The 221417-nt window shown below is 56.3% G+C and carries 233 protein-coding genes, 4 tRNA genes and 2 pseudogenes (1 of these 239 only partly in view); 121 read left to right on the top strand and 118 right to left on the bottom strand.

The genetic code is table 11. The features are described from left to right. Positions 1 to 184 precede the first annotated feature (184 nt). The 3 genes from ACR0DL_RS12745 to ACR0DL_RS12735 all read left to right on the top strand — a co-directional run bounded on the left by ACR0DL_RS12745 (position 185) and on the right by ACR0DL_RS12735 (position 3010). On the top strand, positions 185 to 1783 hold the full coding sequence (locus ACR0DL_RS12745) for a phosphoenolpyruvate carboxykinase (RefSeq protein ID WP_170350385.1): 1599 nt from the start codon (positions 185 to 187) through the stop codon (positions 1781 to 1783). Positions 1784 to 2143: 360 nt separating this feature from the next. Continuing rightward, a complete protein-coding gene (locus tag ACR0DL_RS12740; protein ID WP_170350384.1) occupies positions 2144 to 2434 on the top strand; it encodes a hypothetical protein in 291 nt (96 codons plus the stop codon). 111 nt (positions 2435 to 2545) lie between these two features. Beyond that, complete coding sequence (locus tag ACR0DL_RS12735) at positions 2546 to 3010, top strand: hypothetical protein (protein ID WP_174821493.1); 465 nt, start codon at positions 2546 to 2548, stop codon at positions 3008 to 3010. Here ACR0DL_RS12735 and ACR0DL_RS12730 read toward each other — a convergent pair. Next, positions 3007 to 3771, bottom strand: coding sequence for a sulfite exporter TauE/SafE family protein (locus ACR0DL_RS12730; RefSeq protein WP_170507402.1), 765 nt, complete (start codon positions 3769 to 3771; stop codon positions 3007 to 3009). The two genes, ACR0DL_RS12735 and ACR0DL_RS12730, sit on opposite strands and share 4 nt — an antisense overlap. Positions 3772 to 3916: 145 nt before the next feature. On the opposite strand from ACR0DL_RS12730, the gene ACR0DL_RS12725 reads away from it, so the two are divergent. From ACR0DL_RS12725 to ACR0DL_RS12715, 3 genes are all read left to right on the top strand, one after another. Next, positions 3917 to 5608 carry an acyl-CoA dehydrogenase family protein gene (locus ACR0DL_RS12725; protein ID WP_480689493.1) on the top strand — a complete coding sequence of 564 codons (1692 nt, stop codon included), beginning with the start codon at positions 3917 to 3919 and terminating at the stop codon, positions 5606 to 5608. Between the two features lie 159 nt (positions 5609 to 5767). Continuing rightward, positions 5768 to 6322, top strand: a complete 555-nt coding sequence (locus ACR0DL_RS12720; protein ID WP_480689491.1) for a hypothetical protein — start codon at positions 5768 to 5770, stop codon at positions 6320 to 6322. Positions 6323 to 6363: 41 nt separating this feature from the next. After that, the gene (locus ACR0DL_RS12715; RefSeq protein WP_480689489.1) at positions 6364 to 6756 is read left to right on the top strand and encodes an META domain-containing protein; all 393 of its coding nucleotides are present in this window, start codon (positions 6364 to 6366) and stop codon (positions 6754 to 6756) included. Here the strand turns inward: ACR0DL_RS12715 and recO are convergent. Further along, a complete protein-coding gene (recO, locus tag ACR0DL_RS12710; protein WP_170411319.1) occupies positions 6740 to 7465 on the bottom strand; it encodes a DNA repair protein RecO in 726 nt (241 codons plus the stop codon). The two genes, ACR0DL_RS12715 and recO, sit on opposite strands and share 17 nt — an antisense overlap. Positions 7466 to 7672: 207 nt before the next feature. Between recO and ACR0DL_RS12705 the strand changes: the two genes are divergently transcribed. Then, the gene (locus ACR0DL_RS12705) at positions 7673 to 8113 is read left to right on the top strand and encodes a cupin domain-containing protein (protein ID WP_480663229.1); all 441 of its coding nucleotides are present in this window, start codon (positions 7673 to 7675) and stop codon (positions 8111 to 8113) included. Positions 8114 to 8303: 190 nt separating this feature from the next. Here ACR0DL_RS12705 and ACR0DL_RS12700 read toward each other — a convergent pair whose 3' ends face one another. The 3 genes from ACR0DL_RS12700 to era all read right to left on the bottom strand — a co-directional run bounded on the left by ACR0DL_RS12700 (position 8304) and on the right by era (position 10550). Continuing rightward, positions 8304 to 9203 (bottom strand): hypothetical protein, encoded by a 900-nt coding sequence (locus tag ACR0DL_RS12700; RefSeq protein ID WP_480689487.1) that lies wholly within the window; start codon positions 9201 to 9203, stop codon positions 8304 to 8306. A gap of 112 nt (positions 9204 to 9315) precedes the next feature. Then, positions 9316 to 9645 carry a DUF1491 family protein gene (locus ACR0DL_RS12695; RefSeq protein ID WP_170550886.1) on the bottom strand — a complete coding sequence of 110 codons (330 nt, stop codon included), beginning with the start codon at positions 9643 to 9645 and terminating at the stop codon, positions 9316 to 9318. Continuing rightward, positions 9642 to 10550, bottom strand: a complete 909-nt coding sequence (gene era, locus ACR0DL_RS12690) for a GTPase Era (protein ID WP_170360038.1) — start codon at positions 10548 to 10550, stop codon at positions 9642 to 9644. Before era ends, ACR0DL_RS12695 begins: the two co-directional genes overlap by 4 nt. Positions 10551 to 10707: 157 nt before the next feature. Between era and ACR0DL_RS12685 the strand changes: the two genes are divergently transcribed. Then, positions 10708 to 12084, top strand: a complete 1377-nt coding sequence (locus tag ACR0DL_RS12685) for a multicopper oxidase domain-containing protein (protein WP_480689485.1) — start codon at positions 10708 to 10710, stop codon at positions 12082 to 12084. 62 nt (positions 12085 to 12146) lie between these two features. On the opposite strand, the gene rnc is transcribed toward ACR0DL_RS12685, so the two are convergent. The 9 genes from rnc to folK all read right to left on the bottom strand — a co-directional run bounded on the left by rnc (position 12147) and on the right by folK (position 19775). Next, complete coding sequence (gene rnc / locus ACR0DL_RS12680) at positions 12147 to 12827, bottom strand: ribonuclease III (protein WP_480689483.1); 681 nt, start codon at positions 12825 to 12827, stop codon at positions 12147 to 12149. Further along, positions 12824 to 13660: a signal peptidase I gene (gene lepB, locus ACR0DL_RS12675; RefSeq protein WP_170411328.1), complete on the bottom strand. Its 837-nt coding sequence runs from the start codon at positions 13658 to 13660 to the stop codon at positions 12824 to 12826. Before lepB ends, rnc begins: the two co-directional genes overlap by 4 nt. 57 nt (positions 13661 to 13717) lie before the next feature. Then, a complete protein-coding gene (gene acpS, locus ACR0DL_RS12670; RefSeq protein WP_170350370.1) occupies positions 13718 to 14137 on the bottom strand; it encodes a holo-ACP synthase in 420 nt (139 codons plus the stop codon). Between the two features lies 1 nt (position 14138). Next, the gene (locus ACR0DL_RS12665; protein WP_480689481.1) at positions 14139 to 15116 is read right to left on the bottom strand and encodes an NADPH:quinone reductase; all 978 of its coding nucleotides are present in this window, start codon (positions 15114 to 15116) and stop codon (positions 14139 to 14141) included. A gap of 39 nt (positions 15117 to 15155) precedes the next feature. Further along, on the bottom strand, positions 15156 to 15902 hold the full coding sequence (locus ACR0DL_RS12660; protein ID WP_480689479.1) for a pyridoxine 5'-phosphate synthase: 747 nt from the start codon (positions 15900 to 15902) through the stop codon (positions 15156 to 15158). Next, positions 15895 to 16593 (bottom strand): DUF2062 domain-containing protein, encoded by a 699-nt coding sequence (locus tag ACR0DL_RS12655; protein ID WP_170360028.1) that lies wholly within the window; start codon positions 16591 to 16593, stop codon positions 15895 to 15897. The genes ACR0DL_RS12660 and ACR0DL_RS12655 overlap by 8 nt, the downstream gene beginning before the upstream one ends. Before the next feature lie 16 nt (positions 16594 to 16609). After that, a complete protein-coding gene (locus ACR0DL_RS12650; protein ID WP_170360026.1) occupies positions 16610 to 18742 on the bottom strand; it encodes a RelA/SpoT family protein in 2133 nt (710 codons plus the stop codon). Between the two features lie 26 nt (positions 18743 to 18768). Continuing rightward, positions 18769 to 19122 (bottom strand): DNA-directed RNA polymerase subunit omega, encoded by a 354-nt coding sequence (gene rpoZ, locus ACR0DL_RS12645; RefSeq protein ID WP_170350365.1) that lies wholly within the window; start codon positions 19120 to 19122, stop codon positions 18769 to 18771. Positions 19123 to 19217: 95 nt separating this feature from the next. Then, positions 19218 to 19775: a 2-amino-4-hydroxy-6-hydroxymethyldihydropteridine diphosphokinase gene (folK, locus tag ACR0DL_RS12640; protein WP_480689477.1), complete on the bottom strand. Its 558-nt coding sequence runs from the start codon at positions 19773 to 19775 to the stop codon at positions 19218 to 19220. Between the two features lie 152 nt (positions 19776 to 19927). Between folK and ACR0DL_RS12635 the strand changes: the two genes are divergently transcribed. From ACR0DL_RS12635 to ACR0DL_RS12610, 6 genes are all read left to right on the top strand, one after another. Further along, entirely contained in the window at positions 19928 to 20503 is a 576-nt protein-coding gene (locus ACR0DL_RS12635; protein ID WP_058283597.1) for a LabA-like NYN domain-containing protein, read from the top strand. A gap of 192 nt (positions 20504 to 20695) precedes the next feature. Further along, the gene (gene ispH, locus ACR0DL_RS12630; RefSeq protein WP_480689475.1) at positions 20696 to 21646 is read left to right on the top strand and encodes a 4-hydroxy-3-methylbut-2-enyl diphosphate reductase; all 951 of its coding nucleotides are present in this window, start codon (positions 20696 to 20698) and stop codon (positions 21644 to 21646) included. Further along, positions 21643 to 22095, top strand: a complete 453-nt coding sequence (locus tag ACR0DL_RS12625; protein WP_170350363.1) for a DUF3429 domain-containing protein — start codon at positions 21643 to 21645, stop codon at positions 22093 to 22095. Before ispH ends, ACR0DL_RS12625 begins: the two co-directional genes overlap by 4 nt. Further along, positions 22092 to 22676, top strand: coding sequence for a class I SAM-dependent DNA methyltransferase (locus ACR0DL_RS12620; protein WP_170398668.1), 585 nt, complete (start codon positions 22092 to 22094; stop codon positions 22674 to 22676). Before ACR0DL_RS12625 ends, ACR0DL_RS12620 begins: the two co-directional genes overlap by 4 nt. Beyond that, complete coding sequence (rnhA, locus tag ACR0DL_RS12615; protein ID WP_170360020.1) at positions 22669 to 23136, top strand: ribonuclease HI; 468 nt, start codon at positions 22669 to 22671, stop codon at positions 23134 to 23136. The genes ACR0DL_RS12620 and rnhA overlap by 8 nt, the downstream gene beginning before the upstream one ends. Further along, positions 23133 to 23756: a trimeric intracellular cation channel family protein gene (locus ACR0DL_RS12610; protein WP_170411345.1), complete on the top strand. Its 624-nt coding sequence runs from the start codon at positions 23133 to 23135 to the stop codon at positions 23754 to 23756. Before rnhA ends, ACR0DL_RS12610 begins: the two co-directional genes overlap by 4 nt. Here the strand turns inward: ACR0DL_RS12610 and speB are convergent. The 6 genes from speB to def (ACR0DL_RS12580) all read right to left on the bottom strand — a co-directional run bounded on the left by speB (position 23753) and on the right by def (ACR0DL_RS12580) (position 27044). After that, positions 23753 to 24574, bottom strand: a complete 822-nt coding sequence (speB, locus tag ACR0DL_RS12605; protein ID WP_480689473.1) for an agmatinase — start codon at positions 24572 to 24574, stop codon at positions 23753 to 23755. The two genes, ACR0DL_RS12610 and speB, sit on opposite strands and share 4 nt — an antisense overlap. Before the next feature lie 63 nt (positions 24575 to 24637). Continuing rightward, entirely contained in the window at positions 24638 to 24874 is a 237-nt protein-coding gene (locus ACR0DL_RS12600; protein WP_170398659.1) for a GlsB/YeaQ/YmgE family stress response membrane protein, read from the bottom strand. 1 nt (position 24875) lies between these two features. After that, positions 24876 to 25112, bottom strand: a complete 237-nt coding sequence (locus ACR0DL_RS12595; RefSeq protein WP_170350357.1) for a hypothetical protein — start codon at positions 25110 to 25112, stop codon at positions 24876 to 24878. A gap of 5 nt (positions 25113 to 25117) precedes the next feature. Continuing rightward, positions 25118 to 26032 carry a methionyl-tRNA formyltransferase gene (gene fmt, locus ACR0DL_RS12590; protein WP_480689471.1) on the bottom strand — a complete coding sequence of 305 codons (915 nt, stop codon included), beginning with the start codon at positions 26030 to 26032 and terminating at the stop codon, positions 25118 to 25120. 2 nt (positions 26033 to 26034) lie between these two features. Further along, the gene (def, locus tag ACR0DL_RS12585; RefSeq protein WP_170360011.1) at positions 26035 to 26529 is read right to left on the bottom strand and encodes a peptide deformylase; all 495 of its coding nucleotides are present in this window, start codon (positions 26527 to 26529) and stop codon (positions 26035 to 26037) included. Further along, on the bottom strand, positions 26526 to 27044 hold the full coding sequence (def, locus tag ACR0DL_RS12580) for a peptide deformylase (protein ID WP_170377497.1): 519 nt from the start codon (positions 27042 to 27044) through the stop codon (positions 26526 to 26528). The genes def (ACR0DL_RS12585) and def (ACR0DL_RS12580) overlap by 4 nt, the downstream gene beginning before the upstream one ends. A 94-nt stretch (positions 27045 to 27138) precedes the next feature. On the opposite strand from def (ACR0DL_RS12580), the gene ACR0DL_RS12575 reads away from it, so the two are divergent. After that, positions 27139 to 28311 (top strand): MalY/PatB family protein, encoded by a 1173-nt coding sequence (locus ACR0DL_RS12575; RefSeq protein ID WP_480689468.1) that lies wholly within the window; start codon positions 27139 to 27141, stop codon positions 28309 to 28311. Between the two features lie 148 nt (positions 28312 to 28459). Here the strand turns inward: ACR0DL_RS12575 and ACR0DL_RS12570 are convergent, their stop codons facing one another. Then, positions 28460 to 28813, bottom strand: a complete 354-nt coding sequence (locus ACR0DL_RS12570; RefSeq protein ID WP_170350352.1) for a hypothetical protein — start codon at positions 28811 to 28813, stop codon at positions 28460 to 28462. 213 nt (positions 28814 to 29026) lie between these two features. Here ACR0DL_RS12570 and ACR0DL_RS12565 point away from each other — a divergent pair, with 213 nt between their 5' ends. Next, complete coding sequence (locus ACR0DL_RS12565) at positions 29027 to 30016, top strand: glutathione S-transferase family protein (RefSeq protein ID WP_170360004.1); 990 nt, start codon at positions 29027 to 29029, stop codon at positions 30014 to 30016. Here ACR0DL_RS12565 and ACR0DL_RS12560 read toward each other — a convergent pair. Continuing rightward, positions 29998 to 30360, bottom strand: a complete 363-nt coding sequence (locus tag ACR0DL_RS12560; protein ID WP_480689466.1) for a response regulator transcription factor — start codon at positions 30358 to 30360, stop codon at positions 29998 to 30000. The genes ACR0DL_RS12565 and ACR0DL_RS12560 overlap by 19 nt on opposite strands. A 184-nt stretch (positions 30361 to 30544) precedes the next feature. Here ACR0DL_RS12560 and ACR0DL_RS12555 point away from each other — a divergent pair, with 184 nt between their 5' ends. Genes ACR0DL_RS12555 through ACR0DL_RS12545 form a run of 3 tightly spaced genes read left to right on the top strand, consistent with a single transcriptional unit; the run spans position 30545 to position 33602 of the window. Next, positions 30545 to 31510: a threonine-phosphate decarboxylase gene (locus ACR0DL_RS12555; RefSeq protein WP_480689464.1), complete on the top strand. Its 966-nt coding sequence runs from the start codon at positions 30545 to 30547 to the stop codon at positions 31508 to 31510. Further along, positions 31507 to 32427, top strand: coding sequence for an adenosylcobinamide-phosphate synthase CbiB (cbiB, locus tag ACR0DL_RS12550; RefSeq protein ID WP_480689462.1), 921 nt, complete (start codon positions 31507 to 31509; stop codon positions 32425 to 32427). The genes ACR0DL_RS12555 and cbiB overlap by 4 nt, the downstream gene beginning before the upstream one ends. Positions 32428 to 32438: 11 nt before the next feature. After that, positions 32439 to 33602, top strand: a complete 1164-nt coding sequence (locus ACR0DL_RS12545) for a lytic murein transglycosylase (RefSeq protein ID WP_170533395.1) — start codon at positions 32439 to 32441, stop codon at positions 33600 to 33602. A 39-nt stretch (positions 33603 to 33641) separates the two neighbouring features. Here ACR0DL_RS12545 and ACR0DL_RS12540 read toward each other — a convergent pair whose 3' ends face one another. The 5 genes from ACR0DL_RS12540 to ACR0DL_RS12520 form a co-directional block, all read right to left on the bottom strand. Then, entirely contained in the window at positions 33642 to 34412 is a 771-nt protein-coding gene (locus tag ACR0DL_RS12540) for a class II glutamine amidotransferase (RefSeq protein WP_480689460.1), read from the bottom strand. Positions 34413 to 34542: 130 nt separating this feature from the next. Continuing rightward, the gene (locus ACR0DL_RS12535) at positions 34543 to 34893 is read right to left on the bottom strand and encodes a hypothetical protein (RefSeq protein WP_170359995.1); all 351 of its coding nucleotides are present in this window, start codon (positions 34891 to 34893) and stop codon (positions 34543 to 34545) included. 54 nt (positions 34894 to 34947) lie between these two features. Then, on the bottom strand, positions 34948 to 38403 hold the full coding sequence (locus ACR0DL_RS12530; RefSeq protein WP_480689458.1) for a chromosome segregation SMC family protein: 3456 nt from the start codon (positions 38401 to 38403) through the stop codon (positions 34948 to 34950). A gap of 140 nt (positions 38404 to 38543) precedes the next feature. Next, positions 38544 to 38954: a hypothetical protein gene (locus ACR0DL_RS12525; protein WP_226688913.1), complete on the bottom strand. Its 411-nt coding sequence runs from the start codon at positions 38952 to 38954 to the stop codon at positions 38544 to 38546. A 45-nt stretch (positions 38955 to 38999) separates the two neighbouring features. Beyond that, a complete protein-coding gene (locus ACR0DL_RS12520) occupies positions 39000 to 40199 on the bottom strand; it encodes an aminotransferase-like domain-containing protein (protein WP_480689456.1) in 1200 nt (399 codons plus the stop codon). Positions 40200 to 40349: 150 nt separating this feature from the next. On the opposite strand from ACR0DL_RS12520, the gene ACR0DL_RS12515 reads away from it, so the two are divergent. Next, the gene (locus ACR0DL_RS12515) at positions 40350 to 41120 is read left to right on the top strand and encodes a FadR/GntR family transcriptional regulator (protein WP_480689454.1); all 771 of its coding nucleotides are present in this window, start codon (positions 40350 to 40352) and stop codon (positions 41118 to 41120) included. A 261-nt stretch (positions 41121 to 41381) separates the two neighbouring features. Beyond that, on the top strand, positions 41382 to 41987 hold the full coding sequence (locus ACR0DL_RS12510; RefSeq protein ID WP_480689452.1) for a hypothetical protein: 606 nt from the start codon (positions 41382 to 41384) through the stop codon (positions 41985 to 41987). Between the two features lie 69 nt (positions 41988 to 42056). On the opposite strand, the gene ACR0DL_RS12505 is transcribed toward ACR0DL_RS12510, so the two are convergent. From ACR0DL_RS12505 to ACR0DL_RS12485, 5 genes are all read right to left on the bottom strand, one after another. Continuing rightward, the gene (locus tag ACR0DL_RS12505; protein ID WP_170350339.1) at positions 42057 to 42617 is read right to left on the bottom strand and encodes a F0F1 ATP synthase subunit B; all 561 of its coding nucleotides are present in this window, start codon (positions 42615 to 42617) and stop codon (positions 42057 to 42059) included. Between the two features lie 5 nt (positions 42618 to 42622). Next, the gene (locus tag ACR0DL_RS12500) at positions 42623 to 43174 is read right to left on the bottom strand and encodes a F0F1 ATP synthase subunit B' (RefSeq protein ID WP_170350338.1); all 552 of its coding nucleotides are present in this window, start codon (positions 43172 to 43174) and stop codon (positions 42623 to 42625) included. An 86-nt stretch (positions 43175 to 43260) separates the two neighbouring features. After that, a complete protein-coding gene (locus ACR0DL_RS12495; protein WP_005981269.1) occupies positions 43261 to 43485 on the bottom strand; it encodes a F0F1 ATP synthase subunit C in 225 nt (74 codons plus the stop codon). 48 nt (positions 43486 to 43533) lie between these two features. After that, positions 43534 to 44292 carry a F0F1 ATP synthase subunit A gene (locus ACR0DL_RS12490; protein ID WP_170350337.1) on the bottom strand — a complete coding sequence of 253 codons (759 nt, stop codon included), beginning with the start codon at positions 44290 to 44292 and terminating at the stop codon, positions 43534 to 43536. Between the two features lie 2 nt (positions 44293 to 44294). After that, a complete protein-coding gene (locus ACR0DL_RS12485) occupies positions 44295 to 44630 on the bottom strand; it encodes an AtpZ/AtpI family protein (protein WP_170398618.1) in 336 nt (111 codons plus the stop codon). A 231-nt stretch (positions 44631 to 44861) separates the two neighbouring features. Between ACR0DL_RS12485 and ACR0DL_RS12480 the strand changes: the two genes are divergently transcribed. Next, positions 44862 to 45197, top strand: coding sequence for an ArsR/SmtB family transcription factor (locus ACR0DL_RS12480; RefSeq protein WP_170350335.1), 336 nt, complete (start codon positions 44862 to 44864; stop codon positions 45195 to 45197). Between the two features lie 2 nt (positions 45198 to 45199). Here the strand turns inward: ACR0DL_RS12480 and ACR0DL_RS12475 are convergent, their stop codons facing one another. The 4 genes from ACR0DL_RS12475 to ACR0DL_RS12460 all read right to left on the bottom strand — a co-directional run bounded on the left by ACR0DL_RS12475 (position 45200) and on the right by ACR0DL_RS12460 (position 47834). Continuing rightward, positions 45200 to 45613, bottom strand: coding sequence for a universal stress protein (locus ACR0DL_RS12475; RefSeq protein ID WP_170359981.1), 414 nt, complete (start codon positions 45611 to 45613; stop codon positions 45200 to 45202). Positions 45614 to 45702: 89 nt separating this feature from the next. After that, complete coding sequence (locus ACR0DL_RS12470; RefSeq protein WP_480689450.1) at positions 45703 to 45984, bottom strand: hypothetical protein; 282 nt, start codon at positions 45982 to 45984, stop codon at positions 45703 to 45705. Between the two features lie 60 nt (positions 45985 to 46044). After that, on the bottom strand, positions 46045 to 46959 hold the full coding sequence (locus ACR0DL_RS12465; RefSeq protein ID WP_368040142.1) for a DMT family transporter: 915 nt from the start codon (positions 46957 to 46959) through the stop codon (positions 46045 to 46047). After that, a complete protein-coding gene (locus ACR0DL_RS12460) occupies positions 46956 to 47834 on the bottom strand; it encodes a LysR family transcriptional regulator (protein WP_170359977.1) in 879 nt (292 codons plus the stop codon). The genes ACR0DL_RS12465 and ACR0DL_RS12460 overlap by 4 nt, the downstream gene beginning before the upstream one ends. Before the next feature lie 117 nt (positions 47835 to 47951). Between ACR0DL_RS12460 and ACR0DL_RS12455 the strand changes: the two genes are divergently transcribed. Together ACR0DL_RS12455 and ACR0DL_RS12450 are read left to right on the top strand one after the other, a co-directional pair. Further along, a complete protein-coding gene (locus tag ACR0DL_RS12455) occupies positions 47952 to 48533 on the top strand; it encodes an FMN-dependent NADH-azoreductase (RefSeq protein ID WP_480689448.1) in 582 nt (193 codons plus the stop codon). A gap of 73 nt (positions 48534 to 48606) precedes the next feature. After that, a complete protein-coding gene (locus ACR0DL_RS12450; RefSeq protein WP_480689446.1) occupies positions 48607 to 49347 on the top strand; it encodes an aspartate/glutamate racemase family protein in 741 nt (246 codons plus the stop codon). Here ACR0DL_RS12450 and ACR0DL_RS12445 read toward each other — a convergent pair whose 3' ends face one another. After that, positions 49348 to 49878 carry a prolyl-tRNA synthetase associated domain-containing protein gene (locus ACR0DL_RS12445; protein WP_170350329.1) on the bottom strand — a complete coding sequence of 177 codons (531 nt, stop codon included), beginning with the start codon at positions 49876 to 49878 and terminating at the stop codon, positions 49348 to 49350. It lies immediately after the preceding gene. Between the two features lie 88 nt (positions 49879 to 49966). Between ACR0DL_RS12445 and ACR0DL_RS12440 the strand changes: the two genes are divergently transcribed. From ACR0DL_RS12440 to trmD, 11 genes are all read left to right on the top strand, one after another. After that, positions 49967 to 50485: a hypothetical protein gene (locus ACR0DL_RS12440; protein WP_170350328.1), complete on the top strand. Its 519-nt coding sequence runs from the start codon at positions 49967 to 49969 to the stop codon at positions 50483 to 50485. Between the two features lie 206 nt (positions 50486 to 50691). Beyond that, the gene (gene ffh, locus ACR0DL_RS12435) at positions 50692 to 52197 is read left to right on the top strand and encodes a signal recognition particle protein (RefSeq protein ID WP_170350327.1); all 1506 of its coding nucleotides are present in this window, start codon (positions 50692 to 50694) and stop codon (positions 52195 to 52197) included. Further along, on the top strand, positions 52194 to 52751 hold the full coding sequence (locus tag ACR0DL_RS12430; protein WP_170350326.1) for a GNAT family N-acetyltransferase: 558 nt from the start codon (positions 52194 to 52196) through the stop codon (positions 52749 to 52751). The genes ffh and ACR0DL_RS12430 overlap by 4 nt, the downstream gene beginning before the upstream one ends. Continuing rightward, a complete protein-coding gene (locus ACR0DL_RS12425) occupies positions 52748 to 53299 on the top strand; it encodes a GNAT family N-acetyltransferase (protein ID WP_170350325.1) in 552 nt (183 codons plus the stop codon). The genes ACR0DL_RS12430 and ACR0DL_RS12425 overlap by 4 nt, the downstream gene beginning before the upstream one ends. 34 nt (positions 53300 to 53333) lie before the next feature. Then, complete coding sequence (locus ACR0DL_RS12420) at positions 53334 to 53630, top strand: chorismate mutase (protein ID WP_170350324.1); 297 nt, start codon at positions 53334 to 53336, stop codon at positions 53628 to 53630. A gap of 43 nt (positions 53631 to 53673) precedes the next feature. Beyond that, a complete protein-coding gene (gene rpsP, locus ACR0DL_RS12415) occupies positions 53674 to 54063 on the top strand; it encodes a 30S ribosomal protein S16 (RefSeq protein ID WP_170350323.1) in 390 nt (129 codons plus the stop codon). 12 nt (positions 54064 to 54075) lie between these two features. Continuing rightward, positions 54076 to 54711 (top strand): 5,6-dimethylbenzimidazole synthase, encoded by a 636-nt coding sequence (bluB, locus tag ACR0DL_RS12410; protein WP_480637615.1) that lies wholly within the window; start codon positions 54076 to 54078, stop codon positions 54709 to 54711. Between the two features lie 2 nt (positions 54712 to 54713). Next, entirely contained in the window at positions 54714 to 54863 is a 150-nt protein-coding gene (locus tag ACR0DL_RS12405; RefSeq protein ID WP_165590802.1) for a hypothetical protein, read from the top strand. Further along, the gene (gene rimM, locus ACR0DL_RS12400) at positions 54856 to 55359 is read left to right on the top strand and encodes a ribosome maturation factor RimM (RefSeq protein WP_170350321.1); all 504 of its coding nucleotides are present in this window, start codon (positions 54856 to 54858) and stop codon (positions 55357 to 55359) included. The genes ACR0DL_RS12405 and rimM overlap by 8 nt, the downstream gene beginning before the upstream one ends. Continuing rightward, positions 55359 to 56174: a hypothetical protein gene (locus ACR0DL_RS12395; RefSeq protein ID WP_480689444.1), complete on the top strand. Its 816-nt coding sequence runs from the start codon at positions 55359 to 55361 to the stop codon at positions 56172 to 56174. The genes rimM and ACR0DL_RS12395 overlap by 1 nt, the downstream gene beginning before the upstream one ends. Further along, positions 56171 to 56968 carry a tRNA (guanosine(37)-N1)-methyltransferase TrmD gene (gene trmD / locus ACR0DL_RS12390; RefSeq protein ID WP_170550814.1) on the top strand — a complete coding sequence of 266 codons (798 nt, stop codon included), beginning with the start codon at positions 56171 to 56173 and terminating at the stop codon, positions 56966 to 56968. Before ACR0DL_RS12395 ends, trmD begins: the two co-directional genes overlap by 4 nt. Here trmD and ACR0DL_RS12385 read toward each other — a convergent pair. Then, positions 56965 to 57765, bottom strand: a complete 801-nt coding sequence (locus ACR0DL_RS12385; protein ID WP_170350318.1) for a glycoside hydrolase family 25 protein — start codon at positions 57763 to 57765, stop codon at positions 56965 to 56967. The two genes, trmD and ACR0DL_RS12385, sit on opposite strands and share 4 nt — an antisense overlap. Positions 57766 to 58145: 380 nt before the next feature. On the opposite strand from ACR0DL_RS12385, the gene rplS reads away from it, so the two are divergent. The 3 genes from rplS to ACR0DL_RS12370 all read left to right on the top strand — a co-directional run bounded on the left by rplS (position 58146) and on the right by ACR0DL_RS12370 (position 59204). Continuing rightward, the gene (rplS, locus tag ACR0DL_RS12380) at positions 58146 to 58529 is read left to right on the top strand and encodes a 50S ribosomal protein L19 (protein WP_170350317.1); all 384 of its coding nucleotides are present in this window, start codon (positions 58146 to 58148) and stop codon (positions 58527 to 58529) included. Between the two features lie 11 nt (positions 58530 to 58540). Beyond that, positions 58541 to 58762 carry a 50S ribosomal protein L31 gene (gene rpmE, locus ACR0DL_RS12375; protein ID WP_170350316.1) on the top strand — a complete coding sequence of 74 codons (222 nt, stop codon included), beginning with the start codon at positions 58541 to 58543 and terminating at the stop codon, positions 58760 to 58762. Positions 58763 to 58976: 214 nt separating this feature from the next. Next, positions 58977 to 59204, top strand: coding sequence for a hypothetical protein (locus ACR0DL_RS12370; protein ID WP_170350315.1), 228 nt, complete (start codon positions 58977 to 58979; stop codon positions 59202 to 59204). A 45-nt stretch (positions 59205 to 59249) separates the two neighbouring features. Here ACR0DL_RS12370 and ACR0DL_RS12365 read toward each other — a convergent pair whose 3' ends face one another. Both ACR0DL_RS12365 and ACR0DL_RS12360 read right to left on the bottom strand, forming a co-directional pair. Next, positions 59250 to 60845: an MFS transporter gene (locus ACR0DL_RS12365; RefSeq protein WP_480689442.1), complete on the bottom strand. Its 1596-nt coding sequence runs from the start codon at positions 60843 to 60845 to the stop codon at positions 59250 to 59252. 79 nt (positions 60846 to 60924) lie between these two features. Beyond that, positions 60925 to 61812 carry an AEC family transporter gene (locus tag ACR0DL_RS12360; protein WP_480689440.1) on the bottom strand — a complete coding sequence of 296 codons (888 nt, stop codon included), beginning with the start codon at positions 61810 to 61812 and terminating at the stop codon, positions 60925 to 60927. Positions 61813 to 62018: 206 nt separating this feature from the next. Between ACR0DL_RS12360 and ACR0DL_RS12355 the strand changes: the two genes are divergently transcribed. Continuing rightward, a complete protein-coding gene (locus ACR0DL_RS12355) occupies positions 62019 to 62828 on the top strand; it encodes a division plane positioning ATPase MipZ (RefSeq protein WP_170350312.1) in 810 nt (269 codons plus the stop codon). Positions 62829 to 62924: 96 nt separating this feature from the next. After that, positions 62925 to 63773 (top strand): DUF2189 domain-containing protein, encoded by an 849-nt coding sequence (locus ACR0DL_RS12350; protein ID WP_480689438.1) that lies wholly within the window; start codon positions 62925 to 62927, stop codon positions 63771 to 63773. Here the strand turns inward: ACR0DL_RS12350 and ACR0DL_RS12345 are convergent. Then, positions 63770 to 65008, bottom strand: a complete 1239-nt coding sequence (locus ACR0DL_RS12345) for an adenylate/guanylate cyclase domain-containing protein (protein WP_170350310.1) — start codon at positions 65006 to 65008, stop codon at positions 63770 to 63772. The genes ACR0DL_RS12350 and ACR0DL_RS12345 overlap by 4 nt on opposite strands. Positions 65009 to 65073: 65 nt before the next feature. Beyond that, complete coding sequence (locus tag ACR0DL_RS12340; protein WP_170359952.1) at positions 65074 to 65526, bottom strand: MarR family winged helix-turn-helix transcriptional regulator; 453 nt, start codon at positions 65524 to 65526, stop codon at positions 65074 to 65076. A gap of 57 nt (positions 65527 to 65583) precedes the next feature. Between ACR0DL_RS12340 and hmgA the strand changes: the two genes are divergently transcribed. From hmgA to ACR0DL_RS12295, 9 genes are all read left to right on the top strand, one after another. Beyond that, positions 65584 to 66939 carry a homogentisate 1,2-dioxygenase gene (gene hmgA, locus ACR0DL_RS12335; protein WP_170411419.1) on the top strand — a complete coding sequence of 452 codons (1356 nt, stop codon included), beginning with the start codon at positions 65584 to 65586 and terminating at the stop codon, positions 66937 to 66939. Positions 66940 to 66946: 7 nt separating this feature from the next. Continuing rightward, positions 66947 to 67570, top strand: coding sequence for a LysE family translocator (locus ACR0DL_RS12330; protein WP_480689435.1), 624 nt, complete (start codon positions 66947 to 66949; stop codon positions 67568 to 67570). Positions 67571 to 67592: 22 nt separating this feature from the next. After that, on the top strand, positions 67593 to 68849 hold the full coding sequence (fahA, locus tag ACR0DL_RS12325) for a fumarylacetoacetase (RefSeq protein WP_480689433.1): 1257 nt from the start codon (positions 67593 to 67595) through the stop codon (positions 68847 to 68849). Positions 68850 to 68877: 28 nt separating this feature from the next. Continuing rightward, positions 68878 to 69354, top strand: coding sequence for a DUF2059 domain-containing protein (locus tag ACR0DL_RS12320; RefSeq protein WP_170359943.1), 477 nt, complete (start codon positions 68878 to 68880; stop codon positions 69352 to 69354). Further along, a complete protein-coding gene (locus tag ACR0DL_RS12315) occupies positions 69354 to 70304 on the top strand; it encodes an MBL fold metallo-hydrolase (protein ID WP_480658344.1) in 951 nt (316 codons plus the stop codon). The genes ACR0DL_RS12320 and ACR0DL_RS12315 overlap by 1 nt, the downstream gene beginning before the upstream one ends. Positions 70305 to 70439: 135 nt before the next feature. Continuing rightward, on the top strand, positions 70440 to 72050 hold the full coding sequence (locus ACR0DL_RS12310) for an FAD-dependent oxidoreductase (protein WP_480689431.1): 1611 nt from the start codon (positions 70440 to 70442) through the stop codon (positions 72048 to 72050). Between the two features lie 4 nt (positions 72051 to 72054). After that, positions 72055 to 72252 (top strand): DUF2783 domain-containing protein, encoded by a 198-nt coding sequence (locus ACR0DL_RS12305; RefSeq protein WP_170350302.1) that lies wholly within the window; start codon positions 72055 to 72057, stop codon positions 72250 to 72252. Between the two features lie 4 nt (positions 72253 to 72256). Then, positions 72257 to 72895: a maleylacetoacetate isomerase gene (gene maiA / locus ACR0DL_RS12300; RefSeq protein ID WP_480689429.1), complete on the top strand. Its 639-nt coding sequence runs from the start codon at positions 72257 to 72259 to the stop codon at positions 72893 to 72895. Positions 72896 to 72984: 89 nt separating this feature from the next. Then, positions 72985 to 73326, top strand: a complete 342-nt coding sequence (locus ACR0DL_RS12295) for a DOPA 4,5-dioxygenase family protein (protein ID WP_480689427.1) — start codon at positions 72985 to 72987, stop codon at positions 73324 to 73326. Here the strand turns inward: ACR0DL_RS12295 and ACR0DL_RS12290 are convergent. Then, positions 73323 to 74951 carry an acyl-CoA synthetase gene (locus ACR0DL_RS12290; protein WP_480689425.1) on the bottom strand — a complete coding sequence of 543 codons (1629 nt, stop codon included), beginning with the start codon at positions 74949 to 74951 and terminating at the stop codon, positions 73323 to 73325. The two genes, ACR0DL_RS12295 and ACR0DL_RS12290, sit on opposite strands and share 4 nt — an antisense overlap. A gap of 221 nt (positions 74952 to 75172) precedes the next feature. On the opposite strand from ACR0DL_RS12290, the gene ACR0DL_RS12285 reads away from it, so the two are divergent. The 3 genes from ACR0DL_RS12285 (at position 75173) to ACR0DL_RS12275 (ending at position 77922) form a co-directional block, all read left to right on the top strand. Then, a complete protein-coding gene (locus ACR0DL_RS12285) occupies positions 75173 to 76564 on the top strand; it encodes an aminotransferase family protein (protein WP_170350299.1) in 1392 nt (463 codons plus the stop codon). Positions 76565 to 76686: 122 nt separating this feature from the next. After that, a complete protein-coding gene (locus ACR0DL_RS12280) occupies positions 76687 to 77142 on the top strand; it encodes a hypothetical protein (protein WP_170377416.1) in 456 nt (151 codons plus the stop codon). Between the two features lie 117 nt (positions 77143 to 77259). Further along, positions 77260 to 77922 carry a hypothetical protein gene (locus ACR0DL_RS12275; protein ID WP_480689423.1) on the top strand — a complete coding sequence of 221 codons (663 nt, stop codon included), beginning with the start codon at positions 77260 to 77262 and terminating at the stop codon, positions 77920 to 77922. A gap of 124 nt (positions 77923 to 78046) precedes the next feature. On the opposite strand, the gene rplT is transcribed toward ACR0DL_RS12275, so the two are convergent. The 4 genes from rplT to ACR0DL_RS12255 form a co-directional block, all read right to left on the bottom strand. Beyond that, positions 78047 to 78412 carry a 50S ribosomal protein L20 gene (rplT, locus tag ACR0DL_RS12270; RefSeq protein WP_152457001.1) on the bottom strand — a complete coding sequence of 122 codons (366 nt, stop codon included), beginning with the start codon at positions 78410 to 78412 and terminating at the stop codon, positions 78047 to 78049. A 14-nt stretch (positions 78413 to 78426) separates the two neighbouring features. Continuing rightward, complete coding sequence (gene rpmI / locus ACR0DL_RS12265) at positions 78427 to 78627, bottom strand: 50S ribosomal protein L35 (protein ID WP_010443552.1); 201 nt, start codon at positions 78625 to 78627, stop codon at positions 78427 to 78429. 182 nt (positions 78628 to 78809) lie between these two features. After that, on the bottom strand, positions 78810 to 80360 hold the full coding sequence (locus ACR0DL_RS12260) for an alanine/glycine:cation symporter family protein (protein ID WP_480689421.1): 1551 nt from the start codon (positions 80358 to 80360) through the stop codon (positions 78810 to 78812). A gap of 14 nt (positions 80361 to 80374) precedes the next feature. Beyond that, the gene (locus ACR0DL_RS12255) at positions 80375 to 80812 is read right to left on the bottom strand and encodes a universal stress protein (RefSeq protein WP_170359925.1); all 438 of its coding nucleotides are present in this window, start codon (positions 80810 to 80812) and stop codon (positions 80375 to 80377) included. A gap of 199 nt (positions 80813 to 81011) precedes the next feature. On the opposite strand from ACR0DL_RS12255, the gene ACR0DL_RS12250 reads away from it, so the two are divergent. Next, positions 81012 to 81455 carry an Lrp/AsnC family transcriptional regulator gene (locus ACR0DL_RS12250; RefSeq protein ID WP_174818870.1) on the top strand — a complete coding sequence of 148 codons (444 nt, stop codon included), beginning with the start codon at positions 81012 to 81014 and terminating at the stop codon, positions 81453 to 81455. 48 nt (positions 81456 to 81503) lie between these two features. Here the strand turns inward: ACR0DL_RS12250 and pyk are convergent, their stop codons facing one another. Further along, positions 81504 to 82949 (bottom strand): pyruvate kinase, encoded by a 1446-nt coding sequence (gene pyk, locus ACR0DL_RS12245; protein WP_170550773.1) that lies wholly within the window; start codon positions 82947 to 82949, stop codon positions 81504 to 81506. Positions 82950 to 83082: 133 nt separating this feature from the next. Here pyk and ACR0DL_RS12240 point away from each other — a divergent pair, with 133 nt between their 5' ends. The 3 genes from ACR0DL_RS12240 to ACR0DL_RS12230 all read left to right on the top strand — a co-directional run bounded on the left by ACR0DL_RS12240 (position 83083) and on the right by ACR0DL_RS12230 (position 84566). Further along, positions 83083 to 83820: an N-formylglutamate amidohydrolase gene (locus ACR0DL_RS12240; RefSeq protein ID WP_480689419.1), complete on the top strand. Its 738-nt coding sequence runs from the start codon at positions 83083 to 83085 to the stop codon at positions 83818 to 83820. Between the two features lie 86 nt (positions 83821 to 83906). Further along, positions 83907 to 84146, top strand: a complete 240-nt coding sequence (locus ACR0DL_RS12235) for a DUF6868 family protein (RefSeq protein ID WP_170550766.1) — start codon at positions 83907 to 83909, stop codon at positions 84144 to 84146. A gap of 105 nt (positions 84147 to 84251) precedes the next feature. Continuing rightward, positions 84252 to 84566 (top strand): DUF1244 domain-containing protein, encoded by a 315-nt coding sequence (locus ACR0DL_RS12230; RefSeq protein ID WP_170377405.1) that lies wholly within the window; start codon positions 84252 to 84254, stop codon positions 84564 to 84566. A 44-nt stretch (positions 84567 to 84610) separates the two neighbouring features. On the opposite strand, the gene ACR0DL_RS12225 is transcribed toward ACR0DL_RS12230, so the two are convergent. The 3 genes from ACR0DL_RS12225 to dgcN all read right to left on the bottom strand — a co-directional run bounded on the left by ACR0DL_RS12225 (position 84611) and on the right by dgcN (position 87577). Next, positions 84611 to 85471, bottom strand: a complete 861-nt coding sequence (locus ACR0DL_RS12225; RefSeq protein WP_480689417.1) for a D-amino-acid transaminase — start codon at positions 85469 to 85471, stop codon at positions 84611 to 84613. 76 nt (positions 85472 to 85547) lie between these two features. Continuing rightward, positions 85548 to 86513: an N-acetyl-D-Glu racemase DgcA gene (dgcA, locus tag ACR0DL_RS12220; RefSeq protein WP_480689415.1), complete on the bottom strand. Its 966-nt coding sequence runs from the start codon at positions 86511 to 86513 to the stop codon at positions 85548 to 85550. 62 nt (positions 86514 to 86575) lie between these two features. Next, entirely contained in the window at positions 86576 to 87577 is a 1002-nt protein-coding gene (gene dgcN / locus ACR0DL_RS12215) for an N-acetyltransferase DgcN (protein ID WP_170550753.1), read from the bottom strand. A 295-nt stretch (positions 87578 to 87872) separates the two neighbouring features. Here dgcN and ACR0DL_RS12210 point away from each other — a divergent pair, with 295 nt between their 5' ends. After that, positions 87873 to 88832: an L-malyl-CoA/beta-methylmalyl-CoA lyase gene (locus tag ACR0DL_RS12210; RefSeq protein WP_480689413.1), complete on the top strand. Its 960-nt coding sequence runs from the start codon at positions 87873 to 87875 to the stop codon at positions 88830 to 88832. Positions 88833 to 88868: 36 nt separating this feature from the next. Here ACR0DL_RS12210 and ACR0DL_RS12205 read toward each other — a convergent pair whose 3' ends face one another. Both ACR0DL_RS12205 and ACR0DL_RS12200 read right to left on the bottom strand, forming a co-directional pair. Further along, positions 88869 to 89447: a PA14 domain-containing protein gene (locus tag ACR0DL_RS12205; protein ID WP_170350286.1), complete on the bottom strand. Its 579-nt coding sequence runs from the start codon at positions 89445 to 89447 to the stop codon at positions 88869 to 88871. A gap of 117 nt (positions 89448 to 89564) precedes the next feature. Further along, positions 89565 to 90017, bottom strand: a complete 453-nt coding sequence (locus ACR0DL_RS12200) for an Lrp/AsnC family transcriptional regulator (protein WP_170350285.1) — start codon at positions 90015 to 90017, stop codon at positions 89565 to 89567. Between the two features lie 73 nt (positions 90018 to 90090). Here ACR0DL_RS12200 and ACR0DL_RS12195 point away from each other — a divergent pair, with 73 nt between their 5' ends. Next, positions 90091 to 90687 carry a LysE family translocator gene (locus ACR0DL_RS12195; RefSeq protein WP_425081523.1) on the top strand — a complete coding sequence of 199 codons (597 nt, stop codon included), beginning with the start codon at positions 90091 to 90093 and terminating at the stop codon, positions 90685 to 90687. 1 nt (position 90688) lies between these two features. On the opposite strand, the gene ACR0DL_RS12190 is transcribed toward ACR0DL_RS12195, so the two are convergent. Further along, a complete protein-coding gene (locus tag ACR0DL_RS12190; RefSeq protein ID WP_480689410.1) occupies positions 90689 to 91522 on the bottom strand; it encodes an AraC family transcriptional regulator in 834 nt (277 codons plus the stop codon). Between the two features lie 121 nt (positions 91523 to 91643). Here ACR0DL_RS12190 and ACR0DL_RS12185 point away from each other — a divergent pair, with 121 nt between their 5' ends. Beyond that, a complete protein-coding gene (locus ACR0DL_RS12185; protein ID WP_170350282.1) occupies positions 91644 to 92606 on the top strand; it encodes an acetyl-CoA carboxylase carboxyltransferase subunit alpha in 963 nt (320 codons plus the stop codon). A 4-nt stretch (positions 92607 to 92610) separates the two neighbouring features. Here ACR0DL_RS12185 and ACR0DL_RS12180 read toward each other — a convergent pair whose 3' ends face one another. The 3 genes from ACR0DL_RS12180 to ACR0DL_RS12170 form a co-directional block, all read right to left on the bottom strand. Beyond that, positions 92611 to 93738, bottom strand: coding sequence for a lytic murein transglycosylase (locus ACR0DL_RS12180; protein ID WP_480637660.1), 1128 nt, complete (start codon positions 93736 to 93738; stop codon positions 92611 to 92613). 111 nt (positions 93739 to 93849) lie between these two features. Next, positions 93850 to 94497, bottom strand: coding sequence for a GntR family transcriptional regulator (locus ACR0DL_RS12175; protein WP_170350280.1), 648 nt, complete (start codon positions 94495 to 94497; stop codon positions 93850 to 93852). A 30-nt stretch (positions 94498 to 94527) separates the two neighbouring features. Further along, positions 94528 to 95223 (bottom strand): M48 family metallopeptidase, encoded by a 696-nt coding sequence (locus ACR0DL_RS12170; protein WP_480689408.1) that lies wholly within the window; start codon positions 95221 to 95223, stop codon positions 94528 to 94530. A gap of 100 nt (positions 95224 to 95323) precedes the next feature. On the opposite strand from ACR0DL_RS12170, the gene ACR0DL_RS12165 reads away from it, so the two are divergent. Continuing rightward, entirely contained in the window at positions 95324 to 95650 is a 327-nt protein-coding gene (locus ACR0DL_RS12165; RefSeq protein WP_170350278.1) for a TIGR02300 family protein, read from the top strand. A 141-nt stretch (positions 95651 to 95791) separates the two neighbouring features. Further along, positions 95792 to 95867, top strand: a tRNA-Ala gene (locus ACR0DL_RS12160). Between the two features lie 682 nt (positions 95868 to 96549). Here the strand turns inward: ACR0DL_RS12160 and ACR0DL_RS12155 are convergent. After that, on the bottom strand, positions 96550 to 97074 hold the full coding sequence (locus tag ACR0DL_RS12155) for a flavodoxin domain-containing protein (protein WP_170359693.1): 525 nt from the start codon (positions 97072 to 97074) through the stop codon (positions 96550 to 96552). Positions 97075 to 97208: 134 nt separating this feature from the next. Further along, the gene (locus tag ACR0DL_RS12150; RefSeq protein ID WP_170350271.1) at positions 97209 to 97589 is read right to left on the bottom strand and encodes a hypothetical protein; all 381 of its coding nucleotides are present in this window, start codon (positions 97587 to 97589) and stop codon (positions 97209 to 97211) included. A gap of 375 nt (positions 97590 to 97964) precedes the next feature. Between ACR0DL_RS12150 and ACR0DL_RS12145 the strand changes: the two genes are divergently transcribed. The 8 genes from ACR0DL_RS12145 (at position 97965) to ACR0DL_RS12110 (ending at position 107961) form a co-directional block, all read left to right on the top strand. After that, positions 97965 to 98411 carry a universal stress protein gene (locus tag ACR0DL_RS12145; RefSeq protein WP_480689406.1) on the top strand — a complete coding sequence of 149 codons (447 nt, stop codon included), beginning with the start codon at positions 97965 to 97967 and terminating at the stop codon, positions 98409 to 98411. A gap of 348 nt (positions 98412 to 98759) precedes the next feature. Continuing rightward, complete coding sequence (locus ACR0DL_RS12140) at positions 98760 to 99545, top strand: formate/nitrite transporter family protein (RefSeq protein WP_480689404.1); 786 nt, start codon at positions 98760 to 98762, stop codon at positions 99543 to 99545. 458 nt (positions 99546 to 100003) lie between these two features. Further along, the gene (locus ACR0DL_RS12135) at positions 100004 to 100381 is read left to right on the top strand and encodes a nuclear transport factor 2 family protein (RefSeq protein WP_170350268.1); all 378 of its coding nucleotides are present in this window, start codon (positions 100004 to 100006) and stop codon (positions 100379 to 100381) included. 347 nt (positions 100382 to 100728) lie between these two features. Further along, positions 100729 to 101724 carry an HlyD family secretion protein gene (locus ACR0DL_RS12130; protein ID WP_480689402.1) on the top strand — a complete coding sequence of 332 codons (996 nt, stop codon included), beginning with the start codon at positions 100729 to 100731 and terminating at the stop codon, positions 101722 to 101724. Then, positions 101721 to 104417: a ribosome-associated ATPase/putative transporter RbbA gene (gene rbbA, locus ACR0DL_RS12125; protein WP_480689400.1), complete on the top strand. Its 2697-nt coding sequence runs from the start codon at positions 101721 to 101723 to the stop codon at positions 104415 to 104417. Before ACR0DL_RS12130 ends, rbbA begins: the two co-directional genes overlap by 4 nt. Further along, positions 104418 to 105536 carry an ABC transporter permease gene (locus ACR0DL_RS12120; RefSeq protein WP_170533373.1) on the top strand — a complete coding sequence of 373 codons (1119 nt, stop codon included), beginning with the start codon at positions 104418 to 104420 and terminating at the stop codon, positions 105534 to 105536. Positions 105537 to 105732: 196 nt separating this feature from the next. After that, positions 105733 to 106236, top strand: a complete 504-nt coding sequence (locus ACR0DL_RS12115; protein ID WP_170359678.1) for an Hsp20/alpha crystallin family protein — start codon at positions 105733 to 105735, stop codon at positions 106234 to 106236. Positions 106237 to 106386: 150 nt separating this feature from the next. Next, positions 106387 to 107961, top strand: a complete 1575-nt coding sequence (locus ACR0DL_RS12110; RefSeq protein WP_480689397.1) for a trypsin-like peptidase domain-containing protein — start codon at positions 106387 to 106389, stop codon at positions 107959 to 107961. A 9-nt stretch (positions 107962 to 107970) separates the two neighbouring features. On the opposite strand, the gene ACR0DL_RS12105 is transcribed toward ACR0DL_RS12110, so the two are convergent. Both ACR0DL_RS12105 and ACR0DL_RS12100 read right to left on the bottom strand, forming a co-directional pair. Beyond that, on the bottom strand, positions 107971 to 109587 hold the full coding sequence (locus tag ACR0DL_RS12105) for an MFS transporter (protein WP_480689395.1): 1617 nt from the start codon (positions 109585 to 109587) through the stop codon (positions 107971 to 107973). Positions 109588 to 109635: 48 nt separating this feature from the next. Beyond that, entirely contained in the window at positions 109636 to 110856 is a 1221-nt protein-coding gene (locus ACR0DL_RS12100; protein ID WP_480689393.1) for an APC family permease, read from the bottom strand. Positions 110857 to 111119: 263 nt separating this feature from the next. On the opposite strand from ACR0DL_RS12100, the gene ACR0DL_RS12095 reads away from it, so the two are divergent. From ACR0DL_RS12095 to ACR0DL_RS12085, 3 genes are all read left to right on the top strand, one after another. Next, positions 111120 to 111590, top strand: a complete 471-nt coding sequence (locus tag ACR0DL_RS12095) for a c-type cytochrome (RefSeq protein ID WP_082643718.1) — start codon at positions 111120 to 111122, stop codon at positions 111588 to 111590. A 131-nt stretch (positions 111591 to 111721) separates the two neighbouring features. Continuing rightward, a complete protein-coding gene (locus tag ACR0DL_RS12090; protein ID WP_480689391.1) occupies positions 111722 to 112171 on the top strand; it encodes a phasin family protein in 450 nt (149 codons plus the stop codon). A gap of 60 nt (positions 112172 to 112231) precedes the next feature. Beyond that, positions 112232 to 112639: a universal stress protein gene (locus ACR0DL_RS12085; protein ID WP_480689389.1), complete on the top strand. Its 408-nt coding sequence runs from the start codon at positions 112232 to 112234 to the stop codon at positions 112637 to 112639. Between the two features lie 199 nt (positions 112640 to 112838). Here ACR0DL_RS12085 and ACR0DL_RS12080 read toward each other — a convergent pair whose 3' ends face one another. Together ACR0DL_RS12080 and ACR0DL_RS12075 are read right to left on the bottom strand one after the other, a co-directional pair. After that, a complete protein-coding gene (locus ACR0DL_RS12080; RefSeq protein ID WP_480689387.1) occupies positions 112839 to 114113 on the bottom strand; it encodes an adenylate/guanylate cyclase domain-containing protein in 1275 nt (424 codons plus the stop codon). A gap of 312 nt (positions 114114 to 114425) precedes the next feature. Continuing rightward, positions 114426 to 115093 (bottom strand): annotated as a pseudogene (locus ACR0DL_RS12075) (tyrosine-type recombinase/integrase). 297 nt (positions 115094 to 115390) lie between these two features. Between ACR0DL_RS12075 and ACR0DL_RS12070 the strand changes: the two are divergent. From ACR0DL_RS12070 to ACR0DL_RS12040, 7 genes are read left to right on the top strand one after another with little or no spacing between them, the layout of a single operon-like run. Beyond that, positions 115391 to 116512 carry an aromatic ring-hydroxylating oxygenase subunit alpha gene (locus tag ACR0DL_RS12070; protein WP_480689385.1) on the top strand — a complete coding sequence of 374 codons (1122 nt, stop codon included), beginning with the start codon at positions 115391 to 115393 and terminating at the stop codon, positions 116510 to 116512. Continuing rightward, positions 116509 to 118044 (top strand): choline-sulfatase, encoded by a 1536-nt coding sequence (gene betC / locus ACR0DL_RS12065; RefSeq protein WP_480689383.1) that lies wholly within the window; start codon positions 116509 to 116511, stop codon positions 118042 to 118044. The genes ACR0DL_RS12070 and betC overlap by 4 nt, the downstream gene beginning before the upstream one ends. Then, positions 118041 to 118835: an SDR family NAD(P)-dependent oxidoreductase gene (locus ACR0DL_RS12060; protein ID WP_170352072.1), complete on the top strand. Its 795-nt coding sequence runs from the start codon at positions 118041 to 118043 to the stop codon at positions 118833 to 118835. Before betC ends, ACR0DL_RS12060 begins: the two co-directional genes overlap by 4 nt. Then, on the top strand, positions 118835 to 119767 hold the full coding sequence (gene kce / locus ACR0DL_RS12055) for a 3,5-dioxohexanoate:acetyl-CoA acetone transferase (protein ID WP_480689381.1): 933 nt from the start codon (positions 118835 to 118837) through the stop codon (positions 119765 to 119767). Before ACR0DL_RS12060 ends, kce begins: the two co-directional genes overlap by 1 nt. 10 nt (positions 119768 to 119777) lie before the next feature. Next, positions 119778 to 121196, top strand: coding sequence for an aminobutyraldehyde dehydrogenase (locus ACR0DL_RS12050; protein ID WP_480689379.1), 1419 nt, complete (start codon positions 119778 to 119780; stop codon positions 121194 to 121196). Further along, positions 121196 to 121930, top strand: a complete 735-nt coding sequence (locus ACR0DL_RS12045) for an SDR family NAD(P)-dependent oxidoreductase (protein WP_170352069.1) — start codon at positions 121196 to 121198, stop codon at positions 121928 to 121930. The genes ACR0DL_RS12050 and ACR0DL_RS12045 overlap by 1 nt, the downstream gene beginning before the upstream one ends. Further along, entirely contained in the window at positions 121930 to 122862 is a 933-nt protein-coding gene (locus ACR0DL_RS12040) for a 3-hydroxyacyl-CoA dehydrogenase NAD-binding domain-containing protein (RefSeq protein ID WP_170352068.1), read from the top strand. The genes ACR0DL_RS12045 and ACR0DL_RS12040 overlap by 1 nt, the downstream gene beginning before the upstream one ends. Here ACR0DL_RS12040 and ACR0DL_RS12035 read toward each other — a convergent pair. Next, complete coding sequence (locus ACR0DL_RS12035) at positions 122840 to 123871, bottom strand: GlxA family transcriptional regulator (protein WP_170352067.1); 1032 nt, start codon at positions 123869 to 123871, stop codon at positions 122840 to 122842. The two genes, ACR0DL_RS12040 and ACR0DL_RS12035, sit on opposite strands and share 23 nt — an antisense overlap. A gap of 775 nt (positions 123872 to 124646) precedes the next feature. Next, on the bottom strand, positions 124647 to 125303 hold the full coding sequence (locus tag ACR0DL_RS12030; RefSeq protein WP_480689377.1) for a GntR family transcriptional regulator: 657 nt from the start codon (positions 125301 to 125303) through the stop codon (positions 124647 to 124649). Positions 125304 to 125473: 170 nt separating this feature from the next. Here ACR0DL_RS12030 and ACR0DL_RS12025 point away from each other — a divergent pair, with 170 nt between their 5' ends. After that, on the top strand, positions 125474 to 126916 hold the full coding sequence (locus ACR0DL_RS12025) for an NCS1 family nucleobase:cation symporter-1 (RefSeq protein ID WP_480689512.1): 1443 nt from the start codon (positions 125474 to 125476) through the stop codon (positions 126914 to 126916). A 589-nt stretch (positions 126917 to 127505) separates the two neighbouring features. Here ACR0DL_RS12025 and ACR0DL_RS12020 read toward each other — a convergent pair. Continuing rightward, the gene (locus ACR0DL_RS12020; RefSeq protein WP_480689375.1) at positions 127506 to 128405 is read right to left on the bottom strand and encodes a LysR family transcriptional regulator; all 900 of its coding nucleotides are present in this window, start codon (positions 128403 to 128405) and stop codon (positions 127506 to 127508) included. A 95-nt stretch (positions 128406 to 128500) separates the two neighbouring features. On the opposite strand from ACR0DL_RS12020, the gene ACR0DL_RS12015 reads away from it, so the two are divergent. Further along, positions 128501 to 129148: a class I SAM-dependent methyltransferase gene (locus ACR0DL_RS12015; protein WP_480647895.1), complete on the top strand. Its 648-nt coding sequence runs from the start codon at positions 128501 to 128503 to the stop codon at positions 129146 to 129148. Between the two features lie 54 nt (positions 129149 to 129202). Beyond that, positions 129203 to 129688 carry a GNAT family N-acetyltransferase gene (locus tag ACR0DL_RS12010; RefSeq protein WP_480689373.1) on the top strand — a complete coding sequence of 162 codons (486 nt, stop codon included), beginning with the start codon at positions 129203 to 129205 and terminating at the stop codon, positions 129686 to 129688. Here the strand turns inward: ACR0DL_RS12010 and ACR0DL_RS12005 are convergent. Continuing rightward, positions 129655 to 130662 carry an AraC family transcriptional regulator gene (locus ACR0DL_RS12005; RefSeq protein WP_480689371.1) on the bottom strand — a complete coding sequence of 336 codons (1008 nt, stop codon included), beginning with the start codon at positions 130660 to 130662 and terminating at the stop codon, positions 129655 to 129657. The two genes, ACR0DL_RS12010 and ACR0DL_RS12005, sit on opposite strands and share 34 nt — an antisense overlap. A gap of 137 nt (positions 130663 to 130799) precedes the next feature. On the opposite strand from ACR0DL_RS12005, the gene ACR0DL_RS12000 reads away from it, so the two are divergent. From ACR0DL_RS12000 to ACR0DL_RS11990, 3 genes are all read left to right on the top strand, one after another. Then, a complete protein-coding gene (locus tag ACR0DL_RS12000) occupies positions 130800 to 131627 on the top strand; it encodes an NAD(P)H-binding protein (protein ID WP_480689369.1) in 828 nt (275 codons plus the stop codon). Positions 131628 to 131655: 28 nt separating this feature from the next. Further along, positions 131656 to 132060 (top strand): DUF4345 domain-containing protein, encoded by a 405-nt coding sequence (locus tag ACR0DL_RS11995; RefSeq protein ID WP_480689367.1) that lies wholly within the window; start codon positions 131656 to 131658, stop codon positions 132058 to 132060. A 174-nt stretch (positions 132061 to 132234) separates the two neighbouring features. After that, positions 132235 to 132642, top strand: coding sequence for a (R)-mandelonitrile lyase (locus tag ACR0DL_RS11990; protein WP_170350246.1), 408 nt, complete (start codon positions 132235 to 132237; stop codon positions 132640 to 132642). Positions 132643 to 132814: 172 nt separating this feature from the next. On the opposite strand, the gene ACR0DL_RS11985 is transcribed toward ACR0DL_RS11990, so the two are convergent. The 3 genes from ACR0DL_RS11985 to ACR0DL_RS11975 all read right to left on the bottom strand — a co-directional run bounded on the left by ACR0DL_RS11985 (position 132815) and on the right by ACR0DL_RS11975 (position 134745). Next, positions 132815 to 133027 carry a hypothetical protein gene (locus ACR0DL_RS11985; protein WP_480689365.1) on the bottom strand — a complete coding sequence of 71 codons (213 nt, stop codon included), beginning with the start codon at positions 133025 to 133027 and terminating at the stop codon, positions 132815 to 132817. Positions 133028 to 133533: 506 nt separating this feature from the next. Next, complete coding sequence (locus tag ACR0DL_RS11980) at positions 133534 to 133887, bottom strand: putative quinol monooxygenase (RefSeq protein WP_010437910.1); 354 nt, start codon at positions 133885 to 133887, stop codon at positions 133534 to 133536. 96 nt (positions 133888 to 133983) lie between these two features. After that, entirely contained in the window at positions 133984 to 134745 is a 762-nt protein-coding gene (locus ACR0DL_RS11975) for an IclR family transcriptional regulator (protein WP_425081543.1), read from the bottom strand. A gap of 70 nt (positions 134746 to 134815) precedes the next feature. On the opposite strand from ACR0DL_RS11975, the gene ACR0DL_RS11970 reads away from it, so the two are divergent. The 3 genes from ACR0DL_RS11970 to ACR0DL_RS11960 are packed head-to-tail and all read left to right on the top strand — an operon-like array spanning position 134816 to position 137001. Beyond that, positions 134816 to 136171, top strand: coding sequence for a selenium-binding family protein (locus ACR0DL_RS11970; protein WP_480689363.1), 1356 nt, complete (start codon positions 134816 to 134818; stop codon positions 136169 to 136171). After that, the gene (locus tag ACR0DL_RS11965; RefSeq protein WP_170377340.1) at positions 136168 to 136533 is read left to right on the top strand and encodes a 2Fe-2S iron-sulfur cluster-binding protein; all 366 of its coding nucleotides are present in this window, start codon (positions 136168 to 136170) and stop codon (positions 136531 to 136533) included. Before ACR0DL_RS11970 ends, ACR0DL_RS11965 begins: the two co-directional genes overlap by 4 nt. A 3-nt stretch (positions 136534 to 136536) precedes the next feature. Continuing rightward, on the top strand, positions 136537 to 137001 hold the full coding sequence (locus ACR0DL_RS11960) for a CoA-binding protein (protein ID WP_480689361.1): 465 nt from the start codon (positions 136537 to 136539) through the stop codon (positions 136999 to 137001). Positions 137002 to 137391: 390 nt separating this feature from the next. On the opposite strand, the gene ACR0DL_RS11955 is transcribed toward ACR0DL_RS11960, so the two are convergent. From ACR0DL_RS11955 to ACR0DL_RS11945, 3 genes are all read right to left on the bottom strand, one after another. After that, positions 137392 to 138135 (bottom strand): hypothetical protein, encoded by a 744-nt coding sequence (locus tag ACR0DL_RS11955; RefSeq protein ID WP_480689359.1) that lies wholly within the window; start codon positions 138133 to 138135, stop codon positions 137392 to 137394. A 551-nt stretch (positions 138136 to 138686) separates the two neighbouring features. Then, positions 138687 to 139424 (bottom strand): SDR family NAD(P)-dependent oxidoreductase, encoded by a 738-nt coding sequence (locus ACR0DL_RS11950; RefSeq protein WP_480689357.1) that lies wholly within the window; start codon positions 139422 to 139424, stop codon positions 138687 to 138689. A gap of 34 nt (positions 139425 to 139458) precedes the next feature. Continuing rightward, positions 139459 to 140013, bottom strand: coding sequence for an NAD(P)H-dependent oxidoreductase (locus ACR0DL_RS11945; protein WP_480689355.1), 555 nt, complete (start codon positions 140011 to 140013; stop codon positions 139459 to 139461). 116 nt (positions 140014 to 140129) lie between these two features. On the opposite strand from ACR0DL_RS11945, the gene ACR0DL_RS11940 reads away from it, so the two are divergent. Then, positions 140130 to 141029 carry a LysR family transcriptional regulator gene (locus ACR0DL_RS11940; protein WP_480689353.1) on the top strand — a complete coding sequence of 300 codons (900 nt, stop codon included), beginning with the start codon at positions 140130 to 140132 and terminating at the stop codon, positions 141027 to 141029. A gap of 280 nt (positions 141030 to 141309) precedes the next feature. Here ACR0DL_RS11940 and ACR0DL_RS11935 read toward each other — a convergent pair whose 3' ends face one another. The 8 genes from ACR0DL_RS11935 to ACR0DL_RS11900 all read right to left on the bottom strand — a co-directional run bounded on the left by ACR0DL_RS11935 (position 141310) and on the right by ACR0DL_RS11900 (position 150203). Beyond that, positions 141310 to 141825 (bottom strand): hypothetical protein, encoded by a 516-nt coding sequence (locus ACR0DL_RS11935; RefSeq protein ID WP_480689351.1) that lies wholly within the window; start codon positions 141823 to 141825, stop codon positions 141310 to 141312. A gap of 371 nt (positions 141826 to 142196) precedes the next feature. Then, entirely contained in the window at positions 142197 to 143681 is a 1485-nt protein-coding gene (locus ACR0DL_RS11930; RefSeq protein ID WP_480689349.1) for a DUF1214 domain-containing protein, read from the bottom strand. A 461-nt stretch (positions 143682 to 144142) separates the two neighbouring features. Next, a complete protein-coding gene (locus ACR0DL_RS11925; RefSeq protein ID WP_480663118.1) occupies positions 144143 to 144829 on the bottom strand; it encodes a D-lyxose/D-mannose family sugar isomerase in 687 nt (228 codons plus the stop codon). Next, entirely contained in the window at positions 144826 to 146103 is a 1278-nt protein-coding gene (locus ACR0DL_RS11920) for an MGH1-like glycoside hydrolase domain-containing protein (RefSeq protein WP_170359632.1), read from the bottom strand. The genes ACR0DL_RS11925 and ACR0DL_RS11920 overlap by 4 nt, the downstream gene beginning before the upstream one ends. Positions 146104 to 146115: 12 nt before the next feature. After that, entirely contained in the window at positions 146116 to 147156 is a 1041-nt protein-coding gene (locus ACR0DL_RS11915; protein WP_170350239.1) for an ABC transporter ATP-binding protein, read from the bottom strand. A gap of 23 nt (positions 147157 to 147179) precedes the next feature. Beyond that, positions 147180 to 148016 carry a carbohydrate ABC transporter permease gene (locus ACR0DL_RS11910; protein WP_117871523.1) on the bottom strand — a complete coding sequence of 279 codons (837 nt, stop codon included), beginning with the start codon at positions 148014 to 148016 and terminating at the stop codon, positions 147180 to 147182. Next, positions 148013 to 148858, bottom strand: a complete 846-nt coding sequence (locus ACR0DL_RS11905) for a carbohydrate ABC transporter permease (RefSeq protein ID WP_170350238.1) — start codon at positions 148856 to 148858, stop codon at positions 148013 to 148015. Before ACR0DL_RS11905 ends, ACR0DL_RS11910 begins: the two co-directional genes overlap by 4 nt. A 76-nt stretch (positions 148859 to 148934) precedes the next feature. Further along, positions 148935 to 150203: an ABC transporter substrate-binding protein gene (locus tag ACR0DL_RS11900; protein WP_480689346.1), complete on the bottom strand. Its 1269-nt coding sequence runs from the start codon at positions 150201 to 150203 to the stop codon at positions 148935 to 148937. 211 nt (positions 150204 to 150414) lie between these two features. Between ACR0DL_RS11900 and ACR0DL_RS11895 the strand changes: the two genes are divergently transcribed. The 3 genes from ACR0DL_RS11895 to aspT all read left to right on the top strand — a co-directional run bounded on the left by ACR0DL_RS11895 (position 150415) and on the right by aspT (position 153930). Further along, the gene (locus ACR0DL_RS11895; protein WP_480637717.1) at positions 150415 to 151425 is read left to right on the top strand and encodes a LacI family DNA-binding transcriptional regulator; all 1011 of its coding nucleotides are present in this window, start codon (positions 150415 to 150417) and stop codon (positions 151423 to 151425) included. Between the two features lie 320 nt (positions 151426 to 151745). After that, entirely contained in the window at positions 151746 to 151895 is a 150-nt protein-coding gene (locus ACR0DL_RS11890) for a hypothetical protein (RefSeq protein ID WP_480689344.1), read from the top strand. Positions 151896 to 152229: 334 nt separating this feature from the next. Next, a complete protein-coding gene (gene aspT, locus ACR0DL_RS11885; RefSeq protein WP_425081557.1) occupies positions 152230 to 153930 on the top strand; it encodes an aspartate-alanine antiporter in 1701 nt (566 codons plus the stop codon). Position 153931: 1 nt separating this feature from the next. Here aspT and ACR0DL_RS11880 read toward each other — a convergent pair whose 3' ends face one another. The 3 genes from ACR0DL_RS11880 to ACR0DL_RS11870 all read right to left on the bottom strand — a co-directional run bounded on the left by ACR0DL_RS11880 (position 153932) and on the right by ACR0DL_RS11870 (position 157888). Then, entirely contained in the window at positions 153932 to 155605 is a 1674-nt protein-coding gene (locus ACR0DL_RS11880) for an aspartate:alanine exchanger family transporter (protein ID WP_170411568.1), read from the bottom strand. Between the two features lie 29 nt (positions 155606 to 155634). Then, positions 155635 to 157266 carry a bifunctional aspartate transaminase/aspartate 4-decarboxylase gene (locus ACR0DL_RS11875; RefSeq protein WP_170359624.1) on the bottom strand — a complete coding sequence of 544 codons (1632 nt, stop codon included), beginning with the start codon at positions 157264 to 157266 and terminating at the stop codon, positions 155635 to 155637. A gap of 115 nt (positions 157267 to 157381) precedes the next feature. After that, entirely contained in the window at positions 157382 to 157888 is a 507-nt protein-coding gene (locus ACR0DL_RS11870; RefSeq protein WP_170359621.1) for a hypothetical protein, read from the bottom strand. Positions 157889 to 158436: 548 nt separating this feature from the next. Between ACR0DL_RS11870 and ACR0DL_RS11865 the strand changes: the two genes are divergently transcribed. The 6 genes from ACR0DL_RS11865 to ACR0DL_RS11840 all read left to right on the top strand — a co-directional run bounded on the left by ACR0DL_RS11865 (position 158437) and on the right by ACR0DL_RS11840 (position 163612). Further along, entirely contained in the window at positions 158437 to 159342 is a 906-nt protein-coding gene (locus tag ACR0DL_RS11865; RefSeq protein WP_226688880.1) for a LysR substrate-binding domain-containing protein, read from the top strand. A 99-nt stretch (positions 159343 to 159441) separates the two neighbouring features. Continuing rightward, on the top strand, positions 159442 to 160596 hold the full coding sequence (locus ACR0DL_RS11860) for an aromatic ring-hydroxylating oxygenase subunit alpha (RefSeq protein ID WP_480689341.1): 1155 nt from the start codon (positions 159442 to 159444) through the stop codon (positions 160594 to 160596). Between the two features lie 33 nt (positions 160597 to 160629). Then, a complete protein-coding gene (locus ACR0DL_RS11855) occupies positions 160630 to 160869 on the top strand; it encodes a hypothetical protein (RefSeq protein WP_170398445.1) in 240 nt (79 codons plus the stop codon). Between the two features lie 134 nt (positions 160870 to 161003). After that, positions 161004 to 162476 carry a flavin-containing monooxygenase gene (locus ACR0DL_RS11850; protein ID WP_480689339.1) on the top strand — a complete coding sequence of 491 codons (1473 nt, stop codon included), beginning with the start codon at positions 161004 to 161006 and terminating at the stop codon, positions 162474 to 162476. A 1-nt stretch (position 162477) separates the two neighbouring features. Next, complete coding sequence (locus ACR0DL_RS11845) at positions 162478 to 163452, top strand: alpha/beta fold hydrolase (RefSeq protein WP_480689337.1); 975 nt, start codon at positions 162478 to 162480, stop codon at positions 163450 to 163452. Positions 163453 to 163535: 83 nt separating this feature from the next. Then, a tRNA-Met gene (locus ACR0DL_RS11840) sits at positions 163536 to 163612 on the top strand. A 112-nt stretch (positions 163613 to 163724) separates the two neighbouring features. Here the strand turns inward: ACR0DL_RS11840 and ACR0DL_RS11835 are convergent. Then, positions 163725 to 164045: a hypothetical protein gene (locus ACR0DL_RS11835; RefSeq protein WP_174820508.1), complete on the bottom strand. Its 321-nt coding sequence runs from the start codon at positions 164043 to 164045 to the stop codon at positions 163725 to 163727. A 21-nt stretch (positions 164046 to 164066) separates the two neighbouring features. On the opposite strand from ACR0DL_RS11835, the gene ACR0DL_RS11830 reads away from it, so the two are divergent. After that, on the top strand, positions 164067 to 164420 hold the full coding sequence (locus ACR0DL_RS11830; RefSeq protein WP_480689335.1) for a hypothetical protein: 354 nt from the start codon (positions 164067 to 164069) through the stop codon (positions 164418 to 164420). Positions 164421 to 165205: 785 nt separating this feature from the next. On the opposite strand, the gene ACR0DL_RS11825 is transcribed toward ACR0DL_RS11830, so the two are convergent. The 8 genes from ACR0DL_RS11825 to ACR0DL_RS11790 form a co-directional block, all read right to left on the bottom strand. Continuing rightward, positions 165206 to 165856, bottom strand: coding sequence for a Cap15 family cyclic dinucleotide receptor domain-containing protein (locus ACR0DL_RS11825; RefSeq protein WP_480689333.1), 651 nt, complete (start codon positions 165854 to 165856; stop codon positions 165206 to 165208). After that, positions 165853 to 166890: a nucleotidyltransferase domain-containing protein gene (locus tag ACR0DL_RS11820; RefSeq protein ID WP_480689331.1), complete on the bottom strand. Its 1038-nt coding sequence runs from the start codon at positions 166888 to 166890 to the stop codon at positions 165853 to 165855. The genes ACR0DL_RS11825 and ACR0DL_RS11820 overlap by 4 nt, the downstream gene beginning before the upstream one ends. Positions 166891 to 167071: 181 nt before the next feature. Beyond that, positions 167072 to 167146 (bottom strand) — tRNA-Phe (locus ACR0DL_RS11815). Positions 167147 to 167225: 79 nt separating this feature from the next. Then, positions 167226 to 167408 (bottom strand): DNA gyrase inhibitor YacG, encoded by a 183-nt coding sequence (locus ACR0DL_RS11810; protein WP_170350225.1) that lies wholly within the window; start codon positions 167406 to 167408, stop codon positions 167226 to 167228. Continuing rightward, complete coding sequence (locus tag ACR0DL_RS11805) at positions 167405 to 168427, bottom strand: ribonuclease E/G (RefSeq protein ID WP_480689329.1); 1023 nt, start codon at positions 168425 to 168427, stop codon at positions 167405 to 167407. Before ACR0DL_RS11805 ends, ACR0DL_RS11810 begins: the two co-directional genes overlap by 4 nt. Continuing rightward, positions 168424 to 169002 carry a Maf family protein gene (locus ACR0DL_RS11800; protein WP_170350223.1) on the bottom strand — a complete coding sequence of 193 codons (579 nt, stop codon included), beginning with the start codon at positions 169000 to 169002 and terminating at the stop codon, positions 168424 to 168426. The genes ACR0DL_RS11805 and ACR0DL_RS11800 overlap by 4 nt, the downstream gene beginning before the upstream one ends. A gap of 11 nt (positions 169003 to 169013) precedes the next feature. Next, the gene (infA, locus tag ACR0DL_RS11795) at positions 169014 to 169232 is read right to left on the bottom strand and encodes a translation initiation factor IF-1 (RefSeq protein WP_005978431.1); all 219 of its coding nucleotides are present in this window, start codon (positions 169230 to 169232) and stop codon (positions 169014 to 169016) included. A 91-nt stretch (positions 169233 to 169323) separates the two neighbouring features. Continuing rightward, positions 169324 to 170199, bottom strand: a complete 876-nt coding sequence (locus ACR0DL_RS11790; protein ID WP_480689327.1) for a carbon-nitrogen hydrolase family protein — start codon at positions 170197 to 170199, stop codon at positions 169324 to 169326. 306 nt (positions 170200 to 170505) lie between these two features. Here ACR0DL_RS11790 and ACR0DL_RS11785 point away from each other — a divergent pair, with 306 nt between their 5' ends. Next, positions 170506 to 170826 (top strand): hypothetical protein, encoded by a 321-nt coding sequence (locus ACR0DL_RS11785; protein WP_170350221.1) that lies wholly within the window; start codon positions 170506 to 170508, stop codon positions 170824 to 170826. Between the two features lie 93 nt (positions 170827 to 170919). Here the strand turns inward: ACR0DL_RS11785 and ACR0DL_RS11780 are convergent, their stop codons facing one another. The 9 genes from ACR0DL_RS11780 to ACR0DL_RS11740 all read right to left on the bottom strand — a co-directional run bounded on the left by ACR0DL_RS11780 (position 170920) and on the right by ACR0DL_RS11740 (position 176716). Next, positions 170920 to 171513, bottom strand: coding sequence for a GNAT family N-acetyltransferase (locus tag ACR0DL_RS11780; RefSeq protein ID WP_480689325.1), 594 nt, complete (start codon positions 171511 to 171513; stop codon positions 170920 to 170922). Beyond that, positions 171506 to 171904 (bottom strand): ketosteroid isomerase-related protein, encoded by a 399-nt coding sequence (locus ACR0DL_RS11775; RefSeq protein WP_480689323.1) that lies wholly within the window; start codon positions 171902 to 171904, stop codon positions 171506 to 171508. The genes ACR0DL_RS11780 and ACR0DL_RS11775 overlap by 8 nt, the downstream gene beginning before the upstream one ends. A 2-nt stretch (positions 171905 to 171906) precedes the next feature. Then, entirely contained in the window at positions 171907 to 172359 is a 453-nt protein-coding gene (locus tag ACR0DL_RS11770) for an arsenate-mycothiol transferase ArsC (protein WP_170350218.1), read from the bottom strand. Between the two features lie 3 nt (positions 172360 to 172362). Continuing rightward, positions 172363 to 172842 (bottom strand): UPF0262 family protein, encoded by a 480-nt coding sequence (locus tag ACR0DL_RS11765; RefSeq protein ID WP_170350217.1) that lies wholly within the window; start codon positions 172840 to 172842, stop codon positions 172363 to 172365. Positions 172843 to 172934: 92 nt separating this feature from the next. Next, entirely contained in the window at positions 172935 to 174233 is a 1299-nt protein-coding gene (hisD, locus tag ACR0DL_RS11760) for a histidinol dehydrogenase (RefSeq protein WP_480689321.1), read from the bottom strand. 60 nt (positions 174234 to 174293) lie between these two features. Beyond that, a complete protein-coding gene (locus ACR0DL_RS11755; protein ID WP_480689319.1) occupies positions 174294 to 174812 on the bottom strand; it encodes a GNAT family N-acetyltransferase in 519 nt (172 codons plus the stop codon). After that, positions 174813 to 175289, bottom strand: a complete 477-nt coding sequence (locus ACR0DL_RS11750; RefSeq protein ID WP_170520033.1) for a DUF2948 family protein — start codon at positions 175287 to 175289, stop codon at positions 174813 to 174815. Continuing rightward, entirely contained in the window at positions 175286 to 176554 is a 1269-nt protein-coding gene (gene murA, locus ACR0DL_RS11745; RefSeq protein ID WP_480689317.1) for a UDP-N-acetylglucosamine 1-carboxyvinyltransferase, read from the bottom strand. Before murA ends, ACR0DL_RS11750 begins: the two co-directional genes overlap by 4 nt. Before the next feature lie 6 nt (positions 176555 to 176560). Continuing rightward, positions 176561 to 176716, bottom strand: a complete 156-nt coding sequence (locus tag ACR0DL_RS11740; protein WP_170350212.1) for a hypothetical protein — start codon at positions 176714 to 176716, stop codon at positions 176561 to 176563. 83 nt (positions 176717 to 176799) lie between these two features. On the opposite strand from ACR0DL_RS11740, the gene ACR0DL_RS11735 reads away from it, so the two are divergent. Further along, positions 176800 to 176874, top strand: a tRNA-Thr gene (locus ACR0DL_RS11735). Positions 176875 to 177417: 543 nt separating this feature from the next. On the opposite strand, the gene ACR0DL_RS11730 is transcribed toward ACR0DL_RS11735, so the two are convergent. Genes ACR0DL_RS11730 through ACR0DL_RS11715 form a run of 4 tightly spaced genes read right to left on the bottom strand, consistent with a single transcriptional unit; the run spans position 177418 to position 181499 of the window. Continuing rightward, complete coding sequence (locus ACR0DL_RS11730; RefSeq protein ID WP_480689315.1) at positions 177418 to 178329, bottom strand: glycosyltransferase family 4 protein; 912 nt, start codon at positions 178327 to 178329, stop codon at positions 177418 to 177420. Between the two features lie 13 nt (positions 178330 to 178342). Further along, positions 178343 to 179329, bottom strand: a complete 987-nt coding sequence (locus ACR0DL_RS11725) for a glycosyltransferase family 2 protein (RefSeq protein ID WP_226688874.1) — start codon at positions 179327 to 179329, stop codon at positions 178343 to 178345. Positions 179330 to 179349: 20 nt separating this feature from the next. Next, positions 179350 to 180264 (bottom strand): glycosyltransferase family 2 protein, encoded by a 915-nt coding sequence (locus tag ACR0DL_RS11720; RefSeq protein WP_170350209.1) that lies wholly within the window; start codon positions 180262 to 180264, stop codon positions 179350 to 179352. Further along, entirely contained in the window at positions 180261 to 181499 is a 1239-nt protein-coding gene (locus tag ACR0DL_RS11715; RefSeq protein ID WP_480663085.1) for an oligosaccharide flippase family protein, read from the bottom strand. Before ACR0DL_RS11715 ends, ACR0DL_RS11720 begins: the two co-directional genes overlap by 4 nt. A 194-nt stretch (positions 181500 to 181693) precedes the next feature. On the opposite strand from ACR0DL_RS11715, the gene ACR0DL_RS11710 reads away from it, so the two are divergent. Further along, positions 181694 to 182923, top strand: coding sequence for a polysaccharide biosynthesis/export family protein (locus tag ACR0DL_RS11710; protein ID WP_480689313.1), 1230 nt, complete (start codon positions 181694 to 181696; stop codon positions 182921 to 182923). A gap of 1 nt (position 182924) precedes the next feature. On the opposite strand, the gene ACR0DL_RS11705 is transcribed toward ACR0DL_RS11710, so the two are convergent. From ACR0DL_RS11705 to ACR0DL_RS11690, 4 genes are all read right to left on the bottom strand, one after another. Beyond that, complete coding sequence (locus tag ACR0DL_RS11705; protein WP_480689510.1) at positions 182925 to 185375, bottom strand: ATP-binding protein; 2451 nt, start codon at positions 185373 to 185375, stop codon at positions 182925 to 182927. Positions 185376 to 185507: 132 nt separating this feature from the next. Then, positions 185508 to 186014, bottom strand: a complete 507-nt coding sequence (locus tag ACR0DL_RS11700; protein WP_480689311.1) for a putative pterin-binding protein — start codon at positions 186012 to 186014, stop codon at positions 185508 to 185510. A gap of 101 nt (positions 186015 to 186115) precedes the next feature. Continuing rightward, the gene (locus ACR0DL_RS11695) at positions 186116 to 186997 is read right to left on the bottom strand and encodes a UTP--glucose-1-phosphate uridylyltransferase (protein ID WP_480689309.1); all 882 of its coding nucleotides are present in this window, start codon (positions 186995 to 186997) and stop codon (positions 186116 to 186118) included. 20 nt (positions 186998 to 187017) lie between these two features. After that, positions 187018 to 188391: a WecB/TagA/CpsF family glycosyltransferase gene (locus ACR0DL_RS11690; RefSeq protein WP_480689307.1), complete on the bottom strand. Its 1374-nt coding sequence runs from the start codon at positions 188389 to 188391 to the stop codon at positions 187018 to 187020. 252 nt (positions 188392 to 188643) lie between these two features. Between ACR0DL_RS11690 and ACR0DL_RS11685 the strand changes: the two genes are divergently transcribed. The 3 genes from ACR0DL_RS11685 to ACR0DL_RS11675 all read left to right on the top strand — a co-directional run bounded on the left by ACR0DL_RS11685 (position 188644) and on the right by ACR0DL_RS11675 (position 192128). After that, positions 188644 to 189258: a response regulator transcription factor gene (locus ACR0DL_RS11685; RefSeq protein WP_170350203.1), complete on the top strand. Its 615-nt coding sequence runs from the start codon at positions 188644 to 188646 to the stop codon at positions 189256 to 189258. 114 nt (positions 189259 to 189372) lie between these two features. After that, positions 189373 to 190854, top strand: a complete 1482-nt coding sequence (locus ACR0DL_RS11680; RefSeq protein ID WP_170377260.1) for a GumC family protein — start codon at positions 189373 to 189375, stop codon at positions 190852 to 190854. 5 nt (positions 190855 to 190859) lie between these two features. After that, the gene (locus tag ACR0DL_RS11675) at positions 190860 to 192128 is read left to right on the top strand and encodes an O-antigen ligase domain-containing protein (protein ID WP_480689508.1); all 1269 of its coding nucleotides are present in this window, start codon (positions 190860 to 190862) and stop codon (positions 192126 to 192128) included. Positions 192129 to 192627: 499 nt separating this feature from the next. Here the strand turns inward: ACR0DL_RS11675 and ACR0DL_RS11670 are convergent, their stop codons facing one another. The 3 genes from ACR0DL_RS11670 to ACR0DL_RS11660 form a co-directional block, all read right to left on the bottom strand. Then, a complete protein-coding gene (locus ACR0DL_RS11670; protein ID WP_480689305.1) occupies positions 192628 to 193845 on the bottom strand; it encodes an HlyD family secretion protein in 1218 nt (405 codons plus the stop codon). Continuing rightward, positions 193842 to 194222: a hypothetical protein gene (locus ACR0DL_RS11665; RefSeq protein ID WP_480689303.1), complete on the bottom strand. Its 381-nt coding sequence runs from the start codon at positions 194220 to 194222 to the stop codon at positions 193842 to 193844. The genes ACR0DL_RS11670 and ACR0DL_RS11665 overlap by 4 nt, the downstream gene beginning before the upstream one ends. A gap of 61 nt (positions 194223 to 194283) precedes the next feature. Beyond that, a complete protein-coding gene (locus tag ACR0DL_RS11660) occupies positions 194284 to 194481 on the bottom strand; it encodes a hypothetical protein (RefSeq protein ID WP_480689301.1) in 198 nt (65 codons plus the stop codon). A gap of 137 nt (positions 194482 to 194618) precedes the next feature. Here ACR0DL_RS11660 and ACR0DL_RS11655 point away from each other — a divergent pair, with 137 nt between their 5' ends. The 6 genes from ACR0DL_RS11655 to ACR0DL_RS11630 all read left to right on the top strand — a co-directional run bounded on the left by ACR0DL_RS11655 (position 194619) and on the right by ACR0DL_RS11630 (position 199668). Then, positions 194619 to 195626: a helix-turn-helix domain-containing protein gene (locus ACR0DL_RS11655; protein ID WP_480689299.1), complete on the top strand. Its 1008-nt coding sequence runs from the start codon at positions 194619 to 194621 to the stop codon at positions 195624 to 195626. Between the two features lie 143 nt (positions 195627 to 195769). After that, positions 195770 to 196060 (top strand): hypothetical protein, encoded by a 291-nt coding sequence (locus ACR0DL_RS11650; protein ID WP_480689297.1) that lies wholly within the window; start codon positions 195770 to 195772, stop codon positions 196058 to 196060. 403 nt (positions 196061 to 196463) lie between these two features. Continuing rightward, on the top strand, positions 196464 to 197846 hold the full coding sequence (locus ACR0DL_RS11645) for a cytochrome ubiquinol oxidase subunit I (protein ID WP_480689295.1): 1383 nt from the start codon (positions 196464 to 196466) through the stop codon (positions 197844 to 197846). Beyond that, positions 197846 to 198847: a cytochrome d ubiquinol oxidase subunit II gene (gene cydB / locus ACR0DL_RS11640; RefSeq protein ID WP_170374659.1), complete on the top strand. Its 1002-nt coding sequence runs from the start codon at positions 197846 to 197848 to the stop codon at positions 198845 to 198847. The genes ACR0DL_RS11645 and cydB overlap by 1 nt, the downstream gene beginning before the upstream one ends. Beyond that, a complete protein-coding gene (locus tag ACR0DL_RS11635; protein ID WP_170348197.1) occupies positions 198844 to 198945 on the top strand; it encodes a DUF2474 family protein in 102 nt (33 codons plus the stop codon). The genes cydB and ACR0DL_RS11635 overlap by 4 nt, the downstream gene beginning before the upstream one ends. 153 nt (positions 198946 to 199098) lie before the next feature. Then, positions 199099 to 199668, top strand: coding sequence for a hypothetical protein (locus ACR0DL_RS11630; RefSeq protein WP_480689293.1), 570 nt, complete (start codon positions 199099 to 199101; stop codon positions 199666 to 199668). Positions 199669 to 199749: 81 nt separating this feature from the next. Here ACR0DL_RS11630 and ACR0DL_RS11625 read toward each other — a convergent pair whose 3' ends face one another. After that, positions 199750 to 201186 (bottom strand): arylsulfatase, encoded by a 1437-nt coding sequence (locus tag ACR0DL_RS11625; protein ID WP_480689291.1) that lies wholly within the window; start codon positions 201184 to 201186, stop codon positions 199750 to 199752. Positions 201187 to 201439: 253 nt separating this feature from the next. Here ACR0DL_RS11625 and ACR0DL_RS11620 point away from each other — a divergent pair, with 253 nt between their 5' ends. Both ACR0DL_RS11620 and ACR0DL_RS11615 read left to right on the top strand, forming a co-directional pair. Continuing rightward, on the top strand, positions 201440 to 203386 hold the full coding sequence (locus ACR0DL_RS11620; protein WP_480689289.1) for a DUF3604 domain-containing protein: 1947 nt from the start codon (positions 201440 to 201442) through the stop codon (positions 203384 to 203386). Positions 203387 to 203916: 530 nt separating this feature from the next. Next, the gene (locus tag ACR0DL_RS11615; protein ID WP_480689287.1) at positions 203917 to 205590 is read left to right on the top strand and encodes an alkaline phosphatase family protein; all 1674 of its coding nucleotides are present in this window, start codon (positions 203917 to 203919) and stop codon (positions 205588 to 205590) included. A gap of 96 nt (positions 205591 to 205686) precedes the next feature. Here the strand turns inward: ACR0DL_RS11615 and ACR0DL_RS11610 are convergent. Then, positions 205687 to 206319 (bottom strand): annotated as a pseudogene (locus ACR0DL_RS11610) (tyrosine-type recombinase/integrase). A gap of 343 nt (positions 206320 to 206662) precedes the next feature. Further along, on the bottom strand, positions 206663 to 207997 hold the full coding sequence (locus ACR0DL_RS11605) for a tetratricopeptide repeat protein (RefSeq protein WP_480689285.1): 1335 nt from the start codon (positions 207995 to 207997) through the stop codon (positions 206663 to 206665). A 99-nt stretch (positions 207998 to 208096) separates the two neighbouring features. Here ACR0DL_RS11605 and ACR0DL_RS11600 point away from each other — a divergent pair, with 99 nt between their 5' ends. From ACR0DL_RS11600 to ACR0DL_RS11570, 7 genes are all read left to right on the top strand, one after another. Beyond that, a complete protein-coding gene (locus ACR0DL_RS11600; RefSeq protein ID WP_170350274.1) occupies positions 208097 to 208315 on the top strand; it encodes a hypothetical protein in 219 nt (72 codons plus the stop codon). Positions 208316 to 208340: 25 nt separating this feature from the next. Continuing rightward, the gene (gntH, locus tag ACR0DL_RS11595; protein ID WP_425082620.1) at positions 208341 to 209807 is read left to right on the top strand and encodes a guanitoxin biosynthesis MBL fold metallo-hydrolase GntH; all 1467 of its coding nucleotides are present in this window, start codon (positions 208341 to 208343) and stop codon (positions 209805 to 209807) included. A 14-nt stretch (positions 209808 to 209821) separates the two neighbouring features. Beyond that, positions 209822 to 210802, top strand: a complete 981-nt coding sequence (locus tag ACR0DL_RS11590; RefSeq protein ID WP_425082621.1) for a CobW family GTP-binding protein — start codon at positions 209822 to 209824, stop codon at positions 210800 to 210802. A gap of 165 nt (positions 210803 to 210967) precedes the next feature. Beyond that, entirely contained in the window at positions 210968 to 211540 is a 573-nt protein-coding gene (locus ACR0DL_RS11585) for a hypothetical protein (RefSeq protein ID WP_480689283.1), read from the top strand. A gap of 1141 nt (positions 211541 to 212681) precedes the next feature. Then, the gene (locus ACR0DL_RS11580; protein ID WP_480689281.1) at positions 212682 to 214616 is read left to right on the top strand and encodes a PrkA family serine protein kinase; all 1935 of its coding nucleotides are present in this window, start codon (positions 212682 to 212684) and stop codon (positions 214614 to 214616) included. A gap of 15 nt (positions 214617 to 214631) precedes the next feature. Then, entirely contained in the window at positions 214632 to 215954 is a 1323-nt protein-coding gene (locus ACR0DL_RS11575; protein ID WP_170350197.1) for a YeaH/YhbH family protein, read from the top strand. Further along, positions 215947 to 217431 (top strand): SpoVR family protein, encoded by a 1485-nt coding sequence (locus ACR0DL_RS11570; protein ID WP_480689279.1) that lies wholly within the window; start codon positions 215947 to 215949, stop codon positions 217429 to 217431. Before ACR0DL_RS11575 ends, ACR0DL_RS11570 begins: the two co-directional genes overlap by 8 nt. A gap of 856 nt (positions 217432 to 218287) precedes the next feature. Here the strand turns inward: ACR0DL_RS11570 and ACR0DL_RS11565 are convergent. After that, the gene (locus ACR0DL_RS11565) at positions 218288 to 219181 is read right to left on the bottom strand and encodes a dimethylarginine dimethylaminohydrolase family protein (RefSeq protein ID WP_480689277.1); all 894 of its coding nucleotides are present in this window, start codon (positions 219179 to 219181) and stop codon (positions 218288 to 218290) included. 116 nt (positions 219182 to 219297) lie between these two features. On the opposite strand from ACR0DL_RS11565, the gene ACR0DL_RS11560 reads away from it, so the two are divergent. Beyond that, the gene (locus ACR0DL_RS11560) at positions 219298 to 220260 is read left to right on the top strand and encodes a LysR family transcriptional regulator (RefSeq protein WP_480689275.1); all 963 of its coding nucleotides are present in this window, start codon (positions 219298 to 219300) and stop codon (positions 220258 to 220260) included. Between the two features lie 164 nt (positions 220261 to 220424). On the opposite strand, the gene ACR0DL_RS11555 is transcribed toward ACR0DL_RS11560, so the two are convergent. Beyond that, positions 220425 to 221417: the 3' portion of a TRAP transporter large permease gene (locus tag ACR0DL_RS11555; protein WP_170350193.1), read on the bottom strand. Its footprint extends 408 nt past the window's final position; only the last 993 of its 1401 coding nucleotides appear in the window; its start codon lies off the right edge, out of view; the stop codon is at positions 220425 to 220427.

Below are 221417 nucleotides of genomic sequence, written 5' to 3'. Positions count from 1 at the left end.
ATTTCCATCAGGAAATTCTTGGTGGCGCTAAACTTGAGCTTGGTGGCGCTAACTGCGCCAAACCGTCCTGTTCATGCCCTAAACGACCGTGATAAGAGGCGCTTGACCGCCGGGTTTTTCCGGCAAATGCCCCAAGAGCGCATCCAGGCCAATCGCCAATGCGCCGCCACAGGAGAAGACACACATGACATCTGGACGGGTTAACCCGCAATTCCGCCTCGAAGATCAGGGCATCGAGGGATTGGGCAATGTCTATTACAACTTCATGGAACCGGCGCTGATTGAAGAGGCGTTGAAGCGTGGCGAGGGTACACTTGGCAACGGCGGGGCATTTCTGGTCACTACCGGCAAGTTTACCGGTCGCTCACCCAAGGACAAACATGTTGTCAAAACTGAAAGCGTCCTTGACTCTATCTGGTGGGAAAACAACGCCGAGATGAGCCCCAAAGGCTTTGATGCGCTTTATGATGATATGCTGGCTCACATGAAGGGCCGGGATTATTTCGTGCAGGACCTCGTTGGCGGAGCAGACCCAGCCTATTCGATCAACGTTCGGATGGTCACCGAGCTGGCCTGGCACAACCTGTTCATCCGCCACCTGTTGCGCCGTCCGGATCGCGAGGATTTGGATGAATTCATCGCGGATTTCACCATCATCAACTGCCCCAGCTTCCAGGCCGACCCGAAAAAGCACGGCTGCCAGTCTGAGACGGTGATTGCACTGAACTTCGATCGCAAGCTGATCCTGATCGGCGGCACGGAATACGCAGGTGAAAACAAAAAGTCCGTATTCACCCTGTTGAACTACATGCTGCCGGAAAAAGGTGTGATGCCGATGCATTGCTCGGCCAACCACGCAGTTGGCAATCCAGTCGACACCGCTGTTTTCTTTGGCTTGTCCGGCACGGGTAAGACTACCCTGTCGGCCGACCCGTCGCGTACGTTGATCGGTGACGACGAGCATGGCTGGTCGGATCGCGGCACCTTCAACTTCGAAGGCGGCTGCTATGCCAAGACCATCAATCTGAATGCCGAGGCCGAGCCGGAAATCTATGCGACAACCAGCAAATTTGGCACGGTCATCGAAAACATGGTTTTCGACCCCGAAACCAAGGAACTGGATTTCGACGACGACTCGCTGACCGCAAACATGCGCTGCGCTTATCCGCTCGAGTATATCTCGAACGCGTCCAGCAGCGCGCTGGGGGGGCACCCCAAGAACATCATCATGCTGACCTGTGATGCGTTCGGCGTTCTGCCTCCGATCGCGCGACTGACCCCGGCACAGGCGATGTACCACTTCCTGTCGGGCTTCACATCCAAAGTGGCCGGAACCGAGCGTGGCGTCACTGAACCCCAGCCGACCTTCTCGACTTGTTTCGGCGCGCCGTTCATGCCGCGCCGTCCGGAAGTTTACGGCAACCTGCTGCGTGAAAAAATCGCTCAGCACGGCGCGACCTGCTGGCTAGTGAATACCGGCTGGACCGGCGGTGCCTACGGCGTTGGCTCGCGGATGCCGATCAGAGCCACCCGTGCGCTGCTGACTGCGGCACTGGACGGTTCGCTGCGTGATGCCGAATTCCGCAAGGACGCAAATTTCGGCTTTGACGTGCCGGTGACCGTACCCGGCGTAGCCGAGGTTCTGCTGGACCCGCGCCGCACTTGGGACGATCAGGCGGCATTCGACAAACAGGCCGAGAAACTGGTGAAGATGTTCGCCGAGAACTTTGAGCAGTACCTGCCGTTCATCGACGACGACATCAAAGCCGTTGCAATCGGGTAATTGGACAAGGGGGCGCTGACGCCCCCTTTTTCCTTAGAGGGTATCGCGAAAATACTCTCTCTAAAGTTGCATAATGCAGACTTCACGTACAAATGCGTTGCCCGGCATGCCTGCCTGAGGTAATTTCGACGCTATTGAAATGAATAAGCCCGGCGCTTACGCACCGGGCGGAAAGTAAAAAGACCTTTGGGTGGCTCGGGCGAACTCTCACATCAGCACGATGAGCAACCTGAAAACGTGACTAGTGTAAGCTAAAGGGGATGAGTGTCAATATGAGACTTACTGATATTGTTTAAGAAATCGGTATATCGCATTTTGCCGCCGAGCAGCGGCATCGACACGAAGAGCGACAGGTAGAATATGACAGAAATCTCAAAACTGACCGAACTGCGTAAACTGATGCAGAGCATGGAACGGACGCTGGGCCTGGAACAGCTGTCTCCGGTTGAGCGTGACATTTATTACGCCGCCGAAGAGCTGTCCAAATCCGATGACGAAGTGCGCACATTCGGCTTGATTGAACACACGCTGGTTCAAAGCGTCTCGCGCCCGACATTCTTTCGTGCGCTGAAATCGTTGGTACAGAAAGGGTATCTGTCGCAAAGCGGTACCGCCAACCGGGGCCGGTATATCGTTCATGCACCCAAGTAATGCCTTCTTCCTGCGTACAGGTGGCTGATCAACGTGCGCAGGTGGGCTACTGACACGCTCTTTGCCTCATCGGCTTATGTCGTCGCATCGTACCTCACTTTTGAGGTCCTGATGCCGCTTCAGAACGTGTTTTTTCCGGAATACCCCAGTCGGGCCAGTCTTTTGTTTCTTCCGCACGGGGTGCGGGTTCTATCGGCGTGGCTGTTAGGATGGCGGGCGATATTCGCCTTGTTGCCCGGCGTTTTCCTTGTTTTTGCCGTTCTCGGCGGCAGCGACGTGTTTCTGCCAAGCCGACTGATGGCGATATTCATTGCCGTCACCACCGTTCCTGCGGTGTTCTATCTATTTAAGTGGGCAGGTTGGGATCTGTTTCCCCGACCGGATCGCAAACCTTGTTGGTTATGCGTCATGGGGGTTGGGATCGTCACCTCCTTCCTTGTCTCGGGGTTGACCAATCTGGCTTTTGGCAGCGCGCGCGTCGAATATGTCGCCTTTCTGATCGGTGATATCTCAGGCCTGTTTTTCCTGATGCTGGGGCTATATTTTGCCTTTCGGCTTGCGGACAGGCGCCACTAACCGATTAGCGCGCGACGAAGCAGATTCACCCCTGCGACCAGCAAAACCAGCAACGTTACCTTTCGAAACAACGCCTGATCGATTCGTGATTGCAACTGCAAGCCCGCCCACATACCAAACAGTGCCGGCAGGACCAAAGCAACCGAGAAAGGTGCCGTCTCGCCTCGCAAAATGCCCGACGCTATGTGCGCCAGCAACAATGCCACTGATCCCAGTCCGTATATCACGCCTTGCACGCGCATCTGCACTGCCTTCGGTGTGTTCAGTGCAGTCAGATAGGCGACGGTTGGCGGCCCCCAGATGCCGGACATCCCTCCGATAAACCCGGCAATCGCGCCTATGCCCACCTCGACACGTGCCGATGGTTTGCTCAGTGTCAACTGCATTCCCAGCACTTGAAACAGCGCGAAAACCGTAACCGGAAGGCCAATCATCAACAGAAACGTGGACGCGGGCACGGCGCTGACAACCTGGGCCCCCAACAGCAGGAACACAAAACCTACCATCAAGAAGGTACGGAACTGCTTGATCGCGGACACGGCGGCGGGCACCCCCTCGCGCAGGGCCTGAAACACGTTGGTTACCAGCGTTGGTAAGATCAACCCGGCGATCGCCAGATCGGGCGGCAAGAACATACTCAGCCCCGACACCAGAACCATCGGCATGGCAAATCCAACCATGCCCTTAACCCACCCCGCAACAAAAGCAAGGGCGGCGGCCAGCATCAAGTCATGCGGACTGAGTAAGGAAAACAATGTCATGCGCCCGTGATAACACTCTTGGCACGCGCTGCATCGCAAAATCGACAAAGCAATTTTCGAACTTTTTCACTGCTTAATTCGCATTTTTGTTGCGCTGCACGTGCAGCATGGTATGACCAGACGACTCTAAAGAAGGACGTGATTCATGGCCCATGACGGACAGGATATGACCCATATGACGACATCCGCGATTTTGCCCGACCTTCTGACGCTGACCCGCGCGGCCCTGCCTGCCGTTGAAGCAGTTTTTGAACGCGCCCGCGAGTCGGTCCGCGGGATAGTCACCGCTGACGGCCGGGTCTCTGGCGCGTTGATTGAAGCCAATCAAACCGCCGCCCACGGCCTTTCGTGGCTGGCGACGTACAACCAATCACTACAACAGATGCAACGCTGGGCCGAAGCCCTGGATGCAGATGGCAAATTTGGCGAAATGGAACAGCTGTTGCATCAGATCGCCTTTGGTGAGTACCTGCATCAGGTCGCAGGTGGCATCCCGATGAACCAGGGTGAGGTCGTGCGTCTGCAAGATATGGGCCTTGGCTGGGACGCCCTGTCTGGTTTCCAATGCACCGAAGTCCAGACGCTGATGGCTCAGGCCAACACACAGGCCGCCCGCACACAACTGGTTGGTCTGATGGGTGATCAGGCCGGTTCCACCATGTTTGGCGCCTCGGGTCTGGATGAAGAACTGGAAATGATCCGCGACCAATTCCGCCGCTATGCACAGGAAAAGGTCGAACCGAACGCCCATGACTGGCACCTCAAGGACGAGCTGATCCCGATCGAAATCATCGAAGAACTGGCCGAAATGGGCGTCTTCGGCCTGACCATCCCCGAGGAATTCGGCGGCTTCGGCCTGTCCAAAGCCTCGATGTGCGTGGTGTCCGAGGAACTGTCGCGCGGTTACATCGGCGTCGGCTCGCTGGGCACCCGGTCCGAGATCGCGGCCGAACTGATCATCGCAGGCGGCACCGACGAGCAAAAGGCCAACTGGTTGCCGAAACTGGCCAGCGCCGAGATCCTGCCCACCGCTGTGTTCACCGAACCGAACACCGGATCCGACCTTGGCGGCCTGCGTACACGCGCCGTCAAGGATGAGAACGGCGATTACCAGATCACCGGCAACAAGACCTGGATTACTCACGCAGCCCGAACCCATGTGATGACCTTGCTGGCGCGGACCAATCCGGGCACTACCGATCACCGCGGCCTGTCCATGTTCCTGGCTGAAAAAACACCCGGCACGGACGAGAACCCCTTCCCCACCCCCGGCATGACCGGTGGCGAGATCGAAGTGCTCGGCTATCGCGGCATGAAAGAATATGAGCTGGGTTTTGACGGTTTCCATGTGAAAGGTGAAAACCTTCTGGGTGGCGAAGAGGGCAAAGGCTTCAAACAGTTGATGGAAACCTTCGAGTCGGCCCGTATCCAGACCGCAGCCCGCGCCATCGGCGTGGCACAAAGTGCGCTGGATATCGCCATGCAATACGCGCAGGACCGCAAGCAATTCGGCAAATCGCTGATCAACTTCCCCCGTGTCTCGGGCAAGCTGGCGATGATGGCGGTTGAGATCATGATCGCGCGACAGCTGACCTATTTCTCGGCCTGGGAAAAGGATCACGGCCAGCGCTGCGATCTTGAGGCAGGTATGGCCAAACTGTTGGGCGCGCGTGTGGCCTGGGCGGCGGCGGACAACGGTCTGCAAATCCATGGCGGCAACGGCTTTGCGTTGGAATACAAGATCAGCCGTGTCCTGTGCGATGCGCGTATTCTGAATATTTTCGAAGGGGCTGCCGAAATCCAGGCTCAGGTTATCGCAAGACGACTGCTGAGCTGACCGTTTTCGGTATTCCCGTTTCCCCAACTGACCCGGCCCTGGCGCCGGGTCTTTTTCTGTTCGGGGCAGGTTGTGATCCGCTGATGGCGAACTTCCCCTTTGATCTCAGGTACGAACCTGGTTAGAGCATCCTGCGCTCAAGAAAGAATGGCACGAAGAATGACCAGACGACTTTTCGCATTGTGTGCGGTTCTAGCCGCAATCGCCCTTGGTGGATGCGCCACCAAGCAACCGACCGTCGGCCAAAGCGATATTGACGATCTCGCGATGGCCATCCAGGCCCTTGGCCCCGAGGTCGATCCGGCCGAGGCAAACAAAGCCGCCACGATTGCCTACTCTTATTCCCAGCAATTGAAGCAGGAATGGAACGTCACAGACTCAGCCATCATCCACAACGCCAAGGTCATCAACGGCTTTCGCGAGTTTGGGCTGTGCAATGATTGGGCTCAGGCCATGACCACACGCCTGAAGCAAGAGAATTTTCGCACGCTGGATCTGCACTGGGCGACTTCCCCGCCGACGGCGTTTCGGATCATCCACCACTCGGCTCTGATCAGTGCCAAGGGGGATTCGATGTATGACGGGATCATCCTTGACCCTTGGCGCGCCAGCGGCGCACTGACATGGGCGCCTGTCCGGGAAGATAGCAAGTATAACTGGCGCCCTCGTCTGGAGGTCCGTGAAGAATTGATTAGCGGCGAGATCCCCTACTGACGTCGGTTCCGTCCACTCAAAGGTTGCGCTAAGACCATCCCATGACCCGCCTGATCCTGACCCTACCCCTGCTGGCCCTTTTCCAATGCGACAAAGACGAAACCGTCGCTGCCTACGGCGCGGCAGATCAAACATGGGCGTTGCAGGAAATCAACGGACAACCCTTTGAGACCAGCGCCCTGTTGCGCTTTCCCGAGGAAGGCAAGATAGCAGGAAATGCCCCTTGCAACAGCTACAGCGGTACTCTGAACGCGCCATATCCGTGGTTTGAGATTGCAGACCTGACTGCGACCCGCGCCGCCTGTGCCGGGCTTGAGGCTGAAGGGTTCTACTTCGCAGCCCTTATGGCCATGACCCAATCCGAGGTCTCTGGTGATGTATTGATCCTGCGAAATGAAGACGGGCACGAGATGGTGTTTACAGCCGTCGAGTAAACTGATCCACAAATCGTGCCCGCGCCTCTGGCAACGGGTGGTGCCCCAGCGACGGGGCCACGCGGTGTTCCAGAAAATACCCGGTCGTTTGCAAACCCGCTGCGATCTCTGCGTCCGGCGCAGCGCCTTCTCCGCGCAGGCAAGGCGGCAGAGGTAACAGCTTATCCGCCCATTCCCCTGCCGCTTCGCCGCTGACCGCCCGGCCGGATTTGGGCGAGACATAAACAAGCCCCTCACGTGCGCCCGTCACGGCGCATACGGACAAATCAAGCCCGAACCCAAGCTCTTCCAACATGGCCAGTTCCCACCGTAGATAAGCCAGCGGCCAGATTTCATCCTGGCCCAGCAAATCCATCAGCTGTTCCGTCTGATTGTAGACGGCAGGGTGCGGCTCTCGTTCCGGCAGACAAAAGGACAACAAGGAGACAACAGCGTTTAACCCGGCCAGCGCCAAGCGCCCCGAAAACGCCGCCGCCGCGCGGGATCGCAGGGGTTCAACCTGAAACGTTCCGATATGTTCCTCAAGTCGCGCGCGCCACAGAACGTCCAACTGCGCCCCCGGTTGCAGGATCGGCGCGGTCTTGCGGCTGGCGCCTCCGCGCACAACCCCAGCATGGCGACCGTGGCCCTCGGTAAAAACCTCGATGATCGCCGCCGTTTCGCCGTGGCGGCGCGAGGTCAGAAGGATGCCGTGATCACGCCAATCCAAAGTGGGCTCCTGATGGCTATAAAGCTTCCCGGCCACAAGACCGCAACAACCGATCATGCGCAAGATATATGCCGGTTCCGCTGCAATTCTGTAAAAGTCCCCAGACCTTCCGACAAATGCTATGATCAACGGCACCGGCGCGCTGTTGGGGCAGGTTCATTGATTGATTTGAAAGGGATACGCCCCGAGAACAGACAGGAGTACACCATGAAAACACCTTTTTTCACCTCACCTTCCGACTACCCTGAACCCCTGAACGTTCTTGGCGACAAAATCACTGTGCTAGCACGTCTTGAACAGATCGGGGATTATGCAGTCACGCTCAATTACGGTCACGAAGGCAATGGCCCACCGCCCCACACGCACCCATGGGATGAGACCTTTTTTGTGGTGAAGGGCGAGGTCGAATTTGTGATGGACGGAGAAACCAAAAGCGCCCCCGCTGGCACGCTAGTCCATTTCCCGGCCGGTGCTGTACACAGCTTTAAGTTCGGCCCCGGCGGGGCGCATCTACTTGAGATAAGCGGAAGAGGTTCACGCGCTATAGAGATGTTTACAGACCTTGATCGTGAAGCACCAGGCCCCGTTCAGGACGGTGCAAAAATTGCCGAGGTATTGCGCAAAACCGGGGTGGAACTGGCTGGATAAGAGTGGTTTCTTTGCGCGTCAATCGACAATTGTCTGTGCGGTATCAATACCTCCGATTTTGACGCGACAATTAGATTCAGAAGTATGCCGTGATCGCACTAGGCCAATCCCGGTCCCCCATGGCTCCAGGTTTTCGGAGGATAGTCGCAGGTCGGGTAGTCTAGAGGGAAAAACTGAACCAGAAGGGCAATTAGAACCTTACTCTGAATGCGAAGCCGACCAATGGTGCCGTTTCGTAATTCTGGCGACTGAGTTCCGAACCATTTGCATCGTCCAACGTCAAACGGCCATCCAACTCAGCCCCTGCAAAGACATTCAACGAAACGCCAGGATTGGGACTGTAACCTAATGCCAGCACAACAGGGATGCTTTTGTCTTCACCCACCCCATCCGGAGCCAAGCCATCTCCATCCAATCGAAACCGTATTCTCTCGGAGCGAGCCGAAAGCGACAGGTTCATTTCGTTATTTAGCGCGTAGCTGAGCGTGAGTCCTGGACCTTGCGTAGCACCAATCCCTGAGCCTGTGTTCAAGTTCCAGCGGTCGTTTATATCCCAATCCACCAACAAGGCTGGGAAGAAATCGATATCGTCATCCTCCAACTGCGAAAACACGCCAAATGCAGGGCCGATGGTAAGACGCTCACTTAGCTTCCATGCAATACCCGCAAAAGCTCCATAGGTACGTCCGTCCGAGGCAGTAGCGCCGCTTTGATAGTCCCATCTGATCTGTGGCGATATAAAGGCGGTGGCTGTATTTCCAACTCGAAACCGCACTGGCAAGGAAACGCGAATGTCTCGGATATCTTCCCAAGGCTGGTTATTTGCTTCGCTAAAGTTGTAATCGAACCTACCGAAGCTAGCCGACACCCCAACGGAGTTCCCTCCGTCCATGTTATAAAGCGCGGTGGTTCGCACAAAAGCACGGCTTGCCGAGAACTCTCCACCTCCACTCAAACTCGCATCGCCCTGAAAAGCAGCAAGCCCGTCAAGTTGATAGATCCAACCCAATCTGGGCTGCGCCGCTGCGGAAGTCGCTGTGCAAACCAAGAGCAAAAAGGGAAGATGGCAGGCTAACAAGAAGGTTTTCATAAATTCCAAACTCTTAGGAAGGGGGCACAATTCCAGATAGTATTTCAGTGTGCAGGGTGTAACGCAAAATAGAAATAGATTGTTAGACTTTGTCCGCCAGACCAAGCTGCAGTTAATCCAGCCCTTCTTCTCCAAGAAGATGCCGCCCCTGCCGGTCTTCTACCTCAATCACCCAAAGGTCTGGGTCAAAGCTGCGCTGGCGTTGAATGGCTTCATCCACATCCATTTCCGCACCGCTGGAGAGTTCAACCCATTTACGCTCGCCGCTCATCAGATCAAAGCTGCGTTGGAAGGCCACGGCTCGCCCGTCCAGAGTGTTCAGCTTAACCAGCACAGCGCCGGCCGTGTCGTCCCCGTGGGCCACCACGTAGGCCGGAATGTCCTGAAACCGCAGCCGCGCCAGATAGGCGTGGACCCAGAAATCAGCCGTCAGGCGCGTCATGCGTTGCCGTCTTTGAAATCCAGCCCCATTTCCGAATAGCGCTCGGATTCTTCCAGCCAGTTCGGGCGCACCTTGACCTGCAGGAACAGATGAACCTTGCGGTCGAGGAACTCTTCCAACTCGGCCCGCGCTGCCTGGCTGACGGCCTTGATGGTCTCGCCGCGTTTGCCCAGAACAATACCTTTGTGACCGTCGCGCATGACATAGATGACCTGATCGATCTTGGCAGACCCGTCCTTGCGTTCTTCCCAATTCTCGGTCTCGACGGTCAACTGGTAGGGCAGTTCCTGATGCAGGCGCAGGGTCAGTTTCTCTCGCGTCATCTCGGCGGCGATCATGCGCATCGGCAGATCGGCGATCTGATCTTCGGGATACAGCCAAGGTCCTTCGGGCAATTCCGCCGCAAGCCACTTGCGCAGGTCTTCCACACCATAGCCACGCTCGGCCGAGATCATGAAGGTTTCGGCAAAAGGATAGCGCGCGTTCAGATCGCTGGTCAGCGCCAGCAGTTTCTCGGACGGAACCTTGTCAATCTTGTTGATGGCCAGCGCGATGGTACGGCCCTGCCCGATCTCTTCCAGACCTTCCAGGATGCGTTCGACCCCTTCGGTGATGCCGCGATGCGCCTCGACCATCAGCACGACGACATCGGCGTCGGCGGCGCCACCCCATGCGGCGGCGACCATGGCGCGATCCAGACGACGTCGGGGTTTAAACAGGCCGGGCGTGTCAACGAAAACCAGTTGCGCATCCCCTTCCATCGCCACACCACGAATGCGGGCGCGGGTGGTTTGCACCTTATGCGTCACGATCGAGACCTTAGCCCCGACCATGCGGTTCAGAAGGGTGGATTTGCCTGCGTTGGGCTCTCCGATCAGGGCGATAAATCCGGCGCGTGTGGTCATGTGTGTTGCGATCCTGTTTGCAAGTGCGCACCCCTATAGCAGAAAGCCCCCGCGGGCCAGAGGCATTTGTCGCATTGCGGCCATGCGGTCGGGATGGCATCACCGGATCACGCCACGCCAATAACAGCCAGGCAATCCTTCTTTTCATGAGGCTGAAATGAACCGTCGCGAGTTTCTTTTAGGCAGTGGTGCCACCGCCGGGGCGTTAGGACTGGGATGCATAGGTTTAGCGGCAGGTGCGCAAGAGCTGGTCGTCCAACCCGCCAGCTTTGCCCTGCGCGATCAGGTCACCACCGGTATGGTCAGCCTGTCGCCCGACGCGCCGCCTCCGGTTTTACATGGCAAACAGGGTGAGGTGATGCGCCTGCCGGTGCGCAATACCCTGCCTGATTATACGGCGATGCATTGGCACGGGCTGCGTATTCCGAATGACATGGACGGGGTGCCTTATCTGACCCAAATGCCGATTGGACCGGGTGAGGTGTTTGACTATGAATTCACGCCTCCGGATGCGGGCACCTATTGGTATCACCCTCATTGCATGACGATGGAACAGATGGCCCATGGTCTGACCGGAGTGCTGGTGATCGCCGAGGCCGCAGATCCCGGTTTTGACAGCGAGCAGGTGATCAACCTGCGTGATTTCCGCCTGAATGATGACGGGTCGTTCCTGCCTGCCTACACTGCGCGCGGGGCCGCAAGGGCAGGAACCTTTGGTAATGTGCAAACGGCGAACTGGCTGGATGGGCCGGTTTATGATCACGTCGCAGGCAGCCTTGTGCGTTTGCGCGTGGTAAACACGGACACAACCCGCATCTACAAGGTGCATCTGAACGGTGCCGAAGCCCGAATTATCGCATGGGACGGTCATCCGGTCGAAGTTGACTTTCCATTGCCCAGTGCCGATGACCCCTTGCTGATTGGACCCGGACAGCGTGTGGATTTTGCTTTGAAAATGCCACTAGGCGAGGGTCAGACTGTCGATCTGATGGCCAAGTTTCCTGGACAGCCGCATCGCTCCATGACCCGCTTGCGTGGAGTTGGTGCGCCCGTCTCGCGCGATCTGCGCGAGCTGCGCCCCCTACCCGTGAACCCCACAACAAAACCGGATCTGGCGAATGCCGAATTGCACGAATTTGTCTTTGGCTGGACACCCGAAGGAGGCGAACCGATCAATGGGTTTTGTGGCTCTCTGGGGTATAACTTCTGGTCGATCAACCGAACGCCTTGGCCAGGGGATGCGGCGAAAGGGGTTGGTCCGTTGGCCACGCTGCAACGAGGTAAAAGTTATGTTTTGCGGTTGCGTAACGAGTCACCGAACCTGCATCCGATCCACCTGCATGGGTTGGCTTTTGTACCGATAAAATCGAACCTTCGCCCGTTACCACCATTGCTGACCGACACGATGTTGCTGTTGAAAGATGAGGTGGTCGAGATCGCGTTGGTCGCCGACAACCCGGGCGACTGGGCGTTTCATTGCCACGTGATCGAACATCAAAAAACCGGGCTAACCGGATATATTCGGGTGGATTGAGGTTCAGTTTGACCACACCAATACGGGCGAAAGGGGGCTTACCCCCTGCCCAAGACCACAATCTATTTAGGTAGGTTTTCCAACAGCGATTTGGCTGCGGCCTGTTCTGCCTGACGTTTTGAACCTGCGGTTGCCTGAGCCTCGGTGCCGTCTTGCAGTCGAGCGGCAATGGTAAAGACGGGGGCGTGATCCGGGCCGCTGCGCTTGATCTCGACATAAGACGGCGGCTTTTGGCCCCGCGCCTGCGCCCATTCCTGCAACGAGGTTTTGGCGTCCCGCGCATCAGCTTCGACCGTGTGGATACGATCGCCCCAAAGCGCCAGAATTACATCCCGCGCCGCGTCGAACCCCGCATCGCGATAGATCGCGGCAATGACCGCCTCCATCGCGTCGCCCAGCAGGGCCTGTTTACGACGGCCGCCAGACATCATTTCAGATCGGCCCAGTTTCAACACCGCGCCCAGATCGATCTGACGGGCCACGTCGGCGCAGGCCTCTTTGCGGACCAGCGCATTGAAGCGGGGGGCAAGTTGGCCTTCGGATGCCTTCTTGTCAGCCTCAAGCAGAGCCGTCGCCATGACCAGGCCCAGAACGCGGTCGCCCAGGAACTCTAGCCGCTGGTTATCAGGCCGGGTAGCCGAAGAGACCGATCCATGGGTCAACGCGCGCACCAGCAGTTCGGGGTCTGCGAACTCATACCCCAATCGCTGCTGAAACGCTTTTATCTCGGCGGAAAGCTTCAATTGATCGCCTTGAAGAAGCGGTCACCACGCCAGGTCCAGAAGAACAGCATCGACCGACCCGCGGACGAGAACATGATCCGATCAGCACGACCAATCAGGTTTTCATAAGGAACATACCCCACGCCCCCGGCGGATTGTGGCAAGCGGCTGTCGCTGGAATTGTCGCGGTTGTCACCCATGAAGAAATAGTGGCCTTCGGGCACAGTATAAATGCCGGTGTTGTCCGAACCCTGATTGGTGATGTTCAGCACGTCGTAAGAGACCCCGTTGGGCAAGGTTTCGATCAGACGGCTCTTTTCGCAGACACCGCCAATGCCGACAGGCCCGTTCTCGCAGCGCGGGCGCAGGCCTTGCGGGCCTTGAGGTTCGGCGATTTCGGTAAAGACGCCGTCGGGTTGTTGCGGCACTGGTGTGCCGTTCAAGATGATCTGCCCCTCACGGACCTGAACGCGATCCCCCGGCAGGCCGATCAGCCGCTTGATATAGTCACGCCCGGTGACGGGATGACGGAAAACGATGACGTCGCCGCGCTCGGGCTCACCACCCCAAATGCGCGTGTTGTCACCTTTCATCCAACCGCAAATATCTTCCGCATCGACGTTCAAGCCGACGCTGGGAATAATCAGGCTTGGGCAAGAAGCATAAGAATAGCCATAGGCCATTTTATTGACGAACAGAAAGTCCCCGATCAGCAACGTCTGTTTCATCGAGCCGGAGGGAATCCAGAACGGCTGAAAGAACAGGGTACGGAAAACGCCCGCAATCAATAGGGCATAGACGATGGTTTTGATCGTCTCCCACACGGGATTTCCGGTTTTGACGTCCTCGGCCATACTGCTCTCCGGTCCTTTGGTTGTTGGGGTGCTACATGCGGGGCCGACGGGGGCAAGTCAAGGCTGCGTGGCGTTATCTTGAAGTGGTCGGGCCTCGATCACCACGAAGGCCTGTGCCCAAGGGTGGTCGTCTGTCAGAGTGACATGGATGATGGCTTCATGACCCTCGGGCGTCATCTCTTTCAGACGTTCGGCGGCCCAACCGGTGACATGCATGACGGGTTGGCCTGTACGCAGGTTAGTGACCGCCATATCCTTCCACGCGATACCCATGCGCAGGCCGGTGCCCAGCGCCTTGGAACATGCCTCTTTCGCGGCCCAGCGTTTGGCATAGGTCCCGGCCGTATCGGCGCGGCGCTCGGCCTTGGTCTGTTCAGTATCGGTGAAAACACGATTGCGGAACCGGTCGCCAAACCGGTCGAGCGTACCCTGAATGCGTTCGATATTTGCGAGGTCTGTGCCGATGCCAAGGATCACATCAAACCTCCAGAACCACGGTGCCCAGTTTGTCACCGGCTTCAACCATTTGGTGGGCTGAAGCTGCGTTGGCCAGCTCCCCGCCTGGTACTACCGCATGGTTCAATGCCCCCTGCTCCAGCCATTCACTCAGTTGTGCTTCGCCCCGGCGCCGCGCGGCAGCATCCAGTTGGTAGACAATCAACATATGCAAGCGGATGTTCTTGAACATGAAGCCGTAGAAATCGAGCTGTGGTCGCATTTGCGACACGGATGAATAACTCGCGATGGTGCCGCCCGGCCGGATCAGTGCCAGAGACGCATCCTGGTTTGCCGCAAAGTCCACTTCGACAATGCGATCAACGCCCGCACCGTCTGTCATTTCCAGCACGGTCTCGGCCACGTTCTGGGTGCGGTAATTCACAACCTCGCTTGCGCCAGAGTGCGCAGCTTTTTCCTGTGAGCTGACCGTGGTGATAACCCGCGCTCCGCCAAGAGCGGCCATTTGGCAGGCGTAACGCCCCACAGTGCCCGCCCCGCCGGTCACCAGGATGGTTTTGTCAGCGATCGGCCCGTCAGCATACAAGGCGTACCATGCGGTCATTGCCGGAATCCCAAAACACGCACCTTCGGCGAAACTGGTGGTGTCAGGAAGGGTAACGGCCTGCTCTGACGGTAAAACAATATACTCAGCAGCGGTTCCGAACGCGCGTTGCCACTGGCCGTTCCAGATCCAGACCCTTTCACCGACCCGAGACGGATCGACATCGGAGCCAACTGACACAACCACTCCGGCACCATCCGAATGTGGAATGACAAGCGGGTGCTGCATGACGGCGCCTGGCCGCGCGCCACCCCGCAACTTAACATCCGATGGATTGATTCCGGTGGCTTTGATCTGAACCACCACGTCACCCGGCCCGGCCACCGGATCAGGTATATCGATCAGTTCAAGCACGTCTTCTGCCGGACCAAAGTTACGATATGCAATTGCTTTCATTACATTACCTCACCTTCCGACATTGGATACACAACACGATCACCCCCGCGCTTCATCCATCAACCGTCGCATTTCGGCAATCGCGGGGGTCAGGCCGCGAAAGATTGATTCACCGATCAGAAAGTGACCGATGTTCAACTCGCGCACCTCAGGGAACGCGGCGATGGGTTGCACCGTGTCGTAGGTCAGGCCGTGGCCCGCGTGAACCTCCAGTCCCAGCGAGTGGGCATAGGCGGACATCTCGCGCAGTGATTCCATTTCGCGCGCGGCCTCGTCCATGCGGCCCTCGGCGTGGGCATCGCAATAGGCGCCGGTGTGCAGTTCGATTACTTCTGCGCCGATGCGGTGGGCAGCTTCGATCTGGCGCTGGTCGGCTGCAATAAAGATCGACACGCGACACCCCGCCTTGCGCAAAGGGGCGATGTAATGGGCCAGCTTGTTTTCCTCGCGCGCAACCTCAAGCCCGCCTTCGGTGGTCCGCTCTTCGCGTTTTTCGGGAACGATGCAAACCGCGTGCGGTTTGTGGCGCAGGGCGATCTGCTGCATTTCGGGCGTGGCGGCCATTTCAAAATTCAACGGCACCGACAGAACCTCCATCAACCCATCGATATCAGCGTCCGAGATATGGCGGCGATCTTCGCGTAGGTGAGCAGTGATGCCGTCGGCACCGGCCTCCTCAGCCAGCTTGGCCGCGCGCAAAGGGTCAGGATAAGCCCCGCCACGTGCATTACGCACGGTGGCCACGTGGTCGATATTCACGCCCAGACGCAGGTGTTTGTCAGACATCGCTTGATTCCTTTCCCGAATTCCGGCCCGAGCCTAGAGGGTTTGCCACCGGAACGGCAGCCTTGGTTTCGGCCAAACGTTTGATTTCATCGAATTTCGCCTTGATCCGGGCGCGGCGGCGCTGCTGATAGGTGCGTACCACCGGCAGGCTGAGATAATAGCAGATATACCCGGCAATCAGCCCAGGAAAGATGCCGCCGATCAGATAAGGAAAGAACACCTCATCATAAAACACACTTAGCCCGCGCCAATCGGCATCGCGGCCCGTGAACATCGCCATGAAGTTGTTCTTCAGGTCACTCAACGCCTTGAAGAAGCTATCCATCAGGCCGTGGGTTTCTTCCTCTTCAAAGTCGTCACCCAAAAGGAAATGGCCCGTTTGCAGGCAGACGACCCCGATGGGCACATAAGTCAGAGGGTTGCCAAAGAAGGTACCGCTGAGCGATGCCAGCAAATTGCCATTGAAAATCCGGCTAAGCAGGGCCGCGATAAAGAAGTGGAACCCATAAAACGGCGTGAACGCCGTGAACACGCCCACTCCGACACCACGCGCGATACGCTCAGGTGAATCGGGCAGCCGCCGGATGCGGTGTTTGACGTAATGAAAGGCACGGGTCCAGCCGCCGCGCGGATAGATGAATTCCGAAGCGATCTGAATGGGCGAGCGTCGGTCTCGGCGCTTGAAAACCACTCCTGATCACCCCTTCTCAGCCTGCCGCAACTGCGGTTTTTTCCCGATTCCGATGCCGCTCGACCGCGGCAACGTCGCTTTCAGCCTCAAGCATCAACATCAGCGAATGCAACTGTTCAAGGTCACGCAGTTCGACAGAGATCAAAAGACGGTAAAAATCCGGTTTGCGGTCAACGAATTCCAGGTTCGAGATATTGGCCTTTTTCTCACCTATCAACGTACAGATACGCCCCAACACCCCAGCGTCATTGCCGATGGTCAGGTCCAGCGTCACCCCATAAACTGCCGGGTGTGTGCCCGAATGCCAGTGCAAGTCGACCCATCGATCCGGTTCGCTTTCATAGTCGGACAAGCGGTCGCAATCGATGGCATGAACCACCACGCCCTTGCCGCGAAAAGTGATGCCGACGATGCGTTCGCCCGGCAACGGCTGGCAACAGGGCGCGCGGTCGAATTTCTGCCCAGGCTCCAGACCAATCACAGCACGACGAGGGGAAATGGCGTCGCCATCGTCTTGGGTCAGCTCCGGGTAAACGGCGCTGACCACATCATGTGCCGTAAGCTCAGCACTGCCGAGGCGGGCCAGCAGCTCGTGCCGGTCTTTCAGACGCAGGTGCTTGGCTGCGGTGTCCAGCGCCTTGTCGGTGGCCTTGCGCCCGACATGATCAAACCCTGAACGTGCGAGTTCTTTGCCCAGTTTGATGAACCGTTCACGATCCACCTCGCGCAGGGCGCGACGGATGGCCGTGCGGGCCTTGCCGGTAACTGCGATTTCAAGCCATGTGACCTGTGGGGTTTGCCCATCCGCAGTAATCACGTCCACCGATTGCCCGTTCTTGATCCGGGTCCACAGCGGCACACGGATACCGTCCACCTTGGCCCCGACGCACGCATGGCCGATCCTTGTGTGGATGGCATAAGCAAAATCAATCGGCGTCGCGCCGCGCGGCAGTTTCACCACATCACCCTTGGGCGTGAAGCAGAACACCTGGTCCGAATACATTTCAAGCTTGACGGCTTCGAGGAAATCTTCGTGATCATCCTCGCTGTCGAACTGTTCGGTCAGATTGGCAATCCACTTGGCAGGATCGACTGCAAACGGGTTTTCCGATCTCACACCGTCGCGATACGACCAGTGCGCCGCGACACCGGTTTCGGCCACGTCATGCATCTGACGAGTGCGAATCTGAACCTCGACCCGTTTGCCATCACGCCCTGACACCGTCGTGTGGATCGAGCGATATCCGTTCGATTTCGGCTGGCTGATGTAATCCTTGAACCTTCCCGGCACCGCACGCCAGCGCTGGTGGATAGCGCCAAGGGTACGGTAACAGTCTTCTTCGGTCTGGGTGATGATGCGGAAGCCATAGATGTCGGACAGGCGTGAAAACCCCTGATCCTTTTCCTGCATCTTGCGCCAGATCGAATAAGGTTTTTTGGCGCGGCCAAACACTTCTGCCTCGATCCCGGCCTTTTCAAGCTCGTGCCGCATATCGCCGGTGATGCGGTGGATCACATCGCCAGTTTCCCGTTGCAGAGTAATAAAGCGGCGGATGATAGATTGGCGGCCTTCGGGGTTCAGCACTCGGAAGGCGAGGTCTTCCAGTTCCTCGCGCATCCACTGCATACCCATCCGTCCCGCAAGTGGCGCGTAGATATCCATCGTCTCGCGCGCCTTGACCACCTGCTTTTCCGGACGCATCGCTTTGATGGTGCGCATGTTGTGCAAACGGTCGGCAAGCTTGACCAGAATAACCCGCAGGTCCTTAGACATGGCCATGAACAGTTTGCGGAAATTCTCGGCCTGTTTGGTCTCACGGCTGGACAGCTGCAGATTGGTCAGCTTGGTGACGCCATCGACCAGCTTGGCGACCTCATCCCCGAACAGCTCGGACACTTTGCCATAGCTGGCCTTGGTATCCTCGATCGTGTCGTGCAGCAGCGCTGTGATAATTGTCGCATCGTCCAGACGCTGTTCGGTCAGGATGGCGGCAACGGCAACGGGATGGGTGAAATAGGGTTCGCCGGAATGGCGGAACTGACCGTCATGCATCTGCATCCCGAACTCATAAGCCCGGGCGATGCGGTCGGCATTGGTTTTGGGATTATAGTTGCGGACCAGCGCAATCAGGTCTTCAGCAGAAATCATCCGGTCCGCACCTTCGTGTTTGGGGGTTACCCCTGGCCTTGAGCCTCCATCAGAGCGCGCAGCAGCTTCTCTTCCGACATGTCATCCTCGACCGGTTTGTCCGATTCCGCACCCATCAGCAGAGCCATCTGATCTTCTTCTGGCTCATCCACCTCGATCTGGGTCTGGTTAGCTTCGATCAGACGCTCGCGCAGCTCGTCGGCACCTTGGGTTTCGTCCGCGATCTCGCGCAGCGACACAACAGGGTTCTTGTCGTTGTCACGGTCGACTGTGATCGATGCACCGGCGGAAATCTCGCGCGCACGATGGGCGGCAAGCATCACCAGTTCAAACCGGTTTGGAACCTTGTCTACGCAATCTTCAACCGTCACGCGGGCCATGGGGCGCTCTCCGTTACTGAATCCATGTCAGGAAGACGTTTATCTAAGGGCGAATCCCCGCCTTGACAAGCAGGAAATGGCGTCAATTGCACCATTCACAGAGGGGTTACAGCCTCGACATCCTCGGTAGGCAGACTTGCGACCATCTCGGTGACGGTCCGACCAAGCACCGGGTGCCGCCAATCAGGGGCTACATCCGCCATCGGAACCAACACGAATGCCCGGTCCTGCAGGCGCGGATGTGGCAAGATCAATTGCTCGGGCGCCTGCTGTTTCTGCGCGTCGGGCGGCAGGTTAAGCCAATGGTCGTATTCAGCACGATCCGGCAGTATAAGATCGTCATAAGAGACCAGATCCAGATCCAATGTCCGCATGCCCCACCGTTGCACCCGCTCGCGGCCAAATTCGTGTTCGACCTCATGCAGTAATTGCAGAACCTCGGCCGGGGTCTTTTCAGTCTCGATCAATGCAGCGGCATTGACGTAATCCGGCCCAGCTCCGGCAGGGAAACAAGGGGTCTCGAAAAAGCGGCTGACGGCGCGAATCACCACCCCCTGACGCAAAATCGCGTCAATAGCCCTTTGGAGTGTCAGCTTGGGCCCAGATGATCTCAAATTGAGATTCGCACCCAGTGCAATCACTGATTCTGACAAAGATTTGCTCCTACTACTCGCTATATTCGGTGAATTGCATGGTTGCGATACATGATAAAAGCCCTAATTATAGGCATATCAGCGCGCCGCCTATTTTCTAGCTCACTCACCTAATCATCCGGCGTTCTGGTTAGTACCGGAAGGATCTATTTATGTTTTATAAAGACGAACGGCTAGCGCTGTTCATCGACGGCTCGAATCTTTATGCGGCCGCAAAAGCACTGGGGTTTGACATCGACTATAAATTGCTGCGCCAGGAATTCATGCGCCGCGGCAAGATGCTTCGTGCTTTCTACTACACAGCGCTATTGGAAAATGACGAGTATTCGCCGATCCGTCCCTTGGTTGACTGGCTGCATTACAACGGCTTCACGATGGTGACCAAACCGGCAAAAGAATACACCGACAGCATGGGGCGTCGGAAAGTCAAAGGGAACATGGACATCGAATTGACCGTTGATGCCATGGAACTTGCACCGCGCGTTGATCATATCGTGCTGTTTTCGGGCGATGGGGATTTCCGCCCGCTGATTGCCAGCCTTCAGCGCCAGGGCGTGCGTGTTTCGGTTGTTTCGACCATCCGCAGCCAGCCGCCGATGATTTCGGACGAGCTACGTCGCCAGGCCGACAATTTCATCGAACTGGAAGACTTGCGCGATGTGATCGGGCGGCCTCCGCGGGAAATGCCGATGGAGCCGCGCAGCGTTGCGGCTGCAGGCGGGCAATAAGCCCCGGCCACCTATCAAACCGGGGAAAGTAATCGGCGCGGTCAGTGTCTCAATCCTGACCGCGCCATTTTTAACAATGAACAGGTGCTGAAACATCTATTGGCTAGCACCGATTCATGTCAGGGAAATGACAAGCTCCTGTCTGGACCAAGGCCGGGAAAAGACTTACCTGTGGCCTAAGGAGACCGTGACATGACTAAGCCACCCCTGACTCTTTACCTTGCTGCCCCGCGCGGATTCTGCGCCGGTGTCGACCGCGCCATCAAGATCGTCGAGATGGCGCTGCAGAAATGGGGCGCGCCGGTCTATGTGCGCCACGAGATCGTGCATAACAAATTCGTCGTCGACGGATTGCGCGCGCAGGGTGCCGTGTTCGTCGAAGAACTGGACGAATGCCCCGACGACCGTCCGGTAATCTTCTCAGCCCACGGTGTGCCAAAATCCGTCCCCGCGACCGCGACACAGCGCGAGATGATCTATGTCGACGCAACCTGCCCGCTGGTGTCCAAGGTCCATGTCGAGGCCCAGCGCCACGCCGAGTCCGGGTTGCAAATGATCATGATCGGTCACAAAGGCCATCCCGAAACCGTCGGCACCATGGGTCAGCTGCCCAAGGGTGAGGTTCTGCTGGTAGAAACCGTCGAGGATGTGGCCACCGTACAGGTGCGCGATCCGGGTAAACTGGCTTTTGTCACCCAGACCACCCTGTCGGTGGATGACACCAAGGACATCATCGCCGCGCTAGAACAACGGTTCCCGGCCATCGTTGGACCGCACAAGGAAGACATCTGCTACGCCACCACCAATCGGCAAGAGGCCGTCAAGGCCGTAGCCCCGAAGTCGGATGCCTTGCTGGTTGTCGGCGCGCCGAATTCCTCGAATTCGCGCCGCCTGGTTGAGGTCGCCTCGCGCGCAGGCTGCAATTACGCGCAGCTGGTGCAACGCGCGACCGAGATCGATTGGCGCGCGCTCGAAGGTATCTCGTCGGTTGCGATCACCGCCGGGGCGTCGGCTCCCGAAGTGCTGGTCGATGAAGTGATCGACGCCTTCCGCGCCCACTATGACGTGACCGTCGAGCTGGTCGAAACCGCCACGGAAAATGTCGAGTTCAAAGTGCCCCGCGTGCTCAGAGAACCTGCATGAGGGGCATACCAACGGCCCCGCTTTTTCTTGGACTGGCGGGGCTGATCCCGTTTATCTGGGGCGCGCTGACTTATCTGAACGATGATCTGCATAGTTGGGGTACGCAGATGTTTGGCTCGCGTTTCGTCGGGCCCTATGTACAGCTGTTCTATGGCTCGGTGATCCTGAGCTTTATGTCCGGCGTTTTGTGGGGATTCGCCACCAAAACCTCGGGCGGCAAGGCGGCGACATGTTATGCCCTGTCGGTTCTACCCGCGCTATGGGCGTTCTTTAAAACCGGGGGCGGTCCTGTCAGCACCGGCACCAATCTGATGTACGGTTTTGCCGGGTTGTTGGTATTGGATGCCATCTTTGCCTATTGGCGGCTGACCCCAACCTGGTGGCTGCGGTTGCGAGTCATGTTGACCGCCGTCGTGTTGGTCTGCCTCGCCGTAGGAGTATACCTGTGACCGACGATAAAACGATCAACGCCTATACGACACGGGTGGCGGAGTACCTGCAAGTCCCCCTGCCCCCGGAACAGATCGAGGCCCGCCTGGCCTTTACCGAGGCCATTGGCAGTGGCCACATTCTGGATCTGGGTTCGGGCCCGGGATCAGACAGCGCCTTTTTCATGCGCGAGGGTCTGACCGTCCGCGCACTGGACGCAACCCCTGCCTTCGTCGAACACGCGCGGGAAAATGGTGTCGACGCGCATCTGGGCACGTTTGACGATGTGACCGAGGTGGACGCCTATGACGGCATCTATGCCAGCTTTTCCCTGCTGCACGCCCCCCGCGCAGATTTCTCGCGCCACCTGGCGGCCATTCACCGGGCACTGAAGTCCGAGGGCATCTTTTTTCTCGGCCTGAAGCTGGGCACGGGCGAACACCGCGACGATCTGGATCGCTACTACACCTATTTCTCTCAGACCGAGATCGAGGCTGCGCTGGAAAAAACCGGGTTCACCATCGACCGGATCACCACCGGTATGGGAACGGGTCTGGCCGGGTCTTATGACGGGTTCATTCTGGTGCTAGCCCATGCCTGAACTGTTTGCCTATACCGACGGAGCCTGTTCCGGCAATCCCGGACCCGGTGGCTGGGGCGTGTTACTGCGCGCAATGGATGGCGACAAAGTCTTGAAAGAGCGCGAGTTGAAGGGCGGAGAGGCCGAGACCACCAACAACCGCATGGAACTGCTAGCCGCGATCAATGCGCTAGAGGCGCTGGAACGCGCCTCGAAAATCACCGTCATAACCGACAGTGCCTATGTAAAGAATGGCGTGACGGGGTGGATTTTCGGATGGAAGCGGAACGGCTGGAAGACCTCGAACAAAAAACCGGTCAAGAATGTCGATCTGTGGCAGCGGTTGGATGAGGCCCAGACCCGGCATGATGTGACCTGGGAATGGGTCAAGGGTCACGCGGGCCATCCCGAAAATGAAAAAGCCGATGAGCTAGCCCGCGCCGGCATGGCACCATTCAAGCCCCAAAAGGCCAAATCGTGAACGGTCTGGCCCTGCTGGACTATGCCTCGGTTCTTGTCTTTGCCCTGACCGGTGCCTTGGTGGCCAGCCGAGCGCAGCTGGATTTGGTGGGCTTTGCCTTCATCGCCTGCCTGACGGCAGTAGGCGGTGGCACTGTGCGCGACGTTCTTTTGAACCGGCATCCGGTATTCTGGATTGGGCAGCCCGACTATATCCTGATCGCCGTAGCCGCAGCGGTGCTGGTGTTTTTCACCGCTCACCTCGTTGAAAGCCGTTATAACTGGCTGATCTGGCTGGACAGTTTTGCCCTGTCTATTGCGGTCGCGGCTGGAACAGGTGCGGCGCTGTCGTTGGGGCAGTCCGGCACCATTGTGGTTCTGATGGGTGTCTGCACCGGATGCTTGGGCGGGCTGATGCGCGATGTGGTTTGCAACGAGGTACCGCTGGTTTTGAAACAGGGCGAGCTTTACGTCTCGTGCGCTTTCGCGGGTGCTGTGACCGCCGTGATCGCACACCGTCTTGGGGTCGACGAGCTTGTGGCGCTGGCGACCTGCGCGCTGATCTGCTGGGCCTTGCGGGCGGGGTCATTGCTGTTCGGCTGGAGACTGCCCGCTTACAAAAGCCGCCCGCCCCGCCATTAGCGCGACAACAACCGCGCGCCAATTTCCTTGACGAATTTCGCCGCCACCATTGCGGTCATTCCGTAGGGATCGCGATGGGGGTTCAACTCGACGATATCCGCACCAACAAGCTGACCTTCGAACCGGTGGATCATATTGATCACCTCACGCGTACTCAACCCGCCGGGTTCATGGTGCGACACGCCGGGCGCAAAAGCCGGGTCCAGCGCGTCCAGATCTAACGACAAATAGACCGGGCCGTCAAAACGGATATCCAAATCAGGGCGCCAGTTGCGCATGTCGATGACCTCGACCCCGAACTTGTCGGCCTGTTCCTGCTGGTGTTTGTTCATGGTGCGGATGCCCACCTGCACAAGACGATTGATCTGACAGGTTTCCATCACCCGCGCGAACGGGCAACCGTGGCCCAAAGGGCCGATCTGCTGGCTTTCATACAAGTCAGGATGCGAGTCGATATGCAGGATGTTCAGCCCCTCATACCGCTCAGAATGCGCCTTGATCAGCGGATAAGCGACCGAGTGGTCCCCGCCCAGTGACAACAGCCGCGCACCGGTTGCGATGCGGGCGGCAGCGCCCTTTTCGATCCGGTCGATGGGTTCCTGCCCGATCATCTCGAACACCTCCAGGTCGCCGGTATCCTTGAAGCGGTCCGTCGCGCCCAGATCGGTTCCATCCTCGGCTGTCAGATTGGCGGCCCCGGAATGCAGCGCTTCGCGGATACGACCCGGTGCAAAGGCAGGTCCTTGCAGAAAAGACGAATGCAAATCCAGCGGCACTCCCATCAGAGCGACGTCACCGGAATTCAGGTTATGTGGCATGAGGCACCTTTCAGGTTGGATATTCCGGCGATCTGGCTGGCATCCTGCCCAAACGTCAAGAGGTTAGCGGCGTAGATAGGTCTGCCAGATCCAGATCACCAACAATGCGCCGAGTACCGCGCCCACAAAGCCCGACAGCCAACCTGCCACTGTAATAAAAAAGCGCAATAGGAACCCACCCACCAGCGCACCCATGATTCCGATCAGCATGGTCGTTGGTATGTTCGCCTCAATCCGCATCAACCGGGTGGCCAGAAATCCGGCAGCGGCACCGATGACGATCAGGGCAATGACGGGCACGTTACTTCCTCCAATGCGTTGGCACGATAATCAGCGCACCAATGGACGACAGAACTGCGTTCAGACCGGGCGAGCCAAAACTGATACCGAACATGATGCGGACAAAATAGAACAGAAACGCCCCGCCCACGCAAATGATGATCGAGGGCAGGTATCCGTTATGGGTAAACCCGGTCTTCTCGGCCAGATAGCCCACGATACCGGCAATCACGACGGTGCCCATCAAGACCATGAACATCTGTCTTACTCCGCGTTCAGGCGGGTTCCGGCCACGACCGACCAGCCCCGCAAAAAGGTTTCCGTATCCTGTGCCCCTTTTCCTGCTCGCTGCAAGCGCAACAGGTCAATCGCCCCATCACCGCAGGCCACGCGCAGCGCATCGTTCAGAACCTCTCCGGGCGCGCCCTGTCCCTCGGCCAATTTCGAGGCCAGCAGCTTGACCCGATCCCCTCCGATCAGAGTCCACGCACCGGGAAAGGGTGACAGGCCACGTATCTGGCAATCCACCTCGACCGCCGGGCGGGTCCAGTCGACCCGCGCCTCAGCCTTGTCGATCTTCGAGGCATAAGTCACGCCATCCTCGGGCTGAGGCTCGGGCGTCAGTTCGGGCAGACGGGCCAGAGCCTTTACGATCAGATCAGCCCCCATCGGTGCTAGACGATCATGCAGTTGCGCCGTGGTTTCCTGCGGCCCGATATCAGTGGCCTGCCGCAACAGGACGGGGCCGGTGTCCAAACCGGCCTCCATCTGCATGATACAGATGCCGGTTTCCGCATCGCCTGACATGATCGCCCGATGGATCGGAGCCGCCCCGCGCCAGCGTGGCAACAGGCTGGCGTGAATGTTCAGGCAGCCTTGCGCCGGGGCGTCCAAAATGGGTTGAGGCAACAACAGCCCGTAGGCCACCACTACGGCCACATCAGCGTTCAGTGCGGCAAAGGCATCCTGTTCCTCCGGCGATTTTAGTGAAACCGGATGGCGGACAGTCAGGTCCAACGCCTCGGCCCGGGCATGTACGGGCGTCGGGCGGTCTTTCTTGCCCCGCCCGGCCGGACGCGGAGGTTGGCTATAGACTGCGGCGATCTCATGCCCGGCCTCAACCAGCGCATCCAGAACTGGGACCGAAAAATCGGGCGTGCCCATGAAAATGACGCGCATTTCTACCCCTGTTTCTTGGCTTTGCGCAGCAGCATGTCGCGTTTGACCTTGCTGAGACGATCAAAATACATCCGACCGTTCAGATGATCGATTTGATGCTGCACGCTGGTGGCCTCGATCCCGACAAAGTCGCGGCGGTCGATCATACCCTGTTCGTTCAGAAACCGGACCGTCACCGCACGCGGGCGTTTCACCTTGGCCGAGACGCCGGGCAGATTCGGACTGGCCTCTTCGTGTTCTCGCAATTCGATAGAGCTGTGCAGAATTTCGGGATTTGCCAGACGTACTGCACGGCCCCGCTCGGTCGATCCGTCAACGACCGCCAAGCGCAGCATCACACCGATCTGCGGGGCGGCAAGGCCAACGCCAGGCATGGCCTCCATCGTGTCGATCATGTCATCCCAGATAGCACGAATTTCGTCGGTTACTTCAGACACATCCTCGGCCTTGGTCCGCAGACGTTTGTCCGGCCAGGGCAGGCAGGTGTGGACGGTCATGCGCGGGCCTGTTCGCGTTTGAGTTTCTGCATCTTACGAGTGATCATCTGACGTTTCAGCGGCTTGAGATAATCAATGAACAGCTTACCGTTCAGATGATCGATCTCGTGCTGCACACAGGTTGCCCAGAGCCCATCGAACGTCTCTTTCTGCAAGTTCCCGTCGCGATCCATCCACGTCACGTCCACCACTTTCGGGCGCGTCACCTCGGCGAACTGCTCAGGGATCGACAGGCACCCTTCTTCATAGACGTTAGTCTCGTCTGACGAAGCGATGACCTCAGGGTTGAACATGATCAGAGGGCGTGGCGTCTCGCCTTCTTCCTTGATGCAGTCCATCACGATCAGCCTGTCCAGCACGCCGATCTGCGGTGCGGCCAGCCCGATGCCGGGCGCATCATACATCGTCTCAAGCATGTCGTCGGCCAGTTTGCGCAGTTCGTCCGACAGGTCGGCCACCGGGGCACAGACCTTTTTCAGACGGGGGTCGGGATGGATCAAAATATTACGCTTCATGGGGTTGATTTAGGCCATCCCGCCCCCCGCCGCAACGCCCCCCTTGCACCTGCGGGAATTGTAGCTAGCTTTCCTGCGGACAGATGGAGCAGACATGACTTTCAACGACCTGATCGACCGCCGGGGCACCAACAGCTCAAAATGGGACAAGATGGAAAAGCTGTACGGTGTCTCGCCACAGGATGGGCTGGCCATGTGGACCGCCGATTCCGATTATGCCACCGCGCCTTGCGTAATCGAGGCTGTCCGGGATGCCGCCGATCACGGGGCCTTTGGCTATACCTGGGAACACCCGCAATATCTGGCCGCTGTACAGTGGTGGATGCAGAACCGTCACGATTGGGCGATTGACACCGATTGGGTGCTGACCTCGCAAGGGTTGGGCAATGCAATTGCCCTGTGCCTGGATGTCTGGACCCAGCCGGAGGATGGTGTTGTCATCTTTACCCCGGTCTATCACGAGTTTGCTCATAAGATTAACACCGCTGGGCGGCGCGTGGTGGAATGCCCGCTGGCGCGGCAAGGCGACAGCTATGGCATTGATCTTGAGGATGCACAGTCACGGCTGGACGGGTCTGAAAAACTGTTGATGTGGTGCTCACCGCAAAACCCGTCGGGTCGGGTCTGGAGCCTCGAGGAGCTGCGGGCCGTCGCCGCCTTTGCCGAGCGCAACGGGTTGATCCTTGTGTCGGATGAAATTCACCAGGATCTGGTCTATCCCGGTCATACCTTCGTGCCGATGGACAAGGCCGCGCCCGAGGCACGCCCCTGGACCGTGACGCTGACTGCGGCGTCAAAGACGTTCAACATCGCAGGGCAGCGGACCGGCAACATGATCATCCCCGATGACAAGCTGCGCGCCACTATGCGGCATCGGCTGAAAACGTTGGACTATGCGCCCAGCGCCTTAGGCGTGGCCATGATCACTGCGGCCTATTCACCGGAAGGCGCGGCCTGGGCGGATACGCAGGTGGCGCATCTGGACGGCAACCGCAAACTATTTGACGCCGCCATCGCCGAAATACCGGGTCTGTGGTCAATGCCCCTGCAGGCCACCTATCTGGCCTGGGTCGATTTCTCGGGCACCGGGATGGATCACGACGAGTTTGTTCGACGTCTGCGCGAGGACGCCCGGATTGCCACCTCCTCCGGCCCCGGATTCGGCGCTGGCGGAGAGACTTTCGAACGGTTCAATCTGGCCACCCAGCGCAGCCGCGTCGAGGAAGCCTGCGCGCGCCTGAAACGCGCGTTTGGCGACCTTCAATAGCGTCGCGCTAGATTGAGCTATTGATCCTGCTTGTCGTACTGGCTGCCGCGGCGTGGATTAGCTGGCACAGATTAGACCTGCGCACGCCCGCGCCGCATTGGTGCCGCAAGCAACCAAACCGATTACATCCTGTTCGAAAAATCCGTCCCTAGTCTTTGTGCCCTAGCAAAGCAATCGGCGCGTCGGGTGCGCGGTAGAAATCCAGCGGGGCCTTGTCGGCCGCGGCCGTACTACGCTTAAAATCATACCGCATCTCACCGGCCTCTTCATCATCGGCGATGATCAGGCATTGATACAAATGGCGCGCACCGTCGTAGATATCGACCAATCCACGCAATTGCGGTGTCGTAGCGGCCTCAACCGTAAAGCCATCTTTCCACAATCTGAGTATTTTGAACGTATTGTCGTCAACTTCGACACGAAGGCGGCTGGTTTTCTTCAACCCCGCGATTCGCGCTGCGTCCAATTCTGCGCTTATTTCCTTTGAAACATAGGTACTCATAACAACTATTCCCCCGGCAATGGATTCCATTGTGACGGCTCAACTGTAAAAATCCAGTGAAGGCCGTCACATAGCGCCATGCGCTGACGATCTGTTGCTGGGAAATCATCGCATGCCCTGTGCGCAGACGCAGAGCCAGTGCGCGACCCTTCACGTGTCAAGGCTGTGTTCAACACCCTATGTTTGTCGAAACGCACAAGCGGAGGATACGCAATGGGCCTGTTGGTCGACGGCAAATGGCACGACACATGGTATGACACCGAATCTACTGGCGGCGCCTTCAAACGCAGCGCCGCGCAGTTTCGCAATTGGCTGACCGCAGATGGCAGCGCAGGGCCGTCCGGCAAGGACGGTTTCAAGGCGGAACCGGATCGCTATCACCTCTATGTCAGCCACGCCTGCCCCTGGGCACACCGCACACTGATCTTTCGCGAACTAAAAGGGTTGAGCGATCTGATTTCCGTCTCGGTGGTGCATCCAGACATGCTGGACAAGGGATGGACCTTTGAAACTGACGACCACGGTGCAACCGGCGACACCCTTTATGGATTCGATTACGCCCATCAAATCTATACCAAAGCTGATCCAGCTTATTCGGGACGTGTCACTGTGCCGATCCTGTGGGACAAGCAACAACAGACCATCGTTTCGAACGAAAGTTCGGAAATCATCCGTATGTTCAATACGGCCTTTGACGGCATTACCGGCAACACCGATAACTACTGGCCCGAGGCGATGCGGGACGAGATCGAAGAGGTCAACGCCCGCATCTATTCCGACATCAACAATGGGGTCTACAAATCCGGTTTTGCCACCACGCAACAGGCCTATGACGCCGCCGTGCATCCCCTGTTCGACACACTGGACTGGCTTGAGGATCGCCTTGCCCGAAACCGGTATCTGATGGGCGATCAGGTGACTGAAGCAGATTGGCGGTTGTTCACCACCCTGATCCGGTTTGATCCGGTCTATCATCTGCATTTCAAATGCAACAAGCGGCGGTTGATCGACTATCCGAACCTGTGGGCCTACACACGCGAGCTATATCAATGGCCCGGTGTCGCACAGACGGTAAATATGAACCATATCGTGCGCCACTATCACTACAGCCACGAAACAATCAATCCGAGCCGGATCATCCCAGTGAACCCATCCTTGGATTATCTGCAGCCCCACGGGCGCGGTCAGCGACCCGCCGCGTAATGTTCGACCATCGCCGCCAGATCCTCTGGCGGCGTTGCGCTTTGCACATAGGCGCAGGCATTCGGGCTGTGGGCAAAGATCGAACCGTCCGAGAAAAAGGTGGTGTTTGTGACAAAGATCACCCGTGCCTCGGGGCGGCGATAGCTGGCAAAATCGGCCACGGCCAGTGCGCTGCCGGTTTCAAGCACCAGATCCAGCACGATGATATCGAACTCCTGACCATACAGCGCCAGAATCGCTGCCTCCTGCCCGGCCACCAGCGTCACTTTGGTGCCGTGCCGTTCAAGATGCCTTTTCCAGACCCGACCAAGGTCGGGGTTACTCTCAACAATCAAAACATTCATTTGCGACAACCTCGGCCCAAAAAAGAGTGAATGGTGCCGACCCCCCGTGAATTGTGATCACGCTTATTCCTTAACAAAGCGTTAACGACGTTGCCGCAAGGCCCGGAACTTGCGGATTCGCTTGTGTAAACGGCAAAAATCCGCTTGAAACGGGCCGAAACAGGCGATTCCAGCGAGAAACCCCATGGCAAGCCCTACTGAGAATTTGAACCCGCGCGCCGCACGCGACCATGGCGGAGGGCTGGACGGGGCCATCGCATCTTATGGCGGCACGCGTACCGATTGGGTGGACCTGTCCACCGGGATAAATCCTCACCCCTATCAGGTGTCTGGACTGATCCCCTCAGATTGGGCTGAGTTGCCGGATCATGGTGCCTTCGAACGCCTGACTGAGGCCGCCCGCCAGTTCTGGGCAGTGCCCGAGGGGGCCGCAATCCTGCCCGCGCCCGGCGCATCGGCGGTGATCTCCCGCATTCCGGCGCTGGCCGCCCGTGGTCGGGTTCAGATCACAACGCCCACTTACAACGAACATGCCGCCGCCTTCGCCGCGCAAGGCTGGACCGTTCAACCCGACGGCCCAACCGACGCCCGTGTCATCGTGCATCCCAACAACCCCGATGGCCGGATTTGGTCCGAGGCGGATGCAAATGCCCCGCTGACCGTGATCGACGAGAGCTTTTGCGATGTCAGCCCCGGTGTTTCACTGATCCATCTGGCCGCGCGCCCCGGTGTGATCGTGCTGAAAAGCTTTGGCAAGTTCTGGGGGCTTGCCGGGCTGCGGCTGGGGTTTGCCATCGGTCATCCTGACCTGATCGCCCGGCTGAACGACCTGACGGGGCCTTGGTCCGTGTCTGGCCCTGCCCTGCGGATCGGAGAGCAGGCTTTGCGGGACGTTGACTGGGCCAGTTCCACCCGTCAGCACCTGACCGCCGAGTCTGACCGGCTGGATCGATTACTGATCAACAAAGGAGCCACCCTGGTCGGGGGCACTTCGCTGTTTCGCCTCTACACCGTCGACAACGCAACCCAATGGCAGGACCGTCTGGCCCGCGCCCATATCTGGAGCCGCGTCTTCCCCTATTCCCAGACCTACTTGCGGGTTGGCCTGCCCCCAGCGGATGGATGGAGCAGGTTAGAGGCCGCACTGTGAGCATCACTTTCATGCTGGTCTGCGCCATGTGTCTGGACGCGGCATTGGGTGAGCCGAACTGGCTCTGGTCGCGCGTTCGCCACCCGGCAGTCGTGATGGGCAACATCGTCGGGTGGTTGGACAAGCACCTGAACCACGGCGCGCAGCGGCGGATGAAAGGCGTCGCAGTAGTGATATTGCTGGTCGTTGGCGCATTGATCCTTGGGCGTTTGCTGGCACTGCTAGGACCAGTCGCTGAGATCATACTCTGTGCCATCCTGCTGGCGCAGAAATCGCTGGTGTCGCATGTGCGCGATGTGGGCGAAGGGCTACGCGTCTCCTTGGCCGAGGGCCGTGCCAAGGTGGCGATGATCGTGTCCCGCGACACTCGCGACATGACTGAGGCACAGGTTGCCCGCTCTGCGATCGAAAGCGCGGCTGAGAACCTCAGCGACGGGGTCATCGCACCTGCTTTCTGGTTCCTGCTCGCCGGGTTGCCGGGGTTGCTGATTTACAAGGCTATCAACACCGCCGACAGTATGATCGGCTACCGCACCGAAAAATACCGCGACTTTGGCTGGGCCGCCGCCCGACTGGACGACATGCTGAATCTGATCCCCGCGCGCCTGACCTGCCTGATGATCGTAGCACTGTCCGGCCAATGGGCACGCGGGCCTGACGTGGTGGCGGATGCGCGCCGCCATATCTCTCCCAATGCAGGATGGCCCGAGGCCGCCATGGCGCGCGCCCTGAACGTGGCCCTTGCGGGCCCGCGCAGCTATGACGGCAAGGTCCGCGATCTAGCCTGGGTGAACGGCGATGCTCCGCGCGAAATCGGCGCGTCAGAGGTTTTCCGCGCATCTAACATGCTGTGGACCGTTTGGGGGCTTGCGCTTGGCCTTCTATCGGTGTGGGTTGGGGTCAGTTTTATTCTCTGACGGACCTGCCCATGCGCATTCTCTCTGGCCTTGTTGCCGCCGTTTTGCTCGCCTCGCCCGCCCTTGCCCAATGCGGTGGCGGATTCAATTCCTTCGTCAAAGGGCTGAAGGCTGAGGCCATACAGCAAGGGTTCGACAAATCCACCGTCAATGCGTTTTTCAACGGCGTGCAGCAGGACGGCGCCGTCCTGAAAGCCGATCGCGCGCAGGGTGTGTTTCAGAAACCGTTCATCGACTTCTCACGCCATTTGATCTCGCAAAACCGGATCGACCGGGGTCAGGCCATGTCACGCAAATATGATGCGGTGTTTGATCGGATTGAGCAGGAATACGGCGTCTCACGCGGGGTTCTTTTGGCCTTTTGGGCGTTCGAGACCGACTATGGCGCGTTTCAGGGCGACTTCAACACCCGCAACGCGCTGGTGACACTGGCCCATGATTGCCGCCGCCCAGAATTGTTCCGACCACAGATCTTTGCGGCCATCGAGCTGTACCAACAGGGCAATTTCGAACCGAATCGCACCACCGGTGCCTGGGCTGGTGAGATTGGAATGGTGCAAATGCTGCCTCGCGACATTCTAGAAAACGGTGTCGACGGGGACGGAGATGGCACGGTCTCGTTGAAAACGTCCGCGCCGGACGCGCTGATGTCGGGCGCCAAGATGCTTTCGCACCTGGGCTGGCAGCCGGGGCAGCCGTGGCTGCAAGAGGTGACGGTGCCCGCGCAAATGGACTGGTCGCTGTCCGGCCCGGGCAAACCGCGCCCAGTGTCCGACTGGCAGGCCATGGGTGTGCAGGCCCGCAACGGATCTTTGGCTAACTTGCCCGCATCGCTGATATTGCCGCAGGGCCACAACGGCCCGGCCTTTTTAGCCTATCCGAATTTCGACGTCTATTTCGAATGGAATCAGAGCTTTGTCTACGTTCTAACCGCCGCTTATTTCGGCACACGGCTGGAAGGTGGTCAAATCTATGATGCCGGTAATGCTTCACAGGGGCTTTCAGGCGCACAAATGAAACAGCTGCAAAGCAAGCTACAGGCGCGCGGATATGATGTAGGCAAAATCGACGGAATTCTGGGCGCGGGTACACGGGCTGCTGTTCAGGCTGAACAAGCGCGGCTCGGATTACCGGCGGATGCCTGGCCGACGGCCGAATTACTTGGACGTTTGTGAAACGTTGTTGGATTACGCGCTTTTTGCCGCAAAAAGTGCTCAGCCAGGTTCGAACGCGTGTGAAATGATCTCTGATCCTTCCGTTTCGATTGCAGTGTTCGGCTGAATTTCGACCCAGCCGTCGCTGTCACCATCCAATGGTTCTGATGAGATGATAATACCATCTTTGCAGCGACGGTAATGCAGGCTCGGCGCGTACCGATCCGAAGCATAACGCGCTGCAAATAAACGTTCTCCATCTGACCAGCAGGCCGCGAACCTAAGATAAGGTAACACACCGCATCGTCTTGACGCCGCCTCCACTCGCGCGACCGCTCGGGACATTGCTGCTACCGGGTCATCGTCTAGCCCCTCGCCTTGCGCGATCAGAAAGATCGCTTCGCTTTCTGTTGCGCCAAATCTATACCCATACAGATGTGCTGGGATCATCGCGTCCAGTTCCTGCCGGATCAGATCATGCCCTCCGGCTTGGCCATTGTGCATAAAGCTCCATGCACCGACCCCAAAAGGATGACAGTTGTTCCGAGACGTGGCTGTCCCGGTCGAGGCCCGAACGTGGGCCAGGAAAAGGCGCGATCTGGTATGATGGGTCAATTGCTTAAGGTTTGCGTCCGACCAGGCTGGGTGTGTATCTTTATAAAAACATGGCGTCTCACGATCAGAATACCACGCAAGCCCAAATCCATCAGCATTTACGGGCGTCTTCCCGATCAGCGCGTTGCGGCTCTGAATGACAAGAGATTGCTCTTGATCCAGAACCAATTCATCAAGATACCGCTGCTCGCCGACCCAAGCCAGAAACCGACACATCTGTTCGCCTATTCAAAAATTTCAGATGTGGCTGGTATATCAACTCATTGTGTAGTTTTTTTCCCAAATTTCTAACTTTTTTGGAATTTCTTCTATCACATGACAACCAGAGTTCACATTTGGCAATCAATTACTCCGGTCGCACCGGATAACGATCGCCCTTTTGATCAATCAGGATCAGTCGTTCGCCGCTGCGCACATACAAATCGCAGCGGTCGAACCCGTTTCTGTACTGGATGCAGACGCTGCCATCCTCGGCGATCGAATAGGTGCCAAAGGCGGATTCACCGCTGGCATAAGTGTAAGAGTAGGCTCCGCCGACTGAGAAACTGGACTGCCCATCATCATAAAAGGTCAGTGTGCGCCCGGCCAGCGCCTCCAGTTCTGTTGGCGTCAGGGGAACATCTCCGGGTTTGGTTGGCCATTCCGCCGCCCATACCGGGCTTGCGATCAGCAGGCTAAGGATCAAAAAACGGATCATACCAACACCCTACCCCGAGTGGTGATGAAAAGGACATAACGTTGCAGTGATGCGTCAAGCGACCATCTGCTCGGCCTTTTTCAGATCGACCGAGACCAGTTGACTGACGCCCTGTTCCTGCATGGTCACGCCGAACAAACGATCCATCCGCGCCATCGTCACCGCGTGGTGGGTGATTATCAGGAAACGTGTATCAGTCTGGCGGCACATCTCATCCAGCAGGTCGCAGAACCGGGTGACGTTAGCATCGTCAAGCGGCGCGTCGACCTCATCCAGCACGCAGATCGGGGCCGGATTGGCGAGGAAGACGCCAAAAATCAAGGCTGTCGCCGTCAGGGTCTGTTCGCCACCCGACAACAGGCTGAGCGTCGACAATTTCTTGCCCGGCGGCTGGCACATGATCTCAAGCCCGGCATCCAGCGGATCGTCGCTTTCGACCATAACCAAATTGGCCTCGCCACCGCCGAAGAGGTGCTTGAACAGCATCGCAAAGTTTGAGTTCACCTGTTCAAACGCGGTCAACAGACGTTCGCGGCCTTCGCGGTTGAGGCTGGCGATACCAGAGCGCAGGGCTTTGATTGCCTCTTCCAAATCCGCCTTTTCGCTGTTCAGTGTGTCAAACTCTTCCTGAACTTCTTTGGCATCTTCTTCAGCGCGCAGGTTCACCGCACCCATCGCATCGCGCTGGCGCTTGTGACGGTTCACTTCGGCCTCAAGCGCGTCGGCGGCAGGCATCTGATCGGGGTTCACGTCCAACTGATTCAGCAACTGGTTCGGGGTCAGCTGCTGATCTTCAGCAATCCGTTCCGCCGTTGCAGTCACGCTTTCCTTGGCGGCATCACAACGTGCTTCTGCCGCCGCGCGGGATTCGCGTGCTTCCGAAGCCTGACGTTCCGCATCGCGTTCGGCCAGCACCACTTCGCGCTGCTGGGTTTCGGCTTCGGCCAACTTATCGGCGGCCTCGGCGCGACGGGCCTCGGCGGTTTCAATCAGCTCGTTCAGCTCCTCGCGGGCTTCGGCGATCTCGCTGGGCGCAGCCATCGCTTCGGACAGCTCTTCTTCCGAACTTTCCTTGCGTTCGGCCAGTTCTGATATCCGTTTTTCCGCCGTTTCCAGACGATGCTTCCAACCGCTGAGGTCTTTTGTGACCTCTTGCGAGCGTCGCGTGCGGGCCTCGCCCTCGCGGCGCAATTCATCATGGGACGAGCGATGGGTCAGCATAGTGATCCGCGCAGCCTCGACCGTCTGTTTGATATCTTCGACCTGCGCGCGGGCGGTGTCGAGATCGCCCAGACCGGTCAACGCCCCCTCGGCCTCGCGCAGCTGCGCGCGGGCGGACATGGCGTCCTCTTTGTGGCGATCCACGGCCAGCGACAGGGTCTCAAGCTTGCCTTGCGCCAGATTGCGGTCAGCTTCGGCGCGGCTGAGCGCGCGAGCGGTTTCGGCCATACGCTGATCGGCGGCGCGACGGGCATCCCTCGCGCGGCGGTCCGCTTCGGTGACATCGGCCAGTTGTTGCGACAGCGCCTCATGCGCAGCGCGGGCACCGTCGGCCTGTGCCTCAGTGCGGGTCAGCTCCTGTTTCAGCGCTTCCAGCTTATTGAGCTGCTCCAGCCGCAGGGCAGCGGCACTTGGTGCATCCTCAGCCCAGGCGCGGAACCCGTCCCACCGCCACAAATCGCCGGACCGGGACACCAGACGCTGCCCCGGCTTCAGCGAAGCCTGCAAACGCGCACCCTGATCCGCATCAACCAGACCAATCTGCGCGATCCGACGGCTCAGGCGATCCGGGCCAGACACATGCAGCGCCAGCGGTTCAACCCCATCCGGCAATGGCTGATCAGAATCATAGCCCGCTACCTGCACCCAACCCGATGGACCGTCGCCTTCGACCAGTGGGGCACGCAGATCATCGGCCAGTGCAGCTCCGAGTGCCTTTTCGTAACCGGGTTCGACGCGTAGCAGGTCAAGAACCTGACCGCCTTCGGCTGTGTCGCGTTCCACCAGCTTTGCCAGCGCTGAGGTTTCGGCACGGATCGCGCCCAGTTCGCCCTCGGCCTCAGACCGTTGTGCGCGGGCCTCAGCCTCACGCGCTTGCGTATCATTGCGCAGCTCATCCGCTGCGGCCAGCGCTTCCTCGGCGGCCTCAGCCGCCTCGCGGGCTTCTTCCTCGCCCTCTTGCGCAGTCTCAAACGCGTCGCTTGCGTTGGTCAAAGCTTCGCGCGCCTCATCCACGGCGCTGAGGGCTTTTTCCTCTTCGGCCTCGGATCGAGTCAACGTCTTACGGCTGTCTTCAACCAGACGCTGCGCCGATTGGTGGCGGGCGACCAAGCGCGCCATATCCTCGGTTTCCTGCGACAGATGATCTTCGCGGTCCTGCAACACTGACGCCGCCTCACGCGCGATTTCGGCAGCCTCGGCCACCTTATCCTCGTGCCCTTCGGCGGCCTTGGCCAATTCGCGCGCTTCCCATTCCAGACGTTCGATCATCTGGCCGGCATCGCGATTCAGGCCGGTTTCGCGTTCTATATCGTTGCCCAATTGCTGAATACGGTTGGTCAGCGTCTCAATGGTCTGGCGGGCGCGAGTTTCCTGATCCGACAGGGCATCACGTTGTACCTGCTGGCGTTGCAGGACGGCGGCGGCGATGGCTTCTTCTTCGCGCAGAGGTGGCAGGGTCTCTTCGATTTCGGCACGTTTGGTGGCGGCCGCGCGGGCTTCGGCCTCGGCCCGCGACGCCTCGGTGATCCTTTCGCGCAGCTTTTCTTCGGCCTGCTGGCGGGCCATGTCTGCCTCTTTCCAGCGACGATAGAGCAACATGCCTTCGGCCTGGCGCAGTTGCTCGCCAATCTCGCGATAGCGCGCGGCCTGACGGGCCTGGCGCGCCAGTTGCGCAAGCTGACCGCCCAGTTGTTCAAGCACATCGTCGACGCGGGTCAGATTGGATTCAGTGCCCTTCAACTTCAATTCGGCTTCGTGCCGACGTTGATAAAGACCCGAGATACCTGCGGCCTCTTCCAAAATGCGGCGGCGGGCGCGGGGTTTGGCGTTGATAAGTTCGGCTATGCGGTTCTGCCCAACAAGCGCAGGTGAATGCGCACCTGTCGAAGCATCGGCGAACAGCATCTGAACATCTCTCGCCCGCACGTCCTTGCCATTGGTCTTATAGGCGCTGCCCACGTCGCGGGTGATGCGACGCACGATCTCAAGCTGATCCGCGTCGTTGAACCCTGACGGTGCCAGCCGTTCCGAGTTGTCCATGGTCAGGACAACTTCGGCAAAGTTACGGGCTGGGCGCGTCGCGGCGCCTGCAAAAATCACATCCTCCATCGCGCCGCCACGCATGGATTTGGGGCGGTTTTCCCCCATCACCCAACGCAGAGCTTCCAGAAGGTTGGACTTGCCACAGCCATTCGGGCCCACCACACCGGTCAACCCATCCGCAATGATCAGATCGGTCGGATCAACAAAGCTTTTGAAGCCGGTAAGTTTGAGTTTGCTAAAGCGCAAAGGCAATGAGTCCTGTGATTCCTATGTGAAGGAAGTCTGCGCAACGGATGGGGGCTGAGTCAACGAAGTTGCGCAGGATATGGGATATCACCCCGACTTATCCACAATATCTTGCCGAAATGCGCAGGAATACGCGTATCTCAGTACGGCGTACACTCGAACACCTGAAAGCCGTACTCCTTCCCGATATCCTCATAAACACCATAATCGACGCATTCGTAATTCGGTGTCGAGATGGCGGTCAGCAACAGACGTTCCCCCGCCTCGTGGTCACAGCCCAGCACACCAACGGTCACCGCGGCGTCGCCCAGTACATCCAGGATTGGACAGCCCGAAACCTGCGCCATGGCCAGCCCCGCCCGATCTTTGATCGGCCCCAGACGCGGGGCGTATTGGGTGTTGATCCGCACGGCCTCGGCCAGATCCCCGCGCACGCGTACGTCAAAGACACTGCCGTTCACGGCGATGCGGGTTGCAGGGATATCCCGGAAATAAGGGGTGCCGACCGAACAGGCGGCCAGCACCGATAGGAGGAACAGATACCGGATCATACCGCCACCATTGCCGCAATATGGTTAACAGAACCTTTCCTGCATTTAGGTTCGCAGGACGTCGCCCAACCGGCGGATACCCTCGCGGATTGTTGCCTCATCCGAATTCGAAAAGCTCAGACGGATAGTATTGGCCCCGGATTCGTCCGGAAAGAACGCCTGGCCAGGAACAAAAGCCACCTTCACCGTCTCAAGCGCCTTGGCCAGCAGGTCAGCCCCGCTGAGGCCCTTGGGCAAGGTCACCCAAATGAACATGCCGCCCTCGGGCTTGATCCAGTCCACCCCACCGGGCATATGTTCGCGCAATGCGCTGAGCATCGCATCGCGTCGTGCGCCGTAAACGCGGCGCAACATGGGGATGTGCGTATCAAAGCAGGCACGCGCCACTTCGTTGATAGCCATTTGGTTGATCGTCGCGGAATGCAAGTCAGCTGCCTGTTTCATCAACACCAGCTGCGAAATTACAGGCTTAGCCGCCACGACCCATCCCACCCGAAGGCCCGGAGACAGGGTTTTCGAGAAGCTGCCACAATAAATCGTCCTGCAGTTTTCGATCGACCCTTTGCGCGCCAATTCCAACGCCAGAACTGGCGGGATTGCTTCCCCATCATAGCGCAGGGCCTGATAGGCGCCGTCTTCGATCACAGCGCAGTTCAATTCGTCCGCCAGATCGAGCAGGGTTTCGCGGCCGCGCAGGTCTACGGATTCTCCGGTCGGATTGGCAAAGTCGGGCGAAATATAGGCAAATTTAACCGCCCCCTCACCCGCCCCAGCAGCATATTCAGCTGCCCTGCGATTGCCGTTGATGCCAAGCCGATCAAAGCGCGGTTCATAGGCATTGAACGCGGCCAGTGCCCCCAGATAGGTGGGCCATCCGACCAGTGCTGTATCACCCGGCGACAGGTACAACTTGCCCAAGTAGTCTAGTGCCTGCTGCGAACCCGACGTGATCAGGATGTTATCAAGCCCGCAGTCGATCCCGATCTGGCGCATGTGATCGACTAGCCATTCCCGCAGCGGGACATAGCCCTCGCTGACGGAATATTGCAGCGCCTGATCTTTTAGTTCAGTGCCCAGTGCGTTCTGGAACGCAGCGGCAAAACCCTCTGCCGGAAACAACGCCGGATCTGGAATTCCTCCCGCGAAGGAAATAATGCCCGGCTGGTCCAACAGCTTGAGCAATTCGCGTATCTCGGACGCCTTCATCCGCTTTGTTCGCGTGGCAAACAGGTCTTTGGTCGACATTGGTCTCCTCCCCTACCTTGCAGGGCAGACTAAGCGTGAATTATTTAATGTCAATCATTCTGACCTAATATTCCGAACCAACATTCACCTGTTCTTGAACCGGTCAATATTACGTGGTCATATGATTTGACCAATTTCGGAAAAGCCGACATGCCCTTTCAAAAAGTCCAGACTGAAAAGCTGTCCATCGCAGTGGTGAAACAGATCGAATTGCTGATCCTGCGTGGCATCCTGCGCCCAGGCGAGCGGCTTCCGGCGGAACGCGAGTTGGCAGAGCGGCTGGGCGTATCGCGCCCCTCGTTGCGCGAAGCGATCTCGGAATTGCAGGATCAGGGGTTGCTGACCGCCAAGGCCGGGTCCGGTATCTATGTGGCCGAGGTTCTGGGCTCTGCCTTTTCCCCGGCGCTGGTTCGGCTGTTCAGCAGCCACGAAGAAGCGGTGTTCGACTATCTGTCTTTCCGCCGCGATCTAGAAGGGTTGGCGGCCGAGCGTGCCGCACGGCTGGGATCAGACAGCGATTTGAAAGTGGTTCAGGCGATTTTCGACAAGATGCAGGCTGCGCATGCGCGCAACGCCCCTCAGGACGAGGCACATTTGGATGCGCAATTCCACATGGCCATCATCGAGGCCAGCCACAACGTAGTTATGCTGCATATGATGCGGTCGATGTACGACCTGCTGCAACAGGGCGTTTTCTACAATCGTCAGATGATGTTTCAGCAGCGCACAACGCGTGGTGCCATTCTGGACCAGCACCGCGCGATCAACACAGCCCTGCAGGCACGCGACCCCGATGCAGCCCGCGATGCAGTCCAGCAGCATCTGAACTATGTCCAGAGCTGTATGGAAGATCACCAGAAAGCCCTGCGAAACGAAGCCATCGCACAGCAACGGCTGCAGCATGAGACCGGTCAAACCTGAAGAGGCGCGCGAGGTATCAGTGCAGCGCACAACTGTCGCGACTCAAATCCGAACACAATAAGTTCATAATTTATTACGCAATTTCTGCTGGTTATCTGCTGGATATTGACCCGCAGCTAAACCAATTAAACAGGCAAGTCGCGAACCTTAACCGTCGCTGAAACCCTGGTGTCTGACATGATCCTTTTCAAACCCGGGCAACGCCCAAAAACGAACCCCTGCTTGATCGTTGCCAGCAACGGTCGATCCGGTAGCACGCTCATGTTTGATGCTTTGTGGAAGGCGCAAAAGCGGCGGCGTGTGTGGCCCAAGCCCAAGGCGGCCTTTGAAATGGAGCTGGCACAGGCCGAATTGCATCAGGGAAACCTTGTCAAAACACATGATTTTCCCGGCGTGCTGAGAGGTCGTGACAACGTCAAGGTCTTGTTCTGCTATGGCCCGACAAAAGACTCGGCGCTTTCGGTCTATTCCGTGCTTGGTCGCTATGGTCGCGACTGGATCCGCCAGCATTTCGCACATCTTCACGCCAAAGGAACTTTTGAGGATCTGTTCAAATATGACGTTCTCAACCAAGCAGAGCAGATGAGGCAATGGGCCACGTTCGAAAACGTGCCTGTCCTGTGCCTGAGCTATGATGCCATCTGGCGCAGACAGAGCGAAGTTGCCGATTTTCTGGAGTTGAACTTTACCCTGCCCGAAAGAATAGAACGCGCAAAGAAATCCATACCCGATGAGATTCTAGATCAAGCGTCGGCGGTTTACGATCCCATCGACGCCGTACTGAGCGAACTACCGGAACTGTTTGTCGCCTCAGCCAAATATGCGGACATTCTGAACCGGCTGCCAAGTCAACGCTCAGCGGCTTGATCTTCGCATCGTAAGAAAGAAAAAACCCGGCTCTGAGGCCGGGTTTTTCAATTTCATCATGTGAAGATCTTAGTGCAGCTTTTCGCCCACATCGGCAATTGCAGCGTCGATCAGCTTGTTCGCCTGCGTCGCCGTCATCTGCTTGGCCAGAACCGCATTTGCCGCCGAAACAGCAACAGTAATCGCCTGATCACGCACCTCTTTAACTGCCGAAGCCTCGGCCGATGCGATCTGATCCTGTGCAGCGGCCAGACGGCGCGCAATGGATTTTTCCAGATCGGCCTTGGCCTGTTCGGCCGCCAGCGCGGCGTCGTCTTTTGCAGCCGCCACAATCGCGTCTGCCTGCGTTTGAACTTCGCGTTGCTTGCGCTCGTACGAGGCCAGCAGGGTGCGGGCTTCTTCGTGCAGGGCACGGGCTTCATCCAACTCGGACTTGATGCCTTCGGCGCGGTTGTCCAGCGCGCCACCGATCATACCCGGCACCTTGAAATAGAACAGGACCGCGATGAAGACGATAAAGCCCAACAGGACCACAAAGTCGGTGTTGCCAAGCGAGAAGAACGGGCCGCTTGCGGCCAGCGCGGGGCTGGCAGCGCCAAAGGTCAGGATAAGGGCAAGAGTGTTCCGCATGTCGCTTATCCTTTCATCTGCGCGTCAACAGCACCGTCAATGGCTTTGGCATCCGCCTCACCGCCCAGTGCAGTAACCAGTTCAGCCGCCGTGTCCTTGGCAACCACTTGAATGCTTTCCAGCGCACCTGCACGGATATCGGCGATCGCCTTTTCCGATTCAGCCGCCTTTGCAGCGATTTCCGCGTCCGCCTTGGCGATCGCGTCATCCAGGCCAGCCTGAATTTCGGCGCGTGCTTCGGCAGCGATACGTTGCGCCTCAGAACGGGCATCGGCCAACGCTTTGTTATAGGCTTCTTCGGCCTCGACCGCTTTGGCCTTCAGATCTTCGGCCGCAGCCAGGTCATTTGTAATGGTCCCCTGACGTTCAGCCAGGATTGCCGCGATGCGCGGCAAGGCCACGCGGGACAGGACCAGAAAGATGACGACCAGCGTGATGACCAGCCAGAAAATCTGGTTGGGGAACCAATCAAAGCAGAGCTGCGGCATCCCGATGGCCGAGCCATGGGAGTCTACGCATTTGCCAACTACTTCTTCGGCAATAGGTTCAGTCGCCATGTTGTCCTCCGTCGGAACGTTGTCTTTACAACAGGCGGGCCGCTATGGCTTGGGCCCACCTGCGCGTAAGGATCAGGTTCCGCAGATTATACGGCGAACATCAGCAGCAGCGAGACCAGGAATGCGAAGATCCCCAGGGCTTCTGCGAATGCGATACCGATGAACAGGGTTGCGGTCTGCGAAGCAGCCGCCGAAGGGTTGCGCAGGGCGCCGGCCAGGAAGTTGCCTGCAACGTTGCCCACCCCGATTGCGGCTGCGCCGGAACCGATTGCTGCCAGGCCTGCGCCGATGTGTGCGAGATCGCCTTCCATGATGTTTCTCCTTACGAATTGGAAGTTTCGATGTTGGGGTATCAGACCTTAGTGCGACGGATGCAGCGCATCTTTCAGATAGACACAGGTCAGAATGGTGAAAACGTAGGCCTGGATAAAGGACACAAGGACCTCGAGGCCATACATTGCGGTGATCGCCAGAACAGACACGGGCGAGATCACGGCGATCGCGGCAAAGCCTGCGAACACCTTGATAACCGCGTGGCCCGCCATGACGTTACCGGCAAGACGAATGGAGTGGCTGACAGGGCGTACGAAGTACGAAATCAGCTCGATGATCGCCAGAACCGGACGCAGGGCCAGCGGTGCGCTGGAGACCCAGAACAGACCCAGAAACGCGGCACCGTTCTTGACGAAACCCAGAACAGTCACGGTCAGGAACACGGCCAACGCCAGCGGGATGGTCACGGCGAAATGCGATGTGGTGGTAAAGGACGTCGGGATCATGCCCAGGAAGTTTGCGCAGACGATGAACATGAACAGGGTCATGACATAGGGGAAGTACTTAACGCCTTCCTTGCCGCAGATGTCTTCCAACATCTTGTAGATGAAACCATAGGCCAGTTCAGCCACCGACTGCATCCGGGTCGGAACAATCGCGCGTTTCGAAGTGCTGAGAACCAGCAGAGCAAAGATCGCGGCAATCGCCAGGAACATCCACAGGGTCACGTTGGTGGGCGTGTACCATGCAATTGCACCGTCACCGAAAAGCGGTTTGACGATGAACTGATCCATCGGGTGGAAAACCAGGCTGCTGCCTTCTGCTGCGGTGGTCTCAGTCGCCACGTTCAGTCCCTTTCGTCTCGGTCGGCCTGATCGTTGGCCGCCATCTGTTTCTCTTGAACCTCTTTGGCGCTGCGGAGCATTACTTTTACTCCGGCGACGAGGCCCAGCAATGTGAACAGCACCAGAAAGATCGGGATCGTCCCGAGCAGGCTGTCCAGCCCGTATCCGATGCCAAATCCGATCCCCAGACCGGATACCATTTCGATGACCATCCTCCAGGCAAGCTCGCCCCCGGACACGTCAGCATCTGCACGAGGCTTTGGCTGCTTCGCCTTTTTCGCCGCCTCGATCTTCGCCTCCAGCTGCGCCATACGCTGCTTTTGGTCATCATCGGTCACGGGCGTTTCCCTCGCACAGTCTTGGGTAGGGTGCTAAGGGGCAAGGCGCACAGAGTCAACGGCGTTGAGCAACCGAATTGCCGCAGCTTAAATTATTGATTTTAAGTATTTTTCACCCAACTTCAGCCAAGGCAAAACCTGCGCAAGCGCAGCGGCTTCAACCAAAACCCCTGAATCCGCATATTCAACCAAATGGTTGACCAAACTCGAAGGCTGTGGTTGAGCGAAGGCATGTCCAATGATCTCGACACCGTATTCGCAGCTCTCGCCGACCCCACGCGCCGCGCCATTCTGGCGATGCTGCTTGAGGATGATATGGCGGTGACCGATGTGGCTGAACCGTTCGAGATGTCATTGGCCGCAATCTCTAAACATCTGGTGATCCTGACCAAGGCCGGGCTGATCAGTCAGGAGAAACGTGGGCGGGTGAAGTGGTGCAAGCTGGAACCTGACGCTTTGCGCACGGCGTCGGTCTGGATGCAAGGCTTTGGACAGTTCGAGCCCGTCAATCTGGACGCGTTCGAACGGTTTCTGGAAATTGAACTGCCTGCGGCTGACGATCCCTAGATTTAGCGCACGACGAAAACCGAAACCTTGGCGTGATTGGCCAGGTATCCTGCATGGCTTGAAAAGATATAATCCGTGATCCGCGGGGCGTGAGTTCCTACAACAATCAGGTCAGCACCAATTTCCTCGGCGGCGCGCATCAGGTCACCATCAACTTCAGCTGCAACATCGACCGAGTGAATATTGCGGTATGCGACTTCTGTCCCGCCGCTCTTGGCCAGTTCATCGGCGAAACCCTGCAATTCTTCGTTGACTGCTGCGTCCGTCTGAACCGGGTCACCGGGTTGAGTTCCGGTCACACTGACTACGGTTATCTTCGCATCCTGCCACTTGGCAACTTCAGCAGCGACATCGGCGGCTTTGCGAACCTCGGGGGGAAGATGCAAGTCAACCGGGAACATAATGTGAGTATACATGACGAATTCCTCCTTGGTCCCAAGCATAAGGTTATTCGCATGTATCGACATTGATCTGCCTCAACGGGCGTGCTGAACCCTGACGGCCACTAACCTTCTTGGCTGTATTGCACACCCGTGATGACACCGAACGGATCAGACATGCACAACCATGGTGCCTGCGCCCCTGCGACCGACAAGGTTGTCACCGATCCTGTCGGCTCGGACCGGGTGGAAATGGCGTTCACGTCCTTGGGGCCGACCCCCGTTTCGGCGGAAACGAGCGCTTCACAACTGCCCTGCAAATCCGTTTCTGAAACCGCATTGCCCGAGGACGTTGGCGTACAGGCCGACAGCCCCACCACCGTGATCAGATAAAGTGCTGGTCTCATTGGTTATTGCCCCTGTTTGCCTGCAACCAACGCTCGCACAATCTGACGGGAATACAAGCGTCATTCGGGCACGGGCTTGGATGATGCGCGCGGCTGGCCCTCGGCCTTTAACAAGAGTACAAGCGCCACGACGGTGAGAATTGCACCCACAAACACCAGTAAGCCTGGGGGCTTCTGACCCAATGCAACCTCCCACAGGATCACCCAGCTGGGCGTCAGATAGGTGTAAGCCATCACTTTGGCCGAAGGCAGCCGCAGGGTTGCGAATTGCACCAGAACAAAGCTGGCCGCCGTTGCAAAGATCGAGACATAGAGCAGCCCGACCCAAACAATCAGCGGCAGGTTGGCCCAGTTGGTCGCACGGATCTCGGCCCAACCATACAACGTCAGCAACACGCAGCCCGCGACCAGAGTACCAAAGGTGAACACCACCGCCGGCTCGCCTCGGTTCAGCTTGCGCACCATGGGCGTGTAGATCGCATGCGCCAAACAGCCCCAGAAATAGATGATCTCACCGCCACCGATCTCAAACGCCATAAAGGCCCGCCAGTCGGCCCGGAATATGACCCAAAGCGCGCCCACTGCCCCAACTGACAGGGCAAAAGCCATTCTTGGCGTGGTGACCTGCCGCAGCAACACCCACCCTGCAACCGCTGACATCACCGGCGTCAGCGTGAACACTGCCGCTGCGCTGACCGGGGGCGCGGTCTTCAATCCATGGAACATCAGCACGAAATAGCTGGCGAACAATCCGCCCAAGACCAGATAACGCCAGGGTGCCTGCGCCGCGCTTCGGGACAAGCCGGTCGTCAGAAGCGCCGCAACGCCGATCACAACCGATGCGATCAGAAATCGAGCTGCCGTGATCGCTTCGGGCGCGATCTGGTTGGCGATCAGTGACCCCAGCGAAAAACTGCCCGCCACCAGAGCCGAAAAAACCAGCATGGCCAGATGGCCCTGGGCCTGAGGGCTCACGCCGACCAACCTTTGGATTGCTCTTTCAAATAGGTCAGGAAACTCTGAACCTTGGTGGTGCGGTGCAGGTCCACATGGGTCACAAGCCACAGATTCCCGAACCATTCGGGCAGCGGCTCTATGACCTCGATCAGACTGGGGTCGCGGCCCGCCTCCCAACGAGCCATGAAGCCGATCCCAGCCCCGGACATAACCGCCTCGCGGTTGCAGAAATTATTGGTACAGCGAAATATGATGTTTTCGGCCGGTACGGTCTTGCGCAACCAGCGCGAAAACGGAGCGCGGCTGTTTTCATCGTCGGCACCAACGAAGAAATGGTTTCTAAGGTCCTCGACACTCTTGGGCTGACCGTGACGCTCCACATATGCTGTACTGGCATAAAGCCCGACTTCCTGATCGATAAACGGCTGCACCACATTGTCCGGTTGATCAGGGGCCGAACCCGCCCGGATCGCCACATGCGCTTCGCCATATTCCAGACGGAACAGGCGATCCCCTGTCAGGTAACGCACGATCAGGCCCGGGTGCAGGCGTTGGAATTCACTAAGTACCGGAACCACCAAAGGCGCCAGTGAGGACAGAGACGTTACAACCAACTCCCCCGAGACATCGTCCCCCCGCCCCTTCATTCGCCCGACCAGTTGGTTGAACTGATCCTCGGTCGCTTGTGCCACACGCAACAGATCATCCCCGGCTTCGGTCGGCGTGTAACCACGCGCATGGCGCTGGAACAGTTTGACACCCAGCCGTGCCTCGATCGCGTCGATATGGCGGATCACGGTGGCATGATGCACGCCCAAAACCTCGGCCGCGCCGCTGACGGTCCCCATACGGGCAACCTGATAAGCGGTTCTTACTTCGTCCCAATTGTCCACGGCATTACCTCAGATGTGCAAATTCCAACAGTCAGTGTTGATATATCCGAGTTTTGTTCATTCTCGCAATATCCATATTGGCCGCAGACGAAAATCCTATCAGAAGGACCAAGTGAAATGACCAAGACCATCCTGCATATCGACGCCTCGGCCCGCCGTGAAGGTTCAGCTACCCGCGATCTGTCCAACCGCATCGTCAACCATCTGGGTGCTGCACGCATTATCCGCCGCGATCTGGCCTCCCCCCTGCCCCTGCTGACCGAGGACTGGATCAGCGCCAACTTCACCCCCGGCGATCAGCGCAACGACGCGCAGCGCGAACATCTGGCGCTATCGGATTCACTGGTAGGCGAGCTGCAACAGGCCGACACCATCGTCATCGGTTTACCGATCTATAACTTTTCGGTACCTGCCGCATTCAAAGCTTGGATTGATCTGGTTGCCCGCGTCGGCCTGACATTCTCGTATACTGAGAACGGCCCAGTGGGACTGCTGACAGACAAACGCGTGGTTCTGGCCATCGCCTCGGGCGGCACTGCCGTTGGGTCCGAGATCGATTTTGCTACCAACTATGTGCGTCACGTTCTGGGCTTTATTGGCATCACCAATGTCGACGTGGTCGCCGCCGACAAAATGGCGCTGGACGCCGAGGCCGCGCTGAACAACGCCCACAAGGCGGTAACTAAGCTGGCGGCCTGATCGCCTCTGGTTTTTATACGCCGAAACGTCCAGTCTGCCTCCCGAACGGGAATTGGCAGGCTGGGCGTTAGTTATGAAAAAGATCGGAATTCTGGGCGGAGTGGGCTGGGCCTCGACCGTGGATTATTACCGGGCGATTGCCCAGGGCGCGGGCCGGTATTTTGCTGACCTCGGTCACGGCTCGCCACTACCCATCCCGCCCATGACCATTGAATCCGTCACACAGGCCAAAACCCGCGCCCTGCGCGGTGTGGCAGGGGATGAGGCCAGCTGGGCCGAATTCGACGCCGTCTTCCGCGAGGCCCTTTTGACGTTGGAACGCGCAGGCTGCGATTTCGGCATCATCGCCTCGAACACGCCACACGCAAGGCTGCACGCGATCCGGCAAGGTGTGGCGATGCCAATTCTGAGCATTTTTGACGCAACCGCCGAAGCCACTGCCTCTGCCGGAGCATCAAGCGCTCTGGTTCTGGGGACGGCGGTGACCATGCAGGCGACTGACTATGCCGATCGGCTGGCCAAAGAGGGCATCACGGCCAACGACCGCCTGCCGGAACCCGAGATTGCCGAGATGCAGGCCATGATCGACAGCGAATTCTACGGCGGCGCGTCGGACACGGCCCGCACACGACTACTGACCTTTTGCAACAAACATGCCTCCCCCGGCACCGCCGTCCTCCTGGCCTGCACCGAGTTACCCCTGGCCTTTCCTGATCATCTGGACGATCCCGTTTTCAAGTCCGACGGACACCTATTCATTAACCCGTCCGCAGCGCATGTCGAGGCGGCTTTGAAAGAAGCGCTGGAGGGTTGATCAGGGCAACCAGGTCACTTCACAGCCGATCCGGTCAAAGAACGCCATCAGATCGGCGCGCGTCATTACTACGGTACGGTCGTTCACCAGCGGGTGCATGTTGATCACGTCTGAATTCTGCGCCGCACTATCCATAAAGAACCGCACTTCGTTCTGAACCCCATTGATCATCGCCAGTGGGCTGACCGCGCCGGGCCGGATACCGAGGTTCTGCATCAGTCGATCCGCCGAACCGAAGGACAGATTCCCGACACCCAACTCCGCACCCAGGGCTTTAAGGTCAATCTCGCGGCTCTGTTCCAGCGTCACCAGATAGTTCCGCTTTTTCTTGTCACGCAGGTACAGGTTTTTGAGCCGCAGCGTATTTTCTCCGGGCACCAGAAACTGATCCTCAACCCCTTTCGCATCCTCGACCGTGCGCAACGGGATATGGCTGTGCAACCGATAGGCCAGCCCCCAATCGCCCAACTGCGTCAGCAGCGCGTCAGAGCTGAGCGGCAATGTATCTTGAAAGGCAGATGATGCGTCCATGGGAACCTCCTATGTAACGCGCTCTTCGCGCAACATGGAACAAGATTCAAGGCACGACAGACCCGCGACACAGTGCTAGCGTGCCGCCATGAAAGTCACGCGCAATACACCGAACCAACTGATCCTGTCCGATACCCCATGGTTCATAGGCATCACACTCGTTTTATTTATTCTAATCTTTGTCGGCCTCGGTCTCTTCTTGATGACCGAGGGGGGCGAGGCCATCCTGTTCGGCCTGATATTCGCCCTCGGCGGCGGAGGGTTAGGATTTGGGGCCTTCTGCGCTTTTGTACGGCGCGTTCAGGTCATTCTGGACCGGGACAAAGACAGCATCGTGATCCGCAGGCATTCGGTTTTTGGTTATGATGCCGTCGAACACATGCTGTCGAACCTGTCCCATGCCGAGATTGAAACAACGATTTCGCGCAGCAACAAGGGCTCATCTACGCTGTATCGCCCCGTACTCATACTGGACAAAGGCATGAGCGCGGGTCGGCACCCCATTGTTGAGGCCTATTCCAGTGGGCGCGGTGCGCATCGGCTGGTGGATGCCGTCAATGAATGGCTTCCGGCACGCAAGGTTGACTCTGCCAGCCAATCGGCCTAAATCGCGGCCAACATCCGGAAGCATCTGATCTTCCGGTCCCTTGAGTCGTTCAGGGATCGCCCCCCACCAGCGAGTTTCGCCCGTGGGGGCAATGCCATTTGGCATTACCCCCACGTCTAATTCAGTGGGAGGGGGCAATTGTGCATTTAACCGGTGTTTCTTATCTAAGAGGCGCCACGAGATAACCGGCTAAGGAGGCCGAAGGCATGTTTGAAAATCTATCCGAACGCCTTTCCGGCGTCTTTGACCGGCTGACCAAGCAGGGCGCTCTGTCCGAGGAAGACGTCAAGACCGCCCTACGTGAGGTTCGGGTTGCACTGCTTGAGGCTGACGTCTCGCTGCCGGTTGCCCGTGAATTCGTCAAGAAGGTTCAAAGCCAGGCCACCGGTCAGGCGGTCACCAAGTCGATCACCCCAGGTCAGCAGGTCGTCAAGATCGTGCATGACGCGCTGGTCGATGTACTGCGCGGCGAGGAAGACCCCGGTGCGCTGAAGATCGACAACCCGCCTGCCCCGATCCTGATGGTTGGTCTGCAGGGTTCGGGTAAGACGACCACCACCGGTAAACTCGCCAAACGCCTGAAAGAGAAAGAGGGCAAGAAGGTCCTTATGGCCTCGCTGGACGTCTATCGCCCGGCGGCGATGGATCAGTTGGCCGTTCTGGGCACACAGGTCGGCGTCGATACCCTGCCGATCGTCCCTGGCCAAAAACCGGTCGACATTGCCAAGCGCGCCAAGCAACAGGCGACGCTGGGTGGCTATGACGTCTATATGCTCGACACCGCGGGCCGTCTGCATATCGACGAAGTCCTGATGGACGAGGTCGAGCAGGTGCGCAATGCGGTTGATCCACGCGAAACCCTGCTGGTGGTCGACGGGCTGACCGGTCAGGTCGCCGTTGAGGTCGCCGAAGAATTCGATGCCAAGGTTGGCATTTCGGGCGTGGTCCTGACCCGGATGGACGGTGACGGACGTGGCGGCGCAGCACTGTCCATGCGAGCAGTCACCGGCAAACCGATCCGCTTTGTCGGCCTGGGCGAGAAGATGGACGCCCTCGAAACCTTTGAGCCGGACCGGATCGCTGGTCGTATTCTGGGTATGGGCGACATCGTTGCTCTGGTCGAAAAGGCCCAGGAAACGATGGAGATGGAACAGACCGAGCGCATGATGAAGCGCATGGTCAAAGGTCAGTTCAACATGAACGACCTGAAAATGCAGCTGGAGCAGATGATCCAGATGGGTGGCATGCAGGGCATGATGGGCATGATGCCGGGCATGAACAAGATGGCCAAGCAGATGGATCAGGCCGGTCTGGACGACAAAATCCTGCGCCAGCAGATCGCCCTGATCCAGTCGATGACCAAACGCGAACGTGCCAACCCGCAACTGTTGCAGGCCAGCCGCAAGAAGCGGATTGCCGCCGGTTCCGGCATGGAGGTCAGCGACCTGAACAAACTGCTCAAGATGCACCGGCAGATGTCGGACATGATGAAAAAGATGGGCAAGATGGGTAAAGGCAAGATGCTGAAACAAGCCATGAAGGGCATGTTCGGCAAAGGTGGCCCGTCGCCCGAGGAAATGGCCGCAGGTATGGACCCCAAGGCGCTGGAACAGGCGGCCAAGGCAATGGGTGGCAAAATGCCCGGCATGCCCGGTATGGGTGGCGGCATGGGTCTGCCTCCGGGTCTCAGCGGGTTCGGAAAGAAAAAGTGACCCCAGCACGCTGCACCCAGCCCCCGTCCGGCAAGGCGGCGATGGCAGCAGCGCAGTATCGCGCGGCCCTGCCGGTCCTTAAGACCCGGCGGCTGGTTCTGCGCGCACCCACTTTGGACGACCTGCCAGTGTGGACGTCGATCTGTAAAGAGAGCTTTGGCGACACCAATCAGGACGCCTGGACCGAGTTCTCCTACTATACCTCCGGCTGGCTGTTGCACGGGCATGGTCTGTTCACCGTCACACTGAAAGAGGATGCTCAGGTCATTGGCTTTGTCATTCTGGGTCTCGAATGGGACGATCAGGAGCCCGAGCTTGGTTACCTGTTCCGCGCGGATCACAGACTGCAGGGTTACGCCACCGAGGCGTGCTCAGCTGTTCGCGATTTCGGTTTTGACCTGTTGGGATCTGGGCAATTCGTAAGCTATGTATCGGCTTCAAATGCCCGTTCGAATGCGTTGGCACAGCGCTTGGGTGCTTCGCGGGACGCAGTTGCCGAACGTGCATTTGATGCAGACCAGCATGTCTGGCGCTATGGCGAGGTGCCGGCATGAAACTTGCTCTGGCCATACCGACTCTGGAAACCGAACGTCTGATCCTGCGCGCACCATCTGAAACTGATCTGGACGCGGACGCCGCATTCTTTGCCAGCGATGCTGCGAAGTATGTCGGCGGACCTCTGCGTCGGGATGAAGTGTGGCGGATCATTGCCATGCATTTTGGCCATTGGGCTCTGCGTGGTTATGGATATTGGAGCGTCGACGAAAAAGACACTGGCAACTATGTCGGGCGGATCGGCCTTTGGTTCCCCGAAGGTTGGCCCGAGCCCGAGGTCGGTTGGACCCTGATGAATCATGCGACCGGAAAGGGCTATGCGACCGAGGCCGCTCTGGCCGCGCGCGCCCATGCCTATGACATATTGGGCTGGGACACGGCGATTTCACTGATCGACCCGGAAAACCACGCCAGCAAGGCCGTGGCCAAACGGCTGGGCGCTAAGCTCGACTATCACTACGAACACCCGAAATTCGGCGCGACCGAAATCTGGCGCCACCCTGCCCCCGCCGATCTGGTGAATGGCGGCATGGAGGCCTACGCATGACCCACATCGCTTTGCCCGCAAAGAGGAACGGCCAATGACCAACCCCGTGACACAGGCTGCCGCGCTGTTGAAAGAGCATCGCGAAAGCATCGACCGGCTGGACGCGATCCTTGTCTATACGCTGGGCGAGCGGTTCAAGCACACGCAGGCTGTTGGCAAGCTCAAGGCCGCACACGACCTTCCCCCGTCCGATCCTTCGCGCGAGGCTGCGCAGATCGCACGATTAGAAGACCTGGCGAAAGAGGCCGATCTAGACCCCGACTTCGCCAAGGCTTTCCTGAATTTCATCATTCAGGAAGTCATCCGACACCACAAGAAACACCAGAATTAACCGGAAACGATCCCGGTAAACGCCATCCAAAGGAGATACCACCATGGCAATGAAAATTCGTCTCGCCCGCGGCGGCTCGAAAAAACGTCCTTTCTACCGCATCGTGGCTGCTGACAGCCGCATGCCTCGCGACGGTCGTTTCATCGAGAAACTGGGCACCTACAACCCGCTGCTGCCGAAAGACAGCGAAGAGCGCGTGAAAATGAACATGGAGCGTATCCAGTACTGGCTGGATCAGGGCGCACAGCCCACCGACCGTATCGCGCGCATGCTGGAAGCCGCTGGCACCCGTGACAAAGCCGAGCGTAACAACCCCAACAAGGGGACCCCGGGCAAGAAAGCTCAGGAACGCGCGGAAGAGAAAGCTGCAAAGGCTGCTGAAGCTGCCGAAGCAGCTGCTGCACCGGCTGAAGAAGCAGCAGCAGAAGAATAAGCAGGCGAGCGCGTGCAGGATCAGACTTTCACTGACGATTTCCGCACGCAGTTCGATCTGTTAATGCGGCTCCGGCGCGATGTGCGCCGGTTCCGCACCGATGCGATAGACGAGGCAGTGCTGACGCGCTGCCTCGACGCGTTTCGCTTGGCCCCTTCGGTTGGGCTTAGCGAACCCTGGCGTGTGATCCGCGTCGAAAGCGAAGCCGCGCGTGCCGCGGCGCTTGAGAATTTCCAAACCGCCAACGCGCAGGCGTTGGACGGTTACTCCGGCGAAAAAGCGCAACTTTACAGCCAGTTGAAACTGTCCGGCATGCAAGAAGCCCCGGTACAATTGGCCGTGTTCTGCGATGATGCCACCGATAAGGGGCAAGGTCTGGGTGCCGGAACCATGCCCGAGATGCGGCGCTATTCTGTTGTGTCGGCCGTTACCCTGTTCTGGCTCACCTTGCGGGCCGAAGGGCTGGGGCTGGGCTGGGTGTCGATCCTGGACCCAGACCGGCTGGCCCGTGACTTGAACGTGTCGGACGACTGGCGGCTGATCGGCTATTTCTGCGTCGGGCAGCCGGAAGAGTTTTCCGACACCCCCGAATTGGAACGTGTTGGCTGGGAAAGCCGCCACGACACGCTGCCGATTGAGGTTCGCTAAGAATGTTCGGGCTTATTCGACTTCCCATCCTGCTGATGATCGCATTTATTGTGGGCGTGTTCTTTGAACGCTCGAACCAGCGCGAGGCCTGTGAGGCACGCGGCGATTGGCAGGACGGATTATGTGTGACGGTGGACAAGCCAAATGAGTGATCTGATCTGTGTCGGCAGCATTGCGGGCTCGTACGGGGTGCGCGGCGAAGTGCGCCTGAAAAGCTTTTGCGCGGTCCCCGAGGATATCGAGACCTATTCCCCACTGACGGACGAAAACGGCGGCGAGCGTTACCCCTTGGTTTTGACCCGGCCCATCAAGAACGGGTTCGCCGCCCGATTGGGCGGGATTGAAACCAAAGAACAAGCGGACGCGATCAATGGCCTGCGTCTGTATGCCCGTCGCGATCAGCTGCCCTCGTTGCCCGACGACGAATTTTATCATACCGATCTGATCGGGCTTGAGGTTTATGATACAGGCGGCACTCTGCTGGGCCGGGTGAAATCGGTGCAGAACCACGGCGCGGCCGACTTGCTGGAACTGCACGGTCCGGGTCTGAAATCTACGGTCTTGCTGCCCTTTACGCGCGAGGCTGTTCCGACGGTTGATCTGGACAAGGGCCGCATTGTCGCTGATCCGCCCGAAGGGCTGATCTGATGCGGAGGGTTTTGTTGCATCTAGGGCTGCACAAAACCGGCACCACCGCGGCCCAGTCTTTCCTGTATGACAACCGCGAATTGATCTGGCCGCATTTCTCGCTGATCTTGCCCTATCGCACCCGAAACTCGGGCCTATCCCGCGCGGCCACCACACATTCCATATATGGCACCGTGGGTACGTTGTCCGAATTCGGAACCCGGATGCGCGCCTTTCTCGAAACACTGGACTTCGGCACCAGACGCGGATTGATCGTCAGCGAAGAAAACTTTGCCGGATTACGCCCTAGCCGCAACATCGAACAGGGCTATGCAGCCGCACCGGAACTTGCCGCTTGTTTGGTGGATGCGGTCCGGCATCGCTTTGACCAGCAAGAGGCCGAGATCACAATCTACCTGTCCTTGCGCCAGCGCGGCGGCTGGCTGCGCAGCCTCTGGGCGCATGATCTGGAACGCATGCGTCAGGTCCATGACTTCGAAGCCTTCCGGGCAAGCATGGATCACCTGCCATCTTTGCAGGACACAGCAGATCAAATCCGCGATCGGTTGCCTTCGGTCATGGTGAAGACAGGTTGGCTTGAGGAATTGCAACTGCAACGCTTTGGCCTCGGCACCCCGTTCGCCGAATTTCTGAACCTGTCGCGCGACAAGACCAAACGTCTGGTGCCGCCTTCCCGGGTGAACAATCGCCTACCCGAGGACGTTCTGGCGGAATTGCTGGATTTGAATCGCTCGCGTCTGGACGAAGCCGCCTTGATCGCGCAAAAGACGGCGATAATTGAACGCGCAAAAGGCGCTCTGACCGGCACGACATGACAGACAAACCCAGTAAATCCCACGGTCGCAAGGCGATCCGCCCAACCTTGAAACCGCGCGAGCTGTTGACTCCTACGCCTGATCTGCACGGGGTGTGGAAGGCCAAGATCATCACTCTGTTTCCTTCAGCCTTTCCTGGGGTGCTGGGCGAAAGCCTGACCGGAAAGGCATTACAGGAAGGTTTGTGGCAGCTGGAAACCGTTGATCTGCGCCCGTTCGGCATCGGCAAACATCGCAACGTCGACGACACACCTGCGGGTGGTGGTGCAGGCATGGTGCTGCGTGCCGACGTTCTTGGAGAGGCGATCGAACATACGATGGCGGGTGTTCAGGGCAATTGGCCGCTGATCTATCTCAGCCCGCGTGGACGCCGGATGGATCAACGTATGATGCAAAACCTCGCGCGCTGCGACGGCATGACCCTGCTGTGTGGTCGCTTCGAGGGCGTCGATGAGCGGGTGCTGGAACATTATGGCGTCCAAGAGGTCAGCTTGGGCGACTTCGTTATGACCGGTGGTGAGATCGCAGCGCAAGCACTTATCGACGCCACGGTGCGATTGATCCCCGGCGTATTGGGCAATCAGGCCTCGGCCGAGGAAGAGAGCTTTTCGTCTGGTTTGCTGGAGCATCCGCAATACACGCGCCCCGCCGAATGGAAGGGCCGCCCAATCCCCGACATTCTGATGTCCGGCCACCACGGGCGCATTGCCGATTGGCGGCACGAAATGTCAGAACGGATCACCCGCGAACGGCGACCCGATCTGTGGGAGATCTACCGAAAAGTGCGGGACTAGCCCCCCGCCTTCCAGCGCGCCCAGCTTTCGGGGTGGCCGTTGAACGTGTTGATATCCACCTTGCCCTGCACACCAGGCACCAGCCCGGTGCCGGTATATTGCCAGAACCGCCAGGACGATCTCGGATAAACCTGATGGGGGTGTCCGGCAACGGATCGCAGCCAGAATTCGGTCCCGCGCAGACGTCCTATTTCTGTATCCCCATGAAAATCCACCGTTGTATAGACGATCGGACGGCGTCCATAGTGACGTTCCAAGATATCTAGAAACCGCTTAGCCTCGGCCCGGACGGTGGCACCATCGGGGCGCAACCTGCAGGTTCTGGAATGCGGCGTCCACTCCATATCCAGCACATGCGGCAGGTCGGCCCCCTTTGGCACATTCTTGATGAACCACCGGGCCTGCTCATGCGCTGGGCGGCAGAAATAATAATAGTGATACGCCCCCCACGGCACGCCCGCAGCTTGCGCGCCACGGCGATGGTCTTCGAACAAGGGGTCGGCGACATCTCCGCCTTCGGTCGCTTTGATGAACACAAAACTGACGCCTGATGCCTTGGCCTGATGCCAATCGATCGGCCCCTGCCAGCGTGAGACATCCAGCCCATGCACCGGATAGTGGCCAGGATGCCGCCCATCCCAGTCATGCGGGTCGGCGTCGCCAAAGGCCGGGTAGATGACTGAAGGGGAAGTTGTACTCAGAAAAGCTTTGGCCTCGACCTTTTGAGGCGGAGGTGTGCTGCGACCACAGGACAGGGTCGCAAAAGCCATGACGGCCAGCATCAATGCAATGCGCATGATCGGTTCCTGTTTTTAAATTACTGCTCTTATAATTGCCCCCAGAATGCCTGATCGGCCTGATAAGGCAACGGTGCAGTTTGCTTATGGCGAAAACCCACCACCCTTGCGTTGAAAATATGGTGTTTTTATCTTGATCCCTGATCGCAAACCCCGTAAAGCAGCGCAATCCGGTGCCGTGTAACGCGACTCCGGTGTTTTGGTTTGCATCATGGCGCATCGCTCAGCTTTCTTCAGCCACGGCGTGTCAGGGCAGGCCAGACCAAAGGAACATTCGATCTGACCTCTGGCGGGCTGTACGCAGGACCCGATGAAGACCAAGAGCTCTCAGGCCGTGCTTAACTTCGTGGACCAACCACGAGCAGATAGGAGTAACTGCGATGGACCTTATCGCACAGCTTGAGGCGGAACAGATTGCCGCCCTGGGGAAAGACATCCCCGATTTCAAAGCCGGTGACACCATCCGTGTCGGCTTTAAAGTGACCGAAGGGTCGCGCACCCGTGTGCAGAACTACGAAGGCGTCTGCATCGCGCGCAAAGGTGGCGACGGCATCGCCGGATCGTTCACCGTCCGCAAAATCTCGTTTGGCGAAGGTGTGGAGCGTGTGTTCCCACTGCATTCGACCAACATCGACAGCATCACCGTTGTCCGCCGTGGCCGCGTCCGTCGCGCCAAACTGTACTATCTGCGCACCCGTCGCGGTAAATCCGCACGTATCGCAGAAGTCACAAACTACAAGCCCAAAGCTGGCGCCGAGGCGTAAGGAGCGGAAAGATGAAAAAAGACATCCATCCCGATTACCACTTCATCAACGTCAAAATGACCGATGGCACCGTGGTTCAGATGAAATCCACCTGGGGCAGCGAAGGCGACCAGCTGGCATTGGAAATCGACCCCTCCTCGCACCCCGCGTGGACCGGTGGCTCGTCGCGCCTGATGGACGCCGGCGGCCGCGTGTCGAAGTTCAAGAAGAAATACGAAGGTCTGGGCTTCTAATCCCACCCCGTTTCGAATGCGAAAGGCCGTCCCGAGGGGCGGCCTTTTTCTTTTTGGGACAGGCATGTGAGACGATACAAAGGGCCTGCCAGAAAGGAAGCCCCTGAAGGCACCCTCGCCGATCTCACGCGTCACACGCAGTGATCGCCGCACAATGCTGAAAAGGTGCTACACTTGGCACCAAGAACCGCCCTGATACGACGGAGACCCTGAAATGCCCAAGTACAATGATATGTTCGAACTTTCGGTGCAGGATATGGATCTGATCGAAACAGCCTTGCGCGGCTTGGCTGCCTCCCGTTCGCTGGCAACACCAGATGAAACGGATGATGGGAAAGTGGTTCGCGAAAACACCCTGCGCCGCGTCCATGATCTTCTTGGCAAGCTGCACGATCAGAAGGTTTTCTATCGACCCAAAGATGGGGTGTACCTTGGAGGTTAAACCCATTTGATCCAGACCGGTCGACGTCTTTTTCCGCTAATGCATTTACCTGGGTGCGCGCGTCAGTTCTGCCGCACTGTGCAACGGCGGCACCGGCCCGCGCAGCAGCACCAAGGCCAGTACCATGCCGACAAGCGCGGCAATCGCGGCGACCACCATGGCGCTGTCAAAGGCATTGTCCAGCAATTCGCGCAAAGCTCTGGCCAAGACAGAGCTGGTCGATGGATCCATCCCCGCGATCAATTGCTGGATCTGGCTGGGCGTGCCGTGGGTCAGCGCATGTGCCAGATCCTCGCGCTGGGTTGAACCGGCGGGCAACGCAGCGATCACCTCGGACAGACCGCGACGAATGGTGATAGATTCGGCCAGACCGCCGACCACCGCTCCAAGGGTGGCTCCGAAATAGAGGCAGGCGTTGATCACGCCTGACCCCTGGCCAACATGTTCTTCGGGTAGAAGACGCAGGCCGAGGCGCGGCAGCAAGGAAAAACAGATGCCCATACCGACGCCAACAATCAAAAGCTTCCACCAAATCTCGGCATATTGCGTAGAATTGTTGGTTGTCATCAGCAACAGGAACCCGCAGGCCATCGCCCCTAGGCCAATTGTAACGGGCCACCGGAAACTGTAAGGCGCCAGAAAGCGGGGCGCGGTCACCGAGATGACGAACATGCTGAGGCTGAGCGGCATGATCGCTAACCCTGCCCCAATTGAGCTGTATCCGAAGGCGTCCGGCGACTGCACGAAGGTGTTGAAATAAACAAAAAAACAGAACAACGTGAAGCCCGTAACAAACATGCCCGCCGCAGCCATAAAGTAACGCGGATGGCGAAAGTATCGCAGTTCGACCAGCGGATCTGCGCTGCGGCGTGAGACAATCACCAGTACGACGGTCGCCATTGCCGCGATGGCCAACGGCACCAACGTAAGCGGCGTGGCCCATCCACCGCTTTCCCCATTGCTGAGCGCAAAGGAAAGTGGCCCGAGGAACAACAGGATGGCAACTGCACCCGGATAGTCAAATTTCGCCCCGGCTAGGCGGGTGTCGGGTATGTATTTCCGTCTGCTGACGAGCAGTCCGATGGCGAAAGCCACCGCCAGCAGCACCAGGTCGGCCGCAAAAACCGCTCGCCAACTGACATAGTGGCCAAAGGCCCCGCCGACGATAGGCCCGACACCGATGGCCAGACCAACGATCGCGCCCCAGGCCCCGGTGACACTGGCGCGTTGTTCTTCGGGCGTAGCGGCGGTCAACAAAGACAACGAAGTGCCGAACAGCGCTGCTGCCCCTGCCCCCTGCGCACCACGACCAATCAGCAGCATCACCCCATCCTGAGCAAACAGCGCCAAGGCCGACCCGATCGCAAAGACGATCATACCAAAGAAAAATACGCCCATCTTGCCGGTAATGTCGCCCAGACGGCTGACGATGGTGACAAGCGTCGCGCTGGCTACGGAATAAGTTGCCATCACCCATTGCAGCCCGGACGGGGTCAGGTCGAACTCGGCTTTCAGGTTGGGCAGGATGGTGGTCACGGCGGTGGTATTAAACCCCACGACCATCATACAGATCGCCGTCATCGCCAGCACCACGCGGGCACGAGCCTGCGGGGTGACTTGTTCCGAGGTCTTGTCAGTCATCAACGCCCCTTAGATTGTAGGTCTTTAATCCAATTTATCAGCAGTTTAGCAGTTTTTTTCGCTTCGCATAGGGTGCGCGTCAGATCCAGTAGGACAGCGCAACCGGTAGAACAACAATCGTGGTCAGTGTCGAAACCAAAATGAATCCGGCCACATCCGGGCCGTATTCCGGCATGTGCTGATCAATGAACAGGTAGGTCGCAACCGAAGATGGCATCAGACAACACAGGATAAACGCGCCGCGTTCAGCCCCGGTAAAGCCAAACGCCCAAACCAGCGCGCTTGAGATCGCAACCGCCATAACCAGATGCAGCAGGGTCAGCACCACCGCCAGACCCAGACGTTTGATCCGCAAAGTCGCCAGCGTATGGCCCAGCGTCAGCAACATCAGCGGAATCGATAACCCGCCGAGAATGTCGAAGGACTTGGCGATAGGTTGCGGCAGGCTGTACCCAGTCGCCATTAAAATCAGCGAAAGGGTCACAGCGTAGATGATCGGCGAGGTGGCAATTTTACGGGGCGAGAATTCTCCGGCCGGAATCCACATGCCGATGGTGAAGATACTGATCAGCACGACGACAACGAACCCCATCGCATAGGCCATGCCTGCGTCCCCCAACGCCAGCAGCGTGATCGGCAAGCCGATATTGCCCACATTGCTGTGCATCAACGGAGTCAAAAACGCGCGCACCGGCAGGCGTATCGCCTTTAGGACGACGAACCCCAGCACTCCGAACCCGGCAATGGCCAGCGCTGCGGCGGTCATCACATCCAGAAAGGTACCAATAGCGATACTGGTAGCGGACAGATGCGAGATGATCAGCGTCGGATACCCCACCCGCGACACGATCCCCCCGATCACCTTATTGTCGAACGGCGCTTTGATCAGGGCCAGACAATATCCGATTCCGGCGCAGATCAGGACGGGTAGGACCACGTTCAGAACGTTCAGAAACAGATGATCCACCGGTCGCCCCTATCGCAATTCTTTGCGTCTGACACTGAAACAGGGCACCACTTTTGACAAGCACACAGCTTAACCCTATTCCACGTCATAGTTTTCCAATTTAGAGCCTGAAATCACCGATTGAGGTTCTTCCCATCTCGGTTTCCACAACATATAGTGGTTCGCAACAACGTGTGCGAAGCACGGCGGGACATGGGAATACAGGCATGGCACATATCATCGTAGTCGGAAACGAGAAGGGCGGCGCAGGCAAATCGACCGTGTCGATGCATGTGGCCACCGCACTGGCACGGCTGGGTCACAAAGTCAGCACGCTGGACCTGGATCTGAGACAGCGCAGCCTGGGGCGGTATTTCGAAAATCGCGGCAAGTTCATGAACGGATCCGAGGTCCCCTTGCCCAGCCCGCGCCACCATGACCTGCCCGAGATCGACGCCTCCAAGCTGAAACCCGGTGAGAATATCTATGACCACCGCCTGTCCGCCGCCGTTTCTGAACTGGAAAGCGACAGCGATTTTATCCTGATCGACTGCCCCGGCTCGCATACCCGCCTCAGTCAGGTTGCGCATTCGCTGGCCGACACGCTGATCACACCGCTGAACGACAGCTTCATCGACTTTGACCTGTTGGCACGGATCGATTCAAAGGGCGAGAAAATCCTTGGACCCTCGGTCTATTCCGAAATGGTCTGGAACGCGCGTCAATTGCGGGCGCAGGCCGGGCTCAAGCCTATCGACTGGGTGGTCGTGCGTAACCGCGTCGGTACACAGCGTATGGTCAACAAGGAAAAGATGCAGCGCGCGATCGAAATGCTGTCCCAGCGCATCGGCTTCCGCGTCGCATCAGGCTTTTCCGAGCGGGTTATCTTTCGCGAGTTGTTCCCGCGTGGCCTGACACTGTTGGACCTCAAGGATATCGGGGTCAAACAGCTGAACATCTCGAACATCGCAGCCCGGCAGGAACTGCGCGACATGATGAAGGAATTGAACCTGCCTGGGGTCGAGATCGACTTTTAGAAGTTGTTCTGACAAGGCTGCATAACCAAGCAGCCATACTCCACCCTTGCTCTTGCGCTGCCCCTGAAGCAAACTTGTTTGCGGAGGAGGCATGTCATGACATCCAAGACCGCTGGTTCCACGCCACCTGACAAACTGACGCCGCAGCAGCAGGCTATGCCCAAAGTCAACAAAGTAACCGCCGGTGATATCACTGCGTCGCTGAAGGCCGGGTTTTCCGACTTTTTAGCTCGCCCCTTAATGAGCGGTTTCTTCGGCCTCTTCTATGCGGTTTTCGGTATCGTGTTTGTTTGGGGTCTGGTCTGGCTCGGCAAGATTTGGATGATCATTCCCGCCATTGTAGGCTTTCCACTGGTCGCGCCGTTTGCCGCGGCCGGGCTTTATGAAATGTCCCGTCGGTTGCAAAAAGGGGAAAGCTTCGGCTGGTCTGAAATCCTCACCGTCATGGCCAATCAACGCAAGCGTGAACTGGGCTGGATGGCCTTCGTCACTCTGTTCGTTTTCTGGGTGTGGGTTTACCAGGTGCGGCTTTGGCTGGCGATTATCCTGCAGAATGCATCCTTCTCGGATTTTGACGGGTTCTTGAACACAGTCTTCTTCACGCCGCAGGGCTGGACTTTTCTGGCTGTTGGCACCTGCGTAGGCGGCTTTCTGTCTGCTGTGCTGTTCTCGGTGACCGTCATCGCCATGCCCATGCTGCTGGACCGGGAAACAAATTTTGTTTCTGCCATGATAACGTCCATTCGCGTCGTCACGGAAAACCCGGTGGTCATGCTTAGTTGGGCGGCGATCATCTCGGTCACCATGCTGTTATCGATGGTTCCGGCGTTTCTGGGCTTAATCTTTACTCTGCCGATCCTTGGCCACACCACCTGGCACCTGTATCAGCGGGCCGTTTCACCGGCAGAGAGCCAATCAATCCAGCCAGTTAAATGCCCCGACTAGGCCTCGGCGGCATTGTAGACCGTAAACAACTCTTTCGGCTCGGACACACCCCGCAACATGTAACGCCCAACCGAGATCAGGTCCTGACCGCAAGGCTGAGCCGCGCGGGCTACATCATCCGAGATCAGAATTCTCTGCCCCAGCGACCGGTGCATCCCAGCGATCCGTGCGGTCTGGTTTACTGCTGGCCCGATAACAGTGAAATCCAACCGGGTCTCGGACCCGATATTGCCATACAAAATCTCGCCTGCATGCAGGGCCAGAGTAAAGTTGGCCACTGGCAAACCGTTTGCCTTACGGCGGGCGTTTAGGGCCTCCATCCGCTGCTGCAACATCGGTACAGCCTTCAGCGCGGCGCGCGCGTCTTCGTCGATCTCGCCGACGTCGAACATCGCCATCAGCCCATCGCCCATGAATTTCAGAATATTGCCGTCATTGTCGTGAACGACACCAACGGCTACGGCCAGATAGTCATTCAGCATGTCGATGATTTCAGCACCCGGTAGCTCTTCGGAGAGGCTGGTGAATCCTTCCAGGTCAAAATTCCACATCACCGCATCGATCTGCTGCAGTGATCCCCGCCGGATTTCACCAGACAGCACCCGCCGTCCCGCATCGCGGCCCAGATAGACCCGCATCAAATCCTTGGAAACACGCGCACTTGCAGCAGATTTCAGCGCCAACCCCAGATGGGGCAAGGCTGTGTGGATCAATTCCAGATCTTTGTCCTCGAACCCCTTGGGGGCGTTCGATGTCCAAGACAACAGCACCCCGTCCACCGCCTTTTTGGCGTCTTTCGGAGCGTTGTGGGTGGGAACGTCAAAATTAACACCGGTGGCGTAATAGTCGGTCGCACCGATCTGACGCAGGTCGTTTAACAGGGGAAAACGGCTGGGCTCATTTTGATCGACCAGGCGTTCGCGGATCTCATCTATCTCATTGTTCAAGATCGCAAACAAAGGGCTTTGCTGCCATTGTTCGCTGGGTTGCTCGGAATACTCAAAGGTCTCGGATTCTCCGCCCCTGCCCTCGTACCAGCTGAACCCGGTCCCGCCGTAAACGGGATGCAAGGCCGACTGCGCGGCGTGAAAACGCATTAGCGGCACGCCAAGTTCCAAAAGTTTGTTGCAATAGCCATCCAGCAGCTCTTCTTTCGCTGCCCCTTCCAGGCCGCGTGTAACCAACCAGTCAATAAGATCATTGGATTTTGCCGTTTCGGCAGTCAGGGTCGTCATTTTTATATTTTTCCAGTGTCCGCTCTGGTTGTCATCTGGGGACCAGGGGCCGCGATTACCAGTGCTCAATCCATATGTGCCAGCCGCCGCAGCATATTGCGCAACAGCACGACTTCATCTGGGTTAAATTGGGCCGTCAGTTTTGCGTCATATTGCTCGGCAATACCGCTTAGCTCGCGATAGACGGATTGCCCCATGTGGGTCAACATCAGGTTTTCGACCCTACGGTCTGTTTCACTGCGATTGCGCACCAGGTACCGGCGGGACTCTAACCTGTGTACTGCGCGGCTGATCTTAGTCTTGTGCAATCGGGCGCGTTCGCCGATCTCTTTGGCAGTCATCTCTCCATAATTGCCCAGGTGAAACAGAACCCGCCATTCGGTGCGCAACATACCGTAACGATCCTTGTAGATCTGCTGGAACTCTAACGAGATTTCCTCGGCCGCGCGGTTCAGCAGATAGGGCAGGAAATCTTGCAGATCAAAGCCATCATTTTCGCTGAATTGATCATCTGTCATGCTTGTTAGTTACAAAAACAACTATTATTCCTCAAGCAGCAAATGGAGGAACACAGGATGAACCATCCGACTGATCCGCATAAAATGACCCAGGCCAGCACGCCCGTGGGCACCCATGCAGGCTATATGCCTGGCTTTGGAAATGACTTTGAAACCGAGGCCTTGCCCGGCGCGTTACCGCAGGGAATGAACAGCCCGCAGCGCTGTAATTATGGCCTTTATGGCGAACAGCTTAGCGGAACAGCCTTTACCGCCAACCCGCCCGAGCGGACGTGGTGTTACCGCATCCGGCCCTCGGTCAAGCATTCGCATCGCTACGAGAAGATCGACCTGCCCTATTGGAAATCCGCGCCTTGCGTTGATCCGGATGTGATCAGCCTGGGCCAGTATCGCTGGGATGCAGTGCCTCATTCCGATCAGGGGCTGACCTGGTTGACGGGCATGCGCACGATGACCACGGCGGGCGATGTGAACACGCAGGTGGGCATGGCCAGCCATATCTATCTGGTTACCGAGTCGATGGTGGATGCCTACTTCTTCTCAGCCGATTCCGAGCTGCTGGTGGTGCCGCAGGAAGGCCGCCTGCGCTTTGCCACCGAGCTGGGGATTATTGATCTGGAACCTAAAGAGATCGCCATCATCCCGCGCGGACTGGTCTATCGCGTCGAGGTACTGGAAGGCCCCGCACGTGGCTTTGTCTGCGAGAATTACGGTCAGAAATTCGAGATGCCCGGTCGTGGCCCGATCGGCGCCAATTGCATGGCCAATCCGCGAGACTTCAAAGCCCCGGTGGCGGCGTTTGAAGACCGCGAGGTGCCCTCGACAGTGACCGTCAAATGGTGCGGGCAGTTCCACACCACCAAGATCGGCCAAAGCCCGCTGGACGTGGTCGCGTGGCACGGCAACTATGCGCCCTACAAATACGATCTGCGCACCTATTGCCCGGTCGGCGCGATCCTGTTTGATCACCCCGACCCGTCGATCTTTACTGTGCTGACTGCGCCCTCGGGGCAGCCGGGCACGGCCAATATCGACTTTGTCCTGTTCCGCGAACGCTGGATGGTGGCCGAGGATACGTTCCGCCCACCGTGGTATCACAAAAACATCATGTCCGAACTGATGGGCAACATCTACGGTCAGTATGACGCCAAACCGCAGGGCTTTGTTCCCGGCGGGATGAGCCTGCATAACATGATGCTGCCGCACGGGCCGGATCGCGAGGCGTTTGAAAAGGCCTCGAATGCCAACCTGGGCCCCGACAAGCTGGACAACACCATGTCCTTCATGTTCGAGACCCGCTTTCCACAACATCTGACGCCTTTTGCCGCCAACGAGGCCCCCTTGCAGGACGATTACATTGACTGCTGGACCTCTCTTGAGAAAAAGTTCGACGGAACCCCTGGCAAAAAGTGAGGCTGAGATGAGCTTTGATATCTGGATCACCTACGTCGTCACCGTCTTGCTGCTGATGAGCACACCCGGCCCCAGCCAATTGCTGATGCTGTCCAATTCCGCAACCAATGGCCTGAAACGCGGCGTGTTCACGGCAGCCGGAGACCTGACGGCCAATCTGCTGCAAATGCTGGCTGCTGGGCTTGGTCTGGCCGCGATCATTGCGACATCGGGCACAGCGCTGGCGGTGATCAAATGGCTAGGCGTGGCCTATCTGGTGTTCCTTGGGGTGAAGATGATCGTAAAGGCGGACCGCAAGACCACGCAGACCGCGCCGCGCGCCAGCCGCAAGGCGCTTTGGATGCAGGGCTTTATTACTTCAGCAGCCAATCCCAAGGCTGTGGTGTTCTTCGCGGCCTTGTTCCCGCTATTCATTGACGGCGCGCTGCCGTTCTGGCCGCAATTCGCAATCCTCTCTGCCACCTATCTGACCATCGACGGGCTGTTTTTGACCGCCTATGGCGGCAGCGCCAGCTGGCTGGCTATGCGGCTCAAGGGTTCTGCGCGGCTGTGGCTGGATCGGGCTGGCGGCGGGTTCATGATAGTGGCCGCGCTTTTGCTGGGGCTAAAATCCTTGCGCGACGCGCAATAGATCAGACAAACAAGGATCACAGATGCCTTTGATGAAATCCTGGGTGGCCTCGGCCAATGACGCGGCCCACCCTTTTCCACTGAACAACCTGCCCTATGGCGTGTTTTCGACCGGGGGCGACGAGCCCCGCTGTGGTGTCGCCATCGGAGACTTGATCCTGGATGTCACCACGGCTGAAGCCGAGGGTTTGATCGAACTGTCCGATGAGCCACTGTTTGACCTGCCCTTTTGGAACCCGCTGATGGAGCAAGGCCCCGCCGTCTGGGCTGCCCTGCGCGATCGGTTGACAGATTTGCTGACCGAAGGGTCGGAAGAGCAAGACAAGGTCGAACCCCTGCTTATCGCGCAGTCAGAGGCTGAAATGCACATGCCGTTTGCCGTCAGCGAATACACCGATTTCTACGCGGGACGGCATCACGCCCAGAATGTCGGAACCATGTTCCGCGGCCCGGAAAACGCGCTGCCGCCGAACTGGCTACACATCCCGATCGGTTATAACGGCCGGGCGTCGTCAGTTGTTGTCTCGGGTACGGACATTCGCCGCCCCTGGGGTCAGCTGAAAGGGCCGAATGACGACACGCCCCGCTTTGCCCCCTCGGCACGGTTCGATATCGAGCTTGAGATGGGCGCCATCGTCGGCACCCCGTCGGAGGGTCCGATCTCGGTGCAGGAGGCGGATGACAACATCTTTGGCTACGTCCTGCTGAACGACTGGTCCGCGCGTGATATCCAGGCCTGGGAATACCAGCCTCTCGGCCCGTTTCAGGCCAAGGCCACGGCCACTTCGATCAGCCCGTGGATCATCACCAAAGCGGCGTTGGAGCCGTTCCGCTGCGACACTCCGGAACGTGAGGTCGAACTGCTGGATCACCTGAAAGATTGCGGCCCGATGCTGTATGATATCGATCTGGAAATCTCAATGGCGCCCAATGGCAAGGCCGCCACAACCATCGCGCGGACCAATTACAAGGAAATGTACTATTCAGCCGCGCAGCAACTGGCGCATCACACCACATCCGGCTGCCCGATGAACACCGGCGATCTGCTGGGGTCTGGCACCATTTCGGGTCCAACTAAGCCCGAACGCGGCTCACTGCTGGAGCTAAGCTGGGGAGGAAAGGAACCCCTGACACTGGACAGCGGTGAATCCCGCAGTTTCATCGAAGATGGCGACACGTTAGAGTTGAAGGGCGCTGCCAAAGGTGACGGTTACACGATTGGCTTCGGCAATTGCACCGGAACCGTTCTCGCCGCGCTCGACACCCCATATGCACGATGAAACGTGCCCAAACGTGATTGGATCAAACGTGACCCTGAAAACTCTTGTTGCTTCTCTGATACTGGCCATCGGGTTCAGCCATTCGGCCTTGGCCGCCGATAATCAAGCCTTAGCCGAGGAATATGTGAAGTTGCCGGATGTGCAATTGATGATGGACAACATGTTCTCACCCGAAGGTATGGCAGCGCAGGTTGCGGCCACTCTTCCGCCGGGCGTTACTGTGACGGAGGATCAGTTGCAGCGTATTGGTGTTGTGATGTCTGGCGCGATGCAAAGCCTGCGTCCGAAATTGGAACAGCAGATGATCGACAGCAGCGCTGACTTGTTCTCGGCCGAAGAACTGTCTGCATTGATCGATTTCTACGGATCAGAGCATGGCAGCGCCATCATGGGCAAAATGCAGCCGTTCATGCAGCAAACCATGGGAGCCCTGTCCGCTGACATGCAGCGCGTGACGTTACAAGTCACACCTGAGTTGGCAAAGATCCTGCAGGAAACAAACTGATGACAAAGGCCTTCGCCTCGCAATCGGATCTTTCTGAGAAGGCGATCTCGTTCACCGAAATTGGCGAGGGCCTATATGCCTTTACAGCGCAGGGCGATCCAAATTCCGGCGTAATCATCGGCGACGACAGCGTGATGATTATCGAAGCACAAGCCACACCGCAGCTGGCACGCAAGGTGATCGACTGCGTGCGTTCGGTCACGGATAAGCCGATTACACATTTGGCGCTGACGCATTATCATGCGGTCCGTGTACTGGGCGCCAGTGCCTACGAGGCGCAGCAGATCATCATGTCGGACAAGGCCCGCGCTATGGTTGCCGAACGCGGGCAAGAGGATTGGGATAGCGAGTTTCAGCGCTTTCCCCGCCTGTTTGAAGGGCACGAAAGCATTCCCGGCCTGACATGGCCCACGACTTCATTTCGGGACAGGATGACTGTTTATCTGGGCAATCGCAGGGTCGACCTCATGCACCTGGGTCGCGCCCACACTGCCGGGGACATCGTGATTCATGTGCCAGACCAGAACGTAATGTTCACTGGCGACATCGTCGAATATCATTCCGCCTGCTACTGCGGTGACGGGCATTTCGGCGACTGGGGCGGTACGCTGGACGCAATCAAGGCGTTTGATCTGAATGCCATCGCCCCGGGGCGCGGAGATGCGCTGATCGGGGCAGACATGGTGAACGCAGCGATTGAAAGCACCCGCGACTTCGTCAACAGCACCTACCGACCGGCGGCACGGGTCGCCGCGTGTGGCGGCACCTTAAAACAGGCCTGGGAAGCTGTGCGCGCTGAATGCGACCCCAAATTCGCCGACTATGCGATCTATGAACACTGTTTGCCCTTCAACGTCGCGCGCGCCTATGACGAGGCACGCGGCATTGACACCCCACGCATCTGGACCGCCCAGCGCGACCTTGAGATGTGGTCGAATCTGCAAAGTTAAGGACATTCCGTCGCATTTGATCCAGATCGTTTTGCGTCGGAAAAATCAATGAAAGCATTGGGCAAGGTCTCGGGCGTGGCCGCGTCAGAGGACAAGAGATTTGCGTCTTGCGCGCATATGTATCGGGGAGAACCCATGAACAAGATTTTCGAAGTCCCACTTTACGCCTACGAACGCAGCCCGGATCAGGACGCTGCCATCGCCATCCGGCACAAGGTCATTGTGGTCGGTGCCGGGCCGGTCGGGCTGGTCACTGCGATAGATCTGGCCCAGCAAGGTGTCCCGGTCGTGGTGTTGGATGACAATGACAAGGTCAGCTTCGGCAGCCGGGCCATCTGCTTTTCGCAACGTACACTGGATATTGCTGACCGTCTGGGCGCGGGTAGTCCCATGGTGGACAAGGGCGTGCAGTGGAATGTCGGCAAGGTCTATTTCGACAATCGCCAGGTCTATGAGTTCAATCTGCAACCCAACACGGGTTTTGCAAACCCGGCCTTCATCAATCTTCAGCAATACTATTTCGAAAATGCTTTGGTCGACCGTGTGCGGCAATTGCAGGCTTCGGGCGCGCCCATCGAAATCCGTGGGCGCAACAAGGTCGAGGCCATCGGCACCCATGACACCCACGTGGTGCTTGAGGTCGAAACCCCCGAGGGGCCCTATAACGTCGAAGCCGAGTGGCTGATTGCCTGCGACGGTGCCAGCTCTCCGACCCGTCGCATGCTGGGGCTGGATTTCGATGGCCGCGTCTTCGAAGACAACTTCCTGATCGCCGACGTGGTGATGGAGGCCGATCTCCCAACCGAGCGCTGGTTCTGGTTCGATCCGCCGTTCAATCGCGGGCAATCGGCTCTGTTGCACAAGCAGCCCGACAATGTCTGGCGCATTGACCTGCAATTGGGTTGGGACATCGACAAAGAGCGCGAAAAACGCCCCGAGAATGTCATCCCCCGCCTCAAAGCGATGCTGGGCGAGGATGTGGATTTCGATCTGGAATGGGTATCGGTGTATACGTTCCAATGCCGCCGGATGGAGCGGTTCCGCCATGGGCGCGTTCTGTTTGCCGGGGACAGCGCCCATCAGGTCAGCCCGTTTGGGGCACTTGGGGCAAACACAGGAATTCAGGACGCTGATAACCTGTGCTGGAAATTGAAACTGGTTCTGGACGGCAAAGCGCCCGAGCTTTTGCTGGACAGCTATAGCCGCGAGCGAGTGCAGGCAGCGGATGAGAATATCACGAAATCCAGCCGCTCGACCGACTTCATCACGCCGAAGTCCCAGATGTCGCGACTGTTGCGGGACGCGGTTCTGGACCTCAGCGAACATTTCCAATTTGCCCGCCCACTGGTCAATTCCGGACGGTTGAGCACGCCCTGCGCCTATCAGGGGTCTTCGCTCAGCTCAGCCGATGCACTGGACGGCCCGGATATCACGCGACCGGGCTCGGCCTGCCCGGATGCGCCGCTGGGCGATGAATTCTTGTTGCCAAAATTGGCAGGCAAGTTCACCCTGTTGACCATTGACGCCGACGCCCCCGAGCGGATCGAAGAAGACGGGGTTGAAGCCACCCGGCTTGCGTTGTCGGTCAAGGATGACCTGACGCTGGAACTCAAGCGTCGGTATCTGGGCGATGCCGCCAGCGCGGTCTATCTGATCCGCCCCGACCAGCATGTTGCCGCGCGGCGTGACAGCTACGAAGAAAACGCATTCCGGCAGGCGATCCGCCGGGCCACCGGCAAGGAGTAAGAAAATGACAGATCTGATCCTCACCCCCAATCTCGACAATGCCGATGATTTCTATGCCGGACTACTGGCCGCCCATGACGGGTTGGACAAATCCGCAAGCGACGCGCTGAACGCGCGTCTGGTTCTGGTTTTGGCGAACCATATCGGGGACTCCGACGTGCTGAACCAGGCAGTCGAAGCCGCGGCCCTTAGAGAGACCTGAAACAATGGGCGAAGTGGTTCTTTTTGATTTCTGGCGCTCATCGGCCAGCTACCGGGTGCGCATGGCGCTGAATTTGGCGGGAATTGCCTATCGCTCTGTCTTTGTTGATCTAAAGGCCGGGGACCAGAAGTCACAAGACCATTTTGCGCGTAACCCGCAGGGGCTGGTTCCGGTGCTGGATATTGACGGGCTGCGATTGACGCAATCTTTGGCAATCATCGACTATCTGGATCAAAGCCGGGGGTTGGGCTTATTGCCTGCCGAACCCGCATTGCGCGCCAAGGCAACGGCGCTGGCACACTCCATCGCGGTGGACATCCACCCAGTCTGCAACCTGTCGGTGGCGCAATATGCCACAACGCTGAGCAACGGTGCCGAAGGGATGCCGGGCGATTGGATGCGCCACTTCATCCGACCCGGCCTGCTGGCCTTTGAAACGCTGCTGGCAGGATTTGACCAGACACCCTATTGCACGGGCAGCAGCCCAGGGCTGGCCGATCTATGCTTGATGCCGCAGCTCTATAATGCACAGCGCTGGCAGGTTGATTTGTCAGACCTGCCCCGCCTCCTTGCAGTCGAGGCCGCCTGTGCCGACCATCCCGCCTTTGCCGCGGCACATCCGGATGCGAATGCCCCTACTTAACTCGGCGCACAGGGTATGTGTGCCGATGAGGATAGGAATGACTGCAAGTTCGACCTAGGTTTTCTGTGAAACAGATGGATGAGGTCACCATGCCCGAGATCACTGGCTATCACGTCCATGTCTATTTTGACGCGGAAACTGTGGATGTGGCACGACGGGTTTGCGAAGAAGCGGCAGGGCTGTTTTCTATTGATATGGGTCGCGTGCATGAACGCAATGTCGGCCCTCACCCACGCTGGAGCTGCCAGCTGGCCTTTGCACCGGACGCGTTCGATCAGGTCATTCCGTGGCTGATGCTGAACCGGCAGGGCCTGACCATCTTCACCCACCCCGAAACCGGACAGCACCTTGAGGATCATCGGAACCGGGCCATCTGGATGGGTGAGATGCTTGAGCTGAACCTTTCGATCTTTGACAAGATGGGCGCTTAGGTCAGCTTACGCGCCTGATCCCTCAGCACAAACTTCTGAACCTTCCCAGTTGAGGTTTTGGGCAAGGTTCCGAACACCACAGTCTTAGGCGTTTTGAAATGGGCCATGTTATCCCGGCAGAATGCGATCAACTCCGCCTCGGTCACGGTGGCGTCAGGCTTTAGCTCGACAAAGGCGCAGGGGGTTTCGCCCCATTTTTCGTCAGGCCGCGCCACTACAGCGGCCTCCATCACTGCTGGGTGTTTGTACAGGATGCCTTCGACCTCGACCGATGAGATATTCTCGCCCCCTGAAATGATGATGTCCTTGGACCGATCCTTAAGCGCGATATAGCCGTCGGGATACATCACCCCCAGATCGCCCGAAGCAAACCAACCGCCGTTAAAGGCTTTGTCCGTTGCCTCGGGATTTTTCAGATAGCCCTTCATCACCACGTTGCCCTGCATGAAAATCTCACCCATGGTTTCGCCATCGGCAGGTACAGGTTCTAGCGTTTCAGGGTCGGCCACCATCAGGCCCGACAGGGCCGAATAGCGCACCCCCTGCCGCACCTTCAGCGCCGCGCGTTCCTGTGCATCCTTGGTGTTCCATTCGTCTTTCCAGGCGCAGACCACCGATGGGCCATAGGTCTCGGTCAGACCATACACATGGGTCACCTCGACCCCCATGGCCTCCATCGCCTCGATCACAGCTGCGGGTGGCGGGGCGCCCGCTGTCATCACCTTGATCTGATGATCGAAGTCTTTCAACTCATCCGGTGCATGGGCCAGCATATTCAGCACAATTGGCGCGCCGCAGAAATGTGTGACCTTCTCATCCCTAAAGGCAGTATATATCGGTTCGGCACGCACCGCGCGCAGACAGACCGAAACGCCCGCATTGGCCGCCATCGCCCATGGAAAACACCAGCCATTGCAATGGAACATCGGCAAGGTCCACAGATAGACTGCATGCTTCGGCATATCCCAATCCAACAAGTCCGACTGTGCGTTCAGCGCCGCGCCCCGATGGTGATAAACCACGCCTTTCGGATTGCCCGTTGTCCCGGACGTGTAATTCAGCGTGATCGCGTCCCATTCGTCTTCGGGCAAAGACCACTCAAATTCCGGATCGCTGTCTGCCAGCAAGGCATCATAAGTCAGGTTGCCCAACTTTTCTCCGCCCTCAAAACTGGCGTCTTCGATATCAATGACCAGCAGGTCGTGGTCGACCTGTTTCAGCGCCTCTTTCACCACACCCGAAAATTCGGGATCGACCAGCAGCACCTTGGATTCCGCATGATTAAGGATGAAGGCAATGATCGCCGCATCCAATCGCGTGTTGATCGCGTTCAAAACGGCACCGGCCATGGGCACGCCAAAATGTGCCTCGTACATTTCAGGGATATTGGCGGCAATAATCGACACAGTGTCGCCCTGCCCTATTCCACGTGCGACCAATGCGCCCGCCAGACGGCGGCATCGGGCATAGGTCTCGGCCCAGCTATACCGGCGATCACCATACACAACCGAGGGGTAATCAGGGTAAACCTGCGCTGTGCGCTCGAGAAAGCTCAACGGGGACAACGGCACATAGTTGGCCCGGCATTTGTCCAGATGACGCTCGTAAATTTGTGTGGCTCCCATCCGCTGATCCTCCCAATCGCGATTTGCGCGAATTGAGCACAAAGTTGAGCCCCTGACAAACCCGTAAAAATACGTCTCAGGAATGGACTGGCAATACGGGATGGTGCAATCTGGCCCTATCTCCGACAGGCCATTCAAGGTGATCTGAGCCATCGAAAACATCTGCCGGTTCGGGATAGCCCCTGCAATCCGTGCAACGAGCTTTATTGAAAGGACATGTCATGGACGGCACGTTCAACGAAAACGATCTTTCCCGCGTAGTCGAAGCCGACCGCGCCCACATCTGGCATCACCTGATCCAGCATAAACCCTTTGAAACCAATGACCCACGCATCATTGTCGAAGGCAAGGGCATGCGCGTTTGGGATCAAAAGGGCAAAGAGCATCTGGACGCCGTGTCCGGCGGTGTTTGGACCGTCAACGTTGGCTATGGCCGCGAATCAATCTGTAAGGCGGTCTACGAACAGCTGATGAAGCTGTGCTATTTCGCCAATACCGCAGGTTCGATCCCCGGTTCGATTTTTGCCGAAATGCTGATCGACAAAATGCCGGGCATGAGCCGGGTGTACTACACCAACTCGGGCTCTGAGGCGAACGAGAAGGCCTTCAAGATGGTCCGTCAGATCGCGCATAAGCGCTATGGCGGCAAAAAGACCAAAATCCTGTACCGCGACCGTGACTATCACGGCTCGACCTTGGCGACCATGTCGGCAGGCGGTCAGGACGAGCGCAACGCCCAGTACGGCCCCTTCGCGCCCGATTTCGTGCGCGTGCCCCACTGCATGGAGTACCGCAAGCACGAGCTGGACGGCGCGCCCGAAGAAAACTTTGGCGTCTGGGCCGCAGATCAGATCGAAGAGGTCATCCTGCGCGAAGGTCCCGACACCGTTGGCGCACTGTGCCTTGAGCCGGTAACCGCAGGCGGCGGCGTGATCGAAGCGCCCGAAGGCTATTGGCAGCGCGTGCAGGAAATCTGCAAGAAATACGACGTGCTGCTGCATATCGACGAAGTGGTCTGCGGCGTCGGTCGTACGGGCACTTGGTTCGGCTATCAGCAATACGGCATCAAGCCGGACTTCGTGACCATGGCCAAAGGCGTTGCCTCGGGCTATGCGGCGATTGCCTGCATGGTCACCACCGAGGAAGTCTTTGACATGTTCAAGGACGATGCCGCTGATCCGATGAGCTATTTCCGCGACATCTCGACCTTTGGTGGCTGCACCGCCGGCCCGGCAGCTGCGGTTGAAAACATGCGCATCATTCAGGACGAAAACCTGCTGGGCAACTGCGCCGACATGGGTGACCGTATGATGGGCAACCTGCAGGCGCTGATGGAAAAGCACAAGGTCATCGGCGACGTGCGCGGCAAGGGCCTGTTCCTGGGTGCCGAGCTGGTCGCAGACCGTTCAACCAAAGAGCCGATGGACGAAAAAAAGGTTCAGGCCGTTGTGGCTGATTGTATGGCGCAAGGCGTCATCATCGGTGCCACCAACCGCTCGATCCCCAGCCGCAACAACACGCTGTGCTTCTCGCCCGCGCTGATCGCAACGGCAGATGACATCGACCAGATCACCGACGCCGTCGACGGCGCGCTGGGTCGTGTGTTCGGCTAAGTCGCTGCACAAAGCTTATGGAAACCGGCGCTTTCGGCGCCGGTTTTTTTGTTTCAAAACCATGGTTTGCCAATTTCCAGAACTCGGGTAGCCTGATGGCACCCTTTGCAGGAGATCGCCCCATGACACTCAACCTTTTCCGCAGCATTGCCGCCGCCCTTGTGCTAGCCCTTGCAGCCCCTGCCAGCGCCGAAGACGGCAGCGGCTTCCCTCAGATCGTCGGCACATGGCATGGCACCTATCTGGTGGCCTTCGCCAAATCGAACCCCAACCACGAGAAAGGCCTGCTACAGACCGAGATGGAGTTGGAAGTCACCAAATTGGACGGCAACCTGATCACCGCCACCAACCGCTGGCGGCGCATTGGTGACAAGGAATGGATCGTCGAGGAAGCAATGGGCACCTTCAGCCTGGATGACCCCACCCGGTTCGTATTGGCTGAGGCCGGGATATCGGGGGATGACGTCTCGGCTGGGATTTTCAACGGTGTCTATCTGGATGACGTGATCATGGTCACCTATGCGGGACCGGGAACCGGCGTGGCCTTTGCAGCGCAGTTGGTGAAGAAGGGCAACTAGCCACGCCGAATGCGTTAGACATGAAAATGATAAACTAAGTTTTCCCCAATCCTGTGCATGATGCATTTCATTCCTCTTGCACGATCACGTAAGTTTGCTCTTACCGGGAGTTTGAGAATGAAGGCTGACAGCAGCTTAAAACGCTACTCCGTGTATCTTTCACTGGCTCTAACCTTCATCTCGGCGTGCTCAACAACACCAAAAAATGAAGAACTGCCGTTAACAGTGATGCCTTCGACTGGAACGGTTGAGTTCAGGCAACTTGCTTCTGTTTTCAGTTCGACTTGCCTTGCAAGTTTTCCAGACACCCAAAAAACAATCGAACAGTTTGAAAAACTTGGCTTTCAGGAAGTCGAATCCAAACGACCGTCCGAGGGGAATTACTGGCAACTTGTCGGCAATAGAATGCAAATAAACTCTACGGTAGGCCAGCGGGTTATAATCCTCACCGGCACCCGAAGGGCGGGCAATGGTTCTACCATACAAAATGTTTGTAACGTCCGAGCTGAATTGAAGAATCCCGAGACCCACAGTGATACCTCTCTCGTTTTCACTATGCTGAGCGGTAACGAAGTCTCCTTAAATCCGATCGACGGACACGAGTTTTCCAAATCAGGAGAGTTGCTGACTCAGGATGGCATTGCGAACGTTAGTTTCCGACAGTCGCGATGGATAAACAGAACAACAAAAGGGCGTCTACCCGAAGAATGCAATGGCCTTTCTGACTGTATCACCTGGGGCGAGGCAACGCTTGAAGTGTGGGTGAACACTGATGAATGATGCTTTCAAACGGAAGGTATCGTTGCAGCCCAAAATGGGTTCAGGGCTACCTAGCCAGGGTTCAGCTGCAAAAAAAGGCCGCCCCAAAGGGACGGCCTTTCATTCACTGTCTCTTTTCAGAGGATCAGGCAGTCAGAGCGGCCTGAGCTTTGGCGACGATCGCGCCGAACGCTTCCGGTTCGTGCACGGCCAGGTCGGCCAGAACTTTGCGGTCCACTTCGATACCGGCCAGGTTCAGGCCGTTGATGAAGCGGGAATATGTCAGTGCTTCGTCATGCGAACGGACAGCAGCGTTGATACGCTGGATCCACAGCGCGCGGAAGTTGCGCTTGCGGTTCTTACGGTCGCGGGTTGCGTACTGGTTGGCCTTGTCGACGGCCTGACGGGCAACCTTGAAGGTGCTCTTGCGGCGGCCATAGTAACCTTTGGCTGCCTTAATGACCTTCTTGTGACGGGCGTGAGTTACGGTTCCACCTTTAACGCGGGACATCTCTTAATCTCCTCTTAGCGGTCGTAGGGCATGTAGCCCTTGACGATCTTGGCGTCGGGGGCGGACAGGGTGGTGTTGCCACGGGCATCGCGGATGAATTTCTTGGTCCGCTTAATCATGCCGTGCCGTTTGCCGGCCTGGCCAGCAAGGACCTTACCGGTCGCAGTCACCTTAAAGCGCTTCTTGGCGCTCGACTTTGTCTTCATCTTAGGCATTTCCGTCTCCTTTCGGGGTTCGGTACTTGACGCGACTCGGCATGCCACATTGGCCGGTCACGCGATCAGAAGCGCCGTTTACGCAAGTTCTTCCATACTGGCAAGGGGGTTTTGACCAGAATCTGCGCTTTTCGCAGGGTGGTCAGGCACCGGGGCAGTGTTGGCTGCCCCGGTGGAGTGATTTAGTGCTCGAATTTGCGGATTTCGCCGCTTTTCAGGCGGGATGCATAGCTGGCCAGCTCTTCGCGCACCACTTTCATCAGGAAGTAGAGCGCAAAGACGTTCACAACCGCCATTGCAAAGATCGCCGCATCCGAGAAGTCGATGACCGGACCAAGGTTGGCCGCCGCGCCGATGACAACGAAGATGCAGAAGATGACCTTGAACACCAGCTCTTTGGTGTGTCCTTCGCCGAACAGATAAGTCCAGGCCTTGAGGCCATAATAGGACCAGCTGATCATGGTCGAGAAGGCAAACAGAACCACCGCGATCGCCAGAACATAGGGGAACCAGCTGAACGCACTGCCAAACGCCGCGGACGTCAGGCTGACACCCGAATTACCGTCAACGGTGGCAATAGCTGAACCATCTTCGGTCAGCATGTAAAGGCCGGTCTCCGGGTCGATGATCAGCTGCTGAGTGATGATGATCACCAATGCAGTCATTGTACAGATCACGACCGTATCGATGAACGGCTCAAGCAGCGACACGAAGCCCTCGGTGATCGGCTCTTTGGTCCGCACGGCCGAGTGGGCAATCGCCGCAGAACCAACGCCCGCCTCGTTCGAGAACGCGGCACGGCGGAAGCCCTGGATCAGCGCCCCAACCATACCGCCTGCGATGCCGAGGCCAGTGAAGGCACCCGCAAAGATCTGGCCGAAGGCCCAGCCGATCTGGTCTGCGTGCATGATGATGATCACTAGTGCTGCCGCCACGTACATAACACCCATGAACGGCACGACCTTTTCGGTGACGCGCGCGATGGATTTCAGGCCGCCCACGATCACTGCAAACACGATACCGGCGAAGACCAGGCCTGTAATCCAGCCCGGATAATCCCCGACGATGCCTGCAATCTGTTGGTGCGCCTGATTGGCCTGGAACATGTTGCCCCCGCCCAGCGCGCCAAGAATACAGAAGATCGAAAACAGAACAGCCAGGATCTTACCGCCCGGCAAGCCCAGCTCACTGAACCCTTTGGACATGTAATACATCGGGCCACCGGAAACGGTGCCGTCGTCGTATTCGTTGCGGTATTTCACGCCCAGCGTACACTCAGTGAATTTCGACGCCATGCCCAGCAGGCCCGCGACGATCATCCAGAACGTGGCGCCCGGCCCGCCGATCCCGACGGCCACCGCCACACCAGCGATGTTGCCCAAACCGACCGTTCCTGAAAGCGCCGTGGCCAACGCCTGAAAGTGGCTGACCTCACCCGCATCGTTGGGATCGGAATAGTCGCCTTTCACAAGGCTGATCGCGTGACTAAAGAACCGCAGCTGCACAAAGGCAAAATACAGCGTGAACACTGTGGCCGCGACGACCAGCCAACCCACGATCCAAGGGAAGCTAGTGCCCGGAAACGGGGCAAAGATAAAGCTAACGAACGGCCCGGTGAAATCAGCAAAGGCTTGGTTGATCTTGTCGTCCAGACCCGGCGCCTCTTGGGCTAAAGCGGGGCTGGCGAACAGGGCAGCCGCTGTGGCAAAGCCCAGTTTTTTAAGCATATTCATTCTCGTCCCTCCGCTCAGTTCACAACGGTGACCGGTACATCGGCATGCATGACCAGATTCTGGGTCGAGCTGCCAAAGAGCCGTTTCTTGAACCCATCCGCCGAGGCGCGCCCGACGACGATCTGGGTACCACCGTTTTCGACTGTGATCGCGTTCAGCGTTTCAGCCACGTCACCATGGCGTACAATGCCATGGGCCGTAAAACCGGCCGCGTTCAAAGCTTCCACCGCAGGGGTGACGATCCGTGTCGAGGCCAATTCGACCTCTTCCTCGCGCCGCTTATGGCGCAGGGCATTTTCTTCAGGTGTCTGAAAAGTAAATGGGGACCATTCGATCACATAAACCACAAGCAACTCGCATGAACCGATGCGCCCTGCCAAATCCTTGGCAAAAGCGATCGCGCGCTCCCCGGTCTCTGTCCCGTCCAGTCCAATGACAATTTTTGTTGTCATGTCGGTTCTCCAATTTTTTTTCGTTGGGTCGAGGCCCGTGCCCTCGACAAGACAGCCAAACTTGGAACACATTGACGCAGCTGTCTTCAGATAAGTATCAGGAATAATCACTAGGAATTGGGGATTATTTTAGTCTATATTCAGTGAAAAATGTCGTCTTGCGCTAAAATTTCAGGGATTTTTACTGATCGATAGAGAATTGGACAAAATAGACCAACGCATCCTGCAAGAGCTGGAAATCAACGGAAGGTTGTCGATCGTCGATCTTGCGGCACGTGTCAACCTGACCAATACCCCCTGTTCCGAGCGGGTCAAGCGCTTAGAAAAAAACGGGTACATCAAAGGCTATTGTGCCATCGTCGATAAAGAGCGAATGGGGCTAGCCTTGGTCACCGTTGTGCAGGTTTCACTGGCCGCGACGGCGGAGCAATCTCTTGGCAGGTTCAATGACGCTGTCCGCAATATTCCAGAAATTGAAAGCTGCTTAATGGTGGCGGGATCGTTTGACTATCTCCTGACAGTCCGCACGCGGGATATCACGCACTTCCGCGATATCCTCGGTGAGAAAATAAATAAGCTGCCTGGAATTCACCAGACAAGCTCATTTACTGTAATGGAGATCGTAAAAAGCCCTGTCGCTTGACAAGTGACCTGTCTGCCATGAGGCAGCATGCACGTTGACGCAAGTTCATCAGCCCGGATCTGTGTTGTAAATCAAACGTTCGTCACAGGGCGCAATACGCAGGATATTAGTGGTTCCGGGTACGTTGAACGGCACCCCAGCGGTGACCACAATCTGATCGGTCTCGGTCGCAAACCCACTGGCGCGGGCAGTGCGGGCGGCATTGACAACAGCACCCTTAAAGCGCTCAAGCTCGGGCGTCATCACACAATGGCAGCCCCAGCTCAGGCACAGGCGCCGTGCGGTTCCGGTGGCGGGCGTCATGGCGATGATCGGCACACCGGGACGTTCCCGCGCGGTCAACAGCGCCGTTGTGCCGCTTTGGGTAAAGCAACAAATGGCCTTGATGTCTGTCTTTTCAGCAATCTCACGCGCAGCTGCCACGATCCCGTCAGCAATTGTGGTGCCCTTTGCGGTGCGCGAGGCGGCGATGATCTGGGTGTAGGTCGGATCGGCCTCGACCTCGATAGCGACCTTGTTCATGGTTTGCACGGCCTCTATCGGATACGACCCCGCCGCTGATTCAGCGCTGAGCATGATGGCATCAGTGCCTTCATAAATCGCTGTCGCGACGTCCGAAACCTCGGCTCGCGTTGGCATCGGGCTTTCGATCATACTCTCCAACATTTGAGTGGCCACGATCACCGGCTTGGCTGCCGCGCGGCACCGCCTGACCAGACGTTTCTGGATCGGAGGCACCGCAGAGATCGGCAATTCAACCCCCAGGTCACCACGCGCCACCATGATCCCGTCCGAGGCATCGAGTATTTCATCAAATGCCTCAACTGCCGCGGGTTTTTCGATCTTGGACAGGATTGAGGCCCGGCCATCAGCCAGTGCGCGGGCCTCAAAGACGTCCTTGGCGCGCTGAACAAAGCTCAACCCCAGCCAGTCAACGCCCAATTTACAGACAAACTCCAGATCATCGCGATCTTTTTCAGACAGCGCGGCCAACGGAAGAACCACATCGGGGACGTTCACACCTTTCCGGTTCGATATCGTGCCTCCGACCTCCACCGTGCAATTGGCGAATTCCTTGCCACAATCCTGAACGATCAGGCGGATTTTGCCGTCATTGACCAACAACCGCGCGCCCGGTTCAAGTGCGGCAAAAATCTCGGGATGCGGCAGACAAACGCGGCCTCTGTCCCCGGGCGCAGCGTCAAGGTCCAGACGGAAGGCTGCGCCCTCTTCCAGTTCTTCGGCGTCATTGGCGAACTCACCCACGCGCAGTTTGGGCCCTTGCAGGTCAGCCAGAATCGCAATCGGGCTTTCCAGATCCTTTTCCACCTGTCGGATGATCCGGTGACGTTCGCGAATCTCATCATGGCTGCCGTGGCTCATGTTCAGACGAAACACATCTGCCCCGGCCTCGTGCAGCGCACGGATGGTGTCATAATCATTAGACGCCGGTCCCAGCGTCGCCACGATTTTTACATTCCTCAGGCGTCGCATTGGTATTTCTCTCCTCACGTCTTCTGTCTGAATCGCACAAATGTTACCGCAAACATTGCATCAGGCTGCTTATTGCGCAATTCCCTTTCCGAAGCAACTGCCCTACACCTGCGGCAAACTAGATGACAGGCTTATGACGTATTCCCCGTTTTTTATCCACGGCGCCGATCGCCCCTCGCGCTGGCTAATCACATGTGACCACGCAACCAACACGGTGCCCCCCGAAATCAACGGCGGAGACCTCGGCCTGCCGCGCGAGGATATGGAGCGTCACATCGCCTATGACGTGGGCGCGTATGAGGTGTCAAAGCATTTGGGAGAGATCCTGAACGCGCCAGTTATTGCCGCCAATTTCTCACGTCTAGTGATTGATCCCAACCGAGGTGAGGATGACCCCACCCTGCTGATGAAGCTGTATGACGGTTCGATCATCCCCGGCAACCGCCACGCAGACACGTCTGAGCGTGAACGGCGTCTGAACATGTGCTACCGCCCCTATCACGAGGCGCTGGAACGTATGGCGGGCCTGCCGCATGCGGTGATCGTGTCGATGCATTCATTCACCCGCCAACTGCGTGGCCGCGACCCACGCCCATGGCATATCGGAGTGCTGCACACTCCGGATGAACGGTTCTCGCGCCCGTTGATTGACCGTCTTGAGGCCGAAGCAGACCTGTGTGTTGGTGTCAACGAGCCCTATACTGGCGTGCTGCCCGGTGACGCAATTGATCGGCACTGCACAACGCATGGCCGCCCTAACGCCTTGATCGAGCTGCGTAATGATCTGATCGCGGACAATGCCGGACAGCGTGAATGGGCGGAGCGCTTGGCCGCAATCCTGCAGGACGCTTTGGGCGAAAGCGGTCTTTGACGTTAGGTCAAATAAGGTCGATTCCGGGTCTCACGTTATTGTGAGGGTATCCCGAGCCCCCATATATTAAGTGAAAGGAGACGACCATGACTCAGGAATTCCTGACGACCGTCTTCGGCTGGATGACGGTCCTTAACCTCGCCCTTCTGGTGTTCACTACTCTGATGATTGTTGTTTCACAGGACTGGGCTGCCAAGATACACGGCCGGATGTTCCAGATTGAGCCTGGCGATGCGAAAAGGGCCTATTTCCGGTATCTGGCCAACTACAAGATACTGACCATCGTATTCTGCCTGATGCCGTGGCTGGCCCTGAAGCTGGCTTAAAACCGAAATCGATCGCTGGGAAGGGCCTGCTGGCCCTTCCTGTTTATTGTAACGACGCCTTCGGATTGTTAGGTCAGGCAAACGACACGCATTGGGAGCCCGACAATGGACAAGCAAACCGAAATCGAACTTCAGGCCGCGGCATTCCGCCGGTTGCAAAAGCACCTGATGGAAGACCGCACGGACGTTCAGAACATCGACATGATGAATCTGGCCGGGTTCTGCCGCAACTGCCTGTCGCGCTGGTATCAGGAAGCTGCCAATGAAAAGGGCATCGAGATGGGCAAGGACGAAGCCCGTCAGATTTTCTACGGCATGACCATGGATGAGTGGAAGGCGAACTATCAGACCGACGCAAGCCCTGAAAAACAGGCCGCCTTCAAGGTCGCGTTTGAAGAGAATGTTGGGAAAAAAGACTAATCCCCTAAAACGAAAAAGGCCCGCCAATCCGGCGGGCCTTTGCTTTAGATCGCTGCCTTGCGGCTTTCGTCCAGATAAATCTCACGCAGCCGTTTGGCGATCGGGCCCGGCGTGCCATCCCCCAGCGTTACACCGTCAATTTCAACTACCGGCATGACGAACGCACTGGCCGAGGTGGTAAAGGCTTCGTCCGCCTCTTTCGCTTCGTCGATGGTGAACAGACGTTCTTCGACTTCCATCTGCGCCTCAGCCGCCATGCGCAGCACGGCTTTACGCGTGATGCCGTGCAGAATGTCCGTCGACAGCGGGCGGGTGACGATCTTGCCGTCTTTCACGTAGTAGGCGTTGTTGCTGGTGCCTTCGGTGACGTAGCCGTCTTCGATCAGCCATGCATCGTCGCAGCCCGCTTTCTTGGCCATCATCTTACCCATCGACGGGTACAGCAGCTGAACAGTCTTGATATCGCGGCGACCCCAGCGGATATCCTCGATCGAGATGATCTTTGCACCTTTTTTCGCCGCTGGGCTGTCGGCCAGACCCGGCTTGTTCTGCGTGAACAGAACCAGACTGGGCTTGGTGTCCGCCGACGGGAACACGAAATCCCGGTCGCCATCCGATCCGCGGCTGACCTGCAGGTACACAAGACCTTCTTCGATGCCGTTCAGCTCAACCAGCTTGCGGTGAACGTCCAGCAGCTCATCCTTGTTGCAGGGCTCGGCCATCTCCAACTCGTCCAGAGACCGCTTGAGGCGCACGGCATGGCCTTCAAAATCGATCAGCTTTCCATCCAGAACGCTGGTGACCTCGTAAACGGCATCCGCGAACAGGAAACCACGGTCAAAAATGGAAACCTTGGCTTCGGTTTCAGGCAGGTATTCGCCATTCACGTAAACGGTGCGGGTCATGTCATATCCTTTTCGTCTCAGGGCTTCGCCCGTTCCTTACTGAAAATGATCCACCGGATCATTTTCCGGGCGTTCGTCACCCCCAGAGCGCCGCCAAAGGCGGATGCACTCCGGCATCATCAAAATTCAGCGGGTTGTCGCGGTCTTCGGCCAACAGAAGCGGGCCGTCAAGGTCTGTTACCATCGCACCCTGCGCCAGCAGTGTCGCGGGCGCCATAGCCAGCGAACTGCCGACCATGCATCCGACCATAACTTTGTAACCCTCGGCCAGCGCCTGTTCACGCAGGGCCAACGCCTCGGTCAAACCGCCGGTCTTGTCGAGCTTGATGTTTACTACGTCATACTTGCCCTTCATCGCGGGCAGGCTACTGCGGTCATGGCACGATTCATCGGCACACACCGGCACCGGGCGATCCATCCCGATCAGGGCGTCATCTTCCCCGGCTGGCAGAGGCTGTTCGACCAGCGCAACTCCCAGCCGCACCAGATGCGGTGCCAGATCGGCATAGACTTCGGCCGACCAGCCCTCATTGGCGTCGACGATGATCTTGGCGTCAGGGGCACCTGCGCGTACGGCTTCCAGACGAGGCATGTCGTCTGGCGTACCCAGCTTAATCTTCAACAGCGGACGATACGCGTTCTCAGCCGCCTGTGCCTGCATCTTTTCCGGCGTGTCCAGCGACAAGGTGTAGGCGGTGATCTCTGGGCCGGGCGCGGGCAGACCGGCCAGTTCCCATGCACGTTTTCCGGCGCGCTTCGCCTCAAGATCCCACAGTGCACAGTCTACCGCATTGCGGGCGGCACCCGCGGGCAACAGATCCATCAACTGCGCTCGATCAAACGTCCGGGGCAAACTGGTAATTTCAGCCTCGACCGACTCCAGCGTTTCATTATACCGAGCGTAGGGCACACATTCGCCCCGCCCCTGATGCGCGCCATCCGATACACGTACAGTCAGCACATTCGCTTCGGTCCTAGACCCGCGCGAGATCGTAAAGACCTGAGCCAACCGGAATACATCACGAGAGACGTCAATCTGCACGCGCCCACTCCTTTATTATTCAAGATTTCCCCGCCAGAGAGTCCTCTGGCGGGGTCTATTGATCACAACGCGGCCAGCGCGTCGACCAGTTTGCCCGGACCAAAGCGGAACGGATCAGTGGCGGGCAGACCCAGATCGGCCTCGACCTTCGCCAGATAGGCGATGGCGTCCTCTTCACTCATGTGCTGTGTGTTGACCGAGACACCCACGACCTGACAATCAGGGTTTGCAACCTTGGCAAGTGCCAGCGCGGTGTCGCGCAGGTTTTCAAGCGTCGGCAAAGTATAGGTCGGCAAACCGCGCATATGCTCACGGGTGGGTTCGTGGCTCAGGATCAGTGCGTCCGGCTGGCCGCCGTGGATTAGCGCCATGGTCACACCGGAGTAGGACACGTGGAACAGCGATCCCTGCCCTTCGATCAAGTCCCAGTGGTCGTCGTCATTGTCGGGTGTCAGCCATTCGACCGATCCAGCCATGAAGTCAGCGATCACGGCGTCCAGCGGCACACCGTCACCGGTGATCAGAATACCGGTCTGGCCGGTGGCACGGAAGGTGGATTTCATGCCACGCTTGCGCATTTCGGCATCCATTGCCATCGCCGTGTACATCTTGCCGACCGAGCAATCCGTGCCAACTGCCAGACACCGCTTGCCCTTGCGTTTGATGCCGTTTGCAATCGGGTACTCGACCTCGGGAACGCGCACATCGTGCAGCTTGCGGCCCGTGGCCTCGGCAACGGCAACCAGATCGGGCTCGTCGCGCAGCAGGTTGTGCAGGCCAGACGCCAGATCAAAGCCTTCCTCCAGCGCCATCACCAGGACCTTTTTCCATTCCTGGCTGATCACGCCGCCACGGTTGGCCACACCGATGACCAGAGTCTTAGCGCCCGCCTCTTTTGCTTCGGTCAGGGTCATGTCCGTCAGGCCCAGATCGGCCTTGCAGCCGTCCATCCGATATTGGCCCACAGCGTTTTCCGGGCGCCAGTCTTTGATGCCAACTGCCACTTTGGCCGCCAATTGGTCGGGCGCATCGCCCAAAAACAGCAGGTACGGTGTCTCGATCATTGCGGTTCACTCCTTTGATTCCGGCGCAGCCTATGGGACGCGCCTGACGAGTGCTTTGCGTTTTCGCCTGACATAGTTGCCATTGGTGGGAAATTTTCGCGCGAGTTCTTCATTTACTGAAATATTCTTTCAAGTTTTCACAGTGATTAAACTTTAATCACCAGTTTGATCGCTTTCCGCGGCAAATGCTGCGAACGCAATGCCGCACTTGCATAAAGACGCTTGCGCATAAGCACGCAATTTAATACCTCAATGAGCAGAAAAATTGTAATTTCATTTCTCGCACGAGGTCCAGATGAGCTTTCGCCTTCAACCCGCCGCCCCCGCCCGCCCCAACCGTTGCCAGCTGTTCGGGCCTGGATCGAACACCAAGCTGTTTCCGAAAATGGCCGCGTCAGCGGCAGACGTGATCAACCTTGATCTTGAGGACTCGGTGGCGCCGTCGGACAAGGACGCGGCCCGCGCCAATGTGATCGAGGCGCTGAACACCGTGGATTGGGGCAACAAGTACATGTCCGTGCGCATTAACGGACTGGACACACCCTATTGGTATCGCGACGTTGTGGATCTGCTGGAACAGGCTGGCGACCGTCTGGACCAGATCATGATCCCCAAGGTCGGCTGCGCCGAAGATGTCTATGCCGTGGACGCGCTGGTTACCGCCATCGAACGCGCCAAGGGCCGCACCAGGCCGGTATCCTTCGAAGTGATCATCGAATCTGCCGCAGGCATTGCCCATGTCGAGGAAATCGCGGCCTCGTCACCACGAATGCAGGCGATGAGTCTGGGTGCGGCGGATTTCGCGGCCTCGATGGGCATGCAGACCACCGGCATCGGCGGAACACAGGAAAACTATTACATGCTGCGCGAAGGCGAAAAGCACTGGTCCGATCCTTGGCATTGGGCACAAGCGGCCATCGTCGCCGCTTGCCGAACCCATGGCGTGCTGCCGGTGGACGGGCCATTTGGTGACTTCTCGGATGATGAGGGATACATCGCACAGGCCAAACGCTCAGCCACGCTGGGTATGGTCGGCAAATGGGCGATCCATCCCAAGCAGATCGCACTGGCTAATCAGGTCTTTACCCCCTCGGACGAGGCTGTTTCGGAAGCGCGCGAAATCCTGGCGGCAATGGAACAGGCCAAGGCCAATGGCGAAGGCGCGACCGTCTACAAAGGGCGTCTGGTCGATATCGCCTCGATCAAACAGGCCGAAGTGATTGTGGCGCAGGCGGAACTGATCGCCGCTGGCTAATGGCCAAAAAAAGGCGCCCTGCGGGGCGCCTTCTTGTTACCGCCCGAAGATGTCGTTGGGCACCCAGGTGAGCTTTTCGCCTTGTTTGCCCGACTTCATCATCAGGCAAGAGGATCCCAATTTTTGGAAATAGATGATCTTCAACGGATACCAGCCCGCCTGGGGCACTTCTACTTCGGTACGTTGATTGGCTTCACAGCCTTGAATACCGGTTACGCGGCCAATCTGTTGACCACCAACCGAAGCCTCAATCCCGTCATTTGACCACGTTTCCAACTCGTAAATCCCCGGCGAGTCGAACCGCATATACCCAGTAACTTCGGCAGCAACGTTGTAAGCGCCGTCGAATGTCATGACGTCCTCACCCTTGCTGGTGTCCCTGTAATCCAACCCCCGCAACGGTGTTCCGGGTTGCGCTTGTGACAGCAGGCTTTTCGCCTGGCTCAGATCTCGGATCTTCTTGTGTTGATTGCCTGTACCATAGTATTTCACATTCAACCCGGCCTGCGGGCTGGGTTGTGGGCTTGCAGGTTGCAGCTTAAGCGGCGCTGACGCTACCGCTCCGGCAATCAATGCCATAGCTGCGGCAAGCGCACCGGCTTTGATAAGTTTCATGATCGTCTCCCTGTGACGGCATAAGAGGGGTTTGCCCCCATTTTGGTTTTCCCATTGCTGTGACACTAGGATGTGAGGATTTTCCCCGCAAGACAGTTAAAATTCACAATTTCCCTGTCAGGCGCGCAAATCCTTGGGTGAATCCATTACCACGTAGGAGGTGATCGACGTCACATGCGGCAGGGTTCCCAGCACCTCTGTGTGAAAGGTTTTGTACTCGGCAAGATCAGCGCATTCCACGCGCAGCAAGTATTCGATGGTGCCGGTGATATTGTGGCATTCAATCACTTCGGGCGCATGCTGCACGGCCCGTTCAAAACCTTCCTGCGCGGCTTTGGTATGCTCTCCCAATCCAACGCCGATGTAACCCACGAACCCTACGCCCAGTTCTTTCGGGCTTAATACCGCGCGGTAGCCGGTGATCACGCCAGCGCGCTCAAGCTCTTGCACGCGACGCAAGCAGGCCGAGGGCGACAGGCCAACGCGGTCCGCCAGTTCCAGGTTGCTGATACGGCCGTCACCTGTCAGCGCGCGCAATATTTGTTGATTTATGTGATCAATCTTCGCCATTAATTGTGTAATTACCCCAAACACGCACAAAAACGCAATTTCATTTGCTGTTTTGTCAGTGATTATCCCCGCCATGACCTATGATATCCTTCTGGCCCTGATCGCCTTTGCTTTTGTCTCGTCCATCACGCCTGGGCCGAACAACCTGATGCTGATGGCCTCGGGGGCTAATTTCGGGTTTCGCCGAACCATCCCGCATATGTTGGGGATCGGGTTGGGGTTTACTGTCATGGTCCTGCTGGTCGGTGCCGGTTTGGTGCAGGTATTTGACCGATACCCGGTCAGCTACACGGTGCTGAAACTCGCCTCGGTCGTCTATCTACTGTATCTGGCGTGGAAGATCGCGCATGCGGCCCCGGCCAATGGCAAGATGGCCGAGGGTGATCCAATGACCTTTCTGCAAGCTGCCGCCTTTCAATGGGTCAATCCAAAGGCCTGGGCCATGGCCCTGACGGCTACTACGGCCTACACGCCAGATCACACGATGCAAGCCATCATCATCGTGGCGCTGATATTCGGAGCGGTGAACCTGCCGTCAGTCAGCACCTGGACGGTGCTGGGGCAGCAGATGGCGCGGATTCTGACGAACCCGCGCCGGTTGGTGGTGTTCAACTGGACCATGGCGGTGCTGCTGGTCGCCTCGCTTTACCCGGTCCTGTGGCCAAACTGACCTATTTCAGCGGTAGGCAAATTTCGGTCAGCAGCTCTTCGGGTGCGGTGTTGCGCGGATCGTTCAGGTAGATCTCGTAGCACGGCTGGTCCGCGGGTTCCTCGCCTGACTCAGGCAGCCAGTTTCCGAACAGCGTGTGATACGCCGCGTGCAAACCGGAGTATGGGCCCTTGTAGGTCAGAATAGCTGTTTTGCCGCCTGGAATCTGCACGTCTTCCATACCCTCTGGTGTGTCACCACCTTTGAATTCGGCGCCTGCATAGCTGCGCAGTTGGTCTTGTGACACATCATCGGGGCTGTCCAGATAGACTCCGATGACTGGACCAAGTTGAGACCACAGGTTGCGGGATTCACACAAGGCACCAAATGCCTCAAACTTATTGCCGATCTCTGCGTAATCCCCTTTATGAGCCAAGGCGATTACGCGGCGGGCGGGTTCTGTACGGGTTGTAACGGGATGCATTGGATATTCTCCGATTCTCAATTTGCGATTAAGCACCAGCCAACGCCCGGATTTTCTAAAGGCCGCCGGGCTGGCGCTGTAGGCCTGCGAAAAGGCCCGCACAAAGGAATTCAGATTAGGATAACCCACCGCCGACGCGATCTCTGCCACGGACCGGTCTGATTGCACCAACCAACACGCGGCACGGTGCAACCGGATCCGGCGGACAGCTTGCGCACAGGTTTCGCCGGTAATCGCGCGAAACACACGATGCCAGTGAAACCGGGACATCGCAGCCACATCAGACAAGGCATCCAACGACAGATCCCCGGCGGGGTGATCGTGGATGTAAGTCAAGACGCGCAGAATGCGATCTTCGTAGCTGTTTGCCATCGGCAACCTTCCTTCTCTTTGCTTATCCGTGGTCGCATATTCCGCATCCACAAATCTTGCTGAGTTGCATCCCGCGCAACCTCAGGTCATATAGCAAAGAACTTCCGCGTTGAGAGGCGTCATGACCCAGTATCTGGATTTCGAAAAACCGCTGGCCGAGATTGAAGGCAAGGCCGAGGAATTGCGTGCGCTGGCTCGTGCCAACGAAGAGATGGACGTGGCCGAAGAAGCCGCTGCGCTGGACGCCAAGGCCGCAAAGCTTCTGGAAGAGCTTTATGGCGATCTGACCCCCTGGCGAAAATGCCAGGTGGCGCGCCATCCGGACCGCCCGCATTGCAAGGACTATGTCGAGGCGCTGTTTACCGAGTTCACCCCGCTGGCGGGCGATCGCAACTTTGCCGACGATCTGGCAGTTATCGGTGGTCTGGCCCGATTCAACGATCAGCCGGTGATGGTGATTGGTCATGAAAAGGGTTCGGACACCAAATCGCGGATCGAACGGAATTTCGGCATGGCCCGTCCCGAAGGCTACCGCAAGGCCGTGCGTTTGATGGAAATGGCCGGTCGCTTTGGCCTGCCCGTGATCACTCTGATCGACACGGCGGGTGCCTACCCAGGCAAAGGCGCCGAGGAACGCGGTCAGTCCGAGGCCATTGCCCGGTCGACCGAGATGTGCCTGAAGATCGGCGTGCCGCTGGTGTCGGTGATCATCGGCGAAGGCGGGTCCGGCGGGGCTGTGGCCTTTGCGACGGCGAACCGCGTCGCGATGCTGGAACATTCGGTCTATTCGGTGATCTCGCCGGAAGGCTGCGCCTCGATCCTGTGGAAAGACGCCGAAAAGATGCGGGAGGCCGCCGAGGCGCTGCGCCTGACCGCGCAGGACCTGCACAAATTGGGCGTCTGCGATCTTATCATTCAGGAACCCAAAGGCGGTGCCCATCGCGACCGTCCTGCCACCGTCGAATCCGTTCGGGACGCTATCACCCTGATGCTGAAAGAACTGGACGGCAAAGACGCGGCGGCCCTGATTCAAGACCGCCGTCAGAAATTCCTTGATATCGGATCGAAAGGGCTGGCGGCGTAAACCGTCAGCCGCCCAGGCTGCGCAGCAACGCAACCGAGGGTTCCCCGGTGACCGGCATGCCACTGGCGCGTTGATAGGCGCTGATGGCGGATTTGGTGTTGTTGCCGATCACCCCGTCCGCGCCCTGAGTATCATAGCCGGCCGATGTCAGTCGGCGCTGGAGCTCTTTGCGATCTTCCAGCGTCAAACCCGTTGCGTCTGGCCCGAATGAGGCCTGAAACGGCGCACCGCCTGCAATCCGGTCAGACAAATGTCCGACGCCAATCGCGTAGCTGTCCGAGTTGTTATAGCGCTTGATGACCTGAAAATTGCGGAACACCGCAATGCGGGGGCCGGGTGTCTGCGGCTGCAAAACTGTAACCGGCGTGCCGGATACAGTGCCAGCCTCACCGCCCCAGGGCTGCCCGCGTACCCAGCCCGCGCGCGCCAGATAGGCCGCGGTCGAGGCCAGCGAATCCGTGGGATCCTCGGACCAGATATCCCGCCGTCCGTCGCCGGTGAAATCCACCGCATAGGCCAGATAGGATGTCGGAATGAATTGCGTGTGTCCCATTGCTCCGGCCCAGCTGCCGGTCATGTTGGCGGGGCTTGTGTCGCCCTCTTGAATGATCCGCAAAGCTGCGATCAGTTGCTTTTCAAAGAACGCACCGCGCCGCCCGTCATAAGCCAAAGTCGACACTGCTGACACCACCGGCACATCCCCGCGCCGCGCGCCGTAGCGGCTTTCCAAGCCCCAGACGGCCACGATCACTTCTTTGTCGACGCCATATTTCGCCTCGATCTGCGACAGGGTGCCTGCATGGCGCACCAGCATCTGCTTGCCGGTTGCGATCCGCTCATCTGAGGCCGCAATGGCCAGGTAATCCTCGAGTGAACGTTTGAATTCGACCTGATTGCGGTCCCGCTCGATCACATCGGGCAGGTACCCCGCCCCCTGAAAAGCCAGGTTTAGGGTTGTCTGCGATATCCCCTGCGACGCCGCGCGGCCCTTGAAACCGGTAACCCACGCATCCCACCCGGCGTTGGGCACAGGCCGCATCCGGGATGCCGGGGTGCTGGTGGGGGTGCCTGTGGAACAGGCCGACAACAGGGCTGACCCGAGCCCCAAAGAAAATATCCGTCGATTGATCATAACTGAAAACTGCTCTTGTTGTGATTTGGTCCAGACTAGCCCAGACCCAATCCCCAAACCAGAACGACGATGCCAATCAGATGCAAATTCTGGGCTTCGGCAACAAGCCGCTCAGCTGACCAGCAACCTCAGGCCCTGGGTCACATCCGAGCGGACGGCCAAGCGCAATCCAGGCTCGTCACCGGCCTGCAAAGCGGCGATGATCAGTTTGTGGTTATGCGGCGGGTCGGTCCGCCGCAGTCGGCCGTACAGCGCACGCATGGTGGGACCAAGTTGCAGCCAGACTGTTTCTGCAATCGCGAGCATTGCCGGAGCCTGCGCCCGCAGGTACAGAGTGCGGTGAAATTCTAGGTTTGAGCGAATATAGCCAACGGCATCGCGTTTGGTGACCATTTCGGCCACGTTCATGTTGATGCTTTGCAGCCGGTCAATCAGCGCCATATGTGCACGCGGCAGGGCGCGGCTGGCAAGTTCGACCTCAAGCAGCGCACGAAGCGCAGCCAACTCTTCGATCCGGTCATTAGTCAGCTCAGGCGTCGAAACCCGGCCCGATGTGGATAGAAACAGCGCTCCCTCGGCTGCCAAGCGGCGCACGGCCTCGCGCGCGGGGGTCATCGAGACGCCAAATTCCTTACCGATCCCGCGTAGGGTCAGCGCCTGCCCCGGTGCCATTTCACCGTGCATAATGCGTGCGCGAAGAACACGATAGACCCGATCATGGGTGGCAGTATGGGATTCAGTGGGGCGTGCGGACAACATACCCCCATGTGATCACAAATGAACCCGGGGTCAACTCGCCTTGGTATCAAATCTGTATTGATGCAGTTGCGCCCCGTTGTCGCGCAGCCAACGCCGCTGATCGCGATAGTCGCCGAAAATCTGCTCGACCTGCGCCCAAAAATCGGCCGAATGGTTCATCTCTGCCAGATGCGCCACCTCATGCGCAGCGACATAATGCAGGATCTCAGGCGGCGCTAGGATCAACCGCCAGGAAAACATCAGACCGCCAGCGGAACTGCACGACCCCCAACGCGACCGTGTATCGCGCATGGTCAGGCTGGAATAGGACCGTCCCAGCATCGCCGCGTAATCATCGCAGGCGCCGGTCAGGCGATCACGCGCCAATTCCTTGAGAAATCGCGCCAGACGCCGTGCCTCGGCACCCTCGGGTACTGCAACCTCATCGCCCCGTAACAGAACGCGCCGCCCGCTGGCAGGCACGATTCGCCGCTCTGTGCCTTCGATCGGGATGGTTTGCCCGAACTGAACCACCGCAGGGTCAGGACGGTCCAGCAGGTGCTGACGTATCCACTCTTCTTTGGTGCGCGCAAAACTCAAGGCTTCGGCTTCTGGCACGCCTTGTGGATAGGTCAGCGTAACCCGACCATCCAATTGGGAAATCCGCAAACTGATCCGCCGCGCTCGCGCCGATTTACGCAACGTCAGTGGCACCGGTGGCGTCCCGGGCAGTGCGTGATCTCCCATATACCTGTTTCTCCTGCGCAAAGGCTTTGACAGTGCCCGCTGCATGTGGCACGTGACCTGAATCGTTGATACGACTCACCTGATATCAAGGGGATTTCACATGCCCAAGGAAGAATGGGGCGTAAAGCGCGTTTGCCCGACAACCGGTAAGCGGTTTTATGACCTGAACAAGGACCCGATCGTCAGCCCCTATACCGGCGAGATCGTGGAGCTTGAGACCGGCAAAAGCCGGATGATCGCCGCAGATGCGGAAGATGCCGCCTCGGCCAAAGCGCGTGAGAACGCGTCGGATGAAGATATCGTTCTGGATGATGACGACAATGTCGACGTCGAACTGGACGACGATCTTCTGGACGATGATGACGACGACAACGATAACGTCTCGTTGGACGATATCACCGACATGTCGTCGGAAGACGAAAACTAAAACCGGTCAGAGGCGGCCCCGCGTCGCCTCATGCCCACCCCGGACGCGGGTCGGAAACTTTTTGGCAAATTCCATTTTTGGTCTTGCGCTCGCCGTTGCCGTCTCATAAACGTCCGTCCACTGCTTCGGCAGTACCTTGATGGGGCCTTAGCTCAGTTGGGAGAGCGCTTGCATGGCATGCAAGAGGTCAGGGGTTCGACTCCCCTAGGCTCCACCAAATCTCAAAAAATGGTACGAGCACCAGAGTTTTTCCTTTTTGGCAGCAGGATTTTCCTTTGGGACCGAAGCGGCCTTAAATATTCCGTACAGCAAATGGCCGGAGTGAGCCCGGAGCTGCCCTTAGTCTCATCTGCGCCTTTCGCACGTGCGGTAGGTCAAAAACCACGCATTCCGGACGTTCCCTGGCGATTCACAGACGGCAGGGCTGCGGACAAAACGGCCTTTCGCAGCCGCGGCTATTGCTCAAGCAGAAGGTCTTCGCTCCTGCGGCACGCCTATCCTTGCGATGCAACACAGCTCTCCGAAACAGTCATTCACGAAGGCCAATTTTGCCGAACTTCAAACTGCCTTTTTCGCTGCGACCAAAACCGATCATTGAGGAGCGGACGAGGTGAGCATGCACTGCGGTTTCTCGAAGGGCTGGTTCGAGAATAACCACAAGACACGATAGTCGAAGAAGTTAGATCCAATGACACGCATCACTCATTTAATATTTCAGGCCCCAATCATAGCCATCTTGTTCAGTGTCATATCGTGCATCTTATAGCCTGGCTGGTGGCGGCATGCGAATGGAATTCAGTGAATTCGAACGCCTGTTAAAACTGGCGTAGGTGCAATGTGGCGGCGACATTTACAGGTAAGACAACTGAAGAAAGGCAGCAGTTAAGCCACGGGATGGATCAATTGTCCAAGAATGTTACCACGGTTTCCCTTAAAGCGTCCCAATCGGTGAACTCCCGAGCACCGTCCCTTGGATCGATCTTTTGATCCTTTAAGACAACATGCTGAACGATCTCTTCTTCAAAATACCCATAGTTGTCAGGCTGCACAGCGCCCGCAACCAAAGCCGTTAGGTCAGGTTCAAAATGCGTACGCATCAGCATTTCGGTAAGATAGTCCCAGGCGTCTTCCTGGCCTCTTGCAAAAGCCGCCTTTAGGCTGACCGAAAGCACTAGCGACTTCCGGGACGCAAGCGCGTCTCTATGCGTTTCAACAAACGCTTCGAATAGCTTGGGGTGCCGACGTTCATGGACAGGAGCCGCAAGAATGACCCTGTCCACACCTGCCAGGGACACGTGTCGTATCTGGTCTCCGGTGTTGATCAGTATTGTATCGTAGCCGGCTTTTCTTGTGACATCGTTGATAAAACGAGCAATCTTGGCAGTCTGACCTTCAACGGTGCCGTAAGCAATCAGCACTGTCATTTCGATCCTCCTGTGAATCTGTCCGAAAAGCGCGCCAACTATGCCGAAACCGTTCGCTTCAGCCCTTGATCTCAATCAAAAGTGACTGTCTTGCCAAGTTTTTTTGGACGCGGGTGCGGCGTCGTTTGGTCGGCTCATGCGGTTCTGGAAAGCGCGACAGCTATCGCCAGCCAAAATCCAGTGCGTATGGTCATTGCACCGACGGTTCGCCATTCAAACGGCGTTCCAAACAGTGCCACTAATATCAGAACAGCGAACACAAGTAATGTTGATAAGCCTATCACCCAGGCAATTCGAGTTGCCCAGGTTGTTGATTTAAAGAGCGCGATTGCACCAAGCAAATAGACAAATCCAGCCAGAAAATTGAACCAAAGCACGAGTGGAACTGCATCTCCAACTGCTGCTTTAGCGGCGGCACCCCCAAACAGGGCCGTTCCGCCGGAGAATATTGTCAGGAGACCGAAGAATGCCGCGGCTATTGCAGCTGGGCGAATCCAAGGCGGAGAGGGCTGCATAGTCGTTATCCTCAGGAATTAGATTGAATTTCGTGTCGTAGGAAAGCTGCCAACTTCGCCAAAGGGACTGAAAAGCACGTCCATAATAGCAATTTTTCTCGCCATTACTCTTGATCTTTATCATTGGGCCCAAATTGACACCCTTTGAACAAAGCAGTGCCTGCGGGAGGCTTTTTGCAGTAAAAATACGCTGTCGCCCCTTTGGCGGGACTAGCTTGCAACTCCAACGGTCATTAAATTTGTTCGGTTACCGTGAACCTTCTGGAAACGAACGGACGACAACGCTCGAATTTGCAGCGAAAAGTGTTGATTTGAGTCAATGCTAGTTGCTGCAAGTTCACCCATACTGACCCCTCACAAAGGAGGGAGTGCGACATGTTCAAAATAATTGTGGTTGGCTTGGATGGATCAGAGGCGTCAGAAGCAGCTCTACGCGTTGCCTGTGATATCTCAAGCAAATATGGCTCCCAAATTCACCTTGTCCATACACCTCAGCCGCAAACCGTGGCTTTCGCAATGGGCGCTGTTGCTGGCTATCACGCCGTCACGACAATGCCATCAGACGAAGAGGTTCAGCAGGCAGCAGACATGATCATTTACGCGGGCAAAGAGATTGCCAAAGAATACAATCAGACGGTTTCGCAAACGCATACCCAACGCGGTGATCCGGTCGACGAGATCATAGCATGCGCCGAGCAATGCAATGCTGACCTGATTGTGACGGGCCGCCGCGGATTGGGAAGCATTGGTAGCCTGATTCAAGGGAGCACGTCTCAAGGCATCAGTCGGAATGCCACTTGTGCGGTTTTGACCGTTGCCTAAATTTCAAACTTGGTCCCAATCGGCACAAAAACGATGACGATCAATAAGCTTTGCATTGAAATCTCGTGGCAGAATTAAGTTTCGATGGCTACCCCGTGACGCTGAACTCCCTACTGTGAAAATGGAGTCAGATATCCACTGCTTCATGACGGTGGCACGAAAACGGAGGCTGAAACAGAGGTCATGGGGGCCTGTGGCGATGACCGGCGACCAAACTGTGTTAGGCGAAACGACCCGAACTGTGGTGGAACAGATGAACTTCCCGTTTTTTTACGCATTGTTTCAAGGTCAGAAGACAGGCTGTAAACTACCTGCCAACGTAGATCCGTTCTAACTCTGGAGCCCGACATGAACACCCCGTCCCTGTTCGACGCTCATAAACCCTCTGAAATTGCGACATTAGTTGAGACTGCTGGGGTCACAAAGGCAAAGTTGCCAATGGCACCCATGTTCGTTCTTGCTATGCTGGCCGGGGCATTCATAGGGTTTGGCGCAGCGGCCTATACGATGGCGGTTACTGGCGCAGACAGCGCTGCGGGGCCGATCCGCGTTCTGGGTGGCGCGGTGTTTTCCCTAGGCCTTATCCTTGTGATCGCAGGTGGTGCAGAATTATTCACCGGCAATGTTTTGATGGTGATCGCAGCGGTCGACCGCAAGATACCACTGCGACTGCTATTTCGAAGCTGGGGCATCGTCTACGCCGGAAACTTCGTGGGCGCCCTCGGGCTTGCATTGGCCTTCTCTCTAACCGGCCTGCTCGAGGGGCCGATGGGCAATACCGCCGTGGTGATAGCCGATGCCAAAGCGGGGTTGGAACCGATGGAGGCCTTCGCCCGTGGCGCACTGTGCAACGGGTTGGTATGCCTTGCTGTTTGGCTGTCCTTTGCCGCCCGCAGCGTCGCCGGCAAGGTTCTGGCCGTTTTGTGGCCCGTCACTGCTTTTGTGTTACTGCGGCTCGAGCATTCGATTGCGAACATGTTTTTCTTTCCGCAGGGCTGGGCGGCGGGGGCAACTGTGCCGGTTTTCTCAGTAGCGACCAATCTATTGTGGGTTACTCTGGGCAACATTGTCGGCGGGGCGGGAGGAGTCGCCTTGGCCTACTGGTTTGCTTACCTTGGCGCTACTAAAGGGTAAGACCCACTTCTTCGATCACTGCGCCCGCCAGAACAAAACGATCGGTTTAAGTTGGTTTTGAAGGCGTTGTCTAATTGTGCAGCCCAAAACAAGCTTTTCCTGCACTCAATAGTCTAGATGCCAGGAGCATGGTTGTCTTCGTGGTCGATATCGGTTGTCGCATGATGGTGCAACACAAGGGGAAGCGGCACAGGCTTGCCTAAGTCCGCTGATCGGGATGCGAGCCAGTTGATCAGTCAGATATGAGAGTTGGATGCGGAGGTGACTCACCGACCACGAGGCAAGGAGATGGCGCATTGGCTGATGACGGTGCCGGGAATTGGGCCGTTCTTTACCACTACACTAATTGCCCACTCGTTCCCGAACTGGATTCTTCGCCAACATCTTAATTCATTGATCCTCGTCAAGATTGGAAAAGGCAAGATGTGATACAGTTGATGCCTAAAATGAGGGCTATCATGGAAGAATTAGTCGATATTGGAAGAACATTTGTTCAGGCGATGCGTGATCGCAGGGGCCTTACAAATGTTGATGAAATGTATGCCGAGAACGCTCAATCCATAGAAGCGGTTGTGCCTCCGGTTCGACAGTTTCGCATCACCAAAGGCCGTGATGCTATCAAAGGGAAAAGAGAGGATTGGCTGGCAGCTCATGAAATCATCGAATTTGACGTCGATGGCCCCTATGTTCATCCCCCAAACCGCTTCAGTGTGCGATATAAGGCTGAAGTAAAGCAGAAGGAAACTGGGCAACGTATCACTTTGAGTGAGATTGCAGTTTATTCAGTAGCAGACGGAAAGATTGTACTGGAAGAGTTCTTCATGTTGCCGAAGTAGCAGCGGCAACCCGCAATACTGACGCAGTGTTGATTTCATCCGCACGCTGGAAGTGTGACTTGTAAGTGCTTTGACACGATGGATGGACAATTGGGCATTTGTTTCGACCGCGTGATGCTTGCCCATGCGCAACAATTCCGTCAGTTCGGCGCAACCGAAATCTAAAGTCACGCCGTGAAATCCGCATTGAGCCATTGATGCGGGTTAACAATCAGACTGCTGCGCCGGTTTTCTACCCGAGTTTGGCCTGAACAACCCTCTAAAGTGCTCTGTTTGATCCAAAACAAAGCGTTTTGCGGGGTTTGAGATAACGTCACCTAGTAGCTTTAACCGCGGTACGCCAGATCATGAAAAAGAATGTGCGCGCAATACTGATCGTCGTAATGCTCCTTCTCGCAGGTGCGGCGTTGTACATATTCGTTTCAGAAGACAGCAGTGAATTGCCAGTTGGATTTGTACAGGGCAATGGACGGATAGAGGCCGAACAAGTGGAAATTGCCCCCACCTTCGCAGGGCGGGTTGCACAGGTTTTGGCGGCAGAAGGCAACTTGGTTGTTGTGGGTGAACTGTTGGTCGAGATGGACACCGATGAACTGTCTGCAGCGCTTGATCGCGCCAAAGCCGAAGTAGCATTGGCGCGTCAAGCCAAGGCCGAAGCCGAGGCTGTTGTTGTCCAACGAGAAAGCCAACAGCGTCGCGCGGCGCAGGAACTGGAACGGGCAAAGGCACTGTTGGCCGGTCAAAACATTTCGATGACAGTCTTTGAAGATCGCGAAACCGCATTTCAGGTTGCCGACGCCGTTCTGGGTGCCGCCAAGGCCCGGGTTGCAACCTCGGACAGCCAGATCGCGGCTGCCGAAGCCGAAGTGCGCCGGATCGCCGCCCAGATCGAGGATGCTTCGCTTGTTGCCCCTATGCCAGGGCGCATTCTTTACAGACTGGCTGAGCCCGGTGAAGTTGTTGGCGCGGGTGAGCCGATCCTTACGCTTCTCAGCTTAGAGAACGTCTATATGGACGTGTACCTGCCCGCACGCGAAGCGGGGTTGCTGCCCATCGGGGCTGAGGCGCGCATCGTACTTGATGCCTTGCCGGATTTTGCCGTTCCTGCAACCGTCACTTTTGTATCCCCCGAAGCCCAGTTCACTCCGAAGCAGGTAGAGACATTGAGCGAGCGTGAACAGTTGGTCTTTCGCGTTCGGGTTCGCATTCCTGAGGATCTGATCACAGAACGGATCGAACATGTGAAAACCGGCCTTCGCGGTATCGCTGTGATCAGGCTTTCTTCTGACAGTGTATGGCCGGAATATCTGGAAAGGCGGATTCCACCCGAATTGTTCGAATGAATTCCCAGGCGGGCCCATCTGATTTCTGCGTCAGTGGTGTCACGCATAAGTACCGCCAGCGCATTGCACTCGATAACCTGTCGCTTGATCTGCCGGTTGGTCAGCTTATTGGGCTGATCGGGCCTGACGGGGTTGGCAAATCAACGCTTTTGGGATTGATCACCGGCGCGAAGAAGCTTCAATCCGGCACAATCAATGTTCTCGGAGGCCCAATCGACGACCGTGCCCATCGTCACAAAATCTGCCCTGCGATCGCATTTATGCCGCAGGGGTTGGGCCGGAACCTCTATGCAGAATTGTCGGTGCGCGAGAACCTTGAGTTCTTTTCGCGTTTGTTCGGACAGGGGCAGCAGGAGCGTGACATCCGGATCGCAGCATTGCTGTCGGCAACCGGGCTTGCGCCATTCTCTGATCGGCTGATGGGAAAACTCTCGGGCGGCATGAAACAGAAGCTTGGGCTGTGTTGTGCACTGATCCATGACCCTAAGCTTTTGGTTCTGGATGAGCCGACCACCGGCATCGACCCACTGTCGCGGCGTCAGTTCTGGGCGCTGATCGACGCGGTCCGAGAGGCTACACCCGACCTCTCCATACTGGTTTCGACAGCTTATATGGAAGAAGCCGAACAATTCGACTTTATCGTCGCGATGGATGCCGGGTGCGTTCTTTTCCATGGTTCTCCGGCAGAATTGAAGGGGGAAGCCAGCGATCTTGAAACGTCCTACCGGCGGTTGCAGGCGCACGGAGATCCCCTGATCGCACCAAGGAAAGCGCCCACACATCACCGTGAGGCAGACCCAGTGATCACGGCACGCGGATTGACGCGGCGCTTTGGCGATTTCACGGCAGTCAATAACGTCGAATTCTCGATCAACCGTGGTGAGATTTTCGGCTTCCTCGGGTCAAACGGCTGCGGCAAGTCGACCACCATGAAAATGCTGACAGGTCTTCTGCCCGCAAGTGACGGTGAGGCGCTGTTGTTCGGAAGACCGGTTGATGCACGCGACCTGAGGATGCGTCGCGAGATTGGCTATATGAGTCAGGCATTCTCACTTTATGGCGAGTTGACCGTTCGGCAGAATCTCCAGCTACATGCCCGCATCTTTGCGATCACGGACCGCGATAGGCGTATCGATGAACTGGCGGAACGCTTTGGCCTGATTGCACATATGGACATGCTGGCCACGGCGCTGCCGCTTGGCATCAAGCAACGTCTTTCCCTGGCCGTCGCTGTGATCCACCGACCTCGCGTGCTGATCCTGGATGAGCCAACCTCGGGAGTGGACCCTGAGGCGCGCGACTCGTTTTGGTCGCTGCTGATTGAGCTTTCGAGAGATGAAGAAGTAACGATTTTCGTCTCAACCCATTTCATGGCCGAAGCAGAGCGCTGTGATCGGGTGTCGTTCATGCACGCGGGCCGTGTTCTGGCTGAGGGAACACCGGATGAGTTGATCGCCGGGGCACAGGTAGACAGTCTGGAAGAAGCATTTGTCACGGTATTGAAGGCAGCTGACCCTCTGGCACCGGTGAAAGCTCCTGAGGCATCGGTTCATGCCCTTGATGACAGCGCTGGCGGGGGTATCAGGCGCACACTGGCATATACGAGGCGTGAAACCATCGAGATTTTGCGCGACCGGGTGCGTTTGGCGTTTGCGTTCCTGGGCTCGGTAATCCTGATGCTGGTCTTTTGCTATGGGATTACGCTGGACATCGAAGAACTGGATTTCGCAGTATTGGATTTGTCACAGGGGCCAGAAAGCCGCGCCTACATTGCCGAGATTTCCGGATCGCGCTACTTCAACCCAACGCAGCCACTGACGAGTATCAATGAGGGCCATGAACGGCTGGCCCGAGGAGATGCCTCGCTGGTTGTCGAACTCCCACCTGACTTTGGGCGCAAGATCCGCTCTGTTGAAGCAACGGACGTGCTTGCAATTGTGGACGGCGCAATTCCGTTCAAAGGCGAGACTGTAGAAGGCTATGTGGCGGGGCTCCACAATACCTTTTTGGCGGCAATGACCCGCCAAAACGGTGTGCATCCGGTCGAGATCGCCCGTATCGAGCCACGCTTCAGGTACAATCAGAGTTTCGAGAGTATTGCCGCAATGGCCCCGGCCATGCCTGCGATCCTTTTGATAATGTTACCGGCAGTTCTGATGGCGGTCAGCGTCGCACGTGAAAAAGAGTTGGGAACAATCACCAATTTCTATGCAACGCCAACGACGCGGCTTGAGTTTCTTGTTGGCAAGCAAATCCCTTATATCGCAATCGCGTTCGCCAATTTCCTTCTCTTGGCTGGAATGACGGTATTGGTTTTTGATGTACCGCTCAAAGGCAACCCGGTTCCTCTGGCAATCGGCGCGTTGCTGTATGTCTGGGCTACAACATCCTATGGGCTACTCATTGCGACCATGACCTCAAGCCAGGTGGCCGCTACCTTCGCCACCGCGATCGCCTCGGTCGTACCTACGATTCAGTTCTCGGGCCTGCTGCAGCCGGTTTCAACGCTTGAAGGCGGCGCGCAGACAATCGGGTCGCTCTGGCCGTCATCCTATTTCCTGCATCTGAATGTCGGTGCATTCACCAAAGGGCTGGGCTGGGATGCGCTTGCCCCTGATCTTCTGGCCCTGGCCTGTTTCGGACCGGTGCTGACGTTGATCGCTGCCCTTTTATTTCGAGCGCAGGAGAAATAAATGCAACGGTTGTCCTGCATCTTCTGGCTTGGCTTGAAAGAAATGATGAGCCTTCGGCGTGATTGGGTGATGATGGCGCTGCTGGTCTGGTCATTCACGCTGGCACCCGTGATGGAGGCGACAGGGGTTTCGAACTCGGTCAACAACGCCTCCATTGCATTTGCCGATGAGGATGGCTCGCCCCTTTCACGGTCTCTTGCCACGGCGTTCTTCCCTCCGGAGTTTCAACCCGTTGTCCAGATCGCACCGGGTACCGGAGCCGAAAAGATGGATGCCGGGCATTTCCTGTTTGTGGTCGCGGTGCCACCAGGGTTCGAGAAAGATGTTCGCGCCGGGCGCACGCCGGAAATTCAGGTTCTGATTGATGCGACGGCGATGGAACAGGCCGGGATTGGTGCAAACTATATCATCAATATCCTCAACGCCGAGATCCGTCGCTTTGCCATCGGTGCGGACCTAGCTGAGTCATTGCCCGTCGATATCATCATGCGCAGTGCGTTCAATCCCAACCGTGATACTGTTCGTTTTGCCGGCATCGTGGCGCTCATCGGCCAGATCATGTGGCTGACCACGATCCTCACCGGTGCGGCGATGATCCGCGAGCGTGAACATGGCACAATTGAACACCTGCTTGCGATGCCGCTTACCCCGTTTGACATTGCGATGGCCAAGATTTGGGCAAACGCAGCGGTGGTTCTTGTCGCGGCCGCCTTATCGCTGACCTTTGTTATGCAAGGTTTCCTAGGGATCAGTATCGCGGGGTCGAAGGTGTTGTTTTTAGTTGGCACCGCCCTCTTTCTCTTCACAGCAACCGCACTTGGGGTCTTTCTTGCAACGATTGCGCGCTCAATGGCACAGTTCGCGCTTTTGGTAATGCTGACTGTCCTTCCGATGCTGATGCTGTCAGGAGGAGAGACACCGATCGAGGGGCAGCCCGACTGGCTTCAGGTCGGAACATCGATCCTTCCGTCCCGCCATTACATGTCCGCCAGCCAATCCATCATCTTCAAGGGGGCGAGGTTTGAGACGGTCTGGCCAGAGTTCTTATGGATGGCGTTACTCGGCGCAATCCTTCTGGCGTCCAGCCTGATGCTTTTCAGACGCTCGGTGGCGCAATAGAGTCAGATCAGTTTACCCCTTGGCCTGGACGTATGATTGGAAATGCGCCTTGTTTCATTCGGAATACTGATACGGCCGGGTTGTCCTTTTGGCGCGATACCGAGGACGCTTGCTTGCGCAAGATCAAGGTAATTAGACGCGTTTTTTGCAATAATACCGCCTCCCCCCAATCGCACCAAAGGAGGAGGATCAGAAAATGCTTGAAGATAAAAATACCCCGCAACTGTTTGCTGGAACACATCCGCTCTCTGATAATTTTCGACGCGAAATGGAATCCATGATGTCGCGCTTTTTCGGGGGCGCAGCGCCATTCCTGCCGCTGGAAACAGCCGCGCAACGCACGGGCTTCCCGTCGTTGGACATGACGGGTGCGATTTCGCCGGCGATTGACATCCACGAAACGGATACAGCGATCGTTCTCACGGCTGAATTGCCGGGTCTCGAAGAAGACGACGTCGAAGTCGAAATCAAAGACCGTAGATTGACGCTGCGGGGCCAGAAGAATGTTACGCATGATGACACAGGCGATCTGCGCGTTAGCGAGAGAAGCTATGGCAGTTTCACTCGGACAATGACGCTGCCTGATGCAGTCGATATCGAGGAGATTTCCGCTGCGTTCGACAAAGGCGTCCTGCACGTCACGATGCCGAAAACCGAACCTCAGGATCCCAGCCGGAAGATTAAGGTCTCATCGAAATAGGAGCAATAGAGGCGCACGCGCAACCTTCATGGTCCGGGCAGCATGCGCGGACCTTTGGTGTTCTTAAAACGAGCACATTATTGCCCACCATAGCGGTTTCACTGCTGCGCATGATAATGTGCCAATAGGGCTAGAGAACTGAGATGGACAATGCGGACGCCGGACAAAAGCGATGTGGAAAGTGAAACGGGCGATGTCCGTGCATTTCTGGAGAGCTTGACGGGGCCGTCCCGCGGAACCGTTACCTGGCTTGTCGGCAACGCTTTGGCTGCTTCGGTGGGTCCTGATCGTATCCTGAAGTTCAGGCGGAAAGAGGATTTGCCCCCGCATGACGAAGACGTGGCGACCATTCAGTGGTCGCAAGGCGGTTACGCGCTAAACGCTTTGCCTGGCCGGGATATCTGGGTCAATGGTCAAAAAACTGCTTCGGCAGTTCTTGGGCATGGCGACATGATTGAGTTCGGTGAAGAGGGGCCCATGTCACGCTACAGGGTGTGTGACCACTCATTCCCTGCACATCACACGGTCGAAGACATAATAAGTGACGCATATGTGTATGCGCGCTCCAGCCGACGACCCTTTGCCAGAAAAATGTCCGGTGCGCTGCGCGAAGGCGGGCGTCGGCTGACATCACAAACCACGGTTTTGTTCAGGGTTACCGTTATCGGTGTGCTTCTTCTGATCTTTGCCTTTGGCTATTTGCTTTTTCAGAACGACCGGAAGCTGGCGGACAGCCTTAAACAGGAGTCTCTCAAGATCGAGGCGGTTGCTGTCATGCTTACGCAGACGCGAGAAGATGCACTGACGGCGGATGATCTGGTCGCGCTCAGAGAAGCGTTTGACAACCAGGTGATTTCCACCGAGCAGCGCCTTGGCACTTTGGAAGAACGCGCTGGTGCGTCAAGGCGAGTTATCACAGCCTCGACGCGATCTATTGCCTTCATCCAGGGTGCTTACGGATTGCGACAGACCGAAAGCGGCAAATTGCTGCGGCATGTGCTTGGCCCGAACGGGGAGAAACTAAAAACTCCATTCGGAAAACCATGGATTGAGCCAGATGCGGAAGGCGCGCCGGCAGAATTTCAGTTCACCGGAACCGGGTTTCTATTGCAGGACACCTCTCTTTTGGTGACCAACCGTCATGTCGCCTTGCCCTGGACGACCGGGGATCGCGCGCAGGCCCTGAAGGCAGCAGGGCTTGAAGCCGAGATACTTAGCCTGCTGGCTTATCTTCCAGAACAATCCAAGCCAATGGAAGCGGTGTTGCTTAGGGCAAGCAAAACGGCCGATTTGGCGCTTCTGTCCGTTGATGCGAACCGTGTTCAAGGGCTTGGACTTTCACTGGCACCTCACCCGACGCGAGCAGGTGAAGAAGTTTTCTTGCTTGGATTTCCGACTGGCCTTAAGGCCTTGATTGTGCAGGCTGGGCCGGATTTTCTGAAAACGCTTGAGAGAGACGGAGCCGTCGATTTCTGGACTATTGCAAAACACCTTTCAGAGCAGAACAAGATCAGGCCTCTGGCCAGCCGGGGGATCGTCGCCCAGACCAGTCCCGGTGCAGTCGTTTATGATGCTGAAACCACAACCGGCGGAAGCGGCGGACCTGCCCTTAACCGAAACGGCGAGGTGGTTGCTATCAATGCCGCGATCTTACCCGAATTTGGCGGCTCGAATATTGGCGTTCCGGTGTCACACCTCAAGATACTTCTCGATGAAAGCGATTGATCCGCATATTCAATCGCGCGTCTGATAAGGCGAGTTTTGCACCAGAAAAACCACAGCCAGTGGGATGATGACAGAGATCAAGCCCACGGTAATCAGCAAGTTCCCCAAGTGGCTATAGTCAGCGACGGAGGCAACGGTACCCGTTCTGGGATCGGTAACCGCGCGGGTAACGGTAAAGATCTGATTCAGGTATTTTGTACCGAGACTGCTTGCTGACAATGCCATGTTGGTGAACGACGCCATGACCGCAAAAAAGGTAGCCTTCAGATGTGTTGGGGCGTTGCGCGCGATCCAAGCCAACATTGGGACCATCGCGATTTGACCCAGCGGTGACTCAACGGCTGTGTCAAGAATGGCGATAAACCTTGCATCCACGACCCCACCTGTGCGCGCGGCCGTCCATTCATGCACCCCGTAGTACAAGGCAAGGTTTGGCAGGGACAGCACTCCGGCGGCAATCGTGAGTAACACTACAACCTGCGCAATCGAACGACTTGCCATAAACGGCCTGAGGATAATCAGACCAAGCAGAGCAAGTAGTGAGGTCAGAAGCGCTAGAATGGCCAGGAACTGTTCGTCAAACCCAAGCTCGTCGATCTCGAACCAGGTCAGGCCCGGTCCTGGCAAGGGAACTGCTCGAAAAACGAAAATGATAGTTGCTGTCCCGATCAGAACTTTGGCCTGTTTCGACTCCAGCTCTCTCAGCAAACGCGACATGAGGTAGAGAATGACCGTGAGCGACACCGCAAAAACGGTCTCTTGCGCGAAGGCAAAATTTGCGGTTCCCAACACTATGCTGAGAACAACAAACGCAAGTCCGCCCAGCAGTATCGGCCACCTGACTTCGGTGGTTTGATCTGGTTTGTGCAGAAGGTGTCCTCGACGAACGAGGCGACGCTGTATCAGAGCGTGAAGAACCACTCCACTGACAGACAACAGTGGGATAGCCAGGGCAATGAGATAGACCCGACCGTAGAGAACCAAACGATCGGCTTGCTCCAGATTTTCCGCCCCCGAAAAAATCCAGATGTTAACCGCGGCGACCCCCGCAAACCCGGATATGATCGCAATCCTGCCGAGGGTCTGCATGGTGGTGTGCCGGGCACGAACTTCGTCCTGAATAAACGCGCGTCCGTCTCGGTCCGATTGCGGCACTGCTTCGACTGTCATGGCGTCAGCAACGACATCCTGAATGGCATAACCTGAAGGAGCCAACATCAAGGCAACGACGTACCAATCCTCAAGTGGCATAATGCCGGCCATTTGGTTAGGCGCAGCCACAAGCCTGTACATGATGAGCAATGACGCCGTGATAAAGGATGCGCCAACGACAATCAGTAGAGATTTCCAGCGCCAGAACAGGTCAACCAGATGACCCAGCGGCATTTTTAGAATCCACGGCAACCCGGCCCAGAATGCCAATCCCGCAACAAAAGCGGCGGATAGATTCAGATAGTCCTTAAGAAAAAACGCACCGACGACGGATGTTAACCCCGAAACCCCGGCCGCAAAGTATACCATCAATGGTGGCAGGTAAGACCATTGCAATTGCGCGATCAGATCGACGAAAGTCCGGTGCCACCAGCCTGAAATCCGCCTTCCAAATGTTGATCGGTCAGTGTTCATGCGTCAGTCGGACCCCGTTCTGGTGACCCTGTGCTGTCGGTTTTCCTCTCAGAGAAATCCGGCACCAAAAAGCAGAGCGCTGGTCAGCACCCCAAGGATTGGTACAACAAGAGGTACGCGGAAATGTTCCCGAGTTGACCCCGGCCGGGACTTCAGCAATATCAGCGAGATGTTGACCAAAACAAACACTCCCAAAACGATCTGGGATGTGCGTTCCGCTAGTATGCCGATTGGCAAAGTTTGCGTCAGCAGAAGAATTATCGCAACTACCAACAGGGTTGCGACGACCGGTGTTTGGGTAACCTGCGGGACAGTCGCCAGTATTTTCGGAAGATGATCCCGGTCGGCAAGACCATAGATCACCCGCGACGCCATAATCATCTGGATCAAGACGCCATTGACTGTTGCAACGACTGCGACTGCGGCGAACCCTTGTTTGATTACTTCGGGTGCGTCGAAGAAAACCAGCGTGAGTGGGGCGGCCGAGGTCGACAAGGTATCGATAGGAACAACGAGCAGGACCGTGATCGAGGTCGCTAGATACAAACCCGTCGCCAGAACGAGCGTCAAAAGGATAGCCTTTGGAATTGTGTGGGTTGGGTCTTTTACCTCTTCCGCGACGTTTGCCATGTCCTCAAAGCCGACAAAGGCAAAAAATGCCAGCAGAGATGCCGCCATAATACCGCGCCAGGTGCTGAGCTCGAGTCCCGGAATCATCTCACTAATTTCATGGCCTTGCGGTTCCTGCACAGACATGCCCCAGCCAATCACAAAAAGAAGCCCCGCGATCTCGATGACCGTGATCACGGCTGCCACAAATACCGATTGTGTAATGCCCCAGAGTGCAATCAGCCCCATGACCGACACAACGCCGATCGTAAGCAATGCGGTGCCAAGCCCCGTCAGGGTGTGAAGGTATGAGGCCGCCCCAATCGCAACAGCGGAGGCTGAAATAATCCCAGACGCAGCAACGGCAAGACCGATTAGAACCGCCATCCAGCCCCTTTGAAATCCCGCTTCAACGTATGCCGCTTCACCCGCGCTTACGGGATAGCGTGTCGCGAGTTCGGCGTACGACAAAGCCGTCAGCGAAACGACGAGCGCTGCAACAAGAAACGAAACTGCAGCATAAGGGCCCGCAGCCTCGGCGGTTGCGCCGACGAGCACATAAATTCCCGCACCGACGGTAACACCGAGCCCATATAATGTAAGCAACGGGGTGGTGAGAGAACGTCGGAGTTTAGGGGACGGTGGATCAACTGTATGCATTCACCTCACTCCTTGATGGGCAATTGCCGGGTTACCGAAGCTGTGCCGCAAACAAGCACCCCGATGATAAACCAAGGGCTCATCACCGCTCATGCCGAGCTTCTTCTGAAACATTCATACTTTGAAATGTAATTCTTTATTTGGCATTGATCTATATCATCAGGCGCTAAGACTGATCAGAGAGGCGGATCCGAATGCTGCGACCGTCGTTTCGTGATGGTTTTTCCCAGCTGGTACTCAAAGGTTGAATATGAGCGAGATCAATGAAGCATTCATTCGATATCGCGTATTTTCAACTCGAAATGCTGATCTCGGAGGAGGAACAGATGCTAGTTTGTCGCGGACTTCTTTTGTCAATATTTGCTGCAAGTGCTGCACTGGCGCAGGATATTGACCTTCAAAATGGGCACGATCTCTACAGAACTTATTGTTGGCAATGCCATGGTTTCGAGGCCACAGGAGATGGTCCAATGGCGGAGATGCTGGCGATAAGGACACCTGATCTGACGAGGCTCGCGGCCCAAAACGACGGTGTTTTTCCGATTGAGGCGGTGGCGCGTCAAATTGATGGTCGCGCACCATTGCTCGCGCATGGTGGAGAAATGCCCATTTTTGGACCAGCTTTGGATTCGGATCAAAAAGTTGCGCTGACGATGCCTGACGGCCAACCGATGTTCGCAGGTGTGCCGTTGGCGAATGTGATTGCGTATCTTGAGGCTATACAGACCGAATAGGTTGGCACAAAGTCCACCCTTGGATTGCAGGACACCACTACCACGTTTGCCGGCACTGGTTGATTTACATTAAGGCAAGTTTCCTCGATCTCAGTTAATATTCAGCATTTAGAGATGAGGAGGAATCTCCGATGCCTGAAGAGAAGCCAAAATCAAGTTACTCCAACCCACTTGTCGATATCTTCAAGCAGATGCAGCCGTCTACTTCAGCCAATCCGTTTCTGGGCGCTCAGCTTGAGCAATTCTGGGACATGCAGGAAAAATCGCTGAAAGAGGCAGAGGCCTTTGCTCAGCATTGGTTTGAGAGGCGTCACGAGGCTGTGCGAACCGCGCTGGAGGCTGCGCGCTCGGCGTCTGCTGCAGACCCGACTGATCCGGCGAAAGCGCTGCAATCCATAGCAGAGTGGCAGAAGCACTCAGCCGAACGCCTTGTGGCTGACGCTCAGGAATGGTTCGAAACAGTTGCCCGATGTGCAGCATATGCAGCGGAAACAGAAGTCGAAGCTGTGGAAAAGACAATGGATGATGTTGCAAGCACAGCTAAGAAGGCGGGTAAATCTCCGAAATCCGATCCGGTATAGAGAGCCGTATCACCGCAGAGGTCGGAACGATCGCAGCTGGAGCAATGGAAGGTAGCTCATATGTATAAAAACATTCTGGTACCAGTCGCACTGGACAAAGATCACGATACACAGGCCTCATTTGAAGCTGCTCGTTTGCTGGCGAATGCCGATGCGGAATTCACAGTGCTTCATGTGCAGGAACCGATCCCTGCATATGTGGCATCTCAGATACCCGAGGAAGTTCTGGCAAATACGCGAAAAGAACTTCAGGAAAGCTTACATCGGAATGCTGCCGACCTATCGGGTGCGAAACCGCGCCTTGTCTCGGGGAGTGCTGGCCGCGCGATCGTTGACTTCGCAAATGAAAATGACATCGATTGCATAGTGCTGGCCTCACACAAGCCGGGGATCGAGAACATTTTTATTGGGTCAACTGCAAACCGGGTCGTTCACCACGCCAATTGTTCTGTCCACGTGATCCGCTGAACCGGTTTCTGGTAACGGCCGCACGTCGATTAAGCGTTGTGGATGAGTCGATTTTCCAGACCCGAGTTGTTTTACGATCGTCACACGCTGCATGACCATATGGAAACGGATGGCGTTGACCGGCTCAATGAGCGGGTCCGACTGAATGGATTGCGAAAGTTGAATTCGGTGGAATGGCAAAGCCATGCGCAAACACTTACTATTTCAGCGGGTAGATCCAAACGCCGATCTTTCCTCGTCTTCCTCTCAAATCTTGCACTCCGGCGGGAACCAATCTTTTGATTAAAGATTGCCCGACCTTGTCTGTCGGACTTATTGCCTCGATCAACAAATCGCTAACCGCCAAAGAAGCATTTAGTTTCCGGGACAGCTGCTCAAGCCTGCTTGCGACGTTCACGGTATCGCCGATGACACTGTATTCAAGACGGCGTCGGTTTCCGATGTCACCCGAGATAACGGGACCGAAGTGGATGCCAATCCCAATGCGTACCGGAGGAAGCCCTTCGGCACTCCTGTCACGGTTCCAGATGCTCAATGCCTCAAGCATGTCAAAGGCGCATTGAAGTGCGTTATTGGCGTCGTTCTCACCGGGTTCTGGTGTCCCGAAGGTCGCCATCAACCCGTCGCCAAGGTATTTGTCCAGCGTACCTCCGCTCTCGAAAACTGCCTTGCCCAACCTGTCATGATACCCGCGCAAGAAATCAACGACATCGCCAGGGGCGTCGTTCTCGCACATGGTGGTAAACCCAATGATATCAACAAACATGACGGCGACGTCTTGTTCACAGGCCTCGCCAAAGCTGTCCTCGGCACTACCGAGACGGTCCACAACGTTTGGTGAAAAGTAGCGTGCAAGGTTGGCGCGTGACCGTTCCGTGCGAATTCGACTTTCTACAAGCCAACGAGAGCGACGCACCAAAGCGGCAAGGCCAGCGGTTACAAGCAAGCAAACGATGATCTCTTGAGCCCAAAATCCCAGAAAGATGAAATTCGGATCAGAGCGCGCCATCAAAAAGTCCTCCACAGTGCGCTCACTAAGATCGAGGTTGGTATAGGCGCCAGGTTGGTTCACAAACCAAATCAGCATTCCTGTTCGCGCTGTAACGATACAAAATCCGCACCAGAGAACGAGGCTTGGGCGAAAGCTGAATGCTGCCTGCATCAGGAAGAGATAGAAGTAGGTGAACTGGCTTCCATTCATCAGGATCGCAGGTGGTAAATCGTATTCAGCGAAAGGGTTTGGAGTGCTGGAGATGAAAGCCAGCAAAGCACAGTCGATGGCGATGAAGACATAGTTCATTACACTGGCATTCGCGCTATGCTTGGCTGAAAAGTACTGCAAGATTCCAAGCACTGCGAATACTGCAACCTGAGAAATATCGTAGAGGAAGCTGGCACCACGGCTTTGTGTGTCTATCGCAACCCAGATCAAAACAATACAAAGTGCTATGGTTCGGACCTTCGCGACCAGCAAAAGACCCTGTCGCTCTGCCTCGGCAAAACTGTCTTCGTTGCCACGCGTCAGCCGTTCTTGCGCGCTCTACAACTGAACGATCAATAGTTGCGGGTTTCTGAAGATGCGTCACACCGCTTCCCTCCGATATCGAACAGCATAGCGGTCGTCGTCACGGACTAGAAGCGGTGCACATCTGGCTGCGGTTTGAGAAAAGGACATTCGCCGCAGCGCGATATCTGGGTAGTATGGGTTCAGTCCTTGCCACTGCTGCGCCGCGCCCATAGGTCCGATCTGGATTGGCGAACGGCAAGTGTCGCCCGCCAACATGGTTCAAATGTCGATTTGCTCGGCGATGCTCAGCGCATCTTCAAGTTCGACACCAAGATATCTGACAGTGCTGTCAACCTTTGTGTGTCCGAGCAACAGTTGAACCGCCTTGAGATTTCCGGTCTTGCGGTAGATCTCCGCCGCCTTGGTCTAGCGCAGCGAATGAGTGCCGTAGCCACTGGGTTCCAACCCAATCGCAACCACCCAATCCCGCGCAAGTCGGCCATATTGGCGGGTTGAGATATGTGGGCGGTCATGAAACCGGCTGGGAAACATGAAACGGCAGCCGATCATTTCCGGCGACTTGATCCATGCGGCAATGGTATCCCGCGTGTTTTCAGAGAGTTCGATCTGAACGGGTCGCCGGGTTTTGCTCTGGATCACAGACACCCTCTCGCGCACGCGGTCATTTTGACCAAATCGCTGACGGACAGTTTCACCAAGTCGCATCAGCGAAGCTTGCTATCAATCGCCACTTTGAACAGCGTGAGATCACGCAGATTCCTAGCCAATTCGAGCCGAGCGCGGATTGCCCACACTTGTTTCGGCAACAGCGGCCTTTTCTGGCCAACGATCCGACCCTTGTTCCAGGCTCTTCGTTTCGAGGTGACAGCGGGAAGTTGGACTCTTGGCGTATCGGGTCCTCCAACCCTCCCGCCAAGCCCAGACATCAGCACTGCGCTGACACCTGAATTTACTGTTGGTTTGAATGACCGTTGTCTGATTGCTTTTTCTTCGGGACACGCAGCGGGTGCATTGGGCTGGTCTGAGCCCACACTCACCGATGCTGCGCTTTGAACAAATGACCGCTCCGTAGTCACCAGTGAAATCTGGATCCGCATATGCAACCAATGTCTTGACTATGATTTCGGCGGTCCGGCTCAATCTAAAAACATCAAAATTCTGACCAATTATGCATATCTCAGATTCGTAAATGGAATACTCTATGCCAACCTTGGAGGAACCACATGACAGATTCTGATACGATTTCTCTTGGCTATGATCCCGATCCATCGCGTTCCAGTTCACTGCGAGCGGAGGCCTACACGGAAGAAAAGTGGTTTGACGCTGATCTCAGGGCCATCATCTCCAAGACCTGGCAGTGGGTCTGTCATGTGGAAAAAACCCGCGAGCCAGGGTCCTACGTTACAATCGAGATTGCAGGGAAGCCTATTGCCGTCGTGCGCGACAAGGAGGGCACGTTGCGCGCTTTCTACAACGTCTGCAAGCACCGCGCCCACGAACTGCTTTCTGGCGAAGGAAACACAACTCGGATCATGTGCCCTTACCATGCTTGGGTTTACAAGTTGGACGGGCAGTTGGCCCGCGCGCCCCACACCGAGAACCTAGAAGATTTTCGCACGGATGAGATTTGCCTCGACGCGGTGCAAGTCGAAGAGTTTTGCGGATTTGTATTCGTCAACCTGGACCCAAAGGCACCCTCTTTGGCGCAGCAGTCAGGCAATCTGGAAACTGAAGTGCGCCACTGGGCACCGGACGTGGATCAACTGACCTTCGGGCACCGATTGACCTATGACATCAAATCAAACTGGAAGAACGTCGTTGATAACTTTCTTGAGTGTTATCACTGCCCGACGGCCCATAAGGATTTCTGTGATCTTGTTGACATGGATACTTACAAGGTCACAACCTATGGCATTTATTCCAGTCACATGGCCGATGCGGGAAACAGCCCCAATGCCGCATATGACGTGTCGAACGCTACGGTCAAAACCCATGCGGTTTGGTGGCTTTATCCGACAACTTGTCTGATGCGGTATCCGGGTCGGTCCAGCATGATCGTGCTCAACGTCATCCCTGTCGGGCCGGACCGGACGTTGGAGACCTATGACTTTTTCCTCGAAACGCCTGAGCCCGACGCGATGGAGCTGGATGCCATTCGCTATTTGGATGAGGTGCTGCAGGTTGAAGACATCAGTCTTGTCGAATCTGTGCAGCGCGGTATGAGCACACCTGCTTTCACTCAAGGCAGGATCGTCAATGACCCGGATGGGTCGGGCAAATCTGAGCATGCGGTGCATCACTTTCATGGGCTGGTTCTGGATGCCTACGCCAAGGGTGCAACGTGACGCGGGCAAATATCCTTGTGATCATGGCGGATCAGTTGGCCCCACATTTCACGGGGGCTTACGGGCATAGCGTTGCCAAGACCCCGCATCTTGATGCGCTAGCGGCGCGCGGGATGCGCTTTGATGCGGCCTATTGCAATTCGCCGCTTTGCGCGCCGTCGCGGTTCGCCTTTATGTCGGGCCAACACATCTCCCGAATTGCGGCCTATGATAATGCATCAGAATTCAAGGCGTCTGTTCCTACCTTCGCGCATTACCTAAAGTCGCTGGGCTATCGCACGTGCCTGTCAGGTAAGATGCACTTTGTCGGCCCTGATCAGATGCACGGGTTCGAAGACCGCGTGACGACCGATATTTACCCGTCGGACTTTGCATGGACGCCCGACTGGGAAGCCCCCGATGAGCGGATCGATAAGTGGTATCATAACATGCAGACCGTCAAGGAAAGCGGTCTGGCGCATGCGACGTTCCAGATTGATTACGATGATGAGGTTGGCTTTGCCGCCAAACGGTGGCTCTTCGATGCGGCACGTGACAAAGCGCCAGGGCATGATGCGCCCTTTGCGATGGTTGCCAGCTTCATTCATCCGCATGATCCATATGTCGCCCGCCCCGAATGGTGGAACCTCTATTCAGACGACGACATCGACATGCCGGCCTTTACGCCTGCTTTGGATGATCAGGACCCATTCTCGCGCCGCCTGATGGATGGGATCGAAGCGTCCTATGTGCCGCTGACAGAGGAAGAGGTGCGCCGCGCGCGTCGCGCATATCTGGCGAATGTCAGCTACTTTGACAGCAAGATCGGCGAACTGGTTCAAACGCTCGAAGAGATTGGAGAGCTGGACAATACAATCGTGATCGTCACGGCAGATCACGGCGACATGCTGGGCGAACGTGGGCTGTGGTACAAGATGAATTTCTTTGAACATTCGGCCCGCGTGCCGTTGGTCATGGCGGGACCTGGCGTGGCGGTTGGGACAGCGCGAAACGCTGTGTCGCTCGTGGATATGTTGCCAACGTTTATTGAGATCGCTGGCGGTAGTGAAAGCATGATCGGCGAACCTATAGATGGCCGAAGCCTTATGCCCTTGGCGCGGGGCGAGGACGACCCCGTTGATGAGGCAATCGGCGAGTATTGCGCTGAAATGACGGGCTTTCCCGTCATCATGATCCGGCGTGGTTCATTGAAATACATCCACTGCGATAGCGATCCACCACAGCTGTATGATCTGAGCGTTGATCCGTTGGAGACAAGAAATCTGGCCTCCGACCTCAGTTACAATGAGGCCGCTCAAGCCTTTGCTGATGAAGTTGCCGCGCGGTGGGATGGCAAGGCATTGCGTACAAAGATCATTGCAACCCAAAAATCCCGCCGCGCGCTGCATGCCGCGATGGAAGCAGGCGCAAGTGTGCCTTGGGACTACAACCCACCATCCGACGCGAGCAAGCAATATGTGCGTAACGATATGGATTGGACCATTGCGGCCAAGCGTTACCGTTATCCCCCTTTGAAGGACCAAGACCAATGATGCTGAACGGAAAAATTGCCCTCGTTACAGGGGCAAGGGGTGGAATCGGACGTGCGATTGTGGCGCGTTTCGTCAAAGAAGGTGCGACAGTTTACGCCGCAGACCTGACGCTCGAAGGGTCACTGGACAGGCATGACGATGACGGCAGCCACTTTGTAAAGCTCGACGTAACACAGGAGGCGGACGCAATCGCCGCGATGGATCAGGTCCGCAACGCTCATGGCAAGCTTGACGTCTTGGTGAACGCGGCAGGGATCGAGATTGAAAAGACGGTCGAAGACACCACGCTGGAGGAATGGAACCAAAGCTTTGCGGTGAATTCCACGGGTACTTTTCTAACCTCAAAATACGCCATTCCATTGATGCGCGAAGCCGCGAAATCTGGCAACAGCGCTAGCTTGATCAACTTTGGGTCTTACGATGGGTTCATCGCTGACCCCGGCCTTGCCGCTTATTGTGCAACCAAGGGAGCGGTGCATGCGCTAACCCGTGCAATGGCCTGCGACCATGGCCCTGAGGGTATCCGCGTCAATGCGATCTGCCCCGGCTATATTGATACTCCGATGCTGCAGAGTTTCTTCAACGGTGACGGATCTGGCGGCGGGGGGGGCAACATCGAAACACTTCAAAAAGCTGTCCGGGACGTGCACCCGATGCGTACCTACGGAACGCCAACGGACATTGCCAATCTGGTCAATTGGCTGGCCAGCGACGAGGCGCGCTATGCCTCTGGTCAGCTTTGGGTTTTGGACGGGGGGCTGTCTGCGCAAGTGCAACAGATGAAATTGTAATGCCCAAGTCAGTCATCATCACCTGTGCGCCAACGGGCGGCATTCACACGCCGTCAATGTCGCCCCACCTGCCGATCACACCTGCCGAAATTGCAACAGCAAGCATTGAAGCGGTAGAGGCTGGCGCGTCTATCATCCATCTGCACGCGCGACATCCCGAGACCGGCAAGCCAGATCCCAGGCCTGAATTGTTTCAGCAATTTCTGCCTGTGATCAAACAATCCACTGACGCGGTGGTGAATGTCTCAACCGGCGGCGGATTGGGCATGTCGATGGACGAACGTCTGTTGGCCGCGACTTCGACGAGCCCGGAAATGGCCTCGCTCAATATGGGCAGCATGAACTTTGGCATCTTCCCGATGCTTCAGAAATACACGGAATTTCAGCACGATTGGGAACGTCCATTCCTTGAGATGACGGAAGACTTCATTTTTCCCAACACGTTCAAGACCATTCGATATGCGATTGAGAAACTGGGGGGTGATCATGGCACCAAGTTTGAGTTTGAATGCTATGATCTGGGCCATCTCTACAACGTCAAATGGTTCGTGGATCAAGGGCTTATTAAACCGCCGTTCTTCATCCAGATGGTCTTTGGCATTTTAGGAGGCGTTGGCGCTGACCCTGATCATCTGACCCATATGCACAATACGGCGGACAAACTTTTTGGCGCTGAAAACTATGAATGGTCTGTACTGGCAGCAGGACGGCACCAAATGCCTTTCGCTACACAAAGCGCAATGCGCGGTGGCAATCTGCGTGTCGGGCTCGAAGACAGTCTCTTTATCGGCAAGGGAGAGCTTGCCACATCGAATGCCGAGCAAGTGAGCCGCATTCGCACAATCATCGAAAATCTGGGCCTTTCAGTTGCGACACCGGCAGAAGCACGCGAACGCCTCGCACTAAAAGGCGGCGATCGGGTTGGGTTTTAGAGAGGACCACATGCAGACAAAGATGTTAATCAATGGCGAAATGGTTGAAGGGGGCGGCGCGCCGATCTTTGTCGTGAACCCAGCCACGGGCGAAGAGATTTGCAAGATCAACTCCGCGACGTCCGAACAGGCAAGCGCTGCGGCCGCAGGGGCCCACGCAGCCTTTGAGACATTTGGCCAGACCAGCCCTGCAGAACGTTCTGAGCTTTTGACCAATATCGCAACTGTCTTGGAAGAGCATGTCGAGGAACTGGCAGAGCTGGAAAGCTTGGATGCCGGTAAGCCCTGGCCCTCGGCTTTGGATGACGAAATGCCGTTGACGCTGGACACATTCAAGTTCTTTGCCGGTGCGGCGCGCACGATGTCTGCCGTTGCTGCGGGCGAATATGTGGCCGGTCATACCAGCATGATCCGCAAAGATCCGGTTGGCCCCGTAGCCGCGATTGCGCCATGGAACTATCCGCTGATGATGGCGGCCTGGAAACTGGCAGCGCCATTGGCAGCTGGCTGCCCGGTCACGCTGAAGCCCTCGCAGCTGACGCCGCTTTCCACGCTGAAAGCCGCCGAGCTGATCGCAGGTGTTGCGCCCAAAGGGGTGGTAAACGTGCTGCACGGCCCCGGTCGTGAGATTGGCGAGCAGTTGATCAACGATCCACGGACCGAGGCGATCTCGATCACGGGTTCCAACGCGACGGGTTCTGCCGCGATGGCTGCAGCCTCTCGTCAAATCCGCCATGTGCATCTGGAACTGGGCGGGAAAGCCCCGGTCATTGTTTTTGACGATGCTGATATCGAGGCGGTTGCCGAAACTGTGCGCTATGGTTCGTTCTTCAACGCCGGTCAGGACTGTGCACAGCCCTGCCGTTTGCTTGTCGCTGATGAGGTCTATGACAAGGTCGTCGCCGCCGTTGTTGATCAGGTCAGCCAGATCAAAGTTGGGGCTCAAAAGGCCGAAGGCACCGAAATGGGGCCGATCATCTCGGCCGCGCAACGCAACGCTGTAGCGGGGTTTGTCGACCGAGCGCGCGATAACTGCGACGTTGTATTGGGAGGCAACATGATCGACGGACCAGGTTTCTTTTATGAACCCACCGTGCTGATCAATGTGGCGCATGATGCCGAGGTATTCTGCAACGAGATCTTCGGTCCTGTCGTGACCATCTCGCGGTTTGGCGACGAAGAAGAGGCGCTCAAGGTGGCAAATGCAGGCCCGTTTGGTTTGGCCTCATCCGTCTGGACCAACAATACCGGTCGCGCGATGCGGATGTCTTCGAAGTTGCGCTATGGCTTTACGTGGGTGAACACGCATGGTGTTGCCACGCCTGAAATGCCTTGGGCCGCGATGAAGAGCTCTGGCACTGGTTGTGATATGTCGGTCTACGCCTTGGACGCTTATACCGCCGTGCGCCATGTGATGGTCGCGCACTGATGCGGTTGGCTGGCAAACGCGCTTTCGTTACAGGCGGCAGGCAGGGCATTGGGCGCGCTATCGTAGAGGCCTTCATGGCCGAAGGTGCGGACGTTATCACCTGTGGTCGGGGACCAAAGCCGGATGGTTTGAGTACTGATTGGATATCTTTGGATGTGTCAGATGCCGCCGCCGTTGGCGAAGCTGCGCAAGAGCTGGGTGTATTGGACGTCATCGTAAACAACGCTGGCGTCCAGGTTGAAAAGACTGTTGTGGACAGCACTGATGCCGATTGGGATTTGGTTATGGGAGCGAATGCAAAGGGCGTTTTCAATGTCTGCCGGGCACTCATTCCGCAAATGCAGGAGGGTGGCTCCATTATCAACCTCGGGTCGATCTCGGGCAATGTCGCGGACCCGTCGATGGCACTCTATAATGCGTCAAAGTCTTTTGTGCACGGGCTCACCAGGTCCATCGCGGTTGATCACGGACCGGCAATTCGCTGCAATGCGATCTGTCCGGGCTGGATTGAAACCGGCATGCTAGATGCAGGGTTTGAGCTTGCCCAAGACCCTCAGAAAGCGAAAGCCGACGCATTGGCACGGCACGCGGTCAAACGCTTTGGCAAACCTGCTGACATAGCAGCAATGGCTTTGTGGTTGGCCTCTGACGATGCATCGTTTGCAACGGGCCAATTGTTTACTGTTGACGGTGGCATGACAGCGGCCTCTCCTCTTAATCCGGGGTTGTTCTGATGTCTCAGATTGAAAGAACCGCCATTCTTGGAGCCGGTGTGATCGGGGCAAGCTGGGCCGCATTGTTCCTCGCCTCGGGCCGGAACGTAACTGTCTTTGATACTGACGAAAACGCTGAGAACGCCGTGCGTTCCTACGTTGAAAACGCATGGCCTGCGCTGGAAGACCTAGGCCTAACTGAGCGCGCGACACCTGACGCCATCACCTTTGTGGCGACCGCTGCCGCGGCCGTCACAGAGGCGCAATTCGTTCAGGAAAACGCGCCTGAGCGGTTGCCCATCAAGCATGCAATCTATGCGGAGATTGAGCCCGCGCTGGCTGCTGACGCAATTGTCTCCAGCTCGACATCGGGTCTGACGCTCGAAGCGCTCCAAGAAGGGTGGCGCGATCCCGCGCCACTTATTCTTGGCCACCCCTTCAACCCGCCGCATCTGATCCCGCTGGTGGAACTGACAGCGAATAAGGCCACCGGATCAGACATTCTGGACCGCACAGAAGCGTTCTACAATGACATCGGGAAAGTCACGATCCGCATAAAGAAAGGCATGCCGGGGCATGTAGCCAACCGGTTGCAGGCCGCAGTTTGGCGAGAGGCCGTTCATATGGCCGTTGAAGGTGTTGCCAGCGTCAAAGACATAGACAAAGCGATGTGGGCCGGACCGGGATTGCGTTGGGCCGCAATGGGGCCAACCACTCTTTTTCACTTGGGCGCGGGCGCAGGCGGTTTGCAGGCTTTTTGTGACCACTTTAAAGACACGTTCAACAGCTGGTGGGACGATCTGGGTGATCCACGCTTAGACGATGATGTGATCAGAAAACTGGTCGATGAAATGACAGCGCATACACACGGGCAAAGCACCGAGGAACTCTCAGCGCAGCGTGATGAGATGCTCACAGCTATGCAGAAGGCTACGAGACACCTTCGGACCTAATGTCAGGCTTGAACATTGGCCAGGCGCGAAACTCGAACGGCACACGACCTTCAATGCGATCAGCAGTGGGCGTCAGGCCGAAGCGGTTGCGGTAAGCGCGGCTGAAATGCACTTGACCGTTGAACCCCGACGCCTCTGCAATCTCGCTGAATTTGAGCTCGGTTTGCGTTACGAGGCCACGCGCTCGATCAAGGCGGATATCTCGGTAGTATTCGACGGGTGACTTTTGAACATACTGCCGGAACAATCGGCCCAGTTGCCGCTGTGAAACGCCTAACTGTTGAGATATAGCGGGAATTGACAACGTGGTCTCCAAATGCGCTTCCATAAGGTCGATCGCATCCCGGACAACGCCAGATGTGACATACCCAAGCGGCTCCACATCCTTTGGGTTTTGTGACTGACCTTCCCCACGCACATCATGGTGAAACAGATACCGCGCTGAGGCGTTTGCGATGCTTTCGCCAGCGACGGAATGGACAAATCTCAAGCCAAGGTCGGTTGCCGCTGATCCTCCACAACATGTGAAGATCTTGCCATCTGTTACAAACATGTTCTCAGATACCGTCGTGTCCGGTGCAATTTCGGCGAAGGCGTCGATGTGCTCATAATGGACCGTCGCAGTTTTGCCCTTTAGCAATCCAGCCTGCGCGAGCACAATTGCACCCGTATCCAACCCACCAACTATTGCACCGCCTGCATCCCATTTTTGAAGAGCCGCCTTGAACTGGCGTGTCCCGTGGCGTTCAGGCGTCCAGCTTGTACTTACGAGAACGAGCCAAGGCTTGCCCCTGACCACGTTTGCCAAAGGGGCAGTATCAACCACCAGGCCGCTGCTGGATTCGATGTGACCACCAACCTCCGAAACATAGGTCCAGGAAAACCGCACCAATCCTGACAGGTAATTCGCAGTTCTAAAAGGATCGATGAAAGATGTCGTTGCCGAAACGTTGAAATGCGGGCTCACCAAAACAACGATGCCTAACGTTTGATCAATTGATTTCGCCATGGCTGATTTTGTAAAGTAAGGTCCAAAAATATCAAATCGATTTCTTTTCTTTCATTTGTTTGGTGTCTTTTGGAGCTCCAAAACCAACAGCTTGCCGGGGACAGAAAGCAGTCCTGCGGTAGTTTAGAAGCACCACAAGCAGACCTTGGCGCAAATTTGACGAAGGCCCGCTCCGTCCGCGACTTGTGAGTTGGCGCATCCATTGTCGCTGCGCTGCGCAGGAACGGCCGGTTCTTCAGACGCGTTGCTGTGCACAAGATGATGCGCACGCGGAAAAGTCTGTGCTGCGAGCTCACGCAGCGAGAAAATCAAATTCACAGGATGGGCTCGGATTGGACACTCGCTAAATTTTGGTGGGCGTCTGCAGTGAGCTAGAAAGCTGCCATTGCGGACTGGAATTTTGGAGTTTCCGATCCAAACGGCCGGTTTTGCCAGCAACCGGCGTTCGCGAAAAATCATCGAAGGTCCGAGTCGCGGACTTTGCCGACATTGATGTTTTGCTATGTCGCTGACGCAGCATTTCCTCGCACTCGCGGCAGCACCTTTTCGGTGGCGCAGCGAAATTTCACCGAACCGGACCTTCACTGGTGACAATTCTGGTAAATTCAAACCGCCCTTTCGCCGCAAGCGGGATCGACCATCGTGGAGCGGGACAAAGCGCCCTTTGCAACTTCAGCCATAAAGGTCTGCTTTAACAATCCTGCGGTCAGGTAGTGGAGAATTATTCCACGATCAAACCGCTTCGCGGGGTCGAATGGCGCAACAAATACGGATGTCAGGCAACGCCCCACCACCGTAGGGTTTGTTCGCAGTGATACCGGATAGCTTGCACAGCGGCTTCAACGTCACGGCTTTCCAGGGCGTCAATGATCGAAATATGCTCTTTCATCGCAGAGACGATCCGGTCCTGAATAAACGGGCGCACATTCTGAATAATTGCGATCCGCATCCGGTTAGCGTCATAAGCGGCCGCTAGTTGAGGATTGTTCAGCCCCTCGGCCAGAAAATCGTGCAACGTCAAGTCGACTTCGACGGCTTTTGGCGAAAGATTATTTGCCGCACCACTGCGGGCCGCGAGTCGCATCTCATCGTGCTGCTTTCGCAAGGCTTTCAATTCCGAGATCGCGCCGCCAGCAATTCTCCGCCGCGCGCCTTCCTGGTCCAGTACCATGCGAAAATCAAGACACTCCCGGATGGTTTCAGGCCGCGCTTCCATAACTTTTACACCGCGCTTTGGCAATGTGGACACCAATCCAAGTGCGCTGGCCTGTTTCACCGCTTCGCGGATGGCTGCAATCGGGCAATCAAGTATACCGACAAGTTGCGACATTGAGACGAACTGACCGTCCCGCAACTCCCCGGATCGAAGTGCGGACCAAAGGGCGCGCTGGGCTTTATCCGCTGACAATGTGCCTTCGGTAAAATGGCTCATCGATTTCCTCGTCTGCGCTATTGTCAATCAGAACAGTAAAGTGTTGGCTGAAGTATTTGATAGTCGACTACATGATATATCTTCTAAAATGTTACTTGCAAGTTCAATTTCGCGCGAAGATTCGCCGAGATTCAAATTTCCGCTCGGATCTCGGGCACAGGGAGGAAAAAATGGCTTCAATTGACAACACACCCGTGGTGCATGGCGGCACGATGGATCCGGAAGGAAACACTCTCAACCCAGTCGGTGCCGATGAAAAATCCTGGGGGCCGTTCGCGATCTTCAATATTTGGGCAAATGACGTACAGTCTCTCTTTGGGTATTCCCTTGTGGCCTCGCTGTTCATTTCGTTTGGTGTCGGAGGCTGGACTGCTTTCGCGGCTTTGATCACGGCCGGGCTTTTTGTAATGTGGATGGTCAACCTGTCTGGGGCCGCAGGTGAAAAATACGGCATCCCCTATCCGGTCTTGGCTCGCGCCAGCCTGGGAACCCAGGGCGCCAAGCTTCCGGCCGTTCTACGCGCGATAGTCGCGGTGTTCTGGTACGGGGTGCAGGTCTATTTTGCCTCAACGGCTGTAGCCCTGCTGATCCGTTCGATCACGGGTGTGAGTGGCGGGGAAGAAATTCTCGGCCTGACTGGCATTGACTGGATTTCCTTCCTTATTGTCTGGGGCTTCCACATCGTTATCTTCTGGCGTGGCATGAACTGGGTTGAAACTTTCCTGAACATTGCTGGTCCCTTCGTCTATTTGGTGATGATCGGCCTTGTGATAGTGCTTTGGCAGCGTTCTGACGGTCAGCTTCTCTCGGCCACAGCGACGATCTTCGCCAATCCCGAAGGTACTGCTTGGACCGAATTCAAAGGGTTCGTCGCCATCGTCGGTACAATGGTTGCGTATTTCGCGGCCGTGATGATTAATTTCAGCGACTTCTCTCGCTATGCCAAAGACAAGCGGGCGATGAAATTGGGTAACCTTGCCGGCCTGCCTTTCAACATGATCCTGTTTTCGGCACTGGCGCTTCTGACAACTGGCGGTGCTGCAGTGGTCTATGGCGAGGCAATTATCAACCCGACCGAGATTGTCGAACGTACCGACAGCGTACTTCTGGGAATCATAGCGGCGATGACCTTTTTTGCCGCAACTGTTGGGATCAACCTAGTGGCTAACTTCATCCCGGCGGTCAACGGCATCGCCAACTTGTCGCCTGAGAAGATCAGCTTCCGTAAAGCCGGCTTGATTACATCGATCTTTGCCTTGGTGATTGGCGGGTTCTGGAACAGCTTCATCAGCCAGTTCGGGATCAGCGGTTTCGTAAACACGCTTGGCGCGGTGCTCGCTCCGATTTTTGGCATCATGATTGTTGACTACTATGCCCACCGCAAGGAACAACTTAGTGAAGCCGATCTCTACAACATGAGCGGCGGTATCTATCACTATGACAACGGCTGGAACAACGCCGCGGTCAAAGCCTTCGGTATTGCTGCGGTCTTCTCGGTTGCGACAGTCTGGGTTCCATGGTTCTCGGTCCTGTCCGGCTTCAACTGGGTGATTGGCGCGCTCCTTGGCGGTGCAGTTTACAACGCCATCGCCAAGGACCAAGTGAAGGTCTGACAATGGCTTGGCCGGTGGAGCGTTGTACTTCGCTGGCCATCCATTTTTTCAGTAGGGTTCTTCTTTTAGCTCGTTGACGCAGCAGTTATTTTTATTCACCTACATACAACAAAACCGTCATTCGCTGCGGCGCAGAAGTCTTGCAATTAGGGCTTAAGAGACGCCGTTCTCTGCTCTTCCTGCTAAGGTCGACTGCCAGCAAAGCTGACTTTCGCCGCCAAGATTGAGTGTTGCAAAGGCAACAGGCAGTTTCACCCCGTCGCATCTGCGCAACTTGCTATCGATTGCCATGTTGAATTGTGCAATGTCGCGATGGTTCTGGGCCAATCCAAGTCGCACTCGGATTACCCAGACGTGCTTTGGTTTCAATTGTCGCTTCTGGCCGACGCTCCGGCCGTTGTTCCAGGCCGGGCAAAGAGCGCGAATGGCAGGTAAGTCTGGGTTTCCATAACTGATCCTCCGCTCCGCTATGCACGCCCACAACGACAACCCGACGATGACGAGGGACGATAACAGGATGCTGCACCGCCTCCAAGGTCGGCTTGGAGCCCTGAGCAGACTCCAGTTCACACACCAGACCAACTCATGTTCAATAATTTGTCCGCGAGCCGAGATGGTCTGCAAGCTGATCGAATACCAACCTGATCCTTCGCGCTGTTTGTAACTCAGAGTGTGTGGCCAACCAGATAGGAAACTTGAACGGCTCGCGTTCGGGCAGAACACGCTCCACACCGGGTGTCAGGGCCGCCACATCGTCTGACATAACACTAATGCCGAAGCCTTGGCGCACAAACTCCCATGACACTATCCCGCTCTGCGATCCAATCCGAAAATTCTTGCGGGTTACTTCGATGCCGGCCGGATTGAGAAATCCAATCATCGTGTCAACATCGCCAAAGCCGACGAAATCCAACTTAGCAAGTTCGTCTTCATTTCGTGGTCGCCCAACCTGTTCGAGGTAAGAAGGGGCAGCGTAAAAATGTGCCGTCGCTTCTGCCACGAGCTTTGCAATCAGGTCCGGCTGTGTCGGGCGCACATGCCGAATTGCGATATCTGCCTCGCGCCGCTGTATGTCTCGTATGTCATTTGCTGCGACAACATCGATCTCAAGCCGCGGTGCCGCGAGCCTGATCTGTTTGAGAATAGGCGGTAGCTGATAGGCTGACATCACGTCGGAAGCAGTGATCCTGACTTGCCCTTCAACTGCTTGTGACTGGCTTGTTGCGGTCAGAGAAATTTTGTTCGCGACATTTGCCATTTCACTGACATGCACCAAAAGCTCAGCACCGGCTGTTGTCAGATTCAGCGACTTGCCAACCCTTTCAAACAAGGTGACGCCAAGCGCCTGTTCCAGCGCGGCGACCTGACGACCGACGGTTGGCTGGGTCTGCTCAAGCACGCGCGCCGCGGCGGAAAACGAACCTTCTTCTGCCGTTGCAAGAAAGGACCGTGCCTGGTTCCAATCGAAATTGATAGCGTTCCAATTCATGCATTAATGCATAACAGTTCTGCAATATCTGGCAATTTAATAAATCGGCGTTTTAAGATATTGGCTGCGGTGACACCAAGGAAAAGAGAAACGATATGGCTGCATTGTCCAAAGATGCCGCGTTCTGGAGCAAGATTTCGCGCAAATATGCGGCTGATCCTATCCGGAACATGGAAGGGTATCTGAACACGCTTGAACGTACAAAGTCCTACCTGCAAGCCGAAGACAGCGTGCTGGAAATCGGGTGTGGGACGGGGTCAACCGCGTTGCTACTGGCACCACATGTGGCTCAAGTCACTGCCTCCGATCTCGCACCGGGGATGATCGAAATCGCCAACGAGAAACTCGCTGAAGAAGAGCTGGAGAATGTAACGTTCAAAGTGGCCGAGGTTCTGCAGCACGATCCTAACGACGGTTCTTACGACGCTGTCCTCGCACATAATCTACTGCACCTTGTCCCCGATATGGGCCATGCACTCGAACACATTGCGACCCTTACAAAATCCGGTGGGGTATTCATTTCCAAGACCGTCTGCGCTCCAGAGAGCGGAGGGTTCAAATATGGCATAATCAGCCGAATAGCGATCCCGATTATGCAGGTGCTCGGGAAAGCTCCGTTCGTAAATTTTGTATCCGCAGCTGAACTCCAGGACGCTATTGAACGTGCGGGCTTCGATATCGTTGAGACAGCGGATCAAGCCGGGTTATTGCCGAGCCGGTACATTGTCGCGAGAAAGCTGTGAAACAGTATTCGCGCCCTAATTACTTTGCATGCAAGGGACATCTCGGGCCATCAAATGAGTACAATGATGAAAGATGGGATTTCATTTGCACGCCTTTCGGAAATCGATCCGAATGACATTGCGGTTCATATGTCCGACCCCCGGGTAGCAGAGCATATGCCGCTTTTGACGTTCAAATGGAATGTTGAGGTCGCAAGAAAGTTTATCGCCAAAAAGGAAGACTACTGGGCGCGGGACGGTCTTGGACACTGGGCGTTTTTATCAGGCGGTCGGTATGTTGGTTGGGGGGGGTTTCAAAAAGAAGGTGACGAATGGGATTTTGGGTTGGTATTGCGGCCCGACGCCTTTGGACTTGGGAACCGGATTTCCAAAATGGCAATCGACTTTGCGATCGCTGACAAACGTATCCCCTTTGTCACGTTTCTGCTGCCACCAAGTAGAAAAAATCTGGGTGCGCTCCGGAAACTCGGTGCCAAACACATCGGTGAGATCGAATACGAAGATGCTCAGTTTCTCAAGTTTCGCCTGGATACGGAGTGAACTCCGTTCTTCCTGATTTTTCCCGGTGGTGCGCCAAATACCCGTTTGAAGGCTTTGTTGAACGCAGGCTCTGACAAGTATCCGATGTCAGCGGCAATCTGCGAGATTGGTTGATCGGTAGACACCAACCTTTCGCTGGCCAGGTGCATACGCCACGTTGCAAGATACTGAATTGCTGGAACGCCTACCAACCCAGTAAACCGCGCCGCGAACGCGGATCTGGACATACCAGCAACCTCCGCGAGAGACTCGACTGTCCAAGCCGCAGCAGGCGTACGGTGAATGGCGACTATCGTGCGCCCGATCTGCGGGTCTCGCGCCGCTTTCAGCCAGCCGCGGTTTGCGTCTGGTGCGCTGTTCAGCCAACGACGAATGGTCTCGATGACAACGACATCTGCCAGGCGCGTAATCACGGTTTCGCCACCCGGTCTCAATTCCCGCGCCTCTTTTGCGATAAACTGCAAAGTTGCCTGTAGCCAGCTTCCGGCATCCTCTTCCCACGGGTCGATTTTGAGCACATCCGGAAGCAAGCGCATCAACATACCACTGGCGGCGTGATCGATCCGGACGAGGCCGTACATGATGCCCGTCTCCGCGCCGCCGCCGCCGTATTCCAGTGTTTCATAAAGCTCGGTTACCTTGCGAATGGGCAACTCCTCCAGCGTCAAAAGCGGCGTGTCTTCTGAGCTAAAGAAACCGACCGGTGCTCCGTTGGTCATCAAGACCAGATCGCCTTTTTCGACCTCGAACGGGTCATCGTCACCGACCTTCATCAAGCACCGCCCGTGTGTGATGACCGCAAAGCTCAGTACGCCGGGAAATCCCGGTATCGATACGCCCCATGGTGAAGTCATGCGAGACTGGCAATAGAATGTACCTGTCAATTTCAGCAAATGGAGGATTTCCCCCAGCGGATCGCCGATCGGCTGTGCCAGTGCATCTGGGTCAAGGACATGCGGTTCAACCTTGTTCATGTGGGGACCTTGGCTGAAATTTAGCTCTTCGTCTATCTACTTTGGACGATCGAATAATAATATCGGATTCTGAAGAATAGAACATCTCTATTGATTGCCTAATTTCGGGCCATCAAGTGAACTCATGGAGATGACCAATGATGGAGCAAACCATTCTTGTACTTGGCGCAACAGGCAAAACCGGATCGCGGATCGCGACACGTCTGGAAGAAAAAGAGCAGACAGTCCGGCGCGCATCGCGGAACAGTGAAACGCCATTTGACTGGGAACAACCGCAGACCTGGCCCGCAATCCTGGAAGGCGTTTCGGCTGCCTATATTTCTTACTTTCCTGACATCGCTTTTCCTGGCGCGGTTGAGCAAGTCGAAGCCTTCACAGCATTGGCTCGTGAAAAGGGATTACAGCGTCTTGTTCTGCTAACCGGGCGTGGCGAGTTTCATGCGGAACGAGCGGAAGCAGTCGTACGCAATTCCGGAGTTCCGTTCACTATCGTTCGTGCAGCATGGTTTGCACAAAACTTCTCTGAAGGGGCATTGCTTGGTCCGGTCATGGCAGGTGTCTTGCCGATGCCCGCCGGCGAAGTACGCGAACCGATCATCGACGTGGACGACATCGCCGATGTTGCCGTAGCTGCTTTGACAGAAGAAGGACACGACGGCGAACTGTACGAGGTCACGGGACCACGTCTCATGACGTTTGCCGACATGGCCGCAGAGCTTTCGCGCGCCATGGGCAGGACTGTGCAATACCTGCCAATTTCATTCGAAGACTTCCACGCGGAAATCGCGCATGCGAATGGCGAGATGATTGCTGATGTGATTACGGACATCGCGCGTGAAACGCTGGACGGGCGCAATGCGAACCTCGCGGACGGGGTCCAGCGTGCGCTTGGACGCGCGCCACGCGACTTCGCCGACTTCGCAAACAAAGCTGAAATGTCTGGCGCGTGGACCAAAGCCGCTTGAGCCAGGCCAAAGGACATTGGAGACAAACATGAAACTTGAACTTAGAGGCAGGCTTATCTTGGGCATGTCCGGATTAACTGCATTCGCCATCGGTCTGGCCATCACTCTGGACCCACAGTCTTTCTACGCCAATTACGGCATCGTACTCTTGCCGCAGCCAAACCTGATGAGTGAGTTGCGTGCACCTGCTGCCAATCTCGCGGTACTTGGCCTGATCATTTTGTGCGGAGCCTTTTACCAAAAGTTGGTCCAGGCCTCAGCCTTGCTTGGGGCCACGGTTTTCTCAGCTTTCGCCGTGGGCAGGACAATCAGTTTCGTCCTCGATGGCTGGCCTTCCGAAAACATTCTTGCCGCATTTGCGATAGAGGTTTTGCTTGCGGTGTTGTGTTTGTGGGTTGTCGGTGGAAATGCGAAATCTGCAGCGCCAGCCTGAGACGGCTTTGTCTGCAACTCGGCCGTAGGTCCTGTTCAAACCGATGACCGGTTCCAGTCGCATTCTGGGCATTCGACAATGGCGCTCTGATAGCCGCGTCTACCCGGCGCGCCTCTGGGTTTGAAATCGGAACTCTGCTAAGTCGCCAAGAGCAGCGCATCGAAGGAGCACATTATGGAGATTCACCGCGCCGGGGACCGGCCCTCTCAATTTCCCGGCAATGAGTATTTCACCGGTACGGTCCGCTTTGATCCTGTTGTAACAGGGAATGATCCCTCGCCGGTCAAGATCCTTACGGTGACTTTTGAGCCCGGCGCACGGACAGCTTGGCACACGCACCCTGCCGGTCAAACGCTGCATGTTTTGTCGGGCTTGGGCCTGGCTGGGTCTGAGGGGCAGCCAGTGCAGGTGTTGCGTCCTGGCGATACGGTGTGGTTCGCGCCAGGAGAGCGGCATTGGCACGGCGCGTCGCCTGACTGTGCGATGACCCATCTGGCTGTGCAGACCTCTGTCGAGGGCAAGACTGCGGATTGGATGGAGCATGTCTCAGACGAGGATTACAGCGCAGCCCGCGCAGAATGAAGCGTTTAAGCCCTACCGAGCAAGTCGCAGCAGAGTAACCCCTTCTACGCCCATTCAAAGAGGGGTTAACGGATTTTTCATCTCGTGACAGGCGCGGCCCTCGTTTCGTCCCTGAGAGGCCCACACAGCGCGTTTTCACTTTTCAGGATTTCTGGCCCCCTCAGCCACCCATTTACCCTGCAAATTCCCATCGCTGCAGAACGTCTCTCGTCCCTGCCATTTTCTGCGCGTTGGCCACAACCTCATGCGCTCCGTCGCGCACCTCCTCATCGAACAGAAAAGACTCCTCGTACCCACATGCATTGCAGGCAGCCTTCTCACCCGTAACCAGCGTATCCAGCGATCCGCATTCCGGGCATCGTGCCTGGACGTCATCGTTGAACATATCGCGACCTCTCCTTCCTTTACCGATTGCCAGAACCGGGTCCCCCCGCCAGCATCGCTGATTGGCGCATCCGCTTGAACTCGTCTGGGGTGACGGTTCCGCTGCTGACATCGATACCTTTTGGGATCCGCGCTCTCTTGTGTCCGATCGCGCGAACGCTGCCTCTTGTGATCTCCAGACAGGTCGACCCGTAGCATGTCAGCCCGCTTGTGTTGATTTGGATGGCAGTCTGACCGTTCGCGTCAGTGACCAATGGAGCCTGTGTAGGTGGGCTGCACGCTGAAACCAGCAACGTGAACCCAAAATAAATCCATCTGTTCATACAAAAGCCCCTTTCTCTCAAAGATAGGCTGGCAGTTGTTCAGTCAATTCTGTCGGGTGTCAGCTTCGAGCGCGTCGAAGATGCTCTCGAAATATCATCGCATGATCGCATCGAGTCCAAAGCGGACCAGCACCAAAACCCGTAATGTTCTCGCACGGACGAAAATTCCAAACGTTGGTCAATTTTACCATAGTAGCAGGCTTGCTTTTTGCGCTTCGAAACCTTTTGGCGTCGGAAAAAGCGAGCGCATCCTGGCAACTAGTTCGATCTCACCATCCAGCATCTTTCGGACAGTGTTTAACCAGTTATTGAAGGTTTCAGATTCCCAATGATCTTGGACCGCGGCTTCGTTCCTGAACACTTCGTAAAAATAGAAACGATTTGGGTTTGTTTCATCCACCATAATATGAAACTGGAAAACTTCGGGTTCTTCACTGACAACATTTTGCGCTTGGAAGATGCTGGCGTCCAAAAAGGGCTGCCGATACTCAGGTTTTACGTTGATCACGAAGAACCCACCAAACATTGCATCGTCCATATTTGTCTCCTTCATTGACCTAAAAGCGGCGAAGGTCGCAAAACACACCAGTCCTGCTGGATGGCGTTAACCTACAGCACTGCGATACCCATGAACCTAAGCGGGTATCCTTTCTTTATCTGCTTCACCCCATCCTAGCGCGCGCGCAAGTTCGTGTGACATTGTGGTAAGTGTATGGCCAATCTTTTCTCGCTTCGAAGGTGTAAACACCCGAAGAGACGCGGTAGCGCCGATTGAAAGCGTCGCACCAACACCTGTCTTAGTCAGCGTTGTTGCGACAGAACTGATCCCGCGCTCGAGCTCTTCAACACATACGGCATACCCTTTGGCTCGAATGACATCGAGTTCCGCGGCCAGATCCTTAGGGTCTGTAATCGTGCGATCTGTGTACCGCTTAAGCTGCCCATCCAATCGGTCTTGAGACAGCAGCTCAGGCGACACGGCGGCGATTGCCTTGGCGCAAGAGCACGCGTGCATTGGTCGTTTGCCCATACCTGGATGAAGAAAAGACACGCCCGTCTGCGGTGTCTCCACATGAATAATCTCAACCCAATGGCCTCGTAGCCGAGACAAGAAGAACGCAGCGCCATAGTCATTCGCGGCGCCAGAGAGGACAGGCGCAATCACCTGCAAAAGAGCGGGGTCAGAGTGATCGCTCAACGTGATACGCTTTAGCCTAATCCCAATCGCGAACTCACCGCGGGTTGGTGATTCAAGTAGGCCGGACAAAACAAGGTCTTGAACCAGCCTGTAGGCCGTCGGTTTAGGTATACCGGACTGGGCACAGATATCCGCTACGGACGCACGTCCTTTTTGACCCACGATTTCCAAAATCAGCGCTAATCGTTCGAGATGCATTTTTCTCACTTTATGATAACTAAGTTTTCGATATACGATACAATTTAGGGAATCAAGGGAGGAGCACACGATGGATGGACAATGCTGTGGACCGGGCTTCAAGAGTCCGCAAGAAGCCATCAAAGCCCCCCGAGAAAAGCTACTCTACACGATCGCCATCTACACTGGGACAGGGATCCAGAAACCTGATTACCTCGCTACTGTGGATGTCGACCCTGACAGCCCGACCTATTCTCAGGTAATCAATAGGCTGGAAATGCCGGGGATTGGGGACGAGCTTCACCACATGGGGTGGAACGCCTGTTCGTCCTGTCACGACGACGGCTCGATGTCCCGCAAATACCTGATCCTGCCAGGCGTTCGCTCTAACAACCTTCACATCGTTGATACAGCCACTGACCCGCGTGCGCCGCGGTTGCATAAGGTCATCGACGGGACCGAGATCAAGGCCAAGGCAGATTTATCGGGCCCGCATACGGTGCATTGTTTGGGCTCGGAAATCATCATTTCCTTCCTTGGAAATGCCAAGGGTGAAGCTCCTGGAGGCTATCTGCATCTCGACAAAGAGTTCAACATCGTCGGTCGCTGGGAAACCTCGATGGGCGATATCAAGTTTGGCTACGATTTCTGGTACCAACCGCGCCACAACGTGATGGTCAGTTCCGAATGGGCTGCGCCCAATACCTTCATGCCGGGCTTCGATCTGGAAGAAGTGGGCCATCTGAAATATGGGCGGGAGCTGCATTTTTGGGATTTCGAAAAGCGCGAGCCGGTCGAAAGCTTCTATTTGGGTGAAGACGGGCTGTTGCCACTGGAAGTCAAGTTCCACCATGACCCCGACAGCACGCACGGGTTCTGTGGCGCAGCTCTTTCGACCAATGTGATCCATTGGTGGCAAGACGATGCTAAAAAGTGGCAGTGGGAAAAGATCATCGACGTGGAAAACGAGATGCACCCCGAATGGCCGATCCCGTTGCCGGGGGTTATGTCGGCGATCCTGATCTCGATGGACGACAAATACTTGTACCTGAACAATTGGCTGCATGGAGATATGCGCCAGTATGACATCACCGACCCGCATAATCCCAAGCTGACCGGCCAAGTGTTTATGGGGGGCCTTTTGGGTAAAGCTCCGATCGTTAACGGGGTCGAGGTCGCGGGTGGTCCGCAAATGTTCCAGCTCTCTCTCGACGGACGAAGGCTTTATGTCACGACCTCGCTGTTTTCGACTTGGGATAACCAGTTCTATCCCGAGATTCGCGAAAAGGGCGGGGTTATGGTGATGATCGATTGCGACCCTGAAAACGGTGGCATGAAGATCAACGAGGATTTCATTGTGGACTTTGGCAAAGAACCGAATGGTCCATCGCGCTGTCACGAGAGCCGGTATCCGGGCGGTGATTGCACAAGCGACATCTGGCTATGACTATGTATACCGTGACGATCGCGAACAGAGATGGCGCGCAATACTGTGTGGATGCGCGGCGTCCACTTCTGGAAACGCTGAGAGAACAGGGCGTCGACTTGCCTTTTGGGTGCAAGTATGGCGGCTGTATTACCTGCGCGGCAAAACTAAAGACTGGCGCGATCGATCAACGCCGACAGGTTGCGCTGAATAATCGGCAAATCGCGAACGGCTATGTGATCCTTTGCGTGGCACGTCCAACATCCGACATCACGCTTGAGATAGGGGTCGAGAGCCATGACAAGCTGTACCGCAATCCGTTTCTCGACCCACTCAAACCCCACGAACTCAAGGCTGACATTGCGACGCCGAAGGAAGGTTAACCGATGCCCGAAGCAGATATTGATCGCATCTACGATTACGACCCCAAGTACCTAGCCGACATCCTGCAGTCGGTCAAAACCATTGCAATGGTGGGGGCTAGTGCGGACAAAAGAAAATTCAGTTATGGCGTTCTGCGACAGCTCAGTGAAATCGGCTATGATATTGTACCGGTGAATCCTAATCCGAATGTTTCGGAAATTAGAGGACTCAAGGTCTACCACTCGCTAGAAGAGATCGACAAACATGTTGATATGGTTGACGTCTTCCGCCCAAAGGAAGAGTTATTTGGCTTTGCCGAGGAGGCTATCGCAATCGGGGCAAAAGTTCTTTGGGGTCAAATCGGTGTGTACGACGACCAAGCAGCGCAACTCGCCGAAGCGGCGGGCCTTAAAGTCGTGATGAACCGATGCCCCAAGATTGAACTCTTCCGCCCTTTTTGGAAGCCGCGCCTGGACCTAAAGATATGATAGGAATTCGATTGGTAGCGGCCTCCTCAGCATCCAATGAGGGTGCCAATTGAGATATTGTGCTTACGGAAGAGAAGACAAGTAATCCTGTCACTCTACACAACCGCCTAGTCTAAAACCAAAAATGTCCGATTAGTTTGGAGAACCAAAGGCCGCTTTGTCCGCAGTGCGGTTTCTCACGACAATTCGACGAACGACCGCACCGAGCCCTGAGCGGAAGTGTCAAAGTCTCGCTGCGCGCGCTCGCAGCACGGATTTTGCCGCGTAAGCATCATCTTGAGCACGGCAACGCGGCGCTAAGAGCGGTCATTCGCGCCGGGTGCAGCGAGATTTCCTCTGGTAATGAGCGAGACGCGGACTTTGCTGCCGTCCAGGAATTGAAACCGAAAGTCAGCTTTTGGTTTCTAACGACCATTCCTGCGCTTTGACCTCAAGGGCTTCATCTCTCAGGTAGAAATGAAAATGCCGCGTCCCAGACCCATCCATCTTGACCCAAGGCGTGGGGTCCATGTCGTCTCTGGTGTCGCCTGAAATTTCGTAGAACTCGCCCCATGACGGAGCGAGCCCGCTGAAACGGCATTGGCCCCCATACCAACCATGGTCATTCATTTGTGTCACACGATACCGCTCGCAGCCTGAAAAGCGGACTGTGATTGAGGGTATGTTCTCGTATTTACGATAGGCGTATGGATTTGGCCGCATTTGGGCCAGTAACGTTTGATCATTCTGCTCAATCATGAGGCCGACATCATTTGGATGCGCGTTCCAAGTTTCATTGAGGTGATTAAATGTCGGCAGATCATCCGTTTGGAAGTGCCAAGGCAGTTCGTCTTTAGGGATCCAAGTGACGACAGGGCGAACTGGACTCTGCGCTAACGGGCGAAGAGCTTCGCTAGGTTTGTTGACCAAGACAGCAATACTGCTGCGCCCCGGCATCTTCCAACCAGTCAGGCAGTCTCTAAACCGCCGCCTATCGACTTGAGCGATAGTCAAGTGCTGGTCCGCAACCGTTAATACGTCTCCTGCCTCTGGAACGTGCGTGAGCCGATCCAACATCAGGACGGTTCGAGGTTTTCCAAATTCATCATCTGGTAAGGCAAAAACGTCGGTCAGCCGACCCTTGGGTTTGCGCACACGGTTGCTCCACTTGCTGGAACTGACGTTACCCATAATGAAAAACCTTTGAAAGCAGACACTCTGGCACCGTGCAGCATCGTTAAATTTGGGCTCGCAGTCGACCAATGCCCATGCAGCAAGGCATTGGACGCAGGCGTAGCGGAACCAACCGTCGATAGATCGAGCCAAGCCCTTGATCTTGAGTCGCCTCGCTCACCGGACGGTCGTTCACAAATCAGGAGCCGAGCTTCGCGCTACAGGCGGCGAATGCGGGCTGAGAGCCCCAATCTTCCAGATGCTGCTTAACGCTTGAAGAGGCGCTAAACGCAGAGTTCGTACATTGCCCTACAAAGGCTAATTCAAGTGAGTCAGTCTTTGCGGTTTTCGTTGCTTCAGCAGCGCAACATTGATCCCGACGGTGTAACTCTGCAAACCGTTTGGTTCGGCAAGAAATCTCATGCTGTAATCATTGAAGACCCGACAACATCATGTTGAAGATGTTGCCGGGTCGCTTTTGACCCTCTGCGGATATTTTTTGAAGCTTGATGTTCAAAATCACGCTCGTCGCCTTACAACAGGAACCCTCCACCTGCTTGTACAGACTGGCCTGTGATCCACCCGGCACGGTTATCGGCAAGCAAAAGAACCGCGTTTGCGATGTCTTCAGGTTCACCGATGCGACCCATCGGTGTTTGAGCGATAATCATTCCTAGCATTTGTTCATTTGACTTTACGTCTGCCGTTATTTCCGTGTCTGTAAGTCCGGGTGCGACCGCATTGACCCGGACGCCCATTGGACCGAGTTCCGCAGCAATGAGTCTGGTTGCATGGTCCACAGCTGCCTTTGACGATGCGTAAACCGCAGCGCCAGGCATCATGCCGCGCGCGACTACCGAAGAAATATTGATGATTGCCCCCTTACTGTTGGCAAGATGGGGGGTTGCCTCGCGGGCAAAAGCCAGCGGTCCAAACACGTTGGTTCGGTAAATGCTTTCGATATCCTGGTCACTGGTTTCAGACAGTGGACCCATCTTTCCTGTTCCAGCATTGTTGACCAAAACATCCAGCCGGCCAAATTTGCGGATGGTCTCCTCGATAATTCGGGCCGGTTCGCCATCTTTGCTGACATCCCCAACAATAGCGTAGGCTTGCGGCCCAAGTTTCTGAGTTGCTTCTTCAAGAACGGATTGTCTGCGACCGGTAATAACCACCTTCGCCCCATTGGCAATAAAGGCAGATGCCGTGGCTTTCCCAATTCCCGTACCACCACCGGTGATAAGGATCACTTTGTTTTCGAGGTTTTCCATTTGCTTCTCCTGATTTTTAGCGAGGGGTATGTGCCTATCCAGCCAACTTGGCGCTGGCTTCAGGCTGTTGCCCGGTCAGATGCGCAATCAACGCCGGAACGCTTGCTTCGATCCGGATCTGGTCCTGGCTCATCGCACTGTGGAGTACGAACGGCGGCAGATAGGTCATGCCAGTTGTAAGTGCCGTCTGTCGAAACGGAGTCAGAAACTCGGACATGGAAAAATTGTTGAATGCACCAGTCCGATAGCTTTCGACCGGTCCGCCAGTGGAAACGGCAAGCACGAGCTCTTTTCCGTTTAGTTGGTTGCCACCGGGGCCATAGGCAAACCCGGCAAGCAACACCTGATCAAGCCACGCCTTGAGTACGGGCGGGGAGGAGTACCAGTAGAACGGAAACTGCAACACGACACGGTCAGCATTCCGAAGCAGGGCCTGTTCGACCTCCGGATCAAATTTCATCGCCCGCCCGCCGACGGCCATCAGGTCACGGGTTGTGATGCCTGCCACATCTGACAGGGCGTCAAACCACACTCGGTTGACCAATGAGGCTGTGAGGTTTGGATGAGCGGTCAAAACGAGAATGTTCATTGGTGATTTGTCTCTGCCGTCCGGGGGGTCGCGTTTACTTGTTGGCCAAATTTATATATTCCATCACAGACAACAATAAGCCTGTTAACCATCTCTATGGTGTAGGAGATGCACCAATGCGCCTGCCTCTTTCCACTCTCGAAGTGTTCAATGCGATTGCTCAACACGGTAGCCTGAGTGCTGCTGCACAAAAGCTGGGGCTCAAACGGTCCACAGTAAGTCATCAGCTAAAGAACCTAGAAGACAGACTTGGAACTGCACTGTTCATCCGGACGACGCGGTCAATCAATCTGACAGAAGCCGGGCGTGCTCTGGCGAGAAGCTCGGGTCCGGCATTTGATCAACTTGCCGACGGGCTTGAAAGCGCACTTACAGCAGGCCATTCAGCCCGCGGTACGTTGAAGCTCGCGATTTCCGAGATCGCCTATCATCTGGTCGTTCGCGAAGCGCTGGTCTCATTCCAGCAGCTATATCCCGAGATCGAGGTTGAGCTGCTGCTAACCGATGCTTTGACGGATGTGCTTGGCGAGGGCTTCCATGCTGGTTTTCGTATGGGTGGCATGATTGCACAGGATATGATTGCCATCTGCTTAACAAGTCCATTGCAAACAGCTGTGGTGGCAAGCCCGAAGTATCTTGCGGAGAATGGCACCCCAGAAAACCCAAGGGATTTGTTGGAACATAATTGTCTGCGCTACCGCTTCCAAAGCTCCGGCCAATTCGCCCCCTGGACATTCACCAGCCCTGAAGGTGACTACGCCGTCGAAGTGGGCGGTAGCCTGATTGCAAACTCTTCGCCGGTTACGGTTGAAATGGCGGCCCGCGGGCTGGGAATAGCTTATACGTTTCGCGACACGTGTCTGGAATCACTGGCATCCGGTTTAGTCGAAGAAGTCTTAGTCCAAAACAGGGTTTCCATCCCCGGCATCAATATCTTCTTCCCGCGGGAATACCGTTCGATGACACCACTGCGCCTCTTTATTCAACACCTGAAAAAGAACCCCGTTGGTGCTTAATCCAAAGGGCGCCATTGAGCTCACTCCAATGTCGTCTGAATTAGCACTAAGTCCCGCTTGCTTCTCGTTCGCAGCCTTTGTTACGAAGTTCCGCAATCGTCTACCCGACAAGGGTTTTCGCGCCGGTTCAGCTCTTCACCCAACTGAAACTCTAAGCGTCCTGCCGAGTGCATTCGGAGCAAATCCCGAAGGTTATCAACGATGCTCCGCAACTCGTGCAGTTCTTGTCGCGTTGGCGCATAGCTGCCCCCAGAAAACACTTCGCGGTTCATAGCCGTTGTCATTTGATTGAGATTCGTCGTCGCGCCACGGAGTTGGCGGAATCCCCAGCGGATCGCTTTTCGCTCGCCCTAGATCGGTTGGGGGGGGCTGCAAGCACTCGGGCCGTCAAAATACGAGCAGCCCAAGTTGACGGGGGAATACCCTGGATCTTGGCCTCGCGCTCGATCTTCAACCGAACATCCCTGGCAACACGAACAGTTATCTTGCCTTCTTTTCGGCCTTTGCCACCTTCACATTGATGCGCTGGTTCCGGCTTTTCGTCCTCAACAACCAATTCATTCATCTTGCCCACAAACGTCGAAATCGTGTGGCCTTCGGCTTCCGCAACAGCTTTTAGCTGTGTGTGAAGCTCAGGGGTCAGATATGAGGTTGCAGACTTCTTTTTGTGGGCATGATGATCAATAGTAATGTACTTGCTGGCGCTAAGCCTATCCTGCGTTGGACTGCACTTGAACTCAATTTGTGCTCCCAAAGCACTTTTTCCTTTTTCACATTTCACCTTGAAAATGCGCAAAGCGCATCGCGTTCAAAGAACGCGCCGGGGCTTTCTGCCCTGGACCCCGAGGATATTTTGCGAAAGTGAGGTAAGATTGGGCGTGTTCGCCAACCTAGCCGACCTTCGCCGCAAGGCGGTACAATGACGGCTCTGCGGGACAAACCAGCCGTTCGCCGCACGATGCCCGAACTGGCAGGAAGGCCACCAAGCAGACCTTCGCTGCTAGTGCAGCACTAGGCCATAGTGACGGCGGCAATGCACTGGAACCGGACTTTAGATCAAAGATGCGGTGTTTTGGAGCCTTGGACAGCAGCTATGCGGACCAAGCAGACATTACGCGGAATCGCGTTTTGACCCGCTACTCGGACAGCTTTCTGACTTGGTCGTGTTCAAATTTTCTCAAGATCACCCAATACCCAGCCGCTCTCAATCCAGCCTTCAGCAGGTCCGTACAGTCGAAACAGTAAGAAGTACGGTTCCGTCGTCGGTATCCAATTGCTCTCCTGTCCTTCGGGTGCTTCGGGAGCAAAGTAGATGTCATACGACCCATCATCGTTGACCTGCATTGTTTCTACATCCCGCGACGACAGGCCGACTGGGTTCACATTGCGGATGAAGCTCTTGGTCTCCATCGAGTAGACAATCACGGACCAGAAATCCTTGGCGGGCGTATCTGCAGGGATGTTCAGTTTGTATGTCTGAGTATGGTCGTACATGTCTCCCGCGCTGTCGCGCAGACCCGTGAGATAGAAGGTGCCACCGCCCAGATTCTTGGGCAGATAGGTAATCCAGAAGTAACTTCCACCAGCCCGATCATCGACCAACACTTCGGTATCGGTCTCGTATGGGAAGCCAAGCTCGGCTTGCCCCTCGGCAAAGTCCCAGATCAGCCATTGCGACTTCAAGTCACCGCTATCGTCGACCCAAAGCGGAACGGTCGCTAAACCGGGCTCAACGAAGTATCGCTGCATGGCAGCATAAGCCAATAGAAGCCCCTCGTTCATAGCATCGATTTGGCGTTCCGTCGGTTCGAAGGGCTTGCCTTTTTCGATCCCAAGATCCTTCAGGAAATTGACCATGATCTTGTCTTGCGGACGGATCGGGTTGTTTTGAATGTAGTCGTTCAGGTCCTGAAAGTAGGTATGATTGTAGTAGGGCAACGAGTCATACGGAACCTCGGAGGCTTCGTGGTAGGTGTTCGGCGGCGGGTTATCCGCTTCCGACAAGTAATAGACCTTGATCGTCTGCGCATAGTCCGCTGCGTCGGCATCCGTCGCTCCGTTGTATAGCCTCGGGCGGAAAGAAAAGCCGTACTCGTAGGTATCAGTTTCGAAGGGCATATAGCCCGCATCCGTCAGTTCCTGGACCGACATCTCTCCTTCGTAGCCGGGCGGGAGCATCAGGTACTTGCCCCCTTCTCCCTTGTCATGGCCGTCCGGCCCAACATCGACAATTGGCACGTCCCAGGCGTTCACAATCGTTCCGAAGTAGCTGACGTTGTCTGTTGCCGCCGGCACCTCGATCACAAGTGGACCGGGTTCAGATGTCATCGACGACCATGCATAGGCTGTCACGTCGTTCGCTGTCAAAAAGCCATGCTTAGAGTCGAAGGGTTTGTTCAGGTAAACGACATCGTTGTAGTCGCCACCGAGGTCACGCCGAATGCCTTTCAGGAAGTCCACCATACCAGCCGCAGGCATTCCCCAGATTGCGGCCTGCGTCGCGCGTTGAACCATGATCGTGTATTCAATGTCCTCGATCTCGGCGGATCTCGCCAGAATATCGCCTGTGTCATTGAAAGACTGCGAAACGGCTTGTTGACCAGACAGTAGGATTGCGGAAGCTACCGTCAAACAGGGCAGTACAGTTTTCATATTGATACCTCGGCGTTTAATTGAAACCCCTGCAGTCTATGTACGAATTACTCGGAAGTGCAGTGGCAAACGTCGCCCAAAAACGTAAAGATTTCTTGCGTCGGCTTCGGGCTCAAGGCAGTCATCTGAGTCTTTCTGTCAGATGACGGCTTAGGAACGGATAGCGGTCATTGTTGGCGGTCATTCCGAGGAATTTCGCCTGAAGGTCTGCATTGAACTCGCAGCGGACGTTCGCTGAAATCTGCTGAACGGCAGAAATGCGGGACGAAGCCGCCGCCGCGAGATGCTGGGTGAAGGTCCGCTTTGGTTAACTCTGGGAGTTGAAGCACAATGTAGTGAACGGCCAGATGAGGCCCTTACAACATTGCCAAATTATTCAATGCAGGATGATTGCCTAAACGCGGCTATGGGGATCAAAGTCTGCGAAAGGTCTGCCGAGAATCCGCCACTGTTTTCATCGATCAACCCAGCCATTTGGAATAGTCGCTGACCAACAGATGTGTCGGAGCGACATCCTCTTGAATCTCGGCAAATCGGCCAATTGGGTCACGAAAAATATTGTCGGTCTCGTCATCATTGACGGTCGAGACCTCGCCTATCAGCACATCCCCGCCTTCGCCCCAGAACGCGTGCCAATCACCAGGACGCAGGGTAACGCTTTCACCCGGTGCCAGGCGCAGCTTTTCGCCCGGTTGATAATGATGTCGGATGCCGTCCAGCCAGACCACACCGCCGCGATCCTCTGCAAAACCACCCGCGTTGCCTGAGCCGAAAAGCTCAACAATCAGAGTTGCGCCACCGCGGTTGATGATATCCTCAGCTTTCAGAACATGCGTGTGCATGGGCGACAGCTGGTCCTGCCTTGAAATCAACAGCTTCTCGGCGTAGCACATGCCGCCGCCCTTGGCCAAATCACTCTGTAACCCGTTGCGCAGGGTAAAGAGGAACAGGCCCATCTTGTCAAAATCACCGTCACCATAATCGGTGATGTCCCAACCGCACCTTGCGTCAATCACGTGACGGGCCTCACTTTCACGGGCCTTAAACTCCTTGGGTGTCCAAAAGGCAAAGGGCGGCGACGTGACCCCGTGAGTGCGGATCATCTCATCTGCTTGGGCCATGATTTCATTGATGCGCGAACGCTTCATGCCGGCACTCTTTTGGTTTTGAGGATTTCGATTACCATGGCTGCGGTCCACGTAAAGCTACCGCCGCCACAAGGTTCACCACTCATCGGGTCATAATATTCTGCAAAGCCGCTTTTCTGAATAAGCTTTAGGCTGTCGGCTAGGATGCGTTGTGCCATTTCCCCCTGCCCGGACCGACCTAGACCTTCAGCAATCAAATAATTTACGATTAACCATGTCGGCCCGCGCCAGTAGCGCAGGCTGTCAAAAGCGCCATCTGCCGGGTCGTGACTGGGCACCAGATAGCCGCATCGCTGGCCCAACAAGGCGATCCTGCGTACCAACTCCTCAGCGCGGCCATGAGGGACATCGGCAATTGCTGCGAGCAGCCCTGCTACCGTGGGCGTGCTCTGCAGATGACCAGCAGCGCGGTTGTAACACGTGTATTGTCCAAGTGTCCGATTCCAAAGGCTTTCCAATGCCGCACGACCCTTCACGGCCATTGTTCGCGCCTCCGAAGCCATTGAGGTATCGCCTAGGACTTCGGCCAAATCCGCTACATCGTCGCAGGACCGTATCAGGATACCGTTGAAGCCCGGATCAACCAGCCGGAAGGGTGAGGCATCGTGGAGCTTCGCATTGTCCCAACCAAGCCCTCGGAAATGTTCAAGCAGCCAGATGTAACACTTGTATTGCTCGTCCGACGGGCGGTGATCAGGGTTGGCGTGTGTCGTATCGCGCCGCGTAAATGGCGCGACGCCCTCGATCGGCATGGCTTCCAGCGCTTCATCCCAATCCACCGAGTTGTCTCGGCCAGACTCCCAAGGGTGAATGATTGCGACCAACCCCGTACCGTCGGGATCGCGGTCGCGATAGAACCATTGGTGCCACGCATGAACCTTTGGTAGGAGCTCAGCCAACCGTTCGCGCGCAACAGCCTTGTCGTTGGACCGATCGTAGAGCTTTCGCACTGCAAAGCCCGCGACCGCTGGCTGGGTGATGCCAGTCGTGGGTATAACTTGACCGGTTTTCCAGACTTCAGGGCCTGGGAAATATCCGTCATCGGGTTCATGAAAGATGATATGGGGCACCATACCATCGTCCCATTGATGAGCCATAAGAGTCTCGACCTCGACCCATGCCCGATTCATGTCAAAATGTGAGAAGCCAAGCGCGGACAATGCGCTGTCCCAATTCCACTGAAAGGGATAGAGGCCATGGGTGGGAACTGTATAGCTACCCCGGTCATTTCCTTCCATTACTTCACGAGCCTGATCAATCAGCGCTTGGCTCATATATCTTCTCCTTTACGCGACAGCCAAAGTGGTTTCGGGGTCAAACCAGCGACCCCGGCCTTCTTGCGGCGCCAGCGTAAGTACGTCACCAGGTTTCACGCTGAGCTCACTGTCCAGGACGGCGCGGAACTGGTGTCCGTCCACTTCACAAGTCACGAGCAAATGTGCGCCCAGAGGCTCCACTACTTTGGCTCGCGCTCCAAAACCCTGATCCGCAATGCGCAGATCTTCTGGACGGATGGCCCATTTAAGATCTTTTCCATTTGCCGGCCCGTCAAAGCTCTGTCCCGCCACTGTCCAGCGACCAGAGCCCGCAGCTTCAGCGGGGAGGAAATTCATCGGAGGGTTGCCGATGAAACTGGCCACAAACTCGGCCGCTGGATCCCTGTACACTTCGATGGGTGAGGCTGCCTGAACAATTTTGCCCTGATGCATAACGCTGATCCGGTCAGCCATGGACATAGCTTCGACCTGATCGTGTGTCACATAGATGGCGGTGGTTTTGCTTTCGGCCAGAACGCCTTTCAACTCGGCACGCATCTCCATGCGTAGGAGCGCGTCAAGGTTCGACAGCGGCTCATCCATCAGGATCACGTCCGGCTCCATTGCCAACGCACGGGCAACAGCGACCCGTTGACGTTGGCCGCCGGACAATTCTCCCGAATAACGCTTTAGAAGCTGTTCGATATGCATCAGCCCAGCAGTTCGCTCGACCCGGCGTTTGACTTCATCATCGGGCAGCTTTTGCATCCGAAGACCAAAGCCAATGTTCTCGAACACAGTCAGGTGTGGGAACACCGCATAGTTCTGGAACACCATCGAGATGCCGCGGTCTTTGGGCGACAGGTGATCTACCCGGCGGCCACCGATCCAGATTTCGCCGGTCGTAGCCGTTTCTAACCCTGCGATAATGCGTAAAAGCGTAGATTTACCACAGCCCGAGGCGCCCAAAAGGACCATAAATTCCTGGTCTGCGATGGTCAGGTTGATGTCGTGAAGAGCCTGGTAAGATCCAAAGTTCTTGGCGACGTTCTTGATCTGTATTTCAGCCATAACAGTTTCCTTTCAGCCACCGCTCAGCGGTTGGCGATGCCCCACATCGCAAAGAGATATTTGCGCACGGCGAAGATGAAGATCAGCGCAGGCACCACGAGGATAAAGCCGCCTGCAAATTTCAGGTGCAAAGGGGCCTCGCCCAGGGTCTGCAACAGGAACGCGGGAAGCGTCCGGTTCTCGATGGTCAGAACGGCGGCCGCGAACACTTCGTTCCACGAGATCACAAAGGCGAAAATCGCCGAGGCTGTGATCCCTGGTAGCACCAGAGGCAGGATCACCTTGGTGAATGCGGTCAGCCGTGTGCAGCCCAATGTCCAAGCTGCTTCTTCGAGCTCCAGCGGGATACCCGAGAAGAGCGAAAAAGTGATGAGCACCGCGAAAGGGATCGCCAACGTTGTATGAACCAGCGCCAGACCAAAAGCCGTATCATCCAAGCCCGTACGGATGAAGAGAACTGCCAAGGGTAGAGCCAAAAGCGGAAGCGGGAAGGCCCGTGTCAGCAGGATCAGCAGTCGGAACAGTTCTTTCCCTCGGAAGTCGAACCGCGATAGCGCGTAGCCCGCGGGGGCGCCTATGGCGATGGACATCACCATCGTCATCAAAGCCACCACAACCGAGTTCCAAAGCGCCCTCAGCATCCCCTGAAACCCCATAAAGAACTCCAAGGATCCCATATTGAACTCCGGAATGAAGCTCTTGGGAAAACTGTTCACCGTATCCGGTGAAGACATCGTGTTCACGAACAGTAGGTAGAGCGGAATAATCACCCAAGCGCACAGCAGGATAACCCCAGCCCGATAGAGCCCCCTTCCCGCTTTGCGGGCGTCAGGGGCCACAACGTCTGCAACTGCCGTCATATCGTGGCTCCTTTCGGGACGCGCAGAGCGCGCATGATGATCAGAGTGAAGACGATCGAGATGATCAGAACGATGATCGCCAGCGCTGCTGCTGCTCCGCCATTCTGCAAGTCAAACTGATAGGCGTAGATTTCGCCCATAAGCACCGGGAATATCGTTCCCCCAAGGGCTGCGACCACAGCAAAGACTTCAAAGGCCAGAATGACACGCAGGACCAGGGCAGTTTGCAGCGATGGGCGCAGAAGCGGCAAAGTGATCCGGGTGAACTGTTTCCAGCGCGAGGCGCCAAACACATCCGCAGCCTCGTAGTATTCCTTGGGGATCAGACCGATGCCCGCCACAAGGATCACAAGCATAATCGCGGTCGCACGCCAAATCTCGGCAAGCATAATCGCCAGGAACACAACCCAGGGTGTTTGATAACTCAGCAAACTTACAGGTTGGTCAGTGACACCAAGCCCGACCATCATCGAGTTCAGAAAGCCCGACTGCTCGAAGATCGCCAACCAGATGATACCTGCAGCAAGGTCAGAAATCCCCAAGGGAATGGTCCAAATATACAGAACCAGATCACGGCCCTTTTGCATCTTCGTGACCATCGTGGCCATTAGAAGTGACAGCGCCAGCTGAATTGGCACCACGGCTGCGGCCAGAAGAAAAGTGTTCTTCATCGAAATCGGGAACTTCCAGTAGCTCACAACCTCGCGAAAGTTATCCAGTGAGAATCCGTTCTCAGTTCCAAACGCCTGCTGCGCCACTAGCGCAAACGGGTATAGGAAAAACAGGCAGAGAAACAGGGTCACCGGGAGGATCAGAAAGTAAGGCAATAGCCGCGCTTCCATCGGACCGCTCCTTTAAGTTGGGGATTTGCTGGGGAGCCGGGCCACAGCTTCCGCGGCCCGGCAGTCATGGAAGGTCTTACTCGACCGGGCAGGCACCTTCCGAAGGCGCATCTGGTGCCCAGCAAGGCGCGCCGGTTTCGGCCATGATCTTTTCCAGCTGTTTCTTTTGATCTTCCAGAACCTGCTCAATGGGTTGACCAGCCAAAACAATGCGTTCGAATGCATCCACGTATACACGGTTGAAGTCGCCGCCCATGCTACCCAGACCAGCGGGTAACAGGCCGGGATTAGCATCCGCCGAGCTGCTCATCTTGGCAACCGCTTCGCCGGCAGCTTTGACCGAAGGAGGTAGGTCGTCTGGTAGCTCAACATCAACCACAGGGAAGAAGTTAGTGGCTTTAAGGGTTGCGATCTGTGTCTCGGGCTGCATCAGATAAGTCACCAAAGCTTTGGCACCTTCGGCATCCGGCGCGGTGCGTGGGATGGCAACACCTGCCAAAACAGGCATGAAGCCACGACCGGTCGGTCCAGCAGGCGCCGGGAAGGCGACGAAATCGTCGGGACGCTCATTGAAAGCCTGCGCAAGGCGCGAAGTATGATCAAAGACAATCCAGGCATCGCCGTTCAACAGCTGCTCCTGCATGAATGAGAAGTTGGTTGATGCAGGGTTCGTATGACTCCAAAGCTCTTTGAACTTCTCCCATGCCGTCACGGCTTCCGGCGATGCAAATGTCCGCACAACACCATTGGTGTAGGACGGGTAAAGATAACCTTGGAAAAAGCGGTGTTTCAGACCCTTGGGTCCCGCTGGGAAGCCGAACTTCTTCTGACCCGTCGCTTCTTCAACGTTCGCCGCCCACGCGATCAACTGGTCATAGGTCAGTGCATTGATGTCCGCACCTTCAGGCAGGTATTGCAGCGCTTCCGTATTGGCGGCCATGATATAGCTCGCTTGCATCCACGGCATATATTGCAGACTGTCGGTTCCCAGCTTAGCCAGATCATTGAAAGTGTCCGACGCCGACATGACGCCAAGATCGGAAAGGTCCATCAGGTCATCAGGGTTCATCGCCGAGAAGTTGCCATGCAAGGAACCCAGCAAGTCAATGCTGCCTGAGTCGGCTTGCAGCTCGGCTTGCAAGCGAGTGAGCCAGGGGCCATCTTCGTTCGGTTGGTAGTCAACCCCGCCCTCGAAGCCACCAAGTACCTCAGTCCGCATAGCCTGCGCTTCTTCGGCGGGCCGGGCCTGGGTCGACCAGAACAGAGTTTCAGCTTGCACGGCAGCTGCGCCAACAAGCATCGCAACACCGGACACGGCACCCGACAGTTTCAGATGAATCGACATGATTTCCTCCCTATGTCTGAGGCTGACCGAAACCCGACAACCTCTCTCCCCCGCCGACACCTTTGGGTCAGTCTGCGGGCGAATGCAGTTAATATGATATATCGTTGTATCTTGAGTCAAGCCTGTTACCTCCAAGCTTTCGCCATAATTTGCTTGCCAATTGCAAAACCAATTGCGACTTTAGGCAAACGATATATCTAAACTGTGACCCATGAAGAAAAAACCCACCTTATCCAGCGTTGCCAAAGAAGCGGGCGTATCGGTTCCAACCGTTAGCCAAGTTATGCGTGACACCGGCCGAATTTCAGAGAAGACACGTCAGAAAGTCCTGAGCGCAGCCAAGCGTCTGCGCTACGTTCCAAATCAAGCGGCGGCCACAATGCGATCAGGTGACAATCGCGAGATCGGCTTTATCCTAAACAAATTGGCAAACCCGTTTAACGCAGAGGTTGTGAGTGGCGCCGTCGACTTGCTCGAAACCGAAGGGTTCATGGTGTCGATCCTCGATGCGCAAGGCGATCTTCAACGTCAAGACCGCCTTCTGGAAGCCTGCATCAGATTTGGCCGACGTGGATTGATCTGGGTTCCGGCGCTCGACACAAGCGAAGTATCTATAGAGCTTCTGAATGCTCACGGTGTTCCCGCTGTGACATTCATGCGAAAGGTGTCGCAGTCTTTCGACCATGTCGGCATTCTTAATACCGAAGCCCTCGCACAAGCCACGCAGCACTTGATAGACTTAGGGCACAAGCACATCGCCTATTTTGGCGGCACCGAGCAATCGTCCGTGCGTGAAGAACGCATTGCCGGTTACCTTGGCACTTTAAAGCAGATGGATGACGTGCAACCAATTGTCTGGCCATGCGATGAGAATAAGAGTGCTGGCGTTGACGCTATTGCCGCACTCCGTCACCAACACCCCGAGGTAACGGGCATTGTTTGCAACGGAGACGTTGTGGCGCTTGGCGCTTGCTTCGGCTTGATCCAGTCCGGATTGAAACCAGGGCATGACTTTTCAGTAGTAGGCTTCGATGACATCGAGGATGCGGCCGTCTCGACGCCCGGCCTCACGACCATGGCGATCGACCCGAAGAAGTTAGGCAAGCGGTTGGCCGAGATCCTTCTGGACCGAATGCGAACACCCGATCTGCCAGTCCGTCATTTCGAGTATTCTGCGACTCTGACAATTCGAGGAACATCAGGAGCAGCCCCTGACCACTAAAGTGTATATCTCAGTTGCTGTCGCAGGCGTTCATTGCAGTACCATGCGATGTTTGACACTTTGGGCTCGCTACGGACCTTCTCTGCACCAAGTCCGAATTGGCAGTGAGAGCCCTTCGCAGAATCTACGGCCCACATTACCGCCTGCCCGGTCTACGACCCCGGCAAATTGCGCACACACGGCTAGGATGCGCGAACGTCCCAACCGACGACGAAGCGGAAATCCGGTTCGCCCAAGGCAGTCCTGTGGCGGGGCAGTTGGGCAATAAACGGAAGAAACCGCATAGTATTTCGCCGACGCGATCTACTCTGAGATCATAAATGTTCTTGCAAGCCAGCGTATCGCTGGCTTTTTCTTTGCCATTGGAAGAAAAAAAGCTTTGCTGCAAAAAAGGAATGTTGGGGGCAGCAATCGAGTTACCACGCATTGATTTCGTTGTGCTTTTTCGGGCGAAAAAGGAAAACCTTTGAGGGACGAGCCAACAAAACAACAAGACTGTATGCGTTAGAGCGGCGTGACACATTGTTGTGGCACAAAATGAAATTGCATGCGTATTTCGCGCAGTACAGGCTCGGCGTTCCTTTCTTTTGCTGGGTGCTATAGCGCTTCGAACCCCAATTTGCCGCGTCTCGGTCGATTCCATTGCAGGCGGTGAATTTCACTGGGCAATTTGACAGATCACAAAACCGATGCTTACCTGAGCGCGACGCAACACAGATAATCTAAATTTCCAAGCATTATCAGCGTTCTGAAGCACCATTCGTGGCGCCGTTAAAGCCAGACTTGAACCCTGGAGAATTTAAGATGGAATTGATCACTGAACAGCTCCGCGCCTTTCCGATCATGGCGCTTTTTCTCTGTCTTGGCCTGGGATACGGCGTCGGCAAGTTCCGGGTCGGCAAGTTCGAACTGGGTGGCATCGCCGGAACCTTGCTGGTGGCCGTTTTCGTGGGTCAGATCGGCGGTATCAACCTGAGTACGGATGTTCAGAACGTCTTTTTCTCGCTGTTCATTTTCATGGTAGGCTACAATGGCGGCCCGCAGTTTTTTGCGGCTCTGAACCGAACCGCCCTGACCAAGCTGCTGGCCGCGTTCATGATGACGCTATGGGGGCTGTTCTTCGTCATCGTCGTGGCTCGATTGGCGGGGTTGGACAAAGGGCTGGCCGCCGGGTTGGCCGCCGGAGGGTTGACGCAGTCAGCGATCATCGGCACCGCCGGCAATGCCATCGACTTGCTGGGGCTGGCAGCGGATGAGGCGGAAAAGCTGAAAACCAATATCGCGGTGGGGTATTCGGTCACTTATATCTTTGGCTCAATCGGTCCGATCCTAGCGGTCAGCGTTATCCCGATCATCATGCGTGTCGACCTGCGACAAGAGGCAATCAAGCTGGCTCAGAAGCTCAGCGGTGGCGGTCGCAAGCTGGAGGAAGGCGAATTCCTTCCAATGAACCGATTTGATGCCCGCGCCTATCAGGTGAATGCAGACGCCGCGATTGCAGGCCAATCGGTCAAATCCATCGAGGGCAGCTATGACGGTGATCTGGTCGTCGAAAAGCTGCTGCAGGACGGCGTCCCGGTGGATCCGACGCCGGATACTTTGATCAGCGCAGGGGACGTGATCGTGGTTTCTGGCCTGGTCGGAACGCTGACGCAATTCGAAGGTACAGCTAGCGGTGAAATCGGAGAATACCCGCCCGAACTCACCGTTGTGGAAGAGCGCCGCAATGTCGTGGTCACCAACCGCAAACTGACCGGTAAGACGCTAGCGGAATTGCGCGAGGCGTTGACGGCGGATCAGCGGCGGGGTGTCCACATCTCAAAAATCACCCGCATGGGCCATGAAGTGCCAGTGCTGCACAACACCGAAATTCACGCGGGTGATGAAGTCAGCATTGTCGGTCACAAAGATGATCTAAACCGGGTGGCTAAAATGGCGGGCTATGTGCCGCCCGCAGCCTCGGTCACCAACTTCATTGCACTGGGGATCGGCGTGGCTGTTGGATATCTGATCGGTGAGATCAGTTTTGTCATTGCCGGTACGAAAGTGGCGCTTGGGTCCGGGCTTGGTTGCTTGGTAACCGGGCTGATCATCGGATACCTGCGCATCCGGCGGCCCAAGATCGGTGGGATCAATCGTGGGGCTGCGAATTTCCTACAAAGCTTTGGCCTGGCCGTGTTCGTTGGGGTTGTCGGGCTGAACGCGGGCAAACCTGCGCTTGAAGCCATTCAGCAATACGGGATCACCTTGCTGTTGTTGGGCGTCGTGGTCACGCTGATGCCGATGATCGTGCAGTTCCCGATCAATTATTTCGTCTTGCGTATCAAAAACCCGGTCGAGGCTTGTGCAGTGGTGACAGGGTCGCGGTCGGGTAATCCGGGTTTTGCAACGCTTCTGGAAAAAGCCGGGAATGCAACCCCGACGCCCGCGTTTACGATGACTTATGCGGTGGCGAACATCTTCCTGACGCTCTGGGGTCCGTTGGTTGTGGCATTCGTGCCGTAAGCTACATCAAAACGATCACGATGACCGAGCCCCACAGGGCCAGCAAGACGTTGCCCACGGCATAGCCAAGACCATAGCCCAGGGTTGGAACCTGGCTCTGCGCCGCTTCCTGCACGGCAGCCAGACCGGGGGCCGAGGTCCCTGCCCCGCAGCAGGTGCCCGCCAGAACGCCCTCGTTTATGCCAAAGACCTTGCACCCAACAATGACCGCCGACCCATGGGCCAACAACACGATGGCCACCGACCCGAAGATCAAAGATGGCCCGCTTTCGATCACCCCGGTCACAAAACTCGGCCCCGAGGTGATGCCCACGCAGGCCACAAACACGCACAAACCAAGCGAATCGAAAATCCACAGCGTTGCCTCGGGCACAAAACCGAATGTGCGGTGGACCGAGCGCAACCACCCCGCCACCAGACCGCCAAGCAGCACGCCGACCGACGTCCCAAGCCCCAGCTCAATAGCGCCATACTTCAACGCAGGGATACCGATCAACCCGCCCATCAGGATGAAAAACGCCACAAAAACCATATCGGTCTTGCTGGTTTCGCGGTCCAGATAACCAAGGCGTGCAGCGGCATCCTCGATATGACTGCGAGTGCCCGAGACGGTCAGCACGTCACCCTTGTGCAGGGTCACGCCGCGAAAGATTGGCAAACGCTCGCCGCTGCGCATGATGCCGCGCAGGTAGATGGTGCGCGCTTCGGGACGGGCGGACAGTTCGGCCAGGGTCTTGTTGACCACCTCGTTGTTGGTCACGACGATGTCGTTGGTTTGCACCGGCAGGTCCAGAAGTTCGGGGTCTTCAACCTCTTCCCCCAATAAGGCGGTGTGTTCGATCAGATAGGATCGCACGCCGGCGATGGCGGCTATGTCACCCTCTTGCAGCACCATATCGCGAGTGGTGGGCAGGATCTTATTACCCCTGCGGACACGATCGAAAAACGCGCGGACATGTTCGGGCACGCGGGCCTCAAGCTCGGAAATCCTGTGGCCGACGAATTCGGGGTTGATACGATAAGCGCGGGCTTCGAAATCGCGGTGTTCGGACACCATCGGAGCGTCGTTGCTGTTCAACCCGGCCTCGTATTCTGCACAGGCCTCTTTCAGCGACCTGCCATAGAGTCTGGGCGCCAACTGCGTGTGGAAAAAGATGGTCGCAATGACCCCGACGAAGTAAGCCACGGCAAAACCAGTGGCAATCTCACCGTCGAAAATGGCTTGCGCGGCCTCGTCGGCGCCAGCTTTGGCAAAGGCGTCAATGGCAACACCCAAGGTCGCGCTTTCCGTGACACCGCCTGCTAAAAGCCCCGCAGCAATTCCAACGGACAGCCCCATAAGCGGAGCCAACAGCACCGCGACCAACAGCGCCACAACACAAAGCAACACTGTGATGGCAATCTGCGGCAACGCACCAAAGTTCAAAGACCGAAAAAACTGTGGCCCGGTTCGGTACCCAATGGAAAACAGAAACAGTAAAAAGAACGCCTGTTTCAGGTCATCTGAAACGACCACTCCGGTCTGGCCGACCAGAACACCGGCCAGAAGACAGCCCGCCACCGATCCAACGGTAAACGAGCCGATGGTGATCTTGCCTAGCGCATAGCCAAGGGCAAGGCTGCAGAACAAGGCCAGCGCAGGATGAGGGCCCAGGATCGACCCGATCAATTCCATGATAAGCTCCCCTTCCCTGCGGCTCTGCCTCAGCCGTGTAGCGGCAATCCTTTCGAGGCCCGATAGGCCTGTACATAGCCCACAGCCACCGCCCGCACGGCACGCCCAATTTGGCGATAGGCGCTATCGTCCAGATTGGCGAAAGAAACACGTGCCGACCAGTTCGGTGCATCAAAGCCCGATCCGTTCAACAGCACGATCCCATGGTCCTGCGCCAGCTTGAACGAGATATCCAGCGGGTGGACGTTTTCCTTGATCCACACCACCACCTCTTCGCCAACATATTTTCGCAGCCAGAATTCGAAATCAATGATGCCGTAATATTTGTCGAACAATGGGTTGTCGGGCACGTCGATACCCATCCCCTCGACCAGTTCATCGAAACGGTGTTTCAGGATACCCCAGCAGAACTTCTGATATCCCTTATCCTCGTCCATCAACTCGACCAGCGAAAACAGCGTCATCATCACCTGCTGCGGCAGGGACAGGCCTGCCGTGTGGTTCAGTGCAACATCGCGGCTGTCGGCGACGATCCGGTCGATGAACTTGAACGACGACGGATCGGGGGTCAGCGTCTCGTATCGCGCATTGACGACGGTCTTGGTTTCCTCCGTAGCCTCGGCAATCATCTTGTCGAAGATGTTGTTTTCGGCCACCAGAATGGCCCCCAGACGCCACCCCGTGCAGCCAAAATATTTAGAGTAAGAATAAACCCCGATGGTGTTCTCGGGCAGATGACCCATAACGGACTGAAAGTTTGGAACGAAGGTGCCATAGACGTCATCAGTCAGGATGATCAGGTCAGGCCGCCGGGTTTTGACGAATTCGACCAGTCGAGCCATGACCTCGGGGCTGATGGCGACCGAGGACGGGTTGCCCGGGTTGACCAGGAACAACGCTTTTACTTTTGGGTCGGACAATTGCTCGAGATCGTCATCGGTCAGCTGGAAATGGTCCTCTTCTTCCGAGGACACGTCCACCACATTCAGCCCGTAATCTTCAAGCACCGGCATTTCCAGGTAGGGCGTGAAAATCGGCGTGCCCAGCGCAATGGTATCGCCCGCACTCAGCAACCGTTGGTTTTTGAGCGCCTTGAAAATATAGCACATCGCGGCAGTGCCGCCTTCGACCGCGTAAATGTCAAACTTGGCATCGGGCCGGTGCCCCGCGCACATCGCCCACATCACGTATTCATGGACGATGGCTTCGTTATGCGCCATGCACCGGTCCGGCATTGGATAATGATCACCGACGATGCCATCGGTGAGTTCCAGCACGAAATCGTCTGGGGTAAAACCGAATTTCTCAATCGCGAAATCCACCACAGCGGCCAGAGTATCTGCGCCCGGAGGGCCGTTCTTCGCGATCGAGTCCGCGCAATAGGCGTTGAGCCGATCATAGCAACCCGGCCCCTGCGGCATCCCTGCCAGACCGACCAGCGCTTCGTTGCGATGGCGCTGTGCTTCGGTCATGGCGAACTGACCCAGCAGGAAAAACGCCTCGCGCGCTTTGGAGGCGATCCAGTTTGGATTGCCACGCCCTGCGTTCAGATAAGGCAGCGCCATCTGGCGTGACTCTTTCTGCGCCAGCTTGATCAGTTCGTCTTTGATTTGAAAAGGACTTAGGTTTTCGAACTTATGCAGGTCCAGTGTTTCTGACATGGCATCAAACCCTTGCGTTAAAACAATCGGAAAAATTCTATCGGATCGTACGCAAGGATTCGCATGTGTGTAAACTGTGTAGTCAATCGCTGACGTTGGGATAACTGCGCAGCGGTCAGTTGATCCGGGTCGACGCCGCCAGCGCACCGGCCAGCGCATTCTGAATCTCGCCAGGGAATTCCCGCCCCTTTTCATGCAGCCCTGCGGCAACCCATCCGACAGTATGCCCCCGACTGCCAATATCATTCGCCCGAACTATCGTCGGCGACGTATGCTCGACGCTGACCAAAGCCATCGACCGCTCAATCTCACTATCGGTCAGCGTCATTTTGACGGCACTGAAAATATCCATCGAAACCTGCAAGGTCTGATGCTCAAGCCGATGCGCAGCGCCCGTCAGCATACGGGTGCAAAAGGCTGACAGGAAATACCAGCGAAAAATGGAAAAGACACGGTCCTGCAACTCACCATGCACTGCGGCGCCATCTTTGGCTGCGCAGGCGACCTGTTCAAACGCGGCCTCGGCGGCTTTGGATGCCCGGAATATCTCGCGCTCGCGCTTTGCGATCGAGATGACACGCGGTGCAATCTCTGTTGCGGCTTCGTGGGATTCCAAATTCATAGATGTCCTCCAGCATTAAAGTCTAATGAGGACATGGAAATTCTAAAGGAAATCCGAATGCGATTTAACGCCATTTTTTGCAGAAAACATCCCTTTGTTGGCGAAATAAAAATGTCACGACCAGCTATTTAACACAAACATAACTGGCGGAAAGGATGTAATTTCCGGCAGGTATGTTGAAAACATGCACATTAAGATTGGGGCAAATTGCGCGGTTTCGACCGAAAGATACATAGAACTGACACGATCTTGTAATAGTTATGCCCATTTCCGCATCTATGAATACCTAATCCTGCTGATCAGTTTACGAGTTTGAATTTAACGAGGGGGTACGAGCGGGACCAGGGGGTGAGCGCCTGACCAACCGGGCTCGCCTATGGGCAGAGCAGCTCCCCCCGCCGCTTACGGCCACATTTCACTGCGCCCATCCAGAAATTTGACCGACACACAATTTTGCTATGCCCACGGTTCTGGCCTTCATCGATAAAAAGCCCAATACTCGGATGAAGAGAACTCATCTGAAATCAGACAATGCTTCCCAGATCATCATGTCCAGACGCCACTATAACCTGCCGCCCCTGACCACCTTGTCCGCCTTCGAGGCCGCCGCGCGGCATCTGAGCTTTAAGAACGCAGCCGAGGAACTGTCGGTCACGCCGGGCGCGGTCAGTCACCAGATCAAGGCGTTGGAGGGCGATCTGGAAACCACGCTGTTCCAGCGCAAGCATCGCGGCGTCGATCTGACCGAAGACGGCAACGCGCTTTACGAGGCGCTGTCGTCGTCATTCGGGCGTATCTCGAAAGTTCTGGCAACGATCCGTGACCGCAAATCTGGCGGCAAGGTCACGGTCGGATCGACCACGGCAGTGGCGGCGTTGTGGTTGTCGCCCGCCGTGATCCGATTTTGGCGCGAAATGCCGGACGTCAACGTGGACCAGCTGTCGCAGGATCGCCCTTTTCGGGACCGACCGGATGTGGACTTCTTTATTCGCTACGGGCGCGACCCGGACCCGAACTTGACGCATACGCCCCTGTTCCGCGATCACCTGATCCCCGTCGCCAGCCCCGAGGTCGCGGAACGATTGGCTGGTGCTGACCTCGACGCGCTGGCAGCCGAACGCTTGATCCACATGGCCTCGGAAGACCGCACTTGGACCACCTGGCCGGAATGGTTCAAACAACTGGGATATGTGGGCACGATCCCGATTGACTCTAGGGTGAACAGCTATTCGGTTGCCCTGCAACTGGCGCGCAAGGGGGCTGGGCTGACGCTGGGTTGGCAACGGCTGATCCAGCCGATGCTGCAATCGGGAAAGCTGGTCGCCATTGGCCCGCACTATCTGACTGCGCCCAACCAATTCTACATTGTTGGCCGCCCGGAGGAAGACCTCTCGGACAGCGCCCGTGCCTTAAAATCATGGATCATTCAAGAGGTTCAGGACGGTTCAGTTTAGATCAGATCACCCAGTGGTGAGGTTTTCTGATATTGAGAAAGGGCTACACCATCCGCCAATACGGAAAAGAACGCATCTAGCAACCCACAGGAGAGCCCGATGAACAAGTACAGCGCGCTATCATCCGTTCTGAACGATGTGACCATCGCAAATGGCCTGCCGAATGAACACTATATCGACCCGGTTGTTTTTGCCGAAGAAAAGCGCTCGGTCCTCTTTGCCAATTGGTCCGGGATCGGGTTTGGTCTGGATGTCCCCGAGGTAGGCGATGCAAAACCGGTCGACTTTCTGGGCATGCCACTACTGATCGTCCGTGATCGCGACGGAGAGATCGGGGTTTTCCAGAACACCTGCCGCCACCGCGGCATGATCCTTGTGGATACGCCCCGCAAGATCGAAGGCGCGATCCGCTGCCCCTATCATAGCTGGTGCTACAGCCTGAAAGGTGAGCTGCGTGCTACCCCGCATGTGGGTGGCCCCGGTCAGAACAAGCATGAAAACGTCGATCACAAGGATCTGGGGCTGGTGCGTGTCCGGTCGTATGTCTGGCGCGATGTGATCTTTGTGAACGTAGACGGCAACGCACCCGAGTTTCAGGATGCCCATGGTGCCCTGCTGGATCGGTGGAAGGAATTCGAACAACCCCTGCATGACGGCGGCGAGATGGCCTCGTTCAAGCTGGAGGTCAAAACCAATTGGAAACTGGCGGTCGAGAACTATTGCGAAAGCTATCACCTGCCTTGGGTGCATCCCGGCCTGAATAGCTATTCCCGGTTGGAAGATCACTATAACATCGAAGTCCGCGGGCATTACTCCGGTCAGGGCACGCTGGTCTACCGGCAGCTAAAGGATCAGGACGGCACCACCTTTCCCGATTTCGAAGACCTGAGTGACAAGTGGGATGAAGGCGCGGAATACGTAGCCTTATACCCGAACGTCCTGTTGGGGGTGCAGCGCGACCATGCCTTTGCAATCTTGCTTGAGCCGGTCGACCACGAAAACACCGTCGAACATATCCGGCTGTACTATGCCAAAAGCGTTGAGGACACGCCGCATCTGGACGGGCTTCGCACCACAAACGCACAACAGTGGCGGGCCATTTTCGAAGAAGATGTCTTTGTTGTCGAAGGTATGCAAAAGGGTCGCCACGGGGTGCTGTTCGATGGCGGACGGTTTTCACCCGCAATGGACGGGCCGACCCATAACTTCCATCACTGGGTCGCAACGCAGATCGAAAACGGACGGGCGGAATAACCTCTCAGCCGGCCCCTTTTGGCAGGAGGTCCAATGGAAAAAGACGATTTGGATCGCCTGCTGTTAAAGGCCCATGAGCAGGACGATCATGCTGCCCTGATCCACTATTACACAAAGGCTGCGGATGAACGCGAGGCGGCACAGGACATTGATGCCGCGTGTTTTTACCTAACCCACGCCTTTGTCTTCGCGCTAGAATCCGGTGCGCCCGAGGCCGAGACACTTAATGCACGCCTTGTCGCGCATGGTCGGGCACATCGTCTCGAATTTTAAGATCGGTGTCACGTCAGGGCGAATGCGCACCAGGCTATCCAAACTCTATGTGACCCCACGGGAAGCTGTTCAGACGTCTTAGGTCCCCTATAGTCAAATGAAACCGTCACGGTTGCTTTGGGAGGGGCAGGTGCATGGCGCACAGTGCGGAAATGCTGATCATTGGTGCCGGGTTCTCGGGGCTGACCATGGCAATCGAGGCACGCAAACGTGGAATCAGCGATATCGCCATCCTTGAAAAAGCGGGCGATATCGGCGGTACATGGCGCGAAAACACCTATCCCGGCGTGGCATGCGATATTCCCTCGCATCTGTATTCGATGGCCACGCACCTGAACCCGGACTGGAGCCGCGCCTATGCCGGTGGGGCCGAGATTCAGGCGTATCTGCAAAAGATCTGCCGGGATGAGGGCCTGTACGATCTGTGCCATTTCCACCAGCAACTGAAATCCGCGCGCTGGGACGGCGACCAATGGCAGGTGGAAACCGAGGGCGGGCAGCACTGGACGGCACGCTTTTTAGTCTCGGCCATTGGGGCACTGCATCTACCGGATGTGCCCGACATACCCGGTGCCGACGGCTTTCCCGGCCCCAAGTTCCATTCTGCCGAATGGGATCACGACGTTGAACTTGTGGGTAAACGCATCTCTGTGGTCGGCACCGGTGCCTCAGCCGTTCAGTTTGTGCCTGAAATTGCGAAAACGGCAGCCCAAATCACCATCTTCCAACGGACCGCGCCCTACGTCCTGCCCCGCCCCGACGGGCCAATTGCACCGTGGGTTCGCAGTCTCTATAGGTGCATCCCCATCCTGCCCCGGATACGCCGCAAACTGATCTACTGGATTTTTGAGTATCGCCACCGTGTGTTTCGGGGTGAAGAGCGGATGGTCAACTTTGCCATGAAGATGTGGCGAAACGGGCTGGAGAAAGCGACAACTGACCCCGAACAACGCGAACGCCTGACCCCTGGCTACAGGATTGGATGCAAACGTATCCTCAGTTCGAATGACTGGTACACGGCCCTTGCGCGGGACAACGTGACAGTAATTCCGCACGGGGTGGCGACAATCGAGGGAGATCAGATCATCGCCGCGGATGGCAGCCGGACCCAGGCCGATGTATTGATCTGGGGCACAGGCTTTCATGTGACGGACGTGGTCGAGCGTCTGGACATCACCGGAACCGATGGCCTGACCCTACGCCAAGCATGGACCGATGGGATGCAGGCCAATCTGGGCACTGCCATCGCAGGTTTTCCGAACTTCTTTATTCTGTTGGGGCCACATACCGGATTGGGCCATAACTCGGTCGTGCTGATGATCGAAGCACAGGTCCGCCATATAGGCCGGGTGCTGGATCAGATGCAGCGCAACGGCTTACAGGCCATCACACCTGACGCCGCGAAACAAGAAGCCTTTACGCAGGAAATGCAGGACCGCCACTCAGACAGCGTCTGGCAAGCGGGCGGCTGCACCTCGTGGTATCAGGATGCCCAAGGCCGCAACACGACGCTTTGGCCCGGCACCGTATCCGAGTATGAAAAGCGCATGGCCCGATCCGGGCTGGAACAATATCACCCTGCCCCTCCCCCAGCCGGAGATCGTTGACATGACCACTCTTCTAACCATCGCCCTGCTGATCGTCGCATTTTTTGTCGGCATGAAACTGTGGACCCGCAAACTGACTCGCCAAGGCCAAATCCGAGTTCCGCAGCTTGGGGTCATCGCGCCCGTGAACGGCGGCAGCATCCATTATGTGGAAAAGGGCGATCCGTCGAAGCAGACCCTTGTCATGATCCACGGGCTGGCTGGGCAGTTGCAGCATTTCACCTATGCCTTGGTCGACATGCTGGCCGATGACTATTACGTCATCGCAGTGGACCGGCCCGGCTGTGGCTATTCGACCCGCGACAGTGCCGCTCTGGGCCGTCTGCCCGAACAGGCGCGCATGATACAAGAGTTTCTGGACAGCAAGGACGTCACCGACGCTGTCCTTGTGGGCCATTCCTTGGGTGGCGCGGTGTCGTTGGCCATGGCGCTGGACCGCCCAGAAAAGATCAAGGCCCTGGCTCTGCTGGCCCCTCTGACGCAAGTTTTGCCGTCGACACCCCAGGTTTTCAAACCACTGGAAATCCGCACGGAATGGCTACGCAGCCTGATCGGCAACACAATCGCTGTACCAGTGGCCGCCAAAACTGCACCACACACTCTGGACGTCGTTTTCGCCCCCGACCCTGCACCTGCGGACTTTCTGGATCGTGCTGGCGGTGCGCTTGGACTGCGCCCGTCGGCCTTCATCACCGGATCGCAGGACGTTGTGGGGATTGATGACAGCATGGCGGCGCAGGTCGCACGCTATGAGGAGTTAGCCGTACCCGGCGGCATTCTATACGGCACACAGGACGCTATACTTGCAGCCCACGCGCACGGCGATCCAATGATCCAGTTCGGCCTGTCAAACGAGTGGATTGACGGGGCAGGTCATATGATCCTGATCACGGCACCGGACACATGCGCCGCATTCATCCGCCAGATCGCAGAAACCAAGTATTTCGAAACCAAGGCGGCGCCCGAGACGGTTTGAACGGCGTGGAAAAGAATCCGGCTTTGACCGTGTTTTACCTCTTGACCCGCCACAGCCCCTCGCTTAAATCGCCTCTCACTCATGGCGGAGTAGCTCAGTTGGTTAGAGCAGCGGAATCATAATCCGCGTGTCGGGGGTTCAAGTCCCTCCTCCGCTACCAAAATCCCCTTGATAATAAAGACATTACGTCCTGTGGCCAAAATCCTCCCTGCAGGTTATCCACCGGGACTGCAATGGGACAGCAATCCGGCGGAAGGGATTCTAACGCGGACCTAACTGATTGTTCTGTCTATAAGATCGAATCCTCGGTCAGTCGGCATGCAGAACAAGCATTGGCCACCGCTGGCGTCAGCCCATGCGTCGCTAATCTGGCGCCTGGCTTCTTCCGAGTCGAAAAGATGCGCGCCCTTGTATTCGACAACCAAGATTCGCCCATCGTCGAGCATCGCTACAAAATCCGGATAGAACTTTCCGTGTGGTAGCTGGAGCCAGAAAGAGGTTTTCTTGTTCTCGATATTCCGAATCCAGTACTTCACCGTATCCAACCGGTCCAGATAGACGGCGCACTCGAACTCCTCGCCTTCGGCTTTCAAGTCGCCAATCAACGGGGTGTAATGCTTGTTGAACTTGGTGGCCCTGGCCTAGGGCTGGTTGAAGGCGTAACTCTGCTCATCGAAGATCATGGACAGTTCTGCGCTGGTGGCAAACTGTTTAGCGTGAGCGGCAAACAGGGCAGAGTAGTTGTCGGTTTCTCGATTGGATCGAAGATCGGAAATGAAACCTGCCACTACATTGCGCAGATCGTATTTGTTCCGTGCCAAGGTGTCCAAGTCATGGCCGCTGGCCAGCAGCTTGTTCAGGGCGCTCCCAAAAACACCACCGCGCTCGGCTTGGTAATGTCAGGATGCTTTATACCCCGTCGATCCAGTTGGCCAGTCTGGGCAAAGTCCATGCTGGCTCTTGGATGACAGCAGCAAGCTCACCTTGGACGCGCCGTGCAAAGTCGATCTCCACCTTGCCACTCTCGGATATGTCGATCTGACCAGCCTGGCTTCAATCAACGATCTTGAAACGGTTTGCGATATCCGAGGCGTCGCATTCATCAAGCCGTCAAGGTAGGTTAAGGAAATGCTCCTTGCTGAATAGCTGCAATTCGCCTTGCTTGCGGAAACCAAGCAACGGCACGATGAAGGGCGACTTCTCCTCTTCATCTGCCGCCGAGGTTTGGAAATCGTTGGACTTCGCATAAGCAACGAAAGAGCAGCAATTACGCCGAATGTTGCTTCCCCGAGAAGAATCGAGGAATCAATAACTACACATCTATTTGATTTACCGAGAAATATTTTTCGTGAATTGAGAGTGGTGCCCGGGGGCGGTGTTCTATTCCCGTTACAGGCACTTCTTCAGCCGGTCTCTCCAGCAAAACAAGGGGTATGCGACGGGCTGTGTCGCTGTCAACAGGCACCATATGGTCTACGGAATGGTCTACGGCTGCTGTGAGAGCCCCTCAGTGACTCCCTGAGGCCCCGTTCGATTCCCGGGGGCGGAATCTATTTGATTTTTTACTTAATAAAATCAATATTTTAGGAAATTTTCGGTTCTTCCATACGTCAAAAATACGTCTTTTTAGCCGAAAAGTTGACATCAAACTTTTGGGTGGCGTATGGGTATTCACACTAGTCGATTGGTTGAATCCAGCACGCAGTTCTAGTTCCAAGAAACCCACTGTGACTCCCTTAGTTTGACCTCAGCCTCACTTATCCAAAGGATGTTTTCGCTCTTCATCTGTTAACTGAGTATTGGTCCGTCGGTTTCGAAATGCCAGTTCTATTTCGCCTGTTGAATTTCTCTCTGTGAAGTATCTGCCTGAGAGACTCCAACTAGGGCTTGTACCAAATTCAAGCACAGCGGTTCCATGGTGAATTGCGCTCCTACCGGCTACGCCGGGTTTTGGTTCACTGCGATAGGTGTACACCAGCTTTTCGATGTGGTTGTTCGGATCGCGCTCAATCCCAGCAGAGATCGAAAAACTCGTCATCTCGCCAGTGCGTACCACGCAACTCATTCCAAAAAGGGACTGCTTGACGATGAGGAGCGAAGTAATCGGATTCAATTTCTCGTTTGTTTCGGGGTTGACCCAATCGGATTTAGTAACGCCTTCCCACGTGCCATTAAGATTAGGGACCAGAATGAGCCACCCTTTGAGCCAGGGGATTTTCCAACCTTGCCAAACAAGAAGCGCCACTGCGGATGTCGTCACCGTCAATGCTGCAGAGTAGGCTCTAAAGAACTCGGTCGGATCAGTCAGATTGTAAATGCCGAAATAGCTCAGGCAAAACAATGAGAATGCGAATAGAGCAACCGTCAAACTGACAAGGACTTTTATGTCTATAGTGTTGCTCATAGTTCAGCTTTATCCCAAATCCTGGCAAGCACCGTTCGAGCATCCTCTTTGGTCCACGGGTTAGCTTTGAACAGATATTTAAGTTCGCTGACCTCGCCCCATTCGTCGGCCGCAGGCAATGCCAAATATTGATAGAGGTAATTGAGATTTGAGCGCAGAGTTTGTTCGTAAGTCGCGTGCAAAAAATGTGAGTCAGGCACATTCCACATGAGGCACTCGATTAAAAACCCTGGTGCAGGCTTTTCTGTTAGATCATTTAGTGATTTCACTATGCGAACCATTCGCTTGAACCGACGGCCAGTTACTTTGTTTTTGGAAACTCCGTTGGCCTTATGCTGTTCGGGCCAGTTGATTACCCTTCCACCTCTGTCCGGGCGCAGTTCAACTCCCTCAATGTATGAACCATTGGTGTGGTATCTGCGATGCTCCAAGAATGGAGCGACATCAGCTTCCACGTGGTAGGAGGTCGCTTTAATGTCAAAGGCTTTGTTCCCACGTGTTACCGTACCGTCTCGGAAGTACGAAGTGAGCGCTTCCCCCACATCCTTCTTAAAGTCTGCAAACGTGTAAGTCGCATCAGCCAATCCGAAATCGTCTCTGCTTTTTCCCTCTGGGTATGATGAGAAGAAGCTTTCGTGACAGACTACGCCTACATCAACATCACTTTTTCGCGCCGTGTTTGTATTGTTTGCATAAGAACCCTGCAGAAAAACCGTGATGTCTCGGCTTTTTAGAGCATCACTGGCCTGAATCGCTTTGCGGATCATATCCTCAGCGTTCTTACAGCGTTCCTCTTGAGTTTTGCTTGGTGGTTGTGCCCATACTAATAGCTGTTCTTCAGAAACCGTCATGTGTACTGCCAATCGAAAATCTTTTGTGTTTTCAATATTGTTAGAAACAGCGAAAGCACAACCCGTAATTGTGCCTTGTGTCCGCAATTCAATACAAGGGGCTTCGAACTGAACCCGATTAAACCCAGGCCAAGGCCACAGCAGTACCGGCTGGTTGCCGGGTAATCTTGCTACTTTGCTCAAATATTTCCTTCGAGCAGGGATTCACAGGAGAGCGGGTCAGAAAGAACCCACTTCGAAGCTCATTTTGCAAGCGTGGATTCCGCACCGGAAATGATTTGGTTCGATTCAGGTTTTGAGAATCGAACGATACGTCACCATACGTTACAATTTTCGGGTTAAGTCATTGTTTTTAAATGTTAAATGGTGCCCGGGGGCGGAATCGAACCACCGACACGAGGATTTTCAATCCACTGCTCTACCCCTGAGCTACCCGGGCACGGGAACGATGTTCATCGTTGGGTGGAGGCCTTCTATGACTTGCCACAGGCAGTGTCCAGAGGCTTTTTCAGATTTTTTCAGTGTGGACGCGATTGCTCGGTTTGACCTTCGGATCCATCCGTGTCCAAGTCCTCTTCCCGCTGCGACGGAACCGCATATGAGCCGTTCAACCACTTGGCCAGATCGAGGTCGGCACAGCGTTTTGAACAGAAGGGGCGGAACTTGGTTACCGTGTCTTCACCACAGATCGGGCAACTCATTTCAACACCTCCGTCAGTGGAATACGGCCGCGTTTGCGTTGCAGTTCGTAATGGCCCAATGGTGTCCAACCCGCCAGGGTGGTTTCAATTCCATCTGCCTTGAACGCGGCGCGCAGGGCTGATTCAAAACCGCGCCGATCTTTCTTGGGCATTGGGGCAAGGTCCAAGGTGATTTGCCCGCCCAGACCCCGCACGCGCAACGCACGTGCCAACACCTTGGCGCAGGCGAAGTTCGCCTTGGTTCCGGCGGCCATTGAGGTGTCGGATCCGGTGTTTACATCCACTGCGACCAGGGCGCGTGTGGGCTGAATATACAAGTGCCCGCCGCCCGGAAGTGGCTCGGAAATACCGCGCACCTCGTCCAACGCATCTAACACGCCCTGTGTTTCAAAGCTTCCGTCCTGCGTCACCACTTCGGCCGGGTCGGTCCAGTCGCGCCAGGCCAGAACGTGAGGGCCATCGCCCTCCAACAACAGCTCGGGTTCGGTTCCCGGATCATTCAAAACCTGATCGGCATGGGCCAGCATGGCGTTGATGTCCTCGGCGATCTCGCCCGCATCTTCACCCAGACAACAAGAGCGCAGAATCAGGCCATAAGTGCTGCCGTCCATGCAGCCATGCGCAATCTCAAGCAGACGGTCGCGCTCGTCCTCGTCACGGATTGAGCGTGAAATATTCAGACCTGGCGCTTCGGGTGTGACAATCGCATAGCGGCTTTTGAACAAGATGCGATCTGTGACCGGCAGCGCCTTGCCCGGCTCTGCATAGCCAGTGATCTGCACCAGCATCAGGGTGCTCGGGGCCAATCCCTTCACCTGCCGCAAGAAGGCCGGACCGTCGGGAGTTGTCAGGAACATGCCACCCTGCCCTTTGACGGGGCGGTCGGCACGGGCGCGATAGATCGTGCCCGGTGCGGGGGCACCCCCTGCGATCAGGAAATCATCCAGCTTGCCATCCACCATTAAGGCGGCAGCTTCGCGGTTGTCGATATGATCCAGAACGATGGTGCGGCCCTTCATGACACCTCACGATACAAGGGATAGCCGATACCCTGCAAAAGGGCGGCAGTTTCAGACAGGGGTAGCCCTACGATGCCGGTGAACGAACCTGAAATCCAGGGAATGAACGCCCCGGCCGGACCTTGAATGGCGTAAGCACCTGCTTTGCCCTGCCAATCTCCGGTTGCCAGATAGGCATTAATCTCAACGTCCGACAGGCGCTTGACCTTGACCTGCGAGACCACATCACGTTGCAACACCCGATCCCCACGCCGCACAGCGACCGAAGTGATCACGCGATGCCGCCGACCGGACAGCGCATGTAGGAATTCGGCCGCCTGCCCCGCATCTTCGGGCTTGCCCAGAATGCGACGGCCAAGCGCGACGGTCGTATCCGCACACAGGGTAACATCATCGCTATCCGCCTGAATAGCCTGCACTTTTGCCCGTGTAATACGATTACAGTAAGGCACTGGCAATTCGCCTTTCAAAGGCGTTTCGTCAATGTCGGGGGCGCGAATTGCATCGGGCTGCACGCCAAGCTGGGCCAGCAGGTCCAGCCGCCGTGGGCTGCCCGATCCTAAGATAAACGCCATTGCGGCAGGCGTTACTTGAAGCGGTAGTTGATCCGACCCTTGGTCAGATCATAGGGGGTCATCTCGACCTGAACCTTGTCGCCGGCCAGAACACGGATGCGGTTCTTGCGCATCTTGCCTGCCGTATGTGCGATGATCTCATGGCCGTTTTCCAGCTCGACCCGAAACGTCGCATTAGGCAGGAGTTCCTTCACGACACCGGGAAATTCGAGCGTATCTTCCTTGGCCATGTTGTCTCCATCATTACGTTGCACCCGCAGAATCTACGGGGATGTGCGCTTAAATGAGCCCATTTTGGGCTTATTTCAAGGCCAGAATCACCTAAAGGCGCGATAATGTGACGGAATCGACTCGCGGCGACTGCTCCTCCCAATGAGTGCGGTTCAGAACATGCCCATCGGTGCGAACTTCGGCAATTGCTGAAAGATCGATATCCGAATAGGTCCATCCCGGCTGGTTCAAAGCGCCTTCGGCCAACACACCAGTCGCAGGAAACCCCTTGTCGGGTGGGCCGAAAATGCCGCCGGTGCCGGTATTCTTGTCCACCGCCTCGGACCAGTCATTGTCCCCGACCAGAGACGCCATCACCGTAACGCATTGATTTTCCAGCGCCCGTGACATCGCGCCGATCCGAACCCGCCAATAGCCTGCCAAAGCCTCGGTACATGAGGGGACCAGGATCAGATCGGCCTCGCTCAGCGCATGGCCCAACAGGGGAAATTCGCTGTCATAGCAGATCAACACGCCGATCTTGCCCAACGCGGTATCGAATAGTTTCAGCGGTCCGCCCGGCGCGATATCCCAGTCTTCGCGCTCAAAGCGGGTCATGATCTGTTTGTCTTGATGATCCTGCCCACCATCGGGCGCATAGAGTGCTGCACGGTTTACCGGTCGGCCCGGCCCATCCACAATCGGGGCCGACGCGCCCAGAATGTAGATCTTGTATTCCTGCGCAAGAAGCTGATGCAGGACCTGCGCCGCTTCCATCCGATCAGACACTGCCCGGATCGAACGCTCAAGATCGCCCGCGACGTCGACCCCATCCAATGTCGACAACTCCATCGCACCGTATTCAGGAAAGACCAGCAACTCAGCCCCCTGTCCGGCGGCGTCTGAGACCCAGCGGCCTAGCTTGTCCTCATACTGCGCCCAACTGTCGAGCCAATCGAGGTTATAGGCAGCGGTTGCGACTTTCATTTTTTGAAACCCAAATCTTTTGGTCACGCGACAGTAGATTGCAAATGGATAGCCTGTACAGCTCAATTGAACCAAAAGTAAGCGCGCCAGCCCGCAAATTACCCAGTACAGAGTTGGTTTGGACTACCCAATAAACCTGCATTACTGTCCAGATTTGCATTAACAAATTTCGGCAACGTTACCAAGCTGTCAAATCGGACGCTGTCGGCAAAATTGTAAAGCACCTTACCGGAGCGTAATCTGGCGGTGTTAGACTGTGTAACACTCAACCGATGCTTAGGGTTTTTCATAACGGGAGAAATTGACATGCCTCATTACATTAATCACTTCACTTGCTCGGCGGCGGCATGGCCAAAAGACCGCGAGGGGGAGATCGCTGCGTGGACCGATATGGTCGGCGACGCCAGCGAACTTGTGGAAGGGGAAGGCCCAGTCAAATTCACAGGTTGGATAAGCAATACTGAGGGCTATGTTCTCCTTGAGGCGGACTCCAAAGCCGAAGTAATTGGGATCTGTGCGCAATTCTGGCCGCTTTTTCACAATGACATCATGGAAATTGTGCCAACTGCAGAAGCAGGACCAGCAATTTTGGCTGGCGTAAAGCGAGGGTGGGAAAAGAAGGCATAGCACTTCGTTCTGGCGACCATCAGTTTCCCCTGAAGATCGGAAAGGCCGGCCAATTTGCGGGATTGCTACATGCTAACGGGTCAGCACCGTCTGTTAGATATCCCGTATCCAGAACTGCAGCGGCTTCAGCGTCTCGCCTTTTTCCCCGATATCCTTCCACGAGAACTGGGCGACGGCGCCTGACAGCGGCTCATATCCCCGCGCCCGCCAGAAGGCGTCCAGCGGCCGGTAGTTTTCGGGCCGCATCGGGTGATCCGCCGGGCGCTGTACGCCGCAAAAGGCGCATTTGCTGAAACCCAGTGCGCGGGCATGCTCCTCACGCAGATCGAAAAACTTATGGCCAACGCCCTGACCTCGATAATCGGACAGCAAAACGGATTCCGCGCAGTAGAAGATCTGCGACAGATCCAGCCCGGTGCCCTCAAACGCCGCCGCGAAATCGTCGGCGTGGTCAGTCAGCGGTGCCCCGGTTGACGCGCCAATCAGGCGATCGCTGTCAAAGGCGCCGACGACAATTGCTTTGTCGCTGTCACGATAGGATTGCAGATATTTCCGCTCATATGCCAGATCACCATCATAAAGGTAGGGCCACGCCCGAAACACTTCGATCCGCAAGCGCGCCACATCGTCCAGAGCGGCCTCGAGCGCCGCTCCGGTCAGGGGGCGGACGGCGGAGACCTCAGCCACCGGACACCTGCTTGGTCCAGTCTGCAAGATTGTAGAAGGTGGTGACGCGGGTGATCTTGCCATCCCTTAGGTCAAAGAACGACCCCGCTGGCAGGCGGTAGGTCTGGCCGTGGGCCTCGGGCAGGCCCTCGTCAGTTTCCAGATAGGTGCCGTTCACGATGAATTCGGCCGCTGCACGTGTGCCGCCCTTGGCCTCGAAAACCACGATATCAGTCAGGTTCTCGCGATAGCAGCGGTTCATGTGATCGCAAAAGGCCGTGAATTTCTCTTTCCCGACACGAATTTGACCTTCGTTCACGTAATGGGCCACATCCTCGGACAGGCAGGCCAACATGCCCTCCACATCGCCGGCGTTGAAGGCATCGAAATAGGTTTGGACGGTCTGGTTCATGGTCACTCCGTAGGTTCGCCCCAGCGGTCTTTCAGATGCTTGATGATCTGATCGCGGGTCTGTCGGTAGTGATGTAGCTTTTGTTCGCGATTCTCGCCCAGTCCAGTAGGGTCCATTATTGGCCAATAATCGACATCCAGATGAAAAACCCGTGTCAATTCCAGCGCCTGACGCTGACTGGCAGGCGACAGAGCCACGACCAGGTCGAAGGAACTAAGATCGTCGCCCCATTCCTGCATCTCATCAAAGGACCGCGAGCGATGCCGGGACAGCTCGACGCCGATCTCGTGACAAACGGAAATGCAAAACCCGTCAATCTCAAGGTCGTTATGGACGCCAGCAGACTGTACATAGGTGCCGGTACCATAGAATTTCTTCATGATACCTTCGGCCATCGGAGACCGGACCGAGTTGTGGTCGCAACAAAATAGGACCGACTGCGGCAGAGGCTTCACGCGTCAGCCCCCAAAATGCAACACGCAAATCAGCGTGAACAGACGGCGGGCGGTGTCTGTGTCAATATCCGCCTTTCCTTCCAGCCGCTCCTGCAACACGCGGCTGCCTTCGTTGTGAATTCCGCGCCGGGCCATATCGATGGTTTCGATCTGGCTGGGTGGCAGGTTCTTGACCGCATTGAAATAGCTTTCGCAGATCTGAAAATAGTCTTTGACCACCTGCTTGAACGGGCCAAGCGAAAGGTGGAACTCGGCGGCTTTTTCCTCGGCCTCGGTGGCGATGTCAAAGACCAGACGTTTTTCACGGATCGACAGTTGCACGTGATACGGCCCGTCCGGCGCCGTGCGCCCATCCCGTTGAGGAAGGGTAAAACTGTTGTCTTCCAGCAGATCATAGATGGCGACCTTGCGCTCTTGCTCGATCTCGGGGGTCGGCGGCGGCAGGTTTCGATCATCCAGTTCGATATGTGAAATGCGGGTCATGTCGCGTGTGGTCCGTTCAGTTCAGCACAGACCTATAGCAATGGTTTTCATTGAGCAACGCACAGAAACGCCATGTGCCATAGGTCTTTGCGTCAATTCAGCCCGTTGAGGCGGGCCGTCACCGACAGACCGTGCGCCTCAAGGCTTTCGGATTGCGCCAGTTGTTCCGCCGCGGGGCCAATGGCGCGCAGCGCGTCGGGCGTCATCTGGCTGAGCGTGGTACGTTTTAGAAAATCCATCACGCTGAGACCGGATGAGAACCTGGCCGAGCGCGCGGTGGGCAGCACGTGATTTGGGCCACCAACATAATCGCCGATGGCCTCGGGCGTGTACTGGCCCAGGAAAATTGCACCGGCATGGATGGTTTTTTCACTCAGCCCGACCGGATCGGCGACGCACAGCTCCAGATGCTCGGGCGCAATGCGATTTGACAGGGCGGCGGCCTCATCCAAATCGCGCACGGTGATAATGGCCCCAAAATCACGCCAGCTGGCCCCGGCAATGGCGCGGCGTTGCAAGGTTTCAAGTCGCTTCTCAACCGCTTGCGCCACTGCCTGCCCAAAGGCGGCATCATCGGTGATCAGGATCGACTGGGCGCTTTCGTCATGTTCGGCCTGGCTGAGCAGATCCAACGCGATCCAATCGGGGTCATTGTCCTTGTCCGCGATCACGAGGATTTCAGATGGACCGGCAATCATGTCGATCCCGACCTTGCCGAACACTCGGCGCTTGGCCGCCGCGACAAAGGCATTGCCCGGGCCAGTGATCTTGTCCACTGGCGCGATGGATGCGGTGCCATAGGCCAGCGCTGCAATCGCCTGCGCGCCACCGATACGATAGATTTCGTCGACTCCGGAAAACCGCGCGGCCAACAGGACCAGTGGATTCACCTGCCCGTCTGGCGTTGGCACGGTAATGGCCAGCCGCTGGACCCCTGCCACCTTGGCCGGGATCGCATTCATCAGAACCGAAGACGGGTACGAAGCTAGCCCGCCCGGCACATAAAGCCCGGCTGCCGACACCGCCGACCAGCGCCAGCCCAGTGTCGCCCCGGCTTCGTCGGTCCATTGATGATCCTCAGGCATCTGTTTTTCGTGATAAGCGCGGATGCGCTCGGCGGCCAGTTCCAGCGCAGCGCGGTCCGTATCCGAAACCTGCGCAACTGCAGTGTCGATTTCTTCTGCGGAAAAGGCCAACGTAACGGGCGTCAAGTCAAGCCGATCGAACTTGGCGGTCAACTCTATCACAGCCGCGTCGCCCCGGCTGCGCACATCATCGATGATTTGCGCTACGGTGGCATCTACGTCCGGGCTGTCCTCGCGCTTGGCCGACAACAGCGCTTGAAAGGCGGATTCGAACTCGGACGACGTGGTATCAAGGAAAACGGGCATGATCAGGCACTCCGGGGCGTTTGATGGGGACATATCGCCGGGATGAGTTGGCCTCAACCCTTAGTCCTTTGGGTGCAGCGATTTGCGCATCGCGAAACAGGACACGTCGCCACGCGCACCACATTGCCCTGTGGCCTGCCAGCCGTGCCGCCGGTAGAAGTCCTGCGCGGTTTTTGTCGCCTCTAGTCTGGCATCGAATTGACCTGAGGCAATTAGGTCTTCCTCAAGCCGGTGCAGCAGGACGGTCCCGATGCCATGACCCGTGTGATCCGGGTCGATGTACAGCAGCGTGATTTCGTCGTCGCGTAGACCGCCCACGGCGGCAACCTGCCCTGCATGCTCGGCCAGCCAGATGTGCGCTCCTGCTACGATCCAACCCCGGATGGATGCTGGGTCCTTGTTTGCGGTCCAATGCGTGATGGCCTGTGGGTCGCCCCGATGATCCGCGACACAAAGCTGGGTGATCGATCGGATCAACACCCGACTCAGATCGAACACATCAAAAACGGTTGCGCGGCGCAGGGATACTCCAGCTGGAATCTGCGAGAATGCCTGTGAAATGCCGCGCTTGTTCTGCATTTATTCGGGGTGATGTGGTACCTGACCCGAAGGGGCCTTGTACGGCCGCGTCACATCCTTGAGCGTGGCGTCCAGTGCTTCGACCTTCAGTCGGATGGCACCATCCCCTGCCAGCGTCAGCAAAACCTGACCCGCTCCGTCCTCGCCTGCCTCAAAATCAATCGACAGCAGGGACATCACCATCTCCTTATCCCTGCGGTCGATGCCCTGACTGGCCACCGACAGCACCGAATCGAACACCAGAACCGCCTGAACCCGCTCAAACGGACGATCACGGCGTGTCGCGGCATCCTTATCTTCCCACCGAAAACGGTTCAGCAGCAGGCCGAACCGGCGCTGCGAGGGCTGCCATGTCATCTCGGTTACAGGAAATACCGCATCCTGCGCCAGGGTCGAGATCACCTGCAGATCCTCTGCATCCTCGGCGCCCAGATTCAGAGGGGCCTCGCGCCCGTCGTGGAAACTTGCGTCTGTCATTGGCCCTTGATCCGTTCTATTTTTGCACCCACGCCTTCCAGCTTGCGCACCACATGCTCATATCCGCGGTCCAGATGATAGACCCGGCTAACCGTGGTCTCGCCCTCGGCTGCCAGACCCGCCAGAATCAACGAGACTGAAGCCCGCAGATCCGTTGCCATCACCGGCGCACCTTTCAGCTGATCCACACCTGTAACAGTGGCCGTGCCGCCATGCACTTCGATATTCGCGCCCATGCGCACCAGTTCAGGGGCGTGCATAAAGCGATTCTCGAAGATGCGTTCTTCCAATACCGCGGTGCCTTCGGCCGTACACATCAACGCCATCATCTGCGCCTGCAGGTCAGTCGGAAACCCCGGAAAAGGCTCGGTCACCACATCCACCGAGGTCACGCGCCCGTTCTTGCGCGCCACTTTCAGACCCTTTTCGGTTTGCGTGACGCTGACACCCGCCGCGTCAAGCTTGGCAGCAAAGGAGTTAACCAGCGACATGCGACCGCCTAGCAACTCTACCTCACCACCGCAAATGGCCGGGGCCAGCATATAGGTGCCCAGCTCAATCCGATCGGTCACAACCTGGTGGGTTGCACCGTGCAAGCGATCAACGCCCTGAATCTCGATGGTCGAGGATCCCTCGCCCGAGATTTGTGCGCCCATCTTGCGCAGGCACTCGACCAGATCGACGATCTCAGGCTCGCGCGCAGCGTTCTTCAGAACCGTGGTGCCTTTGGCCAATGTGGCCGCCATGACGATGTTTTCGGTCGCACCCACGGATGCAAAACGCATCTCGTGGACTGCGCCTTTCAACCCGCCGGATGCCTTGGCGTGCAGATAGCCGTCCTTCAGCTCGATCTCAGCGCCCAGCGCCTCAAGCCCCTCAACGTGCAGGTCCATGGGTCGCGCGCCAATCGCACAACCGCCAGGCAGCGAAACCACCGCCTGCCCCAACCGCGCCAGCATCGGACCCAACACCAAATTGGACGCACGCATCTTGCGCACGATTTCATAATCCGCAGTGTGGCTGGTCAGATCATGACTCGACATCGCGATCACCTGCCCGTCCTGCAGCGACGACACCTCAGCCCCCAAAGATTGCAGCAATTGTGTCATGGTCTTGATGTCGCTGAGCCTTGGTGCATTGGTCAGCGTCAGCGGTTCTTCGCTCAGCAAGGTTGCGGGCATCAGCGTCAAACACGCATTCTTGGCCCCCGCAATCGGTATCTGACCGTTCAGCGGCCCATTGCCCGTCACCAGAATCGAATCCATCTGCTCTTATCCCTCGTCCTTTTCGGCATCGTTATCCGAGCTTGCGCGCGCCTTGGCCTGCGCCTTGCGCCGCGCCATATTCGCCTTCAGCGCCGCCTTCAGTCGCTCTTCCCGAGCGTCCGCGGATTTGCCATGTTTTTTGGGTGTATTTCTATCTGCCATAATCTTTCTCTACAGGAGGTGAAAAAAACCGTCCAGAGACCCTTGCGCCCTGTTTCGTTTGCGTCTAATCACCCGCCCACAGCGCTGCTGTAGCTCAGAGGTAGAGCACTCCCTTGGTAAGGGAGAGGTCGAGAGTTCAATTCTCTCCAGCAGCACCATAAAATCAAAGACTTATAGAATTGTCAGCGTGCCCCCATAGGGGACAGGCGACCACATGGGGGCCATCGCACAGGATTCCTCATCCGATGGCTACGTTGCGCCGATTGGCTTGAGCATTCGATGATAGGCTGCACCTAACTGACGAACCCGCCCCCCGACCTACCCCCTCAGTCAGCCCTGCGTGTGCCATTGAGGCTCGCCGACTTTGCGGGGCATGATTTTCAAAGGACCGTCCTCTCTTAAGTAAAGCTCTTGGTGTTCTTTGAAGGCTGTCGAATTGGGGGCTCGGGACGAATGCCCGCTTCAGCCCGACAGGGGACGTTCACACAAGACGGAGCTACGTCCGAGGTGCGGACAGAGCCGCCATCCACTTAGCACAAGGCAATGACCGCTCTTAGTCCAAAGCGGACACCAAGATGTATTGCACTAAGTACGCGCGTACAAAACGCAAAGCTGAACTTAGGCAATTTCTTTGAAATCACAATTGATTTTGCTGCGAATGACTCGGCAAAAAGGCAAAAGATCTAGTGTCAGATTTTAATTCAGCTGCTTTTCTCAATAGTGTCGGAAAGCAGAAAATTATTGATCGCAAGTCGCCAATCATAAGGGTCAAGGTTGCAGAATGAAACTCTTGTATCTCCTTCACGGTCACGTAACCCATCAACTTTACTGGCGATCACATTGCGCTTCGTGGCAAGCGCTTCGTCCAGCACAAGTCCATAAGCCTCCCAACGCGAGGGAATCGCAATGATATCGACGGCTTGATAAGCTTCTGCCGGATCTTTGGCGTGACCCCGAAATTCGATGCGCGGGTCACCCTCAGCCAACGCCTCAAGGTATGACCGTTGACTGCCTTCGCCAAAGATCAACAAGCGCGCGCCCGGCGTTCGGGTTGACCGAAAGCCTTGAATCAGGATGTCGAAGCCTTTCTGCTGCTCGAGCCGCCCGATGGCGCCAATTGTGGTCTTTGACTTGGGAGGCATCGTCTTTCGTGACAACTGCTCAAGATCAACGGTCGGAGGAATGACGGCCAGTTTTTCTGAAACCGCTAGGCGTCGTTCTTGCATCCAGTCCGCCTGCGCATGGCTGACCGCCACCAACTGATCGAAGAAGGAATAGATCACCCGTAGCATCGCAAAAAACCGACGTTTGTGAGGGACATTCAGGGTGGTAAATGCCCGGGTGTAACTGTGTTCGACATGGACAAGTCGAGTATTAACATGCATTGCGCGAAGGGCCGAGAACGCGGGCAGGCTTCTCCAACTTGGTGCGACGTGGGACACGATGACATCCGCATCCAGTTTGCCCCAAGAAAACGCGGTCCTTTTGACCTTCAACACCTTTTGCTCGATCGCGCCGGAAAGATCTGACTGCGCCAAAAGATGGTCGAGCATTCGCATCACGCCGCCCGCTGTCGTGTCGTCTACCAGGTGGAGGACTTTTTTCTGTTCCATGATGATGCCTCTCTCAAATCGATTGCAGTTTGGATTTCATTTGCCTCAGCCGGGTGATCGGGCCGGGTCCAAACGTTTTCAACACAAGGGCCGCGGCGAAGGTGCTGAACGACTTCACAGGTTCCTCAAGCACCGGGCGGAGGCTTTCCTGGACGCTTCGCGCAAACAACTCCCAAGCTGTGTCCCGGTCGAGGTTGGTGATGGCCCGCCGTGCCAGATAGCGTAGCTGATAGGCCCGCGCTGAGTGTTCGTGCTGGGCAAAGAACTCAGGGTTAATCGGGCGCAACTTCGCGACCAACCGCTCCCACGCCTCCAACTGGCGGTCCAAAGCCGCTGACAGCCCGCCTGCATTGATCCGGTAATAGGTTAATAGCCCCGGAACGCCTTCGATCTGCCAATCGGTCGTCAACATCAGCCGCATCCAGCATTCTATATCTTCGGACTGCCTGAACGTCTCATCGAAGACCCAATCCCGCTCGATCTCAAAACTCGGGCGGTAGGCCAGAGCCTCCAGTACCGTCTTTCGAATAACGGCCGCCGATCCATTGCCGATTGGATTGCGGTTCAGAACATGGGCTGAGGTCACATCCTTCAGGCGGGGTGCTTGTTTGATCCCCATCATGAACCCCGCCTCGTCGATCAAGGCACTGCCGGAGAAACTAACTCCCACATCCGGTTCGGCCTTGAGATGGTGAATATGAGCCGCCAGCTTCTCGGGCATCCACAGATCGTCGGCGTCGCAAAAGCCGATGAACGTACCCCGCGCGGCAGCGATGCCAGTATTTCTGGCCCCCGCCAGCCCACGATTGGCCTGCCCGACAAGTCGTACGCGCGGGTCGCCTTGGTGCGCGCGGGCAATCTCAGAGGTCGCGTCCTGCGATCCATCGTCGACGATGATGATTTCGAAATCGTCATAGGTTTGCGCCTGCAGTGAGGCGAGCGTTTCGACCAAGGTTGCTTCGGCATTGTAGGCGGGTACGACGATGGATGCTGTGGGCATGGTGATCTCCTTCAGAACTCTTAAGAAAACAACGCGCGTTTGATCGCTTGCGGGAGGATCGGGGCCAGCGCGGCCCCTGCGGCGGTAGGCAGTCCTCGGCGCAGGGGCAGCAGGAAACTGCGCGCATGCAGGCTCAAGCCTTTGCGTGTGTAAGACAGGGCCTGACCCTGATGCCCCAACCGCAGCGCCCGGCGGGCAAGATAGCGCAAATAGACGGCCTCGGACGACCGCAACGGGAACACGCCAAAAGACGCAGCCGTTTTCACCGCATAAGCCCGCCCAGCGCGCATTGCGTTCAGGTCCGAGGACAAGCTCCCGGCTCTGGTGCGATACCAGACCTGGAACTGATTGACCCCTTTGACGGTAAACCCCTTGCCTACGAGGCGGATTAACAGCTCCAAATCTTCGTTATGCACCGTTCTCGTGTCCAACCCGCCAATGGCGTTGAAGACCTCGCGACGGATCGAAAGATTCGACATGGTGCAGACGGGATTCTCAGCCAACAGGTCCTGAATGTTCAGTGGTGCGCTAGGAACGGTCGAGCATGTCTGAGAATCTCCGAGCTGATCGGCGAAGAACCCGATCTGCCCAAAAACAGCATCCGTCGAAGAGGATTGAAAGGCTTCGTTAAGCTGCGCCAGCTTGTCCTTGTGCCACAGATCGTCTGCATCACAGAACGCCAGCATGTCTCCCTTGGCCAGTTCGGCCCCATAGTTGCGGGCGGCACTTGGGCCATCAAAGGGGCTGCTTGCGACCCGGATACGGGGGTCTTGGGCGATGTGATCTAGCACGATGGACAGGCACGCCTTCGAGGGACGGTCGCCGACGCAGATCGCCTCCCATTCCGTGAAGCTTTGCGCGCGAATGCTGGTCAGCGTTTCAGCAATTGTGTCCGCATCGGTGTGAAACGGCACGATGATGGTAAAGCGGGTCATTGGAAGCCGAACCTCTCTGTTGTCTTTTGATCCCGAGGCAGCAGCACCCAAGAGGCGATCAACATGAGGGCAGCACTGGTCATCAGGTATCCCATCGCCACCGGCATCAGCCCGAACGGGGCCATGATCGCGGTGTTGAGGATCAATGCGAATGCAAGGGCCGTGCTGACTCGTAGCTCGGTGATCGCGCGGTTCTCGGACCGCAGCCAGCCGGCCACGGCGGACCAGATGACGCTGGGCAATGCGGCAAGGCACAAGACCGAGACCACCGGTGAAATCTGCTGCCACTCAGCACCCAGCAGCAGCGGCACGTAGACCGGCGCAAGGGCGGCTTGCAGCAAAACCAGCGGGGACAGTACCAGGAGGGACGTACCGAGCCCATGACGCAACGCCTTGGTCTTGTCCGGGGCTGCGCAAAGATGTGGGAAAAGAACGACTGAAAAGGCCTGCGTGAACGATGTCGCCAAGCCGAGCCCAGCGTTGAAGGCCATGAAGTAGATGCCAAGGCTCTCGGCCCCCAGCATCGCGCCGACGACAAGCTTGTCGGCCTGCAAACGCAGAACTTTGACAACCTCAACCCCCAAAACGGCCCAGCCGAAGCCAACAAACGGGCGAAGGGCGGCAAACCCACGCTTCGGGTTTGATGCCCAGGGACGTAGACGGCGCATCAGAACCAGCCAAATCGGGGCGGCCAGCAATCGGGGCAGAACCAAAGCCAGCGGCGAGGCCCAGAGCAGCGCCAGTAGCGCGGCCATAACATTTGCGCCAACCACCTGCCCTCCGGCAACAGCGGCTGTCTTTTGTAGCTTGCCCTCACGCATCGCAAGCGCGGCCTGCACCAGGCCGGCGGGCATGAACAGGTACTCTCCGGCCAGAATAGCGAGCAGCAGCGCCAGGGTCTGGTGCCCTATCGCATAGAGGGCAATGGCGATAGTCACCTGCAGCAAAAACAGCGCCCCGCACCAGACCCAGAAGATACGATGCGCGGTGTTGCAGCGCTGTTCCAGCTCGGACTGCGGGGCTTGGATGATCCTCTGCCCCACGCCGTTCTCGGTTAGCGCCTTTAGAATATCCCCTGCCGCGAGGGCAGCGGCAGCCAGCCCTATTGCCTCGGGGCTGAGGGTGCGGGCCACAACCACGACCACCGCAAGACGTGAGGCTTTTGCCGCCACTTCGGACGCCGCATAGGCAAGCAGGTGCCGCAGGAAACTGGAATGTGCCAATCGCTGAGTCATGTCGCCAAGTGTCCAAAACAGTATTGGGATCAGTTCTAATTGGCCGCGACATCCCTGTCCCAGACGCGGGCGGACAGCCAGACGAACCATCGGGCGAGCGACCTATCCGATTGGGATAAACGGCAATCCCGATGCCGGTCTGACGCACATCAAGACACTGCTGTAGCTGTGGATGCAGTTCAGGAGAGTTCAAAATGAAACGACATTTCAAAGTTTTGGTTTTAGGGGCCGTCAGCGCGATTGCTCTGTCGGGTTGCAGCAGCATGAAGACCCCGCGCAACATCGAACCCGTCGCAAAAGGCGAAAGCTATCAGGCGCAGTACCGTGCCCCATCACGGCGCCGGGCAAATGCGCCCTTGCTGCAAGCGGAACATTTGAACGGGCGCGCCTGTATGCCTCCGACCGGGGATCAGGGCACAAACGCCTTTGCCAAATGGTCTAAACCCGCGCTTAGCCCTCTGCTGGGCGAGAAACTTTCGCGCAATGATATGGTGCAGATCACCATCGACGGGGATGAGCTTCTCAGCAACACCTATGTTGTGTCCCGCGATGGCGACCTGAAGCTGCCGTACCTGCCGCCGGTGCGCGCGCAGGGCAGAACGACCGAGCAGGTCGAGCGAGACGTGGCCCGGGTTCTGGTAGCCGCACAGTTCTACGACAGTACCCCGCGCGTCACGGCGCGCATCAGCGATTTCGCCTCGGTCACTGTCGGCGTGAAAGGCGCGGTGTTTGAACCCCATTCGGTCGAGATCGGAGGCATCCCCGGCGACGCGCTGGATCGAGGGCGTCAGGGCGTACTGGGTGCCTCGACAGAGGCGCGCAACCTCTCGGTCGCCATTCGCGCTTCCGGAGGTGTGCGCCCGGATGCGGATCTGTCAGCGGTTGAGCTGCACCGGCAGGGCACGATCTACCGGATGGACCTTCGCGGGGTGTTCGAAGGCTCGGATCCGACCGACATCATGCTGCTGACCGGGGATCAGATCGTGGTCAACAGCCGAGGGTGTTTCCAGGATGATTTGATGCGTCCCAGCCCGATCAGCCCGCCCGGCGTAACGCTTTATATGTCCAACCTCACGCAACCTGCCACCGGCAACGCAGAGTCGGCCATTGGACGAGACGTGCGTGAGGTACCCTATGGGACGCGCTACCTGCAGGCCGTAGTCGATACCAATTGCGTCGGTGGGGCCAAAACCACCAATGCCAATCGCAGCGCGGTCCTGTTCACCCGCAACCCGATGACCGGGAACTCGATCGTCATTGAACGCAATATCGAAAAGCTGCTGCGACGTGGGGATCGCGATGACTATGACCCCTATGTTCTGCCAGGAGATGCGATTGCATGCTACGACAGTAAGGTGACCGGCCTGACCGAAGTCGCCCGCGCGGTTGGCATCGTCGGCGCAGCAGCGCTGCTGGCGCCCTAAGTCAATCCCTAGCGGGCGATGATTTCGCCCGCTCCCAAGCAGTGGAGACTGCAGCGAGTTTGTTAGTGATGTCTTTGTGTTCTTTGGCTGCAGTCTCTACCGCAACTAACGCCGCTCGAAACTCTTCCACGCCGAAGGTTGCTGCACTCCCAGCCAGTTTGTGACAGGCCTGAGCGATTTGATTTAAATCTGTCTGGTCAAATGCCCCGGTTTCTAGCTGTTCAACCAATTCATCCCCTTCGGCAATGAACTTGGCATGCAGGCGGGCAAAGGCTTCAGGGCCGAGGCTGACTTTCAACTCCGCTAACGGATCTGGCTGCGCATGTTCCGAAATCTGCCCGTCGGTGCGTATGACCACAGAAAGCGCCCTGCGCAGGGCATTCAGCGAGATCGGTTTGCCAATGAAAGCCGTCATACCGGCGGCGCGAAAGGTCTCAACCGCATCTGGCAGGACATTGGCCGACACAGCGATAATCGGCACATCGGTCGACTGCCCCCGACCGCCACGAATATGGCGCGCAGCGGTTGGCCCATCCATCACTGGCATGCTGATATCCATCAGGATCGCGTCGAACCTCTGACTGCTGGCCTTGTCGACGCCAACCTGCCCGTTCTCCGCCGTAGTTACACGGTGACCGTCCAGCGCCAGCATGTTGCAGATGACCTCGAGGTTGATCTCGTTGTCTTCGACCACCAACAAGTTCAGCGGGAGAGCGGTCTCGGTATTGATCTGAGCAGCTTCTAGCAGTTGGTCGCGCGCTGACGGCTGTAACGGTATCCGCAGCCAAAAAACGCTTCCTTCGCCCAATGTGCTTTCCGCCCCCACCTCACCACCCATGGCCTGCGCGAACCTGCGGGCAATTCCCAGGCCAAGCCCGGTCCCTCCGACCGTGCGACCGATAGAGGGATCGCTGGTGTAGAAGTCATCAAAAATGGCGTCGATCTCATCCTCGGCGATGCCAGCCCCGCTGTCGATCACACGCACTTCGTAGACATGTGCCTTACCCTGACCGGAAGGTTCACATCTTTCGACCTCGATCGACACACGGCCATTTTCGGTAAACTTGATCGCATTACCCACAAGGTTCAGCAGAATTTGCCGCAACCTTTGCGCGTCAGTCGCGACATGCGGATAGGCTCCGCCCACCCATTGCCACGAGATTGAATTGCCGCGCGAGGCCGCATTGCCGCTTTGACCATCCACAAGGTCCTGCAGCATCGCGTTCAGGTCGGTTGGCTCGTGCGCGACAGACAACTTGCCGGCCTCGAACCGAGCAATATCCAGCACCGCATCCACATGATTTTGCAGAACCTGGCCCGAGATCTCCATGTTGCGGACAAACTGAGACTGCTGTTTGGTCGTGCGTGTATTCTTGAGAAGGGTGAGGTTGCCCAGCAACCCGTTCAACGGGGTTCTGATCTCATGACTCATAACAGTCAGAAAATCCGACTTGGCCTTTTCCCCGGCAAGGGCACGGTCGCGGGCCGAGACAAGCTCTTTCTGATCCGCAACGCTTTGTGAGATATCGCGGACGAAACCGATAACAATTTCCTCGTCCCCGGCCTGAGCGGATTGCAAAGCGAGTTCGACGGGAAAAACATCGCCATTCCTGCGCAACGCCTCAAGCTGAACGCGACCCTTGCCAACCACGTGGCGGTCGCCCCCGCTCTGCATCCGCTCCATCCCTTCATCATGCGCCGCGCGTAGATGCGCAGGCACAATCAAGTCGCCGATCGAATGCCCCTTGGCCTCATCTTCGGAATACCCGAAAATCGCCTGTGCAGCTGGGTTGAACTCCAGCACTTCGCCGGCGGCGTTCACCACGATCACGGCATCCAATGAGGTAGAAAGGATCGTATTCATGCGCTGGTTGGCCTGCTGGATTGCCCCACCGCGTCGATCTGCCTTGCGATTGACCACCAGGAGATAGGCGCTGACCGCGGTCAGCGTCAGAAACAATCCCCCGGACAAAACGGCCAGTTGAAACAGGCTGAGCGCGGTTTCTTCACGGCGCTGATCCGACTGGCTTGCAAAGTACGAGATCGCCGAGACCGAAAGCTCTCGCACTTTTTGAGCGATCCCCTGCGCGCCGTCATAGAGAACCGGTAGCCCCGCCTTCAACCCAGGATCCTTAGCATCGATTGTAGGCACCGAGACCTCCAGATATGCGGAGACGTCGTTCAGAGGTTCAGCGAATTTCGGGTCGCTTCGCAGCGTTTCGAACAGACGCGAGGTGTCTAGAATATCGATTCGGCTGTAAAAAAGATCGAAACGGCGCCGGACAAGGTCCAGGTTTTCTGTGCTTGGCTCTGCGTCCGATACACCCACCTCAAGCGCGTTGAGGTAGAACAGGAACTCGACCTCGACCTGCGTCAGCGTCCATTGCACATTATCTGTTCGGGCTGACTGCCGGTCGCGCAGGTCGGACATCACCTTGACGGAAAGCAACACGACCAAAGCAAGGGCACCCAAAACGGCGATACCGAGGAGCCCGAAAGCCCACCGGCGCCGCGAGTGGTATTGGAAATTTCTTGTCAAAGTCTAGCCCGTATCACCCACTTCATACTGTGTTGTAACCCCACGCTATTTAACGATTTCCAACCTGTCGAGTTGCCAAATGCTGCGAGAGTAAATCACCTCGGTCTGGTACTTGGTATCACTGTCATAGGGATATACGATCCATAGAGGACCTTTCTGCCGCCGGGACATCGCCGCGCCATCCATCTCATAGGCGACAATCGGGTCCTGCGCCGATATTGAGCCCACAGGTATCTCAACCGCGTAGTCGTTGATCGCCGTTGCCCGGATCGTAGCACCCTCTGCTCCGATCTGTTCCAGCAACACAGAGAGGGGAACGCCGACAAAGCTGGTCTCGCCTTCAGTCCAGATCGTCGAGGTTTCAAAGCTGCGCTGCGGTAGCGCCTGCAACATTTCCATATCGAGCTGCGCCGTCCCGTCGGGGCCGGTCTGTGCGATGTTGCCCGATACGGTCAGGACGACTTCCCCTTTCGGAGTTCCCAAGCCTTCGGCTTGCGCAGGCGTCAGGCAAATGGTGAACGCCGCTGTGAGAATCGCAAAAAACAGGCGCATCTCGATCTCCATTTTTGTGACCTTAAGAAACCAGAAAGAGGTCCGTAGCGACAGATGGGCATGAGGATATGCACCTATCCGAACGGATAGGTGCCTCGGTCTCATGCGGCGGTAGACAGCAGATTCATGCGCTGTCGCAACATGGTTTTGAACCCGTCACGCAGCTCGGCACGTTCCAATGCAAAGACGGTGGTTGCCTCAAGAAACCCGGCGACCGACCCACAATCGAAGCGCTCTCCTTGAAAAGCGAAACCGCGGCATCCGGTCGCTTCGATATCGGCCGCGATCGCATCGGTCAGTTGGATTTCATTGCCCGCACCGGGCGCCAATCCGTCCAACTGATCGAAAATCGAAGGGTGCATCAGATAACGCCCGACAATGCCAAATTCTGACGGAGCTTGATCGGCAGAGGGCTTTTCGACCAACCCTTTCAGATGTTGCACCTGCCCTGTCCTATGCTCGATATCGACCACGCCATAGGCGCTGATCCGGTCGGATGGGACGGCTTCGGTTGCAATCATATGGCTGCCTTCAAAGTTCTGGACCATTTGCGCCAGAACCGGGCGCTGCGCGTAGATCACATCATCAGGCAGGATCACGGCAAAGGGTTCATCACCGACAATGTCACGTGCCAGAGAGATTGCATGGCCCAGACCGCGCGGGCTGTCTTGTTGGATAAAGCTATATGTCTCATCCTCAAGGTTCGTGAGGCGCAAACGGTTCAGCAGGGTGGTTTTGCCGCCATCCTTCAGTTTACGCTCCAGTCCCGAGTTGCGACCAAAATACGCCTCCAGAGCGGATTGGCCGGTTGAGGTGATGAAGATGAACTCATCAATCCCGGCCGCGCGGGCCTCGTCCACTGCATATTGAATCAAGGGGCGGTCAATCAGCGGCAACATCTCCTTGGTCACCGATTTGGTAGCGGGCAGAAACCTTGTGCCGAGACCCGCGACCGGAAAAACAGCTTTGCGAATACGTGTCATTTCAATGCTCCTAGGTTTGATCAGTAAGCGCCGCGACCTGACACGACGGCACGTGCGGTCATTGCGATGAGGATGAGGTTTAGAAGGGGCGAACGGGAGCGGACATAGGCTGTATCCAGCTCGATCATGTGGTCAAAGCCGATGCCGGCGCGGCCCGAAACCTGCCAGAGGCCGGTGATGCCGGGACGCACCTGCAGGCGCTCCAGCGCTTGTTCGGGATAGGCAGCAACCTCTTCGGGCAAAGCCGGGCGCGGGCCAACCAGCGACATATCCCCTTTCAGCACATTGAAGATTTGCGGCAATTCATCCAGCGAGAACCGGCGCAGAACCTTCCCAACGCGAGTGATGCGTGGGTCATTTTTGGCTTTGAAGCACACACCGTCACGATCCGAATGGGTGAGCAGATCCGCACGTCGCGCTTCGGCGTCCGGGGTCATTGAGCGAAACTTGTACATCGTGAAGGGCACCCCGTTTCGACCGATACGTGTCTGCCGAAAAAAGGCGGAGCCGCGACTGTCCAATCGCACTAATGCGGCGATTGCGGCCATGGGCAGGGCCAGAAGAGACAGCGCGACCACCGCCAAAGTGAGGTCCAGCAGGCGACATGCTGAAACCTTGGGAACAGAATTGTGCGCGGCACGCCCGAGGAATTCGAAATTGCCCAATAGATACCTGCGGGCCATACGGCGGGGCTCCATCGCCAACCGCCATGCCCACTCCATCCGGAAGCGCCGAACAAGGCGCGGCGCCCGGCGCACGTTGCCAGCCAGGAAGTCAAACAAAGCACCCACGCCCAGCGCGATACAAGGGGCAAGCCGGTGGCGGTTCTGCATAATCCACAGCTCCTGCAGCGGGACGCCCATCGCGACCAACAGGATGTCTGCGCCAGACTGGTTGATATCGTCAATCGCCTCATCAACCCGCGCGGCCCCCGCGTAGCCATCACGCGTACCAGCCACAGCCAAATCGGGGATCATGTGCTGCAACCGCGCCGCCGCCGCCTGAGCTGTTCCGGGACTTCCCCCCAAAAGGTAGACCGACTGCCCAAAACGCGCAGCGCGTTTCAGCAGTTTGGGCACAAAATCCGTGCCGTTCAGGTTCTCGGTCAACTGGACGCCTTGCAACTTTGCCGCGACGTCTACACCAATTCCATCAGGTAGGATCATATCTGCCCGGGCCAATGCTGCTCGATAGGTATGGTTGCGGGCCCGTATGTTTGCGCAATGTGCATTCAGGAAAAACACAGTCCGGCGTGTCCCATCCAGCAGTTTGGAGATCACCTGTCCGGATCGAGCGTTCACAACTGGCAGACCCATTATCTCAGTCTTTTCCAGAGTTGGTATGGGTGTTGGCTGCGCGCCTTTATACATATCTTGGACTGACAGGAACTGCATAGAACTCTCCGATCAACAATGACAATCTGTGGCTTCAGACTGCCAATGAGACCCTGCAACCGATAGGCGAGCATCCGGAGAGGGATCGGAGAATAGGTCTATTCAAACGACCCCGCAGCACATAGCGTGGTGAAAACGGCCCGCTGACCTATCCGATTGGATATTCACCTGTCCGTCAGGAAGGCTTCATGCCATGGGTTCAATGATTTATTAACGCATTTGGGTGTGTTTGGGGGCAGGCGGAGGTTTGAAATGAAAGTTCTTATTGCTGACGACCACGAGCTTATTTTGGACACGCTCGTTGCCTTCATAGATGCAGCAGGCGGGATCGAGGTGGAGACCGCGCCGGATTTCCCAGCCGCGAAAACTTTGATTGAGAACGACGGAGCCTTTGATCTGGTTCTTCTGGACCTGAACATGCCCGGCATGAACGGGTTGGCCGGACTTGAAACCTGCATCGCTTTGGACGGTGCCCAGCATGTGGCCCTGTTTACCGGCGACACCTCGCGTGATCTGGCGCAACGCGCGCTAGAGCTTGGTGCAGCCGGTTTCGTCCCAAAAACTTTACCGGCTAAATCTCTGGTCAACGCGATCCGCTTTATGGCGATGGGGGAACAATACCTTCCTGCGGGTTTCATGAACGCAGAGCAGCCGGAAGACTCCCACCCCATGGCTCAAAAACTGACAGAGCGTGAGCGGCAAGTTCTGAAAGGGCTGACTGAGGGCAAATCCAACAAGGAAATCGCTCGTGATCTGGATCTGTCAGAGCCGACGATCAAACTGCATATGAAGACTTTGTACCGTAAAGTTGGTGTCAGCAATCGAACGCAGGCCGCCCTGGCCGCGCGCGAGGCTGGGTTGTTCTAGGCCTCACTATCCGAAGGGATAGGGGACGCTCCCAATCCCCTCGGCCCCTAGCCTGCTGAGCGAATGATCAGCAATCAGATGCGGTGTATCACTCTTGTAAGAAAGGGTTTTTCCATGCCGCAACAGATTTCGAACTCCTCTGAGTCCACGCGCGACATGCAATTTCTGCATTGGGTGCGCATTTCCCGATCCAATTTCAGAACGCTCGGGTGGCGTCGCTTCGTAAAGGGCGGGCGCCTTAGCGATGTAGGCCGCCTGCCCCGTTACGTGGCATTATACCTTCTTGGGGCGAGTTGCATCTGGGCCCCGATCAGCGGTTATTTGGCGACCGCGCCTGTCAAATACACCTCTCACGCATCATTGATCCTGCCAGGATCTGGCGCTTCGGCATCGGTCAATCTGGCCAATATCGGTCAGGCATCCTCATACGCGAATTCCGCCTTTGCCAACGGGTCAATCAGCCCGACCGAGACGTATAAACGTTTGTTGTCGGCCGACCGTATCCTCGACGCGGCAGCCAAGGCGGTAGAGGCTGACCGGGACGCGTTTGGAAAGCCGCGGGTGCAACTGGTCGATCAAACCAGCCTGATCCATATCGAGCTTCAGGCGGCCTCTCCGGCAGACGCTCAGCAATATGGTGACGCCTTGGTGGCCGCCTTTTTCGCTGAGATTGACGCCCTGCGCGCCGATGAAATTACCACTCGCGAGGCCAGCAATACCGGCGCGATCGAGGACTACACGCGCGCAATTCAGGCCACGCGGGCCGAGATCAAACAGCTGCAGTCGCAAAGCGGTCTGATATCGGTCGCGCAATACCAAGAGCAGGTCGCCGCTAATGACCGTGCAAAGCAGGAACTGCGAAAGCAGGAGAGCGAGCTGGCACGCCAATCGGAACGTGTCGCCGCGCTTCAAGTCGCGTTGAATCTGCCCTCTGACGCAGCGGCGGCAACGCTGAAACTCTATGCTGATGCGCAGTACCTATCGTTGCTTGAGGATGTGTCGGTGGGGGCTGCAAAGCTGGCGCAAGCCGACGCGACCTACGGATCGCGCCACCCAATCTATGTGAATGCCCAAAACGACTATGAAGGGGCGCGTTCGGTTGCTTTAAGACGCGCGGCGCAGGTGACTGGTCTTGAGGTCGAGCAGCTCGGTGGACTGGATCGCGCGCCGGAAGGGCAACGGGCGCAGTTGCTCAGCGAGTTGGTGCGCGAAGATGCCTTGCGCGCCGGATTGGAAGAGCATGTCGCGACACAGCGCGCACAAGTTCGTCTGGAAACCCTGCGCCTGTCAAACCTCGCCCCCATCGCCGCTGAATTGGAGGACCGGCAGAGAGATTTCGCAGTGGCAGAAGCCGTGTTCGCCTCTGCCATCGCTCGGTCCGAGTCGAAAAAGACCGATGTCTATGCCTCCTATCCCTTGATCCAAGTGCTGGAGAACCCGTCTCTGCCGACTCGCCCATCTTCGCCGAACAAGAAGATCTCGATTGCCGCCGGGATCGTTGCAAGCCTTATGCTGCTGATGGGTTTGGTTCTGGCATGGATCCGAAACCCGCTGATCTCAAAGCTGCTGAAAGACCAGAAAGAGGCCGCAGTTTGACGCGTGTGGCCCCCCAAACGCCAGCCGAAAAGATCGTCTGGTGTACGCTGATCTGGACATGGCCGTTCTACGGGCTTGGCGCGCTGTATGTTGTCGGTCCGGTGCTAGGTTGGATGTTGGCTGCGATAGCCGGGGTGTCACTTTATCTCGGCCCGGCGATCCGATTGGATCTGCGTGCAACGGGCCCTGTACCTGCTCTGGTCTGGATCTGGAGCGTTGGCATGCTGGTGATGCTGGTCTCACTATGGGCAGGCCACGCGGATTGGAACCTCGGCACCACCAATACGATCAAATCGAGTATCGGATGGGCAAAGGGTTGGGCGCTGATCCCGTTGTTTATCCTAGCAGGGGCGGTTTTGCCAATACGGCGCGAGGTTTTGGTCAGAGGGCAATGCGTGGTGGGCCTTTGGACCTTGTGCCTTCTGCCGTTGCTCATTGCCGCCCCCTATGCCGGTTTGCCGCATCTTCTGTTTACATCTCCCCTTAAAGCAGTGGGCGGCCCGGGACCTGAATATTTCTCGGTCTACCTGTATACAATCGACCCCGCCAGCGGCACGCCGCGGTGGCAGTTCTTTGCGCCCTGGTCGCCATTCGCGGCCTTGTTGGGCGTCTGCATGGTCCTATTTGCCCTGGAAGAAAAGCACCGCAGCTGGAAGGTCATCGGCTTGGCTGCCGGAGTTGTGATGATCCTTATGTCCAAGTCCCGAATGGGCATGGTTGGATTGGTGATCTGCTCGCTGTCACCCAGCCTCTTGCCACTTGTCGCCCGCAGCTCGGGGTGGATTCTTTTGTCTGCAGTCACCACCGCCGTAGCCGTTTGGGGCGCAGTCTTTGTTGAGTTCGGCAACCGAGCCCTTTACAGCTTCAAATCCGCGCGCGCCGACAGTACCCGCGTACGCGAAACTCTGCAGCGTATTGCGTATGAGCGCTGGCAATCGGATGCGGTGGTTTTCGGGCACGGCACAGTCAGACCCGGAGCGCATCTTGTTGAGTACATGCCGATAGGCAGCCATCACACCTGGTACGGGTTGCTATTCGTGAAAGGGCTGACCGGATTTACAGCGTTTCTCGTTCCTTTCCTCGTTCATTTAACAATCGTCACCCTGGACGCCATAAAGTCGGAACGCGGGAGGCTGCCGCTCGGACTGTTGCTCACAGTTCTCCTGCTGACCTTTGGAGAGAACGTTGAAATCCAAACCTATCTCCTCTGGCCGACTCTACTGATGCTCGGATTGCATTTGCGAGAGGTCAAATCAGTGCGTCTGGGAAGCTGATGTGCCGCTAGGATTGTTGCGACGCCAGCGTAGTGTCAGCGGTCACTCTTTTGGGTCGGGTCCTTCACTGCTGCTAGGGACATATTGACCATGTAAAGTGAGTACTTTCACATCGGGTATCCGCCCTGTTGGTTTTTTGGCGGCTGCCGCAAAGCGCGGAAAGCGGACGTTCGCCTAATACACTGGAAGGCAGGTTTGTCCGCAGAGCAGACACCCATTTAAGTTGCAGCGAAGGTCCGCTTCGAGCCCATAGTGACTGCTGCTGCGCGATCAACCGACGGCGGCTATGCGGTCAAAACTAACATTCCGGTCTACTGCATGTGGTCGTCATTTTCCTGCAAAAGATTACCTGAGCGGACCTACCTATCGTTCGCCGGGTATCAGAAAGCCGAAACAGAACTCACATTTTTTTGGCATGTGATCTGTTCACAAAACAGAAGAAACGACTCCCAACGTTTATCGGGAGCCGCATTTACTGAATAGGAGGGTCTTTGGAAAATCAGGCGTGTCCACCACCGATCAAGCCGATACCCGAAGTCAGACCGAACCAAGCTTTAACCCGCAGACCGACTGCCTTGATGATACCCATAGCCTGGATCCCGTGGGCAACAAGTGTTCCTTCCATGTCACCTTCAAATTTGGTGGTGTAGGATTGGACGATGCAACCACTACCTGGCACCAAAAGTTTGCGGTGTTCTGGATGCACCAGATCGAGATGCACTACGATCTGACCCCGTTTCGCCTTTTCACTCGGCTCAATCAGGCGACCGCTAGGCGCGAGCTGACCCGAAGAAATCTGCTCCTGAATACGTACGATCCTTGCAGGAAGAACGGTGTTGCGCATCGAGATGTTGAAGTTGCTTTCGCATGCCACCTCTGCGGCCATACCTTCGTACAGTTCGGTGCGAGAAACCTGTGAGAAGCCGGCTACGACGCGTCCTTTCTCTACATCTTTTCGGTCGGGTACAATCAGCATGGCGGGGCTCATTGCGGCTTGCGCTGCGCGTGAACCAACATTCAGGGTAACTTGTTCAACTACACCATCGACAGAGCTGCGCGTCAGGGTCTTTGAGAGTTCCACCTGAGCCTGCTGTAACGATGCACGCGCCGATGCAAGTTGGGCGGGCAGAACAGCCGTCGCCTGAACTTGCGCCACACCAAGTTGCGTTTCAGCAGCCTCAACCTCAGCTTCCCGAGTGCTCAAAGTTGCTTGAGCGCGCTCCAGCTGGCTCACTTGAAATGCTGCAGAGCCCTTTGCTTGAAGTGCCTCGTGATCCATCAGCACCAGCTCAGCCTGTTCTCTAGCGGTAACTGCGGCATCCACCACGGCCTGCGCGGTCTGGACCTGCAACTCAGCGGCCAGTTTCGCGCTTTCAATCTCTTCAACTTTGCGCATCGCAAAATCTACAGCGGCTTGTTCCGACGCATTCTCGACTGCAAACAGCGGATCGCCCGGTTCGACACGATCGCCGCCCTTTACATAGATGTCCGTAACGGTTCCGCCGTTCTCGGCGACGACCGGAACAGTTCTGAATGGCACGAGGCCGGTGTAGGACTTGGGATAGTAGTAGAATACAGCAAAGAACACGATCAGGGCGAGAACGAACCACATGAAGAGCGCCCTGTGAACATTGTACAGGGTGACTGGCAGCCCGCGCCATTTCAGATAGATCACACGCAGGACAAACGGAAAAGATGTGACGAGAAGCTCAATCATTTTACCAACTCCTCTTTCGATGGACGCCACCACAACATGAAGTCGCGGGCGATTGCGGTCAGGATTAGAGCGCCCGGCAGTAGACTGCTGAAGTGGCTCAGGGCAGGCATCAGCTCATACGCCAAGGCGACAGTGAGCATTGTCGGAATAGTTGTGCGCAGCGGAGTGCCGATTGACTTGTGTTCGGTGTAACGTTCAAAGCGCGCGTACAGATGTACGACCAGCAGGATCGCAAGGGCGAGAACGACCAAGCCTACCCATGCATAGGTGTCGGTTTGGTTGGGCGCGACCCACCATCTGGGATCGCCGCCAGCGGCAAAGGCCGGAGTTGAAATGACGCCAACTAAGGGCGCCATCAGGAACGCGGGTGGTTTCATGTTTCAGTCCTTTTGTTACGCAGCCACGCTGCGCATGTAGATTTTCAGTGTTTGGAGAACGTCAATTCTCGGTGGGTTGTTGTGCGGGTTCTGAGGGTTGTTCCGGCAGGGTGTAGGGAGGGTCCCAGCGACGCCCGTTCGGTGTTTTTTCACCAAGCGCCGAAGTGTTCAGACCGCGGATGTTACCCCCGGCCCACTCTTGCTTGGCGGAGTTTTGGATTGCCTTCAGCACGCGGTAGTACCTTGCGAAGTAGATCATGGTCGTTTCCTTTCTGATGACCCGGACCTAACCGTCGTCGCGCCTGCAATCCTGAGGGTTCTGGACATTTGTTGTTGGCTTCTGGACAATTGCTGTGACTGCAGGGAGTTGCGTGCCATTTAGGGGAGGACGCGAAAGTGCCACGTATCAGCACTTACAGACTGCGAAACGTCGGGCTGCGTTATTCTCAAGAACCCAGCGCGCGCATTCCGTTTCCCGAAGTCCTGGAAATGGCGGGGGCACCCGTTGATATCGGCGATAGCCCTGACGCAACTGTCGAGCTGCTACATGAGGCGGGCGCAGTTGAAACTGCCTGCCGGGTTTTGGAAGACAAAACTTTTGCCGCGCGCGTTGGGCTTTCGGCGCAAGGTCCCGGAACACTTCTGGCCTACATCGTGCGGGCAGCCGAAACGGTGGAAGACGCGCTGGTATTGACGCAGCGCTTTTATGCAATGCAGGATCCTGACTTGCGTCTTGACGTAGTGGGGGGGGGCGAAAAGCCAAAGATCACTCTGGAGAGCAGTGTTATCCCGGCACATCAATACCCTCGCCACCGTGAAATGCTGATATTCGGTCTTTATAAGCGTGTTCAACAAATCACCTCTGGCGGGCTTGCCCCGATCTCTATCGAGTTGGAAACGGACGATGCCGAGCACTGTCGGCAGCTGGCGGATTTGGCGGGATGTGATGTCGTAGGCTTCAAGTCTGGATACGCCTTGGCCCTGCCCACAAACGGCATGAGTTTTAAGATACCAACGGCAGACCCCACCTTATTGGGACATTTACGAAGGCACGGAGAAGAGCAACTGAAGGCGCAGCCTGATGCAGTCCGTAGTCTGTCCGACCGCATAATGGATATGCTCGGCGAACGTCTTCCCGGACCGATACCAAACGGCGACGATATAGCCGGAGAACTTGGCCTGACGCGTCGGACCATGACACGGCACCTGTCGGCCGAGGGAACAAGCTTTAAGGCTCTTCTGGAAGGTGTGCTGTGCGACCTGTCCAAACGCATGCTGCGTAGCGGTGAGGGTGTTGCCCGTGTTGCCTTCATGCTTGGATTTGCGGATCAGGCCGCCTTTTCGGTGGCGTTCAAGCGCTGGACAGGTGAAACGCCTGCCAGATTCCGTAAAGCTGGCCGCTAGAGGGACTGGCACCGGGGATCGAAAGATGTCCAAGATCCACAAAACCTTGTCCCGTCTCCAAAAGAAAGCGGGCCATCGGGTCACCTAGTTCAATGGCACACAGCAGCCACGGTGGTTGCTAACCCAGAACAAGGATGAACCCTATGAAGACCTCGAAGAAATTCATTATCGCCCCGATCTCAGGCGCACTTCTGATCACCATGGCGGCAACAGCTCATGCTGACTACGTCACCGACAAGGCGATCAAGGGTGCAGTTGTCGGCGCCACTGTCGCCGGTATCGCAGGCGAAAGCATCGTAGGTGGCGCGGCCGCTGGTGCCGCAGTCGGAGCCGTAGGCGGCGCGATCCAAAAGGACAATTTCGAAGACGCGCAGGACGAAGCCCGGGAGCGTCGCGACGACTTTAAAGAAGAACACAAAGACTGGAACGACTAAGACACCACCCCAGCGAAGCAAACAAGGAGAAACACAGCCGAACAAACCCGACCGGTCAGCATGCGCTGTTAGCATCCAGACGCAGTTTGACTGACCATCCCGCACAGAACTCGCACAGTTTCTGATAGGTTGCCATCCAGCTCACAAACGAGCCGGGTGGCAACTTTGTTTTGAGCCCTCGAACGCAATTGTTTCCTGAAGGCGCGGTTTTGACTTTCAGCCTCAGTCCCAGCCAAGGGGAACTGGGTTTTGTCCAAAACCCAAAAACAACCGTCCAGAACCCAAATGAACTGAAACAGGCAACAACCCAAATCCGGCTCATCTGAATGACATCGATGAGCTGGCAGCCGAGGTACTTCTGTTCACTGCCGCACTTTGCAACCCAATGCCAAAGGAAACGGCAATGAACTTATTCGCAAACTTTGACGCAGAGACCCTGGCACGCATCCAGTTTGCCTTTACTGTGTCGTTTCACATCATCTTCCCGGCCTTTTCCATCGGCTTGGCGAGCTTCTTGGCCGTCCTCAATGGCCTCTGGCTATGGCGAAAAGACAAGGTCTACCTGAACCTCTTCAACTACTGGAAAAAGATCTTCGCCGTTGCCTTCGCGATGGGCGTCGTGTCCGGCATCGTGATGTCGTACCAATTCGGTACGAACTGGAGCACATTCTCGGATACCGCAGGCCCTGTAATCGGGCCCCTGATGGCTTACGAAGTCATGACAGCCTTTTTCCTTGAGGCAGGCTTCCTTGGCATAATGCTTTTCGGTCGCGAACGCGTCGGTCCCGGTTTGCACATGATGGCCACGGCGATGGTCGCCGTTGGCACGCTGATTTCGGCTACGTGGATCTTGTCGGTCAATTCCTGGATGCAAACCCCGGCTGGGTTCGACATCAACGAACTGGGGCAGTTCGTTCCCGTCGACTGGTGGTCGATTGTCTTCAATCCGTCCTTCCCCTACCGCCTGACACACATGGTTCTTGCCGCTTACCTCACCACTGCTTTCGTGGTGGCCGGGGTTGCGGCCTGGCACTTGTTAAGCCGCAATCGCACGGCTGAGGTCACTCGAATGTTCTCGATGGCAATGTGGATGGCCGTTCTGGTCACCCCTCTGCAGATCGTTGCCGGCGACCTTCATGGTTTGAACACGCTGGAGCATCAGCCGCAGAAAGTGATGGCGATGGAAGGTCACTTCGACAGCCATCCCGAAGGTGCACCGCTTATCCTGTTCGGCATTCCGAACGAAGTAGAAAAGCGCGTGGACTATGCCATCGAAATCCCGAAACTATCATCGCTGATCCTGAAACATGACCTAAACGCGCCGCTTGACGGTCTGGACACTATCCCCGACGAGGAGGAACCACCGGTCGCGATCGTGTTCTACAGCTTCCGCATTATGCTCGCTATCGGCTTTGCCATGCTGGGCATCGGCTTGTGGTCGCTTGTTCAGCGGGTTCGGGGCCGCCTCAACGAAGATCGCTGGTTGCAGAGGACATCCGTTCTGTTGGCACCCAGCGGGTTTGTAGCGGTACTGGCCGGTTGGATCACCACCGAAGTGGGGCGCCAGCCGTACACAATTTACGGGCTGATGCGGACATCGGACTCACTCTCACAAGTGGATGCACCTTCTGTTGCCGCGTCTTTGATAGCGTTCATCGTTGTGTATTTCGCGGTGTTCGGAGCAGGCACGTTCTACATGCTGCGCCTCATGGGCAAAGCACCCGCCGAAGGTCCTCGGGAAAACTACAGAACTATTGAAATCCCGACTATGGCGGAGGCGGCGTAATGCTTGAACTCTCGACAATCTGGGCAGGCATAATAGCGTTTGCCGTTTTAACCTACGTGATCCTGGACGGTTTCGATCTTGGAATTGGAATCCTCTTTCCATTCGCGAAAACCGACAAAGATCGGGATGTTATGATGAACTCAGTCACTCCGGTATGGGACGGGAACGAAACCTGGCTGGTCATGGGCGGCGGAGGTTTGTTCGCTGTTTTCCCGCTGGCTTATTCCGTGGTGATGCCCGCGATCTATTTGCCCGTTATCATCATGCTTCTTGCGCTTGTTTTCCGCGGTGTCGCCTTCGAATACCGGTGGCGAACGGTGCGTGGGCGCTGGCTGTGGGATGTCGCGTTTCACGGCGGTTCAACCGTGGCTGCCTTCTGCCAAGGCATCACGCTTGGCGCGCTGGTCCAGGGCATCCCGGTCGAAGATCGGCTGTACGCAGGCGCACAGTGGGATTGGCTGACGCCGTTCTCTGTCCTATCGGGTGTGGCCTTGGTGATCGGGTATGCCTTGCTGGGCGCGACCTGGCTCAATATGAAAACAACGGGCGGAATACAGCACCAGATGCGTTCCTATGCACGTCCACTGATGCTCATGACGCTCGGGTTGATTGGCCTCGTCAGTCTTTTGACCCCGTTCCAAGATCCGATCTATCTGATCAGATGGTTTTCGTGGCCCGGTGTAGTTTTCTCTGTGTGTGTGCCGGCTGTTGTTGCTCTCATTGCTTGGATGCTTCATCGCGGCCTGAAGACACAGCGCGACTATCAGCCCTTCTTCTGCGCCATTGCCTTGTTCGTCGTGTGCTTCATTGGCATTGGGATCAGTTTCTATCCCTATATGCTACCCCCAAGCCTCACGATTGCCGAAGCCGCAGCACCTGACAGCAGTTTGGCTTTCGCTCTGGTCGGAGCCGTCATTCTGCTGCCTGTGATCCTTGCTTACACCGCCTACACGTACTGGGTATTCCGCGGAAAGATCGATCCAGAGGAGAGCTTCCATTGAAACTGATAAAGCAAGTTTTCTGGTTCGGCGCGATATGGTTCGGCAGCGTCTTGTGCCTAGCCAATGTCGCTTACGTAATCAGGTTGTTCATCACCTGAAATTGCAAAGATACCAATGCTCGCGCGTCGGCATGTCCAGCTCGCGCAAACATTAGTCCAAGCGCCGAAAGAAACCCCGTTCCAGCTCACCAGATTTTCAATAACACGCGGCTGGCTGGGTCGTCTCAAACCTAACAATGCAAGGGGGCTGTAATGCTTTCTCGTCAAAAACAAATTTCTGTGCAGTGGGATCAGATTGACCCGGCTCTGCCCACTCTACCTAAGCAACAAAAGCTGGGCCATAGCCGCTCGTCTGGCATGTTGCCAAAGCTATTCACAGGGCTCCTTGCAGCAGGGTTTGCGACCTTCGTTCTATTGCCATTCACTTCGGCCCTTACAGGAACTGTTACGAAAGACCTCTTCGCAATTGTGGACATGTTGCTCGTCCTGCTCTCTGCGCTTGTCGTTTTTGCTTTCACAACCGCAATAGTACTGAAAGGATCAACACTGCGAGCCGTCCTTGGGCGAGGATTGGCCTCTCTCGGTGCAGCGCTTATCATTTCGCCCGTAGGGCTTTCGATCCTGTTCGCATTATACCTGAAAGACTGGGTATCAATCGTAGTAGACACGTCTATCGAGCAGGCGGGAAGAACAGCGATATCCCTGTTTGGCGGTATCTTCGTTGCCAATGCCCTCGCTATGGGATTGGCGTTTGGATGTTTGTCTCTGCTACTTGGGATCAGGCTAATGCAAAATCGTCCAAAACCACTCGCTTCGCCTTAGGCGAGTGAACTTTCGTTTTGGGCTCAACGCGGTCATCTGACAAAAAATGTCGGATGACGGCTTTGCGGACAAAGCCGCCGTTCAGTTTTTGGGTGGTTCGTACGGATCAGGCGTTCCCGGTGGGATTGGAGGGTGTTCCTCGAAGGTTGCAATGTGCTCCTGCAACTGCGGCAGCGCCTTTTCGACTGCCCATGTGTGCGGGAAGAGTACGCTTTCACGCTCGTGTGGATCATTCAAAAGGTTGTAGACCCTTGGTGTGTCGAAAGACTCCGTTGCACCAAAAGCAGTCGTATTCTCTTTGAAAAGAACTTTCCAATCCTTCCACTTTACTCCGAATACCTGCTCACCCATGTAGACGATCACGCCTTCTCGGTTTGAGTTTGGTTGGGCACCAAGAAAGAACTTTGACTGGTCGACACCATCAAAGGCCCTGTCATCAGGCACCTTGCCCCCTGCAAAAGCTGCAAGTGTCGGATAGAGATCCATTGAGTGGACAACATCGTTGCTTTCTGAACCGGCAGGGATCTTTCCCGGCCACTTGATTGCAAAGGGTACACGCATGCTTCCTTCGAGGCTGGTGAACAGAGTGCCGCGCCAAGGCCCGGCTGTACCATGTACAGCAGGAACCGGCGAGACGTTGGCATTTCCAACTGGAAGAGCTTCGGGGCCGTTGTCAGCGGTGAATATCACCACGGTGTCGTCGGAAACGCCTTCCGCTTCAATCGCATCAACGATGCGTCCGATATAGCTATCTGTTTGAAGCAGAATGTCTGCCCAGACGCCGTTTCCAGTGGCGCCATCAAACTCCTCGGACGCGATATTTGGATAGTGGGACTGCGTATATGCAAGATAGATGAAAAACGGCGCGTCTTCGGAACTCTTCGCTTCGATAAAGTCGATAGCCTTTTTCGTCAGTTCGCCGTCTATCTCGCCGCGATAGTCGAGATCGTAGTCCCGCGCGATGGTTGCTGGCTTGCCTGCAACACCCTGCATCACAACAGGCTCTTCCAAGTTGGCTTCAGCAAATCCCGGAAGGGTGCGCCAGACTGTAACGTCAGTGGTCTCAACTCCGTAAAATTCGTCGAATCCTTGATTCGTTGGATAGCGTCCTTCGGTCCAGCCAAGGTGCCACTTGCCGTACATGGCCGTGTTGTATCCCACATCCTTTAGCATCTCCGCCATCGTGATTTCCCACTGAGTTAGGCCGTAGACGCCGCCGCCCAGTGGGACCGTGTGGTTGCCGCTTCGGATACCGTATCGTCCTGTCATGGTCGCTGCACGGGACGGCGTGCACTGGCTTTCCACGTTGAAGTTTGTGAGTCGTAGCCCCTCTGCAGCGAGGGCGTCCATCTCGGGGGTCGCTGTACCTCGGATTATGCCGCCTCCATTGAACCCAGGTTCGCCCCAACCAAAATTATCTAAAAATATGAATACGATGTTGGGTTTATCTTGAGCTGAAGCGCCCGTGGCAAATAGAAGAGACAAGGACAGCAGGAATGTTCGCGATAACCACTTCATAACAACGTCTCCAATCAAGATCACGGACTCAAGACTGACGAACCAAGTCACCAGTCGTCAATAACGTCGTATCATTGCGGTACTTTTTCACCGCGGCTGAGCACCAGAGGTAAGGGCGAAGCTGCGGCCCCGGACTAGTCGAACCTCTCCTGAGATCTTTTGAGCTCATCTAAGAAAAACCGTTGTTTTCCTTGACGAACAGTCGGCTCAGATGTTGCCATAGGCTGGCATTAAGCGCGTCTGGGAGGTTCAAATGAAGTTTTTTCTGACGACATCGACAGCAATAGTTTCCGCAGCATTCCTATCAAGTTCTTCAAATGCTCAAGAGGCCGCACAAGGCGGGCAAGTCGGAGAGATGACCATATCGGTTGATGATATGCGCGAACCCGCGCCCGCTGATTTCTCACCTTATGCAGGTCGAGACTTTCCTACACGACCTCTGTGGGGTGACACTCACTTGCACACGTCAAATTCGCTCGACGCGCGAGGGTTTGGCGTCATCCTGAGCCCAGACGATGCTTATAGATTTGCACGCGGTGAGGAAGTCACTACGTCGCACGGCCTTCGGGTGCAGTTATCGCGCCCCCTCGACTGGCTTGTCGTATCCGATCACTCGGACGCCATGGGCGCCATGAATGAGATCGTCGCAGGGAATTCTACCCTGATGCGTGATCCAACACTTCGAGACTGGAACGAACGTCTAAACGCCGGTGGAGATGTTGCTCTCGGCGCAACAATGGAAGTCATAGAAACCTTTGCGGGTATAACCGGTGATGCTCTTCCCGAGGCTGTTTCAGATCGCAGGTTCGTACAATCCGTTTGGGACGAATTCACGCAAACTGCGGATCATCACAACGACCCCGGCGCATTCACTGCGTTCATCGGGTACGAATGGACGTCCACAGAAGGAGGCAACAACCTCCACCGCAACGTGATCTACCGAGATGATGCCATTCGCGCACGGCAGATGCTGCCATTCACAACCGCAGAAACTTTTAATCCCGAACGTTTGTGGGACTGGATGGAAACTTATGAACTAGAGACCGGCGGCCGTGTACTTGCCCTTGCCCACAACGGCAACGTCTCAAACGGCCTGATGTTTCCGGTGGAAACCAACCCGGAAACGGGCGAGCCTTTGACCGAAGGCTACGCAGAGCGGCGTGCTAAGTGGGAGCCGATGTATGAGATCACCCAGATCAAGGGTGACGGAGAAACTCACCCTTTTCTCAGCCCGAACGATGAGTTTGCCGACTATGAAACCTGGGATAAATCCAATCTGGGTCCGACGCCCAAAGAAGACTGGATGCTTCAGTACGAATACGCGCGCGAGGCTTTGAAGAATGGTCTCAAACTAGAGGCTCAGCTCGGCACCAATCCATACAAGTTCGGAGTAGTGGGTTCGACTGACAGCCATACGGCTTTGGCAACGGCGGAAGAAGACAATTTCTTTGGCAAACACTCCGGTGTCGAACCGGAACCTGGCCGTTGGCAGCATGTCGTTGGTGAGTTTGATGCCTTGAGGATTCTCGGGTGGGAAATGGCGGCCTCTGGCTACGCAGCAGTTTGGGCTGAAGACAATACACGCGAAGCCATATTCGACGCCATGGAACGGAAAGAGGTTTACGGGACAACCGGTAGTCGCATTGCGGTCCGTTTCTTTGGTGCCTGGGACTTTACGGAAGAAAATGCAAGATCCCGTTTGCCCGCCGAAATAGGATACGAAAAAGGCGTTCCGATGGGTGGAGACCTCTCACAAACCCCTGAGAGCGCAGACGCCCCAACTTTCCTCATCGCTGCCCTAAAAGACCCATTTTCCGGCAATCTCGACCGTATTCAGATTGTGAAGGGTTGGTTAAATGCCAACGGCGATACTGAAGAGCGGGTTTATGACGTGGCTTGGTCGGGAGACCGAGAACCTGATGCGGACGGCAACCTGCCAGCGGTGGGGAACACCGTGGATGTTGCAACGGGCACGTTTACCAATTCTATAGGGTCTCCAGAGCTGATCACTGTTTGGAAGGATCCTAATTTCGATCCTTCAGTTAGGGCTTTCTACTATGCCCGTGTCTTGGAAATTCCCACACCGAGGTGGACAATTTACGACTCCGTTCGGTTCGGAGACGAACTACCCGCGGAGGTTCCGACGTCAACGCAGGAACGCGCGTACACTTCGCCAATTTGGTATACGCCCGAGAACTGAAAGGCACCAATGGTCTTAGACTAATTTCATCAAAAGGTAGCCACTGGGTGTTGAAACCATACGGCTACTTTGTCCGCGTTGCGGACCTCCGCCGAATTTTGACGAACGTCCGCTGCTGACGAAAGCGGCCGTTAATGGTCGATGATCTGCGGTTAAGTCCGTGAACGTCGGCTTATCCGATGTAACCGGACCTTAATCCTAATGCGAGCTAGGTCCGAGTTGCGGGACTAAGTTGGCGCAGAGAAAATCACCTTGATTGGTCGACCGTGCCACGGCAATTCTCGCGGCGGTGCAGCACGAATTCCCGAAACCGGACATTCAAATCGTGAAAATGGCCAAAACCCAATCCGGCCGTTCGCTGCGCTTCTGTTCTTTGTCTCACATGCGGACTAAGCAGACGAGCGATCAATATCGTAAGCTGGCTTTGGCCTTAACGGCACGGGCACCTCAATGGCGGGATCGTACTGACAGTAGCCGAAATGCATAGGCACTGATACTTTCGGCGCTGAGGTCACCCTGCGAGGTAAAAAATGAAAGGATACTGGTCATTTGCCGCAACCATGCTTCTATCTGTTTCCGCAACGGCAGTAAGTGCCACGGAAGACATTCGACTTGTCGTGCAGATAACAGTGGATGGCCTGCGTGGAGATTTGATTTCCCGGTACAACGCCTCTTTTGGCGATGGAGGGTTTAACAGGCTTCTGAAAAACGGTGTCTGGTACACCGACGCTCACCATAGACACGCCAACACCGAAACTATTGTCGGCCACGCGACTCTTGCGACTGGGGCATACCCCTCTGAACATGGAATGATTGGCAATGCCTGGTTTAACAGGGCTGAAGAGCGTTTGGGATACAATATTGAGGACTCGGACTATCCAATGCTAGCTGTTTCCGGCTTTGGGGGTGAGGTTGATCAAGTTGACCCAACACAGGCTGCCGCTACGACCTCAGGCCGTTCGCCTGTCAACCTGCTGGCCACAACCTTCGGAGATGAATTGTCGAAGTCCAATGCTGGCCGATCCAAAGTGTTTTCTGTGTCTGGCAAAGACCGTTCGGCGGTTGCAATGGCAGGACATGTCGGCAAGGCCTTTTGGATGTCGACGGCTACTGGCGCGTTTGAAACAAGCAGGTACTACTATGACGCATATCCTGACTGGGCAAACGATTGGAATTCAAAGCGCCCGGCAGATACGAAAATCGAGAGTGAATGGTGGCCGGAGTGTTCGGATGCACCCTACCTGATGGACAAAGAGGAACGTCCATTCGTGACAAATCTTGGTACGTTCGGTCGTACTTTCCCACATTTCTATGGGACGCCGGAAGATGGGCTCTATTTCACACAGGTCCTGGTTTCACCGCATGGAGATCGGATCACGGCGGATTTTGCAAAAACTGTTATCAAAGAAGAAGAACTAGGCCATGACGAGTGGCCCGACTACCTCTCCATCAGTTTCTCGGGCGTGGACGCAACCAACCATTTCTTTGGACCAACCAGCCTGGAAAATGAAGAAATGGTGCGCTGCTTGGACGAGACGCTGGCAGATTTTTTCGCCTTCCTGGATCGAGAAGTCGGACCCGAGAATGTACTTTACGTCCTTTCCGCAGATCATGGTATGCCCGAAGCCCCGGAAGAGATGGCTCAAGCCGGACTCACTACTTTCCGAAACTCCACCGACGTACTGATGGCGGAGGTAAATAACACTATTGCTGATGAATTCGGCGTTGCGGGCGCGATTCAGTTCTTTTTTCGTCCATATGTTTATCTCGACCACAACGTTATATCGTCGGCAGGCGCCGACCTCCGGTTGATCGAACGGCGCGTCGCCGAAAGGTTAATGGCTGAACCGGGTATTGAGCTTGCCATGCCGACTGTACCGCTCGCTGAACAACAGGGTCACACGCTGCAGAACCAGATCCGGCGCAATTACCACCCAACACGCTCTGGAGACATTTACGTTGTGCAGACGCCGTATTCATTTTTGTTTGAGGATGGTCCGATTGCCGTAATGCACGGATCACCTTGGCGCTATGACACTCACGTTCCTATCATCTTCTCTGGGCCCGACATCAAACCGGCTAGAGTAAGTCGTCCAGTTTCAACAGTGGATGTCGCTGTTACACTGAGCAATTTTTTGGGTATCAGCCAACCTAGCAGCGCTGCTGGTGAACCGTTAATGGAAATTAGCCCTCTTAGTCCTTAAGGTGGTAGTACTGGGCTCGAAGGCGTCAGTCGGAAAGTATTTACCGTAAGACCGGTCCGAATAGACGAACGGCAGCAAAGACCGTTCGTCCATTATTCAGATGTCGATCTTCTCAGCGATGCTCAGCGCATCTTCGAGTTCAACACCTAGGTATCGCACCGTGCTGTCAACCTTGATATGCCCAAGCAAAAGCTGCACCGCGCGCAGATTTCCAGTCTTGCGATAGATCTGCGCTGCTTTTGTGCGTCTCAGCGAATGCGTGCCATAACCGCTCGGTTCGAGACCTATGGCGGAAACTCATCCACGCACCAGACGTGCATATTGCCGTGTTGATACATGCGGCCTGTTGTGGAGCCGGCTTGGAAAGAGACAGGCACACCCGCGCATCTCGGAGCTACGTACCCAGGTCCAGATGGAGTCGCGTGTGTTTTCAGACACCTCGAACTGTACTGGCCGGTTTGTCTTGCTTTGTATAGTCGTCACCCGGTCGCGCACCCGATCTCCGCTTACAAGATCGACGACCTTCAGTCGGACGAGGTCGCAACCCCGTAGCTTGCTGTCGATCGCCAGATTGAACATCGCCAGATCCCGGAGATTGCCTGCGAGTTCGAGGCGGGCACGGATGGCCCAGACCTGTTTTGGAAGCAAGGGTAGTTTCTGGCCGACCAGCCGTCCCTTGTTCCAGGGAGTACGCTTCGGTTTGACGGCGGGGAGTTGGAATTTGGGCATGAGCTTTCCTCAATCCGTCCCTCCCGCTCCATGCGTCGACACCGTGTTGACCGGCTGATTCTACGCAATAAGTCGAATGGCAGGTTTCGGAACACCGTCACTTTCGATGCCGCCGCAATGCCGCAAGGCCGTTTCGAGCCCAAAGTTATCGGATGCTGCGCGATGCCCCTATTACAGCGATGCGCAGAAAGCGGACTTTGCAAATCTGCAAAGCCCACCCTCAATCCACAGACGGCGTGGTCCGGCTCTATCGCCGATTTTATCAACGCCGTGTGCTTTCAAAGCGGAATTATTTGAATAGATTTTGACGCTCGTTTCCAGGCAATAGGCGCGATACGCTTCGTCAGTATCTGCTCAGCGTCTCCAGTATTATATTCCGCGTATTGACGTCGTTGTGGAAAATCCTGCCGGCGAGAAACTCGGACGGAAACTCAGGCCATGTCCTGTGCATTTCAGCGACGAGCCGTCGTGCTTCTTCTGAATTTCCCAACTGATCATACGCTACGGCTTGGAATAAGAGCGAAGGCGCACTGACTGGCGCTCCGGCAGCTGGCGCTCCCTGAAAGGCTTCAACAACACTTTCGTAGTTCCCGAGCATAAGTTGTGAAACGCCCCAGATATTTCTCGCACCAAACCTACCAGATCCTGATTTGGGTCTCTCCGGGTTGCTAACCTCGGCAGCAAGTTCCGGGGCGTTAGCCAAGATGGCGGTCATACCTGCAACGTCGAGAATATGGCCATCCTTCGGCGCCAGTTCGACGGACATTCTAGCGTATTTCAATGCCTCGTTTGGCTGGTTTTTGACAGCCAGCACCCAACCATTTGCGCCGTTTGCCCACGCATCAGAGGGGGATAATTCAAGCGCTTTTCCAGACATTTCTGAGGCTTGATTGAAGAGATCATCCCTTTGTGCTTCATCCGGCGACAACACTGCCAGGATCGCCAAGACCTGCGCTGATCCGGCATAGCCGTCGGACAGAGCCGGGTCGAGTTCCCTAGCGTGCTGGAACATTCCCAGCGCTATTTGCTGACGCTTGATATCAAAAACGGGGAAAAACATGCCGCGGGCTTGATCCGCAAGGTTGACCGCCTGGAGTCGTGTCAATGATTGTTCACCAAGCGCCACACGTTCTGCTTGCTCGATGGATCGAGTTGTTGGCACAACCTCCCTGTTATCCTGGCTCATCCAGATGCCAAGCACAGCGACCAATGCAAGAACACCCAGTCCAGCATGCAGCAGTTGCCGCGAACGCCAACGGCCAACTGGATTGTCGCTCTTCAGTTCACTTGATGTGCGGTCTTCGATTGTAGGTTCGAATGAAAACCGCGGCTTGTATCCGCCGGGGTCAACAAAAATGCGAACTCCATTGCCGTCCCAGTGATCTTCGTAGAACTGATGCAAAAGACGACGCAGCCGCCTTGCCTCAACGCGAACCAGGTTTTGACCACCAGTACCATCTATGCGCCGCCCATAGACCTCAACAGCGATAGCTTTGCCTCTAATCTGAGTGCTTCGACCGGATAGAGATTCCTCGACTATATAGGTGAGAAATTGCGTGAGTCGGGGTGAAGCTTGAAACCCGTCGCTTGATACGATTCGACTCAGAGCTTCCCGGATGAGTTCCGGAGAAGGCTGTTCAACATGTTGATTTACTAGCAAATCGTTGGATTTGTTCAATGTCAACTTACCCCCAGCTCACGGTGACTCACTTGGCCTTTGCGGTCAACCGCACTCATCTTGATTTGAGAATGGATAGTGGGCGTAGGGATTTTTCCAGTGACGGTGGACCTGATTGAAGAAATTCCAGAACTTTCCGATGTGCTGTCGAGGCGCATGGAAACGGATGCGCTACTCGGCGAGGTCATCGAAGACCTGAAGAAAGCATCTGCGTTTTCGAAAGACGCATCGATCACGGCCTCAGAACGCGCCGAATGGGCCCACATCAAATCTGAACTCATCAATGAGCTTCGCCGCATGTTGAAGCGCAATATGTGAGACACTTCTAACTGAGGACCAATCCATGACCAAGGAAGACAATAGAAAAGACCAAAACGACAAACAGGTTCAGGCGTCAGATCAAATTGAAGACCCGTCGCGACGGAGTGTTCTTAAGGGCTTGGCCACAGGAGCGGCTGCGACAGGGGCGGCTGGGTTAGCGGCAGGGAGTGCTGAGGCTCACCAAGGAGACGGCCCCTTGGGAGAAACACTCAAGAACCCATACGGTGGTCGGCCCGCAGGCGGCATCTCGTTGCCGGAGTACTTCCGTCCGACGAAGTACATGACTGGTTCAAATGCGAACTATTTTCCACTTAGTGAGGAGTTGGGGCCAGATGAGATGCGCATCTCATTCTGTGGCTCAACACCATATCCGCCGCGTGAAGATCAGGCGGGGACTTGCATCATGGTGGAGTTGGGGAATGGAAAACGGTTCTTCTTTGACTTTGGATCCGGTTGTGTCCGCAACATAATTGCCATGCAAGTGCCGGGGCAACTGATCAACGATATCTTCATCTCTCATTTGCATGTCGACCACTACGCCGACATTCCTTATATCTATCCGTTCCGGGCCTGGTCTGGAGGGTATACACCATTGCGCATCCATGGTCCTTCTGGTCGGACGCCCGAACTTGGCACAGCCGGAATGGTTAAAGGTATGCAACAGATGCTCAAATGGCATCTTGAAGCTTTCGACGTGTTCCCAATTGGTGACGGCTATGAGATCGAGGTCAACGAGTTCGATTTCCGCCAAGAAGGTGGCATCGTTTATGACCAAGACGGTGTGACTGTTCGGTCCTGGCCGCGCAGTCATGCCAAGGACGGCGCAGTTGGTTATCGGCTCGATTGGAACGGTCTGAGCTTTGTATGGACCGGCGATGGACGCCCGGATGAGCTTTCACGGAAATACGGCGAAGGTGTTGATGTCTTTGTAACCGAAATGTCAGGACAGGATATTGGTCAGTTGATGACCTACAAATACGGTATCCCACAGGATCTCTTCAATTACACTATCGATACGCATCACACCTCCCACTATGCCGTGGGTAAGCTCTTTGCGGACACAAGGCCGCGTTTGGGAATGGTGACACACTATACCCAGGACGAAGACATCGACGCTGAAATGCTGGCTGGTATTCGCGCCCACTACGACGGTCTGTTCCAATGGGGTCTCGATGTAGCCGTTGTGAACGTGACCAAGGATGCAATCTGGTACAGGAAAGCTGCACTGCCCGGAAAATCCGGTACTGTGCCACCATTTCGTGAACTGGCTGCGGCAGCCGAGGCCGGGCGTATTGAGCTTCCGGATGAAATCACATTACCGAATCCGAGGCTCACCCGAGCAGATCAGCAAGACCAGAAGTACCGTGATATGGAGATCGATCCACGCGAATACTACCCAACTGACGTTTTCCGAGCACCCGGCGGGGACTGGCCGCAGGACTTTACCATCAAAGTTTCGGATGTAATCGGCTCGCGTGATGAAGACTGAGAGGAGATCGAACAATGATTGAATTTGGTTCGACTTCTGCGATCCCTGTGACGATCCTTACCGGCTTTCTAGGAGCCGGTAAGACTACACTTTTGAACCGGATCCTAACAGGCAATCACGGGTTGCGGGTTGCGGTTCTTGTAAATGACTTTGGATCCATAAACGTCGATGCAGACTTGGTGGTCGGCCTCGAAGATGACGTAATGAGTCTGGCAAACGGCTGCGTTTGCTGCTCGATCCGTGATGATCTGATCGAAACGGTAGAGGTCGTTCTCGCCCGGCCTGAGAAACCAGAATACATCGTCCTTGAAGCAAGCGGCGTGTCGGACCCATCGTCAATAGCGATGACGTTTACGGATCAGCGGTTCCGGGACATGATCCGCTTAGATAGTCTCATGTGTCTTGTCGATGCGGAACAGTTATTTGCCGCACCGGAACAAATGGAGTTGAAGCTCCGACAAATTGCATTTTCGGACATGGTAATTCTGAACAAGGTTGATCTTGTCGACAGGGGCACAGTTCAGAAAATACACGATTGGCTGGGGTCTCGCTTCCGTCGGTATCGTCTGGTCGAAGCCGTCAACGCGAACGTCCCACTGGACATACTTCTTTCTGTCGGTCGCTTTGCCGCAGAACAACTCGAAACAGAAATACCCGATCATCATGAACATGGCCCCGACTGCGGTTGCCGCCACGCTGATCATTCAGACAGCTTTTCAACAACTATGATGAAAGCTGAACACCCCATAAGCCTATCCTCTCTCCGCAGCGCTATTCGGAAGCTTCCCGGTGATGTCTATCGTCTCAAGGGTTTTGTCTTCAGTGAGGAGGATCCAGATCATCGCATTCTCGTTCAGGTCGTTGGAAAACGTATGGACATCGCACGTGATGGCGCTTGGGGTGACCGCAAACCCGAAACAAGGCTTGTCGCAATAGGCGCACCGGGGGCCCTCTCCGAGGATGTGCTTTCGGATACGCTTATGGAGACAGCCTGAAAGCCATGTTCGATCAAGTATTTTGGCTTTAAGTCAACCGTGCTGGATAATTTCATCCAGTTCGGCGGCGGCGGACTGTGAGTGGGCAATTGACGTCATTGCCAACCTGGCGGTCTCAAGTGCAAGCCACCCATGAGAAAACGGCTAGCTAAGAGGAGACCGCCTATGAACCTTAGGTTGCTACGCTGCTCCATACTTGCCGGGATTGGTGCCCTTTCTGGTACTGCGTGGGCAGAGTCCCAGGAAGAAGAACTAGCAAAGCAACTTGCTAACCCCGTGGCCGCTCTCATTAGTGTACCATTCCAGCTGAACTATGATCAGAATTTGGGTGCCGACAGAAATGGTTCGCATTGGATATTAAACGTACAACCGGTTGTTCCCTTTGATCTTACGGATGATTGGAACCTCATATCCCGAACAATTCTTCCAATTGCCTCCATAGATGGTGGCCTGCCGGATTCTGGATCCGAGACTGGGCTAGGAGATACTGTTCAAAGCTTATTCCTTTCGCCCAAAAAACCAAGTGCGGGCGGTTGGATCTGGGGGGCTGCCCCCGTTTTTCTGCTGCCAAAGTCGACAGATAACAGCTTAGGTCTCGGAGAGTGGGGTGCTAGAGTTACCGGCGTGGCACTCAAACAGCAGGGTCAGTGGACATATGGTGGCCTGACAAATCACATCTGGGACATTGATGATGATACCGACATCAACCAGACGTTCTTACAGCCATTTATTTCCTAGACAAATTCGAACGCGTGGACGTTCACATTAAACACTGAGTCCACCTACAGCTGGGAAACCGATCAATGGTCCGTGCCAATCAACGGTGTTGTCACCAAAGTTACCCAACTCGGGGATCAACTTATCAGCGTAGGCGGGGGAGTACGCTACTGGGCCGACGGCCCAGATAGTGGACCTGACGGTTGGGGCGTAAGACTTGTAGCTACCTTGCTATTTCCCAAATAGTTGAGCCTTTCCTGAGAGAATACCGCTGACCGGATGCAGGAATTGCGCTGATGAAAGCGAACGGCGGTTTGCTCCGCATCTCGGAGGATGTAGAGCTCGTAATGAAGGTCCGGTTTGGGCTGACTGCGGCCCTATAGTTGAAGGATACTAATGACGGCTAAGTCCGCATAGCGGTCGTTTGCCGCAACTTGCGTGAATGTCTACTTTGCGAACAAAGCTGCCATTGATTGTCCAACGCAATCGGCACTCGAATTACCTCGGTCGGTGAGTACTCCGCATTAAACTTGTTCACTTTCCAACCGGCGTCAGTTCTATTGACACCATACTTATTGGTCACCCAGCGATATGGTAGTGTTCTTGCGCAGACAACACGTTGGATCGCGAATTGACCGTGTTTAGGTTTTCCCCTTCGAAGTATCCCCACCTACAATGCACTGCCACCAGCAAACGTAGTGGCAAGCGCTGTCAACGATGTCGTCGCCCTGGGTGGGCCGTATACCGGATGCATGGGGCTGGAGGCCGATGCACAGAGGCACGTCAAAAACCAGAACCTAGTGTCGGATCGAATAACCTGAGAAATCGGATGGTGAAGATGGGACGCCGCCTCGCGCGCACCGCCGTTAGGGACGTCCCGCGAGAGGTCGAACTTGAGTTCGCTCGAAACTAAGCCGCAAATGTTCCGCAGCCCGATCACGAGAGGTTTCTACTCGCACTAACGGCGGCGCGACCAAGCCGGCAAAAAGGGTCGCGTAGTGGCAGATATTGCAGGCGTCAAACAATACTAATTTCAACGGAGCAACGAACGGGAAACAAATTGTGATTAGAAATTAGATAATTACGGACCAGTTTTGTGGTAGACTAGGATGAACTTAGCGCGCTGGGACGAAGGAGTACGAAACCTAGAGGAACTTTTAAAATGGAGATTTTCGAGCAGTTTGCAGAAGAGTATGGGCGGACAAAGCTCATCGAAATGACATTGCAGGACTATTTGCTGGAATGTCGTGAAGACCCAACTATGCGGGCTACCGCAGCCGAGCGGATGATCGCCGCGATAGGCGAGCCCGAGCTTATTGATACCAGTCAGGATGCTCGGCTCAGTCGCATATTTCTTAATCGAACAATCAAGCGATACAAGCCCTTCCTGGACATATATGGCGTCGAAGAAACCATCGAGCGCATCGTTGGCTTTTTCCGCCATGCCAGCCAGGGTCTCGAGGAACGCAAGCAAATCCTCTATCTGTTGGGCCCAGTCGGTGGGGGCAAGTCAACGCTTGCCGAGATCCTTAAGAACCTGATGGAGCGGCAGCCTATTTATGTACTGAAGGCGGATGACCAGATCAGCCCAATCTTTGAGTCGCCGCTTGGCCTTTTCGACCGTGCGCGGATGGGGGATATGCTGGAGAACAAGTACAATATCCCTAAACGGTTGTTGAACGGATTGATTTCGCCCTGGGCTGTCAAACGCCTGCAGGAATTTGACGGCGATATTTCCAGATTTTCGGTTGTCAAACTCTACCCGTCGAAACTGCGCCAGATTTGCGTTGCGAAGACTGAACCGGGCGATGAAAACAACCAGGACATCTCTTCGCTTGTCGGAAAACTCGATATTCGCAAGCTGGAGGAATTCAGCCAGAACGACCCAGACGCATATTCCTATTCCGGTGCTCTGAACCGCACCACGCAGGGGTTGATGGAATTCGTTGAGATGTTCAAGGCGCCGATCAAGGTCTTGCATCCGTTGCTGACCGCCACGCAAGAGGGGTCATATGCTGGTACGGAGAATATCGGTGCTTTCCCCTTCCAGGGTGTGATAGTTGCGCATTCGAATGAAGCGGAATGGCAGCAGTTCAAAAACAACAAGAACAACGAGGCCTTTCTGGATCGGATCAGTTTGGTCAAGGTTCCCTATTGCCTACGTGCCTCGGATGAATCCCAGATTTACGAGAAGTTGCTTGAGGAAAGCAGCCTAGGTGAATCTCCCTGCGCACCCGAGACGCTGTCTATCCTGAGCCAGTTCAGTGTTTTGACTCGGCTAAAAGAGCATGAAAATTCGCCAACATTTTCTAAGCTCCGCGTCTATGATGGTGAAACACTGAAGGATACCGATCCCAAAGCGCGGTCAGTGCAGGAATATCGGGATGCGGCCGGGGTGGACGAGGGGATGACGGGCACATCGACCCGCTTTGCCTTCAAAGTGCTGTCCGAGACCTTCAATCACGACACCGAGGAAGTGGGCGCCGACCCGGTTCATCTGCTTTATGTTCTTGAACAGGCGGTAAAACGCGAGCAATTCCCCGACGAGATTGAAAGCCGGTATCTATCTTTCATGAAAGACGATCTGTCGCCGCGATACGCGGAATTTATCGGCAACGAGATCCAAAAAGCCTATCTGGAATCCTATTCTGACTTTGGTCAGAACCTTTTTGACAGATACATCTCTTTTGCAGATGCATGGATCGAAGATCAGGACTTCAAGGATCCGGATACCGGCCAGATTCTCAATCGCGGCGTTCTGGAACAGGAGCTTGAAAAGATCGAAAAACCGGCCGGAATTTCCAATCCCAAGGATTTCCGAAACGAAGTGGTCAAATTCGTGCTGCGCGCGCGGGCCAACAACCGCGGTCGTAACCCTGACTGGCGCAAATATGAAAAGTTGAGAAGGGTTATCGAAAAGCGCATGTTCGGCCAAATTCAGGATCTGTTACCGGTCATCAGCTTTGGCGCTAAGCGGGACAAGGAAACCGAAGCCAAGCATAACGAGTTTATTGATCGCATGATCGGCCGCGGCTACACGCGCCGTCAGGTCAGGCGCCTGGTTGAATGGTACATGCGGGTCAACAAGGCAGGATGAGGAGTCTATGCTCAAATGGCCCATTTCATCGATCGAAGGCTAAACCCCAAGGATAAGAACCTTGGGAACCGCAGGCGGTTTCTGCGTCGGGTTCGATCTGCCGTCAAAGAGGCGGTTGACGAAAGTGTCCGGCGTCGGAAAATCGCTGATGTCGACCAGCAGGAAAATATCTCGGTATCGTCAGAAGGGATCGGGGAGCCGCATTTTCAACATGACAGCAAAGGTGGTTCCAGACACCGGGTTCTAACCGGAAACAAGACGTTCAAGGCAGGTGACCGGCTTAAGAAACCCCCGTCGGGTCAGGATGGGCAAGGTGGACGTGAGGGGGCACCCGATGGAGAGGGCGAAGACGAGTTTATGTTCGTCCTGTCGCGGGACGAGTTTCTTTCCATGTTCTTTGAGGATCTCGAACTGCCCGACATGGTAAAACGCAGTCTGAAAGAGGTTGCCGTCTCCAAACCGCACCGCATGGGATATACTGCCGCTGGGACGCCCGCCAACCTCAGTGTTTCGCGAACAATGCGCAATGCGTTCGGGCGACGTCTCGCAATGCGGCGCCCGACAAACACAGAGATACAGGCTCTTACGCAACAGGTTGAAGAACTGGAGGCGTTGGAAAAACCAGATGCGGCACGAAAGGCGGAAAGGCAGTTGTTGCGCGAGCAGCTCGACAAGATGCTACGGCGACGCAAGATCATTCCCTACATTGATCCGCTGGACGTACGTTACAAGTATTTCGAGATGCGCCCCGAACCGGCAGCTAATGCGGTGATGTTCTGCCTGATGGACGTTTCGGCCTCGATGGGAGAGCGGGAGAAGAGCCTTGCTAAGCAGTTCTTCGTCCTCCTGCATCTTTTTCTCAAGCAACGCTACGACAAGATCGAACTAGTATTTATCCGCCACACGCAGATTGCCGCGGAAGTCGATGAAGATACCTTCTTTCACTCCCGCCAAACCGGTGGGACGGTCGTGAGCAGCGCGCTTAACGAGATGAAAAAGATTATCGAAGCCCGCTATCCGTCCGCACTGTGGAATATCTATGCCGCGCAGGCATCGGATGGTGAAAATTTCAGCGGAGATTCGCAACTGTGCGCCGACCTGCTGAACAGTGAACTGATGAAGTGGTGCCAATATTTCGCCTATACGGAGATCGTCGACGAGACCGAAGCCAATCTGATGAACAGCGAAGACAATGGTATGGAGCTGTGGCGCTCGTACCGACAGGTCGCAGAGGCTTGGCCAAACTTCGCCATGAAACGGATCGCGCGCGCCAGTGACATCTACCCGGTTCTGCACGAGCTGTTTGCACGCAAGACGAACGGAGTTTCCAATGGCTGATCCTGCCGAAGCTAAGGCGCCGCTGTTTGACGGAGCGGAATGGGATTTCGAGACCATCCAGCGCAGCTTTGACGCGATCGAATCTGTGGCGATTGATGATCTCGAACTTGACGTCTATCCCAACCAGATAGAAATCATCTCGTATCAGCAAATGCTGGACGCCTACTCGTCGACCGGGATGCCGCTCATGTATCGGCACTGGTCCTTCGGGAAGCGTTTCGTTCACGAAGAAAAAGCCTACAGCAAGGGCGCAAACGGTCTTGCCTATGAGATCGTCATAAATTCCGATCCCTGTATTTCGTACTGCCTCGAAGACAACACTATGGCGCTTCAGGTCCTTGTGATTGCCCACGCGGCCTTTGGACACAATCATTTCTTCAAGAACAATCACCTGTTTCGTCAGTGGAGTGATGCACAGGGTATTCTCGACTACCTCGACTACGCGCGCGGCTTTATTGCCCAATGCGAAGAACATCACGGGGAACGCGAGGTTGAGCAATTGCTGGACGCCGCCCACGCGCTCATGCCGTCCAGCGTTTTCCGGCATAGGCGCCCGCCCCACTCATCGCTCGCGGATGAGAGAACCAGACAGCGTGAGCGGCGTATCGAGGAGGAACGGGCGGTACACTATTTGTGGGACGCCTTCGATCATCCCACACAGTCATCGAAAACCGATGAAGAGGCGCGGAAACGCAAGCGTGAAATGGGGTTGCCAGAAGAAAACCTGCTTTATTTCGTTGAACGCCACAGCCCGGTTCTGGAGTCTTGGCAACGTGAAGTTTTGCGTATCGTTCGCAACATAGCACAGTATTTCTATCCGCAACGCCAAACCAAAGTGATGAATGAGGGGTGCGCCTGCTTCGTTCACTATTACATCACCAACGAGCTGCACCGCGCCGGTCTGCTGACGGATGGCGCCATGCTGGAAATATTGCACAGTCATACCAATGTGCTGACGCAGCCTGGCTTTGACGCTCCGAACGCGATGGGGATCAACCCTTATGCGCTGGGTTTCGCGATGATGCAGGATATCCAGCGCATCTGCACCGACCCGACCGAGGAGGACCGGGAATGGTTTCCGGACATAGCGGGAAGCGGCGCGTGGCGCGATATACTAAAGGATGCCTGGGCCAACTATCGGGACGAGAGCTTCGTGCAACAGTTCCTCAGCCCCAATGTCATGCGCCGATTCCGCATGTTTTCACTGACCGATGACGAGGGGAAACCTTTCTACACAGTCGACGCAATTCATGACGAACGCGGTTATCACCAAGTGCGCGACACCTTGGCGCGCGGTTTCGACGTTTCGGAACACGATCCCGATATTCAGATCGTTGACGTAGACTTGATGGGCGATCGTCACCTCAGGTTAAATCACTCCGTGCGCAATGGTGTGCCGTTGAACAAAAAGGCATCTGAGGCGACTTTAAGTTATCTGCAGCAAATCTGGGGTTTTGATGTGGCGTTTGAAAACTAGGTTCGGGACTCATTGATATCCGCTTTGCGACGTGATTCATCGTTCGAAGAATGAGCGGTGACCTTTCTGATCTTCTCTGGCTGAGCCATGCGCAGATGGTGCGTCTGCAGTCCTGTTTCCCAAAGCCCCACGGCAATCTTAGGACGACAGCGGACAGCGACAGTACCAGAGCATTTTGATCAAGATAATGTCGCGCGGATATCGACACCCTATGGAAAGATTGCGCCGAGTTATTGTTATCTTCACGTTTGGGACAGCGATGCCTCAGTTGTACCGAAGGTTGATGCAACAAAACCGCATCAAGAAACCCAACGATCTGGGGCGATCCACAGGTCACTTCAACCTAATAACTGAACGGGGCCAGTTCTTTAGCAACCCGAAGCCCATCCACATCCGAACGGTTTAGCGCCAATTCCAGATCAAAGCTCGCTGCGCAAACGCCTGAACTAAGCATGGCAGGCGCAAACAGTGATCCATCTTCCTTACCCCAGTTGGCAACATCTATCAGAGCGTCCGTTTAGGTATGGTGATCTTAAATAAGTGCACAATCTCCAAGCCTGTAAAAACACCATAGTTGCTCATTAGAATGCCTCCATGCTGTTGCGTGTCTAGATGCCCGCCAAGGGCAATGGGCGGCAGATCTGGATTTAGGCCTAGCCCGCGGGCAAGTATATTGGCTGACCGGTCATACTGACATAGCACCCACCCTCATCACATATGACGGAATGTCTTGCGCGCCAGTCGGTGTTCGTCGGTTTGGGCCACACGTATGCAATCTCCACCAGGCTGTGCCCCGATTTTTGTCATGCCCATCGGACATTGCCGCGGACGATCAACTTTAATGCCCAGATATTGGTCATGCGGCTTCGCGATGCAGGGCCTGACACAGGCAGTGAACGCCACCGCCGCCCAAGGTGAACATCGACATATCAGGATCATAGACCTGGAACCCAAGGGCCCGCATTTTTGCGTTTAGGTCGGTAGCACCAGCCATAGACAGTACCTTGCTATCCCCTAGCGCCACCAGATTAACCCCGAGGTTTTTGGCTTCGCGGAACTCGACATCAACGATTTCAATGCCCCATCCTTTGATAACATCCACCAACCAGGGCTCCATCGCGTCAATGCAGGCCACGGCAAGTTTCTCGGCCAACGGAACGATTAACCCGTCCATGTGGACAAACTCGCGACTGATCGGGGCAACGACTGCCTCCCAACCCTCGGCGCGTACAAATTCGGCTACTTGTTCCGATCCCTCTTGCTCAGACCGCTCACCACAATAGCCAATTAGAACACGGCCAGGTTCGATGATGTTGAAATCACCGCCTTCAAAGTGTCCTGCGGTCGCAAATTTCCAAATCGGAATATTGTTGTCCTGATAAAATTTTATCGCGGTGGCATAATCCGCACGCCGACACTTCAACTGCATATGGCAAATCAAAGCGCCCCAGGGGGTCATCGCCGAGCTGTCACGGGCGAAGAAATTGCGGTGAAGGACCGGATCACTGTCCAGATAGTGACAGTTCACGCCGTTTTCTTCGTAAATCGACACCATTTCAGCATGTTGTGACATCGCCTGTTGTAGATCAAAGGTCGCGCCGGTTTTGTGCGCATTGGCCAACGTCCGACCGATCAATGGGCCTGCTTTAACCCATTTGAAGTATTCAGGACGACCAAGCAGAACATCCGTAAGTTTTGCGTAGTCATTGTTGATTCCCCATTTGGGCGCATTTTCCGCGTTCAACGCCATGGTGCCAATTCCTCTGGTCTCATTCCTTGTATTGCAAAGCTTGGCACGGCAATTACAATTATAAAATTACAAAGTAAGAGATAATATTTGCATAAATATACAAGTAAAGGTCATGTATGCTGCCTCCTTCCTTATCGAAAGCCGACATTCATCTGCTGCACGTGTTTTCTGTCGTCGTTGAAGCACGCAGTTTCTCGGCAGCACAAGTTGTTTTGAACGTGTCCGCGTCGACGATTTCGCGCCAGATATCCGATCTCGAAACGCGCTTGGGTCTGAGACTGTGCCAGCGAGGACGCAAGGGGTTTCGCCTAACCGACAAAGGAGAAATCGTTTATGCAGCCTCTCGCAAGCTCTTTGCAGCATTGGATCTGTTTGGTGAAACCGTAGACGGGACGCGCGGGAAACTGGTCGGTCGGTTGACTATCGGAGCAATCGACAATTGGGTTTTCAATGACAACGCGCCTATCGTACCAGCTTTGTCAGAGTTTGCTCGTATTGCGCCAGATGTGGCCATCGAATTGCATTCAATTGCGCCTGGCGATATCGAGATAGGGGTTCAGGACGGACATATCGCTTTAGGCATCGGAGTGTTCCATAATAAAAAACCGGGGTTGATATATGAGCCGCTGAAAACGGAACGGATTGGCCTGTATTGTGGACAATCCCATCCATTGTTCAAAGCCGAAACGAAGGCCACCGTTGATGAAATTCTTTCTCAGGCAAACTTTTGCAATCGTGCCTATTTGAATGAACAAAAAGTTGCACCGGTTTCACGCGGCTTACGCTCTACAGCCAAAGCGCATCAGATCGAAGGCGTTGCCATGTTGGTGCTGACTGGTCGTTTCATCGGCTATCTTCCCGAAGGCTTGGCTGATATCTGGGTACGTCAGGGACGAATGCGCTCAGTCGGAAATGGTCGGTTCGATCAGAAGTCGCATATCACGCTCGTCCGCAAACGTGGTGACGAACCAAATCTGGTGGTTAAGACCTTCACAGAGCTACTTGTACGCGCATGTAAATCTGATCTGTCTTCAGATTCCTCTCTGTGGGCAAGGTCTGCTACTCTCCCTAATGGCTGATTGTCTTGCGCTCGCAGCGAATGACCGCTTTCCGCCCGAACTCTCACGTGTACCGAACGGCCCGAACCGGCCATTGAACAAGTCTCATGTATTCTGCAGTGCAGCTGATCGATGCAGACCTTAGCTGCACCGGCATACCGCACTCCAAAATCATTCCATGTCATTCAAACCTGACCAGGAAGCCATAGGACGATAGCAGGGAAGGCAACGAGCATCGCGATGGTTGCAGCATCCGCCAGAAAGAAAGGCGTTACACCTTTAAAAACATCCTGAACGCTTAGGTCATCACGAACGCCGGCCACGACAAAGCAATTCAGCCCAATAGGTGGGGTGATCAGGCAAAACTCAGCCATTTTGACAACCAGAATGCCAAACCAGATGGCGCACATAGGCCCAGACATACCGAAGGTACTTTCGACTGCGCTTACGGTTTCGCCACCGTTCAACGCCATGACGGCGGGGTAAACTACCGGCAACGTCAGCAGCAGCATACCTATCGCGTCCATGAACATACCCAGTACAGCGTAAGCCAGAAGAATACAGATCAGGATCAGCATCGGAGACATCTCAAGCGAGGTAATCCAGTCGGAGAACGCACTTGGCAGTTCGGCGAACCCAAGAAAACGAACGTAGACCAAAACGCCCCAGATGATCGTGAAAATCATGACGCTCAGCTTGGCAGTTTCCAAAAGCGCGTCTTTGAGCTCGGACCAGCGCATGCCTTGATACAGCGCCATCAGGAACACCACAAATGCTCCAATTGCGCCGCCTTCGGTTGGCGTACCCCAAGCATCGCCGCCGAACGGGTTGTAGACAAAGAAGATGATGGTGACGACGACAATCACGATGGGCAATGCGGGCGGCAACGAGAGGAAACGTTCTTTCCATGTAAATCCGGTGACTGCGGGACCAAATCCTTTGATAACGACGGCCATGCCAATGATCAGCAAGCCATAAATTACCGCCGAGAACATGCCCGGGATGAACCCGGCCAACAGCAGTTTACCCACGTCCTGCTCGACAATAATCGCGTAGATGACCAGAATGGCCGAAGGCGGGATGAGCGAAGCGAGTGTACCGCCTGCAGCGACGACACCTGCAGCAAAACGCTTGTCGTATCCGATCTTCAGCATCTCGGGGATGGCGATACGGGCGAA

The organism is Ruegeria sp. BB5, from assembly GCF_056539405.1.
This window is presented reverse-complemented; position numbering and strand designations above follow the sequence as displayed.

What these genes read in the sequence shown, in the direction of transcription:
- ACR0DL_RS12745 (WP_170350385.1), top strand. Translation starts at nt 185, where the DNA reads ATGACATCTGGACGGGTTAACCCGCAATTCCGCCTCGAAGATCAGGGC.
- ACR0DL_RS12740 (WP_170350384.1), top strand. Translation starts at nt 2,144, where the DNA reads ATGACAGAAATCTCAAAACTGACCGAACTGCGTAAACTGATGCAGAGC.
- ACR0DL_RS12735 (WP_174821493.1), top strand. Translation starts at nt 2,546, where the DNA reads ATGCCGCTTCAGAACGTGTTTTTTCCGGAATACCCCAGTCGGGCCAGT.
- ACR0DL_RS12730 (WP_170507402.1), bottom strand. Translation starts at nt 3,771, where the DNA reads ATGACATTGTTTTCCTTACTCAGTCCGCATGACTTGATGCTGGCCGCC.
- ACR0DL_RS12725 (WP_480689493.1), top strand. Translation starts at nt 3,917, where the DNA reads ATGGCCCATGACGGACAGGATATGACCCATATGACGACATCCGCGATT.
- ACR0DL_RS12720 (WP_480689491.1), top strand. Translation starts at nt 5,768, where the DNA reads ATGACCAGACGACTTTTCGCATTGTGTGCGGTTCTAGCCGCAATCGCC.
- ACR0DL_RS12715 (WP_480689489.1), top strand. Translation starts at nt 6,364, where the DNA reads ATGACCCGCCTGATCCTGACCCTACCCCTGCTGGCCCTTTTCCAATGC.
- ACR0DL_RS12705 (WP_480663229.1), top strand. Translation starts at nt 7,673, where the DNA reads ATGAAAACACCTTTTTTCACCTCACCTTCCGACTACCCTGAACCCCTG.
- ACR0DL_RS12700 (WP_480689487.1), bottom strand. Translation starts at nt 9,203, where the DNA reads ATGAAAACCTTCTTGTTAGCCTGCCATCTTCCCTTTTTGCTCTTGGTT.
- ACR0DL_RS12695 (WP_170550886.1), bottom strand. Translation starts at nt 9,645, where the DNA reads ATGACGCGCCTGACGGCTGATTTCTGGGTCCACGCCTATCTGGCGCGG.
- era (WP_170360038.1), bottom strand. Translation starts at nt 10,550, where the DNA reads ATGACCACACGCGCCGGATTTATCGCCCTGATCGGAGAGCCCAACGCA.
- ACR0DL_RS12685 (WP_480689485.1), top strand. Translation starts at nt 10,708, where the DNA reads ATGAACCGTCGCGAGTTTCTTTTAGGCAGTGGTGCCACCGCCGGGGCG.
- lepB (WP_170411328.1), bottom strand. Translation starts at nt 13,660, where the DNA reads ATGGCCGAGGACGTCAAAACCGGAAATCCCGTGTGGGAGACGATCAAA.
- ACR0DL_RS12665 (WP_480689481.1), bottom strand. Translation starts at nt 15,116, where the DNA reads ATGAAAGCAATTGCATATCGTAACTTTGGTCCGGCAGAAGACGTGCTT.
- ACR0DL_RS12660 (WP_480689479.1), bottom strand. Translation starts at nt 15,902, where the DNA reads ATGTCTGACAAACACCTGCGTCTGGGCGTGAATATCGACCACGTGGCC.
- ACR0DL_RS12650 (WP_170360026.1), bottom strand. Translation starts at nt 18,742, where the DNA reads ATGATTTCTGCTGAAGACCTGATTGCGCTGGTCCGCAACTATAATCCC.
- rpoZ (WP_170350365.1), bottom strand. Translation starts at nt 19,122, where the DNA reads ATGGCCCGCGTGACGGTTGAAGATTGCGTAGACAAGGTTCCAAACCGG.
- ACR0DL_RS12635 (WP_058283597.1), top strand. Translation starts at nt 19,928, where the DNA reads ATGTTTTATAAAGACGAACGGCTAGCGCTGTTCATCGACGGCTCGAAT.
- ispH (WP_480689475.1), top strand. Translation starts at nt 20,696, where the DNA reads ATGACTAAGCCACCCCTGACTCTTTACCTTGCTGCCCCGCGCGGATTC.
- ACR0DL_RS12625 (WP_170350363.1), top strand. Translation starts at nt 21,643, where the DNA reads ATGAGGGGCATACCAACGGCCCCGCTTTTTCTTGGACTGGCGGGGCTG.
- rnhA (WP_170360020.1), top strand. Translation starts at nt 22,669, where the DNA reads ATGCCTGAACTGTTTGCCTATACCGACGGAGCCTGTTCCGGCAATCCC.
- speB (WP_480689473.1), bottom strand. Translation starts at nt 24,574, where the DNA reads ATGCCACATAACCTGAATTCCGGTGACGTCGCTCTGATGGGAGTGCCG.
- ACR0DL_RS12595 (WP_170350357.1), bottom strand. Translation starts at nt 25,112, where the DNA reads ATGTTCATGGTCTTGATGGGCACCGTCGTGATTGCCGGTATCGTGGGC.
- fmt (WP_480689471.1), bottom strand. Translation starts at nt 26,032, where the DNA reads ATGCGCGTCATTTTCATGGGCACGCCCGATTTTTCGGTCCCAGTTCTG.
- def (WP_170360011.1), bottom strand. Translation starts at nt 26,529, where the DNA reads ATGACCGTCCACACCTGCCTGCCCTGGCCGGACAAACGTCTGCGGACC.
- def (WP_170377497.1), bottom strand. Translation starts at nt 27,044, where the DNA reads ATGAAGCGTAATATTTTGATCCATCCCGACCCCCGTCTGAAAAAGGTC.
- ACR0DL_RS12575 (WP_480689468.1), top strand. Translation starts at nt 27,139, where the DNA reads ATGACTTTCAACGACCTGATCGACCGCCGGGGCACCAACAGCTCAAAA.
- ACR0DL_RS12570 (WP_170350352.1), bottom strand. Translation starts at nt 28,813, where the DNA reads ATGAGTACCTATGTTTCAAAGGAAATAAGCGCAGAATTGGACGCAGCG.
- ACR0DL_RS12565 (WP_170360004.1), top strand. Translation starts at nt 29,027, where the DNA reads ATGGGCCTGTTGGTCGACGGCAAATGGCACGACACATGGTATGACACC.
- ACR0DL_RS12560 (WP_480689466.1), bottom strand. Translation starts at nt 30,360, where the DNA reads ATGAATGTTTTGATTGTTGAGAGTAACCCCGACCTTGGTCGGGTCTGG.
- ACR0DL_RS12555 (WP_480689464.1), top strand. Translation starts at nt 30,545, where the DNA reads ATGGCAAGCCCTACTGAGAATTTGAACCCGCGCGCCGCACGCGACCAT.
- ACR0DL_RS12545 (WP_170533395.1), top strand. Translation starts at nt 32,439, where the DNA reads ATGCGCATTCTCTCTGGCCTTGTTGCCGCCGTTTTGCTCGCCTCGCCC.
- ACR0DL_RS12540 (WP_480689460.1), bottom strand. Translation starts at nt 34,412, where the DNA reads ATGTGTCGGTTTCTGGCTTGGGTCGGCGAGCAGCGGTATCTTGATGAA.
- ACR0DL_RS12535 (WP_170359995.1), bottom strand. Translation starts at nt 34,893, where the DNA reads ATGATCCGTTTTTTGATCCTTAGCCTGCTGATCGCAAGCCCGGTATGG.
- ACR0DL_RS12525 (WP_226688913.1), bottom strand. Translation starts at nt 38,954, where the DNA reads ATGATCCGGTATCTGTTCCTCCTATCGGTGCTGGCCGCCTGTTCGGTC.
- ACR0DL_RS12520 (WP_480689456.1), bottom strand. Translation starts at nt 40,199, where the DNA reads ATGTCGACCAAAGACCTGTTTGCCACGCGAACAAAGCGGATGAAGGCG.
- ACR0DL_RS12515 (WP_480689454.1), top strand. Translation starts at nt 40,350, where the DNA reads ATGCCCTTTCAAAAAGTCCAGACTGAAAAGCTGTCCATCGCAGTGGTG.
- ACR0DL_RS12510 (WP_480689452.1), top strand. Translation starts at nt 41,382, where the DNA reads ATGTTTGATGCTTTGTGGAAGGCGCAAAAGCGGCGGCGTGTGTGGCCC.
- ACR0DL_RS12505 (WP_170350339.1), bottom strand. Translation starts at nt 42,617, where the DNA reads ATGCGGAACACTCTTGCCCTTATCCTGACCTTTGGCGCTGCCAGCCCC.
- ACR0DL_RS12500 (WP_170350338.1), bottom strand. Translation starts at nt 43,174, where the DNA reads ATGGCGACTGAACCTATTGCCGAAGAAGTAGTTGGCAAATGCGTAGAC.
- ACR0DL_RS12495 (WP_005981269.1), bottom strand. Translation starts at nt 43,485, where the DNA reads ATGGAAGGCGATCTCGCACACATCGGCGCAGGCCTGGCAGCAATCGGT.
- ACR0DL_RS12480 (WP_170350335.1), top strand. Translation starts at nt 44,862, where the DNA reads ATGTCCAATGATCTCGACACCGTATTCGCAGCTCTCGCCGACCCCACG.
- ACR0DL_RS12475 (WP_170359981.1), bottom strand. Translation starts at nt 45,613, where the DNA reads ATGTATACTCACATTATGTTCCCGGTTGACTTGCATCTTCCCCCCGAG.
- ACR0DL_RS12470 (WP_480689450.1), bottom strand. Translation starts at nt 45,984, where the DNA reads ATGAGACCAGCACTTTATCTGATCACGGTGGTGGGGCTGTCGGCCTGT.
- ACR0DL_RS12455 (WP_480689448.1), top strand. Translation starts at nt 47,952, where the DNA reads ATGACCAAGACCATCCTGCATATCGACGCCTCGGCCCGCCGTGAAGGT.
- ACR0DL_RS12450 (WP_480689446.1), top strand. Translation starts at nt 48,607, where the DNA reads ATGAAAAAGATCGGAATTCTGGGCGGAGTGGGCTGGGCCTCGACCGTG.
- ACR0DL_RS12445 (WP_170350329.1), bottom strand. Translation starts at nt 49,878, where the DNA reads ATGGACGCATCATCTGCCTTTCAAGATACATTGCCGCTCAGCTCTGAC.
- ACR0DL_RS12440 (WP_170350328.1), top strand. Translation starts at nt 49,967, where the DNA reads ATGAAAGTCACGCGCAATACACCGAACCAACTGATCCTGTCCGATACC.
- ffh (WP_170350327.1), top strand. Translation starts at nt 50,692, where the DNA reads ATGTTTGAAAATCTATCCGAACGCCTTTCCGGCGTCTTTGACCGGCTG.
- ACR0DL_RS12425 (WP_170350325.1), top strand. Translation starts at nt 52,748, where the DNA reads ATGAAACTTGCTCTGGCCATACCGACTCTGGAAACCGAACGTCTGATC.
- ACR0DL_RS12420 (WP_170350324.1), top strand. Translation starts at nt 53,334, where the DNA reads ATGACCAACCCCGTGACACAGGCTGCCGCGCTGTTGAAAGAGCATCGC.
- rpsP (WP_170350323.1), top strand. Translation starts at nt 53,674, where the DNA reads ATGGCAATGAAAATTCGTCTCGCCCGCGGCGGCTCGAAAAAACGTCCT.
- ACR0DL_RS12405 (WP_165590802.1), top strand. Translation starts at nt 54,714, where the DNA reads ATGTTCGGGCTTATTCGACTTCCCATCCTGCTGATGATCGCATTTATT.
- rimM (WP_170350321.1), top strand. Translation starts at nt 54,856, where the DNA reads ATGAGTGATCTGATCTGTGTCGGCAGCATTGCGGGCTCGTACGGGGTG.
- ACR0DL_RS12395 (WP_480689444.1), top strand. Translation starts at nt 55,359, where the DNA reads ATGCGGAGGGTTTTGTTGCATCTAGGGCTGCACAAAACCGGCACCACC.
- trmD (WP_170550814.1), top strand. Translation starts at nt 56,171, where the DNA reads ATGACAGACAAACCCAGTAAATCCCACGGTCGCAAGGCGATCCGCCCA.
- ACR0DL_RS12385 (WP_170350318.1), bottom strand. Translation starts at nt 57,765, where the DNA reads ATGCGCATTGCATTGATGCTGGCCGTCATGGCTTTTGCGACCCTGTCC.
- rplS (WP_170350317.1), top strand. Translation starts at nt 58,146, where the DNA reads ATGGACCTTATCGCACAGCTTGAGGCGGAACAGATTGCCGCCCTGGGG.
- rpmE (WP_170350316.1), top strand. Translation starts at nt 58,541, where the DNA reads ATGAAAAAAGACATCCATCCCGATTACCACTTCATCAACGTCAAAATG.
- ACR0DL_RS12370 (WP_170350315.1), top strand. Translation starts at nt 58,977, where the DNA reads ATGCCCAAGTACAATGATATGTTCGAACTTTCGGTGCAGGATATGGAT.
- ACR0DL_RS12365 (WP_480689442.1), bottom strand. Translation starts at nt 60,845, where the DNA reads ATGACTGACAAGACCTCGGAACAAGTCACCCCGCAGGCTCGTGCCCGC.
- ACR0DL_RS12355 (WP_170350312.1), top strand. Translation starts at nt 62,019, where the DNA reads ATGGCACATATCATCGTAGTCGGAAACGAGAAGGGCGGCGCAGGCAAA.
- ACR0DL_RS12350 (WP_480689438.1), top strand. Translation starts at nt 62,925, where the DNA reads ATGACATCCAAGACCGCTGGTTCCACGCCACCTGACAAACTGACGCCG.
- ACR0DL_RS12345 (WP_170350310.1), bottom strand. Translation starts at nt 65,008, where the DNA reads ATGACGACCCTGACTGCCGAAACGGCAAAATCCAATGATCTTATTGAC.
- ACR0DL_RS12340 (WP_170359952.1), bottom strand. Translation starts at nt 65,526, where the DNA reads ATGACAGATGATCAATTCAGCGAAAATGATGGCTTTGATCTGCAAGAT.
- hmgA (WP_170411419.1), top strand. Translation starts at nt 65,584, where the DNA reads ATGAACCATCCGACTGATCCGCATAAAATGACCCAGGCCAGCACGCCC.
- ACR0DL_RS12330 (WP_480689435.1), top strand. Translation starts at nt 66,947, where the DNA reads ATGAGCTTTGATATCTGGATCACCTACGTCGTCACCGTCTTGCTGCTG.
- fahA (WP_480689433.1), top strand. Translation starts at nt 67,593, where the DNA reads ATGCCTTTGATGAAATCCTGGGTGGCCTCGGCCAATGACGCGGCCCAC.
- ACR0DL_RS12315 (WP_480658344.1), top strand. Translation starts at nt 69,354, where the DNA reads ATGACAAAGGCCTTCGCCTCGCAATCGGATCTTTCTGAGAAGGCGATC.
- ACR0DL_RS12310 (WP_480689431.1), top strand. Translation starts at nt 70,440, where the DNA reads ATGAACAAGATTTTCGAAGTCCCACTTTACGCCTACGAACGCAGCCCG.
- ACR0DL_RS12305 (WP_170350302.1), top strand. Translation starts at nt 72,055, where the DNA reads ATGACAGATCTGATCCTCACCCCCAATCTCGACAATGCCGATGATTTC.
- maiA (WP_480689429.1), top strand. Translation starts at nt 72,257, where the DNA reads ATGGGCGAAGTGGTTCTTTTTGATTTCTGGCGCTCATCGGCCAGCTAC.
- ACR0DL_RS12295 (WP_480689427.1), top strand. Translation starts at nt 72,985, where the DNA reads ATGCCCGAGATCACTGGCTATCACGTCCATGTCTATTTTGACGCGGAA.
- ACR0DL_RS12290 (WP_480689425.1), bottom strand. Translation starts at nt 74,951, where the DNA reads ATGGGAGCCACACAAATTTACGAGCGTCATCTGGACAAATGCCGGGCC.
- ACR0DL_RS12285 (WP_170350299.1), top strand. Translation starts at nt 75,173, where the DNA reads ATGGACGGCACGTTCAACGAAAACGATCTTTCCCGCGTAGTCGAAGCC.
- ACR0DL_RS12280 (WP_170377416.1), top strand. Translation starts at nt 76,687, where the DNA reads ATGACACTCAACCTTTTCCGCAGCATTGCCGCCGCCCTTGTGCTAGCC.
- ACR0DL_RS12275 (WP_480689423.1), top strand. Translation starts at nt 77,260, where the DNA reads ATGAAGGCTGACAGCAGCTTAAAACGCTACTCCGTGTATCTTTCACTG.
- rplT (WP_152457001.1), bottom strand. Translation starts at nt 78,412, where the DNA reads ATGTCCCGCGTTAAAGGTGGAACCGTAACTCACGCCCGTCACAAGAAG.
- rpmI (WP_010443552.1), bottom strand. Translation starts at nt 78,627, where the DNA reads ATGCCTAAGATGAAGACAAAGTCGAGCGCCAAGAAGCGCTTTAAGGTG.
- ACR0DL_RS12260 (WP_480689421.1), bottom strand. Translation starts at nt 80,360, where the DNA reads ATGAATATGCTTAAAAAACTGGGCTTTGCCACAGCGGCTGCCCTGTTC.
- ACR0DL_RS12255 (WP_170359925.1), bottom strand. Translation starts at nt 80,812, where the DNA reads ATGACAACAAAAATTGTCATTGGACTGGACGGGACAGAGACCGGGGAG.
- pyk (WP_170550773.1), bottom strand. Translation starts at nt 82,949, where the DNA reads ATGCGACGCCTGAGGAATGTAAAAATCGTGGCGACGCTGGGACCGGCG.
- ACR0DL_RS12240 (WP_480689419.1), top strand. Translation starts at nt 83,083, where the DNA reads ATGACGTATTCCCCGTTTTTTATCCACGGCGCCGATCGCCCCTCGCGC.
- ACR0DL_RS12235 (WP_170550766.1), top strand. Translation starts at nt 83,907, where the DNA reads ATGACTCAGGAATTCCTGACGACCGTCTTCGGCTGGATGACGGTCCTT.
- ACR0DL_RS12230 (WP_170377405.1), top strand. Translation starts at nt 84,252, where the DNA reads ATGGACAAGCAAACCGAAATCGAACTTCAGGCCGCGGCATTCCGCCGG.
- ACR0DL_RS12225 (WP_480689417.1), bottom strand. Translation starts at nt 85,471, where the DNA reads ATGACCCGCACCGTTTACGTGAATGGCGAATACCTGCCTGAAACCGAA.
- dgcN (WP_170550753.1), bottom strand. Translation starts at nt 87,577, where the DNA reads ATGATCGAGACACCGTACCTGCTGTTTTTGGGCGATGCGCCCGACCAA.
- ACR0DL_RS12210 (WP_480689413.1), top strand. Translation starts at nt 87,873, where the DNA reads ATGAGCTTTCGCCTTCAACCCGCCGCCCCCGCCCGCCCCAACCGTTGC.
- ACR0DL_RS12205 (WP_170350286.1), bottom strand. Translation starts at nt 89,447, where the DNA reads ATGAAACTTATCAAAGCCGGTGCGCTTGCCGCAGCTATGGCATTGATT.
- ACR0DL_RS12200 (WP_170350285.1), bottom strand. Translation starts at nt 90,017, where the DNA reads ATGGCGAAGATTGATCACATAAATCAACAAATATTGCGCGCGCTGACA.
- ACR0DL_RS12195 (WP_425081523.1), top strand. Translation starts at nt 90,091, where the DNA reads ATGACCTATGATATCCTTCTGGCCCTGATCGCCTTTGCTTTTGTCTCG.
- ACR0DL_RS12190 (WP_480689410.1), bottom strand. Translation starts at nt 91,522, where the DNA reads ATGGCAAACAGCTACGAAGATCGCATTCTGCGCGTCTTGACTTACATC.
- ACR0DL_RS12185 (WP_170350282.1), top strand. Translation starts at nt 91,644, where the DNA reads ATGACCCAGTATCTGGATTTCGAAAAACCGCTGGCCGAGATTGAAGGC.
- ACR0DL_RS12180 (WP_480637660.1), bottom strand. Translation starts at nt 93,738, where the DNA reads ATGATCAATCGACGGATATTTTCTTTGGGGCTCGGGTCAGCCCTGTTG.
- ACR0DL_RS12175 (WP_170350280.1), bottom strand. Translation starts at nt 94,497, where the DNA reads ATGTTGTCCGCACGCCCCACTGAATCCCATACTGCCACCCATGATCGG.
- ACR0DL_RS12170 (WP_480689408.1), bottom strand. Translation starts at nt 95,223, where the DNA reads ATGGGAGATCACGCACTGCCCGGGACGCCACCGGTGCCACTGACGTTG.
- ACR0DL_RS12165 (WP_170350278.1), top strand. Translation starts at nt 95,324, where the DNA reads ATGCCCAAGGAAGAATGGGGCGTAAAGCGCGTTTGCCCGACAACCGGT.
- ACR0DL_RS12155 (WP_170359693.1), bottom strand. Translation starts at nt 97,074, where the DNA reads ATGACAGTGCTGATTGCTTACGGCACCGTTGAAGGTCAGACTGCCAAG.
- ACR0DL_RS12150 (WP_170350271.1), bottom strand. Translation starts at nt 97,589, where the DNA reads ATGCAGCCCTCTCCGCCTTGGATTCGCCCAGCTGCAATAGCCGCGGCA.
- ACR0DL_RS12145 (WP_480689406.1), top strand. Translation starts at nt 97,965, where the DNA reads ATGTTCAAAATAATTGTGGTTGGCTTGGATGGATCAGAGGCGTCAGAA.
- ACR0DL_RS12140 (WP_480689404.1), top strand. Translation starts at nt 98,760, where the DNA reads ATGAACACCCCGTCCCTGTTCGACGCTCATAAACCCTCTGAAATTGCG.
- ACR0DL_RS12135 (WP_170350268.1), top strand. Translation starts at nt 100,004, where the DNA reads ATGGAAGAATTAGTCGATATTGGAAGAACATTTGTTCAGGCGATGCGT.
- ACR0DL_RS12130 (WP_480689402.1), top strand. Translation starts at nt 100,729, where the DNA reads ATGAAAAAGAATGTGCGCGCAATACTGATCGTCGTAATGCTCCTTCTC.
- rbbA (WP_480689400.1), top strand. Translation starts at nt 101,721, where the DNA reads ATGAATTCCCAGGCGGGCCCATCTGATTTCTGCGTCAGTGGTGTCACG.
- ACR0DL_RS12120 (WP_170533373.1), top strand. Translation starts at nt 104,418, where the DNA reads ATGCAACGGTTGTCCTGCATCTTCTGGCTTGGCTTGAAAGAAATGATG.
- ACR0DL_RS12115 (WP_170359678.1), top strand. Translation starts at nt 105,733, where the DNA reads ATGCTTGAAGATAAAAATACCCCGCAACTGTTTGCTGGAACACATCCG.
- ACR0DL_RS12110 (WP_480689397.1), top strand. Translation starts at nt 106,387, where the DNA reads ATGCGGACGCCGGACAAAAGCGATGTGGAAAGTGAAACGGGCGATGTC.
- ACR0DL_RS12105 (WP_480689395.1), bottom strand. Translation starts at nt 109,587, where the DNA reads ATGAACACTGACCGATCAACATTTGGAAGGCGGATTTCAGGCTGGTGG.
- ACR0DL_RS12100 (WP_480689393.1), bottom strand. Translation starts at nt 110,856, where the DNA reads ATGCATACAGTTGATCCACCGTCCCCTAAACTCCGACGTTCTCTCACC.
- ACR0DL_RS12095 (WP_082643718.1), top strand. Translation starts at nt 111,120, where the DNA reads ATGAAGCATTCATTCGATATCGCGTATTTTCAACTCGAAATGCTGATC.
- ACR0DL_RS12090 (WP_480689391.1), top strand. Translation starts at nt 111,722, where the DNA reads ATGCCTGAAGAGAAGCCAAAATCAAGTTACTCCAACCCACTTGTCGAT.
- ACR0DL_RS12085 (WP_480689389.1), top strand. Translation starts at nt 112,232, where the DNA reads ATGTATAAAAACATTCTGGTACCAGTCGCACTGGACAAAGATCACGAT.
- ACR0DL_RS12070 (WP_480689385.1), top strand. Translation starts at nt 115,391, where the DNA reads ATGACAGATTCTGATACGATTTCTCTTGGCTATGATCCCGATCCATCG.
- ACR0DL_RS12060 (WP_170352072.1), top strand. Translation starts at nt 118,041, where the DNA reads ATGATGCTGAACGGAAAAATTGCCCTCGTTACAGGGGCAAGGGGTGGA.
- kce (WP_480689381.1), top strand. Translation starts at nt 118,835, where the DNA reads ATGCCCAAGTCAGTCATCATCACCTGTGCGCCAACGGGCGGCATTCAC.
- ACR0DL_RS12050 (WP_480689379.1), top strand. Translation starts at nt 119,778, where the DNA reads ATGCAGACAAAGATGTTAATCAATGGCGAAATGGTTGAAGGGGGCGGC.
- ACR0DL_RS12045 (WP_170352069.1), top strand. Translation starts at nt 121,196, where the DNA reads ATGCGGTTGGCTGGCAAACGCGCTTTCGTTACAGGCGGCAGGCAGGGC.
- ACR0DL_RS12040 (WP_170352068.1), top strand. Translation starts at nt 121,930, where the DNA reads ATGTCTCAGATTGAAAGAACCGCCATTCTTGGAGCCGGTGTGATCGGG.
- ACR0DL_RS12035 (WP_170352067.1), bottom strand. Translation starts at nt 123,871, where the DNA reads ATGGCGAAATCAATTGATCAAACGTTAGGCATCGTTGTTTTGGTGAGC.
- ACR0DL_RS12030 (WP_480689377.1), bottom strand. Translation starts at nt 125,303, where the DNA reads ATGAGCCATTTTACCGAAGGCACATTGTCAGCGGATAAAGCCCAGCGC.
- ACR0DL_RS12025 (WP_480689512.1), top strand. Translation starts at nt 125,474, where the DNA reads ATGGCTTCAATTGACAACACACCCGTGGTGCATGGCGGCACGATGGAT.
- ACR0DL_RS12020 (WP_480689375.1), bottom strand. Translation starts at nt 128,405, where the DNA reads ATGAATTGGAACGCTATCAATTTCGATTGGAACCAGGCACGGTCCTTT.
- ACR0DL_RS12015 (WP_480647895.1), top strand. Translation starts at nt 128,501, where the DNA reads ATGGCTGCATTGTCCAAAGATGCCGCGTTCTGGAGCAAGATTTCGCGC.
- ACR0DL_RS12010 (WP_480689373.1), top strand. Translation starts at nt 129,203, where the DNA reads ATGAGTACAATGATGAAAGATGGGATTTCATTTGCACGCCTTTCGGAA.
- ACR0DL_RS12005 (WP_480689371.1), bottom strand. Translation starts at nt 130,662, where the DNA reads ATGAACAAGGTTGAACCGCATGTCCTTGACCCAGATGCACTGGCACAG.
- ACR0DL_RS12000 (WP_480689369.1), top strand. Translation starts at nt 130,800, where the DNA reads ATGATGGAGCAAACCATTCTTGTACTTGGCGCAACAGGCAAAACCGGA.
- ACR0DL_RS11995 (WP_480689367.1), top strand. Translation starts at nt 131,656, where the DNA reads ATGAAACTTGAACTTAGAGGCAGGCTTATCTTGGGCATGTCCGGATTA.
- ACR0DL_RS11990 (WP_170350246.1), top strand. Translation starts at nt 132,235, where the DNA reads ATGGAGATTCACCGCGCCGGGGACCGGCCCTCTCAATTTCCCGGCAAT.
- ACR0DL_RS11985 (WP_480689365.1), bottom strand. Translation starts at nt 133,027, where the DNA reads ATGTTCAACGATGACGTCCAGGCACGATGCCCGGAATGCGGATCGCTG.
- ACR0DL_RS11980 (WP_010437910.1), bottom strand. Translation starts at nt 133,887, where the DNA reads ATGGACGATGCAATGTTTGGTGGGTTCTTCGTGATCAACGTAAAACCT.
- ACR0DL_RS11975 (WP_425081543.1), bottom strand. Translation starts at nt 134,745, where the DNA reads ATGCATCTCGAACGATTAGCGCTGATTTTGGAAATCGTGGGTCAAAAA.
- ACR0DL_RS11970 (WP_480689363.1), top strand. Translation starts at nt 134,816, where the DNA reads ATGGATGGACAATGCTGTGGACCGGGCTTCAAGAGTCCGCAAGAAGCC.
- ACR0DL_RS11965 (WP_170377340.1), top strand. Translation starts at nt 136,168, where the DNA reads ATGACTATGTATACCGTGACGATCGCGAACAGAGATGGCGCGCAATAC.
- ACR0DL_RS11960 (WP_480689361.1), top strand. Translation starts at nt 136,537, where the DNA reads ATGCCCGAAGCAGATATTGATCGCATCTACGATTACGACCCCAAGTAC.
- ACR0DL_RS11950 (WP_480689357.1), bottom strand. Translation starts at nt 139,424, where the DNA reads ATGGAAAACCTCGAAAACAAAGTGATCCTTATCACCGGTGGTGGTACG.
- ACR0DL_RS11945 (WP_480689355.1), bottom strand. Translation starts at nt 140,013, where the DNA reads ATGAACATTCTCGTTTTGACCGCTCATCCAAACCTCACAGCCTCATTG.
- ACR0DL_RS11940 (WP_480689353.1), top strand. Translation starts at nt 140,130, where the DNA reads ATGCGCCTGCCTCTTTCCACTCTCGAAGTGTTCAATGCGATTGCTCAA.
- ACR0DL_RS11930 (WP_480689349.1), bottom strand. Translation starts at nt 143,681, where the DNA reads ATGAAAACTGTACTGCCCTGTTTGACGGTAGCTTCCGCAATCCTACTG.
- ACR0DL_RS11925 (WP_480663118.1), bottom strand. Translation starts at nt 144,829, where the DNA reads ATGAAGCGTTCGCGCATCAATGAAATCATGGCCCAAGCAGATGAGATG.
- ACR0DL_RS11920 (WP_170359632.1), bottom strand. Translation starts at nt 146,103, where the DNA reads ATGAGCCAAGCGCTGATTGATCAGGCTCGTGAAGTAATGGAAGGAAAT.
- ACR0DL_RS11915 (WP_170350239.1), bottom strand. Translation starts at nt 147,156, where the DNA reads ATGGCTGAAATACAGATCAAGAACGTCGCCAAGAACTTTGGATCTTAC.
- ACR0DL_RS11910 (WP_117871523.1), bottom strand. Translation starts at nt 148,016, where the DNA reads ATGACGGCAGTTGCAGACGTTGTGGCCCCTGACGCCCGCAAAGCGGGA.
- ACR0DL_RS11905 (WP_170350238.1), bottom strand. Translation starts at nt 148,858, where the DNA reads ATGGAAGCGCGGCTATTGCCTTACTTTCTGATCCTCCCGGTGACCCTG.
- ACR0DL_RS11900 (WP_480689346.1), bottom strand. Translation starts at nt 150,203, where the DNA reads ATGTCGATTCATCTGAAACTGTCGGGTGCCGTGTCCGGTGTTGCGATG.
- ACR0DL_RS11895 (WP_480637717.1), top strand. Translation starts at nt 150,415, where the DNA reads ATGAAGAAAAAACCCACCTTATCCAGCGTTGCCAAAGAAGCGGGCGTA.
- ACR0DL_RS11890 (WP_480689344.1), top strand. Translation starts at nt 151,746, where the DNA reads ATGTTCTTGCAAGCCAGCGTATCGCTGGCTTTTTCTTTGCCATTGGAA.
- aspT (WP_425081557.1), top strand. Translation starts at nt 152,230, where the DNA reads ATGGAATTGATCACTGAACAGCTCCGCGCCTTTCCGATCATGGCGCTT.
- ACR0DL_RS11880 (WP_170411568.1), bottom strand. Translation starts at nt 155,605, where the DNA reads ATGGAATTGATCGGGTCGATCCTGGGCCCTCATCCTGCGCTGGCCTTG.
- ACR0DL_RS11875 (WP_170359624.1), bottom strand. Translation starts at nt 157,266, where the DNA reads ATGTCAGAAACACTGGACCTGCATAAGTTCGAAAACCTAAGTCCTTTT.
- ACR0DL_RS11870 (WP_170359621.1), bottom strand. Translation starts at nt 157,888, where the DNA reads ATGAATTTGGAATCCCACGAAGCCGCAACAGAGATTGCACCGCGTGTC.
- ACR0DL_RS11865 (WP_226688880.1), top strand. Translation starts at nt 158,437, where the DNA reads ATGTCCAGACGCCACTATAACCTGCCGCCCCTGACCACCTTGTCCGCC.
- ACR0DL_RS11860 (WP_480689341.1), top strand. Translation starts at nt 159,442, where the DNA reads ATGAACAAGTACAGCGCGCTATCATCCGTTCTGAACGATGTGACCATC.
- ACR0DL_RS11855 (WP_170398445.1), top strand. Translation starts at nt 160,630, where the DNA reads ATGGAAAAAGACGATTTGGATCGCCTGCTGTTAAAGGCCCATGAGCAG.
- ACR0DL_RS11850 (WP_480689339.1), top strand. Translation starts at nt 161,004, where the DNA reads ATGGCGCACAGTGCGGAAATGCTGATCATTGGTGCCGGGTTCTCGGGG.
- ACR0DL_RS11845 (WP_480689337.1), top strand. Translation starts at nt 162,478, where the DNA reads ATGACCACTCTTCTAACCATCGCCCTGCTGATCGTCGCATTTTTTGTC.
- ACR0DL_RS11830 (WP_480689335.1), top strand. Translation starts at nt 164,067, where the DNA reads ATGCTTGTTGAACTTGGTGGCCCTGGCCTAGGGCTGGTTGAAGGCGTA.
- ACR0DL_RS11825 (WP_480689333.1), bottom strand. Translation starts at nt 165,856, where the DNA reads ATGAGCAACACTATAGACATAAAAGTCCTTGTCAGTTTGACGGTTGCT.
- ACR0DL_RS11810 (WP_170350225.1), bottom strand. Translation starts at nt 167,408, where the DNA reads ATGAGTTGCCCGATCTGTGGTGAAGACACGGTAACCAAGTTCCGCCCC.
- ACR0DL_RS11805 (WP_480689329.1), bottom strand. Translation starts at nt 168,427, where the DNA reads ATGAAGGGCCGCACCATCGTTCTGGATCATATCGACAACCGCGAAGCT.
- ACR0DL_RS11800 (WP_170350223.1), bottom strand. Translation starts at nt 169,002, where the DNA reads ATGGCGTTTATCTTAGGATCGGGCAGCCCACGGCGGCTGGACCTGCTG.
- infA (WP_005978431.1), bottom strand. Translation starts at nt 169,232, where the DNA reads ATGGCCAAGGAAGATACGCTCGAATTTCCCGGTGTCGTGAAGGAACTC.
- ACR0DL_RS11790 (WP_480689327.1), bottom strand. Translation starts at nt 170,199, where the DNA reads ATGAAAGTCGCAACCGCTGCCTATAACCTCGATTGGCTCGACAGTTGG.
- ACR0DL_RS11785 (WP_170350221.1), top strand. Translation starts at nt 170,506, where the DNA reads ATGCCTCATTACATTAATCACTTCACTTGCTCGGCGGCGGCATGGCCA.
- ACR0DL_RS11775 (WP_480689323.1), bottom strand. Translation starts at nt 171,904, where the DNA reads ATGAACCAGACCGTCCAAACCTATTTCGATGCCTTCAACGCCGGCGAT.
- ACR0DL_RS11765 (WP_170350217.1), bottom strand. Translation starts at nt 172,842, where the DNA reads ATGACCCGCATTTCACATATCGAACTGGATGATCGAAACCTGCCGCCG.
- hisD (WP_480689321.1), bottom strand. Translation starts at nt 174,233, where the DNA reads ATGCCCGTTTTCCTTGATACCACGTCGTCCGAGTTCGAATCCGCCTTT.
- ACR0DL_RS11755 (WP_480689319.1), bottom strand. Translation starts at nt 174,812, where the DNA reads ATGCAGAACAAGCGCGGCATTTCACAGGCATTCTCGCAGATTCCAGCT.
- ACR0DL_RS11750 (WP_170520033.1), bottom strand. Translation starts at nt 175,289, where the DNA reads ATGACAGACGCAAGTTTCCACGACGGGCGCGAGGCCCCTCTGAATCTG.
- murA (WP_480689317.1), bottom strand. Translation starts at nt 176,554, where the DNA reads ATGGATTCGATTCTGGTGACGGGCAATGGGCCGCTGAACGGTCAGATA.
- ACR0DL_RS11740 (WP_170350212.1), bottom strand. Translation starts at nt 176,716, where the DNA reads ATGGCAGATAGAAATACACCCAAAAAACATGGCAAATCCGCGGACGCT.
- ACR0DL_RS11730 (WP_480689315.1), bottom strand. Translation starts at nt 178,329, where the DNA reads ATGGAACAGAAAAAAGTCCTCCACCTGGTAGACGACACGACAGCGGGC.
- ACR0DL_RS11725 (WP_226688874.1), bottom strand. Translation starts at nt 179,329, where the DNA reads ATGCCCACAGCATCCATCGTCGTACCCGCCTACAATGCCGAAGCAACC.
- ACR0DL_RS11720 (WP_170350209.1), bottom strand. Translation starts at nt 180,264, where the DNA reads ATGACCCGCTTTACCATCATCGTGCCGTTTCACACCGATGCGGACACA.
- ACR0DL_RS11715 (WP_480663085.1), bottom strand. Translation starts at nt 181,499, where the DNA reads ATGACTCAGCGATTGGCACATTCCAGTTTCCTGCGGCACCTGCTTGCC.
- ACR0DL_RS11710 (WP_480689313.1), top strand. Translation starts at nt 181,694, where the DNA reads ATGAAACGACATTTCAAAGTTTTGGTTTTAGGGGCCGTCAGCGCGATT.
- ACR0DL_RS11700 (WP_480689311.1), bottom strand. Translation starts at nt 186,014, where the DNA reads ATGCGCCTGTTTTTTGCGATTCTCACAGCGGCGTTCACCATTTGCCTG.
- ACR0DL_RS11695 (WP_480689309.1), bottom strand. Translation starts at nt 186,997, where the DNA reads ATGACACGTATTCGCAAAGCTGTTTTTCCGGTCGCGGGTCTCGGCACA.
- ACR0DL_RS11690 (WP_480689307.1), bottom strand. Translation starts at nt 188,391, where the DNA reads ATGCAGTTCCTGTCAGTCCAAGATATGTATAAAGGCGCGCAGCCAACA.
- ACR0DL_RS11685 (WP_170350203.1), top strand. Translation starts at nt 188,644, where the DNA reads ATGAAAGTTCTTATTGCTGACGACCACGAGCTTATTTTGGACACGCTC.
- ACR0DL_RS11680 (WP_170377260.1), top strand. Translation starts at nt 189,373, where the DNA reads ATGCCGCAACAGATTTCGAACTCCTCTGAGTCCACGCGCGACATGCAA.
- ACR0DL_RS11670 (WP_480689305.1), bottom strand. Translation starts at nt 193,845, where the DNA reads ATGATTGAGCTTCTCGTCACATCTTTTCCGTTTGTCCTGCGTGTGATC.
- ACR0DL_RS11665 (WP_480689303.1), bottom strand. Translation starts at nt 194,222, where the DNA reads ATGAAACCACCCGCGTTCCTGATGGCGCCCTTAGTTGGCGTCATTTCA.
- ACR0DL_RS11660 (WP_480689301.1), bottom strand. Translation starts at nt 194,481, where the DNA reads ATGATCTACTTCGCAAGGTACTACCGCGTGCTGAAGGCAATCCAAAAC.
- ACR0DL_RS11650 (WP_480689297.1), top strand. Translation starts at nt 195,770, where the DNA reads ATGAAGACCTCGAAGAAATTCATTATCGCCCCGATCTCAGGCGCACTT.
- ACR0DL_RS11645 (WP_480689295.1), top strand. Translation starts at nt 196,464, where the DNA reads ATGAACTTATTCGCAAACTTTGACGCAGAGACCCTGGCACGCATCCAG.
- cydB (WP_170374659.1), top strand. Translation starts at nt 197,846, where the DNA reads ATGCTTGAACTCTCGACAATCTGGGCAGGCATAATAGCGTTTGCCGTT.
- ACR0DL_RS11630 (WP_480689293.1), top strand. Translation starts at nt 199,099, where the DNA reads ATGCTTTCTCGTCAAAAACAAATTTCTGTGCAGTGGGATCAGATTGAC.
- ACR0DL_RS11625 (WP_480689291.1), bottom strand. Translation starts at nt 201,186, where the DNA reads ATGAAGTGGTTATCGCGAACATTCCTGCTGTCCTTGTCTCTTCTATTT.
- ACR0DL_RS11620 (WP_480689289.1), top strand. Translation starts at nt 201,440, where the DNA reads ATGAAGTTTTTTCTGACGACATCGACAGCAATAGTTTCCGCAGCATTC.
- ACR0DL_RS11615 (WP_480689287.1), top strand. Translation starts at nt 203,917, where the DNA reads ATGAAAGGATACTGGTCATTTGCCGCAACCATGCTTCTATCTGTTTCC.
- gntH (WP_425082620.1), top strand. Translation starts at nt 208,341, where the DNA reads ATGACCAAGGAAGACAATAGAAAAGACCAAAACGACAAACAGGTTCAG.
- ACR0DL_RS11590 (WP_425082621.1), top strand. Translation starts at nt 209,822, where the DNA reads ATGATTGAATTTGGTTCGACTTCTGCGATCCCTGTGACGATCCTTACC.
- ACR0DL_RS11585 (WP_480689283.1), top strand. Translation starts at nt 210,968, where the DNA reads ATGAACCTTAGGTTGCTACGCTGCTCCATACTTGCCGGGATTGGTGCC.
- ACR0DL_RS11580 (WP_480689281.1), top strand. Translation starts at nt 212,682, where the DNA reads ATGGAGATTTTCGAGCAGTTTGCAGAAGAGTATGGGCGGACAAAGCTC.
- ACR0DL_RS11575 (WP_170350197.1), top strand. Translation starts at nt 214,632, where the DNA reads ATGGCCCATTTCATCGATCGAAGGCTAAACCCCAAGGATAAGAACCTT.
- ACR0DL_RS11570 (WP_480689279.1), top strand. Translation starts at nt 215,947, where the DNA reads ATGGCTGATCCTGCCGAAGCTAAGGCGCCGCTGTTTGACGGAGCGGAA.
- ACR0DL_RS11565 (WP_480689277.1), bottom strand. Translation starts at nt 219,181, where the DNA reads ATGGCGTTGAACGCGGAAAATGCGCCCAAATGGGGAATCAACAATGAC.
- ACR0DL_RS11560 (WP_480689275.1), top strand. Translation starts at nt 219,298, where the DNA reads ATGCTGCCTCCTTCCTTATCGAAAGCCGACATTCATCTGCTGCACGTG.